Raw genomic sequence first — 230,686 nt, 5'->3', positions numbered from 1 at the left:
TATCTGCTGGTGAGTGGAATAATATGTTTTACAAGCATCTCGACCATCATTTGAATCAGTTTGGAGTTTAGAGCCTAATGAAAAACAGGTAGTCTGCTTTCCCATTCTCCCTTACAGTGTAGGATCCGACTTTCCGCGCAGCAGATTAAAGAGTGATACCAGGTCTGAGGCACCGGCACTACCTGGCTTGTAAATATCTTTATAAGCGGGCTCTTTTGCGATGTCTTCATTAGAAACCAATCTGAAGCTCATAGACCAGCCGGGGAATAATCGATTCTCAGCAGGCCCTTCTTTTAAAGTATACACGTTACGGTGTCGGTTGTCGGCACAGATATCTGCATAAAGGCGCTTTACTTCTTTCTCATCGCCTTCAAGGAGCTGAAGAAATTTTTTGTCGAAATACAGAAGCATACCCGTGATGTCCATTGTCTTATTTCGTTCACGCGACTGTGCCAGAAGAAGCTTTAAAGTTTCTTCTGGCATGGGGTTGACTGCTTCGCTGCGGTAAATCAAAAAATACATAGTCGAAGATAAAAAATTAATTGATTTGCGCGCATATGCTGTTAGACGCCCGACACTTCGTCGTTTTGAACGCCAGATCTGCTTTATTAGAAATTCTCTAAACCCCGAGATGTTTTCAAAGAAAAATTCTCAAAAAATCGTATCATTTTATCCCTTTATTTCGTTTACATTCCCGAGAGTTTTAGAGTGAAGAGAAGTATTAAAGTATTTAGGTTCAAAGTCTTAAATGCATCCTTAGTCGGCAGAAAGCTGCCTGTGTTTTTCATGTTTCTTATCCATGCGTTTTATGCTTCTGCGAGCAGCGGCATTAACGAACGAACCAGGTTTTCTTCCCATCAGGTTTCGGCCGATTCGGTGGTTTTATCCTTTGATAATGATCTTTCCATCCCGGTAACGGTTAACTTATCTTTAGCATTAGATAATCTCGAAGGCGAGTACATGTCTGACTTTACAGTTACCGTTCCTGCTAAAAGGAGGAGATATCCTTTGGCCAGATTTAAAAAACCTGAACCCGCAAAGCCGTACCAATGTTCTTATACATGGAAAATCGTGATGGGGGATGTTTCACAGGTGCCTGATCTCGATTATTTATATCTTTTGCCCTTTCAAAAACGGAGTTCTTACAAGGTATCTCAGGGGCCTGGAGGTGCAATCAGTCACAAGGATATTTTTGCCTACGATTTCGCCATGCCTGTGGGTACTCCTATTATTGCTGCAAGAGATGGGATTATAGCAGCCGTAAAATCTGACTCTTCTATAGGCGGACCGTTTTCTGTTTACGCGAATGATGCGAACTTCATCTCTATCTATCACACCGACGGAACTATTGCCAATTATTTCCATCTAAAAAAGGACGGGGTTGTAGTAAAAGAAGGGCAGGAGGTGAAAAGGGGAGACTTGATAGGATATTCTGGCAGTACAGGTTTTTCAAGCGGTCCGCATTTGCATTTCGAGGTGGTTCGTCCGGGACCGGATTTTGAAAACAACCAATCTATTGTGTTTAATTGGGATACAAGCGGAACAGGATCCAAAAAAACAATCCGGGGTTATCGCTAGTTCAAGCTTTGCCCCGGATCTCATTTACCAAACAACCGTATCTTCTGTGCTTTAATTATATGTAAGTTCTTCCAGCACTATTTCTTCTTCTTTCTGGACGAAGTAGGCATTGCCTATTTTTGTCATATATCCCTCTTTCGCCAATAGCCAGTATGCTCTTTCAACCGTTGTGCGTGAGAGTGAATTATCTATTTCAATTCGCCTCATGGGTGGTATGCGATTATCTGCGTCGAATCTCCCGTTTAGGATTTCCTTCCTGATAAGTCCCTTAACCTGCAAGAACAGAGGAACTGGCGACGCGGGATCTATTGCAAGTTTCACAGTCATGTCATTCTTTTTTTGTTTTCCGATAGATTCGATCCTGGTAGTAGTGAAGCACTGGTGCTCTGCTGTGATATACTTCCCTGACCGCGGTCTGCAACCTAGTTTTGTAAGCTACAAACATACCCGAATATGACTTCCTGAGCTTTTGAAAATTGACAGAATGTTTCTACTTATTGGTGTTTTTGATTGTTAAGGGCGCGAATTTCCCCCAATCCGGATTGAATCTGTTGGTGGGTTGCCTTCGTTTATATGCTGTCGAAATTAATTTGAAAGCGTAACCAATGTTTTCCAAATCAGGCAAGGAATTTGATATAATAATTACTGCCATCAGCGCTTCAGGGCCGGGTCCGCTTAATTGAAAACGGCCGCAGGGGGGCTTTGACATCTGCGATATTTATCGTGGACGCTTTATCGAACCAGATTAACCATTTAAGCCATGAAAACGATCATTTTGTCATCTATACTCGCCTTGTCGGTAACCTGTGCTGCAGGGCAAAATAAAAAAGATACCATCCGGCTCAAAGCCGATATTGAGGCTCTTAGTCAGGGCAGGGATGTGAAAAGCAATAAACGTCAAAGTATTGTGAGAAGCCGGGTGCCAAAGGTCCAGGTAGACACGGTAGCACTAAAAACCGGAAGAAGGTCGCCTACGCCCTCTAATCCGAACAATCCGAACCCCCATGAACCGGTGCCGAGCGTAATGAACGCCGAGCCGCCTGCCCGGGCTGCTTCTCATCCGGCGACACCTGCGGGCACACCTACCGGCGCGGGTGGGCCGCCTAAGAAAAAACAATAATAGTCATAGCCTTGATGTGGAATATAAATCATCATTGGTAATAGACGAAGACTAGATATGCGAAAACTTTCCGCAGCTATAAGTCTCCAAAAGTTCAGAACTTTTGGAAACTTGGCCTTTCGGTGGAATCAATCTACTGATTTTACTTCCGGAGAGGTTTTACCTGTTTCTTCAGCCATTCGATAGATTTCTGATTAGTCTCGCCAAACCTCCAGTGTCCTGAGATTGGAGTAATCTCTATTGTCTTGGGCGCCTTGATGGAGTTTACTACCGCGAATACTGAAGAAGGTGGCGTTACCTGATCGTTATATCCCCATGAGTAAAATCCCGGAACGGAAAGGTTTTTCGCGAAATTAACCACATCGTAATATCCGAGTGTACGGATTTTTTCCGGGGTGTTGTGCTTCAGGGCGTTGTTCGCATTCAGCAAGTGAGGCCATCCGCCTGCCCGGCCTTGCAGGTAGCCAGTAATATCCGAAAGGGCAGGGTAGAAGGCTGATACAGCGGTAACTCGTTTATCCAGGGCGGCAGTAACAATTGCTAACGCTCCTCCCTGGCTGCCCCCGGTTACCAGTACATTTTTGCCATCGAACTCTGGCAAACTGCATAGATAATCAATGGCCCTAAGGCAGCCGAGATAAACCCTCTTGTAATAATAGTTGTCTCTGTCGTCGAGTTTGTAGGCCGTGTAATCGCCAAAGGCGTTCGAGATATTGGTATAGGTTTCTTTATCCAGCAAAGGCGAGAGGCCGTGAATTTCGGAGCTGAATGTAATGAATCCTTGTGAGGCGAGCGAGAAATTGGGAGCAATGGCTTTAATGCCCGCACCCGGCGGTTCGAAGATGACAGGATATTTTCCAGGTGTTTTAGGTTTACACAAATAGCCATATAAACGCTGTCCGGCTTTATAGTTTTGCAGATTTACCAGATAAACATCTACGGTGGAAGTGGACAGGTCGGGCATATAGCTCAGTCGTGTATCCATCGGTATTTTGGACGATTCATCCATTGCCTTGGCCCAGAACTGGGTAAAATCATCAGGCATTGTTATCGCAGGGAGAATCTGTTCAGGCGAAAAAGCTAAAGTAACTTCGCCAGTGTAAGAATGATTGTTTACCAATGCGGTTACCAGCACACGCCTGAAGCCTGGCTGCCGACTGGTACCCGCGTTTATCTTTCCGCGGCCGTTTTCTAATGTTAATTTTTCGCGCTTATCGGTGGGCAACAGCTGAGGGCCGGCCTCCAAGCTTACCTGGGCATTCTGCACGGGGACGCCATACTTTAATACAGTGATCTCGACGGTCGCGTCTTCATTTGTTTTATAGTTCCAGTCGTCGTGGTCCGGTCGCAGGATCACGTCAACCATTTTTATTGGTGCAGGCGATTGTGCATTCGCGGAAATTCCTGATACCTGGAGAAAGAGAAACAGCAGTACAAGTCGACTGAAATATTTTGTAAGCATATTTTTTTGTGATACAGGGCTTTGTGTGCCTGGCTGCTCAATTTAGCACTTTTTCTTCAATTCCCTGTGGCTAACGATTTCTGCTTGTTTTAAAAGGATATCTGACAAGGACAGTTTGCCCCATGGCGCCTTTCTCGTATTTTGCTATGCAGACTTCTTCGTATTGCTTGTCGAAACTGCCGTCCGCGGGTGATAATGACCGGGGAGCGGGCTTTTGATCCAGGAAATAGAATACTTGAGTCTTCCCGTATTTTGTATGCGGCATGTAGTTGCCATAAGTTTCCATTTCGGACCAAACGGTGTCACTAACAGATACTGCATAGATTCTCAACACCGGGCCGGTATTTTGTTCGTTCCGATAAAATGCCAGTTCTTTGAAATTACCATTCAGATCTTCACCTGCTGGTAGCGAAAGCGATTCGTACACCATATACAGTATTATAAGACCGCTAAGAGATAATAGGAGATATTTACGTCTGATGGGCATGATCACGGTTAAGGCCAGCAAAGGTAGGCATAATCACTAAGGCTACCGAAAGGGTTTTGATTCCGAATTATTATATTTATCGCTAAAATTTATATTAATGAAAAGATTTGTTATTCTCCTGTCCTTTATGATTGTGTCTGCCGCTTCGTATGCTCAAAAGAAGTTTAATGGCACATTTTCCAATGGATACAAAGGTGCGAAGATCTCCTTTGAACTGTCGAAAGATGGGAAGACCATAGAAAACCTGACTTTTACAGGTTATTGGAGATGCGGTTCAAGTACAGAACAGATTACCGCCGGGCCCGAAAAAAGTATCCCGGTAAAGGGGGGCAAGGTGCAGGCCATTATTGTTGATCCTGAAAACGGCGGTTCTTCAGCTTTTCGATTTGAAATTGACGGCATCATAAAGGGTAATGCAGCTCAGGGGACGTTCAGGATGAGTATCACGGGTTTGAGTTGCGATACCTACAAACTCAACTGGACCGCAAGTTCTAAATAATATCCGGGAGCTGAAATGGCTAAGCTTGAGTACCAGTAGATTAAATTATAGTTTTTGTAAAATTTAATACTATATATTAAAAAAGTTTCCTCTAACTTTGCCTCACAATGCTCTCAGATATGGAACAAATGCCAAAAGAAATTCAAGAAAAAATTGAATCACTCGAAAACTCTGTAACCCAAAAGCAGCTGGCCTTCCAGGAAATTGATAATAAACTATTTGGTTCGGATAATTCAGACGACCCGTCTTTATTGAAAGATTACGTTAAGGTAAAGAAGGAACTGGATAGTGCTGTAGAGAGCCATATTTTATTTTTTAAGTCTATCACTTCATCGGATCAGAAGAATTAGATCCGGGCCGTCGACGGCCTGCCGAGAAAACCTTAACGCGAACAGTGGTTTAATCTATTAAATGCTGCCAGCCTCTTGCCTTTTGCGCAGAAAGCCTTAGTTCAATTGATCAAATTGTTACATAGCTGCCGTTTAAGCGTTTGGATTATTCGATTACTTTCTGGTACATTAGTGTGGAGCCTGTATCGTGATGGAATGTGGCCCATTATAGCCGATACTTCTATCGTTTACAGACAATAAACCAAACTGCAATGAAAGAGATTAAAAAAGAAGACATCAGACAGGAAGTGTTTGACCTTTATGATGATTATGCCCACAATCGTTTGAACAGGCGCGACTTTGTTCAACAGCTATCTACGTATGCGGTGGGTGGCATCACCGTTGCCTCTCTTATGAGTTTTATAATGCCTGATTATAAAGGCGCACTCCAGATCAAAGCTGATGACCCGCGTTTGAAATCTGAATATATCAATTATCAATCCCCAAAAGGCGGGGGCAACATCAAAGCCTTGCTCTCAATGCCTGCTGATGCTAAGAAGAAGCTCGGAGGAATTATTGTTGTTCACGAAAACCGTGGTTTAAATCCGCATATCGAAGACGTAGCCAGGCGGGCGGCACTTGCAGGCTTTATTTCCATTGCGCCGGATGCGTTGAGTCCCCTGGGCGGCTATCCGGGTAACGATGATGAAGGCAGGACGCTGCAAAGCAAACGTAACCGGGATGAAATGCTGGAAGATTTTATCGCTGCGTATGATTATCTCAGGAACCACAAGAATTGCAACGGGAAAATTGGCGTTGTAGGTTTTTGTTTTGGAGGGGCGATAGCTAACTTAATGGCCGTTCGTATTCCAGACCTTGCAGCCGCTGTTCCTTTTTATGGCGGGCAGGCGCCTGTTGCCGATGTTCCTAAAATCAAGGCGCCGCTTATGTTGCATTATGCTGAGTTGGATACCAGGGTTAATGAGGGTTGGCCGGCTTACGAAGCGGCGCTGAAGGCTAATAACAAAGAATATACGGCCTATATATATCCCAAAACTAACCATGGCTTCCACAACGATACTACTCCTCGATACGACAAGGATGCTGCCGAATTAGCTTGGAAACGCACTATTGATTTTTTCGAAAAGAAGTTAAAGTAATCGGAAATATGAAATCGATCGAAATTATTTCTATCCCCGTAAGCGATCAGGCGAGAGCGAAAGAGTTTTACCTGAAGCTGGGTTTTGAAGTATTGGTAGAAGCGCCTTTTGAAGCTGGTAAAAAATGGATACAAATGGCATTTCCGGGGAGCAGCGTATCTATCACCTTAGTTACCTGGTTTGATAACATGCCCGCCGGATGTATAAACGGCTTTGTGATCAAAACAGAAAACCTTGCGGATGAGATACGGTCGCTTACAGCAAAAGGCGTTCAAGTCGGTGCAATCGATCAAACGCCCTGGGGGCAATTTGCCGCGGTGACTGATCCCGACGGCAACAGACTAAGCTTTCACGAGGGACGATAGGCCGCAATTACTTTTCCCAGGTTTTATCCGCCCAGCCTTTTGGCTTTTCCGGGATTGTGTTCTTGAACTTGATGTCGTCGGATAAAGGGCCTGTAATGGTGGTCACGACTTCCTTGCCAGGTACTTCGAATTTTACATTTTCGAAGGTAACGTTGCGGGCGTCAACCAATTGGATGAGTGAATCCTGACTGCGAATAATAGCATTTTTAATCAGAATGTCTTTAGCATCAATTGCCTTGATCAGGTTTCTGCTGGTTACATCGGCATTTTCTAGGCTAAAGTTGGTTAGTGGCGATTCAGGAATTCCGTCTATACGGATAAAGGTTTTTGATTTTTCGATGATAAAATCCTTCGCAATGATGTTTTTGAAAGCTGGCGTCAATCTGTTAACCGGGAGGGCCGGCAAGCGGGTAGCCAGTTCTCCTACATACATTTTACTGCCAAGCATGTCCCATCTAAATGCATCGTCGCGCAGATTCATTCGGATACGCTCGTAGTATAAATTTTCGCCGCCCCCGCCTCGTGGCCGGCGTGTCTTAAATCTTATCCCTACACCGGTATCATCAAAAACGGAGTCGTGAACGTATAAGTTCCGGATCATTCCGGCGGTTTCGCTGCCTACTGTAATTCCGCCGTGACCTTCTCTGGCCAGACAAAAACGTACCACCACGTTTTCGGTGGGTCTGTTCACACGCATTCCATCTTCTCCGCGGCCCGCTTTCATTGTAAAGCAATCGTCGCCGCAGCTCAGAGTACAATATTCAATTAAAACGTTTCTGCTCGACTCGATGTCGATCCCATCTCCGCGTGGTATGCCCACCGAATTCACCGTTACGCCGCGAATGATCACCCCATCACAATAAACGGGAACGATGTTCCAAAAAGGAGTGTTTTCGAGTGTAATCCCTTCAATCAAAACATTTTTGCAATTGGTTGGAGAGATAAACATGGGTAGAAATATGAATTCGTTATTATAGCCTTCGTACACCCGTTCCCGAACAGGCTTGTCATGAGGTACCACATTTTCAATCACATCCACATTCATCACCCTTTTTCTGACAGGCGAATCCTTGGGAGGTCCAACTAATTTTCCTTTGCCTGTAATGGCGATATTTTCCTGGTTATTGGCGTAGATACAGGCTCCGAGCGACATCACTTCGACTCCTTCATTTCGCGTGAATACTGCGGGCCGGTAGTCTTCAATCTCTCCGCTAAAGTGCAGTTCCGCACCTTCGTGCAAATGCAGGTTCACATTGCTTTTCAAACTAATCCTTCCGGTATTCCATTTTCCCGCGGGTACATTCACTGTTCCGCCGCCGAGGGCATGAAGATCATCAATAGCTGCCTGTATTTGTTTGGTGCTGATCACTCCTTGTTTAGCGCCTTTTTCAAGAATACTCATTTTGCGGTCGGGAAAGCTTGGTCTCTTGAGTTGAGGCATAGGGAAGGGGGCCTTAATTGGTGCAATCTCTGAAGGCAGGTTCAATGCTCCAACCTGCGAGATTGTAGGAATAGTTACTTTTGTAACATACTCCTGTTTTGGCGATAGTACTGAACAACTAAGTAGCGTGCTAAAAAGAACAGAGAACGCACTTAGTATTATTTTGTGGATCGATGTATTCATGATATAAAATAGCCTGCAATCTAGCAAAAACATCGCTTTACACGGGGCATGTAATCCGATTGTTATAGTTAAATCACCTTCTTGTATCCTGAGAAGGGAGACCCCGATCTTTTTATTGAAATTTTATCGCTTCTTTATTTGTTTCACAATCAATCAGTTAATAGCAGAATCTTTTTTAGCTTTACAGAGTAATTAACATGAAGACGTCTCTTAGTTTCTTTATTATAAACGCTTTGTTCTGCAGTGTTTTTAACCACGTGCAGGCACAGAGTTCTGCCGCAGCCGATGTTTCGGCCACCATAAGTACTCCAATTGCTATCGAGAAAATTTCGGGCAACGATTTGAACTTTGGAAATATAGCATCCGGAAAGTCGGCCGGTTTGGTGATTCTGAATACAAACGGTGTTCGTGTGTCAGAAGGAGGAGCCACGCTGCCAGCCAGTACAGGAGCGGTTAGCGTTGCCGAATTTCTGGTAACGGGAGAGCCCCTCTATTCGTTTTCCATCACTTTGCCCTCAAATCCTATCACTATAGTAAACTCCGTTAATCCGGCTGAAACGATGATAGTCGACCGGTTTATTAGCTCGCCCGAAGCTACCGGTACGTTGCCTGGCGGTAAGCAGGTGCTTAAAATCGGAGCACGTTTACAAATTAACCCCGGGCAAGCCCCTGGAGTTTATATATCCGCTTTGCCGTTTAATGTCACGGTTAATTACAACTAAAGAATCTGGGTTTTATCGTCAGAAAGTGCCATTCTGCTGCTTCCTTTTGGATCTTGTGCCTATACTGCCAGAGTGTCCATGGCTATGGCTTATTCCCATCGCTTTACCCGGCCGAGTAATACAAACATTATCAGGAGATGGGCCAGAAAACACATGATATACCAGTCTGAAAATTGGAATAATATAGATGATATGGATATCACAACCACACAATATAAAAGCAAGCCTTTAATCAAAACGTTATCTGTTTTATTATCCTTTTAGGCTGATAGCACTTTTCAGCCTTTATGCCAAATGGAGTGCAAATTCGAAGCCAATGAGTTTTGAGCGCTTCAGGCCGCTTTTTTTATAAATAGCAGAGGAATTTGTTCTACATTAAATCTTGCTGAGGCATCAATGTCAATTAGTATTATACCCCTTCAATCGGAAATGAACAAAATGCAGCGCTTTCTCCGATAAGATTGTAATGGGTTTAGTTTTTGATTTGCTTTCTCTTATTTTAGCCCGCCAAGATCACTCTAATGAAATTTTCCTTCTTTCTGCTTTTGATTATATCCTTTGTCGGATGCTCTGGTCAGGAAAAAACCTCTAATAAGGTTTTTGAGCCCATCACTCTGGTAAATAATATTCAGTTTGAAGAGTCCAAATATGATCAACCTAAATTTAGCTGTGGTTTTTTGTTGAAATATAACGCAGATACTTTCGCTATAACTGCAAAACATTTGTTAAAGGTGATCAAACCGGATAATATGAAGCGCCTTGTGTTAAACGGGAGCGTGAAAAGTTGGTCTTTGTATCCGCTGGACGATGTCGGTCGGAGCGTAAAAACGGGAAAGCTTTTAAACGAGGATCTGACGGAGTCATTGGACGCTAAATCCTCTTACAACGAAGACTGGTTGGTGTTTTCAATTCAATCAAATAACGCTATCGTCAAGCCTCTTGAAATTCGAACTTCTCCGTTAAACAAAGGTGAAAAGCTCTATGTTGTAGGGTGGACACGCAAAATGGAAGGCGGAGCGCAGAGGGTTTATGAATTTGAATATTTCAAAACTATCGGCAACAGAATACTGCTTAAAGATCTAGTCGTTCCCGGCCAGTTTGGGGGCCTAAGCGGCGCACCTGTAATAGACGAGAGAGGTGCAGTAGTTGGACTTGTATCAAACGGCACGGTGGACCCCGAAACAGACAAAAAATATTTTTCGCCATGCTCCATTAGCGGCTTGGCTTCGTTTTTAGATGCATTGATTAAGAAATAGCTAGCAGACGCTGGTCAATCTGGTAGTTTATCCTCTTATTATTCAAAACCCTGCTTGTTTATCAGATTCGGAGTTATGTTAGACTTTTATTGATTTTTCGGGCACTAAAATTTGAGATAATAATAACCTATTTTTCAAATTTACGTACGAGCTAAAAGTGTAAATTAGACGTGGCTTATTACGATTTTCTAGTTTCATGTCAGGGAAGTTTTAAAAATAAAAATTAGTCGTTTTAGAAATGAAATCAGTTCGGAAAGTTGAAAATATTCACATTTTTCTATGGTTGTTAAAGGATAGCTGCTGGGTTATGGATTTTCAAAAACTAGGAGTTTTTATGATCATGCCAACGGTATTGGTTGCTTTTTTTATTACTTACCGGACCAGAAGTATTAAGACCGAGCTGTTTCATAATATAGCCGTTTGCTGTTGGGTACTGGCAAATAGCGTTTGGATGATCGGTGAGTTCTTTTACGACGATACGACCCGTCCGTACGCCACGGCTTTCTTTGTAACGGGCGTACTAGTGATGACTTACTATTACCTGTTTCTGCACTTTAAGCCGGTTGCCGAAACCGCGGACGTTGGCGTCGCTGATGCTAATATGACTAAATCTGCCGCTTTAGAGCCGGTTGAGTAATTCTGAAGGATGCTTCCGTTCTTCAGTTAAAAGCAAGCGTCCCTATCCAGGGGCGTTTCGGGTTGAATTACCAAATCTTATATTTGAGGTTTATACGATCTCATGAAGTGTATTGCCAAACTGGTTGTCTTTCTCCTTTGTTTTTCCGCTTCGTATTATTCTAGTGCGCAGGGCTTTGGTAATCCGGCACAAGCGCCAGTGTCGGTAGAGGTTATGCCTGAATTTCCCGGCGGAATACAGAGATTTTACCAATATATAGGCCAAAGCTATAAATATCCTGCAGCTGCGGTTAAAGCGCGGGTATCCGGCAGAATTCATATACAGTTTGTGATAGAGAAGGACGGCAGCGTTACCGATGTAAAAGTTTTAAAGGATTTGGGTTACGGTACCACCGAAGAAGCAGTCAGGGTGATAAAACGTTCGCCGAGATGGAAACCGGGAATTCAAAAAGGAAAAAAGGTCAGGGTATTATATACCTTGCCTTTAAATTTGCAACTGTCTTAAGGTCACGTTTAGGTCGAATTCAAACACTTTATATCACGGGGGTATCTTGATTTTTTATAGTCTATTTTTTAATAATGTAAACCAGCGAATTCATTTTCTGTTATAACAGCATTCTAAAAAAACGTCTATGAAAAATTTAATTATTGCGTTGATTGCCACAGTGTTATCAGTTAATGCGTATGGGCAAGCCGAAACACAGGATACTCTTCCTGTAGCGATTAGAAGCGACATGACAGCGAAGTTTGCAAATGCCTCTGCCATGGAATGGACTCTTGCCGATAGTATCTACACCGGCACGTTTACCTTAGATGGTCAGCGCCATTTGGTAGAATACACGGCGTCTGGCAAGTTGCGCCTGCATCGGTACGATCTGGCCAAAGCAGATTATCCCGCAACTGTTTTGGCACTGATTAAAAAGGATTATGCCAGCCATAAAATTGATGATATTGAACGGGTTGAACGGGATGGCGTAGTTACATTTGAAGCTGAACTGGATGGCTCGCCGGATTATTTAGTTGTTTTTGATTCTACAGGAAAGGTACTCTCTGTAAAAAAGGACTAAAAGTATTTGGTTGAACGTTAACGAAAGAGGGCGCTTAATCCGGATTTTCCTTTTACCATTAATATTTGGAAGTTAAGGGAGAAAACCAGATTAAGCGTCCTCTTTCTATTATAGTGGATTTGTTTGTTGATTAAATGTCGCGGTTTTGCCATCTAAACCTGACTGCGGGGAAAAGCCCGCGTGGACTGTTTTGTGCGGTTGATGGCGGCTTGTACCAAAAGGCAGGGCTGCAGGTGATTTGGAAACGCAAATAGATTTTCAATAATGCTTCTCTTGCAGTCTTACACCCTTACTTCATGAGATTAGCTTAAATGTTGGACTGCCCTGGTTAAATTTTTATAGTAACATTTATCTTTTAATTAAGTATAAGTGAGCACTATAACTCTAAAGTAAAATGACTTTATATTATTATAGCCGGGTAAGAATTTTATCTTTTACGCTGCCAATTTTTTCGTTACTTATGGGATTTGGGATTTATACCTATGTTCGAAGTAACGATATATGGGGTTTTTCTTTGAGTGCTTTTTTGATTTTTTCGGGACTGATCTTTATTATGTTATACCGCCGGATTATAGTGGCGGTTCTTAAGCGGAAACCGGCATTAAAAATTACGCCCTCAAAAATTGAATACCTTGGCACCCGACAATTTACCTGGGATGATATAGAATATTACCGGCTGATTAGAGGCGTGGTTAAGTCGTCCATCGAGATAAAACTTTATGATAATAAGGAAGATGCCATTAACTCCAATCGTACATTGAGAAGTTATTTCGATAAGTTTCCCCTGTTGTCTTTTAATAAAAGTATTCTGATTGTAGACTTAACCTTTATTATTGGAGCCAATGAATATATTGTGCAAACTTTTGAAAAGTACGATTTGATTGGCCAGGAAACCGAAAGAATTGCCAGCTAAAATATTAGCGTGGTTTTTTATGCACTATTTTTTTGATTGCAAGACCATCTTTACCCGCTCTGGTTCCACAGCCGATTGTGCCGGTATAAATTGATTTACTTCGGTTACCGGCTCTTAATTTTCTGATAACTTTCATCTCTTCCCATCTTCTGTTGTTTAGCCAATAGCTATGTTCATTGATAGCCGGTAAACCGAGCCAGGTGAGAATCTATGCGTGTGCCAAGGATATAAACAGAGTGCGGGGAAGCGGGCCATATTAATGGCTTGATGGGCTTTACAAATCGGTGATAGTTTTAGATTTCCATCCCGGTAATAAGTCGCTTTGCTTTACTCTGTTTATTCAGTTAATGCCTTTGTGATAAATGGAAAAGGGTTTTAATACTCAAACCTTACCACTTTTTTTTTCAAAAAAAACCCTCAAGCAAGGCTTGAGGGTTTTACTATGTAAAGCAAAAATTAGTTTGCCTCGGCAAGCGCCGGTTTTACTTCTTCTGTACCATTACCTATCGAGGTGTGGTAAACTTTCAGTTCTTTTTTAAACCTTGCACGATATTCGTTTTTAACCTGTTCGCTAATCGCGTCGGCAAGATCACTCTTGATCAGATTGATGGTACATCCGCCAAATCCGGCGCCCATCATTCTTGATCCCAGCACGCCGACGATTTGTTGGGTAGTTTCGACCAGAAAATCGCACTCATCGCAACTTACTTCATACAAATCTTTTAGTCCGTAATGCGTGTCAAACATATGCTTTCCAACTGCTTCAAAATCATCGGTTTCAAGTGCTTTACAAACTTCTTCGAGCCGCTCAATCTCCTGGATAACATACAGGCAACGTTTAAAAACCACATCGCTAACAGGTTTGACATACTTGTTAAGCATATCTTCTGTAATATCGGGTAATCCATTAACCTGCGGTTCATGTTTTTTTACAAGCGCAACACCGTTCTGGCATTGTTCGCGCCGTTCGTTATAGGCTGAGGTCACCAAATGATGCTTTATTCCGGTATCAAAAAGAACAATTTTAATGTCTTTAGCGGTAAAAGGGATGTAGTAATGTTCTTCGGTGCTGCAGTTGAGCTTAATCAGGTGTCCTTCTTTTCCAAACAAACTTGCAAACTGGTCCATCAATCCACAATGTACGCCCACATAATTATGCTCGGCAGCTTGAGCAATCTTTGCTATTTCTAGCTTTGAGAAACCGAAGTCGAATAATTGATTTAACGCAAAGGCGGTAGCGCAGGTAATTGATGCAGATGATGATAAGCCTGCAGCGAGTGGAATATCACCTCCAAATACGATGTTTATCCCGGTCATGCTTTTCCCTGCCTTTTGAAATTCGTTAATTACGCCAAGTAAGTAGTTTGGCCACAATTTCCAGGCCGGTTCTAGTTTAATTAGCGAAGCAGAAAATTGATCGCTGTAATCTGCTGCATAGATATTTATTTCGCTGTCGCTTCTTGTGCCTACGGCCAGGTACATGTACTTGTTAATCGCAGCAGGAAGAACAGGGCCTAAATTGTAATCAGTATGTTCGCCGATAATGTTCACCCGTCCCGGAGAACGAACCATTAAAGGTTCTGACTTATGCATTTGCTGATAGAGTTCGGCGATTTTTTCTGGTTTTCCCATGTTTATTGTGATTTTAACGATTTGGTTTATATGCAACGTGGTCGCAGGCTTTTTTTACTGAATTTTGGAGGTAAATGTTACAGCGAATAGAAGGAACAACATGATTGTCGATTTTGGAAGGATGTTAAGCGATTTGTAAGTGGTTGATTCTGATGGGATTATTTTTCAAACCCGGAACGTTTCTTCGGAGCCCTATTTATTTGCTGATTAAATTAATACGGAAGCCCTAGTTCTGCTGCCAAACTCTGATATTTGCGCAAAAAAAGCCGCCAGGCGCAAAGTAAATAATGGACTTTTTACACACGATACTTGGAAATGATATTGAAGCGGGCTTGCTAATCATTTTAAATCTTATTGTCATCGAAAGTTTGCTTTCTGTAGACAACGCTGCAGTTTTAGCCACTATGGTTCTTGATTTGCCGAAGGAACAGCGGCAACGCGCATTGAAATACGGAATCATCGGCGCATATGTATTCAGAGGTATTTGTCTGGTGATAGCCAGCTGGCTGGTTACTGTTTGGTTTTTGAAACCTTTGGGTGGATTGTATTTGTTATGGCTTGCATTTGATTATTTTAAAGGCAAGAATAGTGTGCCAAAAGAAGAAGAAGTGATAAACAAGGAAAGAAGCTGGATCTATCGCTCTACTGTTGGCCTTATGGGACCTTTCTGGTCGACCGTTGCCCTGGTTGAAATAATGGATCTGGCGTTTTCTATCGATAATGTTTTCGCCGCGGTGGCATTTACAGACCATATGCCTCTGATCTATATCGGAGTTTTTATCGGAATATTGGCTATGCGTTTTGTTGCACAGGGCTTTGTTAAACTGATGGAGAGGTTCCCCTTTCTCGAAACCATTGCTTTTATAGTGATCGGAGTGCTCGGCTTAAAACTACTGTCATCGCTTTTTACCCATTACGCCGGTGGAACTGCGCTGGCGGAATTTCTTGAAAGTGAGAAATTAGACTTGCTTGTTTCTATTTTCACTGTTTCGATATTTGTATTGCCGGTTCTGACTTCGCATCTTTTTAATTTTCCAAGGAAAACTATCGGCGATGCTGAACTTTCTCACTCGGCCGAATCGGTTCTTGAGAACCAGGATGAAATTATGATGCAATCCGACGACGATAAAACTCCTTGACCCGAATAAGCTCTCTGGAATCAAACAAAAAGTAATTTTTCTTCTTTTGTGATAGCAATGTTTTCTGCTATTTTGTAGACGCTCAAAACTAAATTTATGTTGAAACGGACTTCGTACCTTCTACTTCTTATTGTTTTTTTTATTACAAGCGCTTGTCAGCAAAGCGATTCTAAATCTTCTTCTGGGGATAGTTCGGGTTTAGATAGTGCAGCCGCAATACCGGCGGGCAATGAGGAGGCGAGTTCTCGTGCAGCTTCGAAAGATCGTAAGCCCGCAGATGCCGCGACAATACTTGCCAGGAAAGAGGTTCCAATACTTTGCTATCACCAAATAAGGGATTGGAAAAGCTCTGATTCGCAAACCGCCAGAGATTACATAACTCCGGTTAATACCTTTAAAGCTCACATGAAAATGCTTGCCGACAGCGGCTATCATTCGGTTTTACCCGATCAGGTTTATAATTATCTGGTTTACGGCGATCCGCTTCCTCCAAAACCGGTGATGCTCACTTTCGACGATACCGATTTAGATCAGTTTACGGTTGCCGCACCTGAGATGAAAAAATATGGCTTTAAAGCGGTTTATTTTATCATGACGGTATCTATTGGCCGGAGAGGGAAGGTGAAATACATGAACAGCGATGAAATCAAGCAGTTGTCTGATGCCGGCAATGTGATCGGAAGCCATACTTACGATCATAAAAACGTGAAGAAATACCAGGCCGAAGACTGGCCCATTCAGATAGATAAGCCTACCAAGCGCTTGAAAGAAATTACGGGTAAAGAGATAGAATATTTTGCTTATCCTTTCGGCCTTTGGAATAAAGAAGCTATACCCGAGTTAAAAAAGCGAGGCTTTAAGGCTGCCTTTATTTTATCCACAAAGCGCGATGAAAACGATCCACTGTTTACTATCAGAAGAATTATTGCAAGTGGCTTTTGGTCGGCGAAGTCGCTGCACAATAGCATGATCAACAGTTTTTAAGAATCGGGAACCAGCCCGGTTTTACTGGATTGTCACCGATTCGGCTTCACGAGAAGGGGAGTTACGCTGATTTTTTTGCTTATGAATGCTTAGTAGCCGGTAAACTGCCTTCAGCCAGACGAGCACTAACGGCGATTGAGCACAGGGCAGTACTTCGTTCTTCTGCCGCCATTATCTCTTCAAACCACTTCTCAGGTATAATGTTATACCAAAACATACTAAAGTTAAAAGGTGAATTCTATATTTATCTTTATTAACCCTAAGTGCTATGCGCCGTTTAAATCTGCTGGAAGAAACCCGTTTTGAGAAACTTCCTGTGACCGTTTTCCCTAATCAAAAAGTGGCTGCGAAAGAAGTGGCCGGCCGGATCGCCAATTTAATAAGAAAAAAGCAGGCTACAGGTGAAAATGCCGTTTTAGGGCTTGCTACCGGAGTTACTCCTATCGATGTTTATCAGGAGCTGATTCGCCTGCATCGTGAAGATGGGTTAAGCTTTAAAAATGTAGTTACCTTCAATCTCGACGAGTATTACCCCATGAAACCCTTCGCAGAGCAAAGCTATGTTCGTTTCATGAATGAAAACTTGTTCGATTATATAGATATCGATAAAGCTAATGTGCACGTACCTGATGGAACTTTGCCTCTGGAACAGATACAGCAATATTGTCTGGAATATGAACGTAAAATAAGCGAGCAGGGAGGTTTAGATTTACAGATCCTGGGAATTGGCCGTACCGGACACATCGGATTTAATGAGCCCGGTTCGGCACCGAACTCCGGTACCCGGCTGGTTACTTTGGATGATCTGACAAGAAGCGATGCCGCCCGTGATTTTGGCGGTAAAGAAAATGTTCCGACAAAGGCCATCACCATGGGGATCGGTACTATCTTTAAAGCAAGAGAAATTATCCTGATGGCCTGGAACACCAAAAAAGCGCCTATTATAAAAAAGGCGGTAGAGGGTGAAATTTCTTCCGAGGTGCCTGCAACCTATCTTCAACAATCGGATAAAGTTGAATTTATCCTGGATCAGGACGCGGCTTCAGAGCTTACCCGGTTTAATACGCCCTGGTTGGTGAGAGATTGTGTGTGGGACGAGGCTCTGATAAAAAAAGCGGTAATCTGGCTGTCTGATACGGTGAAGAGGCCCATTTTAAAGTTAGTAGAAGAAGACTATAATAACAACGGGATGGCGCAGCTTGCCACCGAAAGAGGTCCGGTTTACGATATAAACATCCGAATTTTTAATCTTATTCAACACACCATATCCGGATGGCCCGGTGGAAAACCAGATGCGGACGATAGCCAGCGACCCGAGCGGGCGACTCCTTCTTCCAAGCGATGCCTTCTTTTCTCCCCGCATCCGGATGACGATGTGATTTCGATGGGCGGGACGTTTATGCGACTTGTGGATCAGGGGCATGAAGTACATGTGGCTTATCAGACCTCGGGCAATACAGCTGTTTGGGACGACGATGCCTTGAGGTATGTTGAGTTTGTAAGAGATTTTACCAAATCCATTAGCTGTGACTCTACCGGCTTAGAATCGATCTATACAGCAATGCGCCAGTTCATCGAATCGAAGCAGCCCAATCAGCCAGATATCCCTGAATTGCAGACAGTGAAGGGTTTGATTAGAAAGGGGGAAGCTATTGCCGGAGCAAGGTTCGCCGGAGTTCTTGACGAGAATATGCATTTTATGGCATTGCCCTTCTACGAGCGTGCTAAGGTAGAAAAGCCTAGAAATTACGAAGATGATATTAATCTTACGATAGACTTGCTTCAAAAAATTAAACCCCATCAGATTTATGCCGCCGGCGACTTCGCAGATCCGCACGGAACGCACAAGGTCTGTTTTGATATAATTCTTGAGGCTCTTAAGCGGCTAAAAACCACTGAAAAATGGGTTGAAGATTGCTGGCTATGGTTGTACCGTGGGGCCTGGCAGGAATTTGACATCCACGAGATAGAGATGGCTGTTCCGCTATCGCCGAAGCAGGTGCTGAAAAAAAGGTATGCAATATTCAAACACCAGTCGCAAAAAGACCGCCCCGTTTTTCCAGGAGAAGACAAACGGGAATTTTGGGTTAGGGCCGAGGAGCGCACCCGCGAAACCGCTCGGGCTTATGATCGGCTGGGAATGGCCGAATACGAAGCTATCGAAGCGTTTGTAAGGTGGCGCTTTTAGTTCCAATCATCGCCCGACAGATACATTTTGTCGACCGGTTCGGAATATTTTTTCTCAATGATTTTGCGTTTCGCCTTCATCGAGGGCGTTAATTCACCGTCTTCAATACTAAATGGCTTGCGCTTAATGATAAAGTTTTTAATCCGTTCAAACTTTGCAAGTTCATTAGATAGCCTCTGAATGTCTGCAGTAAGCCATTCGCGAATCTCCCGATCATCAATAAATATTTCTGGCCTTGCAAAGAATTCTTCCCGAAGTCCGAAAACTTCCTGAAGAGTTTCTTTAGGAGGCACTATGATGGCGGTAATGAATTCTCTTTTATCACCAATCAGGAAGATTTGCTCAATTTTCGGACTTTTCAGATAAGTATTTTCAACCGGAGTAGGGTAGATGTTTTTGCCATAGGCGTTCACCAGCATATTTTTTATCCGGTCGGTTATCTTTAGGTTTCCTCTGTAGAATCTACCTATATCGCCGGTATGAAACCATCCGTCCTGATCGATCACTTGTTCCGTCTCTTCGGGTTTGTTCCAATAGCCTTTCATTACACAATGCCCTCTTACCAATATCTCGCCCTCTTCGCATTCGAATTTTTCATTAAAGGAATTGTGAGTTTGAACAGTGAGTAGTTCTTTAGACTCGACATCTTGAATGGCTATCTCGATACGAGGGATAACCCGGCCAACAGTGCCGAAAATTTGCCGGTGATGCTCGGTAATGGCTACTATCGGAGATGTTTCTGTCAGGCCATATCCTTCAAGTACCTTGATGCCGAGGTTGCCGAAAAATTCGCCCACATTTTTAGGTAAGGCAGCGCCTCCAGAGTCAAAAAACTTAAGCCTGCCCCCGGTTTTTGCTTTTATCTTGTTAAAGACTAATTTATCTGCCAGGGTTTTCTGAGCCGAAAGTAGAAGCCCCGGTTTTTGTCCTGATTCAGCAACCTCCCGGTATTTTTTTCCCACGTCCAGAGCCCATAGAAATATTTTTGCTTTTGCTCCACCATCCTGCGTCCCGGTTTTTATAGCCTTGTCATGGATCCGTTCAAGTAAGCGTGGCACGCAGTTCATAATAGTCGGCCTCACTTCTGCCATGTTTTTTGCCAGGAGGTCAAGGCTTTGAGCAAAGGCTATTTTGCATCCGCCCCACAGGCAAACGTGATAGGTTGCAGTGCGTTCAAATACATGCGACAGGGGTAGAAAAGACAGGAATATGTCGCGTTTGTCAACTACAGGAATCTGCTCCAGAGAGGCTCTTACGTTCTCGATAAAATTTTGATGGGTAAGCATCACGCCCTTGGGAATTCCGGTGGTTCCAGAGGTATAGATCAATGATGACAGGTCTGTTGGCAAAATACTTTCCCTTGCGCTTTCTATAGCCTTCCTGTGTTCCGGCAGGCATCGTTCTCCTTCACTGATAACCGAGGCCAAGGAAATTGTCCCCGCATTGACATAACTGCTTTGAATGTGTTTCTGGTAGTCTTCAAAGATGGGGATAATCCGGATCAGTTCAGGGCAGTTATTGGCAATCTTCAGAATCTTCTTTAATAAGAAAGGGTTGCCCACAAGCAAAGTCCTTACCTGAGCGTCATTAAGAATGTATTCAATCTCATTTTCTGTAAGTGTGGGATATATGGATACATTCACTCCGCCTATCTGCTGCAGAGCCTGGTCGTAGAATATATATTCAGGGGAGTTTTCAAGTATGAACCCAATTCTGTCGCCTTTTTTTATCCCGATGTCAAGCAAGTAAGATGAAATGGCATCGGCGGTATCAATAGTTTCTCCATAAGTAATGTCTACCCATTGCTCGTCTTTTTTGTGCATTAAAAATGGAGCATCCAATGGGTGCATAGTCGAAACAATATGCCGCAATAATTTCGGGACAGTATCAGGCCTTGAATTCATTTCTTTGGTTAGTGATAACAAGTATACAGATTTATACCTAAACAGAAAAAGGGGCATAAGCCCCTTTTTGTTGTAAGTTTTTATAAATTATACCGAGAAGCTTTCCCCGCATCCGCAAGTACGACTTGCGTTTGGATTATGGAAGTTAAAACCTTTACCGTTCAATCCGTCAGAGAAGTCTAATTCTGTGCCCGCCAGGTATAGAAATGATTTCATGTCTAAAGCCATTCTAACACCTTTATCTTCGAAGAACTGGTCGCCTGGTTTTTCTTCATTATCAAAATCAAGTTTGTAAGATAAACCTGAACAGCCACCCCCTTGCACAGATACTCTCAAAAAATATGAAGTATCCAGATCTGAGCCTTGCATCAGTTCGGTAACTTTTTCTTTTGCTTTATCTGTTACTGTAACCATTTTTTATTAAGATTTAAGATGTAAGAGTCAAGATACAAGACTTACGATTCATCTTGCTTCTCAAATCTTGCTTCTTGATTTACCTTTAGTGGTGTGATTTCTCAGCCACTAACGCTTCTAAGCCATTTTTAACGCGGTAATCGTTAATTGCAGCTTTGATAGCATCTTCTGCTAAAACCGAGCAATGTATTTTAACCGGTGGCAGGGCTAGTTCTTCAACAATGTCCATATTGTCGATTGCCATTGCGTCGTCAATGCTTTTTCCTTTTAGCCACTCTGTAGCTAAAGATGAAGAAGCGATTGCAGAACCACAACCAAAAGTTTTAAATTTTGCATCAGTAATTACGTTGTTTGCATCAACCTCGATTTGCAGACGCATTACGTCTCCGCACTCGGGTGCGCCAACCAGACCAGTACCCACGTTTGTTTTGCTTTTATCAAGCGTTCCTACGTTTCTTGGGTTGGTATAATGATCGATAACTTTATCTGAGTAAGCCATGGCTTTAAATTTTAATTATAAATTTTGTTATAACTCCTGATTCCATTTGCATATCTGCACATCAAACCATTTGCGTATTTTCTTTAGTGTTCAACCCACTCTACTTTATCCAGATCAATACCTTCTTTAAACATTTCCCACAAAGGAGAAAGGTCGCGAAGGTGATTTACTGCTTTCTTTGTTTGTTCAATAGCAAAATCCACTTCCTCTTCGGTAGTGAATCTTCCTAGACCAAAACGTATCGAAGAGTGTGCCAAGTCGTCTGATAAACCCAAACTTTTTAATACATAAGATGGCTCTAAAGACGCTGATGTACAGGCAGAACCTGATGAAACGGCCATGTCTTTCATTGCCATCATCAAACCCTCTCCCTCAACATATTTGAAAGAGATATTTGCCACATGTGGAAGTCTGTACTCGCGATTCCCGTTTACATAGCTTTCTTCAAGTGTTGTTAGAGAACTCTCAAGTTTATCGCGCAAAGCGGATAAACGTTTTGATTCCTCTGCCATTTCTAATTGGCAAAGTTCACATGCTTTCCCAAATCCCACGATACCAGGTACGTTCAATGTTCCCGAACGCATTCCACGCTCGTGGCCACCTCCGTCCATTTGTGCTGTAACTTTAACCCTTGGGTTTTTTCTGCGTACATATAATGCACCAACCCCTTTCGGGCCGTACATTTTATGTGCCGAGAAAGACATTAAGTCAATTCCGTCTGCATTTACATCAACCGGAATTTTACCAACTGCCTGAGTTGCGTCAGTGAAAAATAATGCGCCGCGTTTATGTGCTATTGCTGATATTTCCTTGATAGGCTGGATAACCCCAATCTCGTTGTTGCCATACATAATTGCAACAAGGATAGTTTTGTCGGTGATCGCATTCTCTAATTCCTGAAGATCAATCAGACCATCTGATTTTACCTGAAGATAGGTTACCTCGGCCCCAAGTTTCTCAATGTGTTTACATGCATCAAGCACTGCTTTGTGCTCTGTAGTACAAGTAATGATGTGATTGCCTTTATCTTTGTACATCTCGAAAACGCCCTTTAAAGCAAGGTTATTCGCTTCTGTGGCGCCTGACGTAAAGATTATTTCCTTTTCATTTGCACCAATGAGTTTCGCAACTTGTTCACGTGCATAGTCAACTCCTTCTTCAGCCGCCCAGCCAAATGGGTGATTCCTGCTGGCAGCGTTACCGAATTTTTGCGTAAAATAAGGTATCATTGCCTCCAGTACCCTTGGGTCCATCGGTGTAGTGGCATTGTTGTCTAAATATATCGGGAGATTCATATCTAAAAACTATATTTAATATCTACAAAGATAAGCAAAAACTTTTAGCCCAGGTATCAATAATATCTATGCTAATATAGACAGAAAGTCATTTTTTAGTAGTTACGACATGTTAAAAATAGAACATATTGGCATCGCAGTTAAGAGTATCTCGTATTCTTCAGTACTTTACGAAAAAATTTTGGGTGTGCCGAGTTATAAACAGGAAGAGGTAAGCGCAGAGGGGGTGATAACAGAATTTTTCAAAGCAGGCGAGGACAAAATCGAGTTACTGGAGGCCACTGCGGCGGATAGTCCGATAGCCAGGTTTATTGAGAAAAAAGGTGAAGGCATACATCATATTGCCTTTGCTGTCGATAACATTTATGACGAAATGAAACGGTTAAAAAATGAGGGTTTTACACTGCTGTCTGATGTGCCCAGAAGAGGCGCTGACAATAAATTAATCTGCTTCGTTCATCCTAAAGATGCATCGGGAGTGCTTATTGAGCTCTGTCAGGAAATTATTTGAATTCTATTTTGATTACTAAGCTATTTGTACTTATATTTGCACCTCTTAAAAAGGAATGAACCATGAAGGCTGATTTGCATCCAAAAAATTATAGATTGGTAGTTTTTAAAGATATGTCTAACGACTATTCTTTCCTAACCAAATCTTGCATAGAATCAAAAGAAACTATCAAATACGAAGATGGTAATGAATATCCTCTAATCAAATTAGAGATTTCTCACACATCTCATCCGTTCTATACCGGTAAAATGAAGCTGGTAGATACAGCCGGACGTATCGATAAGTTCCGTTCTCGCTACAACAAAAAATAAATTTAATCCAAAATAAATCCAAAGTCCCGGTATACGCCGGGACTTTTTTTATTTTTGCCCGCATGAGTATCATTCTTTTCGATGATTCTGCCCGGGAATCATTATTCCCTCTTACCTTTACGCGACCAGTAGCTGATCTAAGGATTGGTATTCTTACTATAGCCGAAAAATGGGCAAAGCATTTCAAAACGGCCACATCATTTCTTACTACAGATTATTTACAGGAAAAATTTCCAGGCGCTGCATTTGCAAGCGGGCTCGTGATAAATGGTTCTGTATGCCCTAATCCGGCTTTGCTTGACGCAGTCAATAAGCTGGAAGAAGGGGATGTTTTAATTAATGGTAATGTCGTTATTGCTCTAAAAGGAAACGGCGATGCTAAGGCGCTTCTTTCCGATATTTCCGCTTATCGAAAAGTCGAATTTCAATATGAATTTAACAGGATAGTATACCCGGAAGATATCTTCAGGCTAAATGATGCAGAGCTCAAAAGCGATTTCACATTACTTACCACCGGTCGCACTTCCTCACCGTTAGGCAGCAGCAACATAATATTAGGCGATGATATTTTCGCAGAGGATGGTGCATCTGCAGAATGCTCAACCTTCAATACTAAAGCCGGCCCGATTTACCTAGGCGCTAATTCTGAAGTGTGGGAAGGTACGCATATACGTGGCTCCTTTGCCCTCTGCAATAATTCTCAGGTAAAAATGGGAGCAAAGATTTATGGTATGACCACCATTGGTCCCTATTGCCGGGTCGGAGGGGAGATAAATAATTCAGTGATTCATAGTTACTCATCAAAAGGCCACGAAGGGTTTTTAGGGCACGCTGTATTAGGCGAGTGGTGTAACATCGGCGCCGACAGCAACAATTCGAATTTAAAGAATAACTACGCCGAAGTAAAGCTCTGGGACTATAACAAAAAGAATTTCCGTAAAACCGGGATGCAGTTTTGCGGACTTGTTATGGCTGATCACGCGAAATGTGGAATCAATACCATGTTCAATACCGGTACGGTAGTGGGTGTAAGTGCCAACGTTTTTGGCTCAGGATACCCACGAAATTTTATCCCCGATTTTGCCTGGGGCGGGGCACAGGGCTTCGAGCTGTACGCCCTCAATAAAGTATTTGAAACTGCCGAAAAGGTCTACGAACGTCGTGAAAGGGTGTTTGACGACATGGAACGAAGTTTACTAAGTCATGTTTTTGAATTAACAAAATCATATAGAAATTTTTAAAACGATATAATGAGAAAAAAAATAGTTGCCGGTAACTGGAAAATGAATATGGATTACACTTCGGGATTAACCTTGTTTTCTGAAGTTTTAAACATGGTAGCCGACGAAGCAAAAGGAGATCAGGAAGTAATTGTTTGCCCTCCGTATGTTTATATACACAGTCTGGCGCAACTTGCAAAAAATAGCTCGCGTGTAAGCATTGGGGCGCAAAACTGTCACCAGGCCGAGTCTGGCGCTTTTACCGGAGAGATATCCGCAAATATGCTTGGTTCTGTTGGCGCAGCTTATGTGATCCTGGGTCATTCAGAACGACGTCAGTACTTCGGAGAAACAAATCAAACACTGGCCGCAAAGGTTGATGCTGCTCTTAAAGCGGGTTTGAAGCCTGTTTTTTGCATCGGTGAAACTTTAGAAGAGCGCAACCAAAATATCCATTTTGATCTGATCAAAAATCAGTTATCAGAAGGTGTGTTCCATTTGTCAGCAGAAGAATTTGCCAAAATTGTCATCGCATACGAGCCGGTTTGGGCGATAGGAACCGGTGTTACTGCCACATCAGATCAGGCACAGGAGATCCACGCCTTTATCCGTAAGGAGATTGCTGTCAGATACGGTGTGCAGACAGCTGACAATACTACTATCTTATACGGCGGAAGCTGTAATCCTAAAAACGCGGCCGAACTGTTTGCTCAGCCGGACATTGATGGCGGCTTAATAGGGGGTGCTTCATTAAAGTCAAGAGATTTCACTGACATTGTTAAAGCTTTTAATTCCTAGTACTTGAACTATTTCGAAGTTGCTTTTACAATAAACTCAGAAGAAGAGTATCAGAGAGACCTGCTTATTAACGCTTTGGGCGAGGCAGGTTTCGATACCTTTGAGGAAACGTCTGCAGGGTTTAACGCTTACATCCCTGCAGATTCATTTGATGAAAATGTTTTTCTTCACGCTCTTAACACCTACCAGGACGTTTTTTCCTTTACCTGGGAAAAAACTGAAGTGCCACAAAAAAACTGGAACGAGGTATGGGAAAGTAACTTCGAACCCCTTATAATAAAGGATAAATGTTACGTTCGCGCTACCTTTCATGAGCCAAAGGTTCAATATCCTCTTGAAATTGTAGTTGATCCCAAAATGGCGTTTGGAACAGGACATCATCAAACTACCACCATGATGATGGAATTTATCCTTGAGGAAGATTTTGCCGCTAAGCGAATTCTGGATATGGGAGCAGGCACAGGTATTCTGGCAATACTGGCAGCTAAGCGTGGGGCAAAAAATATCACAGCCATCGATTACGATCCTGTTTGTTACGACAGTATTCTTGAAAACTCTCGTTTAAACAACACTCCATTCGACGAGGTTTTGTGTGGTTCTAAAGAAATCATACCGGATAAGCAGTATGATATCATCCTTGCCAATATCAACCGAAACATTCTTCTTGATCAAATGGGGAAATATGCAGAGGTTTTAGTCCCTGGAGGTCAAATTTATTTAAGCGGTTTTTACGAAGCCGATTTGGAAATTTTATCACCCGAAATGAACAAGTTGAAAATGTTATATGTTAAGCATAAAACATTAGATGATTGGTGTGCGGTAAAATTTTTAAAACAAACGTAAAAGAAATTCCTTTTTTCTGTATCTTATTAACTTTGATAAGATTTATTACTAGTTAAACTTAATGCGTTTACATTTAATTGCTATTGGCGGCAGTGCGATGCATAATATGGCCATTGCACTATCACTGAAAGGACATATAGTAACTGGTTCGGATGACGCTATTTATGAGCCCTCCAGAACCCGCCTGGCCCGGCATAAAATTCTGCCTGAACAGATGGGCTGGTTTCCAGAGAATATCACTGCGGATATTGACGCGGTTATTTTAGGGATGCATGCCCGTGCGGATAATCCTGAGCTGGTAAAAGCGCAGGAACTGGGCTTGAAAGTGTATTCTTATCCTGAGTATATCTATGAGCAGTCGAAGGAGAAAATCAGGGTAGTTATTGGAGGTAGTCACGGTAAAACCACCATTACCTCTATGATTTTGCATGTATTAAATGCCTGCAATACAGAATTTGACTATTTGGTAGGTGCTCAACTGGAAGGATTCGACACTATGGTGAAGATTTCGGATGCTCCCGTAATGGTGATAGAAGGTGATGAATATCTGGCTTCGCCAATTGATCGCCGACCTAAATTTCATTTATATCGTGCTAATATCGGGGTTATAAGTGGGATTGCCTGGGATCATATTAATGTGTTTCCAACATTTGAATCATATATAGAGCAGTTTAAAATTTTTCTTAAGACGATTGAAACTGGCGGAACTATTATTTACAACACCGAGGATTCCGTGGTCAGGGATCTTGTTGAATCTTCGACTGAATCTATCATTAAAACTCCTTATCAGACCAGTCCTAATTTTACTAAAGATGGTATAACTTATCTGGAGGTCGGAGGTCAATCGATTCCGCTAATGGTGTTCGGAGATCACAATCTGCAGAATCTAGAGGCTGCAAGGGGCGTATGTAATGCTTTGGGTATTAGTGATGTATCTTTTAACGGCGCTATTCGAACCTTTAAAGGTGCAGCAAAACGATTGGAACTATTAGGTAAAAATGACTATACCGCCGTTTACAAAGATTTTGCACATTCTCCTTCTAAATTGCGGGCTACCCTAAATGCTGTTAAACAGCAATATCCGGATCGGGAGCTTGTCGCCGTCATGGAGTTGCATACATTTAGCAGTTTAAACAAGGAATTTCTGAGCGAATATAAAGGTTGCATGGATAATGCGGATACAGCCGTTGTATTCATAAACAGACGCACATTTGAACAGAAAAATATGGTGCCTTACGACGAAAACCAAGTTATAGAGGCCTTTGATAACGATAAGTTAATTTTTTTCAACAATTCAGAAATATTGGTCGAATTTTTGAGTTATATTAATTATAAGAGTAAAAACTTGCTTCTTATGAGTTCGGGTGATTTCGGAGGTGTAGATCTAAACATGCTCGCGAATAAAGCTTTAACAACATAGGAACTTAAACTTTAAGGGTAAATGAAAACATTAGGTAAAAAGATTAGACTTCTAAGGCATCAAAAAGGATGGAGCCAGGAGGATGTGGCGAAAAGGTTAGATATATCGATTCCTGCTTTCTCTAAAATTGAAACAGGAATTACGGATATTAATCTATCAAGATTGGAACAGATATCAAAGTTATTTGATATGACAGTGGTACAATTACTTACATACAACGATACCGAGCAGCAGGAAAAATATATTTCTGAATTGGAAACTATGACTAAAAAGCTGCAGGAACGTGAAACAGAAGTGATTGATTTGCAAAAAAAAATTATCAATCTTTTCGAAGAATTAAGACGTTCCAAAGTAATGGCATAAAAATGAGCTGTCTCCCCGCAGAGACAGCCTCATTTTAATTGAACATCTTCCTCATAGTTACATGCTTTTTCGCAAAAGCAGCTCCGGTAGCTTCGTGAATTGCAAGCATCTTATCGTTAAAATCTCCTACCCAGGATAATTCGCACTCTTCGTATCGATTTAACGGAAGCACATACTCCTTAAGTTTAATGAACAGGGCTGATTCGAGTCCATGTTTCTGATATGCTTTTTTCGTGCCCATTACTACTGCACGTATTCTTGTAACTCCTTTCCATCGATAATAAAGAAATTTTAGCTTCTCAGTCAGGCCGAGTTTTCCTTTTAATGGTTTGATGATTTGATTTGCATCCGGAAGCATAACAATAAAAGCCGCAGGTTCGTCCTCTACATAGGCAAACCAGATAAGTTTCTCATCCATAATGGCCTTCATTTTTTTGAAGCTCTCGAAAACAGTTGCTTTATCCATCGGCACAAAGTTTGGAAAGTCGCTCCAAGCATCATTATAAACTTCGAGAAGATCAGAAGCAAATTGATGTATTTTTTTGCTCTCGAAATGCTTAAATGTATATCCTGGTTTTTTAGAAACCCATTCTGCAATTTTTGTGAATCGCTCGGGGAAGGGCTTGTTCACCTGTAGATGATTTGTTATTTGTTCGTATTGGGGCATAAATCCATAGGACTCAAAGAGCGCCTTGTAATATGGGGGATTATAATTCATCCCGTAAGAGGGGTGAGTAAACCCTTCTATCAGCAATCCCCAGAAGGTGTCATTTTCGCCGAAATTTATGGGCCCATCCATTGCCTCCATTCCGCGTGCTTTCAACCAGTTTTGAGCTGTGTCGAAAAGTGTAAAAGCAACAGATTGGTCGTCAATGCATTCGAAAAAGCCAACCCCGCCAGTAGGCTGCGGAAAGGTGTGTGCTTTTTTATCATTCACAAAGGCTGCTATCCGACCGATTGTTTTTCCTTCATCGTCTTTCGCAATCCAGCGGGTAATGCTGCCATGTTGATGAAAATTATTCTGGCGGGGATCGAATACCTTTTCAATGTCTTTATCTAAGGGGCATACCCAAACAGGGTCGTTCTTATAGATTTCTCTGGCCAGGTCTAAAAATTCTTTAACGTCTTTCTTGTCTTTTACTTCAGTAACTCCCATTTGCAATTGGCTTGATATAAAAAAAGCATTCAGTAGGCTGAATGCTTCCACTTAAAGTTAATTAATGTTAATAATCATCGTCGTCGTCATCTAAGGAATCCAGGTCCTCAAAGCCAGATAAATCATCTAAGGATGTGTCAAAATCATCATCTTCATCAGCCAGCGGACGCTTGTCCGCAATTGGGTCGTTAGAGTGTTTAGCGCTATCGGTATCGAACTTTTTCTTTGGCGTTTTCATCGTTTGTTGATTATTGCGTACTATAAAAATAATAAGATTTTCAAAAGTATTGTAATATTTCCTTTCAATTAAAATTAATCTTGCTTTTCCCCTATTTCGTTTGTATTGGCTTGAAAATCATTTATTTGCGGTAGTTCGGTGCTGTTTTTTATTCCAAAATAATCCATAAACAAGGAGCTTGTACTGTACAGGAGCGGTTTTCCGACGGATTCGGCTTTTCCCGAAATCACGATAAGTTCTTTGTCGAGAAGTTTCTGGATGGTATAATCGCAATTCACTCCGCGTATCTGCTCTATTTCAAGTTTGGTAATGGGTTGTCTGTAGGCTATTATCGCCAAAGTTTCTATGGCCGCCTGACTCAGCTTTTTCTTGGAGCGTTGAATCTGTAACTGATTGATAACGGGATAATATGCCTTTTTGGTCAGGAATTGATATCCCTCATTCAGTTCGGTAAGTTCAATGGCAAACTCTGGATTGCTATATTTCTCTTTTATTTGCTCGATATGTCTGAGTATCAGTTCTTCGGAGCCAGGCTGTTCATTAGCCGCATTCAATACCAGCTGTATTTCTGATACAGATATACTTTGCGAAGATGCAAAGATTAGCGCTTCTATGTATAATTCCAGATTTTCCAAGAAGCGCAAATTTAATAAAAACGAAGTTTAGAGAAGGGTATAAAACAAAAAAGCGGTGAAACTTTTGGGAAGTTCCAGCCGCTAAACACACACTTAGATAATAATATTTTTAAAAAGTTTACCTTAAAATAGATTCGCAATGATATCTAATACAATAATAGATATAGTTTGGGTTCTGTTAAAAAGTATTGAGTTATCGGTAGGCCTTATTGAGTTAACGGTTAAATTGCTATCAAAATAGTAACTCTGGTGCCTGATTTTTCTACTTGCTGGACATCCAGCTGAATAGGAGCATCGAACTTGTTCAATAAATTAATGCGCTCCTGCGTGAGCTCCATTCCGCGGCTGATATGGTCGTTTGTTTTCAACTTATATGAATTATCTATCCCTATTCCGTCATCCTCGATGCAGATATGCAGCAGATTAGGCTCGGGCTGTTTTATCACAATCCATATATTACCCTCGGTTTCTTTCGGCATTATGCCGTGCCAAATGGCATTTTCGACGAATGGCTGAAGTAACATAGAAGGAATAAACGTTTCCTCTCTATCTATTTCTGGGTCGGTGTCGATCACATACTTCAACTTGTTACCAAACCGTAGCTTCTCGAGCGCAAGATAAAGGCTTAGATAGGATAGTTCTTCTTCAAGTGATATATAGCTTTTATTGCAAATCTCGAGGTTTTTACGAATCAGTCTTGCAAAGCCGGTAAGTAACTGATTCGCCATTACGGTATCTTTAGTATTGATGAAATGTTGAATCGAATTCATTACATTAAAAATGAAATGTGGATTCATCATGGCCTGAAGAGCTTGTTGTTCCAAAGCGATGATTTTGGTCTTGGCAAGTAATCTCTCCCGCTCTTTAATTCGCTTCCGCTTGTAGAAAGTATTGATCAAAAAAAACAGTGCGGGGCCGAGAATGATAATTGCCAGAAAAATAAACCAGGGGGTCTTCCAGATAGGAGGTTTAATTACAAAATCGAACAAAATGGGCTTGCTCCAGCCACTATTTATTCCTTTTGCCCTTATTTGCAAATGATATTCGCCTGATTCAAGCGAGCCAAACTCAATGGTGTTATTAGTTGTGAGGGTCCATGGCAGGTCATCCTTCAATCTGTATTCATAAATAATTTGGTCGGGGTTGTTAAAATCTATACCTATAAAATTGACGGTTAGATTGTTCGACCTGTAGTTGAGTTCTGTTTTTTCCGCAAGATCAATTATTTCATTATTGATAAGGATGTAGTTTAAATTCAGGGGAATTGCTTTCTTTTTTCGCGCTTTCATATGCACCCCGAAAATTGACAGTCCGCCGTTAGAAGCTACGTATATTGATCCTTTATCTGTAAGTGCATCATTAATCTCGTTTGATAGAAGCCCATTCTCTTTATGATAATTGTCTATTGCCTTTAAATCTTTTGAGACCTTGCTTATTCCCTTTCCGGTGATAACCCACAAGTAACCGTCGGCATAAAAAACCTTTTTACAAATATTACTGCCCAGCCCGTCTTTTGTGGTAACCGTTCTCACCAATTTTGAGTCTTTCAAAATGAAAACCCCGAACCCATAACTGGCACACGCTATGGTCTTATCCGGGAGCTCGGTGATGTCTGTTATTCTTTGTTTGAGTTGATTATCGTTTTGATATAGCTTTGTAAGCTTGTTTCTATACTGGTACTGCAGGCCATTAATGTTAGAAAACCATAATCTCTCGGCCGAATCGTAAAAAACTGTGTAGGCTCTCGAAGGAAAATGTAAAGATGGATTGCTAAGATTGGGGCTTTCGAAAATAAGCTCAGCATTTTTGTTCTCCAGAATATCCACCCCGGCGGCAAGTGCAATGGCAAGTTTTCCGCTTTTGCTTATACTGAATGACTTGAGAGCATACATCAAATTGTCCCTTTCCCTTAGGTATCTGATGGTTTTGTTGTCTGATTTGATTTCTCCTAATGTGTTGTTTGACGCAAACCATATCGATTGGTTTTGCTGATCATAGAACAGTTTTTTTATTGGATTATAAGAGGATTCGGCGTTTTTTAGAGGTTTTAAAAGTATCTCGTTTCCCTTAATGATATTTAGGTTGCCATTCTTTAAACCGAGAACCAGTCTTTCGTCCGGGGTCTTTACCAGGCTATAGATAGAGTTGTCGCTCAGTCCGTTGCTTACCGTGTAATGCTGCATTTTTCTCGCCAGCTCGGGCAGCATATAAACACCATTTCCGATGGTAGAAATCCAAATGTTTCCATCGATGTCTAAAAGGCCATGGGTAATATATTTTCCAGGCAAAAGGTGCTGCGAAGCTGTGTTGGACGAATCGCTTACAATGTAAACACCGTTTCCGACGGTGTTAATCCAGGTATTTTTATCGTTATCGAAAAAGAAATTACTAATTCCATTTCTCATTATTTCTTCCGGAACCTTCCGTTTAAGAACCCAGTTTTCTCCGTTGTTTTCTACAAACCCAGCTTTCGATATAAACGATAAGGTTTTAGTTTTTGGGTCGTAAAAACAGGCTTTTGCCGAAAGAGGATAATGTTCTGAATGTAACCGGGTGAAATTTTGATTGTTATATTTATAGATATTGCTACGGTTCAGAATTAGTATTTCAGACCGCTTGTTCTCGGCGATAAAGGATGTGGTGAGGTATTGCCTGTCGGAAGAGAAAATTTCCACGTCCTCGCCGTCAATCATAACCACTTCCCGTTGGTTTGTGGAGAACCAAAGCCGGTGTTTTGAATCTTCGAAGAAGGAAACAAAACTCGCTTTGCAAAACGCTTTTTGTAATACAGCTGTATTTTCGGTATTGTGAAACTTATTGTTAAGATAATAGCTCAGCTTTCCGTTTAACGTTAAGAACCAGATCCTTCCCTTAGAATCTTCCCTGATTTGAAGTACCTCATTGTCTGATAGCCCATCATCCATGGTGAACGTCTGGAAGTTTTGTCCATCATATCTGTTTACGCCGGTTTCTGTTGCAAACCAAATGAAGCCTTTCGAGTCCTGATGAATATAATAAACGGTGGAGTTAGCCAATCCGTTATTAACAGTATAATTCCTGAAGTTTAACGTTTGCGCAGCGAGGCTGCCAGGGCTACCGAGGCAGCTTATGAAGAATATGAAGATGTAAAGGCTCTTTTTCAATTCTTACTTGTTTTTTTCTGCAAATACTCGCGTACCCTTTCCTGGAATTCGGCAGAACGTCGTCTGGATACGGGTAGCGTAATATTGTTTTCGAGAATCACTTCGAGGCCATGTTTGTTTGAATAACTAACAACATAATTAAGGTTAATGATAGCCGACTTGTGAATACGGGCAAAATCGGCAGTATCCAATATATCTTCAAACTCTTTCAACGGCTTGGAAATTACCAGCTTGCCTCCGTCACGTAAATGAAACACCGAATAATTGCTGTCGGCTTCTATATAGAAAATATTACTTGTGTCGATAATATGAAACCCGTGTGTATGAGGTAGTGTGATTTTATCAATTTTATTCCGGTTGTTAAGGTTTTCGCTAAGGGTGTTTAAGGATGGATTTATTAGCTCGTCAGAAGATTTCATCGCTTCTTTACGGGCGATCGATTTCTGCACGGCCACTTTAAGCTCAACGATGTCAATGGGTTTTAATAAGTAGTCTACTGCGCTGGCTTTAAGTGCTTTAAGCGCGTACTGATCAAATGCAGTAATAAAGACTACGAGTATGTTGTGCTTTTCAATTACCGGAAGCAATTCAAAACCATTCTCCTTGGGCATGGCGATATCAAGAAAAACCAGATCAAATGAATTTTCTTCAATGATTTTCCGGGCTTCAGCTACCGATCCGGCAATGCCTCCAATGGTTATCTCAGGACAGTTCTCCTGTAATAAAAAGTAAAGCGATTTCCTGCTGTATTCTTCATCGTCTACGATAAGTGCATGTAATGGCATAGGTAATTCTAAGGAATTTTACCTAAAACTCATAATCTAAAATGATTAATAATTGATCGTTTGCTGCACCAGTTGCGAAGGCATTTCTCTGAATTCGTATTTCTGTGTTCTTAATTGAGGCTCAAACCCGGCTTCACGGATAGACTGCTGAATGCCGTCAGATGTAAATCGGTGAGGCGCACCGGCAGCGCTTACCACATTTTCTTCGAGCATGATCGATCCAAAGTCGTTTGCGCCGGCATGCAGGCAGATCTGAGCCACCTGTTTCCCTACTGTTAACCACGATGCCTGGATATTCTTTATGTTTGGAAGCATGATCCTGCTAAGGGCTATCATCCGGATATATTCATCCGCTGTAACCTCGTTGGTAATTCCTCTGACACGTTTCAGAAGCGTACCATCGTCCTGAAAAGGCCAGGGAATGAATGCGATAAATCCATAAGCTCCCTCAGGCTTTTCAGATTGAACCTGGCGAATCCAAACAAGATGCTCAAAACGCTCTTCAATTGTTTCCACATGCCCAAACATCATCGTAGCGGAGGTGGGGATGTTCAACTGATGGCAGGCCCGCATCACATCCAGCCATTCTTGACCACCGCATTTGCCTTTGGAGATCAGCCTTCGAACCCTGTCGTTAAGAATTTCTGCTCCGGCTCCGGGTAAAGAATCGAGGCCGGCAGCTACTAGTGATTTTAATACTTCCGTATGACTTAGTCCTTCAAGTTTTGCTATGTGAGCAATTTCGGGAGGACCTAAAGAATGGAGTTTTAAAGTTGGATATAGTTCTTTAAGTTGCTTAAATAGGTCGACGTAAAATTTGAGGCCCAGATCCGGATGATGTCCGCCCTGAAGCAACAATTGATCGCCGCCAAACTTAAACGTTTCTTCAATTTTTTGCTTGTAAGTTTCTATATCCGTAATGTAGCTGTCTTCATGTCCGGGCCGGCGAAAGAAGTTGCAAAACTTGCAGTTAGCAATGCAAACATTGGTAGTGTTTACATTCCGGTCTATTTGCCAGGTAACCTTTCCGTGGGGGACTTGCTGTTTGCGAAGTTCGTTAGCGGCGTACATGAGGTCGGCAGTAGCTGCATTATGGAATAAAAACACACCTTCGTCAATGGATAGGAATTCGTAAGCCAGCGCTCGCTGTAGAAGATTCTGGACGTTCATCAATACAAAGATAAATAGTGTTTACTTGCTTTGTGTATCAATATTGTCTTCTTTTTTGGGAAGGAAGTCGGGGAGGGGCTTGCAGAAGAGAGAATAAAAACGGAACATTGTTTGAATATTTGTCAAATAATGTTCCGTTTTGTGTTTCTAAACGCTGGCGGCGGCTTTAGCGTGGTCTGCTAAAAATTGAGCCAGACCGCTGTCTGTTAAAGGATGCTTTAACAAAGCGGCAATAGCGGATAGGGGAGCGGTAACTACGTCGGCTCCAATTTTTGCACAGTTGATGATATGCATTGGGTGACGGGCGGAAGCCGCGAGTATTTGGGTGGTATAACCGTAATTGTCAAAAATTAAGCGGATATCTTCAATTAACGTCAGTCCGTCTGTAGATACATCGTCTAAACGGCCGATAAACGGAGAAACATAAGTTGCTCCCGCTTTTGCCGCTAATAAGGCTTGTCCGGCAGAAAAAACCAGGGTGCAATTTGTTTTAATGCCCTTCGACGTGAAATATTTTATCGCTTTTACGCCGTCTTTAATCATCGGCACCTTTACTACAATTTGCGGATGTAATTTGGCAAGAGCTTCGCCTTCGGCAATCATCTCATCAACTGTAGTTGAAATAACCTCTGCGCTTACATCGCCATCTGTAATCTCACAAATTGCCTTATAGTGTTTAATTACATTGTCGTGGCCAGTAATTCCTTCTTTAGCCATCAGGCTGGGATTAGTCGTTACACCATCCAAAACACCCATATCATGGGCCTCTTTAATTTGAGCAAGGTTTGCTGTATCAATAAAAAACTTCATCGTATTAGGTTGTTATAAATTGTCGGTTTGACACTTAATGTTAATTCTGCTAAGCTAAGAAAAATTTTAGATCAAATTATGAAAAATAGACAGAAGAGAAAAAAAGTGGGCTAGCACCTTCTATCGCACCGCTACAACTCTCTACCCTTGCTGCGTTCCCACCCTGGGGGAGTTCAAGAGGAGCTGATCGTAGAAGACTAACCCGGCGCAAAAGTAGCATTTTTTGCCAATAAAAAAATCCCTTTGTTTAATTAAAAAAAATAATCTGAAATAGTAGTTCCAAAAGAAATTCTGATCGCGGAATAAGATTTGACGCAAAAGTAAGTTTAAGATAATGTTAAATTAAAAAAGATAAAATTACGAGATTGCTAATTTTGGAGACTGAAATCCTTTTGTTTTTGAAAAATATTCAAAAATTATTATTCAGTCCGCAATTTTAGCCCAAAATCCGTACTTTCGTACATTCCCATTATTATAATAATGAAGCAAACCGAAATTGACCAGCAGGGATTATATCGCCCTGAATTTGAACACGACTCTTGTGGAGTAGGTTTTATTACACACATTAATGGCCAGCGATCGCACCAAAATGTTTCCGATGCTTTAACTATTCTTGAGAATATGGAGCACCGCGGAGCATGTGGATGTGACCCGGAAAGTGGTGATGGCGCAGGGATTTTATTGCAAATTCCGCATGAGTTTCTCATGGAGGAGTGTATAGCTCTGGATATTCATCTTACAGAGCCAGGCAACTATGGCGTCGGAATGATCTTCTTTCCTAAGAATGTCGCCACAAAGGAAACTTGCCGATCTATCATCGTTAGCTCCGCTGAAAAGCTGGGGTTGCCGTTTTTAGGCTTCCGTAAACTTCCGGTTAATCCATCGGTTGTAGGCCCGACTTCTCTGTCGGTTGAACCCGATGTTGAGCAGGTGTTTGTCGGGCGTCCGGATGGACTGGCAACTAGTGATGATTTCGAACGAAAGCTGTTTGTTTTCAGACGGTTGATCACCAAAACTATAAATGAAACGGTTAAGAATGGTAGCGACTTTTACATCGCATCGTTATCAAGCCGCATTCTAGTATATAAAGGTCAGTTAACCACTTATCAGTTACGTACTTATTATACAGACCTGCAGGACACCAGGCTAACTTCAGCATTTGGTTTAGTTCACAGCCGGTTTTCGACCAATACTTTCCCGTCATGGAAACTCGCGCAACCATTCCGCTTTATGGCGCATAATGGTGAGATTAACACCCTTACGGGGAACCTTAACTGGTTCTATTCAGGATTAAAGTCATACGCATCATCATACTTTACCAGCGAAGAAATGGATATCGTTCTTCCTGTTATCGATAGCAATCAGTCTGATTCTGCATGTCTGGACAACGTGGTTGAAGTATTGGTGCATACCGGTCGAAGCCTTCCTCATGTAATGATGATGCTCGTGCCCGAGGCCTGGGACGGAAATGAACAAATGGAGCCGTTAAAGAAGGCGTTCTATGAGTTTCATGCTACATTAATGGAGCCGTGGGATGGACCTGCAGCGCTAACATTTACTGACGGATCTCAAATTGGCGCCTTATTAGACAGAAATGGTCTGCGTCCTTTACGTTATGCCGTAACTAACGACAGTCGTGTAGTTGTTGCTTCAGAAGCTGGTGCATTGCCGATAGACGAAGCCATTATTATTAAAAAGGGTCGTTTACAGCCTGGTAAAATGTTCCTGGTTGATCTGGTAGAAGGTAAGATCATTACCGATGAGGAAATCAAAACAAAAATTGCATCCAGTCAGCCTTACGGCGAGTGGCTTGAAAATTATAAAATCAGAATCGAAGAGCTACCTGAACCAAGGGTAGCATTTACTAATTTATCGAAAGATGCGGTTTTGAAATATCAGCAGGTATTTGGTTACACCCGTGAGGATATTGAAACTATCATCAAGCCAATGGCTGTTGATGGGAAGGAGCCAATTGGTTCGATGGGTACAGATGTGCCTTTGGCGGTTTTGTCAGACCGTCCTCAGCATTTGTCGAGCTATTTTAAGCAATTCTTCGCCCAGGTAACTAATCCGCCAATCGATCCGATTCGTGAGCGCATGGTAATGAGCCTTTCTACCTTTATCGGTAGCAACGGTAACCTGTTCGACGAAGATAAAATGCATTGTCATTGCGTAGCATTGCAGCAGCCAATTCTAACGAATCTCGAGCTTGAAAAGCTTAGAAGTATTGATACCGGCATGTTCAATGCAAAAACCCTTCAAACATATTTTAAAGCAGATGGTCAGAAAGGTTCGTTGCAAAATGGATTGGAAAGACTTTGTCGTTATGCAGAAGATGCAGTAAACGACGGATTTGAAGTTCTTATCCTTTCAGACAGAGCAGTTGATTCTCAGCATGCGCCGATCCCTTCTTTGCTTGCTGTTTCTGCGGTTCATCATCACTTAATTAAGAAAGGCTACCGCGGTCAGGTTGGTTTAGTTGTAGAAGCCGGAGATGTGTGGGAAGTTCACCATTTCGCTTGTCTTCTTGGCTTTGGAGCCACGGCGATCAACCCATATCTGGCACTTGAAACCATTCATGCATTAAAAGAAGAAGGTAAAATTGAAACATCGCTAGAGTTCAAATATCTTTCTAAAAACTATATTAAATCTGTTTGCGACGGATTATTGAAGATTTTCTCTAAAATGGGAATTTCAACTCTTCAGTCATATCACGGAGCGCAGATCTTTGAAATCCTTGGTATCAATAGGTCGGTAGTAGACAAATATTTCTGCGGTTCTGTAACCCGTATCGGTGGTTTAGGATTGGATGAAATTGCGAAGGAGACCATATTTAAACATAACCATGGCTTCATTTATGCCAAACCTGAGGAGCAGTTGTTGCCCGAAGGTGGTATTTATCAGTGGAAGCGTCGTGGGGAGGCACATTTGTTTAATCCTCAAACTGTACACTTATTGCAACAGTCAACACGTATGGGTGATTATTCCATCTATAAAAACTATGCAAAAGCTGTAAACGATCAGTCGGAGAAGATGTATACTTTGCGTGGCTTATTGGATTTCGCACATCACCGCGAGCCGATTCCATTGTCGGAGGTTGAGCCAGCAGAATCAATATTAAAACGTTTTGCTACTGGTGCAATGTCTTTCGGTTCTATCTCTCACGAAGCGCATAGCACTTTAGCTATCGCGATGAACAGAGTAGGCGGAAAGAGTAATACAGGCGAAGGCGGTGAGGACGAAATGCGTTATGAGAAATTGCCAAATGGCGATTCTATGCGTTCTGCTATCAAGCAGGTTGCCTCAGGTCGTTTCGGAGTAACCTCATATTATCTTACTAACGCTGATGAGCTTCAGATTAAAATGGCTCAGGGTGCTAAGCCGGGAGAGGGCGGGCAGTTACCGGGACATAAAGTTGACGAGTGGATCGCTAAAGTGCGCCACTCAACGCCTGGAGTTGGTTTGATTTCTCCTCCTCCTCACCACGATATCTACTCGATTGAGGATTTAGCGCAGCTTATCTTCGACTTGAAGAATGCAAACCGTGATGCAAGAATCAACGTGAAATTGGTTTCTAAAGCAGGTGTAGGTACGATTGCGGCTGGGGTAGCGAAAGCTCATGCCGATGTGATTCTGATTGCAGGTTATGATGGCGGTACCGGAGCATCTCCAATCAGTTCTATTAAGCATGCAGGTTTACCATTCGAACTCGGATTAGCGGAAGCTCATCAAACGCTGGTTAGAAATCAGTTAAGAAGCCGCGTGGTTCTTCAGGCAGACGGACAGTTGAAAACCGGTCGTGATATTGCTATCGCTACATTACTTGGAGCAGAGGAATGGGGAGTAGCTACGGCTGCACTGGTTGCTGGCGGCTGTATCATGATGCGTAAGTGTCATTTAAACACATGCCCAGTTGGTGTTGCTACACAAGATCCTGAACTGCGTAAATTGTTTAGCGGAAAACCTGAGCATATAGTGAATCTCTTCCATTTTATGGTAGAGGAGTTACGCGAGATCATGGCTGACCTTGGCTTCAGAACGATCAACGATATGGTGGGTCGTGCCCAGTTCCTGAAAGCACGCGAGGGAAGTAAACACTGGAAAGCTAAAACTGTAGATTTATCAGCAATTCTTTATCCAGTTACCAATCCTTCTAAGCAAACGCTTTACAACAGCGAAGCTCAGGATCATGGAATGGCTGCAATCCTGGATTGGAAGCTTTTAGAGCATGCAAAACAGGCTTTAGAGAATAAAACCCCGGTATTTGCTAGTTTCGAATTGAAAAATACCGACCGTACCCTTGGAACACTTCTTTCAAATGAAGTTTCAAAAGTATACCAGGCTGCTGGTTTACCTGATAACACCATTAACTTTAAGTTCAGTGGGTCAGCCGGACAGAGTTTCGGAGCATTTTGTGCCAAAGGCATAAGCTTTGAACTTGAAGGTGAAGCAAACGACTATGTTGGTAAAGGTTTGTCAGGCGCCAGATTAGCAATTTACCCATCTTCGGTAAGCTCTTTGGTTCCTGAAGACAATATTATAATCGGAAACGTGGCTTTGTATGGCGCGACCTCTGGTGAGTTATTTGTTCGCGGTCAGGCTGGTGAACGTTTTGCAGTACGTAACTCTGGCGCAACTGCGGTAGTTGAAGGGGTAGGCGATCACGGATGTGAATACATGACAGGCGGACGTGCTTTGATCCTTGGCAAAACTGGAAGGAATTTCGCTGCAGGTATGAGTGGTGGTATTGCATGGATCTATGATATTGATGGCGACTTTGCCGACAATTGCAATCCTGAAATGGTGGACCTGGATCCGCTTACAGCGACAGATGAAGAGCAAATTACAGCTCTGCTTCGTACACATTCACAGTTAACTCAAAGTCAGTTGGCTCAGCGTATTCTGAACAACTGGGACGATGAAAAAAGTAAATTTATTAAGGTGTTCCCTAAAGAGTATAAAAAAGTATTGCAACACGCACAATTTCAGTCAGTTAATTAATTATGGGAAAAATTACAGGATTTAAGGAATACGCAAGAGAACTTCCCCAAAAAAGATCTCCTGAAGAGCGCGTTAATGATTACAAAGAATTTGTTGGCACTTATTCGGAAGAGAAGCTGAACGAACAGTCTGCACGTTGTATGAACTGTGGTATCCCGTTTTGTCATAACGGCTGCCCGCTCGGAAATATCATCCCCGAGTTTAATGATGCAGTATATAAAGAAAACTGGGAAGAAGCTTACCGTATACTCTCGTCAACTAATAATTTCCCTGAATTTACAGGCCGAATTTGTCCTGCGCCTTGCGAATCCGCTTGTGTGCTTGGTATAAATAAGCCAGCTGTTGCTATCGAGGAAATAGAAAAACATATTATAGAAATAGCCTTCGCTAAAGGCCTGGTAACCTCCAAAGCTCCTTTCATCCGTTCCGGAAAGACGGTGGCAGTAATTGGTTCTGGACCCGCTGGTTTGGCGGCAGCAGCACAGTTAAACAAAGCTGGGCACACGGTTACTGTTTTTGAGCGCGATGCACAAGCAGGCGGGCTACTGCGTTACGGTATCCCGGATTTTAAACTCGAAAAATGGGTTGTTGAGCGCCGTGTTAAATTAATGGAAGAAGATGGAATCATCTTTAAATATAACACGGAAGTTGGGAAAGATATCAGCGGAGATGAGATTATGCGGACTTTTGATGCTGTGGTTCTTTCCGGTGGTTCTACTATTCCACGTGATCTTCCCGTGCCCGGACGCGATTTAAAGGGAGTTTATTTTGCGATGGAATTCCTGAAGCAGAGCAATCAGCGTGTAAGTAACGAACTTTATTCAACAGAGGAGATATTCGTTGAAGGAAAAGATGTGATTGTGATTGGTGGTGGTGATACCGGTTCCGACTGTGTGGGGACTTCGAATCGCCAGAGAGCGAAATCAATTACTCAATTTGAGTTAATGCCAAACCCACCGGCGCAGCGCACAGACGCAATGCCATGGCCAACCTATCCAATGCTTTTAAAAACCACCAGTTCTCACGAAGAAGGATGTGAGCGGTTCTGGGGCATTAGCACCAAAGAATTTATTGGCGACGGAAAAGGTAACCTCAAAGCCGTTAAAGTTATCGACGTAGAATGGGAGACAGATTTCTTAGGACGTCCTCTTAAATTCTCTGAAGTTGCTGGTAGCGAGCGCGAGCTCCCTGCTCAGTATGCATTCCTCGCAATGGGATTCCTTCACCCTCAAAAAACTGGTTTACTAGAGCAGTTGGGGGTTGATCTGGATGAACGTGGCAATGTAAAAGCGAAAGAGGGATCTTATCAAACCAACATCAATAAGGTTTTTGCGGCGGGTGATATGAGAAGAGGTCAGTCATTGGTTGTTTGGGCTATTTCTGAAGGACGTGAAGCTGCAAGAAGAGTAGATCAATTCTTAAGCGGAAGTACCGCATTAGAAAGTAAAGATGCTGAGAGCATGTATGCTTTCTAGGATATATGACTAGTTAAACAAAATCCCGGCCCTAAAAGCCGGGATTTTTTTGTTAAAAGATTAATATTTCAATTTGAGTTTGGCGAATAAGTCCCAAAGAACAATACCTGCCGATACAACGATATTGAAAGAGTGTTTTGTTCCAAATTGAGGGATTTCGATGCAGTCATCTACAGTAGACATTACCTCGTCGGATACGCCGTTAACCTCGTTCCCAAATATCAGTGCATATTTCTTAGCGGACAAAGCGCGAAAGTCATTAAGTTGAATACTGTTTTTAGCCTGTTCTACAGCTGTAATGTGATATCCTCTTGTACGTAGATCTTCAATGGCAAGTAAGGTGCTCTCGAAATAGCGCCAATCTATAGAATGGGTAGCCCCCAAAGCAGTTTTTTCTATTTCACGGTGGGGTGGCAGACCAGTTATCCCGCATAAAATGACTTCTTCTACAGCAAAACCATCGCAGGTACGAAAGATCGAACCCACGTTATGCAGGCTTCTTACATTATCGAGAACGACTACAACAGGAAGTTTTTGTTGCCGTTTAAATTCTTCAACGCTGGCGCGATTCAGCTCATCGAGTTTTAACTTCATTTGTAATTTAGGTTAACACCTGAGAAAAATCTAAGCTGTTTTCGTGTTCGAATTAAATTTCGCGGACACCGGCGCCTATCTCTGAGCTATATACGGAAGGAGCATAGCCTATTTTTTCTGTATAATACCCGGTTATTTTATTGCTGAAATCTTCAAAATAATCCTTTTTTACGAGTGCGATAGCACAACCGCCAAAGCCCGCCCCTGTCATACGAGCGCCTGAAACTTCCGGATAATGCAGGCAAAACTCAACGATGGTGTCTAATTCCTTGCCAGAAACTTCGTAAAGATTCTTTAATGAATCGTGAGACGAATACATCAGGTTTCCGAAATCTGTCAGGCGGTTCTCTGCAAGCGCTACCGCCGCCAGTTCCACCCTGTCGTTTTCTTCAACAACGTGTTTTGCGCGATTTACCACGGTAGCGTCGGGTATCAGGTGTTTATGTTTTTCAAAAGTTTCAGAATCAATATCGCAAAGATTAGTGATGCTTAGTTCCTTTTGAAGTGCTTTTAATGCCGTTTGACATTCCCCCACACGCTCATTATACTTCGATTCCGCTAGTTTTCGCGGCTTATTAGTATTAATGATAGCCAGCAGATGATCGCCAAGATTGCAATCTACGGCCTGGTAATCGAGGGTCTCACAATTTAACTTCAGTGTTTTTTCTTTTTCTCCAAAAGTAACGGCAAACTGGTCCATGATTCCGGAGTTAACACCGATGAACTCATTTTCAACAATTTTGCTTAGTACAACCAGGTCAAGCTTGGAAAGTCCGCCTTTAAACAGACTGTTAATTGCAAAGGCAGTCACAATTTCGATAGAAGCAGAGGATGAAAGTCCGGCTCCGATTGGAAGGTTACCAAAGAAGAGCATATCCAGGCCTTCAACCTCCTTCTCGTCTTTCAAAAAATTATGAATTACTCCTAAAGGATAATTATACCAGGCGCTGCCCGTTTTTTGATACGATTCATTTACTTCGATATCAAGAGTTTCGTCGAAGTTTGTGCTTCTAAATCTAAAAATGCCCTCTTTGTTAGGCGCTGTTAAAAGGGTGGTTCCATAGGTAATTGCACAAGGCATTACTAAACCTCCGTTATAATCTATATGCTCGCCAATTAAGTTAACTCTACCTGGAGCAAAAAATGCGTTTTTATTCTCCTGACCAAAAGACTCTTTGAACTGTTCTTTTAACTGCTCTAACATGTTAATTTTTAATGAAGCGGCTAAATTATAATAATTTTTTTGCTGTAATATAGATTTTGAATTTTTAAGCTGCTGATTTTGAAATTTATGGAGATTGATGCGCTTATTATATAGCAGTTGGAATGGTGTGTGGACAAGCAAAAAAAAATCGCCAGGCTAACTGGCGATTTGTTCAATAAGAGTTTTGAAGTTTTTTAGTTGCTTGCTGTGGTCTCGATGGTAAGGGTTTTATGGAGAGCCACGCTCAATGAAGGAGAAACGCTTACGTAAAGTTGTTTAACATCGTTAATCAAATCTACCCAATATGTACCCACATCGTTGAAGCTTTCATTGCCTTCCGGTCTGCTTACGATCTTAAGAGCAGAAGAGAAAGAAAAGTCTTTAAATCTTTTTTGTATTTCAGTTCTAGCCTTTAAAGGTATTTGTTCGTAAGTTAAATACTCAACGGCACCAAGGTACGTTCCCTGTAAATCGTATAAAGCCGCCATCTTCTTTCCTTCAGAAGTAAAGCTTGCCTTGATATATTGATCATTTACTTTCCAGGATACATCCTTCGCGGTTTTAAAATCTGCTTCAAAATTTTGTACGGCGTTATATGCTATTTTTTTAACATCATCTTTCCGTTCTGCTTTTGTGGTGGCAAATGTTGCGGTAGTTAATAAGAAAAACGCGATAACAATTGATAATTTTTTCATAGTCTTTAAATTAAATCCATAACAAAGGTAATTCGTTTTTGATAATTTTTCATATAAAGTTTAATTTTTATGAAAAATTAATAATGAATTAACCTATTATCTGGATTTCTCAAAAACGATGCGCTTTTGAGCCGGTTTTTTGAGAATTCGTTAAAACTCGTTAAAGGAAAAAATCTTTCCCCTGAAAAGAATTTGCAGGTAGAATCATAATCGGGAGAGGAGTGGTAGAATGTTGATAAGCAATTTTTGAATATTCATCTTATAGCGCCAACTTAGCGACGTAGAACAGATGGAAAGTAAGATCACACACTTTAAGCAAATTGCAAAGGAGTTAGGCATTGCCGAGAAGCAGGTTACTGCTACCGTAGGGTTGTTGGACGAGGGAGCGACAGTTCCGTTTATATCGAGATACCGTAAAGAGTTAACAGGGAGTTTAGATGAAGTCCAGATTGCGGCTGTACGCGATAGGATTGATCAGTTAAAGGATTTGGATAAACGACGGGATGCCATTTTGAAGTCCTTGTCCGAATTGGGTAAACTAACTCCTCAATTGGAACAGCAAATAGAGAGAGCTGAGGCAATGAGCGTGCTGGAGGATATTTACTTGCCCTACCGGCCCAAAAAGAAAACAAGGGCGAGTATAGCAAGGGAAAAGGGCTTGCAACCCTTTGCCGATCTGATCCTTGACCAGAATAAAACAGATCTTGAAGTCGAAGCTTCCAAATTTATCGATCCTGAAAAGGGAGTTTCATCGGAAGCCGAAGCGCTGGCTGGTGCAAGAGACATTATTGCTGAGCTGGTGAGTGAGAATCCAGAAGCGCGAGCAGTTTGCAGACAGCTTTTTCTGGAAAAAGGTGTGCTTGAGTCTAAAGTGCTATCCGGTAAAGAAGAGGAGGGGGCAAAATACCGTGATTATTTCGACTGGACTGAGCCTGTGAAGACAGCGCCCTCGCATAGGGTTCTTGCTATACGTCGCGGAGAAAAAGAGCTGATACTTTCTATGAACATCTATCCGCCAGCGGATGAAGCTCTGGCTAATCTGGAAAAGATTTTCATAAAAGGCCATAACAGTTCTTCTGAGCAGATGAGGTTGGCGGTTGCCGACTCGTATAAGAGATTATTAAAACCCTCGCTGGAAACCGAAATAAGGCTGGTGACCAAGAAAAAAGCCGACGAGGAAGCAATTCGTGTTTTTGCCGAGAATGCCCGGCAGTTATTATTAGCAGCGCCGCTTGGTCAAAAACGTGTAATGGCAATAGATCCCGGGTTTCGAACCGGCTGTAAAGTGGTGTGTCTGGATGCACAGGGACAACTAGTAGAAAATACAAATATTTATCCGCATAGCGGAGCCGGTGGCTTAGCCGAGGCTGAAAAGACTATACCCTTTCTTGTATCCAAATACCAGATTGAAGCTATAGCTATAGGTAATGGCACTGCTGGCAGGGAGACTGAAGCATTTGTTCGAAAATTGAATTTACCAGATGTCCTTATCGTGATGGTGAACGAGAGCGGCGCCTCTATTTATTCTGCCTCCGAAGCCGCCCGCGAAGAGTTCCCCGATAAGGATGTTACTGTCAGAGGTGCTGTCTCTATTGGGAGGAGATTAACAGATCCTTTAGCCGAGCTGGTGAAAATTGACCCTAAATCGATAGGTGTAGGCCAATATCAGCATGATGTGGATCAAAATAAACTTCAAACTTCTTTAGATGATACCGTTATAAGTTGCGTGAATGCTGTAGGAGTAGAATTAAATACCGCCTCTAAGCAAGTACTTTCTTATATCTCGGGCCTGGGGCCGCAAATAGCTCGAAATATTGTGGAGTATCGCAATAAAAACGGAGCATTTACCAGGCGTGAACAATTAAAAAAGGTTCCGCGGCTGGGCGATAAGGCCTTTGAACAGGCTGCCGGCTTTTTGCGAATCCGAAATGCTGAACATCCGCTTGATGCCAGTGCAGTGCATCCCGAAAGGTATGCTCTGGTTGAGCAAATGGCTAGGGACTTAAATTGCACTGTTAAAGATTTGATGAAGGATGAAAGTCTTCGGAAAAAGATTCCGGTTCAAAAGTATGTTGGCGAAAATGTTGGCTTGCCTACCTTAAATGATATTATAAAAGAGCTTGCCAAGCCAGGCCGCGATCCGCGCGAGCAGTTCGAAGCTTTTAGTTTTACCGAAGGAATCAATAGCGTATCCGACTTGAAAGTTGGAATGACCCTCCCTGGAATTGTTACGAATATCACCAACTTTGGCGCTTTTGTGGATATCGGCGTGCATCAGGATGGTTTGGTGCATTTAAGTCAGCTTTCCAATCGGTTTGTAAAAGACCCTAATGAAGTAGTGAAGGTTCATCAGCAAGTGGAGGTTACCGTTACAGAAGTTGATGCCGGGCGGAAAAGGATTTCCTTATCGATGAAAAAGGATGAAGTAAAGCCTCAAAGAGAGCAGCGCAGCCTGCAGGAAACTCCAAAAAAGAAAAAGGAAGAGAATGGAGATATCAAAGATAAGCTGGCGGCATTAAGGGCGAAATTCTCTTAGCTGATTTGTAAAAGGATATAATGATTAGGCCTTGGGTTGCAAAACCTAAGGCCTTTACTGTTGGAAGCCCTTTCTCTAGGTAATGTTTGTAAGATCCACATACTAATCTTTATCCTAGTTCAAAAGAACGGCGCAGTATCATCGAGTTGCAAAGCCATTGGAGAGCTTTAAGGGATCTTAACCATTCAATCCCCCACATTCTACCTGATTCGGGTCAGATTCGACATGGTTCCCAAAAATTGCCGGGCCAGCGGTTTAGACCTACAACTATTATGGAACTTAACCCCAACTAAACCCGAATGATCTCAGAAGAAAGCCCGGCGCTAACCCGAACCAGTGTCTCTATAAGGTCCCTGTAAGGTCTCTATAATTAGCTTTGAAATATTGTTGAAAATTTTTAATGGGCAGGAGTTTATAAATATAATCACAACATCTGCTTTGGTCAAATCGAATTCCATTTTAGGTTTGCAGGGTACCGTGGGTGGCATGACCCATGTAGACGGAAAACGATATGACCCGCACGTCCGCAAGGCGCGGAGTTCTGGAGGAGTGAACGAAGTTCTTCAGGAGAATAATCGTCTAGTCCTAGCAGGGTCTCTCGAAGAGGACCCTGCGATTCTAATTGGCACTTTATCCCTTAGGAACAAACTTCGTTACCTGATTCTTTATCGGTTTTACCGATCTTAGATAAGTGTAAATTGCCTCCAGATCTTGTGTTTTCATGCCTCCATACATCGTCCAGGGCATAACGGTTTGAAATTCTGAGCCATTTACAGTTTTCGGCGAATGCCCTGAGTCAGCATAGGACTTAAAGCGTTCAACGAATTGTTGTTTGGTCCAGTGGCCAATGCCTGTTTCTTTATCGGGAGTAATATTTGCTGTGAAAACAGAGCCGCCGGGCAGCTTGAATTCTCTGCCTCCGGCAAAGTCCATTCCTTCAATGGGGGTGCCATCGACCACGTTTGTATGGCAATCAAAACATGCCGATGCATTAACCATGTAAGCACCAAATTCCAACGGTTTTGAAACCGGAGGTATAGGCTGAGGCGTCGCTTTGGCGGGAATGGTATTCACAATAAAATTTAATGGAAAATCAAGTTCCCGTTCGGGGGATGACGTTTGCTGCTCGGGTAGAGTTCTGATAAAAGCGATAATGGAATATATATCCTCTTTATCCATTTTACCATAGGACGCATAGGGCATAATAGGGAAAATTGCTGAACCGTCCTTCTTTACTCCGGTAGTAATGGCTCTGAAGAGCTCGCCATCAGTCCAGTTTTTCAAATTATGCGGAGTAATGTTTGCACTGTAGATCGTTCCAGGAAGTCCGGCCGCCTGATCGAACTTTTCTCCTCCGGATCCTACGCTTTTTGGGTCAATTGGACCGGAAAACTTAGACCAGTCGCGACTTGAGTGGCAATCAACACAAACCGTAACATGGGTGGCCAGATATTTACCCCTTTCTATGCGTTCAGGGGTAAGCTCTACCTTCAGTCCTGGTGCTTCGCCAACATTTGGCAAGGCGAATTTAACATAGCTTAATAACATCCCGATAGTAACTATTAGTACCAAAGCGATGTAGATGATAATTTTACCTGCTTTTTTCATGTAATAATTTTGCTAAGGTTTTGATTAGATGCATCTTAACCAACAAATGCTACATGAAGATAAAAATATTTTTTTTAAGTTAAAATACTCGCGAGAGTACTAGCTCTATCGTCTGATTTATAGTTTTTTGTGGTTGTTTGCTGAATTCATAAGAAATGCGGTTGGCTAAAATGGCGTTGACAGAAATTGCTTTATGCCCCAATACATTTGCCAGTGCGTAAATGCCAGCGGTTTCCATTTCCAGGTTGCTCATTCGCTGATAATTGTAGTGAAAATTCTGGAAACTTTTGATGAGGTTATCGTTCGCGCTGCGTGCTCTTAACATTCTTGCTTGTGGAGCATAAAAACCCGGACAGGTAACGGTAATTCCATGTTTAAGATTCTTGCCGATTTTGTCAAGCAGCCCCCTGTCCGCAGCAGCTACATACGGGGAGATGTTTGACAGTCCTTCAAAATGGCTTTCGATAGCACGTTTAAAATGTTCTTCTTCAAGACTCAGTGCCTGGGTATAGTAGTGCATCAAGCTATCAAGACCGATGGCATGCTCAGAAATCAAAACACTGTCAACAGCGATTTCTTCCTGCAGTGCACCGGAAGTTCCTATGCGGATGATGTTTAACGATCTAAGTTCTTCACGCACTGTTCGTGTGCTGAAGTCGATATTTGCAAGTGAATCCAGTTCATTTAAAACGATGTCGACGTTGTCTGTTCCGATACCTGTAGAAATGACTGTGATACGGTTGGGCCCGATAAATCCGGTATGGGTAACAAATTCTCTTTTTCCTTTCTTCAACTCAATGCTGTCGAAATGAACTGATACTTCAGCAACCCGGTCGGGATCGCCTACGGTGATAATGGTATCTGCTATATCGTCGGGCAGCAAGTTTAAATGGTATATACTGCCATCGGCGTTAAGTATAAGATCGGTTTCGGGAATGGTGTTCATATTGTGTGAAGGTATTTTATGGTAATGCCATGAGTGCTTTCAAGTTTCGTAAGAACAATATTTAGTTGGCTTTTCGGTATCTCAAGTTCGATCTTACAACTGTTCTGAAGGTCCTGGCTGATTGTTTTCAGGCCAAAATCTTTGATTACTTTCATTACGGCGTTCATTGTAATATAGTCAAATGAAAGTGAATACACATCATTTACAGTTAATTCGATAATCTCACAGTTCGAAATTGCGTTCACTGTTGCGGTTTTATAGGCGTTTATCAATCCGGGTACACCCAGCAATGTGCCGCCAAAATATCGTATCACTACAACCAGGATGTTAGTCAGATCGTTTGAGAGAAGGGTGTTTAATATGGGCCGGCCGGCTGTGCCGGAAGGTTCGCCATCATCATTAATCCGGAAGACAGATTTGTCGGGACTGAGTCGAAGCGCCCAGCAATGATGTCTTGCTTTCGGATGTTCAGACCTACGGGCCGATAGCAGTTTTTTTGCCTGTTCTTCCGAGCGGACAGGATAGGCAAAAGCGATAAATTTGCTGCCTTTATCACTGAAAATGCCTTCTCCGGGCCCGGCAATTGTTTTGTAATGATCATCAAATAGCATCAGGACAAGTATAGCGAAAAGGTGTTCGAAATTAGTGTTACGCGCCTGAAAATCTTCTTTTGATATTTCTAAAACCTGCACCAGGTGCCCGTGTTATCAGGAATACATCTACTAAATTTGAAAAACATGCAGGAGTCTAATGATAAAAAGAATATACAGCCGCCTCAGCACCAGGATAAACAACCCGGAATAGAATCTAAGATGAGGCCAAGACCCGAATATGAGGGCGAAGATGTGTTTTCGAAACTTGCAGGGAAAGTTGCCCTGATCACTGGCGGAGACAGCGGAATTGGCAGAGCCACCGCAGTGCTTTTTGCACGTGAAGGTGCAAATGTGGTGATCTCTTACCTCGACGAGCACAAAGACGCAGAAGAAACAAAAGCTAAAGTAGAAGAGGAGGGGCAGGAGTGCCTGCTAATTGCCGGCGATGTAGGGAGCGAAAAACATTGTATAAAAATCGTTGAAGACACCATAGCGCGGTTCGGTCGTTTAGATATTTTGGTAAATAACGCCGCAGTACAATATCCCCAGGAAAATCTTGAGGATATTACCGAGGAGCAGCTGGACAAAACCTTTCGGACGAATATTTATGCTTACTTTTTCATGGCCAAAGCTGCTTTAAAACATTTGAAGAAAGGCAGCTCCATCATCAACACCACATCAGTAACAGCATATCGCGGAAGCAGTCATTTGTTAGATTATGCTTCTACCAAAGGTGCAATCGTCGCCTTTACACGCTCATTATCGCAAAATCTGGCTGACAAAGGAATCCGTGTAAACGGTGTAGCGCCTGGGCCTATCTGGACACCTTTAATTCCATCTACTTTTCCGAAAGAGGAGGTGGCTCAATTTGGCAGCGATGTGCCTTTAGGCCGGCCGGGACAACCCGAAGAAGTTGCTCCTTCGTATCTTTTTTTGGCCTCAGACGATTCTACTTATATCACCGGACAAGTGCTTCATCCTAACGGAGGAGAGATTATAAATGGATAAATTCGCTGAACCAAGCCCGTTTTGAGTTTAAAAAATAAAATCAGAGCGATAAAATGGTAAATATATCGTCTTTTTATCGCCCTAAATTTTACTTACGGTTTAATCCTGCTATTTTTGCCCACCGAATGCCGTAAGCAACAACATGAAACTAAGTCAGAAAGAAGCTCTATTCGCGAGCGAGGTGGTAACAAGATTCGAACTTTATAACAGTTTGTTTTTAACGCTTCCCTTTTATCGCATAAAACATACCGGAACTTTATTGCCATTTTTTACTTCGCATTGCGAAGGGGGGGTGAAGAACCGTCTTGCACCGGAAGATATTATCGAAAGTTTTTTCGGACAATATGAGCAATATGTTCAGGCCGAGGACCGCTTCGATCTGCTTTTCAGGTTTATCCAATACATTGAAAGACAGGTGGTTCTTTTCGACGCTATTGAAGATTCGGCGTTCAATAAAACCAGTAAAAATGAGGACGCCGGAAGTTTGCCGGTGTTATTGCAACAAGCAGGCTCAATCCCTTCGATGAAGGCTCAAATCCAGAAAAAACTGGAAGAGTTTTCGTTAAGGCTTGTGTTAACAGCTCATCCAACCCAGTTTTATCCCGGGAGTGTTCTGGCAATCATCACGGATTTAACGGAAGCGCTGAAAGATAACAATGTAAGCTCTATTCACGAGCTTTTGCAGCAATTAGGAAAAACGCCTTTCTTTAATAAAAATAAACCTACGCCCGTTGACGAGGCAGTGAGCTTAGCATGGTTTTTAGAAAATGTGTTCTATCATGTAGTGTCGAACCTGCAAAAACAGATAGAAAATGAATTTGAAGGGCCTGTATCCATAAATCCGCAGCTGATAGAACTTGGCTTTTGGCCTGGTGGCGACAGGGACGGAAATCCAAATGTAACATCGCAAAGCACTAAAGATGTATCTGAAATTTTAAGAGAGATCTTATTTCGTTGTTATTACAGGGATTTTAAAACTCTTAAACGCCGTATTACCTTCCGGGGAATCGAGGAATATATGAATCGCTTGCAGGATCTGTTTTACACCAACAGCTTTATGCGGGTGGAAGAACCGAAAGACCTGCAGTCGGAAATTCTCGAGAACTTGGAAGCTATTAAGACGGTATTAATTACCAGTCACGATAGTCTTTTCCTTAATACCGTTGACGACTTAATCAGAAAAGTTCGTCTATTCGGCTGTTATTTCGCCTCTCTGGATATCCGTCAGGATAGCCGGGTCCTGAGAAAAACTCACCAGGCATGCCGTAAATATCTGAGTACACCGTTCCCGGAAGGGTATGATGAATTGCCGGAAGCTGAGAAAGTTAAGCAATTGCCATTTGAGGAAGCGGATTGTCCTTGCGATACCCTTGATGATTTGAGCAATGATACGCTTCAAACTATCCGGCTGATGAAAAATATGCAGTATGCCGGAGGTGAAAAGGCCTCTCACCGTTTCATTATCAGTAACTGTCAACAAGCGTCTGATATACTTCAGCTGATGAATCTCTTTATGTGGAGCGGCTGGAAGAAGGAGGATATCCATGTAGATTTTGTGCCTTTATTCGAAACGGTGCAGGATTTGTCTGCCGCAGCAGCAGTGATGGAGAGTCTTTATACTCACCCTTTTTACAAGGCACATCTGGAGCGCAGGGGAAACAAACAGGTAATTATGCTTGGTTTCTCAGACAGTACTAAAGACGGAGGCTACCTAATGGCCAACTGGTCTATTTACAAGGCCAAGATTGAGCTTACTACCATCGCGAGAAAAAGCGGAATTCAATTAGCGTTCTTTGATGGTCGTGGAGGCCCACCGGCCCGCGGCGGTGGTAAAACGCACAAGTTTTACGCTACTATGGGTCAGGAAATCGCTAACGATCATATCCAGCTTACAATACAGGGCCAGACTATCAGCAGCCAATACGGTTCATTTGATACAGCTCATTATAATATTGAACAGCTGATAAACGCCGGTGTGGTATCGTCTCTTGATACTCATAACGATAAAGATACACTTACATCTTCCGAGAAGGCGCTTATCGACCTGATGGCCAATGAGAGTCATCATGCATTTGTATCGCTAAGGGAAGATCCATTGTTTTTAAAATATCTGGAGCGTTTCAGCCCACTGAAGCTCTTGTCTCAGATTAATATCAGTAGCCGCCCTGTAAAGCGTAATTCTGGTGCAGAGCTTAAACTGGAGGATCTGCGTGCCATTAGTTTTGTAACTTCATGGAGTCAGCTTAAGCAAAACATTCCAGGTTTTTACGGGGTGGGTTCTGCTCTGAAAAAAGTAAAGGAAAAAGGCGATTGGGAAGAAGTAAAACGGCTTTATATCTCGTCGGGGCAATTCAAAACAATGATTGACAACTGTATGATGTCAATGTCGAAATCTGATTTCAGAATTACAGCCTATCTTGAAAAAGATCGTGAATTTGGTACGTTTCTTAAGCAGTTGAAGGATGAGTATGAGCTTACCCGCGATTTGATCCTGGAACTGACAGGCACTACTGTTATTATGGAACAGTATCCTGTAGAGCGCCGTTCGATAGCTTTGCGCGAAAAAATCATACTTCCACTGGTAACTATCCAACATTATGCTTTGCAAAAGCTGCAAAGTGAGGATTTAGACGAAGCACATATCAAGATATATAACAAGCTGGTTATTCGTACCGTGTACGGGATTGTAAACGCCGGCCGGAATCTAGCGTAGTTTTCGAAACGCTGACCGCACGTTGTAATGCAGCATGCGGTCAGCGCTTTTTTATTTCCGGTAAACTTGTCAATCCGGTAATATTTCTATCCTGATATCTATTACCATTTATCTCTTGCCACTACTCCATGGCCGTAGGTCCATATTGAAATTGAAAAGCGAAGTTCATCTTTCAATTTTCAGGTCTAAGTTCTAACTTAGAACTTTCCGCTAACGTACAATTATGAAAAAGTTTTTATTACTTCTCCTTCCAGCATTATTTTGTTTGTCATTACGACCGACGGAAACACCAAAAGAGCCTTTGAAAGTTTTGATTTTCTCAAAAACCATGGGCTTCCGGCATAAAAGTATTGATGATGGTATTCGTGCGATAAAAAAGCTGGGTGCTGAAAATGGTTTTATTGCTGATACAACCGAGAATTCGGATCGCATAAATAAAGAAAATCTGAAAAATTATAAAGCGATCATTTTTTTAAGCCCTACCGGTGAGTTTTTTAATGATGAGCAGAGATCCGCCTTTCAAAGCTACATACGGCGGGGAGGGGGCTTTGTGGGAATTCATGCTGCAACGGATTGCTTATTTAAATGGGAATGGTATGGTAAGATGATAGGCGCTTACTTTACCGATCATCCGGCAACTCAGGATGCAATAATTAATGTCGTTAACACAAAGCATCTGGCTACAAAAGATCTTTCTTCGCCATGGAAACGAAAAGACGAATGGTACAATTTAAGATACACTAATCCTGATGTAAAGGTACTTTTAAAAATAGACGAAACATCTTACAAAGGCGGTAAAAATGGTGACAATCACGCTATCTCCTGGTATCACAAATTTGAGGGCGGCAGAGTTTTTTATACGGGACTCGGACATACCTCAGAATCTTTTAACTCTGATAAGGACTTTTTAAACCATTTGCTTGGCGGCATAAAATATGCTTTAGATATAAAATAGTCTGTTAAACCAATAATCCAAAAAAGCTTATAAAGGAACGATGAAAGAACAAATAATTACGGGAATTTTGTCATATGGAATGTCGGGAAGATTATTTCACGCTCCTTTTGTTGAGACACACAAAGGTTTTAATTTTTACGCTGTAACCGAGCGGACTGAAAAACGTGCAAGCGGCAGGTACCCCCATGTGATAAGTTATAATTCGGTTGATGAACTCTTAGCCGACCCTAAAGTGGAGTTGGTAATTGTTAATACACCTAACAACACCCACTTCGAGTTTTCCAGAAAAGCGCTTGAGGCCGGAAAACACGTTTTGGTAGAGAAGCCCTTCACTTCTACCGTCGCGGAAGCTAAAGAATTGTTTGCGTTGGCTAAAAGAGTGGGACGGCACATTATGGTTTATCATAACCGGCGTTGGGATACAGACTTCCAGTCGGTAAAAACGGTGATTAACGGCGGCAAACTAGGTAAGCTTATCGAGGTTCATTTTCGGTTTGACAGGTATAGGAAGGAGATCAGCAAAAAAGCGTTTAAAGAGAACCCGCTTCCGGCGAGCGGCTTGAGTTATGACCTCGGGCCTCATTTGCTGGATCAGATCATCAGCCTTTTTGGAAAGCCTCTGAAGTGGCATAAGATCCTCGGCGTCTTTCGCCCCGAATCGCTGGTCGACGATTATATGCACATTCATCTTTTCTACCCGCGAGGATTGAATGTTTTTGTAACAGCTAATCTGTTAACTGCTCATCCTCTGCCGGCCTTCGTACTTCACGGAACCCAGGGAAGTTTCATTAAAGAAAGAACCGACATTCAGGAGGAACAACTGGACAAGGAGATCTCGCCACTGGATCCGTCATACGGTGTGGAGCGCGATGGCTCGGAAGGAATTTTTACTACGATTGATGCTAAAGGCAATAAGTCTACCCGGTATAATACCGCGCTGAAGGGCAACTACAGCCGGTTGTTTGACGCCGTGTATAACCAGATTCGCAAAAACGAACCATATCCTGTAAAGGAAGACGAAATACTATGGCAGATCGAAATTCTTGAAGGACGAAGTGTTAAGGTTTAATTGATTTATAGTATTTTAGGCGAAATACTTCGCCCATGAATAAAATCAGATTTTTCCAGGTAGATGCCTTTGCCGATACTCAATTTAAGGGTAATCCGGCAGCAGTGTGCTTGCTATACGATGAGCTTCCCGATGAAACGATGCTTGCTATAGCAGCAGAAAACAACCTCTCGGAGACGGCTTTCATAGTTAAAAGGACAGACGGATTTGGGTTACGGTGGTTTACACCGACAGTCGAGGTTGATCTTTGCGGTCATGCTACTCTGGCTTCTGCTCATATCTTATGGCAGGAGGGATTGTTAACGCCAGGAGAAGCGGCCTCTTTTTACACTAAGAGCGGTTTACTCACTGCCGTCCAGTCGGACGATTGGATTGAACTTGATTTTCCTGCTTCATTTGAATCCGGGAAAGTGATGCCGGAAAAAGCCTTAGCTGCCCTGGATGTGCAGGCCGTTAATGTTGCTTTTTCTGAGACCAGATTTATCGTTGAGCTCGCTTCTGTTAATGATGTGTATCAATGTAATCCCGATTTCAAAGTATTGAAAGATTATGAGGGAGTGGTGATTACTTCGCGGGGAGATTCTGCATCTGATTACGACTTTATCTCAAGAACATTTGCGCCTGCTCATGGTGTCGACGAAGATCCCGTTACCGGATCTTCGCACTGTTGCCTGGCCACATATTGGTCTAAGCGGTTAAACAAAACGGAAATGTTTGCTTACCAGGCTTCGGTTAGGGGAGGAGAAGTTCGTGTAAAACATAAAGGAGACAGAGTGTTATTTGCCGGAAAAGCTGTTACCGTTATCCAGGGGTTTTTTCATCTGGCTTAAATTGTTTGAGAGCCAAATTCCTGACTCTCAAATAATTTCCACCCAAACTATTTTAAACCTTGTGCCCGGGCTTGTTGTTCTATAGGCAGTTATAACTAACAACTCAACCTATGGAAATTCTTAAAAACGCTGAATATACTCCAATTAAAAGCTCTGGACTGGAATACTACAAAGTCTCGTCTGGCGTATGGGGGATGAAAATAGTATTTGTAAATGTTTATATTATTGCCGCCGGGGAAAACGCAGGAAATAACTGGGTTTTGGTGGATGCGGGCCTTAAGGGTTCTGGAGAAAAAATCGTCCGGATGGCCGAAGATATATTCGGGGAAGGTACAAAGCCCTCAGCCATTATCCTTACTCATGGCCATTTCGACCATGTGGGCGCTCTGGAAGAACTGCTTGAAACCTGGAGCACGCCGGTTTATGCACACTACCTGGAACTTCCATATCTAAAAGGGATCTCATCTTATCCACCTCCCGATCCGATGGTGGGCGGAGGTTTGATGAGCCTAATGTCATGGACCTTTCCTAAAAAGCCCAAAGATCTTGGAAATAAAGTTCGCAGATTTGCGGCACACACTACGGCAGTTCCCGAACTTCCCGATTGGCAATTTATCCATGTACCGGGCCACTCGCCGGGCCAGATAGCTCTTTTTCGCGAGCTCGATCGTACACTTATATCTGCAGATGCTTTTGTTACCACTAAACAGGAATCGGCATTTTCTGTGATGACACAAAAGCATATTCTCTCCGGTCCGCCTAAATACTTTACAGTTGATTGGATTGCTGCACGCGAGTCGGTAGAAAAATTGCGGGATTTAAGGCCCCATGCCGCTGCTACCGGCCATGGTTACCCGATGTACGGAGAAGAGTTGACAACCTCGCTTAATAATTTGGCAGACAATTTTGAAGAAGAAGCCGTTCCAAAGTATGGCAGGTACGTTAAAGAGCCGGCCAGGGCCAATAAAAATGGCGTTCAGTACATCCCAAAGCGGGTGAACAATCCAGAGCTTATAGCAGCTGTAGCTTTGATAGGAGCCGTTGCTGCTTTTGCGATTGTTTGGAAGCTTACCAGAAAAAAAGTGCAAAAGGATGACTCTTCAATTTCTGATTTTTTTGCAAAAGGCTTTAGCTATTAGAAAACCTATTTAAAAAGATTCACTATGAAAAAGATGTTTTTCTTGCCAATCGCGGCTCTTATTTTAGGGTGCAATAATTCAGGCACTCAGAATAACGATGCAGGCGCCGACAGTGTTATGAACGACACTATTGCCACCACTCAGGTTGATGAGGATGCGAAACGGTTTATTGACGAAGCTTTAAACAGTGGTGCCATGGAAGTAGAACTTGGAAAGCTGGCTCAGGCGCAGGCCTCAAACTCAAGGGTTAAAGCTTTCGGCGCGATGATGGTCAAGGATCATACGGCTGCCGGCGATGAGCTGAAGGCTCTTGCTGCCGCTAAAAATATGATGTCCATACAAGTTATGGAGAGCGGGCACATAGATGAAATTGCCGATTTAAAAAAGGAGAATGGTGTCGGCTTCGATAAAAAATATATCAAAATGATGCTTTCGATGCATCGTAAAGACATCGATAAATTCGAAGATATGGCAAAAGAGGATGACCAACCCGATTTGAGGGCATTTGCCGCAAAACATTTACCTAAGTTGAAAATGCATCTGGATTCGGCGAAGGCTATTAACAAAGAAGTTAAGGGTAGCTCTGATCCAACAGATAATTGAGGTTTTGCTGATAGGGAATAGTCAAACGAATTAGTGCTGTAAAAGAGTAAGCAAAAGAGGGCGTCCCAGAAGACGCCCTCTTTTTGTTTGATGATTCGGCTTACAACGAATAGCGCATAAATGCAGCAATTGGTGTATCGGCTGGCATTTTCTCTTTTTCGAGCATATGCACTTCGCCTCCATTCATCAAAGTTTTAATAATTGCCTTATTAATAAGGCACTCATCGTCCTCCTGTTTTTGTTCGTTGATAGTGATAGAATTATTGTTTTCGTCAAACTTTCCCCATATACGCTGGTCTTTCTGAACAAAAAGATCAGAAACCTGCGAGAAATATGCTGCCGGAATAACCTCTTCCGGAATGGAAGTAGTTAGTTCTTTTGCAGAGTTGTTATAGTAATTTTTCAGGGCATCGTTACTGTACTCCCTGAAATATGGCGCAAGTTTATCTTTTACTTTAAGATATAAACTTTGCCTGTCTTCATGTTCATAGTTTCCAGTCAGGCTCACTTCCGAAATATGCTTGTAGTTTGAAATTTGCTTATAATAAGCTATTTCATAATCTACCGATGCGAGTACAAGAGGTACATGCTGGTTATGCAATACTTCTGTCCAGAGGGTTTGATCAACTTCCTTTAAATATTGAAGCAAATATTCATCCTCATCAGATAAACCCGAGCCATGTCCATGAAAGCTTGCACCGACAGAAGCCGCGGACCCGGCTGCTGCGCCCGCCCGACGGTGGATCTGTCTGGCTTCTTTGAGCTCAAAGGGAACAACATCGTCCATCCCGGTAGGAAGTTCAGCTATTTCGAGCTTTTTCATTTCGAACTGATCGCCTTCATAGAATTTGCAGGCATGCTTGCTTAATACCAGCAGATAAAAGCGGTGTCTTCTTTCCATCACGGGAAGAAGAGGGGTCAGTAGAAAAGAGCTGTTTACTAAAACCTCTTCTTTAACAGATAAGGGTAACTGGTACATTTTAAAAAACTTCTCCGACATGAACACTGCAAGCCCCTTCGACTGGTTGTTCCAGAATTCTTCGTCTCTGATGAGTTCTACTGCAGGCGCAAGAATGGCATCAACCTTCCTTACATCATACCCTTTACCTGTTAGCTGAACCCTCGCTTTCTGAACATTATTTTTAAATACGAGCGTGTCATACTTTTCGTTTACCTCTACACCCGAAGAATGGGTTGGTATGTATATACTCACGCAACCATCAGCCTGATGGTTAGCGAGTTCTTTGAATTCATCTTTTGAAATTACATCCATAATTTAAGCTTTAAGGCTATTGTCATTATTCTCCTCACCTTTGTTAAGATTCCTGTTTTTATGTCTTAAATTCACATTTGCCGAAGGTTCATCCTCGCCATCGGTGTACTTTTCTGCTAATTCATTGTCTGTTTCTAAATCATTCACTGCGAATGCATCTTTTAATCCGTGTGTCTCACGTCCGCTGCCCGAAGGTTTACCCTTTGGAGGAACGTATCCTGTTTTTGTTTTGGCCATATTAATAGATATTAAGGTTATTTAGATTTGTCTTCTTCCATGTATTTGCGTGCCATTTTCGAAACAAGTTCATTCGGCATTACCGTACTAATGGCTGCTTGTGCGCCTACTTTTGCAGTTGCTACTACGTGATGTTCGCCTTTCATCAGCGCTTCATAACCTTCCTTAGCTACTTTCTCTGCATCGTCGGCCATTGAAGCGGCTACTGTGTGCTCCATATCTGCTTTGTTAAAGAAATCTGTGTCCGTAGGGCCTGGGATTAGAGATGTTACGGTGATATTGGTGTCTTTTAACTCGTTTATCAATGCGTCGCTAAGCGAAAGTATAAAGGCCTTGCTTGCCGCGTAAACCGCCAGCATTGGTGTTGGCTGATAAGCAGCTATAGAGGCAAGGTTCAGGATTCTTCCCTCATTTCGTTCGCGCATATCATTTAAATAAAGTTGCGTTAACTGAACCACAGCTAAAATATTAAGATTGATGATCTCTTGATATTTGCTGAAATCTATATCCCAAAAAAAACCTCTCTGGCCTATACCTGCATCGTTAACCAGGATATTCACGTCAATGCCCTGCTTTTTTGTCTCCTGATAAACCTCGGCCGCTGCATTTGGAATAGAAAGATCTTTGGGGACGACAGTTATACGTCGAGTACTAAACTCCGAGGCGAGCTCCTCAGACAATCGGCTTAAATTTTCTGCCGTTCTAGCCACAAGCACCAGGTCATACCCGTCTTTGGCAAACAATCTGGTAAGATGATAGCCAATACCACTACTGGCACCCGTTATAAGTGCAGTTCCTTTGTTTACCGATTCCATACATACTTAATTTAGAAGGTAGAATTCTATCTCATATGGTGAAATTAGAATGAAGCAAATGTTAATTATTTAACCTCTCAGAACTGAAACAGTTTTCTAAAATTGATAATATCAGGTACTTAAGTCTAAACGGGAATTTTTAAATTAAAGCGAAACTAATACTGCTGATTGACGCATAAGTTTCATTAAAAAAAGAAAAAATAATTCCCCTGATTAGTACTCTGAAGGTACAATAATGGTAAGGGCAGATGGCAGAACTTCGACGTTAATTTCTTTAGTTTTTCCAATTATCTCGCCGTCAATCTGTAATGTGGTTTTTTTGGAAGTTTGAATAACCGCTTTTTCGCAGCTTAACACCTCTACAAACTCTGAGGTTTGTAACCGGCCAACAAACATTTTCCAGGTAATAGACAAAAGGTGTATTTTGGGAAATGGTTTGATAATCACCAGCTCAAATTTGCCATCATCAAGCTTTCCTAAGGGATTAATTACTGCACCAGTACCATATTTTGACGCGTTTGCGAAGGTTACTGATACCGCTCTCCTTTTTATTTGCTGATTGTCGACGTTGATATTGAATTTGTAGTCGTCAATTAAGAAAAGTTCTTTAAAAAGATGCCTGGCATAGGTCCATAAACCCCGTTTAGGGTCTTTTTCAAATCGTTTTACAATGCTGGCGTTTAGTCCTACGTCGCCCAGGTGAATACAAATATTTCCATTTATGCTCAGCAGGTCTATTTTCTTTTGAATACCGCTGGTTATAAGGGCCAGCGAGCTTTCGGGGCGATTGCTAATTTTTAATTCTCTCGCCATTCCGTTTGCCGAGCCAAGCGGAACTATTAAAAGTGGCATCTCCTCGCTATTTAAAATCTTTGCCAGCAGATTTACGGTGCCATCTCCACCCGCTACAGCGACGATATCGGGTGAATAGGCTGCGATCTCTTTTTTTATGTTTTTTTCTTCATTACTGCTCTGAAGCCGGTAGATTAAATATTCAAAGCCCTGGGTTCTTGACTCTTCAGAAATAGAGAGTTCCAGACTTCCCCCTTCACGATTTCCGGCACGGGGATTAATAACAAACAGAACTTTGAGCATAGTTTTATAAAGGAAAAAAACCTAAAGTTGTTCTTTGACCTCTAAAAGAAATTGTTTCAGACGTTCAAGGGAATCAATTACCTTCTGGTTTTCCTTCACCTCCGATTTATTGTTTTTCAGGTATTCCCGGGCTCCCTGCAAAGTAAAACCTTTGTCTTTTACGAGATGAAAAATGATCTTTAGATTCTCGACATCTTCGGGTGTGAAAAGCCGGTTGCCTTTTTTATTTTTTTTAGGCTGCAAAATATCGAACTCTTTCTCATAAAAACGTATCTGAGAAGCATTAACATTAAACATTTCCGTTACCTCGCCCATGGTGTGGTAACGTTTGGTTATGTCGCGTTCTTTGTAAGGCATGAACAAAGATAAGAGGATTTAGGATTTTGAAATATAAATCTGACTTTTATAAGGAATGGATTGTTGATAGTTCTCGATCAGAATTGCCTGTTAAAACAAAGGGGTGCGACAGATTCGAACAAGCTTATCTATCGCACCATTTTAGGCTGCATCTTTATGATTATTTTGCAGGAAGGTTAAAAAGTCAAAATACTCGCTGTCGATTTCTTTCCAAAGGCTTTCTGCTTCAGCTAGTAACTCGTCTTTGGTAAAATCGTCGCCCTGTAAAGCTTTTTCTATTTTTAAATTGAGATAGATTGTTTCCAGATATAAAGTCTCTTCGCCTAACTTTTGAAGATGTTCAGTCGTTTCCATAGTGTTATTTGTTGATAACAAGGGTTTTGCAATTTCTGTGCCATCGCTTGCTATAGCGATAGGGCTTTTTGAAAAAGATTAGGTCAAACAAACTTTTTTTGATAGCATTGCATTTATTTTGTAATTGCCAAAGAGATCATGAAATTAGTTAAGAAAGTTGTTGTACTTACTCCGGTATTAACCTTGATGTTTGCCTTGTTTGCTGTTAACGTTTTCGCAGTTGGAAATCCGGTGGATAGCGATCTAAGCAATACAGCTGGTACCAATTCTGGAAAAAGTCACCTTGATATCTACATCTTTATCGTTGCCTTATTAGTGCTTTGTATCATTGTTCCTTTTTACGAAGACCGGAACAAAAAGGCGCGTAAGACCTCTTAAAGGTAATTCAGGTTACTTCCAGAGAAAGCAGCACCGAACAGAACGTGTTATAAATGCTTCTTAGCTGTGCTGTGTCAGTAATAGCTTTTTCTATTTTCAGCTCCAGAAAAGGTGCTTTTCCATCTGCATCATCCATGGTATATTCAACAATACCGAATGAGAGGTCGGGCAGAAAGGTTAAAAGATCCCGGGTTTTTATATCGGAAAATAATTCAAAAAGCTTTTGCTGATTATTGGTCTTAACTACAAATCGCTCATCAAATTGCCGGTAACCCAGAACAACATCCTGCATGCCGAAAAACTTCCCTATTTCATCGGTAAAACCCTGGTTGTAGATCGAAAAACGGAATTCGCTTCTCCCGAACAGATAGGACGAAAAAACGGTATAAGCCACAGCTTCAAACCCGAGTGCATGATTGTTGAAAATCTCGAGAATAACCCTTCTTTCCCGTAGTTCTAATACAGCATGATATTCGAGCGGGTCGGGGTCAGTTCTGAAATCAGCGGTAACCTCATCCCACAGTTCTTTTTCTCCAGGTGCAGAGATTATTTTTTCTTCGTCTTCCATGTAACGTGTTTAATGTAGAACTGACAGGCGCAGACATAGTTTTAATGAACCTTTACATTTTTAAATACGCATGTGGTCGGGCAGCCAGGTTTGTATTTGATTTTTTATCTCGCGCGGAGAAAGATTTTTCGTTACTGTACGCTCTATAAGTGCAGGAAGCTCCTCGTCGGAAGCGAAACGTAATGCTGCCAATTGACCGAAATTTAGTTTTTGTTCAATCGGCTCGAAACGCTCGTGGGTAATCTGATAATATCTTAAACGCATTTCTAAACGGATGGTCCGGTTCTGAGACATCATGGCGTAGTGTTGGCGCGTCATAAAAGACAACCAGGCAATTAAGATAAAAGTGGCTGTAAATAGTGCGTATACAAATTTCAGTTCGGAATTGTCGGCGAACTTGTCGATGCTTAGTGCAATTAAAGTTAAACACACCGGGTAAAAAACGAAATGATGGGGATAGTAATACCGTTTGTGGTTGTTAGCGTTCTGGGTTTCCATGGCGCTAAGTTAGTCTCATAACAGTGTCACACAATTTAATAAAGTAAAATATATGCCTGTTTCTATTTTTTTAAGCGTACCTTTATATCTATACATAAATAATTAAGTAATGCAACAAGGAACAGTAAAATTTTTTAATGAAACTAAAGGTTTCGGATTCATCACACCAAGTAATGGTGGTAGCGAAATCTTCGTTCATTCTTCAGGCCTAATTGACAACATTCGCGAGAATGACACCGTGAGCTACGATGTAGAGCAAGGTAGAAAAGGCCTAAACGCGGTAAATGTGAAAGTTAGCTAAACAGCACTGATATATATCGTAAAGCATCCCTTTCAGGGATGCTTTTTTTTTGCTTCTTTTTTCCCTAAACAAAACCATGAATCGTTGTATTTACTGTAAATGGAACGAAATAAGATCATTATTCGGGGGATTGAGTATTTGCTGGAGCCTGGTTTGCATCCGGGATATTATTCTGTCACTTCCAGAGGCAAATCTGCAATGCTGGGTAAAACCCCAGACGGCCTTTGGGAGTTTTCGCTTCAATCTTCAGACCCTTTGAATATCTCTGCCGACGAATTGGGAAGGGAAATAGAAAAACGCAGTTAAAGCTAAACGAGTGATTCTTTTACAGAATCACTAAATACAAGCTCAACCGGGTCGCCAAAACCCAGTCTTGCCCTAAATCTGTCGAACCAGGTTTTTGACTCAATAATTTGTAACCGATATAACTCCTGACCGGAGATTTCTGCCGGCCAGACCACATTACTTTTAAAGTTTGTAGCCGAACCAAGCTTTGGTTTAATTTCTGCTTTAAGTAATTGTGATAGTTGCTGCAATACCTCCTGCATTCCGTTTGCATATGCCGAAATTTGAAACGTTTCTTCGGCATTTAAAACAAACACTATAAACCAATCGTTCCGGAAAACTGCGTGCATAGTGGTGTATTCTCCAATTATGCAGATGGCCGGGATGTTGATTTCAAGCATGCTTTTAGAATCCACCTCCCAAACCATTGTATTGTTTTGTATGTAAACCTTGCCGGAGTCATCCCTTGGAATAATAGTTTGTTCGTCCATATTGACTTTGAAATTACTGGTATTGTTCAAGATGGAGTTTTAATTCATTGCCAGCCTTAAGCCATTCTTCTTTGGCGACTAGGTATTCCGGAGAATCTGTAGTTTCACTCCCTGAAATGCCCAGTTCTTCCTGAAGTTTTAATACGACGGCAAATTTTTCCTGGTAATTGCTCTGAAGTGTTTTAAGCTTGATCAAATCCTGCATAGGTGTCTAAGATAGTATTTGTAGGAAACAAAAGTCGAAAACTTTCGTAGGAATATCCATCGATTTATGAAATATGATGTTTTTCTATAAAAAAATCCCTAAAGCTCTTGTCTATCTAAGAGGCTTTACAATCGCTTTAATCGTTATTGCTCTTGTGGGCTGGGTGATAGGCTGGCTCCGTAGTTTATAAGCGGGGTTAATACAGTTGTTCTATGTCCATTTTTTCGAGATAGGGTTCCAGGATGCGGACTGTCTTAAATGGTTTTACCCGGGTAATTTTATTCTTTATTTCATCGTAGAATATTTCCGCATAAAAGTTGCCGATATTGAACAGGAATATCAGGTATGGCTTTGCTTCCCTTTCGCCTAAAAATTCTCCTTTTGAGGCAGTTTCAACCTGCTCATCAACAGAGAGTTTGAAGAAATCGTTAAGCTTCATTGGTACATGTTTTTTAATATATAGATAACTTTAAATTCGTCAAAAAGTTCTAAAATATGTGTAAACCTTTTTTGCCTTAAGCAGTATAACAGGGCATGAACCACGGGCTGATAGCAGTTATTGACAACGACGACCTTGACAGATATATTTATAAAAAAATCATTCTTTTAACCTGCCCTTCTTATCGGTTTATCGATTTCTCAAACGGCTTTGATGCGTTAAAGTACATGAGAAAAAACTATAATAACGCTGCTGCATTGCCGGATATTCTTTTGCTGGACCTCCGTATGCCGGGGTTAAGCGGATGGCAATATCTGGAACAATATGATATCCTGAAAAAAAGTCTGCACAAGACCACGCGCCATTATCTCTGTTCTTCGTCTATCGAACGTGTTGACCGGCGAATTAACAATGGTAGTCTCAACGGTTATTATATCAAACCTTTATCTCCACAAAACCTGAGGGAAATAATTTACGACGCAGAATACAACAAAGCCAGCTGAGCATTGCTTAGAGCGAAGTGCTAGTGTTGATATTTGTTTGTTTAAAATTTATCAAGCTAGGCTTTGTTTTGTTGGGAAATTGATAACGGAAGGAGTAACATCTTGATTACTTTGCAAGTAGTTTGAAACAGATGCCCTAATTTTGCGGTACACACTAGGTCCAATGAAAAAGTTCTGTTTCCTCCTGTTTATAATCTTTCAAATAAGTCTGGCAAATGCTCAGTATCTTGTGAAAGGAGTAGTACAGGACTCCAGCGGCCTCCCGCTAACCGGAGCCATCGTCAGATTGAAATTTCAAGCAGACAGTATCGCAGCTATCGCTGATACAGATGGAAGTTATGTTTTTAGAAATGTTAAATCCAACCAATTTACTCTCAGCGCTTCTTTTATAAGTTTTCAGAGCTTTATAAAGACCTATAACTTCTCTCCCGATGTGAAGGAAATAATTATTCCGGCAATTAAGTTAGGCGAGGCCAGTAACAATTTAAATGCGGTGGTTATCACAGCAGTTACACCAGTAAAGATTAAAGAAGATACCCTGGAGTTCAATGCAAAATCATTTGCGGTACGTGAAGGCTCGTCGGTAGATGCGGTCTTGAAGAAGCTTCCCGGCGTTGCTGTTGATAAAGACGGTAATGTTACAACGCAAGGCAAGCCGATCACGAAGGTACGGGTTAACGGGAAGGATTTTTTCGGCGCTGATGTAGCTACGGCGATTCAGAATCTTCCGGCCGACATTGTAAAAAACCTGCAGGTTATTGACGACTATGGAGATCAGGCTAAATTAACCGGAATAAAAACCGGTGAGTCCGAGAAGATACTTAACATCAATATCGACGAGGATAAAAAGAGGGGATATTTTGCCCGCGGTACGGGTGGAATGGGTAATCAAGAGAGATACCTTGCCAGCATGCGTGCAAATTTCTTTAGAGGCGAGCAGCAGATTTCGGTTAACGGTACCATGAATAACACCAATTTACGCGGCGGTGGAGGAGATGGTACTACCGATTCAAAACACATCGGCGTAAATTACAGGAACAAATTCAATGAAAAAGTTTCGGTAGATGGCGGGTACTCGTTTAGAAACCGGGATAATAACACTTTCGGATCTGAGTATACACAGAATTTTGGCTTCGGTCGCTTTGAAGATCGGCTAAGTGATAATTCAAACAGGAGTAACGGACATAATTTCTGGGGAAATTTTGAATATACACTTGATACCTTAAACTATATTAAGATATCGCCCTATGGATCTTTTGATAATTCAGCTAATACCAGTTTAGGTACGTCCTTTATCAATCAAACAAATATAAAAGAGATCACAGAGCGATCAAGCCGCTCATTTGGCAACTCCTTATCCGGAAACATAGGGACAAATATTTTTCTGAATCATAAATTTTTAAAGAAGGGCCGGAATATAAGTTTATTTGCTGCAGTGAACTATAATGCGGGAGAGGGGTCAAGGGATGTTCAAAACGATTATATAATTACCGATAGTATTGGGCGCGACTCGACCAGGAACCAATATCAGTTGATCGATAATTCGAACGAAAATATAAGAACCAGTTCTAATTTGTCGTATATGGAACCAATCGGTAAACAGTCTTTTGTTGAACTTAGTTATAATTGGAGCAGATCGAATACAAAAACAAACCGTTATACCGAAGATGTGGAGAATGATCTGGCAATACCAAATCCAAACTTAAGTAACGATTTTGAATATCAGTTTACAACTAACAGGCTGAGTTTAAATTACAGGTATCTTCATCAAAAGTATAACTATACACTGGGTTTTGGGGCTCAACAGGCACAGTTGGAAGGTCAGAATATTAATAAAGGATTACGTACTGATAACAAAACCATTAATCTTGTTCCTACTGCGCGCTTCGTGTACCGCTTCAATAAGCAAAAATCTCTTTCTGTAAATTATAATGGCCGTAATAATCAGCCAGGGTTTAACCAGTTGCAACCGCTTACAGACAACTCTAACTTGCAGAATACGGTTACTGGTAACCCTAACTTAAAGCCGGAGTTCGTGCATGGCCTAAATATGGAGTATAACCAGTCTGATTGGAAATCGGGGCACACCCTGTACACAAATCTTGAGTTTAGTCGGACGCAAAATAAAATCGTGACTACCAAGGTTCAGGTAGATAATACCTCTAATCAGCTCACCAGTTATACTAACACGGATGGTTTTTACAGTTTGAGAGGTAATTATGCTTATTCGAAGCCATTTTCTGAAAGAAAGTACACTATTACCTGGGATGGCGGAGCGTCTTTTAATAATAACATTGCTTTTATTGGCAGAGACGGGGTAATATCAAGAAACATCGCTCAAAACCTGGTGATTAATCAGGGGCTTGAATTCGGGATAGATCTGAAGGATATAGTTGATCTGGAATTCAGAACTTCATATTCTGTAAACAGTACCCGGTTTTCACAGGAAAGCTCTACCGATAGAAAGACCAATACCGTAGAATTTCAGTTAGAGGGAGAAAATTACTTCTTTAAAGACTTAACGCTGGGATATGAAGTTTCGAAGCGTATTAATAGTGGGTTTAGCAATTCAGCAATAAAGAACCCAACGATTGCAAACGTATTTATAGAATACCGCTTTCTAAAAGGAAATGCAGGAACTTTTAGAATTCAGGGTTTCGATTTGCTTAATCAAAATACCGGTTTTGTGAGAGATGTCTACGATAATATTATCGTAGACAGGCAGACTAACCGTTTGGGGCGTTATTTTTTAATGTCATTTGGCCTAAGACTACGGAAATTCGGTGTGTAGAGGTAATTTGTTTAAGATTCAACCCTTGTCCAGGTTTCTGTTTTTCCTAAGAGGCTTATTCCAAAATAGGCCCTGATATTCAGCTTATTCTTTTCCTGCAACGTCATCTGACAATTATAAGTGTTTCCACTTTTAGGGTCGTAAATCTTGCCATCAGACCAGATTCCCTTGTTTTTGTAACTGAAACCGTGTAACACGTCGAGGCCAACTATTGGCCGTGATCGCAAATTTTGAGATGGATTTTTGATATCCCGTTTGGGTTTTCCCGTATCATCGTTTGGTTCACGTAACCATACAATCTTCCCATAATATAAATTTCCTTTTTTATAAATCTGGATCTGTCCGCTACCATGAGCGCTTTGCCATTTTCCCAAAATGTCATCAGCATTTTGAGCGAAAGCGAGTTGAGCAAAAATGATGAGAGTAAATATTATAAAAGCCTGTTTTTTCATAGATGTTGTTTTAATATAAACGCTTATGGTGGCGCTTATTGCCTAATCAATGGTGTCGCGGTCGATTTTGTTTGGGAAAATCGGTCTTTATAACTGCCAGCCAACCGGGTATCCACTAACTTTCGAAACAATTTTGCTGGCCGAAAAAGATGAATTGCGAGACCCTAACCAACCGGTGGTTGTAGAATAACCTGTTTTTTGTTGGTTTTTCTCAGAATTTCCCCTCCCTGATTTTGAGAGCAATACAAACTATAAGTTGAGTAGCTCCATAAAACAATATGAGAATTGATAAGCTGTTTGTATATTGCTTTGAATTGCATTTTATGCATATAAATGGAAGTTAATTTAAATAAGGAAAAACCTGTAGTCAGACTTCGGGCATTCAGGGCGATCGACGACCCGGAAGCCTGCCGGTTGTTTGTCGAAGGACATGCACACGTTTTAACTAGTATTGGGATTACAAAAATTACCTCTGCCAAAAATGAGTGGGTGAAAAATCCTGCCGCATTTGTATTAATTGTAGAGTCTTTAGACAGAAAAAAGGTTTATGGGGGAGCGCGGGTGCACGTTGCAGGAGGGAGTGCGCCCCTTCCTATTGAAGAAGCTACCGGGGCGATAGACCCTTCTATTTATGATATAATAGGAGAATATGCAGAAAGCGGTACCGGTGAACTCTGCGGTCTCTGGAATTCAAGAGAAATTGCTGGTTACGGAATTGGAAGTATTTTCCTTATTCGTGCGGCAGTTGCTATTTCATACCAGATTGGACTGCAGTCTTTGTTTGCCCTTTGTGCTCCTTATACTATTAAGCCAGGCGAATGTGTAGGTATGGAACTTGAAGGGAGGGTTGGGAACCAAGGAACATTTTATTATCCAAAACTTGATCTCTTAGCTACTACCATGGTGGTAAAGGATGTTCCGGTATTAAGCAAAGCACACGAGGAGGATAAGGCGGCAATATTTAAAATACGAGAAAACCTAAATATTATTCGTGTAGAAGAACTGCGAAGAAAGGAGATAACTATTCACTATGAAACAAAGATAGAAAACCTTGAAAACTGGAGCTTAGAGGAGGTAATTATTAATGCCAGGAATAATGTTCGTAAGTTTAAGGGTGTAGTTGATGAAAATGACATTAATTTCCTATAGAATACAAAAAGCATGTCTGATAAACATTACGATAGTTCATATTTAGAGAGTACAGGTCAAATATTAAAAGGTATTAAAGAATCTTCTTACTCGTTATTTAAAACGTCGCCTGCTGGGTTAATACTAGATCTCGGTTGCGGCACTGGCTCTGACGTAGCCCGGCTGGCCGAATTGAGGCCAGATGCCAAAATTGTAGGCATCGATCACGATCCTAGTATGTTGAAAAGAGCGCGCCAGTCAGCTGCTGGCAAAGAGAATGTTGACTTTGTTCTTTCCGAAGCTTATCCACTTGCATTTGAGACTGAGTCAGTGACCGGTGTGAGAACCGAACGAATGATACAACATCTTGACGAACCTGAAAAGGTTTTAGGAGAGATTCATAGAGTACTTGGCAGAGATTGCCCTTTGGTTGTTGTTGAAACAGATTGGCGAAGTTTGTCGTTTTATATTGGTCACACTCTAATTGAAAAGAAGGTCAGTGATTATCTGACTGAAGTTAAAGTAAAAAATGGAGTCTCTGCTCGTAACCTTACGACCTATCTGTCGGAGTTGCAATACAAGGATATTAAGATAGAGTTATTTCCCGTGATTTTGAGATCATTGAGCGAGGCAAACGAATACCTATGGTTTGAGGTAATTCTGAACGAAGCTGCAGAGAAAGGTTATATTACGCATACGGACTGTGATATTTTTAGAGAAAGTCTTAAGAAGGCAGATCACAACGCCTGTTTTCTTTGCTCAATCAATTTGGTAATCGTGTCGGCGTACAAATAGTATGAAAAAGTATTCTGGTTTTGTAATTGTTCTTTTGTTATGGTTTGCTAACGTCAAAGGCACTACAATACTTTCTGACGCAACAGGAATAAAGTTGCTTGGAAAGGATCTTTGGGTGCTTAAATCTTCGAAGGAGATGACATTTGAGGAGGTTAAAGCCTCAAACGATTTCCAAAAAAACATGCAGGATGTACCTAATCTAGGGATATCTTCAACAAGTGTTTGGCTGCGGTTTACTCTTGCAAACGAAAGCAACATTCAGAATGCACTCTTACATATCGCATATCCTATACTAGATGAAGTAGAACTTTATTTGCCAGAGCCAGACGGATCGTACAATAAGGTTTTAATGGGAGAGATACTTGAGTTTAAAAAACGGAGGTATCAACATCCCGATTATATATTCAATCTGGATTTGCCGAAAAATGAAAGCCGGACGTATTATTTGCGGATTAAGAGTGCAGAGCATCTTATTCTACCTATTTCTGTAAGCTCCGCCACTATGCTTTGGGAGGGACTTAGTAAGGAGAACTCCATTTCAGGAATATTTCTGGGGGCGGTAGTGATAATGTTTTTATATAATCTTTTCATTTTCTTTTCCGTTCAGGATAGGAGTTATATTTACTATGTAATCTATGTTGCTTCCGTAGGACTAACCCAACTCGGAATAAAAGGGTTTACATTTCAATACTTATGGCCAAATAATCCGGCGTTTGAAGTCAAGAGTGTTATTCTTTTTGGTTGTATCAGCGGCATTGCTGCGCTATTATTTACCCAGAAGTTCCTTCATACGAAGCAGAATGCCAGGCGATCGCATATTGTTCTGTATGTAATTATGTTTCTTCTTAGTATAGCCTTTGTAGTTACCTGCTTCGGCCTGGAGCAATTTGGCTTTCAGTTGATGCAGATTACTACTAGTATTTTTGCGATCAGTATTCTAGTCGTATCGTATATTGTAATGAAGAATGGGTACAGGCCCGGTCGATTTGTGTTTTCTTCCTGGTCGATTCTTTTAGCAGGAGCCATAATCTTTGCTTTGAAAGATTATGGGGTTCTTCCTTACAACACCTTCACTAGCTATTCCATGCAGGCTGCGTCTATAATCGAAATGGCCTTACTTTCCTTCGGTCTTGCAGACAGAATCAATATTCTCAAAAAAGAAAAAGAAGCATCACAAGCTGAGGCTCTGGCTATCGCCAAAGAAAACGAGCGGATTATCCGCGAACAAAATGTAGTTCTCGAAGAAAAAGTAAAAGAGCGCACTGTGGAGTTAGAGGCATCCAATGAGGAATTGAATACTACGTTAGACGATTTGAAGCAGGCGCAGATACAATTGGTTGAATCTGAAAAAATGGCTTCGCTTGGTCAGCTTACGGCTGGTATTGCCCATGAGATAAATAACCCGATTAACTTCGTCACATCGAATGTTGCCCCGCTCCAGCGCGATGTAAATATTCTGATCGATGCTATTTCTACTATGGAGAATCTGAGTATGTCGGGTATTACGGTAGAGGAAAAACAGAAGCAGATTGAAGATTATAAAGAAGAAATTGATTACGATTATCTTAAGATCGAAATTTCACATCTGTTAAAAGGAATCAATGAAGGCGCTTCAAGAACAGCGGAGATTGTGAAGGGGCTTAGAGTTTTTTCGAGATTAGATGAAGACGATTTAAAGATTGCAGATATTCACGAGGGTATTGAATCAACACTCGTTATTGCGAATAATCTTTTGAACGGGATAAAGGTTACCAAAGCCTATGCAGAGCTTCCCAAGATCGAGTGTTATCCGGGAAAATTAAATCAGGTATTTTTAAATATCATTTCCAATGCTACTCACGCCATAATTGCAAGGCTTGGCGAAGGAGCCGGAGAGGGTGAATTAAAAATTACCACCAGATCTGATTCAGAAAGTATCTATATTCATATTTCTGATAACGGTACCGGAATGGATGAAAATACCAGTAGAAAGATATTTGAACCTTTCTTCACGACGAAAAATGTTGGTGAAGGGACGGGTTTGGGAATGTCCATCGCTTATAATACTATCAAAAAACATAACGGACATATCCGGGTAGATTCACTTTTAGGCCAGGGGACGGAATTTATAATAGATTTGCCCATAATGAATAAAATATCTGAAACTTAAGTATTTTCGTTCCGGTATAACAAAAGACATCTTCTATTTATAAGCATATGACACCTTTTCTACAAGCGAAAGAATTGATAGTGGATTCGAAGTTTAGCAACATAGTCTTAAAGCCATTGTAAATTCAGCTTAAAATGCCCGAAAAAATTAAAATTCTGTATGTTGATGATGAGCTTAACAACCTTGTAGGCTTTAAGGCATCGTTTAGGATGGATTATAACATCCTGGTTGCCGAAAATACGTCTCAGGCAGTTGAAATTCTGACTAAACATCCGGATATACGCATCATATTCTGCGATCAGCGGATGCCAGATAAGACCGGTGTGGAGTTTTTTGAAGAGATCAGGAGTTGGTTTCCTCATCCCATCCGGATCCTTATTACCGGGTATTCTGATATCGAAGCAGTAATCAACGCGATAAACAGAGGGCATATTTTCCGGTATGTTAAAAAGCCCTGGACGGATGCTGACATCATTTCTGCTATTGAAGAATCTCATAAATTTTTTACCGCCAACAGCTTGCTGGCAATTAAAAATGAAGAGCTTCAAAAGGCATACAATGAGCTGGATAAATTCGCCTACAGCGTAAGTCATGACATACGGGGACCCCTATCGGGAGTAATGGGAGCCATAAAAGTGGTACGGCATTTAGATAACCTAACCGAAATCAAAGAGATGCTTGCTCTGATGGAAAACTCGGTGAAGAAGCTTGATACCTTTATCCTAAGTATGCACGACTATTATACGCTGCAAAGAGGAGAGCTCCGGATAAAAGAAATCGATCTTGAGCAGATTGTAACAGATTTAAGAGACATCCACCAGGGTAATATTTCAGCAAATAAGGTTGATTTCAATGTTAATATAAATCAGCAAGAACCCTTTTGGTGTGACGATATTACTTTAAGGCTCATCCTTAACAACTTGTTATCAAACGCTATAAAGTATCAAAAACAGGAAAACGAAAATAAATGGATTGAGTTAAATATCGAAGTGGCTAAAGGGCAGGCTACCATTTACGTTAAGGATAATGGTATCGGTATCCCTGAAAACTACCTGAATGAGATATTTAATTTGTTTTTTAGGGCAAGTACTCAGGATGCAGGATCAGGTTTTGGCTTATACAATGTAAAAGATGCCTTATTAAAGTTAAATGGTGGTATCAAAGTAAGTTCAGTGCTGGGCGATGGAGCCGTGTTTAAAGTTACAATACCTAATAAATAAATGGAAAACAAGAAAGTAAATTTTATAATTGTTGACGATAGCGAGTTAGATTGTTTCATAGCGGAAAAGTTGGTGCGGCATGCAGGGGTTGGCAATAAAATAAAAAGCTTTTTAAGGGCTTCTGACGCTCTGGATTATATTAAGAAAACGAATTCTATTGAAGGAGAAACACCCACCGTTGTTTTAGTGGATATCCTGATGCCGATAATGAGCGGTGTCGAATTTGTCGAAGAGTTCGAAAAACTGCCTTTCGAAGTGAGGGAAAAATACTACATCGTGGCGTTTACATCTTCTATGAACAAAAAAGATATGGGGGCAATGAAAAGCTATGATTCAGTCAAGTTTTTATTCGACAAGCCCTTAAGTCCGGAGGTATTATCGTCGCTGCAAGAAAACTGTAGATTTTTTTCCTGATGATTATGAAAGAAGCTTCTGTCTCAAAAGAAATTCAAACTGATCGTTCGATACAACAAGTTTCTCATTCATTTCTTTGATCTTAATCCTTTCCTGGTAAACGTCGTAAGCACGTTTTATTGTCATGTCCAACTCTTCTTCGTTCCAGGGTTTGGATAAATAATGAAAAATTTTGCCTTTGTTTACCGCATCAACCACAGCGCTCATGTCTGCATACCCGGTTAAAAGAATGCGCATAGGGTCGGGATTCACCTCAAGTACTTTCTCCAAAAATTCAACGCCGGTCATGTTGGGCATTCTTTGGTCTGTGATGATGATGTCTACATGCTTAGACTGCATAATCCTGATCGCCTCGTCGCCGCTTAAGGCTATGAGTACATTGTATTTAATGCGGAAATTAGCTTTGAATGAAACAAGATTATTCTCCTCATCATCCACGTAAAGTATCGTTATCTTATTTTCTGGCATGTTTTATTGCTAAATTACTATGATTTTGTACGTTAAAGTATACAATATGGTTCGGAAATCCTAGGATTTTTTTAATTATAACACAGAGCAGACATTGACCGGACATGGGAAAGCGAACCGGCGTCCGAAACCTTTGTTTTTCAGGGTCTTCTTCCGAAACAATTTCGGCATACGTACGCTTTCTATTAATTCATACGTTATGGTTAAAACACACACACGATGAAGAAAATAGCATTCCTGGCTTTAGCAATTCTTCCTTTTTTCGGGTGCACCGGACTAAACAAGCAGGTCAGTCAGATCAAAGCTCTGGAGGATTGTAAGTACGAAATCAGCTCTGTTGATAGTATAACAGTAGCTAACGTAAATGTAAAAGAGTTTTTGGGTAAGGATAAGGTTGATCTTATAAAAATGCCCCGTATTGCCCTGGCTTTGCTAAGAAAGAACGTTCCCTTGCGTGGGCGTGTCAACCTGGTAATAAATAATCCAAGCGACCGGTTGGCGGCGATAAACCAGTTTGAGTATAAGGTTCTCGTTAAAAACCGGGAAATAGCCGGCGGCTTCGTTAATCAAAAGATCGCTGTTAGTCCGCACGGAGGGACCTTCACCGTGCCGGTGCATATTAACTCGAATGTGTATGAAGTTCTATCTGATGATAAGGCTATGGATGCGGTGTACGATTTCATTATTGGTTCGGGCGACGAAACAAAGGAGAGAAAGGGAAACGTTACCATTAAGATTAAACCGACTTTGGATTTCGGAAATAAGAAAATCGAATATCCAGGATTTATCACTATAGACAAGGAAATCAGCAGCAAAAACTTGTTTTAAGCAGAAATTGCTTAGATAAAAGGCAAACCGTTAAAAGCTAACAGTTTGCCTTTTTTTTGTGGTTTTTTTTCTGGGGGTTCTTTTTTCTCGTTATCCCGACCAATGGTAAGAAGTTTATAAATGGTTTTTTTGAGCCTTGGAAAAATACATTCTATGCATTAATTGGGATATTTTAAAAAATTATCAAGTTTTTTTAAAAAAAATCAAACATTATTATAATTTCGTGCCATTAATCATTGAATATTTAATTTTTTAATGCAAATTTGCAACCTGATTATCCCAAACACTAAAAAATGGCAGCAAAACTAGAGTACATTTGGCTTGATGGTTATAAACCAACGCAAAGCCTGCGTAGCAAAACAAAAATCGAGAAAGATTTCAGCGGTAAGTTAGAAGATTGTCCGATGTGGAGCTTTGATGGTTCTTCAACCGAGCAAGCACTTGGCGGTTCTTCTGATTGTCTTTTGAAGCCTGTTTATATCTGTGCAGACCCTCAACGTAAAGAAGGTTATTTGGTAATGTGCGAAGTATTGAATGCAGATGGTTCTCCACATGAAAGTAATGGCCGTGCGTTAATTGAAGATGATGATAATGATTTTTGGTTCGGTTTTGAGCAAGAATATTTCCTATGGGACATTGAAACGAACAAGCCTCTTGGTTTTCCGACAAATGGATATCCAGCACCTCAAGGGCCGTATTATTGCTCTGTAGGGGCGCAAAATGCGTATGGAAGAGATATTATTGAAGAGCATTTAGATGTGTGCCTTGAAGCAGGTTTAAATGTGGAAGGTATCAATGCTGAAGTTGCTGCCGGTCAGTGGGAATTCCAAATTTTTGCTAAAGGTGCAAAAGAAGCAGGCGATCAGATCTGGATTGGCCGTTATTTGCTGGAAAGAATTGGTGAGAAATACGGAGTATCAATTAACTGGCATTGTAAACCATTAGGTACGTTAGATTGGAATGGTTCTGGTATGCATGCTAACTTCTCTAATACTCTTTTAAGAACAGCGGGAAGTGAGGAAGTCTTCAAAAAAGTTTGCGAAGCGTTCCGTCCGGTTGTTAAAGAACATATTGATGTTTATGGTGCCGACAATCACTTGCGTTTAACGGGTAAGCACGAAACTGCATCTATTCACGATTTCTCTTACGGAGTATCTGATAGAGGTGCCTCTATTCGTATCCCTGTCCAGGTACCTAAATGGGGATGGAAAGGCTATCTGGAAGATCGTCGTCCAAACTCAGCTGCAGATCCTTACAAAGTTGCAGCACGTATTATAAAAACAGTAAAGTCTGTAAAAGCCTAGTTTGTACAGAACAATATATTTAAATCCTCTGGCGTTTGTCAGGGGATTTTTTATGTGTTTTCAAAACGAAATTTAAGATAATCGCCGCTGTTGATTCGTGACAGACCCTGCGTAGACCAATTGTACAAGTAAACCCAGCAAGTAAGTGGCCCGATATCGCTTTTTACTGCTAATTTTCTACGTATAAACTCGTTTGGCTGCGATTCTTCAGAACCGAATCCTTCATATTGATCCATAATTCTCAGCGCTTCATCCGGGTTCTGTAAGGTCATTACCGAGCCGTATATATATGAGTCGGATTCCGGCACATAAATAGCCCCGGGGTATTCTCCTGCATCGTACAAAAAACCGCTTAATTTTGCCTGGCATACCATCTCGCTTTGTTGAGACAAATACATCCCCCAGGGATTTTCCTGCATTAGTAAAGTTCCGTAGATAAATAAATAGTCCATTGATTACCAGCCAGATTTTGCAAATATTGTAAAATCTCTGCTTACATCTAAACCAATTGTACGCAGAACGTTTTTTATAGACGAAGTTTACGTTATATTTAACACGCCAGCATTCATTGGCAGCTATATGGATAAAGTTCAGATTATTAAATATTTGGATGATAACAAAATCGAGAGAATAAAATTTGCTTTCGCTGATATAGATGGGGTTCTGCGCGGAAAAGTAATACACCGAAAGAAATTTCTGGAGGGCCTGGAAAGCGGATATGGATTTTGTGACGTGGTTTTTGGATGGGATAGTGCGGATGTTCTTTATGACAATTCTAAAATAACAGGCTGGCATAGCGGCTACCCGGATCAATTATGTTCAATAGATCTTTCTACTTTTCGAACCATTCCCTGGCAAGATGGTCTTCCATTCTTTCTTGCCGACTTTAGTAACTCGGTGTCCGCTCATGCGGCTTGCCCGCGGACGCTTTTAAAAAGGATGGCCGCAGATTGTAATGCACTAGGTTTTCATCCGGAGTTTGCCCAGGAATTTGAGTGGTTCAACTTTAAGGAAACCCCCCAGTCATTAGAAGAGAAAGAATATGTCCGAATCCAGCCCATTAGCCCCGGAATGCATGGCTATTCGATAATCCGGCCCTCGCTTTACAATGATTACAATGATGATCTGTTTACGCTTTTGCGAAAATTCGATGTACCAATTGAAGCCCTGCATACCGAAACGGGTCCGGGTGTATACGAGGCTGCCATACAACACGATGATGTGTTACAATCTGCCGACCAGGCGGTGTTGTTAAAAACGTCCGTGAAAGAAATTTCATATAAGCATGGAATGATGGCCTCATTTATGGCTAAGTGGAACGGTAGTTTGCCGGGGTGCAGCGGCCACATTCACCAAAGCCTGTGGGATAAAAAAGAAGGAAAGAACCAGTTCTTTAATCCTGCCGACCCCGACAAAATGAGCGATATTATGAAACAGTACCTTGCTGGACAGCTTCATTGTTTGCCACATATTTTACCAATGTACGCGCCAACGGTTAACAGCTATAAGCGTTTGGTGGAAGGTGCCTGGGCGCCAACAACTGTTACCTGGGGGATAGAGAACCGAACGACAGCCATTAGAGTGATTAATACAAGCGATAAATATACTAGAATTGAGACCAGGGTGCCCGGTTCGGACACCAACCCTTACCTGGCTATGGCCGCAGCGCTCGCTTCGGGCCTTTACGGAATTAAAAACAAGCTTTCGTTAGATAGTCCGGGAACGGTTGGAAATGCGTACGCCAATAAGGAGCATAAAAATTTACCTTCCAATTTGTTCGAAGCCACAACCGCCATGAAAGATTCGGATATCGCCACCAACCTGTTCGGCGACGATTTTGTTCAGCACTTTTGCAATACCCGGTTGTGGGAGTGGCGGCAATTCTCAAAGCATGTCAGCGATTGGGAATTGAAGCGGTATTTCGAAATTATCTAAATCAATTTTTCAAGAAAACTATTTAATAGTTGAGTCACACCTTTAAGAATAATTTGCACTAAATGGATTTTTCCGCGATAATCAAAAAGGCCTGGGAAGGCTATGATGTATCAAAAGTTATCAGTAAAATAGAAGACATCAGCGCTCAAGTATCAACCAATCATGTTTACCGGATTACATTTGAAGATGAGGATATCATCATCGCTAAGCTGTCTAACTTCGGTAAGTTTGAACATTTCAGGGAAGATCACCGAATTATACAGACCTTATCAAATAACCTGCTTTACCCTTTTGAGAATTTACTGGCAAAATCGCTGCTCAAGAATAACCGGGTGTACACTTATCGTTACCGGCAAGGTAAAACCGATGCATGGGTAGTGTTTTACAATCCGTCGCGGGTGATGGAGCGTTTTCCGCGACGTCTGGAAGAACATCACATACGAAAATTCGGACAGCAGATTGGCCGTTTTCATAAGGCCTGTTCGCGGTTGAAGAACGTTATTCCAAAATCGTCAAAAACTTTGCGCACAGATATCCAAACGCTAATGACTCAGATTAGCCGCAATGAAAAGCAGTTTGGGAGCCGGCTTCAGGCCGATTATCTGAAATATCACTGCGAATTGTTCCTGAAAAACCGGTTAAAGCTTAATGCAGGTTCTTTTGAAAGTATTCCGGTATTCATCGACTGGAACATCGGGAACTTCTCTATTACTAAAGATTACGAACTGTATTCACGGTGGGATTATGATTGGTTCAGAATTAGTTCCAGGATGATGGATTTCTATTTCTTCAGTAGAGTGGTATCTGATGTGGGCGACAGAACGGTTTTCAGCTATGTGATAGATACTCTGAATGAAGACAGGTTTATCATATTTTTACAGGAATATCACCAGGTGAATCCCTTAAGTGCTAACGAAGTGAGGTTTTTAAAAGAGGCGTACCGATTTTTTATCCTTAACTATGTAATGAAAGATGGGAACTATTTTTTCAGTGAGCAGTATGCAAAAAAATTACAGTCAGAAGCTTTTGATATTTATTTACCTTCGGTCGACAGAGATTTTGATGCTGATAAGCTGATCGATTCTCTTAAAATTTCGAAATAATAAACCAAAACTGCGGATTTTAATCAAAAACCAAAGACTTCCCGCTATTCTATCTTTTTTAGAGATGTTTAGGGTTGAAAAACCTTAACTTAGGATGTTAAATTATAAATGCTTAAGATCGACAATTTCAAATCTATAATTGACAAGTACGAAGTGGTGTTTTTCGACGCCTTTGGTGTTTTAAAAAACTATAAAGGGCTCCTGCCGGGGATAGAAAACACTTTTTCATATATCGAATCTCAGAAAAAGGAATATTATATTGTTACAAACGATGCGTCACGCAGTCCGGCTCAACTGGCCGACTCTTACCACAGATTGGGGTTAAAGGCTGTGTCGTCCGAAAGAATTGTTTCTTCCGGCATGTTGGCGAAAGAGTACCTCGACTTAAAAGTTCACGACGGTATAGTGGCATACTTAGGTACCGAAAATTCTGCGCATTATATTGATAGCTCTGGGCTGCATACCCTGCCTGTAAGCGCGATCAACGAAAGTAATATCGAAAAGGTGAACGCCCTGGTGTTTTTGGACGACGAAGGTTTTGACTGGTTCAGAGATCTTAATCTGGTGGTTAATCTGCTTAGGAGAAGGCCCATCCCTGCTATTGTAGCAAATACTGATTATGCTTACCCGGTGAATAAAAACGATGTTTCGATAGCCATTGGAGGGGTTGCACGGATGATTGAGAATATTGTGGGCCGGGAATTCATCAGGTTTGGTAAGCCCGATTCTCAGATGTTCATGTTCGCCTACGATCTGATCCGTGAATACCGGCCAATTTCGAAAAAGGAAATAGTAATGGTGGGCGATACTCTTTACACCGATATTCTCGGCGGGAATAAATTCGGCCTGGATACCGTGCTGGTATTTTCGGGAAATACCCTCCAAAAAGACGCTGAAACGAGTATGACGACTACAGGAATAGTGCCCACTTATATTTGCGAGTCGGCAGTGGTGGATAGTGGCATGATATTTTAAAAGTCCTCTTTCTGTTCCTCGATATTTTCGGATTGCGCGGGTGCCAGATTCCGCATAGTAATCTGGTAAATAATGTCTTCTATAACACGTTCCAGTTTTTCTTTAGCAGATGTGAAATATTCTGAGCGATAATCGTCGGTAACTTCCGACTCGTCGTAGCTTTCGGCTATTTGATTGATTTCCGAAGCAATCTCCATACGCGTATCCACTTTGTAATCGATGTCTTCCCTTTTTCTGCTGTGGTGGTAAACAGTAAGAAACAATTCAAACTTCTGATAAACCAGCCGCAGATCGTTTGCATTATCATTACTGAAAAGCGCCAGGGCTTTTAATTCATTTTCCAGTTGCTTGCATAAGCTTATAAATGTTTTATCGTCGAAATAAAACATTTCAAATTCTTTTGTTACCATAATATAAATACAATCGAGAACAGAACAGGTTTTATGTGCCCTCAAGATACTTGAGATGGATGCATTCTTAAGGTTTGTTTTGATTCCCCCAGGCCGTCAATGCCAAGCTCTACTGCATCGCCATCTTTCAAATAAAATGGCGGTGTCTGTCCCTTACCTACACCCGATGGTGAGCCGGTAGAAATTATATCTCCGGGCAACAATGTCATAAACTGGCTTATGTAAGCCACAATAAAGGGGATTTTAAAGATCATCGAAGACGTATTTGAATCCTGCATGATCTTTCCGTTTACTTTGAGCCAAAGCCGGAGGTTATTGATATTGATGATTTCGTCAGGAGTTACCAGGTAAGGCCCAAGAGGTGCAAAGGTGTCGCAACCCTTACCTTTAACCCAGGTTCCGTTTCGCTCTAACTGGAACTCCCGTTCAGAGACATCGTTATGGAGCATGAACCCGGCCACATATTCCATCGCTCTGCTTTCTTCAACATATGAGCACTTCCGGGCAATTACAATAGCCAGCTCCACCTCCCAGTCGGTTTTTACAGAATTTTTCGGAATTATGATGTCATCATACGGGCCGGTGATGGCGGTGGTGGCTTTCAAAAAAAGAACAGGCTCGGTAGGAAGGGGCTGTGTCATTTCCAGCGCATGGTCGCGGTAATTTAAGCCTGTGCAAACTATCTTGGACGGACGGGCCACTGGGCAGCCCAGGCGCAGATCGTCTGATATTTCCGGAAGTTGAGTGCTGGTGTGCAAATAACGTTTTAGTCGATTTAGTCCGTCAGACTCAAAGAATGCCTCATCATAATCTTTAGTCAGTGCCGAGGTGTCGTAACGTTTATTGTCGATTAAAATTCCCGGCTTTTCTTTTCCAGCGGGTCCGTAACGTATTAACTTCATAATTATCAGTCAGGCTTATGGCTATCTATCAGTTTCCCGATTATTTGGGCATCCTGTTCATTGTAACTGCCTGTTGTAAAAGTCCAGCGACCGTTTTTTTGTTTGATAACTGCTGCAATGCTTCCCGACTCAATCAGAGAGTAACCTCCATTTTCTGGCTTTACGTCGAAGGTTTTCTTCCCAGAGGATATTTCGGCGTTTATTTCAAAAGATTCATTCATGATTTTCATCAATGTTTTTTGGGGCAAAATTGTTTGCTGCGATACTAATTGAGATCACAAAAAACTTATACAACCCGAAGGTGTTATACAATAACCTATTTAAAACTTATTGTTATGGCAGAACTGCATGTACAGCGCAAAAGGAGAAGTCCCTGGTTGCTTTGGCTCATCATCATTTTAATTATCGCGGCCGTCTTGTATTATTTATATGTAAATTATTATCAGGATGAGACTCTTGCGAGTTTTCACGATGTCGCTCCGCTATTTTATAAAAGTTTAATCACATCTATCACCTAAAGAAAACTTTATGTCGAACCACTCTAACTCCGAGCATATAAGATTAAAAGAACTGGGCAACAGTAAGTTCGAGGTCGCAAAAAATGAATATGATATCAGAGGCTGGACAGTAAAAAACGGGCAGGGCCGGATTCTTGGAAAAGTAAACGACCTGCTTTTTGATAAAGAGTCAGAAAAAGTGCTTTACATGGTTTTAGATCTTGAGGGAAATGAAATGCACCTTAAAGAAAGGAAGGTACTAGCACCGTTGAGTGTTGCTGAGATACAGGAAGCGTATCATAATGTTACATTTCCAGGTGTAATGGCTAACGAGCTGACAGAGCTTCCTACCTACGAAAAGGGCAGGACAAGTACCCGCGTTGAGGATATCGTGCAACATGCTTTTGCGGGCCTTACAGGAGGTTTCGTACAACAGCAAAGAAGCCAATATCACGAGAACGTTTCATCCGACTCTCGTTATAGAGATAATTCCTCTCAACGGCAGGTATCCGACAGGGGACGACCGCAAACGGTGGTTGGAGTTTTTGAGCACTCAAACCAGGGACAGGCTGCTGTAGAATATCTTTTGGATAACCAGTTTAAGAGAAACCAGATTGAGATTTCGAGTCGCGCAACAGAATACCGTGAAGGTGAGATGAATGACGAAGATCACAGCGTAACCAATTGGTTTAAATCGGTTTTTGGGAATGATGATGATGCCAGGGCATATTCTGAGGCGGCCAAAACCGGCTGTGTAGTTACAGTACATACTTCTTCTATGGATGAGGCGGAAAGCGCTGCAAGCATTATGGATAAACATGGTGCAATCAATATCGATGAAAGTACTGACTCGAAAAGATCGTTTAAAAGCAGGATACTCGACAGGAGGGATGCGAATTCGAGGTGGGAACGGTAGCTGTTTATCAATAAGCTAACATTCGCATTACATTTTCCAGAGGTCCAAATCGTACCTTTGTAGAAATTTTAAAGCATTAATGAAGATATTTATAAAAGGACTCCCCACAAAAGTGGAAGAGTCGGAATTAAAAGAGGTTTTTGGCGATTTTGGTTATGTGAAATCTATAAGAATTATTAAGGACCGCGAAACTGGCGAGAGCCGCGGTTTTGGTTTTGTTGAAATGCCGAATGACGCTGAAGCGAAGGAAGCCATAGCAAATATGAATGGCGGAGATTATTATGGCCAGAGAATATTAGTTTCCGAAGCAAAGGAAGATCCTGGATTTGGAAATAATCGCGGAACAGGCGGTGGCGGCGCTAATCGAAATAATAGAGCAACAGGAAGTTATAACCGTTAAGAAATAAAAAAACCGGCACCGCCGGTTTTTTTATTTCTATTATTAAATTTCTTATCAATATGCACCACCAGGAGGAGAGGTGCTGTAGATCATCGCTTCGCGGGTATAATAATTTACACCTATCCCTTTCTTCGCGAGGGACTGCAAAATTTTCACAAAATAAGACAAGTCTCTGCTGGGCATTCTACCTGTGAGATAAATAGAGCGCCATAATTCAAGCTGCCTTTCAACTGTTTCTATTTGAGATCCCGTTTTTCTGATCTCTTTATCAGGGCTGGCAGCTAATTTTTCTAAGGTTTCCTGGGGGGTACGTAGAACCAGATGGGTGCTATCGCCCTGTCGAAGAGGTTCCAATCGTCCGTATTGGGCAAAGCTTGTAATCGAAAGGCCGGATAAAAGCAGCAAAAAAAATATTTTTTTCATCTCAGATTGCTTATCAAAAGTATAAATTGCTCATTAGATTCTAACAGAAATAAACATATTAGGTAACATTTTAGTATATCTAAGTTCTAACGAATATTAGCACCCTATGGATATTTACGAGAAACAAGTACGCTTTGAACTTGAAATCTGGCAGAAGGCTATGATTAAAGATCCCTCTTTTGCCGATATCCTTTCAAAGAAAATTCAGACCAGGATTAACAATGTTATTCCTGACAAAGTGCATCATGCAATTACGGTGACCATCCAAAAAATGGTACAGGTGGTGCTTTTCGGATCGACTTACACCAGTTCGAAACCCTTGGAAAGCGCCTCTTTACAATATCGTGAAGCTTTCGTGAAAAGGCAAATAGAAATTTATAAAAAAACCGCTTCTGCTGAAGGGGCAGTAACCGGAGCTGGCGGAATATTATTGGGGCTGGCTGATTTTCCTTTATTATTGGGTATAAAAATAAAACTTCTTTTCGAGATAGCGGCCTTGTATGGTTATAATGCAGCCGACTATCGCGAGCGATTGTATTTACTTTACGTCTTCCAGCTGGCTTTTTCCAGTCGAAAACGTCAGAAGGAGGTATTTTCTTATGTATCTGAATGGGACGCTTATCTGGAAAAGCTTCCTGCCAATGTGCAGGATTTCGACTGGCGCACTTTTCAGCAAGAGTACCGCGACTATATCGATCTGGCCAAAATGGCGCAATTAATTCCGGTAATCGGCGCTGCTGTTGGGGCTATAGCAAATTACCGCCTTATAGACAAGCTTGGAATTACGGCAATGAATTGTTACAGGATCCGTGAATTCTCAAAGGACGATCCAAGGAAGCTGGCTTAACTTCCATAGAAAACAAGTCCGGTTTTAGCTTTTTGTTCTAAATTGACATCCGCTTGTTAATCGGCCACACCTCATGGCTTATTTTTGCGGTCATTAAAAAATATGATTCAAGATTCATCGGTAAATCAAAAATCTGTATCAACCATTAATGTCGTGTTGGCGTTTGCCATTGTTTACATTGTGTGGGGCTCTACTTATTTTTTTATCCAAAAAGCGATTCATGATTTTCCGCCGTTCATTCTTGGCGGTTTACGTTTCTTTCTGGCTGCGTTGATTATGCTGATCTGGTGCGTATATAAAAAAGAGAAATTGTTCACCGGTAGCCAGATCAAGCATGCTGCGATTGGCGGGCTATTGCTATTATTTATCGGCAATGGTGCTGTGATATGGGTTGAGCAATATATGCCGAGTGCGGTAGTAGCTATTATGGTGTCGTCGTCACCCCTGTGGTTTGTGTTGCTCGACAAGCCGAAATGGTCAGAGAATTTAAACAGCAAAGCTACTATTACCGGGCTTCTTATTGGATTTCTTGGTATCGCCCTGCTGTTTTACAAAAGCATTGGGTCCTTGTTTTCAGGCGAGACCAGCGTTGAAGCTGGCGGTTTGCTTTTAGTTACACTCGCCGCGGCATCATGGGCCGGCGGCTCGTTGTATTCCAAATATTATAATTCGGAAAGTTCGGCCATAGTAAATACCACCTGGCAGATGTTTTCGGCCGGTGCGGCATTCAGTATAGGAAGCTTGATTATGGGTGAACCCGCTCAGTTTTCACCCGCTTCTGTAAGTAGTGAGGCATGGTGGGCCTTAGCTTATTTAGTGATAATGGGTTCGATTGCCGGATTTAGCGCATATGTTTGGCTTTTAAAGGTGAGACCAGCTACACAGGTGAGCACCTATGCCTATGTAAATCCGGTTGTTGCGGTACTGCTAGGAGTTTTATTTGCCGGAGAGGAAATATCCTGGCTCCAGATAGCAGGCCTTGCGGTGATTCTGATAAGTGTAATGCTGATTAATTTCGCCAAATACCGGAAAAGAAAAGCAGAGACTTCTGCGGGCAATATCTAGGGTTGTTCTTCCGGAAAAACTTCCTGAACCTGGTATCTAAACGCTTCCTTAACTGGCCTGATCGGAAGTTTAAGATCATCGCTCATTGCTTTTATAAAACATCCGCCATAATAAAAGATCAGCGACGAGTAAAACACAAATAACAGAATAAGCACCATTGAGCCAGAAGCGCCGTAGATGTTGCTGATATTGCTTAAGGATAAAAGCGATTTTAAAATTACTTTTCCAAACGAGAATAAAACTGCGGTAAAAAAGCCTCCGGCCAGCGCCGCTTCCCATTTCGGGCGCCCGTCAGTCAGAAATCGGAATATTACCGAGAACCAAACGGTTACTACGGCAATAAATATCAATTCGCTTACTGCGCCATTTAGGAAATTGCCCGCCCTTGGCCCCAGGTAAGTTATATATTCGCCGAGGATAGCCTGCATACTTTCTATGAAAATCAAAATGATGAAAAGTAATCCCGCCAGTAAGATAACCATTAATGAGCGCCCGCGTAGCTTAAGATAGAACCATAATCCCGGATGAGCCTTTACCCGGATCTTCCAGATCTGATCTAAAGAATTTTTGATCACCGAAAATAGGGTAGTGGCAACGAATATGAGAAACAAGAATCCACCTGAAAGTGCGAACAGGTTTTGCGACAGAGAATCGAAATGCGTTAAAACCTGTTGCACCTGATCTGCACTTGTTTTGCCCAGCAGGTTGGCAAGACGGCCGATAAGCTGCGTGTTAAGCTCGTTTCTGTTTAAAAATAACCCAAACAGATGAGTGAGAATGATGAGTATTGGAGGTAAAGCAAAGGTAGAGAAAAATGCAGTTGCGCCAGCCAAACGCAGTGGGTCGTTTCTTTTTAGCTCACTAAACGAAAACCTCATCCATTTCAAAATACGTTTAGGGTTTAATTTATAGGGCGAATTCGGTGTGGATAAGCTTGGCACGCAGGTAACTGTTGAATTTACTTTTAAAATACGGATAAAGATAAAAACTCCTGTGAATCATTCTCTTATCCCATCAGTCCAAAGAGAGTCAGGCTGAAAATTATTCTTCGCCAAATCTATAAAAAGCTATGTTGTATTGGTGCAAAATTGTATTTTTACTTTACGATTGTAAGTTCCGGTTAAAAACTACTGAAACCAAAGGGTTGGGTACGGTTTAATAGAGATTGTTTAATATATGAGATGTTACATTCTTGACGATTTCACGAGTATCAAAATTATATCAAAATATATCTCCAGTTATAAAGAGCTTAAAATTGTAGGTAGTTCCAGTGATACCCTCACTGCTTACAGCGACATCATGAATTTGATGCCTGACATTGTTTTCATCAGCAGCTCGCTACCAAAACTAAACCTTGCAAACCTGGATTTCGTTACCTCATTTGTATATACCGCGGATGCTCCTCATTTTGCAGCCCAGGCGTTTGAAAATAATGCTGTTGATTATCTGATGAAGCCCTTTACACTGGAACGCTTTGCCAGATGCATAGATAAGGCCCGGCAAAAACAACAGGAAGCGAACAGCAAACTCCTGGACAGAGACCGGCTTAACGATTATTTCTTCGTTAAAAATGAAGCCCGTGGAAATAAAGTTACCCGAATCAGATACGATGACATCATCTATATCGAGGCATCTCAAAATTATGTGACCATTCACGTGGCTGGCAATAAAAGCCACCTGGTTTATCTTACCTTAAAAGAAGTCGAAGATTTTCTTCCCTCAGATAAATTTATCCGGGTTCATAAATCTTACCTGATAAACGAGCAGAAAATTACATGTATCGATGGCAATCAGATTATATTAGACGATATTCATACCATTATATACGGCATCTCATATAAAAAGGACTTGTTTAACAAGGTGCATCCAAAACTCGTTACTTCCAAACGTCGGCCCGACAAACCTGTCAACGATATTTTTGAAGATTACCGATCTCAATTTTAGAAAGTCTTCGACACGGGATCTGTAATTGTTATGACTTCACTTTAAAAATGGAGTCTATCGTTGGTCTTAAATTTAAAATCTCCTCTAAATTTTGGTGAAAAGTGTAAATTTTTGGATGTCGAAAATCTCATTTCATCACGGCAACTGACCATTTCATCACGGCAACTGACCACTTCGTGTAATAATCAAAAAAGTTATTTATTTTTTTTGGACCTTGCATACATGGAAAGGATAGAAACGCTATCCTGATTTTTTGAAAGGCCCTACATCTACCGCATACTTAAGCCTGTAAAAAATACTACCATAAAAACATCAAATACGAAAGAGGAGGGGGAACTTTCCTCTTTTGTGGTTTTTATGGCTTTTAATTCACAAAAGCCGATTTTTCCACAATCCTGTATTATACCTCTCAATAGCATAATTTAGCTGGTTGTAAAGTAACATACAATTGGCTAAGAACGATCTTAAAGAAACTCCCTTAATGCAGCAGTATAACAGCATTAAGACCAAATATCCAGGCGCTTTATTGCTGTTCAGAGTGGGAGATTTTTATGAGACCTTCGGTGAAGATGCCGTAAAAGCCTCAGGTATTCTTGGAATCGTTCTTACTAAGCGCGCCAACGGCTCGGCATCACATATTGAGCTGGCTGGATTTCCTCATCACTCGCTCGAAACATATTTGCCTAAATTGGTGAGGGCCGGCCAGCGGGTAGCTATTTGCGACCAGCTCGAAGATCCAAAAACCACGAAAACCATTGTAAAGCGCGGGGTTACCGAACTGGTAACACCAGGTATTTCTTACAGTGATAATATACTTCAGCAAAAATCGAATAATTACCTCGCGTCTTTATTCTTTGAAAAGAACACCGTCGGAATTGCATTTCTCGATATTTCTACGGGAGAATTTTTAGTAGCGCAGGGAAACAACGACTATATCGACAAGCTACTGCAAAGCTTCAAGCCAAGCGAAGTCATCTTCCCGAAAAACAGAAAGCGGGACTTTGTAGAAACCTTTGGCGATCGCTTTTATACCTACACGCTGGATGAATGGCCTTATACCGGCGATTACGCAACCGAATCGCTTTTAAAGCATTTTGATGTTAAATCCTTAAAAGGTTTTGGGATTGACCGTTTGCCGGTTGCGATTATCGCTGCCGGGGTGGCGCTTCATTACCTGAATGAAACCGAGCACCGTAATTTGCAGCACATATCCGCAATTTCCAGGATCGAAGAAGAGCGATACATGTGGCTTGACCGGTTTACAATCCGGAATCTTGAGCTTGTTGGTTCGGCCAACGAAAATGCTGTAAGCCTGGTGGATGTCTTAGATCAAACATGCTCGCCCATGGGGGCAAGGATGTTGAGACGCTGGATCATAATGCCCCTGAAGGAAAAAAAGCCAATTGAGGACAGGCTGAATGTAGTGGATTATCTGATTAAAGAAGAGGAAGTTCGTGAGGCTTTATTACATGAAATTAAGCAGATCGGCGACCTTGAACGGATGATATCCAAAATTGGATTACTTAAAGCGAATCCGCGGGAGGTATGTCAGTTGAAGCGGGCGCTAAGTGCTATAGAATCGATAAAAAAATTATGCAGCGCAGCGAGTAGCCCTTCGTTAAAAACAATTGGTGAGCAATTAAATCCCTGCATTTTAATCAGGGAAAAGATTGAACAGGAGTTAAGCCCGGAGCCTCCGGTTTTGGTGATTAAAGGAGGGGTTATTGCCGATGGTGTGGATAGTGAGCTTGACCGGCTGCGCAAAATCGCATTTGGCGGCAAAGGCTATCTGGTAGAAATACAAAAACGCGAAGCGGAAGCAACCGGAATCCCCTCGTTAAAGGTGGCTTTCAATAATGTCTTCGGATACTATCTCGAAGTAACTAATTCACATAAAGATAAAGTTCCCCCAGAGTGGATCCGTAAGCAAACCCTGGTAAATGCCGAACGATACATCACACCCGAACTGAAGGAATACGAGGAGCAGATATTAGGTGCAGAAGAGAAAATTCACGTAATAGAAACGCGACTATATAATGAGCTGGTTCTGGCCTTGTCGGAATACATAAAGCCTATACAGCTTAACGCGCAGTTGGTAGCTCAGTTAGACGTGCTGTTATGCTTTGCGACCCTGGCAATGAAAAATTATTACGTAAAGCCCGAGATAGACAACAGCAATGTATTGGATATTAAAGGCGGACGTCATCCGGTTATCGAAAAGAAACTTCCGGTGGGCGAGTCGTACATCACCAACGATGTTTTTCTGGATAATGAAAATCAGCAGATCATTATCATAACCGGCCCGAATATGGCGGGTAAATCAGCTTTGTTGCGGCAAACCGGACTAATTGTACTGATGGCTCAGATGGGATGTTTTGTGCCCGCAAAGGAAGCAAAGATTGGTTTAGTGGACAAGATTTTTACCCGGGTGGGTGCCTCGGATAATTTATCGTCGGGCGAGTCGACTTTTATGGTAGAAATGAACGAGACTGCCAGTATTTTGAATAACCTGTCTGACAAGAGTTTGATTTTGCTGGACGAGATAGGGCGGGGTACCTCTACCTACGACGGGATTTCGATCGCTTGGGCAATTGCAGAGTTTTTGCATACCAATCCGGCTGCTAAGGCGAAAACTTTATTCGCAACCCATTATCACGAATTGAACGAGTTGAGTAATTCGTTTAACCGGATCAAAAATTTTAATATATCTGTTAAGGAGGTTGGCAACAAGGTTATATTTCTTCGAAAGCTTGTTCCCGGAGGCAGCGAGCATAGTTTTGGGATTCATGTTGCGAAAATGGCGGGTATGCCACCCCGACTCATTAATCGCGCAAACGAAATTTTGAAACGCCTGGAGCAGGAACGTACAGGCGGCGAACATATCAAAGACAGTATAAAAAAGGTACAGCAGCAGGCTTACCAGCTTCAAATGTTTTCAATTGACGATCCTATTCTGGTTAAGATCCGTGATTTGCTCAATAACCTCGATGTGAATACACTCACACCGGTTGAAGCCCTGATGAAGCTCGACGAAATACAGCGTGTACTCAAAGCCTGATCGCCGACGTAATTCAACACTTATTAACTTCTGTTAAAAACTTCGGGGTTCCGGTCCTCCGGGATTTCGGGATATTGCAGCATGGCGGTTTTGAATATAAATAAAGCAACTTTTATTTTTCTGATGATTATATTCTGCCTGGGTACATCCTGCAAAAGCAGAAAGATGCTTACCGATGTCTCTTCAGCGCGCAATAAAGAATTTAAGGGAAATGTGAAGGAACGATATGCTGCATTGTTAAGTGTGCCAGAGAGAGAAATCAGAAACGAGAAGCTTTACCGCTTTATCGACGATTGGATGGGCGTTCCCAATGTATCAGGAAGGATGGATAAAAAGGGAATTGATTGTTCGGGATTTACATTATTGCTTCAAAAGGAGATTTATGATCGCCAGCTTCCGCGCAGCTCCAGGGAAATGGCGGAAAGTGTTAAACGAAAGTTTGAAGAAGAGCTAAGGGAAGGTGACCTGGTTTTCTTCGACTTTCAGGGCCGAAAATTCAGCCACGTGGGCGTCTATCTTCAGAATAACAGATTTGTTCACGTATCTACCAGCAAAGGGGTTGTAGTGAGCAATCTCAAAGATCCCTGGTATTATAAATATTTTTCAAGAGCCGGTAGTGTGAAAAGTATTTTTGCATCTGCTGAATGACTCAAATCCCCTTAATTGCTTTATAATAAGAAATTTACAATTCGAGATGCATTTGCGTTGTTAAATGCTTTAGATTTGAATTATGAGAAGCGCCCGGATTACCAAGGCTTTAGGTTTAATTGTGCTGGTGTTTTTTGTGCTTTTTACAGGAAATGTAAAAGCGCAGACTGTAAAGTTGTTGAGCATTAGTCAGTTGGAAGACAGGATAAATAACGGTGGCGATACCGTATATGTGGTAAACTTTTGGGCTACCTGGTGTGCTCCATGTATTGCCGAACTGCCTTATTTCGAAAAGCTCCAGTCGGTTTACAAGGCCCAGCCATTAAAAGTGCTGCTGGTTAGTCTTGATTTTAAGTCGAAGCTTAGTAAGGTAGTAATTCCATTTGTGAGAAATAAAAAGCTTAACAACGAAGTTTATTTGCTGAATGAGCCCAATGCCCAGGAATATATCGACAGGGTGAGTAAAGATTGGTCAGGAGCCATACCGGCAACTTTAGTTTATAATAAGAAGAAGAACGTTCGTAAATTCTATGAAAAAGAATTTACTTATGCCGAATTGGAAACAACTTATCAATCATCAAAATAAAGACAATGAAAACACTGCTTACTGTATGCTTATTAAGCTTAGGATTGCTTTCTAAAGCTCAAACAGCCGGTTACCAGATTGGGGACGTGGCTGCAGATTTTAGTCTGAAAAATATTAACGGGAAGACGGTCTCCTTAGCCGATATGAAGGCAGCGAAGGGTTATATCGTTATTTTTACCTGCAATACGTGTCCCTATGCAATGGCTTATGAAGACCGGATAATTGCTTTAAATAAAAAATATTCGGCTTTGGGGTATCCGGTGGTTGCAATAAACCCCAACGACCCTATAGCCCAGCCAGCAGATACTTATGAAAAGATGCAGGAAAAAGCTAAGAGCAAGGGTTTTAACTTTCCATATTTAATGGATCCCGATCATGTGATCACTAAGAGATTTGGCGCAAGCCGGACGCCTCATGTTTTTGTGCTTCAAAAAACAGATAAAGGTAACGTTGTTCAATATATTGGGGCGATCGACAGCGATACCGAAGGGACGAGCGCTAATAAAGTTAATTATGTGGAAAGTGCCATCGATGCTATCGCTGCGGGCCGTAAGCCTGCCGTAACAACCACCAAGGCTATTGGCTGCACCATCAAATGGAAAAAACAAGGGGTCTGATTGCGACTCTTATTTTATAAATTTGTGGCCGGATCATTCCGGCCTTTTTTATGTCAAAATCTGATTACTCTTTTTGGACGAAATATAAACGGTTTGCAACAACCGAAATTTTGCTTTACCTGATTATGATCGTGGGGATTTTGCTGGGAATTCTGATATTTTCTTAGTTATATTTTGTTCAGGATTGCGATCAGGTTGTCTGCATCTGATATCTCCTGAAAAAAGGTTACCAGGCTGTCGTATTGTTCGGCGGTGTAATAGCCCTCATTGAGCAACATTGTCCGCTTATAGGTGATGGTCTTGCCGTTGATAGTTACGTTTGCCGAATATTTTCCAAAGGCATTTTCGATGATAGTCGATTTTGGAGGAAGGCCAATTTTATAGCCCTCCGGCAAAAGGTATGTTATAGTGTCTTCATCGTAAAATCCTCTCGGGACTTTTACCGGATTAACCCTGTTCCTGATCTCCTTCAGCGGGCGCATCTGATTAAGGCCGTTCATTTTAATCGAGAGCCTGCCCTCATTAATGTTGCAGTAATTTGAAGAGTTCAAGGTGATGATTTCCCTCGTTTCTGGTGACGCATCTTTATGTTGTGTAAATTCCAGAAATTCTATTTCCAGATTCGGGAGTGTGTACAATTTGGGGAGCTTCTTTTTCTGTTCGGTATATGCTTCATTTAATAAAGTATGATGATTGTCGTATTGAGCGCCTGAAAACAAGGTGGTCATTTTACCTGAAAGAGAGCCGTTATCCGCGATTTTGAAATTTGCAGTTCTGATCTGTTTGTTGTCTGTTGCCGAGAGCCTTGGGGTTCGCATTACCTTGCCACCCTGAGGGGTGCAGGCAATAACATAGCGGTCGTCTGTAAAATCACCTAGAAAACCAAAAGGCGCGTCTTTACTGGTGCATTCCAGCCATGTGGTGTCGTTTTTAAACGGAAGGCACAAAATGATGTGATCTCCCTGAAGGCTCGTAAAATCAGGCATAATATCCTTTTTAAAAGATCCCGACTGAACGATCGTATAGTACGATTCAATTCCCGCAACCTTTAATAAGGCCTGCATGTAATTAACCAAACCCTTACAATCGCCATATCCAAGCCGGTCAACATCTAAAGCAGGATAAGGCTGATATCCGCCGATACCAATCTGCACGCTGATATAGCGTGTCTTACTTTGCATATAGGAGTAGATCTTTTTGGCTTTCTCTTTCGGATCTGATATGTTTTTGACAAGCCCTAAGATATGGGCCTTAGTTGGTTCAGATAACTCATCGCGTCCTTTCAATAAGTTGTCACTCATCCATCGCCCAAACTCCTCCCAGTTTGAAAACGAGCCCTTCAGATTTTTATAAGCGAATTTCTCGGGCGCCAATTTTACCGTGGGCAGGTAATCTTCGTAATGCGGGCTGAATGGTTCATCGCGGATAGCATTGACGTTATTGAGCTGCCACCTGTAGGTCTTAATGCCCTCAGAAAGTGATTCATCTGCCTTACCTTTGAAATTCAATTCTTTAAACCGAAGAATGAAAGACTCCGGGCAGACAAAGTTCAGCACGCTCGATTCAACAGCAACTCCCGTTGTTCTCATCGGAATCCAGGAGGGAAAAAAGAGACTCTGCCTGGTTCGGATTTCATATTCATATTCAATGGTAAAAGGGTAGCTGAGTTTTGCGGGACTAAAGAACTTAACGCGATCATCATCAAATAAAGAAACGTCAGACACAGCACTTCTGTCCTGCATGTTTTTTTCGGAAATTTTAAAGATCGGGTTGCCGGATTCATCAAAGATCCGCCCCGATACCGATCTTATTGAGGTGGTTTTATCATAGCCGATAACTAATGAAGCCTCATCCAGAGCAGATTCATTTAGAATAGTGATTGCGTGTTTTTTTCTGTAGTAAACTTCATCGAGACCTTTTACTTCGATTGTGGTTTCGTCGTTTCTGATAACAGCTCCAGCCCGTGCCAAGAGCGTTTTTGGAATGAGAGAAACGTCATAATTCTTCTGAGCCAGCGCAGGTAATCCAAGTGAAGCAAGTACGCTTATCAACAGCCAAATTTTCATATTTTCTTTTTGAAGGTGATGTTAGTGTTTTTAACCTGCGAAACCTGAGTAAATAAAGCTTTGAGGTAATGGTATTCTTCGGATGTATAAATAGGCCTGCTTAATTGTACTATTGAGTTTAACATAAGTGTATTGCCCTCAATCTTGGTGTCGGAAATAAACTTTCCGCCATTGTTGGGTAATGCCAGAGCTGCTGATTTTGGTTTATTGGTGACATCAAAGTTATCCGGAAAGGTCATTTGCACAACCATTCTGCTTTCGGAAGGGGAACCCAGATCAACAGGGTAAGTTCTTTCGGCTAACTTAAAAGGGTTTGACGAATTTCGGTCCATGAAAAAAGGATTAAGATAGAACTGATCTTTTTCTGTGTTTGTTATTTCGATTTCGAAAGATTCCCGCAACCCGCTTTCAAGAGTATCGAGGTTAAAGATCTGCGATTTAATAAATTTAACTTTTGGGAGGCGCTCGTCCAGATCCTCCACATATTCGTCAACAGAATTAAACTTTTTAATTGCCACACGCTTATTGTAGGCCTCGTATCCCGAGGATAAAATATCCATGGTTCCCTTTATTTTACCTGCATTATCCATGCTGAGTTTCATGGTTACGGTTTGATGTTCTTTTTGGGAGGCGCTGAGATCTATCCACGACGAAGGTTTGTCCAAACTTACCAGCCTTCCCTTATCGTTCATGCATCGTATAGGCAGCAAACCAAACGGCAGCAGAGGATCTGTGGCATCAAGCATGTAAGATGTTTCATCAATCGTTACCCTGCATATCACGTAATTAAAGTCGCTAAGCACCGGAAAGAGGGTGTTTACAGTGCCATTTGACCGGGTTGAAAGAATAATTGGTTCTGCTTTGATCTCGGCTGAGTTCATCGCAGCTACCAGTGCAAGATTAATGTCACCGACATTGCCTGACCTTTTTTCGAAGGACTTTTTAATGCCCTCCTCTGCATAGCATCCATAAACATGGTTCCATTTATACTGCGATTTAATGAAAGTATAAATAGCCTTTGCCTTGTCGATATCAGATGTTTTTCCTGCCACTACGGGCTCAAGCCTGTCTTTAAAGAAATCTTTTCTTTTTAACTGTAATCCAAAACTCTCGTCTGTTTTAAGTTCACGGTCCACATCCTTCCACTCTTTGGTTACTTTATGTTTAGCTCCCCGGTAATCCGAGTAGTCGGAAAGTTCAAAGTACATGGCAGATTTAAAATTGCTTGCTGCGGTCATGTAATCCTCTTCAACAAAGGCCGGAACATTTTCCATGATGTATGTGAGCTTTGAGCAGTCGGCTTTCCATCCCCCACCTGGTGAAAAGCATTCTTTTTCGAGAACGGCTTCGTCTCGTGTTAGGCGGAGAGGTCCTCTGATTGACACGTTATAGTTATATACACCGGGTATCACTGCACAAAATTCGCTGTAGGCTTTTGGTATATCTGATTGAAATTCCCAGGTTCTGAAATTAAACCGGTATGGCGATTCAATCACGTAAGAGTATTCGATGATCGAACCATCTTTTACGTTGGGCATGGCGAATTTTACCAAATCGTGGTATTTGCCCGCTTTACTCTCTTTAAATATCTGCTTAGCTTCGAGCTCTGTATTGCGGATAAGGTTATTTTCATCGACAAAAAAGGTGATTCCTTTTATGTCGCGTACCTTTTCAAAGGTATTTGCATCAGATTTTCTTAAAGGGATTTCGACGTTGCCGCTATTATACCCCTTACTGTTAAAAATTTTTATTCGTACATGATATTCAAAAACAACAGCAAGGTCGTTATTGCTGATGTAAGCTTTTCCGTATTCTTTTAACACTACTGCCGCGGCGCTGGTGTCTTTATCATATCTTTTTAATTCGAATTGCTGCGCAGTGGGTTTTCCAAAAGTGAAATCCTGGGCGTCAGACAGCATAGAGAGGATCATAAATCCTGCTGTAAATAAGATTTTTTTCATTGTGATGGGTTAGTTCAGGAAAGATAAAAAGAACTTTAAACACTTGCTAAGATTTAACTAATTTCCGAAAGCTTTTTCTCACCTTTGTTCGGTATTATGAAACTTAATCTTACTCGTCCGCTCGCATTTTTTGATCTAGAAGCCACCGGATTAAATCTGGGGAGCGACCGGATAGTTGAAATCGCTATTTTGAAAGTCTTTCCCGATGGTTCTCAGGAAATTAAATGCCTGCGGATCAATCCGGAAATGCCCATTCCGTATGAGTCGTCTATGATTCACAATATTTTTGATAAGGACGTACAAGACGCTCCCAAATTCAAGGATGTAGCGCAGGAGTTAGCCGATTTCCTGGGTGATGCCGATTTGGCGGGATACAATTCTAATAAGTTTGATATCCCGATGCTGATGGAAGAGTTTCTGAGGGCGAGAGTAGATTTTGATATCGAAAACCGTCGCTTTGTGGATGTTCAGAATATCTTCCATCAAATGGAGCAGCGAACACTTAAGGCTGCTTACAAATTTTATTGCGGAAAAGACATCGAAAACGCTCACTCCGCAGAAGCGGATATTCGGGCAACCTACGAGGTTCTTCTCGCTCAGCTTGAGAAATATAAGGATGAAGAATGGGAGGACAGGAAGGGGAATAAATCTAAACCTGTACAAAATGATGTAGATGCCCTGCACAAATTTACCAACCTGAGCAGGCCGGTTGATTTTGCCGGACGCCTGGTTTTCAATGAAGATGGTATCGAAGTGTTTAACTTTGGTAAACACAAAGGAAAATGCGTAGAAGAGGTATTTACCGCAGAACCCAGTTATTACTCGTGGATGCAACAGGGAGATTTTCCATTGTACACTAAACGCTGTCTTGAAAAGATTTGGGTGCGCTGGAATAACAATAAGAAAGTAGTTATTAAACAGCATACCGAGAAAACAATCACCGTTGAAGTGCAGGACAGAAAATCCGGCCCACCGATACCTAAGCCTGACTTCCAAAAGAGGGAGAACCAATCGCGGCCCGTTAAAGAAGAAAAGTCTCAGCCTCTTACTACCGACATGCTCGAACAGCTCAAGCTCAAATTCGGGAAGTAGTAGTTATAAAGTTTAGAAGCACCTCCAACAGGTGCTTTTTTACTTTAATAGATTGCCCAGAAAAATGAAATCGCTAAAAAGCGGGGTTTCGTATCATTTCTCCCTTAAGAGGTATCATTTATCTTTTGGAGGTTTAAACTATACTTATAATTGTCTATCGAATAAATAAAACAACAATGACCACTACACTCTCACTCCGGATTTTGACCTGTAGTTTGATGCTTATAGGTACAAGCTTGTTGGCCAGTGCCCAAAAAGCAAGCAATGTGCAGGAAGACCCCGTATGGGCTTATTCGCCTTTAAAGGTTGATGGGAAAACTACGGACGAATCCTTTAAAGCTTCGAATAAGAGCACTCTGCTGTCTTATACCATGTCTAACGATGATAAAAATTTGTATCTGGTGATTAAATCTACAGATAATACAAACAATAATAAGATAATGATGGGCGGTATTACTTTAACAATTAATACCGATGGGAAGAAGAAGGAGAAAGACGGTTATGCCATTACCTATCCGGTAGTTGCCAGGCCACAACGGGGACAGGGCAGAGGACAAGGTGGCGGCCAGGGAGGCGGGTTCGGTCAGCGGGGCGCAGGTGGAGCGGTGAATACCGACTCTATAATGGCCGTAAGACGGAAGCAACAACTTGCGGGGGCCAAAGAAATTGCGGTAACAGGTTTTAAAGACATTACAGACAGTTTAATTTCTATTTACAACGAGTACGGTATCAACGTGGGGGCAAGTATAGACGACAACGGAGCTTTCGTTTACGAACTGGCCATCCCATTGAAAGTATTGGGATTGAGCCTTACGAGTAAAGATATGGCCTATAATATAAAAATTAACGGACGTCAGTTTGGTGGTGGCGGTGGCTTCGGCGGTGGTGGTTTCGGCGGTGGTGGTTTCGGCGGTGGCGGCTTCGGCGGCGGCGGCGGTGGATTTGAAGGTCGCCAGGGTGGCGGCGGAGGAAGAGGTGGTTTTGACCCTTCAGCTTTTCTTCCTACAGACTTTTGGGGCAAATACTCTTTAGCAAAAAAATAGATTAGCAATGAAAAATCTACTCGCCCTTCTCGCACTTATGTTGCTCAGAGGGACCATTTATGCCCAGACCCCCGCATCAGTACCTGCTGGCAGAGAAATCAGCGGAATTGTAAAAGACTCTACCGATAATGCCGTAATTGGAGCCGTAGTTGTACTAAAATACGCTGCAGATTCGGCCAAGCTTGTCACCAATAATAGCGGCGTTTTTGTGTTCAAAAATGTGAAAGCGGGAGAATTTATTATCTCAGTACGAAGTATAGGTTTTGCTAATTTTAATAAGCGTTTTCTTTTTAATGAGGGGAGTAACCGGCTTATATTAGATCCTATTATTTTAAAAGAATCCGAAAATATGCTCAATGCGGTTACGATAAATGGTACGCCGGCAATTACTTATAAGGAGGATACTGTTGAATATCGAGCAAGCGATTATGTCGTAAAGCCTAATGCAACTGTAGATGAGTTGTTGAAAAAAATGGAGGGCGTTGAAATAGGTGCAGATGGTACAGTAACACATCAAGGTGTGCAGGTCCAGCGTTTTCGATTAAACGGTAGGGATTACGCTGGCGGTGATGTAGCTTCCGCGATTCAGAACCTTCCAGCTGAAATCGTTGAAAAGGCCCAATTTGTAGATGATTTTGGTAATCAGGCCACCAGAACCGGGATCAAAGATGGTGAACCAACTAAGGTATTGAACGTTACTACCCGGAGAGATAGGTCTGTAGGTAATAATGGTAGATTACTAGCAAGTGCGGGAAATAATGAACGGTATGGTACCACAATATCGGGTAACCGTCTTAATGGGAATCAGCAGATCAATATGAGCTTGAATTTCAATAATACTGTTACTGGAGTTGCTGGCGGAGGTGGAGGAAGCTTTGGTGGTGGCGGTAACTTCGGTGGTGGTGGACGTGGTAACATTGGCGGCGGCGGCAACAACTTCGGTGGTGGTGCCGGCGGCGGTGGCGGTGGAAGCGGCGGGATTAGCCAGGTAGGAGGCGGTCAAATCGGGTTTCGCGATCAGTTTGGCCCGAAGCTTAAAATGAACACCAGCTACTCTTTCAGACTCAACGATAATACTTCTACCAACCTAAGTAATTCTACGGAATTTACTGTAGTAACTGATAGGTTCGGCAAGCCTGTAATGGATCCTGTAATGAATACACCTCAGGATACAGTAGTTTATACAAACACTAATAACGATCAAAGTCAGAATTCGAGAAATCATAATTTCGATTTCGATTTGGAGTATGATATAGATAGTGCCAATTTTTTGAGATTTACGCCGAGTATCAGCTTTACAACATCTTCTAATATACGAAATGACGACAGAGTCAGAACCGGTTACGTTCATCGTTCAGATATTGGTAAAAATGTAACCGAAAATAAAACTCCAAATCTGGGCGGAGCTCTGGAATATTCACATATTTTCAAAAAGCCTGGCAGAAATTTCAACGTCAACGTAAATGCTAGATCTAATAATAGGGAGCAAGACACTGATGTAGATGCAATCGTTAGACTGTTCGAGAACAACGGAGAACCGCTTCCAGACTCTTTGGTGCGAAGATTGATGTTGTCTAAGAATCTTAGTAATACCTACTCAGCAAGCTTTACATATTCTGAGCCTCTAGGCTCTGTACAAAGCAGGACACAAAGCTCAACGCTTAGATTCAATATTAGCACCAACACGAATCTGTATGATAATACCAGGTTTACAGATAACGTTGTAAACGGAAACGTGGTCCGCATCGATTCATTAAGTAACATCTTTAATTATAGATTTACCACTACAAGGATTGGCGTAGTACACAGTTTACGAAGGGCAAAGTTTAACACATCGTTAGGACTTACGCTGGTGCCTACTGTTCTTGAAGGGGCAAAAGAACATATAAATTCGTCTGTGAGCAGGAAAAATTTGACACTAATCCCCATCGCTAATTTTCAGTATCAATTTTCAAGAACTCACAACATTAACTTACGTTACAATGGGGCTCCTCAAGAGCCAACTTTCGATCAAATTCAGCCGGTTCGAGACGAGTCGAACCCGAATAATATCTTAGTTGGTAATCCCGATTTACAAGTAGCCTTCAGACATAACCTTACCGCTGGGTATAACAATTTCATCGCTAACAGAAATTTGAATTTCTTTGCTAACATTACCGGAACACTTAATAACAATCAGGTCACTACAAACAGTGTAATTGTGACCGATCCTGCTCAACCTAGAAACAGAATCACTGAAACACGGTATTTAAATTTAAACGGAGCACATGGATTTAGTGGAAATTATGGAATTCAAAAAACTCTGGCTCAAAGAAAATACCGTTTTGATTTATCTGGTTCTATAAGATATAATAAAAGTGTTTCTATGACTAATAACACTATAAATAATGGAACATCCTGGACCTTTATTGAACGTTTAGGTTTGCAAATCAATCCAAATCAATGGTTGGAACTTAACCCGAATGTGAATTATAGTAGCACCAAAGCAAATTATAGTATCTCAACTAACAGAAACAATCATACCCGTACATTTGCTATAAGCGGTGATGGTAGAATCTATCTGATGAAGAGAAATGTAGTGAATTTCAGCGCAAGGAAGAACTTTGTCTCAGGAATTAATGCCAATGTTACCAATAATCCTTTCGTGATTAATGCCTCAATCGAGAGACAATTCTTCAAACGTAACAATGGCGCACTCGGTATTCAGGCATTTGATGTGCTAAATCAAAATAATTTTGTTAATCGAAACCTTAGTGAGAACGGTTTCACTGACGTTCGCTCAAACGCTTTAAGCCGGTATTTTATGGTGAGCTTCAGGTGGACGCCTCAGAAATGGACAGGTACACCAATGAGAGGGGGACGACAAATCCAACGCCGCGGCGACGGAAGTTTTATCGAATAATAGTTATCAAACGGTTCTTCGGAGCCGTTTTTTATTTAAGAAGTAAAAAATCAATATTCCTTTTTAATCCAGAATACTTCGTTCTTTTAACAGGTGATTTCTGAAAAACTTTTTGGAATACTTCCTCAGTAATATCCTCCCAGTCTTTTTTAGACATATCTAAAAGCCCGGGATTAGGCTGAAAGGCAGCCTCGTTATGTATGGTGGAAAAGCGGTTCCAGGGGCAAACATCCTGGCACACGTCGCAGCCGAACATCCAATTGTCCATTTTGCCTTTAAATTCGGAGGGAATCTCGTTTTTAAGTTCTATTGTGAGGTATGAAATACAGCGACTTCCGTCTACAATATATGGTCCAACAATCGCATCGGTAGGGCAGGCGTCGATGCAACGGGTGCAGGTTCCACAATGATCTTTAGTGGCTGGGATGTCGTATTCAAGGTCAAGATCAACGATCAGTTCAGCAAGAAAGAAAAATGAGCCCGCTTTTTGGTTTATCAGATTCGTGTTTTTTCCCACCCAGCCAAGGCCCGCTTTTTGAGCCCAGGCTTTGTCCAGCACCGGAGCCGAATCAACAAAGGCGCGGCCAGAAACTTCTCCAATTCGCTCATTAATTACCGATAGCAACTCTTTAAGCTTTTTCTTTATCACGGTGTGATAATCTCTGCCATAAGCGTACTTCGAAATTTTAGGAGCGTCCTGATCGGTTTGCGAAGCCTTGGAATAGTAGTTCAGGCCAAGCGAAATCACCGACCTGGCTCCATCCACGAGTTTCCGCGGATCCAGCCGTTTATCGAAATGGTTTTCCATATAGCCCATTTCTCCGTGAGAGCCTCCTTTTAGCCAGGCTTCCAGCCTCGGAGCTTCCTGCTCCAGGAAATCAGCTTTCGAAATACCGCAAAATAGAAAGCCCAGGCGCCTGGCCTCTTCTTTGATTACCTGGCTATATTTCTGCTGATTTGACAACATGTTGCAAAGATAAGGATTGTTTAAAGACCTGTAGGGATTGGAAACAATTCATCTTCTTGCACTGAACTTACCGTACTAAGTAAACGCACTAATTCCGGTAATATCCTGGCCGGTGATTAATAAATGGATATCATGTGTTCCTTCGTAAGTAACTACGGATTCGAGGTTCATCATGTGCCGCATAACCGAATATTCGCCTGTTATTCCCATTGCGCCAAGGATTTGTCTTGCGTCTCGTGCTACGTTCAGAGCTGTTTCCACGCTATTCCGCTTTGCCATCGAAATTTGAGATGGCGTTGCCCGGTTCTCATTTTTTAAAACGCCCAGGCGCCACACCATTAATTGGGCTTTGGTAATTTCGGTGATCATCTCGGCCAGTTTTTTTTGCTGTAACTGGAAGCCTGCGATCGGTCTGTCAAACTGCTTTCTTTCCAAAGCATATCTGAGAGCTGTATCGTAGCAGTCCATTGCTGCTCCCAAAGCACCCCAGGCGATACCATATCTGGCCTGATTCAGGCAACTTAAAGGGCCTTTCATCCCGCTGACGCCGGGCAAGATATTTCCTTTAGGCACCCTGACTTGCGTAAATACCAGCTCGCCGGTTGCCGAGGCGCGAAGGCTCCATTTATTGTGCGTTTCGGGAGTGCTAAAGCCCTCCATGCCACGCTCTACAATCAGGCCTTTTACTTCTTGTTGCTCATCTTTGGCCCATACAATGGCAATATCGGCGAATGGCGCATTCGAGATCCACATTTTTGAGCCGTTTAGCACTACAAAGTCGCCCTCATCTTTGATGGTGGTTTGCATGCCGGCCGGGTTCGATCCAAAGTCGGGTTCGGTTAAGCCAAAAGCCCCCATTAGCTGCCCCGCTGCAAGTTGAGGCAGATACTTCTTTTTTTGTTCGTCCGACCCGAAAGCGAATATTGGATACATCACCAGGGAGCCCTGCACCGAAGCTGTAGAGCGGATTCCAGAATCGCCGCGTTCTATTTCCTGCATCATAATCCCATAGGAAATGTAATCAAAACCCGCGCCGCCAAACTCCTGAGGTATAGTAGGGCCAAAAGCCCCCAGCTCTGCAAGACCTTTTAATACTTGCGTCGGAAATTCAGCTTTTTGTGCATAATCGTCAATTATCGGGCTTAACTCTTTCTTTATCCAGGTTCTTACCGTTTGCCGGATTAACTTGTGTTCATCGCTTAATAATTCGTCTAGTAAATAATAATCTGGTGAGGTATAGAGGTCTGTCTTCATCAGGGAAAATTGGTGCTGAATAAAGATAGAAAATTGCTTGGATTTCTATGGGTATGCTAAAAGCCTGGTAAACTTATGAGGTTTCAAAAACCTCATAGGTTTGTTTGACCTGTAAAGAATACGATATCAATTGTTAAAGTTATTTGCCTGGGTCAATATTAGAAAAATTGTTTTTTTTAATAATTATCAACGTCAGACAGCGTTCGAAACGGCTGTCCGCGTTTAGCGACTCGGAGAGACCGGCTATATTAGTTATACGACTTGCTTTACGATAGGAATCGGTTAAATATCCCAGATTTTGCAGCGGAATAGCCTGAGCCTATTGGGATAATTTTTCGGGTTTGGGGGACTCTGTGGGCTTTGCATACTTTCTAAACCAACTATTTATAGTCAGCTGAATAACCCCTAAAAAAGCTTCTCTGAAGATCTTGGTACTCATTTTAGAAGTGCCTTCCGTTCTATCGGTAAAAATAATGGGAACTTCAACTACCCGAAATCCATGTTTTAAAGCAGTAAATTTCATCTCGATCTGAAAGGCGTATCCCACAAACTTTATCTTATTTAGTTCGATGGTTTCTAATACGATCCGTCGGTAGCATTTAAATCCCGCCGTAGCATCCTGAATAGGAATGCCGGTTATAAACCGTACATATACCGAGGCGAAGTACGACATTAATACCCTGCTCATGGGCCAGTTAACAACATTTACCCCTTTGATATAACGCGATCCAATGGCAACATCTGCGTCCTCAAGACAGGCTTCTCTTAATCGGATCAGGTCTTCAGGATTATGTGAAAAATCTGCGTCCATCTCAAAGATAAAGTCGTATTCGTGCTGAAGCCCCCATTTAAAACCATAAATGTATGCAGTTCCTAAACCCTGTTTTCCGGCACGTTCTTCGAGATAGAGTTTACCCGCGAATTCTCCTTGCAGATGACGTACGATATCTCCGGTTCCGTCCGGGGATCCATCGTCGATTATGAGGATATGGAAAACATGGGCTAAGGAAAATACCTTTCGGATAATTTTTTCAATATTTTCCTTTTCGTTATAAGTGGGGATCAGGACGAGGCTATCAGCTAACACTAAAGATCTAATTAAAGGTGCAAGATAGTAAACACTTCTTGCACCTAATCAAGCTTTATTCTATGCCGTGCATTTTTTTGCGGAGCGTTCTGTTCAGAAGGAGCAGTAAAAGTCCGGCAACCCCTGTGGCGATAACAAAAATCATAAAAAAGCTGGACAGTGATGATTGTTCGGAAATTCTATCCATAAAACTAGCCATAAAGCCGCCTAAATAATTGGCTAAAGCGGAAGCACCGAACCATATACCAAACATCATTCCGACGAATTTTTTTGGAGATAGCTTACTGATATAAGATAAGCCTACAGGCGAGACACAAAGTTCGCCCATGGTATGAAAAAGATAGGCGAAGCATAACCAGACTATGCTAACCCGTGCTGTAAGAGCACCGGCGGGAATACTCATTGATCCGATCACCAGGGCACCGAAGCCGACAGCTACCAAAATTAAACCCCAGGAAAATTTTACAGGTCCGCTAGGACTAAGTTTAGTGCCGGACAGTTTAACCCACAATGCCGAGAAAAGTGGTGCAAGTAAAACTATAAATAAAGAGTTGAGGGTTTGGAACCACGATGCCGGAATTTCGAGTGCATCAGCAGAATATTGTCTGCTCAACATCCAGATGGCGAGTCCCCAAATAGCAACCACACTCACGCCCATTGAGGCCACCGTTAACGCATATTCATTCCTGATCTTTCTAAACATATTTATCCATAACCAGGTTAAAACGGCCAGCGGGATAAGAGTGATAATAGTGTTTATGATTTTGAAGGTATCGGCTGCAAGTCCGGGTTCCAAGGTGCGGTCGGTATAATCTCGCGCATATAAATTCATTGACGAGCCAGCCTGTTCAAAAGCCAGCCAAAAGAAAATGGTGAAAAACGAGAATACCGCTATTACTATCAGGCGATCTCTGTCTACCTTGGTTAATGGTTCGTTTTTGACTTCAGCTTGCTGATCTGCAGTAAGTTGAGTTGGCTTTTCGCCGATTACACCAAAGAATTTCTTGGCGAACCAAAACTGTAAAAGACCAAAAAACATAAATACTCCTGCAAGACCAAATCCATAATGCCATCCTACAGTTTCGCCAATGTATCCGCAAAGTAAAATACCCAAAAAAGCCCCTACATTAATTCCCATATAAAAAATGGTATAGGCAGAATCTTTTAAAGGACTTCCTTCGGGATATAATTGTCCTACCATCGATGAGATATTGGGTTTAAAAAAACCGTTTCCCAGGATCAGTAGCACGCATCCGGCATAAAATGCGGGGACTGCATCAACTGCCAGGACAATGTGCCCGAGGGTCATGAGGCCGGCGCCAATAATGATGGCTTTCTTATATCCCAAATACCGGTCGGCAATTAATCCCCCTAAAATGGGGGTAATATATACTAAACCTGTGTACCAGCCGTAAAGCATGGTTGCGCTTTCGCGCGACCAACCCAGTCCGCCTTGAACCAATTCCGCTGTTAGATACAGTACGAAAAGCACCCTCATGCCGTAATAACTAAACCTTTCCCACATTTCTGTGAAGAACAGAATAAACAATCCCAGTGGGTGGCCTATCATTTCATGCTTTTTATCCATCTTTTTTTTCTAAAAGGTATAAAATATATCAGAGTTAGTAAAACGCGAGTATAGAAAATCTATAAATTTTCTTCTATGAATCTGGTCATTTTGCCATATAAGTGTATACTGGCATTTCCTCCTGTGATTCCATGTGCTTTATTCGGGTAATACGCCTGTTCAAATGGTTTGTTTGCCTGGATAAGCGCTTCTGAAAACATCACACTGTTTTGAAAATGTACATTGTCGTCTCCGGTGCCGTGAACCAATAAAAATTTTCCTTTCAGCAGATCCGCAAAATTAATGGGGGAGTTCTGATCGTAACCCTCCGGGTTTTCTTGCGGAGTGCGTAAATAACGCTCGGTATATATGGTGTCGTAGAAACGCCAGGTGGTTACCGGAGCCACGGCAATTGCCATTTTAAAAATGTCAGCACCTTTCGTGATGCAGAGCGATGATAAATATCCTCCATAGCTCCAACCCCAGATCCCAATGCGCGAAGGGTCTACGTAGCTTTGTTGGGACAACCATTCAGCGGCTTCTGTTTGGTCTGTAGTTTCGTGTTTTCCAAGTTGTAGATAAGTGACCTGTCTGAAAGCTGCGCCTCTGTAACCTGTTCCCCGATTATCTACACAGGCGATGATATAACCTCTTTGGGCCAGCATCTGAAACCACAGCGGTCTTGCCGAACTGCTCCAGCTATCCGAAACCTCCTGATGGCCCGGTCCTCCATAAACATACATCAGCACCGGATACTTCTTCCGCGGATCAAAGTTCGCGGGTTTTATCATGTAGCCATTTAAATTAAGTTTTCCGGAGGTTTTAAAGCTGAAAAACTCTGCGTTCTGATAACCGAATTCGCGGATCGTCTTTTTGAGAGAATTGTTGTCTTCAAGCACCTTAATCAGCTTTCCGCCTTTTTCATTCAGGGTAAGGTACGGTGGAGTGTTCTTTGCCGAATGACTTAAAATATAAAATTGAAAGTTATCACTGAATCGGGCATCGTTTGTCCCTTCACGCTGGCTTAGGCGAGTTTTTTTTGTGCCATTCAGTTTTATAGAATAGACATCACGCCTAAGCGGAGAAACCTCGGCAGACTGGTAATAGATAATGCCATTTTTCTCATCTACGCCGTAAACTTCGGTAACTTCCCAATCTCCTTTAGTAAGCTGCTTTATAATTTTTCCGTTCAAATCATACAAATAAAGGTGATTAAAACCGTCGCGTTCGCTGACATTTATAAACTGCCTGCCATTGTCCAGAAAAGTAAGCCGTTCTTTTTCAATGTCGATATATTGCTCGTCTTCTTCTGTAAGGATGACTTTGGAGCGACCTGTAGAGGCATCACTAAGTAAATACTCGAGTTTGTTCTGGTGGCGGTTCATTCTCAAAATACAAAGGGTATTTGAAGAGGCTGTCCATTTAATCCTCGGAATATACTGGTCTGGATTTTTACCTATATCGGCTGTAGTTGTGCTGTTATCTGTAAGATTGTAAAAATGAACACTTACAACAGAGTTTTTTTCACCCGCCTTCGGATATTTATAAACGTATTGAGTGGGGTAGAGCTTATCAAAAACCGTCATTGAATATTGCGGAACCTCAGTCTCGTTGAGCTTATAATAGGCGATTTTTTTGCTGTCGGGACTCCAGAAGAAAGCTCTCTCAAACGCGAATTCTTCTTCATATACCCAATCTAACCGTCCGTTAATGATATGGTTGATCTTTCCGTCGCTGGTTATCTGCTTTTCGTCACCTGATACCAGATCTTTTATAAAAATGTTATTTTCTCTCACAAAAGCTATTTTGCTGGCATCAGGAGAGAATGTAGCATATAGTTGTTTTCCTGTTGTAGAAACCGGCGTTATTTTTTTCGAAGCAATATCAAAAACGTAATAGTTGGCCTTTACCGAATACCGGTAAAGAGGTTCTTCATCGGCTGAAAGCAACACCTTTCTTTCATCTTCGCTAAATTCAGCACTCAGTTCCAGCGTGTCGCCATTGTAAATCAGGTCAGTTTCTTTATACAGCATGCCGATTTCTTCGCCTGTACTGTAGCTGTTCTTGGCTAAGTATTTTTCGCCATCTCTATTGTATCTGGTTGAAACATAGCTCTTCCCGTCTTTCATTGATGGCAGCGACTGAATAGTTCGCGCTGTGAACGTTTTCTTTTGAAAAATATCCTCGAGGGTAATTTGCTTCGTGGTTTGAGAAAAAGCGGTTTGAAAAAATAGCTGGAAAAGTACAAAGTAACAGGCGCTGAAGGAAAGATGCTTCATAGGCACGTTTATATTGGCTTAGAATACTTAACAGAAACTATCTGACTTTGTTTACCACGCCTTTTGTCGGCTTTTTGGGATCGTTAAATTCTTCATCGAGTTCTGAAGGAGAATTTTTCAACTGAAGATCGGGCACGAACTTCCATCTTCCGTTTACCAGTTTGTATCCATCATACGACAGGTCAGGTCCGTAGAGGTCGGTCATGGCCTTCATCTTAGGATCAGGTGGAGCAAGGTGATCAAAAACAATAGTCCCCTCCCTGGGAAGATAATTCAGCAGTAAAGAAACTTGTCTGTTGTATTCAAAAACGATTCTCTTTTTACCGACGTTTTCTTTATCTCCGTCAAAAACAGGCATTCCAAAAACAGCCTTATTGTCTTTAAAAGACAATACTTCAATCACTTTTTTAGTCGATTTTACTGTGTTTCCTTTCCATCCAAGCAGAATATAATACGGCGTGCGCACGTTATAAAGCACTGGTATTATTTTGTAATACTGCGAGCCATACCAATTTGAATTGGTGGTTACACTGTCTTGCGGACTTTTTTGTTCGTGAGAATGGTCTACCAGTGGAAACATTTGTAGTTTACCGTTTGGACTGTTCATCTGCACGGTTCCGTAATACCGATAGCTTCCATCCTGATTCATTACATGCCAGGTGAAAATTCTGAAACGGCGGTCGGGAGAGGTGAGTACCGAGATGGTTTTTAAAGAGTCGAAACTCAGATTGAACGAGTTAGGAAGTTGCAGTGTGCTGATCAGCGTCTTAACCATCTTATAATTTGCATTATAGCGTTCCGGTTCAGCGGGATTATTAATGACCTGAAAGCTTAGTTTTTTCAGACTGTCCAGGTACACATCAAACTGCTGTTTAGTTTTAGTTTGGGCAGAATGTTGCGCGTTTACAGTGAGACTGACTAAAATAAGTACTACCGAAAAAAAAAACTTCATTATATTGTATTTTCAATTACTATAGAACTGGCGCCGCCGCCGCCGTTGCAAATTCCGGCCACGCCAATTTTTGCCTTATTCTGTTTTAAAATATGTATTAGCGTAACCATTATTCTTGCGCCTGAGGCGCCAAGGGGATGGCCCAGCGATACAGCTCCACCCTTAACGTTTACTTTTGACGAATCAATATTCAACAGTTTATTATTTGCCAGCGACACTACCGCAAACGCTTCGTTGATTTCGAAATAATCTACCTTCTCAATATTTACTCCGGCTTTTTTCAACGCCAGCGGTATAGCTTTAGAAGGGGCGGTGGTAAAGTGTTCGGGAAGCTGCTGTGCGTCTGCATAGCCTGTGATTTTTGCCAGAGGTATCAGCCCCAGTTCACGCATCTTCTCTCCACTAATCATTACCAGCGCAGCGGCCCCATCGTTTAACGTAGAAGCATTAGCAGCGGTTACAGTTCCTGGCGTTTTAAATACGGGTTTCAGTCCGGCTATTTTATCGTAGTTAACAGTCGCGGGCTCTTCATCTATAGCTATTAAGGTCTTTTCGCCTTTTTTACCGGTTATCTCTACCGGAATTATTTCATCTTCAAACGTTCCTTCAGCTTGCGCTTTTTGTGAGCGTTTGTAAGATTCAATGGCATAATTATCCTGGTCTTCGCGACTTATACCGTAGTCGCAAGCACACTTCTCGGCCGCAGATCCCATATGGTAATCGTTATAAACATCCCATAGCCCATCTTTTACAAGTCCGTCAATTACCTGCCCATGTCCCAGTTTATATCCCTGCCGGGCTTTATCCAGGTAAAAGGGTACATTGCTCATGCTTTCCATGCCGCCTGCCACAGCTATGTCGATATCGCCTAAGGCAATTCCCTGGGCTGCAAGCATTATCGCTTTCATTCCTGAGGCGCAAACTTTATTTACGGTTGTTGCAGGTATATCGGGCAAACCAGCGAATTTTGCAGCCTGAGTGGCCGGAGCTTGTCCAAGGTTCGCCTGAAATACGTTGCCCATAAACACTTCTTCGATGGCGGAACTTTCGAGGCCCGCCTGCTCCACGGCTCCTTTTATGGCAACAGCGGCTAATGTTGTGGCCGGTACAGTCGATAAATTGCCTCCAAAACTGCCGATAGGCGTACGTACGGCTGATAAGATATAAACGTCTCTCATAGATGCACTTCTCAAACTCATTTATAAACGTTGATAATTGTAGATGAGTATAAACTACTTTTGTACTAAGTTAGCGAATTATGAAAACTTATCTATTTTTGATTGAATCAGGATTAAGAAGTGGCAAAATTTAGAAAGAACTCTCATCTTATTTTATACCGGAAATATTCATCTGCTTCGAAGTATGTGATGATGATAGTTTGTGTGTTGGTTATTACTGCAATTTTACCTAAACACGCCCGCTTCAGATTTGAATACGAGAAGGGAAAGATCTGGCAGCATAAAGATCTGATCTCGCCTTACAGCTTCGCGATAGAAAAAACTCAGGAAGAGATTAATACCGATAGAGCGGAGGTGTTGAAAGCTGTTTTACCGGTTTATCAAAATAATCAGCAGTTTGCTCAAAAGAGCCTGGAAGGCTTCGCTACCGACCTTGAACTAAAGTGGAATATGTCTGGGCAAAATCTCAGATTGAAAAACTTATATAAGGATGTGGGGACGGCTATTTTAACCGATATCTATAGCCAGGGCGTGATGAGTTTGAGTAAGAAATTTCAGCGACATGGCACACATTACAATTTTAATCTTCTAACAGATAATGTATCACGGCAGCTTAGTTCTGTTGAGGTATTAAGTCCCGAGAAAGCGTTGCAATATGCCGCGGAGCAATTAAAGATTCATAGTGATATTAAGAATCAAGCATGGCTTTTGGGCTTAATTAGTGATCATATTCAACAGAACTATATTTATGATGAGCAACTAAGCGACAAGGTAGAAAGCGAAGCTTTAAATAATATTTCTCTTACCCGCGGAATGGTGCAAAAGGGAGAATCCATTGTGTCCAGCGGTTCGGTTATAACTCCCGAAATTTATCAAAAGCTAGAATCGCTAAAAGAGACTTACGAGCAGGATGCGAAAATTAATGGCAATAAAACGCTGATTTTCTTCGGGCAGTTTCTCTTAGTGGGCTTAGTTGTAATGCTGCTTATTGTGTTCTTATACCTTTTCAGAAAAGACATTTACAGCGATAATCGTCAGCTTTCTTTAATTCTGCTTGTTATTACAAGTATGCTGATCTTTTTGACATGGGCTATAAAGCTTAAAATACCCAGTGTCTACTATATCCCCTATTGTATTGTTCCAATCATTATCAGAATTTTATTCGATACCCGTCTGGCGCTAAACATTCACCTGCTGGTGGTTCTGATAGCAGGTTTTGTGGTGTCGAACAGTTTTGAATTTACGTTTTTACAAACCATTGCGGGCATTACCGCTATTTATAGTATCAAGAATCTGGTAAAGCGGGAACAGTTCTTAACTTCAGCATTGCTTATTTTAGGAAGCTATTTCGTAGCCTTTTTAGGGATTTCATTGTTGAGAAATGGCTCGCTGATTAACATGGATTGGTACAGTTTTGTGCCGTTTATACCTAGCGTGGTTTTATCCCTTCTGGCTTATCCTTTGATTTATGCTTTTGAGCGTGTTTTTGGCATTACTTCAGACGTGAGTCTGATGGAAATTACCAATACTAACTCAAAACTATTGAGAGAACTTTCCTACAAGGCCCCAGGAACGTTCCAGCATTCTCTGCAGGTAGCAAATCTTGCTGAAGCGGCGATTTTCAATATTGGAGGTAATGCCTTGCTGGTAAGGGCGGGGGCTCTTTATCACGACATCGGGAAGATGGAGAATCCACAATATTTCATAGAAAACCAAAATAAAGGGGGCAATCCGCACGATAATTTATCATACGAAGAAAGCGCGCAGATCATCATTCGCCATGTAAACAAGGGGGTAGAGATAGCCCGTAGAAACAACTTGCCCGAATTAATCATCGACTTCATAAAAACGCATCACGGAAATACCCGGATGGATTATTTCTATCAGTCGTTTTTAAAGAATTTTCCGGAAAAGTTTATCGATGAAAATATTTTCCGGTATCCGGGGCCTATTCCGTTTTCGAAAGAAACCGGTGTTTTGATGCTGGCCGACTCTGTAGAAGCTGCTTCGAGGAGTTTAAAAGAACCCGATGCAGAAAGTATCAGTTCGCTGGTTGACCGCATCATTGATTATAAACTGGAGCAGGGTCAGCTGAATAATAGTAATATCACTTTAAAAGACTTAAACATCATCAAGTCGATATTTAAGAACATGTTAATGAGCATTTACCATATCAGAATTGACTACGATATTTAGTTAAGAGAGATTTGGGTTAGTCCGGTTAGGCAAACAATCACTGTCAATCTCTTTTATAGCAAGTGTTATGGTCTCCCGATCAATACTGTCAATGTCCGGAGAATCAATAAACCAGTCGAAACCATCATTCCAAATGGTAAAACGGGGTAATGGATCAATCACATTCTCGTAAGATGGGGAGTAACTAAATTTTATTCCCTCCCGGATTAAGTCGTAATACGCCGGAATTCCATCGACAAAAAGTGTAGTTTCACACAATACCCTTTTTGGTACTGATCGAGTAGTTCTGAATTTCAAATACATACCCTCTTTGTTATTGCTTATTCTTATGTTGCTCCCGGAAGAGGTCATCTCATCCCCGACGGAACTATTGGGCTGACTTTCCAGGTAAGTCCTGATTGTCCTTTAATCTTTTGTGCCATCAACTTTAGCGGTTCACCTTCAACGCTAACGTCGGCAAATATGGCTGGTGACGAGCTTAGCAGGGGGTCTGGCAGATGATTAAAAAAGTCGGTCATTACGTTGGCGATGTTCTGTTGAGGTTTCATATGGATAAAAAAATTAAATTCAGCTTAGTGATGGTTTGCGGCAGAAGCTCCGGGGAGATGGTTTTTACCTGGCAGGCTGTTGACGAGCTTTAAAAAGTAGTTAATGTCAAAGGGTTTTACAAGGTAGCGGTCTGCATGGCAGGATATGGCCGCACTTTCCAGCTCTGTTCCGGCAGAGCTAAGAACTACTGGAATATTACAGGTTTCTTCATCTTCCTTTAGTTGTTTGCAAATTTGAAGTCCGGTTTTTCCCACAGCATATTCATCTATAATAGCCAGATCATAATCTGGGTTTGCCTTGAATAATTCCTGCTTACAAGGGGGCGATAAGACTTCAAATCCATCATTTTCTAAAATAATGCGCATAATTTCCTGGCAGTCCATGTCGTCCTGAATCAATACAATTTTCCTCCCCATATTAGTGATCGGCATTTAGTAGTAACATCCTTGGCTCACCCCTCCATTTCTTATACCAGGATATTGCCCTTAATATGTCATTCTTCGAAACTAAAGAGTGACTAACGTCCTCAAAAACCAATACGCATGTGTCTACGATTGCGCAAAGCGATTTTCTCGACAATTCAAAAAATCGACGCTTATTTACTTTCGTGATTTTGAGCCTGATTCCGCCATTACATTCACATAAAAAGTCGGTATCGGGTAGGTCTTTATAAATTAGAACAAGGTACTTGGTACGATGGTGCATGTTTTCATGTTTTGCAGATAAATGGAACGACAGAAAATGCTGGCTGTCTGGTCAATACAAATTGGAGGAACGGCCAGCTTCGATCTTTTTCATAGTATTACAAAGGTATCGCGAATCTTTTGGAAGAAAAAGGTGGGAAGTACTGCAAGTTCTTAGATAATTACCTGTTTTTATTCCCGTAAATTACTCAGCGTCAGTAGATGTGCGGTAAGTTTTAAAAGGCGGGGGTTTCAACAGTCGTAATAATCCGACAGCTGGTATCGGTTGAGCATTTGGGCTCGGTACTTCGTTGCGACAACATTAGATAAGCACTATTGACGGAACGGCTTTTGAAACATCCTCCTCTGTACGCTGAAGCTTCATTTAATAAGCCCGGTTGTGCACGCTTCTGGCGTGGTTGAAATGAGATTTAGCAGGCAGTGTTTTCAACGCATATGCCCTTACTTCCGGATCTGTTGATTGAGATGCGGCAGTTAATAATTCAATTGCCTGCTGATGGTCCTGAAGCATCATCCTCATGTACTGGAGGTCAAACGCCGGCACCTGTTCCCGTTCGTGTTGATGAGCAAGCTGCAATAAGCCCTGCCAGCAGCAGTGTAATTGATGCATTCTTTAAATTTTTCATAGCTTTGCAAAAAATTAGATGTAAATGTTTCATTATGTAATCAAAGCACCGGGCAGCACCTTGATTACCCGAATAATACCCATTCATCTTTAATACAGTTTTTAAAAATTAAAAAAAATCCGGACGGGTGGGTGGCCTTAAAATGTAATGTATTCCCGGTTTTTCCGTTGGAACATTTAGACTTTTGGTTGGTTAACCTTCATTGCAATCATCATCCGTCAGGTTGTGCTATAACGCAAGTATATTAATGAAAAAAAGAGGCAGCAATCCGGCGAAGACCGCAAAACGTCCGGGTAAAATAACCAGAATGTTTCTAACTCTTTTTGATGTAGGACAGTTTATTGTTCGCTTCTTTAAGGAAGGGTTTTTACCTCCTTACGAAGGTCGCGAGCTGATAAATCAGTGTTATAATATTGGATACAGGTCGTTGCTGTTAATTTCAACTACCGGATTTATAACCGGGATGGTTTTTACAAAGCAGAGCAGGCCGTCGCTATCCGAGTTTGGGGCCACTTCCTGGCTGCCTTCGCTGGTGGCTATAGCTTTGCTCAGAACGTTGGCACCGCTGTTAACCGGGCTAATTGCTGCCGGAAAAGTTGGATCCAGCATCGGCGCCGAGTTAGGCTCTATGCGGGTAACTGAGCAAATTGATGCTATGGAAGTATCGGCAACTAACCCCTTTAAATTTTTGGTTTCTACCCGTGTATTGGCTGCTACCATAACTATTCCTATCCTCACGTTCTATACCGCTATGGTTGGCATGCTTGGAGCGCTGTTAAACGTAACGGTTAACGAGGGTACCAGCGCGGCTGCTTTTTTTCAATCTTCGCTTGAGTCGATCACCTTTCTTGATATCATAGCCTCAACCTTCAAAGCCATTATATTCGGTTTTACCATCGGGGTGGTAGGCTGTTACCAGGGATACAATTCGTCTAAAGGAACCGAAGGAGTAGGAAAGGCAGCTAACTCTTCAGTCGTTATTGCGATGTTTCTGATCTTCCTCGAGGAAGTAATTTCTGTACAGTTTTTCTCGTTATTCAGATCCGTTTAATATGCAGCAAAAGGCAGTAACAGATTTTAGTAAAGAACGGGTAATTGAGATTAAGCATCTGAACAAATCATTCGGGCCTCTCGACGTGCTAAAGCAGGTTGACCTCGAATTGTATAAAGGCGAAAACCTGGTAGTATTGGGTAAATCGGGTACCGGAAAATCGGTTTTGATCAAAATACTTGTAGGACTGTTAAAGCCTGATAGCGGTAGTGTTGTGGTGCTTGGAAAAAAAGTTGACCAGATCAGCTACAAAGAATTGCTTGCTCTGCGGCTTAAAGTGGGTTTTTCCTTTCAGAACAGTGCTTTGTATGATAGTATGACTGTTCGGGAGAATCTTGAATTTCCGCTTGTTCGTAACCAGCGCAGTATCAGTAAAGCAGAAAAAAATAAGGCAGTTGAGGAAATTCTCGAAGCGGTAGGCTTAAGTCAGGCTATCAACCAGATGCCTTCTGAGCTTTCGGGTGGCCAGAGAAAACGGATCGGAATTGCCCGTACCCTTATTTTACAGCCTGAAATTATGCTTTATGACGAACCAACAGCAGGTCTCGACCCGATCACCTGTCTGGATATTAACAGTCTGATAAACGAAGTTCAGGAACGGTTTCATACCAGTTCCATTGTAATTACACACGATTTGACCTGCGCCAAGGCTGTAGGCAACCGGATAGCTATGTTACTTGATGGAAAATTTGCCTGTCAGGGTACTTTCGACGAGGTGTTTGGGCATAAGGACGAACGGGTGAAGGCTTTTTATGATTATAATTTTATTGAGTAAAATATGCAGGTAACTGATGATCGCCGTAAAGTAACGGTGGGTTTGTTTATTTTTATTGGGCTATTGATTTTTGTGTTTGGGATTTTCACATTAGGGAGCCAGAAGAAAACGTTCGTACAAAGCATTGAGCTTAATGTGGTATTTGATGACATTCAGGGACTTAAAACCGGCGGGAACGTATGGTTTTCTGGGGTGAAGGTGGGAACCATCAAAAAAATACAGTTTTATGGTACAGCGCAGGTGCAGGTGATCATGAATATCGAAAAAGGCGCGCAGCAATATATTCATAAAGATGCGATGGCAAGTATCGGCTCGGAAGGTTTTATTGGAAATAAACTGGTAGTGATCGACGGTGGAACACCTAGATTTCCGGTGGTTGAGGATGGCGACCAGCTTAAGGTAAACACATCATTGTCTACCGATCAGATCATGAGAACCTTCCAGGAAAACAATAAAAATCTGCTTGAAATAACCGGCGACTTTAAAAAGATCTCAAGTAATCTGGTGCAGGGCAAGGGCGCTGCGGGCGCATTGCTTTCTGATGAAAAGATGTCGGAGGATCTGAAAGCTGCAGTTTTTAACCTAAAAACAACCACCGAGTCGGCTAACAGAATGGTTGGCGAACTTAACAGGTTTACTAATACTTTAAATACAAAGGGTGGGCTGGCAAATAAAATGCTGACAGATACTGTTGTGTTTGCGCGGTTACAGGCTTCTGTGAACGAACTCCAGAAAGCATCAAGATCTGCTTCAACACTGGCACAGAACTTAAATAATGCATCCGCTCAGTTGAACGAGAAGGATAACCCGGTAGGGATGCTGTTGAACGACCAGCAATCGACAGAACAGATTAAAAGAATTCTGCTTAACCTTGAAAATAGTACTTATAATCTGAATGAAGATTTAAAGGCTTTGCAGGGCAATATTCTGTTCAGAGGATACTTTAAGAAAAAGAGAGAAGCCGCCGCCGAAAATAAATAAACGGGTGTTGATCGTGGTCCAATAGCAGACGTTTGTCAGTTAGGTGTTCGGTAAAGCGCCTTTTGTAGCCTGTGTATAATTTAACGAGCCTTTCGGATTAAACTTTGTTCCCCCAGCTTTTCAAGGAGAGATTAAGAGGCGTGCCCTTTTCGTAGTATTGTACAGGCGCCGCCCCTCGATCTCATCATCTACTATTGTAACAACCCATCATCTTTCCATTTCTGAATCAGGTTTATGGTAGCTTGTGGTAATCGTGTTCCTCCATTCGGCATCATGCCCGGTGCTCCCTGAGCCAACTTGATGCGGGTTAAGATATTATCAATATTGTTTTTTGCAGCTGTGTACGAACTGAAACTTATCCCCCCTGTACCTCCACTAAAATGGCAGGACGCGCAATTGTTGGCAATGATGGCCTGTATGTCGTTTGTATAAGTTACGGAAGTGGTGCCGGGGGCATTTACCTGAATAGTATAAATGTTTGGGAAGGAATTGCTGCCGTTTGCATTTGCAGCCGTAACAGAGATAAGGTAAGTCCCCGCTGTTAAGGCGTTGGTTGCCGAGATTATGCCCTGAGCATTAATCGTTATGGCGGTGCTTGCGGGTGCCGAACTGAGGGTATAAGTTACAGCGCCAGAACTCGTAATAGTAGGGGTAGCAGATGTTGCCGCCGTGCCTTGCGTTACCGTAACCGAGTTAGGATTGTAGGCTAAATTTTGAGGCTTCTGAGACGTTTGAGATGCAGTTACAGTTACAGTAAAGACATTGCTGAAACTGGCTGCGCCTGCAGAATTGCTGGCGGTTACAGAAACATTATAAGTGCCGGCAGCAAGCGTTGCTGCGGCATGGATTTTACCCTCGCTGTCGATGGTAATTGCTCCGTTGCTGTTGGGTGAAGTGCTTGCCGTGAATGTAATAGGCAAAGTGCCCGCGACTGTTGGCTTGTTCGATGTTCCTGCTGTGCCGGCAGTCAAAGTAAGCGATGTGGGCGAGTATGCCAGGTTACTCGCTTTAGTACTTACAGGCTCTGGCTCTGGAGGATCTCCATCGCTCTTACTGCAAGAAATAGAAATGAAAACATAGACCGCCATTAAATACACCAGGTATTTGGCTGAGTGCCGGTTAGGTAAAGGGTTGAGGTTCATAATTATGAGATTGGTTGTTTTATAAGAGGTACGCGGCATCGCCTCTTACGGTTGCCCGGTGCGCAAACTTGGTCTGATGTTCTGCTCGGAGGATATCTCCATCTCGATTTCTTGAGGTATTGTGATTGTTGGGAATTTATTCTACATATTTCTACATTTTGTGAAACATTTGCCCGTTCCTGGCGTAAAGGGGGGAAATTAAAAAACAACATGAAAAATTTTACAAAATTATTTGCCCTTGCAATTGTGATGATCGGGCTTTCATCTACAACATCATTTGCACAAGACGATGCGACCGCAAACGCTTCTGCCACTATTATCACTCCAATTACTATCACGAAAAACGTTGATATGAATTTTGGAAACGTAGCAGTACAGGCTTCAACTGGCGGTACAGCAGTATTGGCAACCGATAATAGCCGTGCGAGAACTTCTGGAGTAACTTTGCCAGCATTTTCAACCGGTTCTCCTACAGCAGCGTCTTTTACTGTAGAAGGAGAAGAAGATTATACTTACGCTATTACTCTTCCAACTACGGTAACCATTGTAAATGGTCTTAACGAGATGGATGTTGATACTTTTACAAGCGATCCAGATGCAACCGGAGTTTTAACCCTGGGTACACAAACCTTGAAGGTTGGCGCTACTCTTCATGTTGCTGCCGGACAAGCTCCTGGAACTTATACCAACACTACAGATTTGACTGTAACTGTTAACTATAACTAAGAAATCTAAAACAATGAAAAGCGCTGCTAATGGTGGCGCTTTTTTTATATTCAAATACCATGTTAAACGCTCTCTCTTTAACCTCTACCCTTTACCGCAGGCTCTCTGCAGTATTGTTTATCATGGGCCTTTCTTCGGTCCTGATGGCTCAAGGCAACCTGCTTATTACACCTAAGCGTGTTGTGTTTGATAACTCCAAACGCTCGCAGGTGATCAATCTTGCAAATATCGGGAAAGACACCGCACGGTATGCCATATCCTTTATTCAAATAAGGATGAAAGATGACGGTACTTTTGAGGAGATAAAGGAACCGGACGCCGGACAAAACTTCTCGGATAAACATCTGCGTATATTTCCAAGGACCGTTACTCTGGCACCAAACGAGGCGCAAGTTGTCAAGGTTCAGGTATCGCAGTACGATAAGTTGACGTCCGGGGAATACAGATCACACCTTTACTTCAGAGCCATTTCAAATGAAGCGCCGCTTGGGGAAAAATCTGCACAAACAGACAGTTCGAAACTTTCTGTAAAGTTAACACCCGTATTCGGCATAAGCATCCCAATGATCATTCGTTCCGGGCCTTCTAACGCGAAAGTGAATATTTCACACATCAAACTGGAAAGTACTCCCGAGTCGTTGAAAATTCTTACCGCCAGATTTAACAGAAGTGGTAATATGTCAGTTTACGGAGACTTTAGTGTACAACACATCTCAAACACTGGAAAAATTACACCGGTTGGGATGGTAAGGGGATTATCGGTCTATACACCAAACCAAGCCCGTGAAGTAAAAATCAAGCTCGACAATAAAGCGGGGATAGATTATACATCCGGAAAACTACTTTTATCCTATACAAATTCAGTCGACGGAAAGTCTGAAAAACTGGCCAGTTCAGAATTGGTTCTGAATTAATTATTCCCCAAGGTAATACGATATTGTCGGAAGATAAGTGCGTTATGATGTATTTACAACAAAAATACGATTGTGATTTTTGGGTTAAGGTGATTTTAAGTACGTTTCTACTGGCGTTTTTAAGCTTTCCTGCAAAGTCGCAAATGACCGTCTATCCGGTCCAGGATTTTAATTTCGGGACCTTTTACCAGGGAAGTTCGGGCGGATCGGTTGAAATAACTCCTTCAGGTTCACGATCAGCCTCGGGCGATATTGTTCTCATGAATATGGGCGTTTCCTATTCGCAGGCGATTTTTGAAATAGAGGCTCCAAGCGGAACTCTGGTCTCGGTTTCAATGAGCCCTGATGTGACTTTGTCTGGAAGCAATGGCGGCTCAATTACCCTTAAATTAGGAAGTCTCGAGCCTGAGTTTCCCTTGATTACGGCAGTTTCGCCTCCCGGTCGTACTCAGGTAAAAATAGGAGGTGCTCTCATTGTCGGAAATCGCAACGACAGTCCCGCTGGAAATTATACAGGTTCGTTTTCTATTACTTTTCATCAGGAATAGCCGGGGGAGCCCGCATTACTTATGCCTCGTTTAAGCCAATACTTTCATTTTTGCGAATCACGCGTGGTGTGCGTATTGTTCTTTGTTCTGTTTTCATTTATTAGCAGAGCGCAGCAGGAGCCCAGATATGAAGAGACGTCGATCCACCTCAACGTTGCAGGTTTGGGTGGCAGGGAAGTGGAAGCTTTGATACAGGATGAACAGGCTTTTCTGGCAGTAAGTGATGTTTTTGATTACCTGCGGATAAAAAATACCGCCTCGTCTGAGCTGGATTCTGTATCCGGTTTTTTTATTGAACAGAATATGCCGTATCTGATCGACAGGTTGCGTGGACGGATTGTTTTAAAAGATAAGATCTACCCATTAGAAACCGACGAGTTGATTCAAACGTCTATGGGTCTGTATCTTAAATCGACCGTTTTTGGCAAAGTCTTCGACCTTCATTGCAGTTTTGATTTTCGCGGCCTTTCGATGGCCATGAGTACTAAGCTCGACCTTCCCGTGATACGCGAGCGGCGTCAGGAATTAATGCGAAGCAATCTGAAGAAGTTTAAGAGCGAGGTGGTAGCAGATACAATCGTAAAGAGGGCGTTCTCACTCTTTAACTTCGGTGCGTTGGATTGGTCGGTGGCATCGCGGCAGCAAATAGCCGGCTTAAGCAATACTCAGGTAAACCTTCGTTTCGGGACAGTATTAGCCGGAGGTGAAACCAATTTCATGTTGGACTATAATTCCTCCCAGGATTTCAATATGCGTCAACAATCGTATTTATGGCGCCACGTTAACAACGAAAAAAAATATTTGAGGCAGGTACTGGCCGGGAAAATCCCTGCTCATTCTACCGCCTCTCTAATGGCTCCGGTGGTTGGCTTACAGTTTTCTAATTCGCCTACAACGTATCGCCGGTCCTTTGGTACGTATACCATCAGCGACTCTACCGAACCCGATTGGATTGTTGAGCTTTATGTAAACAATGTTTTACTTGATTATGTAAAGGCTGATGCTTCGGGTTTCTTCAGCTTTCAGGTACCCTTGGTCTATGGAAACTCGGTTGTCAAGCTCAGGTTTTTTGGTCCATGGGGCGAAGAGCGCAGCCGTGAGCAGACTATTAATGTGCCTTACAATTTTCTTCCGAAGAACGAATTTGAATACCGTGTAAGCGCAGGCTTGGTAGAAGACAATCGGCACAGCAGGTTTTCGCGAGCCGATGTAAAATTTGGCGTTACCCAGGGGCTCACGATGGGAGCAGGCCTTGAATATTTATCTTCGGTAAATAATGGTAACATTATGCCTTTTTTGAACGCATCTTTTAAAGTCATGCCGAATATCCTGCTTTCGAGCGACTATACTCATGGAGTAAGGTTGCGAAATGTATTAACTTATCGCTTACCCTCCAATCTGCTGGTTGAATTAAATTACGCCCGCTATCAAAAGGGGCAAACGGTAATTAATCAGAATTTTAACGAAGAGCGTAAAATCATGATAGCGAAGCCTTTCAGGGCTAAAGGCTTTTCCGGCTTTTCAAGGCTTACTTTTAACCAGATTGTTTATCCAACTACGCAACACACGTTAACCGACCTGTTACTGTCGGCGATGGTTAAAAATGTAAGTCTGAACCTGACCACCTATGCTTTGGCAAGCGATGCGGATTTTGTAAATATGTATAGCACAATGGTGGTTGCGTTACGCCTTCCTTCGCGACTTACGTTACGGCCACAATTGCAATACGGATATACGCGGAGCAAGATAAATGAGCTGAAGTTAGAGGTCGAGAAGCAAGTTTTTGGACGCGGGTTCCTGAATCTAACTTACGATAGAAACTTTAATTACAATACTCAGGGTTTTGGATTAGGATTGCGTTTGGATCTTTCGTTTGCCCGTACTTCATTTTTTGCCAGGCAGGTAAATAACAGGGCGACTTTCACACAGTCGGTAAGGGGAGGTGCATTTTACGACGGAAAGACGAACTACTGGAGTGCAAACAACCGGGTTAATAACGGCAGAGCAGGGATTGTGGTATATCCCTATCTTGATATTAACGGAAACAATAAGAGGGACAAAAATGAGCCCAAAATGAACGGTCTGAAATTAAAGGTTAATGGAGGCCGTATACAAACCGACCTTCGCGACACTACTATCAGAATAGTTGACCTGGAAGCATACAGGAATTATCTCATTGAATTGAATCCAAACAGCTTCGATAATATAGCCTGGCAATTAAAAGACACAACCTACAGTGTGGTTACCGAAGCAAATAAAATGAAACTTATAGAAATTCCGGTAAAAGTTTTGGGGGAAGTTTCCGGAATGGTATACTTAAACGATGCCGGGTTAACCGGGCAGGGACGTGTAATTATTAATATCTATCGGGATGGTACTACTCTTGCCGGCCGCACATTAAGCGAGAGCGACGGATATTTCAGCTTCCTTGGACTGCCGCCCGGCAAGTATACTGCTTCGGTGGACAAAGCGCAGATGGACAGGCTAAAAATGACTGCCCTGCCTGCCAGTGTCTCCTTTAGTATCAAAAGCATGTCCGAAGGCGATGTGGCCGATAATCTGGAGTTCAGGCTGCAGAGCGATAAGGGAAATTGATTCAATTTCCGGCATTATCCGACTTGTTTTTCGGATCAATCAGAATTTGAGGGAGTAAATTACGCAGCTCTTTTATCTCAGATTTAATTTCTTCGAGGTCTTTGGATGAGACTCGGGCAATATCATTTTCCATCGCGTCTTTACCTACAAAGAACGAAGCCAGCGTGGCCGTAATATAACCGAATACGGCAAAACCATACAAAGAAAGTAAGGTGCAGAGAATCCGCCCTTCGGCAGTCTGCGGCCAGAAATCTGTTCCCACTGTCATGATGAGCATGGTGGTCCACCAAAGCGAGACTGCATATGAACTTAGGCCGCCGTTATCTTTTTCAAACGCATACATTCCGGCGGCACCGGCAAATATCACGGCTAATGTAAGAGCCATTACATAAGCGAATCCTCTGCGTTGCATGGTTGCGTTCAGACTCTTCATGCTTCGGTTCAAACTGGCAATGACCTTTATAAGCCGCGTTCCCCTGAATATCCGGAGTAAGCGAATAAAACGAAATATCCGGAACAGTCGCAGGGCAGGTATTACCAGTGATATGGCTGTGAGGACGTTCTTTTTAATGAAAAGAAGCTTGCGGGGCGCTAGAATTAGTTTGAGGGCAAAATCCAGGATGAAAACTATCCATATTGCCGTGCTGATCAATTCGGGGACAGGGTGTACACCATATATCAATTCTATGATCAGTAAAACCAGCCAAACGAATCCGAGAAAAATCATTGGTCCTTCCAGTACCTTCTCTAACCAGATTAGTTGCCTGTTGCGTTTCAATGCTGGGTTGCCTGTTTGTTTCATTTTTTAATATCTGATATAACCGTTTTGACCCTTAACGGTTCAAGTCTTCCACGGGGTAGTAATTGTTATTTATTAAAACAATACATCTTCTGCTCTCTTGTTTTAACATAAACTGATAGTTATGGAAAACCAAAGTAACCAGCAGCTCATCCAAAAATTATTAAACTGCGCCCTGACATGCGAACGTTGTGCCGCTTCATGCTTACAAGAGGAAGATGTGGCCATGATGGCAAAATGCATAAGTCTGGATCGGGATTGTTCTGATATCTGTTTCCAGGCAGCCCGGCTTTTACAAAGGGATTCGGTAATTGCAAGGCAATACCTGTTGTTGTGCGAAGAGATTTGCCGTCTGTGCGCCGAAGAGTGCAGCAAACACCACGAAGAGCATTGCATTCAATGTGCCCAGGCATGCAGAGAGTGCGCAGATGCCTGCCATGCCAATCATCAACCCATTGATCAGGATTGAGACTACGTAACATCCGGGTTAAAAGTATCGGAAACGTTTTCGGATACTTTTAACCATTTTCCAGAAATCCTGGGTATAGTGTCATACCGCCATCCACATAAATAGTGGTGCCGGTGATATAATCGCTTTCCGCGGATGCCAGCCAAATGGCTACTTTACCAATGTCATCCGGCTGACCTATACGCCTGTACGGAATCAATTTTAGTAGCTCTTTTTTCTTTTCTTCGTCTTTCCAAACCTCATCATTTATATCTGTTGCAATTGCCCCGGGCGAAATACTGTTCACCCTGATTTTCTTTGGCGCAACTTCCAGTGCAAGCGATTTCATCAGCATCAGTATTCCGCCTTTTGATGATGCATAGTTGGCATGCCCAGCCCAGGGAATAATGTCGTGTACTGAGCTGATAAAAATGATATTTCCGGCGGCGTTGCCCTCGCGTTTGCTTCGCTGAGTTGCTTCAAAGTGTTTAATGGCTTCTCTTGCACATAGAAAGTGACCCGTTAAGTTGGTACTGATCACTTTGTTCCATTGCTCAATGGTCATGCTCGAAAACGAACTGTCTTTTTGTATGCCTGCATTGTTTATCAAGACATCGAGGCTCCCAAATTCGTTTATGGTTTGTGCAAACATGGAGATAACATCGTCTTCTTTACTCACATCTGCTTTGCAGACAAACCCATGCCCGCCAGCTTCCCTTATCATGTCGAGGGTGTGATTAGCCCCTTCTTCATCGCTGTAATAGTTTACCACTACATTCGCTTTTTTTCGGCCAAAGGCCGTTGCTATTCCCTGCCCGATGCCCGAGCTGGCGCCCGTTACCAGAACTGTTTGGGTGATTTCTTGTGCTGTCATAATAGTTTTTACATAACCATAGGGGCTTAATTTTTGTTCTTTTATTATCGTCGTTTCTTGGGATTACCCATTTTTTTAAACAAATTAGCAGGGCAGGTGTTTAACTAATAGTTACAAATTGATCCGGTTTGAGTGCCGGACATATTCAACTCCCATATAAAGCATGAGATTTTTCCCCTTTAAATTTTTAGTTATAATAACGGTATTAATTGCTTGCCATGCATGCAGACCCGACGATAAGGAACTTAAATCGCGAGAAAAGATGGTTGAGCAGAAAGAACAAGAGTTGAGCGAACGTGAAAGTCAGCTTAAGCTAAGGGAGCAGGAACTGCTGATAAGGGAAGGGGTGATTGATAGTTTAAACGGCCAGTCGGATACCACCGGCACCTATGAGCCGTTGCTGGCCGGTAACTGGACGGTAACTATGGAATGTATCGAAACAAGTTGCGAAGGCTCAGCCATAGGCGATAAAAAAACCGAGCACTGGCGAATTTCGTATCGAAACAAAAGAGTTATCGCGCAGGCGTTCGATAACAACAAAATTATAAGAACCTATAGCGGATTATTTAAGGACAACACATTGAGCCTCATCGCCCTGAAAACTCCTGATCCGGAAACGCATATAAATGTGGTGCTCATTCCTCATCCCGACAAAGCCAATTTAATGGAAGGTCAACGGGTAATTAATCAGGGTGGGAAGTGCAGAATTGTGTACCAGCTTAAAGCAGAAAAAATATAATCTCCGGAATATGCTCATACTCTCTGCTTTAGATTTTTCTTTACCCTTAAAGAACCCTGTGATCATATTTTCGCTGGTTCTTTTTATTATTCTGTTCGCTCCGATTATTTTCAACCGGATCAAGATTCCGCATATCATTGGCCTTATTATTTCAGGAATTGTGATCGGGCCGTATGGGTTTAATCTTCTGCTCAGAGACAGTAGCATTGTATTGTTTGGTACGGTTGGTCTTCTGTATATCATGTTCACCGCGGGCCTTGAAATCGACATCGAAGAATTTAAAAAAACGCGGTTGAAAAGCTTTGTGTTCGGGTTATATACCTTCATTTTTCCGATGTTATTGGGAACGGGAGCGGCTTTCTATATCCTCAATTTCGATCTTTTTCCTTCCATTTTGCTGGGCAGTATGCTGTCTACTCATACTTTACTGGCCTATCCGATAGTAAGTAAATATGGTATTGCCCGGACCAGAGCGGTAACTCTGACGATAGGGGGAACCATCGTGACAGATATCTTGTCTCTTTTGGTGCTGGCTACCATAACCGGCCTTACCCGGGGAGATATCGGCCCTTCATTTTGGATCAGGTTGTTTATCGGCTGTCTTATCTTCGGTAGTATTATATTTCTGTTGTTTCCTGTTATTGCCAGGTGGTTTTTTAAACGGTTCGATGATAATATTTCCCAGTACATTTTTGTGCTGGCAATGGTATTTCTTGGGTCCTTTTTAGCTGAAGTGGCTGGTTTAGAGGCGATCATCGGGGCTTTTCTGTCCGGCCTTGCTCTAAATAGGTTTATTCCGCATCTTTCGCCTTTAATGAATCGTATCGATTTTGTAGGCAATGCTTTTTTTATCCCATTTTTCCTGATAAGTGTAGGAATGCTGGTCGATGTAAGTGTTCTGTTTCAGGGGATGGGTGCCATCAGTGTTGCAGCTGTGATGATTGTGGTAGCTGTTTTGTCAAAGTATCTGGCCGCTGTGTTTACTCAGAAAACCTTTAAATTATCCGCCGACGAACGCAAACTGATTTTTGGTTTAAGTGCCTCGAGGGTGGGAGCTACGCTGGCAATTGTATTAGTGGGATATAATATTATCATTGCCGAAAGTGCTTCAGGCGAACCCATCAGACTGTTTAATGAGGATGTTCTGAACGGCGCCATTCTAATGATTTTAGTTACCTGCACTTTGAGCTCGTTTGCTGTTGAAAGAGCTTCGCAGGTTCTGGCTTTAAAAGAAGATCAGCAAAAAACCGCCGGCAGCGACTCTGACGAGAAGATTCTCATTTCTCTAGCCTATCCTGAAACGGTGTCTGAGCTGGTCGACTTAGGTTTAATGCTCAAGCCGCGGCATAGTGAGATTCCTGTTTACGCCTTGCATGTAACCGATGATGATAAATCGAACGGAGAATCGCCCGCCACAGGAAGAAAGATAATGGAACAGGCTGTAAAGCACGCAGCAGCCACAGAAAGCGTTCTTTTTCCCATCAGCAGATTTGATGTAAATATCAGTAATGGGATAATCTATACTATCAAAGAGCATAATATTACTGATATACTTATCGGCTTGCATCAGAATTCCCGGCAACAGGATTTTTTTGGTGTTACTGCAGAAACCATCCTGAAAAGAATACCCGATACTATTTATATATACAAGCCCGTCCAGCCTTTCAATACGCTGAAACGGTTGGTTGTTGCGGTACCGCCAAACGCGGAATTAGAGCCGGGATTTTTGCACTGGTTCGATAAGTTAATGACTGTAGCGAAGGAGGCGGGGATGCCCTTGGTGTTTTACGCTAATGATAAGACCTCGAAACAACTTGGTAACGCTACTCAGAATCTTACTAACCCCGCGAAAATAGAACTGAAAGAATTTAGTAACTGGGATGACTTTTTAATTTTCACGAGCATACTCAAAAAGAATGATTTGCTGGTCATTGTTACTTCGCGTAAAGGCCATATCTCATTTGGTTCTCAGCTTGAGAAATTGCCATATTATTTAAGCAATTATTTTAAAGATAACAGCTTTATTATTCTGTATCCAAAGCAACTGGAACAAGGCGTGAATATGGATGACATTCAACAATCTGAACAGTCACTGTTAGATACAATATCCCCAACCGAGACTCTTGGGAAGGTAGGAGATTCAATAAAGAGGATTTTTAAAAGGACTTAAAGCAATCCCCGCTGCCATAAAGCAGCGGGAAAAGAAAGGCTAAAACACTGGTTAAATGTAAGGAGATAAGATTTAGCTGATGTTAGCTCAAGATTAAATTATTGCTCAACAAATGTTCAGGGGTAAATGTCACTACATGAGCGCCTTAACATCCCGCGAAAATTTGGCTTCTACTGGTCTTCTCGGGTAACAGTGCCTTTTTTAATTTCTGCGACGCTTGCTTGGTTCCTCAGGAAGGGTTGAACATATTGAAGGTTTGGTTGTTAAGGTAATAAACCCGAACTGGATCTTACCTAAAAACTGTTTTACATATGGAAGACGCAATGACTACTGTCAGCGAAGTGCTAAATAAGCTGAAGGAAGAAGGTTACACTGTCGACTTTAATCTAAACGAGAATTGCCTGGTTTCGACCGAGAACTCGCTGCAAATTCATCCCGAAGAGTTTGTGGTGGATAAGCATTACCGTTTTGAAGGGCAAACCGATCCGGGTGACGAAGCGATCGTTTATGCAATTTCCTCCACAAAACACAACGTTAAAGGGACTTTGGTAAACGGGTACGGAGTTTCCAGTGATGCAATGACTCATGAAATGGTTAATGCATTAACAGATAAAGAATCAGGGCAGGCTGAAAGCCTGTAACAAATGCAGGAAATCCTGGCTTAGATTGCATCTGGGCTGACAAAGGCTCGAATGCATTCAAAGCCTGCAAAACCATCTTTACTCAGAACCTGTCATTCTAAATCTAATACCTTTTTAATGTGAAAACGTTTGGTGGATCGCGGCTTACTTGTGCTGGCGACGAAAGATGCATTTGGACTATCGGACATTCTACCCGTAGCCAGGAAGAATTTGTGAACTCACTCAGGTCATTCGGTATACAGGCACTTGTAGATGTACGAAGGTTTCCGGGTTCGAGGAAATACCCGCAATTTAATGTTTCCGAACTCGGAAAATATCTGCCTGCGGCAGGCATCAACTACATAGTTAACACTGAACTGGGTGGCAGGAGAGAGCCTAAGCCTGATTCGAAAAATACGGTTTGGCGGCATAAAGCATTTAGGGGTTATGCCGATTACACAGAAAGCAGCGAGTTTGACGCGGCAGTAAAAGAATTAATCGATACAGCCCTGTTGCAATCAACTGCCTATATGTGTTCGGAAGCGGTGTGGTGGCGTTGTCATCGTGCCATAATATCCGACTATCTGAAGGAACGCGGGTGGAATGTAAAGCACATTATGAAGGAGGATGTTGCTGTAGATCATCCTTTTACTTCCGCATTTCTTGAGATGCATCCCGAATATCGGTAATATGTAACATTCGTAAAATAATTTGCTTATGAACTTTAAAAGTGGAGATTTGTAACAATGGGCGCACTCAACCATATACATCGACTTGCGGAAACCGGCTTTGCATCAAAAATGCATACTAAAGCTGGTTTGTATTGTGCCTCAAAATCTTTTTATTATTCTTTAGGGTATTCTTTTCTTAAAAGCAGCAAAGACTTTATTAATTAAGCCCCGGCCATACATGGCGAAGGGGCCAGTAATCAAACATTTTGTTTTATCACTGTCTTGATTTTTAAAGAAATGAACGCTATTAAAACTATTAAACATCCGTACCTTAAATACATTGAATGCTTTTTCAATAAGTTGAAAACCTCTTTCAAGGTTTATGAACAATTCGTAGCCTGCCATTCGAGGTTTGGCTTTTATCATCAAATAAGCAGCAAAGACTTTATTAATTAAGCCCCAGCCAGTTTTGGTTTTGGGGCCAGTTATCAAACATTAAGTTTTGTCACTGTCTTTAATTAATAAATGAAATGCATAATATCTTAAACACTAAATCAACTATCCTAACTGTCTGCCAATGCTTTTTCAAACAGTTACAGGTTTCTTTCAATAATTACTCCGCAGGTATAGCCTTACACCATCATTTTGGCTATTGTTTCCAAACAAGCAGTAAGGACTTCATCAAGTAAGCCCCAGCCATTTTTTTGGTTTGGGGCCAGTCAGGAAACTACCCGGTTTTTTACTGTCTTAATGCGTTTTGTTATGAAAAAAATTCGATTCCGGTCTCTGGTTGAGTCAGGCTTTATAGTTCTTTTTAGTGTAAATATTGGAGTTGTCCTTGCAGGGCTGATCAGCAATGTTCTGTGGTTTACATTAATTGCTTTGATGTTGTCCGTCATGCAGCTTGTGTTGCATGATCTGTTCAACAGGAAGAATTCCATATTGAGGTATTACCCCTTTGCTGCTAAGTTGAAACATGTTTTTGGGAAGATAACGCCAAAAAGCCTGTTTGCCGACCACTTGCCGGAACACTTGGTAGACGCCCGGCAACACCAGCTTATCATGAACCGTGCTAAGAATATCCCGACAGAACTTGTGCGGAATACCTTATCACATTCTTCGGGTCCTGATTTTGAATGTTTACGACACCTCTATAACACGCAGCCAATTGAGCATAAAGTTACCGATCTGAGAACCGTAATCGGCACTGCGCAGTGTAGTCAGCCTTACAATCTTAGCATTCTGAACGTGGGCGCACTAAATCAAAGCGTATTGAAGAACAGCTCAATCCTCGCTTTATCAGAAGGAGCTAATATTCGGGGATGTGCTGTAAATACCGGAAGGGCAGGCATAAGTACCTACCTGATTAGAGGCGGTGGTGATTTGATATGGCAGATCGCTCACGAAGATTACGCTTTTCGGAACAGTGATGGTTCGTTTAACGAAAAACTTTATCAGGTTACCGCCAGCCGCCCATATATAAAGATGGTTGAGGTGATACTCCCGCGGCATGAAGTGTCGATTATGAAACGGCTGGTTGGCGACAGGATGATCCACTTTTTGGATCGGCTTAGAACTCTGTCAAATGGGAAACCCATCGGGATAAGGGTGTTTAGTCCGAGTAAAGAAGTGGTAATCAGCCTTTGCAAGTCGATGTTTTCTGCGAAAATTCATCTTGATTTCATCACGGTCGACAGCACGGTATCCGTCAGCGGTTTTGATTCTGCCAGTGTGAGTAACGCCACCACATCGGCTTACCTGGAATCCTTATCGTTTTTGCGGAAAACCCTCGATAATTACGGTTTACCCACAAAAATCATCGCTTCAGGAAATATTATATCGGAGTATGATATTTTAAGATCGGTTGCACTTGGTGCAAATGCCTGTTATTGTACCACTCCGATGGTTTTGGCGCTCGACTCAAATTCGAAGTTCAGGTTTAAAGATCCGGCGGCGCAGCGGGTTCGCGTTGCAAACTTTCATCGAAACACTTTAGAAGCTACTATTAAGCTTATGGAACTGTGCGCATACCAAAGCCTTGACGAAGTGAAGGCCAGCGACTTTTATCGGAAGATCAATGTCTTCGAAATTAAGAGTTTAAAGGAAATCTATTTTGACGAACAGCCGATTAAAGGGCCGCAATTATTTTCTGGACTGAGCTAGCAGGCCGACCGTTGGGCTAGGAATAAATAACAAAAGCTTTAAATAAAATATAACACTTAAAATCTAATAAAATGAAAATAGAAAAATTAATGTTGATACAAAGGGAGCTAGATTTCTTAACGAAACATCTAAAGGCGTCGAACCTGTCTGACTACAATAAACAAAGATTATTGCTCGAGCTGGAAACCGCAACGGTAGTGAAGGAGGATGAATTGCCGGCCGATGCCGTGAGTATTGACTCGGAAGTGGAGATTCGCGAGGTTGAGGGAGGGCAAAAATACACCTTTCAGATTGTAGTGCCTTCAGAAGCCAATTCACAACAAAAGAAGATCTCGGTATTTGCTCCCATAGCCATTGCAATTCTGGGTTACCGCGTAGGCTCAAAGGTACAGTGGGAAATGCCCAACGGGATGAAAACTTTTGAGATTCTGAAGGTAAGGCAAAATCTGAAAAGTATGATCTAAACCGGCAATTATGGATTGGAAACAGGCAGAAGAAATGCTGGTCGAAATGTCTCTGACTTTCAACCGTGATAATATCCGGAAAATCACCTATAACACAGAGATTTTCCCGCTCTCTTTTAGATTTTATACAGGTGAGCGAACGGATGAGTTATACGACAGTATACAAAGTGTTTATAATCAATTGATTTTTAAAATGTCCTGAGGCTGACAACAATAGCCGGAATATGAGGGAGGGTTTATGGATACCATAATATTAGTAGTAATAAGCGTTTCGGGAACCTTGGTGCTGGGTGTGTTTTTGAAAAATCTGGTTGCTAAGATTAACCGGAGGCGGAAGTTAGAAATGAGGCTTCGCGAGCTTACACGTCTGATTAATTTGCAGCCCTTTAGAAAAGATTTTTTCTCTGACAAACTGCTCGTTTTAGACAAGGTTAACAGAAAGCTGATATACCTGGACTATTTTAATTCGAAATACAACGACATGATAGATCTGTCAGACTTAAAAGAGTGCAGACTGTTAATCCGTGGTATGGCTGTGCGTTTGGAACTCAGATTTAATAATCCATACCGGGATGCTGTTTATCTCAACTTCTATCAAAAGTTTGTTAATGCGGAGTATTTGCGAAGCCAACTAAGCGCTAAAGCAAGGTTATGGAACGAGGTGCTCAGCTCAGCCATTATTGAGAGCAGAGAATTTGAATATGGAATCACCGGTTAATTATTTTGAACATGCCCGGGCTCTGCCCGAAGGTTTAAAAAATATAACCCTTAATATTTAATAGGAAATATGAAAAGGCAACAATTAATCCTGACGAAAGAAGATTTCGCATTTTTGATGGAATGCTATTTTTCCCGGCATCTCTCGGAGTTCAATAAAGCCAAATTGTCTCAGGAGTTACGGAAAGCAAAGATTGTAAAAAAGGAGTTCTTACCAACAAATGTGATCTGTACAAACTCTAAGGTTCTTGTTTCCAATATCGACAAGGGACAAACTTTTAATGTGCATATTATCGGTTCAGAAGCGAAAGGACGGAACAATAACGATATTCCGATCACCGATCCGCTTGCAATAGCCCTGCTTGGTTATGCCAGCGGGGTAGTGGTAGAGTGGGAGATGGGCGACGGCGTAAACCGTTTTGAGGTGATTTCTGTATATCAGGAAGATAACGATGCGTTTCCGACACTTTCCATTGCTTAGTTACAAGACCTTCAAATTGTACGTGTCCCGATTAGATTTGGGCTGTTGCTTTTGAAGGTCTTTTTTATAACTCGTCTTTTTCATACCCGCCCATACATTCCATACAAGCATTAGCATACGAGTCGTACTCTTCATAAGAAGCTCCCGGTTTTCCGTATAACGTGATGATTCGGTCTATTCTAATTCTTTCTCCCTTGTCGAGATATACAAACACGCCCTCATTTGGCAGCTCTTTCATCTCCCGGATTTTTCCTTCTTTAGAACATACGCCTTCTTCGTCGCAGAAGTAAAAAATCTTACCCTGGGTGCCTTTTTTCATTTCCTCTTCAATAACTTCGCGGCAATCCCATGGAACTGCTAAGTAGGATGCAGAGATTGATTTTTTCTTGATATTCATGATCCTGGTGTTTTGAACTGAAGCTTTACCTCCTGTTATTTCCTCCAAAAGCCAGGCCAGGTTTTGCAGCCAGACGACCTAAGTTAAAGTTTTTAGCAAACAATCTGCATGCAGTATCGGCGTTAGTTTGAAAAGGGATAGATTTATAATAATGCAAACTCTGGTAGAAAGAATTTTAAGATGTGATTCATGTAAAGGGTTTTTACCGGACGTGCCCAGGCCAGTTGTTCAATTAAGCGCTGCTTCTAAAGTACTTATCATTGGGCAGGCGCCTGGCCGGAGGGTGCACGAATCAGGTATTCCATGGAATGATGCAAGCGGCAAAACCTTGCGGAAATGGCTCGGCGTTGATGAAGATACATTTTATAATCCTCAACTTTTCTCAATCATGCCCATGGGTTTTTGCTATCCCGGAAAAGGCCCCTCAGGCGATTTGCCCCCACGGGCAGAATGTGCGCCGCTTTGGCATTCGGAGGTTTTTTCTCATTTCGGGCAAGAGCCGCTGATTTTACTTATCGGACAATACGCCCAGCGATATTATCTGAAGAAAGAGTTTAAGGGAAACATCACTGATACTATTAAGAGTTATCAGGAATATCTCCCTAGTTTTTTCCCTTTGCCGCATCCATCGCCCAGAAACCAAAATTGGGTTAAGATTAATCCTTGGTTTTTAGAAGAAGTAGTTCCGGTACTAAGGGAGAAAATACAAATGTTTTCCTAAGCGAATCAGTTCTTTATTCTTTTATTTCAGCTTTGGAAAGATCACTGCTGGCAGGACCGTTGATCACTTCTCCCTTACAGGTGAACCGTGAGCCATGGCACGGGCAGTCGAACGATTTTTCCTCCGCATTCCATTGTACCACACAGCCCAGGTGCGGACAAATGGCCGAATAGGAGTGAAGCGTGCCCTCATCGTCCCGGTAAACAGCAATTTTTTTAAGATTTTTGGTCAGGATAGCGCCCTGACCGCGCCCAATTTCAGCTGCAGAATCAACATCACCTCCAGACACAAGGTCGGCATATTGAGCGGTCATGTTTCCGGCTTCTTTCAAATAATCACCGGTTACCTTTAGGCTTATCCGTGAAGGGTCGTACAGTTTGGCCCAGGCATTTTCCTTTCCGGTAATGAGGTCTTTCAATAACATCCCGGCTATGGTTCCGTGGGTCATTCCGTTTCCGGAGTCGCCTGTTACGATATAGACGTTTTTATCACCGGGATTTTTACCAATGTAGGCCATCGAGTCAAGAGGCTCCATCACTTGCCCCGACCATTTATAAACAAGCTCGGTTGCCGCCGGAAAGTTTTGCTTAACCCATTCTATCAGAACCGTATACCGGTCTTCTTCAGAAATTCCTTCGTCATCCGCCTGGCCGGTTTTATGGTCCTCGCCTCCGCAAATAAGCAGATCATTTTGTTCATCCATCTCTTGTAAACGGATGTATTTATAAGGCTTAGATACCCACTTCGAGTCCTGGTCACCGGTGTCCCACCATAGTCGGTGTTCGACGCTGTTTTTTGGAACTTTAACGCCAATAACATAGGTGCGGTAAGGCCATTGTTTGGTATGCATCGTCACCAGATCATTAATTGGGGTGTTTGTCGCCACCACGATTGTATCGGCCTTAACGGTAAATCCATTCGCTTTAAGCTCTCCTTCTTTAATGTTTGTGACGTGGGTTTCGGTGTATATTTCGCCGCCCATTTTAACAATAGCATCGGTCAGGCCTTTGATATATTTTAAGATATGGAACTGTGCCTGGTTAGGGTAATGCAGGCAGGGAACATCATCCGCGGCCAGGCCGGGAGTTTGATCGAGCAAAATAGTTTTTACGCCGGCTTTATTGGTGGCTTCATGTTCTTTTTGTAAGGTTTCATGTTTGTCTGAGGGGTGAAGAAAGAGATAGCCGTCAAGGCGTTTAAAATCGCATTCAATACCCTCTTCCCGTGTTACACGCTCTATGAAGTTAATCGCCTCGGTATGACTTTCGGCAGCTAACCGGGCGCCTTCCTCGCCGTGATATTTTTCAATGTCGGTATAAAAGTCGTCGAGGGCGTTCACCAGGTGTGCCGTGGTCCGGCCGGTTTCGCCGCTTGCAATATAACCATCCTCAATCACTATCACCTTTTTGCCCGCTTTTAACAGGTTGTAGGCTACGGATAAACCTGAAATTCCTGCGCCCACCACAACCACTTCTTGTTCATAATCGTGATTAAGGGGGCTGAATTTGATCGGCTCAACAGAATTTAGCCAGAAGCTTAAGTTTTTTCCGGAAGTTATGGATGGATTTGCCTGGTTATTATCAGCGGTTTTCATAGGTGAATTGGTTTTTAAAGTGTTTGTCTCGGAATTCGTTCATCACGAATACATATTTGATAGTAATGATATAACTGTTTAAAAACTTTTTTGTTGGACTTGCTGAATCGTCATACGGGCGCCTTCCCCGGGATGCTATTCCCCGGGGGAAGAAAGATAGAGTCTATATGCCTGACGATTAAAATCAGGCGCATTTGTGTCTTTTCAGGCGATATGTCACAACGAACAGAAGTTCTGGTGATCCTGTTAGTGAGGAAGTTTTTTCTGGAATAAACCGTAAAGATAGGTTCCCAGTAAGGCACCAAGAATAACCACAAGCATGGCCAGATAACCATACCCAACATTAACAAACATCGGTCCCGGGCAAGCTCCCGTAAGCGCCCAGCCAAGGCCAAAGATCGAACCCCCAAACAGATATTTCTTCCAGCTCTTGTCTTTATCCCGGAAAACTATCGGGTTGCCCTCCGTGTCTCTGATGCCGAATTTCTTGATCAGATACACAGCAATAAGTCCAAGTCCTACCGCTGTTCCGATTATACCATACATGTGGAATGACTGGAAACGGAACATTTCCTGGATGCGATACCAGGAAATAGCTTCAGATTTCGCCATCACAATGCCGAAAAAAATACCCGCCAGTATAAATTTTAGTCCTTTCATAAATTAAAATATCAGGGGGAACAGAAAGTGTGTCATCAATAATCCCCCGGCGAAAAAGCCGATAACCGCTATTAGCGACGGGATTTGCAGATTGGATAAACCGCTGATGGCATGGCCCGAGGTGCAGCCGCCTGCGTAGCGGGTGCCAAAACCTATCAAAATTCCGCCAATCACCAGAAGCAGTATGCCCTTTAACGAGCCCAGTGCCTCTATGCCGAACAGCTGGGCGGGGTTTAATCCGCCGTCGAAGGAAACACCCAGACTTTGGATGTCGCGGATTGTCGCTGCCGAAAGCTGCAGGGGCTCATTGTTCTGAAGCCATGTTGACGCTATAAATCCTCCGATTACCGAGCCCAATAGAAAATACAAGTTCCACTTTTGGGTTCGCCAGTCGAAATTGAAGAATTCCACGTTCTTACCGGCTCCTAAAATGGTACAGACGGTCTTTAAATTTGAAGACAGGCCGAATGTCTTTCCGTATAGCAAGAGCAAGATCATTATGAAAGCTATAGCGATGCCCGAAATATACCACGGCCATGGCTGACTAATAAATTCAAGCATATTGTTTGTTTTTGTCAAGATATGAAAAAGCAGTTTCTTCAACTCTATTTTCTTGAAAATTCAGAATACTACCACCAAACATCCGGAACTACCAAGGCCTTCTGCCGAATTTAAGGAAATTTTAATCTGGCTTTTTAATATTGCGGATTAGTTAAGCATGCTGGTTTCTGTGATTAGTATGCTCTCGCAATAATGGATTTGTTCCATTTTATCAATTATTTAACAAGCGACTGGGATTTAAACGAATATGAATATAAATCAAACATTACTGGAAGGCACCAGACTGCGATATACGGGAAGCGCAATTGAGGATTTTGACCAGAACAACCCTTTTGTTGTTTTTCTTGGATATGACAGCGGCTCTTTCTGTGATTTATGGGTAAGCTATCAAAATAAAATAATGTGCGTTTGTGTTGCCGACGTGGAAAAGATAGAAGAAATAGAATTAACCAAATGAGCTTTCCGAGAGTCAGTTTTATCGATTTTATAAAGCCCTTAGATGAAGAAGAATAGTGTTTTACTTATAGAAGACGATGAACTGGATGTGATAAGTGTTCAGCGGTCGTTGAGTAAATTGGAATTTGAATGCGAGCTTTATACCGCCTTTAACGGTTTGGAGGGACTAAATATATTAAATGAAAAGCTGGCATCAAACGATCCCTTACCGGGGGTGATTATCCTGGATTTAAATTTGCCCAGGATGAATGGGATGGAGTTTTTGAGAGAGTTGCGGGCTGATAAAAGATTAAAAGATATCAAAGTGTTCATGATGACAACCTCCGGAGACGAGACCGACAGGAAGACTGCTGAAGGTTTGGGCGTTTCTGGCTACCTGATCAAGCCTCTTAACTTCAACAATAACGGTAAACGTAAAGATTCAATGGAAGGCTTTTTTCAATTCCATTTGAGAAAGATATTTATCTGATTTGAAACTTCGCGAAATTTAAATTAAGCTTGTCAGGACCAGGGATATTAAATATCCTGCCCGATTAGTTTCTCGTCGATGACCTCGCCCAAACCAATTATCTCTTCCGCAGTTAACAGCGACTCGGGCGTAGAACTGTATTCACCCGTTGCGTTGTTTTTATACAAGTACTCAAAATGACTTCCATTTAAATGAACTTCGAAAACTGAATACAGCTCGTCCTTTCCTTTTATATCCCGGCATACTTCAAACAACCTGGTGTCGTTTATGAATTGATGTTTGAACGGCTTCATAATGATTAATTTAATCGCTCGTTTTTAAGCTTTGTTCAAAGCCACGAACGGTAAGTTGCGTGTAGTCGTATTCCTTCGAGTGTCGTAACGACTCCAGCTTTTCATTAATAAATACTGATGAATCTTTCCATTCAATCTTCTCTATATTTTTCGTGCTTGTCAGGATTCGCTTACCTGGATGCCATTTACCTGTTTCAATAGCCATATAAGGAATGTTCCAGTTTTTATCAACTAAAAAGTCGTCCACCCGGCCAACTTTATCCTCAAAGCTAAAAATCTTGTAGCCAACTACTTCCTTAAAGCTTCGCAGGTGCGGGTCGCCGTTAGTAATAGTGCCGGGGCTCCCCCCATCCATTTTTTCTTCCGAAGGTATTGTTACAGAGGGTACTCCTCCAATCACTCCTATCGTAGTATAAGCTATACTGGGTTTGTCGTTATACGGCCAGGAGTAATGGCTATGCAGATCGTGTTCTTGCTGGCGCGATACCGGTTTGTCGGTGTCTACATCGGGGCTGTTCTTAACCTGCTCTTTACTAAGGTTAACAGGAAAGCTTTCCGCATCCCAGAAAGGTGTTTTCAGGGCCACCGGAGAGATAAGTACTTTCCGGCCAGATAACCAGCCCCCCGTTTCTACTATCAGGTAGCGTATTTCCCAGGTTTCGTCGTCAAAATAAAAGTTCTTTACCTTGCCCATTTCACCGTCGGTTGCTCCTATGGTGAACCCGATTAAGCTATAAATACTCCTCAACATAAAGCTATGGCCAGAATGTAATCTCTCTATAAAAGAATATCTTAAGTGAATTGTTTAGAAAATCAGACTTCCTTTAATGTATGATGTTAGCTAGGAGGACTTAACACTCAAAACAGGTATAGGTGAATTATTTATCACTCTTTCGGTGTAGTTATGAGTAAAAAGCGACTTGAAGCCGCTTTTTATAGTTGCGGATATAATAATGAGGTCAGAGTTTTTTTCCACAGCCCGTTTAACTACTTGTTTTGCTGCGTCATTGCTGCTATTAATTTCCGTTTCAATCTTGATTTTATCTTTCGAAAGCAAATGATCAACCCGCTTAATAAATTTTTCAGCAATGCTCATCTCCGAAAGGCTTTTCAATGCAGCAAATAGCGACACTTTTGCCTCGTTTCTTCTGATAATTGGTAAGGCCACCTCAAATTTTTGCATGGCTGTTTGAATTGGCCGTACGGGGTAGAAAATATTCTTAAAATACAGTGCCCATTTACCCGAGGGAATAGTCAACACAGGACATGAAACATGCTTCAATATTTTGTAGACGCTGTGTTCACTCAAGGCTAAACGGTGCGGATGTGAATTTTTTTGAAGTATGATCAGATCGCAATAAAAGTCTTTCGCCTTTGCTGCTAAGACCTCATGATAGATGCCCGTACCTGTGTGGAAAAAGCAGTTTATATGGTTTGTCTCCCGAATTTCCTGCGCCCGCTTTTCCAGCCTGATTGCCTCTTCAACCTCGGGTTTCAGCATATTTAATGATATGTAAAGTCCCCTGCGCGGATAATAGTTAAATATGCTCTCGGGCTCAATATGTACCAGATGTAAATGAGCACCATGCCTTCTACACATGGCGACAGCGGTATAAATAGCGCTGTCTGATGATTCAGAAAAATTAACTGGAACGAAGATGTTTTTTAACTGCCCTGTCATAGCTCTCCTTTATTGAAGCCTGCAGCTTCGGTTAATGGCCCGGAAAAAATGACCCAACATCCGGTGCTAAATAATAACCCCCGCGTTGACGTTTGCAGATGAGTACCTGAATGGCGAGACAAACGAGTATTTCGGGTTTACCTTGAACAAGACAAAGTATAAAATATTGTTTGGATAAACGACCTAAAGATGTAACATTTGGGTGAAGGAATGACTTGATACTGTAATTAGCGAGGCGGTCGTTCGGATTTATTTGGTCCGGGAATAGCCGGTATCCTTTATGCCTTTTTATGCCACTATTAGCTGAGAAGCCACTTAAAGCTGCTTTTTAATCTCATGAAATATTTCCATCTGATCAACAGAGTCTTCCTCCAGGCGCTTCTAAAAAATCCCTGCTGATATGTAATATTTCGAATGCTTTTTGCATCTTAGTGCTTATTACTAAAAAATCATGGACAACTACAACAAATTGAAAAGTCTCCTAACTTCTATTGAAGATGATGCTGACAAATTTTACAACAAAGGAGTAAACGCTGCCGGAACCCGCGTGCGTAAAGGATTACAAGACATTAAAACGCTCGCTTCCGACATGAGGAAGGAAGTGACCGAAATCAAAAACAAGGCAAAATAAATTGCTAAAAAGAGCCCGAAGCGGGCTCTTTTTGAAATGGATATGAGTTCACGAAGGCGGCAACTCTGTCTGATTCTACCTGCTGTTATTGTGTTGGGCTAAAACCTAAGCGTTTTATTCTCTCCCTCCATATACGGATTTCCGCCCATCGTATTTTTAACAAGGTTTATCACTTGCGTAATCAGCAGGTCTGGGGTATCCCAATATTCTGCTTCTTGCGGAATGATTTTCAAGAGGCATAGGTTGGGGTCTTCCTTCCCGTAAGGAAACCACATTTTAAACCGGTCGCTCCAAAGCTCTTCAATTTTAGAGGTATCGTTGCTTATTTCTGCTTTTCCATTTACGGCAATATATAAATCGTGCTGTGGATTGCTGTAGTTTAAAAGCACGTCGGGATTGGCCTGGATTTCTTTTAATTTTCTCGACTCTTTAGAGATGAACATCCAGATAATGCCATCATCTTTAAGTTCGAAAGTATACATGGGCCTGCTGTGCGATTTTCCTTGTTCGGTAATGGTGGTAAGCATGGCGATTTTAATGTTGGCTAATTTTGAGGCTAGTTCTCTCGCCTTTTTTATATGTTCAATTTCTTGCAATTGTTCTTGTACAGTAGCGCCGTGTAGTGTTTCCATGTTTAATAGATTAGATATACTTAAAAACTTTGAAGCCGCTTTTTGTTTAAGAAAAGTGGAATAAAGGCTTCAAATGTGTTCTCAATTTAAAATATCAGGAGGCGCTTACCGTTTTACTACGATATTATTACTTTCGTAATTATGCGTTATCTATTTTGATGTCCGGTCCAAACTTTTCAAAACGTCCGCTTTTATCAACGAATTTTCTGATTCTGTTATGCCTTCTTCTTTCACTTAGCACTGCAGCTCAAACAAGATTTTCTATAAACGGTACCATTAAAGATACATTAAGCGGAGAAACGCTTATTGGAGCCAGTATCAAGCTTCGCGAGATACCCGCCAGCGGAACCACAAGTAATACCTACGGGTTTTATTCTATCAGTGCTGCTCCCGGCGAGTACACGCTGGTTGTGAGTTATACCGGTTATCAAACGATAAATACTCCCATAACGTTGACCAATAACGTGACGCTCGATATAAACCTCAATCCTAACGCTTTGTTAAAGGAAGTCATCGTCAGCAGCCGTCCCGTTAAGGAGCAGATCAGAGACCCTCAGATGGGTATCGAGAAGCTGAACATGGAAAGTATAAAAAACGTTCCGGTATTATTTGGCGAGAAAGATATTCTAAAGACGATTCAGTTACTGCCGGGAATAAAATCAGCTGGCGAAGGCAACAGCGGGTTTTATGTACGGGGCGGATCTGCCGACCAGAATTTGATTTTGCTGGATGAAGCTAATGTATATAATGCTTCTCACTTACTTGGCTTTTTCTCTACATTTAATTCGGATGCGATAAAAGACGTATCGGTTTACAAGGGCGGAATGCCAGCCCAGTACGGTGGCAGACTGGCCTCGGTGGTTGATATACGAATGAATGAGGGCAACCGGAACCGTTACACCGCCGAAGGAGGTATCGGCCTGATTGCATCGCGGCTAAAGCTTGAAGGACCAGTCAAAAAAGGAAGAGGCTCTTTTATGCTGAGCGGACGACGCACTTACGCCGACTTGTTCCTAAAACTTTCCTCAGACACGGTTTTGAAAACTACCCAGTTGTATTTCTACGATCTTAATGCAAAAGCGAATTACCGGATCAACGATAAAAACGTTATTTACTTATCAGGATATTTTGGAAACGATGCTCTCGGTTTAAGGGAAACCTTTAGCTTAAACTGGGGAAACACTACCGCTACCATGCGCTGGAACCATCTTTTTAGCGAGCGAATGTTCTCAAATACCACGCTTATCTACAGCGATTATAACTACGCTATCGAGAACTTCGATAACCAGAGCGACTTTAAAGTAACCTCCCGAATCAGAGACTGGAACCTGAAGCAAGACTACCAATATTTCGGCAGCGATCAGCATACCCTGAAGTTTGGGTTGAACGTCAATCACCATCAAATAAAGCCAGGAAGCATCTCGTCGTCCTCTACATCCAGTGTAAACGATAAAGAAATCACAAGGCGCCGCGGGCTCGAGCTTGCTGCTTATATTTCTGACGAGTGGAAATTGGAAAGATTTGGCCTGGTTTATGGCCTGAGACTAAGCTCATTTTCGCTGCTCGGACCGGGAACGTTTGCCAGTTACGATCAAAACGGAAATATTATCCGGAGCCAAAGCGTTGGTTCTGGAAAAGCAGTGAAAAGCTATCTTCTTCCGGAACCTCGAATCTCTGCGAGCTACCAGCTTAATCCGAACATCTCTCTTAAAACATCCTATACGCGTAATACCCAAAGTCTGCACCTTTTATCAAATTCAACATCGTCCTTGCCTACAGATTTATGGGTAATGAGCAGCAACAATATCCGCCCGCAGGTTGCCGACCAATTAGCTCTGGGTTATTATCAGAATTTCAAGGATGATCAATATGAGTTTTCTTCCGAGGTGTACTTCAAAAGCATGAAAAATCAGATTGATTATAAGAATGCGGCCAATTTGAGGGGGAACGAAAATGTGGAATCGGAGTTGCTGTTTGGATATGGTCGTGCCTACGGAATAGAGTTTTTTCTGAAAAAGAGAACCGGGAAATTTAATGGATGGCTGGGTTATACGCTCTCCAGAACGGAACGGAAGTTCGATGAAATATCTAACGGAGATTATTTTCCTGCCAAGCAAGACAGAACGCACGACCTTTCTCTGGTCGGGATTTATAACATCTCCAAACGCTGGACCTTTTCAGGCACATTTATTTATAATACCGGTAACGCCATTACTTTCCCAAGCGGAAAATATACGCTTGACGGAAGAACCATGTTTTACTATACCGAGCGAAACGGATACCGGATGCCCGACTATCATCGTTTAGATATTAATGCAACATTAGATGGCAAGCCTGGAAAGAAATATCAGTCGAGCTGGACATTTGGTGTATACAATGCTTACAACCGTCAAAATGCTTATATTATTGATTTTAGGGATAATCCCGATGATCCAAGCCGGACACAGGCTGTACAAACATCTTTGTTTGGAATTATTCCATCGGTAACCTGGAACTTTAAATTTTGAGATGAATCACGTAGTTAAAATATTTTTTCTTGGCCTTGCGGGATTTTTATTTGCCTCGTGTGAGAAGGTTTTGGATGTTGAGTTAAAAGATGCGGCGCCCATTATTGTGATAGAAGGCGTGGTCACCAATCGTGCCGATTCGCAGATTGTTAAAATTAACCGCTCGGTTCCCTTTGGCGAGCCGAATGTATTCCCTGATGTTACGGGGGCATTAGTTACTATTAAGGAAAATCCTTCGGGAAGGGTAGTAACTATACGCGAGAGGAGGCCTGGTTATTATATGGCCAGGAATTTTACCGGGCGTTCGGGGTCAACCTATGAGTTAACCGTGGATGTGGACGGAAAAATCTATACAGCGAGTTCGCGGATGCCTAACCAGGTGAGTATCGATTCGCTGGGTGTTTCGGTGAGTACCATCTTCGGCGAGCAGAAGAAAACCGTTCAATTAATGTATAAAGATCCTGGGTCTGAAAAGAACTATTATCGGTTTGTGTTGAGAGTGAATGAAATTCCGTCTAAGAATATTTTCACATACGATGACAGCTTTACCAATGGCAGATCGGTTAATCGTGAGCTCTTTGATTTCGATTTGGATGCGGAAACAGGCGACAAAGCAGAGATTGAAATGCAATGTATTGATGCTGCAGTGTACCGGTATTGGCAGGGGCTAGACCAGAACCAAAGCAGGGGAGGTGCATCTACCACTCCGGCAAATCCGGCGAGTAATATAAGAGGAGGAGCACTGGGGTATTTTAGCGCGCATACCCGGCAAAATGAAGCTCTGGTTATTCCCTAACTATTATAATTTTTAAAGCTTTTGGCGTCTTCAACAGGAAGGTACATGGTGTGCCCAGATTCAAACCGGTCGTGCAGGCTGTATTTTTTTAATTCGTTTTCTTCAAATGTTTTGTAAACCTTGTTTAGGGCATTGCCTGTGTAAATAGCACAAAAGGGTTGGGTGAAACCTTCTTCCTGATATACATAATATTCGAACGAAGGGTTTTCCCGGTACGATGAAATTAGCGTTTTGATGGTATCAGAGCTCATGTCGATTAAATCGCAGGCCATAAGTAATATATCCTTTTCAGGGAAGTTCCGGTGAATGCTTAAAAGGCCGTCTAAGGGGCCATCTATGGGCAGGTGATCGACAATTAAAGGTGTGTTCGGAAATATCTTTTGATAAGCTTCCTGTTGTGTTTCATTGATAGAAACGACCACCTGCAGAGCCAGATCTTTCAGCTTATCGGCTGTGTGTACCGCCCATGGTTTAGCATCTTTAATCAGCAGGCCTTTATCACTTCCCATCCGCCTGCTTTGACCTCCGCATAAAACAACTCCGAGCAGTTTTTCCATAGTTTAAAAGTATGAGTATAGGCAGTAAAAATAAAACAATTTGTAAGTGAATCAAAAGACGATGTAATTGGACGAAAAGGCTATGTAATTCAACAGAAAGGCAATGTAATTGAGCGGAAAGGCTATGTAATTCAACAGAAAGGCAATGTAATTGAACGAAAAGGCGATGTAATTGAGCAGAAAGGCAATGTAATTGAACAGAAAGGCGATGTAATTGACCAGAATGATAATATAAACGGGCATTACGGCTTTGTAATCGGGTATTACAGGCTATTTTCTGTCCGAATGCCCGAGGCTCTTTTCAGGGTTTACGATATCCCGAACCCGCTGTTTTAATTCTTTAATTTCCGGGAAGCCACCGGCAATAACCCTGTCGAAGATAAGTTTATCATCGATTTTGATCTGGAATGTTCCGCTTTGTTCACTGGGCTGCAGCAGTACACCTTTCAGGTCGTCAGAGAAAGTGCTGAGCAATTCTTGTGCAAAGTACGCCGAGCGGAGCATCCATCCGCACTTTGGGCAATATTCGATCGTGATTACAGGCTTCATAAATTTTGCTTTTCTGATTCGTAAATATGCTTATTAGCGCTGCCTGTAATCTCATGGCAATTGCAGTTTCCGCCCCATTTTTTTGATCCGTCATTGAAATACTCACACTTCCAGATGGGAACTTCGTGTTTTATACGGTCAATGATATGCCGGTTCGCTTCGTAGGCCTCCCTGCGATGTGGTGTGGCGGTAATTACTACCACAGCTGCTTCCGAAACACTAACCTTACCGATACGATGCTGTGCAACAGCAACGCTCAGGCTCCATTTAATGCGTGCTTCTTCCAGTATCTCGGCTATTAATTTCGAAGCCATCACTTCCTGGGCCTCGTATTCCAGATAGGCTACATTTTTGCCAAGGTTGTTATCCCGAACATCACCGCTGAACAAAACCACTGCACCAGCCTCAGGATGATGTGAAGCGCTAAGTAAACCTGGCAGATCAATCGGTTCTGACGTGATGTGTTTAACCTCCACTGCTTGGGGGCATAATGCTGATGTGGTCATTCTCCTTCAGGCTGTAATTATTATCAACAAACTCATTGTCCACCGCAAAGCGGCTAATATTTAATAGCTTTTCTGCTTGGGGATTTTCGCTAATTAAAAAACTCCTTAAGCTATGTATGTCGTCGAAAGACCGCTGAAGCGTGAACTCTTTCTCAAAATACTCTTTCAACACCGCGTATACTTCTACCTTCATTAAATTAAAAATTAAAAAGTCAAAATTAAAAAAGATACGCCGGGCTATCCGCCTTGATCTTTCATTAAATTAAAAATTAAAAAGTCAAAATTAAAAAGATGCAACGGGCTGTCCGCCTTGACCTTTCATTAAATTAAAAATTAAAAGTCAAAATTAAAAAAAGATGCAACGGGCTATCCGGCTTGACCGTTCATTAAATTAAAAATTAAAAAGTCAAAATTAAAAAAGATACGCCGGGCTATCCGCCTTGACCTTTCTGCTTTCACCTTTTACCTTTCACCTCTCGCCTCTTACCTTTCTGCTTTCACCTTTCACCTTCCCTCACCCCCCAATATGCATCATACTCAGCTCGCTGCCCGCAAACCTTAACGCTTGCTTTTGTTTAAGTGCTTCACTAAGGCGTGATATCAACTCATCGCCGCTCGTCTCTTTTATTGAGATGGGATGATTGCTACTCAGGCAACCGTAGATGTTTCCATAAGAATCGAGTCTCAGGCGGTTACAATCGCTGCAGAAAGGCTCGCTTTCGTTAGCTACCACTCCAAACTTGTTCCCTTCGGAAGTCATCCAATAGTTAGCTGTCGATGAGCTTTTTCTAGGCAGGCGTTCGAACTCATACTGCTTTGCAATGGCCGAAAGGATTTCTTCCTGCGAAAGAAAGCGACTGTCGGCATTGCCATAAAGGTGGCCCATTGCCATAATTTCAAGAAAACGGATCGTTAGCCCCTTACTAAACGCGTAATTAACTAAGGGGAGGATTTGCGAATCGTTCAGTCCTTTCATCATTACACTATTGATTTTTACGTCAATGCCTGCTTTTTGAGCCGCGTCTATACCCGCAAATATCCGGTTGATCCCGCTCCGGCGACTCATCCTAAAGAACACATCTTCATCAATAGCATCCAAAGAAACGTTTATTGAATTGATTCCGGCGTCTTTCAGCCTCGGGGCAAGGCCTTCAAGCAGCAGCCCGTTTGTGGTAAGTTTTAAGTTCTGAACACCAAACGAGCTGACCAGCCGTACCAGTTCAGGAAGTTCTTTATATAACAGGGGTTCACCTCCGGTGAAACGAATGGTGTCTAAATTAAGAGTATGGTGAAGCTGAGATATTAATTGAGACAAAGCCGCCGCAGAAAGCGAATTTTCTTTAGCGGATCTATAATTCTCTTTAAGCTCCTCATTGCCGTAGGTACAATAGACACAACCCAGGTTACAGGTGTTAATAAGACTAACCCTGAGAGTTTTAAATGTCCGTCCGAATGAATCTCTTACCTCAACCATCACATAAAAAATATTAGCTTACAAGAAGCGAGCGCTAAAACAGCGCTTAACAGATACTTAACCGTCAGCACTCCAAAGTGCCTGCTTCCGAAATAGGAGCCCATAATTCCTCCCGCCAGAGCAGAAGTAAACCACATGAAAGAATCCTGGCCGAAATGAATATCACCACGATGACCCATTAAACCTGCTATAGAGTTAAGTACAATAAAGAGCGCCGAGGCAGCAGCAGCCTCTTTTGCGTTTGCCCAGGCAAGAATGATGAGTAAAGGGCTGAGGAAGATCCCTCCGCCAATACTTAACATTCCCGAAAGGAATCCAATTACAAGACCGAATATCAATGCTAATGGTAAAGAAAGTTCAACCTTCTTACCTTTCTCACCCGGAATTAATCCGAGCAGGCGCACTACCGGAATAATCAACGCCAGTCCTAAAATTAAATTATAAATATCGCCTTTTACTGACATCATAGAACCCAAGTAGGCCATCGGCAGAGAGCTGAGTAAAAATGGCCAGCAGAGTTTCCACTTAAAGTAACCTGCCCGGGAAAACTGGATAAAGCCAATGCCGGCTACCATAATATTCAGGATAAGAATGATTGGCTTGTAACTAAGCACAGGAACCGCAAAAATGGACAGGACTGCCAGGTAACCACTAGCTCCGCCATGCCCCACAGAGGCATATAAAAATCCGACTATAAAGAGGGATAATAGCAGAAGTAATGTGATATCCATTATACAAACTTAGATAAAATCTTTCGATGCCTTTACGAGGAATGTCTTTATATTAAAATCGTTGCGATGCTTTACAAATTCGGCCCGCTTAACGATGTTTCCTTCTAATCGATTTTAGGATAAAGAGAACAAAACGTTTTTGTCTACTTCTATAAAATCAGTTTTTGGCGCTTCGCACATTTGACAACAATATGTTTCGGGCAACCTGGCAAACGACGTTCTGGCTGGGATGTCATTTACGGGATCGCCAAATGCTTCGTCGTAAACGGTTTGGCAATGCTTGCACTGATAAACCAATACGGGTGTTTCTTTTGCTTTGGTGTCTAGCTCGAAATCGGGTTCTGCCGGCGAGAAAGTGTCGCCATTGGTTTGAATCTCATAGAAATAGTCGCACAAGGTGATGAGTGAAGACGGCAAATTTTCAAGAGTTACGTTATCCCGGTAGGTAATAAAATCTTTTGAGTTGGGATTGAAATCTCTGGTGTGAAGTATTTCGAACCGTTCGTGTTGTTCTTCTCCGGTATTCTGACTGCCCCCTTTTTTACGAATAATTACCGATCCAAATAGTCCGGTTTTAGGGTTGATTTTTATCGCGAAGCATAGCTTAAAGGTTCTAATATCGTCTTTATCGAACTGACGTACCAGATGGTTCTTCAGGTTTAAGGCATATTCGCATTGATCTTCAATTTGCCAGTTAAGCTCATTTGATGCATGTCGCACGTTGATCCGGTGCTTTGCTAAAATCCAGTTCCATTGCTTTCTGCCCTCGGCGCTTATACCCTTTATAATTAAAGATTTCCAGGGAGTGGTGTTTAGCTGCCCGATTCTGGATTGCAGGCAAACCGCACAAACGTCTATCAGAAAAGCGACTGAGTATTGTTCGTTTCGCTTGAAAATTCCGAGCCAGTATTTATCGCCGTAACGGTTAAATCCTTCGTAATAGGGCAAATGGAAATCGGGCAGTATGAGATTTTCTTCCGGATTCCGGCTTATTTTTTTATCTGAGGCAACTTCCAGAAAAAGGAGGTTGCCGTCTATTTTTGGCTGGTCGTAAAACTGGGCCTTATTGGCCAGAATTACCTTCTCAATGTTCAGACTTAGTGATGGAATGTCTTCGGTATAGATCAGCTTAGGCCAGGTGTAAAAAACATTTGTTTTAGGGAACCGGATATGCAAATGCCAGTAATTGTTCTTGTCGGATGCGATGAAGTTAAGGTTTCCGGTGAAGAATGGAATAAATGTCTGGTTGTTATCGGCCAGATTTATTTTCAGCTTTGGCTTTTCGTCAAACAGGTCGAGTATGTCTTTATAAACGCCCTCGCGAAGCCAGTTGGAAGTGCTGAATATGTCTTCTGAAACGTATGAACTAACAATATTTGGATACATATCGGTGCCAATTTCATAGTCGATATCGGCAATGGAAAATTCATGCTCAAGATCTTCGAGCTGTTCGGGCGCGGCCGAGAGGAAAAGTTGCTGACGGTTGCCCAGGCTAACATGTTCAATTCCAGCTTTTTCGGCAGCTTTTAATATGTCAAGTAAATCTCCCGCTGCTACAATACCGCCCGGGAGGTTCACCTTTATGATGTGCTCGTTCTCTGTTAGTTCGCTCATGTCAATACGTTTTCAACAGTTTGTTCATTGAGTGCTTCTTCTAAAATCCGTTTCACTTCGGGCTTGCACGATCCGCAACCGGTTCCTGCCCCGGTAGAATTACAGATATCTTTCATTGTTGTGCATCCTTCTTTTATTTTTCCTCTGATATTATCAGCACCCACGTTATTGCAACTGCAAACCAGTTTGCCCAACACCGGTTCTGCTTTTTTGCCGCTGCGTAATAGGTGGAGGCGCTTTTCGCTGAGTTCGATCTTGCCTTCAATCAGTTCCCGGAATTCCTGGAATTCTGATTTATCTCCAATCAGAATTGCACCGACCAGGCGATCTTCGCGTACGATACACTTTTTATAATATCGCTTAGCTTTATCAATAAAGACGATTTCTTCATAGCTCCGGTCTTCCTCGGGATATTCGGCTTCGCCAATACTGCAGAGGTCGAAGCCGTGAATTTTAATGATATTCATGAAGACACTTCCTTTGTAATAACTGGCGATATCACCGTTCAAATATTGAGCAACGATCTCCGCCTGTTGTTCTGCGGCCGCGGTAATACCGTAAAGAACTCCCTCAAACTCGGCGATTTCACCGATTGCAAAAATGGACGGATCGCTCGTTAAGAGCCGTTTGTCTACTACTACTCCACGTTTGCATTCAAGGCCGATCTCTTTTGCCAGTTCTATATTTGGCGTGGTTCCGATGGCGATGATCATGGCGTCGCAATCAATTTTTCGTCCACTTGCCAATCCTACACCAGTAAGCTTGGACCGCCCGTAGAACAGCTGAACTTCATCATTGTAATAAATGTCACAACCCTGATCTACCATCTCCTCGTGCAGCAACTGACTGCCCAGGGGATCTAACTGCCGGTTGAGAAAACGGGAAATCCGTTGTACGATGGTGATTTTAACACCAATTTCGCGTAAGGACGCCGCCATTTCAAGTCCCAGTAAGCCGCCACCCACAATTAGTACATGACCATTTTTGGGTACGTGTCTTTTGAAATTATCGGCATCCAAACGACTTCTCATTGTGAAAATTCCCGGTAGGGAAGGGACATTTTTTGGAATCGCCGCACGGCTGCCTGTTGCCATAATCAAAACATCGTACTGCGTTTTAATTCCGCGTGAGTCGGTTACAAACTTCTCTTCGCGGTTGATTTTTATCACGCTTACGCCTCTTAACAAGCGAATGTTATATTCAGGCTCTTCAGCATCTTTCATTTTTACCAATTGTTCCCAGCGTTGTTCGCCACTGATGTAATCGGGAAGCATTACCCGGTTGTAAAATGGAAAATCTTCTTTGCTGAAGATGGTGATCTCATCGTCTTTGTTTATCTCGCGGTACGATTTCACAAATCCGTACGATCCTGCGCCGGCGCCGATGACTACAATGCGTTGTGCTGGTTTTTTATATTTTTCAATGCTTACCGCGCAGAATTTGAAATCCGGTTCTTTTGATATGGGGTCTAAAATCGGGCTTGTTACGTTGTTGGCCCGGTTTAGGTCACTCCCAAGTATTTTGCCCCAATGCATGGGAAGGAAAACAACTCCTTTTTTAATAGCAAACGTAAGTTTAGCTTTTAAGCGAACTTCACCTCTGCGGGATTTGACCACCACAATGGTATCTTCCCTGATTTCACGGCTGGCTGCATCTTCGGGATGAATCTCCAGAAAAGCGTTAGAAATGTGATTATTTAACTTATTTACCTTTCCGGTTTTACTCATAGTATGCCACTGATCTCTGATGCGACCTGTGGTTAGAATAAATGGGAATTCGTCATTAGGCATCTCACTCAACAGCGTATCTGGAGGTGAATGCAGAATGGCCCGCGTGCTGGCTGTATAAAATTTATGATTTGTGAACAGTCTTTGTGTTCCGGCACCGGTTCTTTTATCAATTGGCCATTGGATGGTTTTATTACGCCTAATTGTATCGTAGTCCAAGCCGGCGATGTTTAAATTGGTTTTGCTGGTTAATCTGGTATGTTCCAGATAAATCTCTTCCGGAGATGAATAATCGAATCCCTTAAAACCCATCTTTTTCGCAAAGCGGCAAATGATTTCCGAATCGGGCAAAGCTTCGCCCGGCGCAGGGACTATTTTACTTAAATGACTTATTCTTCTTTCGGAATTCGTCATGGTGCCTTCCTTCTCTGTCCAGGTGGCGGCAGGAAGAATTACATCAGCATATTTTAATGTTTCTGCTTTGTTTGAGATGTCCTGAATAACAACGAATTTGGCTTTTTTCAATCCTTCTTCGGCCCAGCGTGCGTTAGGTAAGCTGGTCAGCGGGTTGGTGCATATTATCCAGATAGCCTTTAATGTCCCTTCATTCAGAGCGTCGAACATTTGCGTGGCAGTTAATCCCGGAGTAGGGGATATGGTAGTGCCTTTCCAGAATTTCTGCACTTCTTCCCGATGCAGAGGGTTGTTCAAATCGCGGTGAGCGGGCAGCAAGTTTGAGAGCCCGCCGACTTCGCGGCCACCCATTGCATTAGGTTGGCCGGTTAAGGAGAATGGGCCGGATCCGGGTTTTCCAATATGGCCCGTGATGAGGTTTAGATTAATGAGGCTGAGGTTTTTGTTTACACCGATAGAGCTTTGATTCAATCCCATGGTCCACATGGTAAGGAAACCTTTCGCCTCGCCAATGTATCGCGCTGCCAGGCGGATGTCGTCTTCGGATACGCCGCAAATAACAGATGCTTCGGTGATGCTTCGTTCAAATACCATTTCGCGGTAACGCTCAAAACCTTCGGTATGATTTTTTACGAATTCAAGGTCTATATCGCCGTTTTCTATCAGGGCTCTGCCTATGGCATAGTTTAATGTAATATCGGTACCAGGATTTAACTGGAGGTGTAAATCAGCAATCGAGCAGGTGTCGGTAACACGCGGGTCAACTACGATGATTCTTACGTTTGGATTCTCAGCTTTATGTGCCTCAACTCTCCTCCAGATAATGGGATGACACCAGGCAGGGTTCGCCCCGGTTACATAAAAGCAGTCGGCCATTTCAATATCGTCATAACAAACGGGCACGCTGTCTTCGCCGAGCGACATTTTATAGCCAACCACAGCGCTGCTCATGCATAAACGAGAGTTGGTGTCGATGTTATTGCTGCCAATGAAGCCTTTTATGAGTTTGTTGATGACATAATACTCTTCGGTGAGGCATTGGCCGGAGGCATAGAACGCTACAGAATCGGGGCCGTACTTATCGATAAAGGTTTTGAAGGCTGCAGCAGCCTTATCCAGGGCGTTGTCCCAGCTAACGCGTTGCAGCGGCATGCTTTTGTTAAGGCGCATTTGAGGATAGAGCAGGCGGTCTGTTTTGTCATTCACGGTGTAATGCAAATTCATTCCCTTGCTGCATAGCATACCCTTATTTACGGGATGATCCATGTCGCCTGTTACGGTAACGATATCGTTCTTGTCTTTATTTACTACAATGCCGCAGCCTACGCCGCAGTAGCAGCATGTAGTGTTAAAAGCTTCGCTGTGTGCCTTATTGCTCAAAATTCCTCCTTATGCTGTTAAACAGTTTGTAATTTTACCTCTTGCTCGTTTAGCTCGGTTTCGGTCTGGGCTCTTTCAAACGGAACAATAACCACAATCAACCCAATGATTCCAACGGCCAGGCCGATATAAAAAAACGCGTCGGCATAAGTAAGAGAAGCCGACTTAAAAAGAAATCCGAACAACACAGCTCCGAGATTACCTCCGGCGCCCACGATTCCGCTTACGGAGCCTATAGCCTTTTTATTAATGAAAGGCACAATAGAGTATGTGGTTCCATTGGCCATTTTCAGAAACAATGCAAATACCAGCATCGCGAATATTGCCATTTGCAGCGTCGCTGAGTTTGCAAAGAAAGCTAATCCAATACCTTCCAGAATCAGGAACGTTCCTAATAAGTAGCCTTTACCTTTCAAACCATAAGTTTTTCCAACCCGGTCGCTTACTATTCCGCCTAATGCGCGTGCAAATAAGTTCATTAATCCAAAAATTGCGGCTAGGGCGCCCGCCATAATTAATGAGGCGTTGAAGTTATCAACGAAAAATACAGCAGCCACGTTGTCGATGGTAATTTCTACTCCGAAACAAGCTCCATAGGCCAGTGCCAATAACCAGGTACGTGGATCTTTAGCCGCTGCTGTGAAAGATCCCTTGGTTTTTACTTTTGCCTGCCGGGTAAACTCACTGTAATTTCCTTTCGGTGTGTCTTTAGTGTATTTAAAATATATCACAGCCATGATCAGTAAGATCACTCCGGGAATAATCATCGCATATCTCCAGGAATCCTGTTGACTGGCATAACCTAGAGCCACAAATGCTGACGCAATAAGAGGCATCACCAGATTGGTGACCCCGCCGCCAAGATTTCCCCAGCCTCCGGCCACCGCATTCGCTGTCCCTACTATATTAGGAGCGAACATCATGGATGTATGGAATTGAGTGATCACAAACGAAGCGCCGATAACTCCGATTACAAAGCGGAAGATAAGGAAGCTTTCATAGCTGTTGCTCAAGCCGATTCCAATAACAGGAATTGCCCCCAGAGCTAATAATATGGTATAAGAAAGGCGCGGACCTAAACTGTCGCAAAGTTTTCCGATAATAAGACGGGCCAATATGGTTGCAGAAACAGAGGCGATCAGAATATTGCCTATTTGTTCCTTATCCAGATGCAATTGCTCTCTTACCAGCGGCATCAAAGGCGCGATTCCAAACCAGCCAAAGAAACAGAAAAAGAAGGTTACCCAGGTGATGTGAAATGTTCTCATCTGGATTCCTTTGGCGCTGAAGATGTTTAATTTAGTTAGTGGCTTGTTCATGATGTTCGATTTGTTTGAATTTTTGCCTTTGATGGATTAGTCTATATCGTTGATGTCAAATTTGTCTGTCAGTAATCCAAGTAACCTGTCATGCGTATCCATATATCCGGCCTCGTGTACGATGGATTTCTTGTTTCTTGGCCGGACTAATGGCACATCTACAATTTCCTTAATGGTAGCAGCTGGGCCGTTATTCATCACTACCACCCGGTCTGACAGGAAAATCGCTTCTTCAATATCATGGGTAACCATAACGATGGTTTTATTGCGGTTGTCGAGGTTCCATAGTTTTAATAACTCGATATGCATAGAACCTTTGGTCAATGCGTCTAACGCTCCGAAAGGCTCGTCAAGGAGAAGGATGCTCGGGTTAATAGCAAAAGCTCTGGCTATCGCAACGCGTTGTTTCATTCCGCCCGAAAGATGGCCGGGCAGTTTATGTCTGTGTTCCCACAAATGAACCATTTGCAGGTTTTTTTCAACAAGCTCTCTTTTTTCAGTGGCGGAAAGGTCTTTGAGGGCAGAGTCTACCGCCACGTAGATATTTTGAAATACAGACAGCCAGGGCAGGAGAGAGTAATTCTGAAATACAATCCCCCGGTCCGGTCCGGGCCCTTTTACTAAGTTTCCATTAGCGTAAACTTCCCCTGAGGTGGGAGCAACCATGCCGGAAATGGTATTCATAAGGGTTGATTTACCACATCCTGAATGTCCGATAAGGGTTACTATTTCACCTTTTTTTACATCTAGATTTATATTGTGGAGGGCGGTATATAATCCGTTGCTTTTTGATTTAAATGATACAGTTACGTTTTTAATTTTAATCGCATCTGGTTTTGAAACTCCTGTTTGCGTTTCTTTAACAACTGTCTCTTCTGTCTCTGTTAGTATCATAACAATTTGCTTTAAATGAATTATAGATAGATTATTTATTCTCCCATGCAAAAGCGTGCTGAACGGCACTAAAAGCTTTATCAAGTATCAGACCCACAGTTCCGATTATAAGGATCGCTATCAGAATTTTTTCCAATGATAGTCCGTTCCAGCTATCCCATACAAAGAATCCAATACCCACACCGCCAGAAAGCATTTCACCTGCCACTATAACCAGCCAGGCCACGCCAATTGATAATCTTAATCCGGTGATCATGTGCGGCAATGCGAAGGGAAGCATAATCTTGGTAATGTATTTCCAGGTCGAAAAACCGAATGCTTTTCCGACGTTTTTATGATCTTCAGGAATACTGGATACTCCGAAAGATGTATTAATAAGCGTTGGCCATAACGAAGTGATGGCAATAATAAATACAGTTGCACCTTCTGCTGCCTGAAAGGCAAGTAATCCCAAGGGAAACCATGCAAGAGGTGATACCGGACGGAGGATTTGCACGATAGGGTTAAACAGGCGCATCATGAATTTAGAAGACCCCATTGCCAATCCCATCGGGATGGCAATTAAGCTACCAATTCCAAATCCCAAAAATACCCGGTAAACAGAGCTGAACAGCTGATTGCCAATCCCCTTGTCGTTTGGTCCCCGATCATAAAAGGGTTCTGCAATAAGCTCTTTAAATACTACCCATGTTGAGGCCGGGCCCGGGATTTCATGTTCGGTAACTATTGCTACCAATTCCCAAATGATACCTAAAATTACCAGACTTCCAAAAAAGGAGAGGATGGTGTAAAGTGTGTCGAGGGTCAAAATCTTCTTCATCTTATCCGTTTTTAAATCCCGGCTTAGAGCCGGGATAGTTTCTAATTATCTTTTTGTTGTTTTTAAGTAGGTGTCTATGTCTTTGGGATTGAATATGACGTCGTAATTAGTTTTGATCGGTTGCATGTCGGCCTGAGCTGGTACGCCCATTTCCTTCGCAACTTCGGTGTACAGGTCGTCGAGGGTAAGCTTCTCGGCAATGGCTGCGTAGTTGGGCTCAGCTTTCAGATATCCGAATCGTACAAATTGAGCAAGAAACCAGTAGGTGTAAACTTTTTTCGGCATCGGCACAATCCCCCCCTTGTAAAAGGTCATGTAATTGCCCTTGTATTTCTGAACCCCTAGTTCGCAGCCTAAATCGCTGCTTCCTGCTAAACGGGCTTCGATAACAGCCAGCGGCGCATTTACATAATATGGCTTGGTTAACCAGGAAGCGGCTTTTTTACGGTTTCCTAAATTGTCGAGCCATTTTTGTGCTTCAATAATGGCTTTCATTACTTTCTTCAGATCATCTCTTTGTGAAGCAGCAAACTTTGAGTTCACGACCAGCGCTTTTTCAGGATGATCGCTCCACAAATCCTGGGAAGCGATATGGGTAAATCCAACGTTTTGGGCCGCAGCTACACCACCCCAGGGCTCGCCGACACAAAATCCTTCCATGTTGTCTACCCGCATGTTTGCAACCATTTGCGGCGGTGGAATAGTGATAATTCCCACTGATTTCGCCCCAATACCTGCTGCCGCCAACCAATAGCGTAGCCAGATGTCGTGAGTGCCACCAGGGAAAGTCATTGCGAAGGTTACCTCTTTGCGGTTCTGTACTTTTTTAGTCGCCGCGGCGGCTTTATTTACTCCCTTGTATCCAACTAATCCGCAAAATTCCTTTGAAAGTGTAATCGCCTGGCCGTTGTTGTTTAACATCATGGCAATTTTCATTTCAGAGCCAGCCTTTCCGCCAATTCCGGTGTATACCGATAAAGGCATCGAATACAAACAGTGCGCTCCGTCAAGTTCCCCTAAAAGAATTTTATCACGAACGTTCGCCCATGATGCTTCTTTTGATAATTCTACCTCTACGCCATACTTTTTAAACAGGCCTAATTCTTTAGCTGCAACTAATGGTGCGCAATCAGTTAAGGGAATAAATCCCAGTTTGATCGGTTTTGCTTCTGTGTTGAAGCTTAAGGTGCTTATGATGATGACAGTTAATGTAACCAGCTTAGCCACAATCTTTGTCGTTGTATCGAATATTTTCATCTCGTTATATGTTGAGTTTGTCTTTTTAATTATTTATTGTTTGATCGCCACTGGTTTCGTATACAGGAAATCAGGTCTAATATTAATCATGAGATATGCGAAGTCCGGCGATTTGTCTGCATTTGCGACCGCGAGTCCTTTTGCAGTTGCGAGGTTCTGAGTGGCCCATGCGTGCGAGTAGCCTAAATCAATGGAGGTGAATTTGTTAAGGGTGTAGCTGGTCACGACGTCGAGTTCGTGAGCGTAATGTTTGCCTCCGGTAGCAGGAGTTTGGTCGGCATCAAACCGGTGAAAATCGGCAGTAATGGAATAGGTGTTGGCCGTAAATTTTGATTTGAAATAATAGTCCTTCAAACCTGCAGCAGGAGATCCGGTTGGGGCGTAAAAAAAGTCCATAAAGCCCCAGAACTTGTGAGGTGTTCCATATAGAGGGTCAAATCTTTTACTTTTTCCCGCAGGAGTAGACGTTTTATTTCCGGACAGAAGGTCGAATCCTGGTCCAAAGGAAAACTTGCCTTTGGCGTAGGTGGCAGCGGCCGTAATATGTTTGGCATTCAGATCGTTTCCATCTCTGTCTTTGCCTAACTGATGATAGTAAGCGCCTTGAAATGAGATTTTTCCAAACCCGGATGCATTTCCGAATACAGGATTAATCATGCCACCGAGAGTATATCGGTCGTTAGTTGCCCGTTGATCAAAAAAACGCCCCCATACTAACCCGGTACCGGTGGTTGCTACAGATCTTTTGGTATACCGACCAAAGTCATCTTTAAAAAAGAGGAAGGAAACTTTGGTTTGGTTTATTTTCTTAGCGATGTATAAGCTTAAAAAATTCTTGTAGTTCTGATTTCCTGCATTTGAGTTTGCTGGACTGCTAAAAGCAGGTGAGCCGGTTTCCGAGCTATTATTATTGGCGTTTCCGCCCACGGTTAAAGGAATCATGCCCGTTGGAGTTGGAACAAGTTGCCCGTTCGTATCTTTAATATATAGTGGGATATTTCCCGGTGTATATTGTATTTCTGAAAATGACTCAGCGTTTTGATTGAAGGCATACCCCAGGTCGACCTGCCACCCTTGATGAACCACTTTTAGCAAGGCCATATCAAAGCGCCTGCCTTGTTGTAGCCAATCAAGGTTTCCAATCAGTCTGGCGTCGTCGAAAATCAGTTCCTGGCGACCAATTTTAAATGATAAGTTATCTAGTAATTTAAACTTTATAGTGGTATCTGCTTTATTTGCTAGTACAAGTTCTGCCCAGCCTTCATGTAACATTAATCTGTTTCCATCAGCAGGTGTAATGGTAGAAGCGTCTTGTCCCCACACCCTGACGTCCTGAACCGTTGCTCCAAAACTCACGCGGTCCCATTTGTATCCAAAAAGTACGCGGGTTCTTTGAGATACAAAGCCGGCTGGCTTTGATGTTGCTGGCGTAAGGTTTGCAAAACCGTCGCGAAATTCGCCGCGCGGGCGCACCTGTCCGGATAAGCTCATTTGTGCTTGCGAATTGAAATAGCTGCAACACATCGTCATGAGCGCCATAATCCATCTCCTGTTTGGTTTTTTTGTGATAAGTTTTCTGTACATTTGTTAAGTTTTAGTTTGTGAAAAGCAATTGAAACTATATCCCCGCTGGAGCTTCGACCTCCCCAGTGGGGTTTTTATTTGGGTGTTAATTCTCAGTTAATAGCAATAGGTCTTTTCGAAGCAGAGCCGTTGTCGTGCTGTAAAGGGAAACCATGAATGGTGTCAAATATGTTATACTCATTTTCGTTATCGACACCTCAGCGATCTGATTTGTAAATATTAAGTTTCCCTGATTTATTAGATTAAGGATTGTGCCGACAATGATGCTTGTAAGGATAGCTTTTCTAATGATTGAATAATTGGAAGCTATTTTTATGATTTTTCTTACTTTTTTCATTATTGTTTCATTTTTCTTTCATTTGACAGTATAAATTTATCTCATTTAAGGTAAAAGTAGAAGAAAAATCGATAGTTGGCGATATTTATATGATATGTATAATATAAATACGTGATTTTTTTGAAATTATTAATTTCAATAGTTGTGAAACTTTGATATTTGAGCATTTTGTAATCATAGTTAGCCCATATTTATAAAGAATATATGTAAATTGTTATTTATTTGTGTGAAATTGTTCTTAAAATCGTCTGTTTTTTCTGATTTCATCAAAATTTATTATAAATTTCTAAAATTTCAGCATCGGTTGGCAGGTGGCATCGTTCCGTTACAGTCCTTGTTGCTTATGGTTTAAGTTCTATAGAATTATTAATATGAAAAAAAGTAAAATCCCTTGTGATCTGAATACCTGTTTTATGTGCAAAACCTGCCTGAAGGAGTGGTTGCCCGCGCTTTCTGAACACAGGACGAATTATCACGTAAAAAAGGGGGAGGTGATTTTTAGAGAAGGAGACCCGGTGAAGGGTGTATATTTTGTATATGAAGGAAACGTGAAGGTTCATAAGAAATGGGGAAACGAAAAGGAGCTCATTATTCGCTTTGCGAAAAAAGGAGCAATTTTTGGACATCGGGGTTTAGGAAATAATTTGCATTATCCCATATCTGCCACAGCCCTCGAGCCTTGTATCGTATGTTTTATAGATATGGATTTATTTAACGCTACCTTAAAGGTTAATAGTGATTTTGCTTATACATTAATGATGTTCTTTGCGGATGAACTTCAGGAAGCTGAGCGGAAAATGAGAAATTTGGCACATATGCCGGTGAAGGGGCGGGTCGCACAAGCTTTGATCTCTTTGAGAGAAAAATTTGGACTAACCGAAAATGGCTTTATTGATATTGAGCTTACCCGACAGGATCTGGCGTCGTACACCGGGGCCACTTATGAAACCGTATTTCGGATTATTACCGACCTGGTTCAGGATAGCATGATAAAGCTCTCGGGAAAAAGCATAAAAATTGTTGATGGAATACGCCTGGAAAGCCTCACTCACCAAATAATTACCCCGGTTGAAAATACTGAAGGCTGAAATAACTACTATAAAATATAATAAGGTATTATTTGCCCCTCTCTCAGAGTGTCTGTTGCGGCAGGGTGAACTGCTAATGCGTTGGCGTTAATTCCGAGTCTTATATCTCCGGAGCCATTCAGGCTGGTTGTTTCAAGTTCTTTTCCAGATTCGCTGAATTTTACTGGAAAAAATTCATCGAAATTGGTTTTTTTTCTTTTTTCTCCTCTGAAAACACCTTCCAATTGTCTCGGTGGGTTTAGTCCCATGGATTTAGATAAAAAGGATTCCACGAAAATTTTGAAAGTGACGAAAGAAGAAAATGGATTGCCAGGCAGTGCAAAGACTATTGGCCCGCCTCGTGCTTTTCCGCACCAGATCGGTTTTCCGGGTTTAATCGATACTTTATGAAATAATTTCTCTACTCCAAGGTTTTCCAGGACCTCTGGCACATAGTCGGCATCGCCCGCAGATACGCCGCCACTCATAATTATGATGTCAGTATCTAGCGCGTTTTCGATATGGTTTTTCAGTTCAGTAACGTTATCGGGTAGGTGGCGGTACACTGCTGGCGTAATATTCCATTTTTTTAATAAAGATCGAAGTAAATAGTAATTGCTGTTTCTGATTTCTGTATCCGATACCTTCGCACCAAGAGGCTTTATTTCATTTCCGGTTGTGAAAAGTGCCACCTTCGGTAATGCCGCCACCTGTATCTCTGATTTTCCAAGTGTAGCCAGTGTGCTGATAGCTGCTGGGGTACATGGTGTTTGAGCCGAGAGAGCAATGTCTCCTTCTAGCAGGTCTTCTCCCTTTCTGGCGACGTTTTGAAATTCTTTCAGGTTTTCGATTATTAATGAAACCTGGTTTCCTGTCTGCACACAGTCTTCCTTGCGAATTACTGCGTTGGCCGGGAATGGTACTGCGGCGCCCGTCATTATTTTGAAGGCAGCGCCCGGTTTCAGTTCCTGACTTGGAGAGGCGCCAGCGTAGATGATTTCCTGGATTCCAAATTCTCTGATGCCTTGCTGCCAATCTTGGATCATAATAGCATAGCCGTCCATCGCCGAACGGTTGAAGGGGGGGTAATCCCGGTCGGCTGCTATGTCTTCAGATAAAACCCTTCCGTCGGCATCATCCAAATGTATCATCTCGGTTCCAAAAGATTGAGCCTGTGATAATATGATATTTAAGGCCTCCAGGTAAGTTTTCATGTTCGTTACATTTGTTTTTCTTTGCACCCGCGTTAGTGTCCGCCGCCTTTCATCATTTTCCGGGCGTGAAAAACGGCCGGCAAGATCGCTTCCATAGATTCCCTCGCGCCATCACTGCTCCCCGGAAGGGTAACTACCAGCGTATGTTTTATAGATCCGGCAACGCCGCGGCTCATCATAGCGAGTGGTGTTCTCATTTGTCCGAACGAGCGGATGGTTTCCATTATTCCTTCAGCATCGCGCTCCAAAATTTCTTTTATTGCGGATACTGTATTGTCGCGTGGGCCCAGCCCTGTGCCGCCTGTGGTAAACACAAAATGCACGTCTTCGGCCACCCACTTGAGAATTTGTTCCTGTATTTGATTCTTCTCATCAGGAAGTATCTGGTAGTCCACCACCTTGGCGTTTACATTTTCAAGCATTTTACAGATCAGCTTTCCACTGTTGTCTTCCCGCTTTCCTTCGGCTGTCGAATCTGAGCATACCAAAACCGCGCAGGTAGGAGAGGTGGAAAAGAATTTTTTCCGGTCGCTTTTTCCGCCGCGTTTTTCCAGTAGTTTGATATTGCCTATTTCAAGTGTACTATCAACCGGTTTAAGCATGTCGTAGATTTCCAGCGCAGCAATCGAAACTGCGGTAAGTATCTCCATCTCGATGCCTGTACGGCCTATCGACTTGGCGTTTCCGGTTATCACAATTCCGGGGCGTGATAATATGTCTTCAGTCAAATGCTCTCCATGTTTCTCTGAATCGATATAGTCAAAGGATATATCCATGCCATCGATGGTGACCGGATGGCAATGTGGAAGAAGTTGTGGAGTGAGCTTAGCGCCGATAAAACCGGCAGCCCGGGCAACGTCGAATAAATTCCCTTTCGGAAGCTGCCCGTTCTTTATTAATTCAATAGTCTCTTTTGAGCAAAAAAGTATAGCGATGGCTTGGGCCGTGCGAAGTGTTATTTGTTTGCTGGTGATGTCGCGCATGTTTGTTTTATTTGCTATGAAGACACAAGGCTGAAGGTTAATTAAGATTTCAGTGTCTTAGCCGCCTTAACCAAGTCTTCGTGGCCTAATTCTTTATCGCAAAGATAGAAACGCTTTATGTCTTCTCGCTCTTATAGCTCAATTTGCAAATAAAAAACCCGGTATTTCTACCGGGACCCTTTTATTTAACAATAACAGCTTATTACTAAGCCGTTTCCTTTATCCCGATATAGACCTTATCGTCGATAATTCGCACGGGATATGTTTTTATTTCATATTCTTCTCCACTAAGGCATTCGCCGGAGATTAATGAAAATGTTTTTTTATGGAATGGACAAGCCACTTTTGGTTCGCACTCTTCGCCAGTGCTGCCAATCATGCCCCGCGAAAGCGCCATTTGTTGTTTGTGCGGGCACAGATTTTGGGTGGCATACCACTCGTTTCGGCGGGTAAAATTGAAAAGTGCAATTTGTTCGTCGCCGTGTTTAACGCAGGCGCCGCCATTTTCTGGTACGTCGGCTGTTGTACAGGCCAAAATCCATTTTAAAGTTTCTACTGCTATTTCCATGTTGCTTTTGCTTTAAATCTGTTATGTTTTTCTACCACTCTTTTGCTTTCACTTGGTCGCGCATTGGGTCAAAATCTACTGATGGATCTTTCTCTTCCGGCGCATTCACGAAGTGAACAAAGCGTTTGCGCAGTTCTTCGTTTTGCACTACTTCCTTCCATTCGCAGTGGAAGCTGTCTACCAATCCCTGCATTTCTTCCTCAAGTTGTTCGCATATGCCAAGACTGTCGTTAATGATCACATTCTTCAAATAACTTAAACCTCCTTCCATCTTATTTAGCCAGGTCGCGGTTCTTGCAAGTGGATCTGCTGTTTTGATGTAAAACATCAGGAAGCGATCAAGGTATTTAACCAGTGTTTCTTTATCGATATCGCTGGCAAGTAATAAGGCGTGTTGCGGTTTTGATCCCCCGTTTCCGCATACGTAAAGGTTCCAGCCTTTGTCTGTTGCGATAATTCCGAAGTCTTTTGCCTGGGCCTCGGCACATTCCCGAATACATCCGCTAACGCCACCTTTTAATTTATGCGGAGAGCGGATTCCTTTGTAGCGCTCTTCTATCTCTATAGCGAAGCTTACGCTGTCATGTAATCCGAATCTGCACCAGGTACTTCCTACGCAACTTTTTACTGTTCTGAGCGATTTGCCATAGGCATGTCCGCTTTCGAATCCTGCTTCTATCAGCTCTTCCCAGATTGCGGGCAGGTCATTTACATGGGCCCCAAATAAATCAATTCGCTGCCCTCCGGTAATCTTGGTGTATAAGTTGTATTTCTTGGCTACCTGTCCGATAGCGATCAGTTTATCCGGAGTTATCTCGCCGCCCGGAATTCTCGGTACAACCGAGTAAGTTCCTCCCTTTTGGATGTTTGCCAGATAGCGGTCGTTACTGTCCTGTATGGGAGCTTGCTTGACTATCAGGTCGTTCCAGAGCGAGGAAAGAATACTGGCAACGGCGGGTTTGCAGGTTTCGCAGCCGTCGCCTTTTCCATAGTGGTCTAAAGCTTCGTCATACGAACGCACATTGTTCATCCGGATAAGGTCCATGAGCTCCTGGCGTGAGTAGTCGAAATGTTCGCAGAGTACATTCTTTACGTACAATCCGCTTTCCTTCATGGTGCCGTTAATGAGGTCTTTTACCAGCGGTACACATCCGCCGCAGCAGGTTCCTGCTTTGGTGCATTTCTTTATTCCGTCCAGTGATGTGATGTTGTCTAACTTGACTGCATCGCAAATAGCTCCTTTGCTTACCGATTCGCATGAGCAGATCATGGCATCATCGGGCAGGCTCATTACGCCCGAGCCTTCAGTTGCAGCTCCGCCTCTGGCTCCCAAAATAAGATCTTCCGGATTCTCAGGTAGTGTTATCCTATTCTTTACATTCTGAAGCAGGATGTTGTAGTCATCGGCGTCGCCAATTAAAATGCCCCCTAATAAGTTTTTTCCATCATTGCTGATGTTGATGCGTTTGTAGATGCCTTTGTTCGTGTCTTCAAAGGCAATGATTTTGCAATCGGGGTTGTTTATAAACGGGTCGCCGAAGCTTGCCACGTCAATGCCGATAAGTTTAAGCTTGGTGCTCATGTCGAAGCCTGTAAAGCTTTTGTCTGAGTCAAGAATCTTCGCAACTACTACATCGGCCATTTCATAACCTGGGGCTACGAGTCCGTATATCATACCGCTGTGTAATGCGCACTCGCCTATAGCAAAAATATCATCATCGCTCGTCTGCATATAGTCGTTTACCACGATACCGCCTCTGGTTCCTACCTCAAGTCCTGACAGTTTCGCAAGTTCATCTCTGGGGCGTATCCCTGCTGATATAACCAGCATGTCGACCGCGAGCGAAGTTTCATCGGTAAATTCCAGTGCTTCAATCTTTCCGTCGCCGGCAATTTTTGCTGTGCTTTTATTTAAATGAATATGTAAGCCAAGTTCTTTCAATTTCATTTGGAGCATGGCGCTTCCTGGCTGATCGATTTGCCTTGGCATTAAGCGCGGCGCAAATTCAATCACGTGGGTTTCTTTTATACCTAAATCGAGCAGGGCTTTTGCTGCCTCCAATCCGAGCAATCCACCGCCCATTACTGCTCCATTCCTGGATTTTGCAGCGTAGTTGCTGATTAATTCAAGATCTTCAATAGTGCGATAAACAAACACCCCGTCTTTTTCTATTCCCGGGATGTCTGGTACGAAGGCTGATGAGCCCGTTGCAAGAACCAGGTAATCATATTTCTGAACTGTTCCTTTTAAGGAGTGTACGGTTTTTTCGGTTCGGTTAATCTCCTGAACTACATCGTTAAGGTGTAATTGAATGTTATTTGCTTCATACCATCCGGATGGAGACATTGACAGATCTTCTGCAGTCTTTCCGTTGAAGTACTCGCTCAAATGAACGCGATCGTACGCGGGCCTGGGTTCTTCTCCGAATACCACTACCTGATAATCCGTTGTTTTTGAAATTAGCTTTTCACAAAACTTGTAGCCAACCATACCATTGCCAGCTACTACAATTATCGGTTTTTTGTTCATGTTGTATAAATTTGATAGTACATTCTCTTAAATTGACTTTTTTCTGGGCTTTGTTTTAGAAATAATCAATTATTATAAAGCAAATTTAAATAAAAGCATTAAAAAGTATGATATAAATCATATAAATCCTCAATTTTTATAAAAATGTCAAGACATGACTCTTGTTTGTTGTTGAAAATTCTGTTTTTATTAAAAAATATGGCAGTTATGTGTAATATTTCTAAATATTTTATGCGTTACAGATGGATTTTTGTGTTTTAATTCTATATTTTTTTAATTTTCAGCATATATCTTGATTTTTATTTGAAAATTAATCTCAGATTGGGTGCCATTGTTGGTTAACAAGTATTCAACACATGCATAGATTCAGGTTTCCAATACTTCGCGGAAATCTTTTTTATTAGTTCGCAAGGGATTGGACAGATCCACAGACTGCCAATGATATGTTTTATAGCGGTTTAAGTGTTGGTTGGTAGAAAAAATCTTGTCAGGCTTAAAAAAATATTTTTTTTATTTTTTTTAACTAAAATAATTTTACCTTAGCTCTCAATCTATCTGGAAATCTATCTATTAACTAAAAAAATCTTTTACAGGTTCTGCCTTAATACTGTGAAGAGATGTCTGTGTAAAACGGGAAATTATTAAGTACGTTCCGTAAGTTTTTTTGCTAGAAGTTCATTAGCATGATAAACGAAACGTTAAAGTTCATATCCGATGAGGTAAATAATTACCTGTCGCTAAAGTTGGGACTGAATACCGATCCCAGGCTGGTACTTGGAAATATCTCAAGAGCGCTTGATAACGACACCACGGGTACAAACTCTTTGTCAAATAAGGCTATATTATCATTAGTGAATGTTGAGGAAGATCGTCTGGCAAAGCAGCCGGAAAACTTTGTCAAAACTGAAACCGGGATAACCTATAAAAATCCACCCACCTGCCTCAATTTATACATATTGTTTGCGGTGAACCGTACAGAATATAGCGACAGCCTGAAGTGGCTGGCTTTCATCATTCAGTTTTTTCAATATCAAAACGTATTTACACGCATAAGCCATCCCGCTCTCGACGCAGGCATTGAAAAACTTATAGTGGATCTGTATACACTAAATTTCGAACAAATAAACCACTTGTGGAGCACGATGGGGGGCAAATATATTCCATCGGTGCTCTATAAGGTAAGGCAGATAAGCATCGACGAGAATGCCACGATAGCTGGAGGCGGCTTTATAACGGAAATCGGTACGAACACAAAATCCAAGCTTGTTGTATCATGAACCTGAGGTATAAAATACTCTTCAATGTTGAGCTGCGGCACGATTACTACAGCGATATGCGGTGTGAAGACTTTGAAATAGTACCATCAATGGTGACAAAGTCGGCGCTGAAGGGGCTGGGAATGCTATTTAAAGTAATCGCTAACAGGCTTATTGTATTGATAAAGGTCGGTGATTCAGATAACCCGGTAGTTACACCAGGTTCTTCGCAGAAATTTACCTTTTTTATGCGGCTCAAAAATCGCCGTTTCATCAACTTTACCAATATTGGCTATCATCCTTCGGAAGGTAAGCGCTATTACTTCAGCAATATAAACCAAACTAAAGTAGTTACCGCGCTTTATCTCAATTCAAAAGTTCCGGTATACAATAGCTCCGCCGAATACCCTATTGGTATGTTGGCGGCGAATGGGTCGGATACTGTTTTTGAAGCGATAAAACCAAGTAACAGTGCGGCTACGCATGCTCTTACGGAGCAGGATTATTGGCTGAACAGAGGGAAGATACAATATGTCAATTCAAACGACATGGTTGAGGTATCGTCTTATTTATATCTGTTTAACGCCATTGCAAACACCAATTTTACTATCAATGTGTTCGGACTAAGTATTACCAGCGGCAGTTATGATCTGGCCGTGATGGATACTGTTAATCTCAGTTATACCGACCCTCAAACCTCCGTGCCTGTCCGACTGGAGAATCTACCAAAGGGAAAATATAAGATTGACGTGAATGGTGAAGTGAAATACATCTATCTGGATAGCGATGCGGTTTATGACAACATATTCGGAATTATAGAGGTTTTTAATCACTTGCCTCCCGGCAATGCCTTTGCCTTGTTCAGCGCTTCGGGAAAAAGCAAGGAGCCCCTGTTCCTGATCAATTTTGCCAACCGTGCTCTGATATGGAAATATGTAGCAAAGAGCAGTGATGTTACGGCTGTGAACGATAGCCGGCCCTTACCGGATAAAGTAGTCTTCACATCAGCCGGAGCTAACCAGTTCGTCTCTGCAAAACCTGTTCTTGTCAGCGAAAGCACCATCAATACTTTATCGATAGAATCGACAGCTCTGGGGACTGTGTCGCCGATAGGCAATCCGTCTCCTGATAGGCTGGCATTAATTGAAATGAACGGGAACAGTTATTACAGCGCGGAATTACATCTGAATTATTAAAACATAAACAGTAATTAATATGGCAACATCTTACAAAACCCCTGGTGTTTATATTGAGGAAATACCAAAGCTTCCACCATCTGTTGCACAGGTAGAAACGGCGATTCCCGTTTTTATCGGCTACACAGAAAAGAGCGGCATCGAAGGCTCGCCGCTGCCAACGGCCCTTATCGATTCTATCACGGTAACGGAAGCCAAGCGGATTACATCTCTGCTGGAGTATGAAACTTACTTTGGAAAGGGAGTTAACGAAACGCTAACTGTAAGTATAGACGAGACCTATACTGCAACTACGCCCTCGGTTTTGAAGAGCCGTGTTATAAGTGCATCGGTGGCAACCCCCTCGGTACATACCATGTATTATCACATGCAAATGTACTTTGCAAATGGAGGGGGCCCATGCTACATTGTTAGCGTAGGCAATACTTCGGGCTCTACCATTTCGCACACCAACCTGATTGCCGGACTTAAAATGTCGAGCCGGTATGATGAACCTACTTTACTGGTATTTCCACAGGCAGCCAAAATCTCTGCAGCCAGCGATGCATATGATGTTTACGACACTGCGCTTTTGGAAGCCGGTAAACTGCAGGACAGGTTTGTGGTGATGGACTGCCATGGTGACGATACGGAAACGTTGCGAGCGGTTTCGGGCATTGGAACTACCAACCTAAAGTATGGTGCTGCCTACCATCCTTTTTTACGCACGTCTTTAAATTACCAGTATACCCTGGATACACTTACTGTTGCCTGGAAAAGCGATAGAAATGATGATGGCGACTATACCGACACGGATGAAAAAGATGAAACAGCTGCCGCCTACAGTTCGCTAACTACTGAGCTGCAGTCCCTTGTAAAACTGGAAATAGATAAGTTACGGGTGGTTTTGCCGCCAAGCAGCAGCGTGGTGGGTGTATACGCACTGGTAGATAGCACGCGAGGGGTTTGGAAGGCGCCCGCAAACGTGAGTTTAAACCTGGTTTCGGGTCTTACTAAACAAGTAACGGCAGAAGACCAGGCGAATCTGAATGTGGATACCACCGCCGGAAAATCAATTAATGTAATCAGGGCTTTTACGGGAAAAGGAATTTTGATATGGGGTGCGCGTACACTTGCCGGGAATGATAATGAATGGCGGTACATTTCGGTAAGACGTTTCTTTAATATGGTTGAAGAAAGCAGTAAAAAAGCGACAGAAGGTTTTGTATTTGAAGCCAACGATTCTACTACCTGGATAAAAGTTCAGGGTATGCTCGAAAATTTCCTGGTCACCTTATGGAGGCAGGGGGCTTTACAGGGCGCAAAACCCGAACATGCCTTTTATGTTGCGGTCGGTCTTAATAAGACGATGACAGCCTTAGATATACTGGAGGGACGAATGATTGTCGAAATTGGAATGGCCGTAGTGAGACCAGCAGAATTTATCATTCTTCGCTTTAGCCATAAGCTGGCCGAAAGTTGATTTAACCAATACCTTAATCTATTTAAAAACATTAAAATATGGCAACATATCCTCTTCCAAAGTTTCACTTCCTGGTTCAGTGGGGTGGTACCCGTATCGGTTTCTCTGAAGTAACCGGCTTAGATATTCAATTAGAACCGATCGAATATCGTGAAGGCTCGAGTCCGCAATTCTCAAAAATAAAAATGCCCGGACTACAAAAATTCAGCAATATTACGCTTAAGCGCGGAACCATAAGCGATGATAAAGAATTTTATACCTGGATGAAGACGGTGAAAATGAATACCATCGAACGCCGCGATTTGACGATTTCTTTATTGAACGAAAATCATGAGCCGGTGATAAGCTGGAAGGTTATGAACGCTTTCCCGATTAAAGTTCAAGCCAGTGATTTAAAGGCTGATGGAAATGAGGTGGCTATTGAAACCATTGAGTTGGCTCACGAAGGCCTCGATATAATGAATTAGTGCGCAGGCAGGAACCTCTGATTTATTCTTATTAATCTTTCGTTTTATGGCTAAAGCACCGGTAGCCGGTGGGTATTATCCGCCAGTAGGCTTTCATTTCAAGGTAGAATTTGTGGGCATCGGCAACGACAACGACATTCGTTTTCAGTCTGTTGCCGGCCTCACGGTCGAATATGACACCGAATCTTTCAAAGAAGGAGGGGAGAACAGGTTTGAGCACAAATTACCGCTGCGAACTAAGTATCCCGACCTATCTCTGAAACGCGGCATGCTGACCGATTCGAAAGTGATTAAGTGGTGTCTCGATGCTTTACAGAACAGGGAATTTAAACCGGCACAGATCAATGTGATTCTGCTGAACGAAGAGCATCAGCCATTAAAAACCTGGAATGTTTATAATGCCTGGCCGAAGAAATGGTCGGTGTCTGACCTTAATGCCCAGGATAATTCCATTGTCATCGAAACGCTAGAATTAAGCTATAACTATTTTACTGTTAACTAATGCCGCTTGAAATAAAAGAACTGCATATACGGGTTACCGTTAACCAGCCACAACCCGAAACAGATTCGTCGCCTGCCGCGCAAAAATCTGAGGGGAAGCCGGATGACCAGGCTTTAATTCAGCAATGTGTAGAACAGGTACTCGAGATATTCAACAATAAAACTGAACGATAATGGCACAAGGTAAGCTCGAAAAAATAAAGATACTGGCTTATAACAACCCGGATTTTGCGGATAATCATAAAGTAGGCAACACGTTTACTGCCATGATTAATCCGGAAAGCTATGTGTTGGATTACAAGGTCGAGTTTACCGAAGGGCAGGGTGCGGGCACAAGTGCGGCAACGCAGCGATTCAATGTGAAAAAGCCCGAGGAAATGGCTTTTGAGTTTTTGTTCGATTGTACCGGAATTACAAATGGCGAAAAAAGGGATAGTATTCATGATGAGGTGGAGAGTTTTAAGCTTATGCTGCTTGAATACGACAGCGCATCGCACGAACCGAAACATTTCAAGTTGGTTTGGGGCAATTTCATATTTAAGGGCAGGTGCAACTCGCTGAGCATTACTTATAAGTTATTCAATCCCGACGGCAGCCCGATAAGAGCTATATGCAAAGCCGGTTTTAAAGGAAGCATCGAGGAGACTTTGCGTGTTGCCACAGAAAATCCGCAATCGCCAGATCTGACACATTATCGCACAGTGAAGATGGGAGATACCTTGCCTCTGATGTGTTACAATATTTATGGCGATTCAAAATATTATCTGCAGGTGGCCAAAGTGAATAAGCTTTACAATTTCAGGGAGCTGGCACAAGGAACCGAATTGTTTTTTCCGCCACTGGTAAAAGCCACAAGTTAATATGCCGAATGAAAGAACAATAGCTTCTGATGCGCCTAAAAGTGTTTGTACGTTCACTATCCTTTCGGAGGGGAACGAGGTTTCAAAAACCTATCATGTGTTAAGTATTATAGTGAATAAAGAGATTAACCGGATTCCTTCAGCAATTATCATCATGATGGACGGTGAGCCCGCGAAGGAGTCGTTTGACATCAGTAACAAAACAGATTTTGAACCCGGAAAGAAACTGGAAATCAAAGCCGGATATCGCACAGAAGAAGAAACGATCTTTAAAGGCCTGGTGATAAAACATGGTATCAAGGTGAGGAAGAACAGTTCAGTTTTGATGATCGAATGCAGGGATGAAGCGGTGAAAATGACCGTATCATGCAAAAGCAAATATTTTAAAGATGTGAAAGACAGCGATGTGATTGAAGAACTGATAGACGCTCATGGCATCGAAAAAGACGTAGAAACTACCCAAATATCACATAAGGAACTGGTGCAGTACAATACAACGGACTGGGATATGATGTTATGCAGAGTTGATGCAAACGGCTTATTGTGTATTGCCAACGATGGAAAACTGGAAATTGCCAGGCCGGATTTTGCATCGGCCCCTGTCCTTACGGTACAATACGGAGCAACTGTACACGATCTGGATGCGGAGATTGATGCCCGTCTGCAGTTTAAGGCAGTAAAAGCTGCCGCATGGAATTCGACTGATCAAGAGATGATCAGTAATGTGGAAGCAGAGGATCCCGGTGTGCCGGATACGGGAAATATTACTACCGATACCTTGGCAGATGTTGCGGGTGAGGAAAGTTTTATGTTACAGCATAGCGGAAAGTTAAGCGAGCAGGAATTACAGCAGTGGGCCAATGCAAAAATGCTTAAGCATAAGCTGGCCAAGATTAGAGGGCGGGTTACCACCGACGGAACGGCCGCTGTAAAACCGGGCACCATGTTCCAGCTAAATGGAGTAGGCGAGCGATTTGAAGGAAAACTATTTGTAACCGGCGTACGGCATCAGATAGACAAAGGGAACTGGCAAACCACCCTGCAGTTCGGCGTCAATCCCGAGTGGTTTGTTCAAACCTATCCGGTACAGCAACCGCTGGCCGGCGCATTATTGCCGGCTATACAGGGATTGCAGATCGGAGTAGTTACTAAGTTGGAAGGCGATCCAGACGGCGAAGACCGGATTATGGTTCGTCTGCCGCATATCAATACCGAGGATGAAGGGATCTGGAGCAGAATAAGTACGCTTGATGCGGGCAGCGAAAGAGGCACTTTTTTCAGGCCAGAAATCGGAGATGAAGTGATTGTGGGATTTATTAATAATGATCCCCGCTTCGCGGTGATTCTGGGAATGTGTAACAGTAGTGCCAAGGCTGCGCCGATAGTGGCCAGCGACGACAACCATGAAAAGGGATATGTTTCCAGAAGTGGCATGAAGGTGATTTTCAACGACGACAAAAAGACGATCAACATAGAAACTCCGGCAGGAAACAAAGTTTTGCTTTCTGAGGAAGATAAAGCCATTAAGATGGAGGATCAGCACGGTAATAAGCTGAGTATGGATCAGGACGGTGTTAAAATTGAAAGCATAAAAGATATCGTATTGAAAGCCGCGACAGATATTAAAGCCGAAGGGGTAAATATTAATGTGAAAGGCAGCGGAGGGGCCAAAATTGAGGGAAGCAGCACTGCTGAAATATCATCTGGCGGAAGCACTACCGTGAAAGGATCTATGGTACAAATAAATTAATGATATGCCACTTGCAGCACGAGTAGGAGATATGCACACGTGTCCGATGGTAAACGGAACTGTGCCTCATGTAGGCGGTCCGGTATTACCTGCCGGAGCACCGACAGTTTTAATCGGCGGAATGCCAGCCGCACGGGTTGGCGATATGGCGACTTGTACGGGGCCGCCTGACAGCATCGTAGCCGGCTCATCCTCAGTGATGATCGGCGGAATGCCAGCGGCGCGCGTAGGCGACTCGACCGCACACGGAGGTTCTATAGTAGTAGGGTGCCCTACGGTAATGATTGGTGGTTAAATAATTGAATGATGGCAGAAATAACAAACGATTTTTTAGGCCGCGGATGGAGTTTTCCTCCCACTTTTAATATCACTTCGCAGTCGGTAGAAATGACTGAAAAAGTTGATGATATCTATAAAAGCCTTGAAATATTATTGTCGACGGGAGTAGGCGAAAGGCTAATGCAGCCAAAATATGGCTGCAATATGGACGAGCTGATTTTCGAGGCGCTGGATACTACCACTAAAACGCTCATCATCGACAAAATAAAAACTGCCATTCTATACTTCGAACCTAGAATTGATGCAAAAAAGATCGAGCTAAATACAGATAATGAACTGGAAGGGATTATTGTACTCGAAATTGAATATGTGGTTCGGGCGACCAACTCAAGATTCAATTTTGTATACCCTTATTACCGGAACGAGGGAACCGAACTGCAATTTATCACCACTAATAACCCTGTAGCTTTCTAACCAATGGCTTGCGGTAACAATAAAAATCCATTAAAGAGAGGCGGTACAAGTCAGGAACAGCGCATGCTCAAAGGTATGACGGCGGGTTACGTCAGCGTAGATGAACGCGATTATGCCGATTGGATGGTGTTTGCCAGCGAATTTTCTACCTATTTGAACTATTACGACGCCACCAACAAGGCAGTCGGAAACTGGAAGCCATTTTTTGAAAGCGATGTCTCGGCGGTTCTGGGCTCTATCGCAATACAGGACGTTGATACGTATAAGTTGGAGATAAAATCAAAATTCGATGTTTTAAAAAGCGATGAGGGGCAGCTCAGCGAAAAAAAAGAAAATTTAGGCGCTTTATTTAGCGGTATCCTTACGTTATGCAAGGCTCTCGACGATTTTCTGTTGAAACTTGCCGACGACAATCAGTTTAAATTCACCATTTTAAATCTGATTCGGCTGAAGTTGCAACCGGCTTTGAAAAGGCTTCTAGCCTATTATAAGGGAGGGAGAAAGCTTGGTTTGACTAAGGAACTTGACCATGCGGACTGGAGAATTCTGAGATTGTCGGTTGTGAAAGCTCAAACAAGGATAGCAGAGGGCCTGTCTTCTGTTTGGTTTAAAGATTCAACAACCTGGGCCGACTTTTACTCTGGCATCACGGGTGATAAGAGCATCTACGGAGATCCGGCTTCCGAAGCCATTCGCAAAATAAACCATGCAGCCAACCATAACCTATTTAAAGGGCTGTTCGACCAGTTTTTAATGGCCTATGCGAAGATCATTAAGGGCGCAGAAGCCTCGCTCGTGCAAACATTATCCTTAAATACGCATACGCCTCACTATGCTTTGTTTCTTGCGTTTCTACAGCTTTTCCGTTTCTCGAAAGAACATATTAACACCCTAACCCAATCGCATTTAGATTTTTATTATAAGGAGGTTTTGCGCCTTAGCCCTCGGGGATCTACGCCCAATAAGGCTCATATTCTGGTAGAACTGGCTAAACAGGCGGATACTTACCTGCTCAAACAAGGCTCTTTACTAAAAGCTGGTAAAGACAGCCTGGGCAAGGAGGTGTCGTACGCGATGGATAAGGATGTAGTATTTAATAAAGCGAAGGTTGCGAAGCTGATGTCGGTTTATAAAGGCTCGAGTTCCGACAATCATGGATCAGTTATCAACGAGCGGCGGCTGTTTGCTTCGCCCGTAAGTAACTCGGCGGACGGTTTAGGCGCCGAAATTGAGACAGAATATAAGGAATGGCATCCTTACATCAATAAGACAGTAGTGGATGGTACTCTCACCAGTATCAATATGCCCCTGGCGCAAATAGGTTTTGCCATCGCATCCTCTAATTTGTCTTTAGCTGAAGGCGAACGTCTGGTGAGGGTTAAATTTTCTCCGGCATTTACCGCGCAGCAATTAGTCGCTTTGAATTCTGTCGAGTGTTACTTAACTACAGAAGACGGTTGGTATAAAACGGCTGCTCCCACATGGACAACAAGCAGTGATGGCACGAGCAGTGTGTTGTCATTCACTATTCGCGGAGATGTTCCGGCGATAATCAACTATGATGATGCCATACATGGCGGCTTATTCAATTCTAATGTTCCGTTGCTTAAAGTTTATTTGACCAATAGTAATACGGCAGCTTATCAATATGAGCAATTAAAAGACATTATTATTAACAATGTTGAGCTTGAGGTAAAAGTTGGGCTTGATGCGGATGATAATATAATAACCGGCGGCCTGAAAAATCTCTTTCTGTCCAACGATTTTGGAGTGCTCGACCCCGCCAAACCATTTCTTCCTTTCGGGCCCGCGCCAAAAAAGGGGGCGTCGCTGGTTGTGGGAAGTCGGGAATTGTTTACAAAGAAAAATGCAAGCCTGTATTTTAATGTGAATTGGAAAGATTTACCTGCGAGCAGCAGAGATATTGATTACGAGGCGACTGATACCGACCCGGATGCAAATCCCCAGGTTAAAGTCCTTTTTCTTGAAAAAGGTACCTGGACTGATTTAGACGCGAGCGTCAGCATCCTTAGTGATTATAGTTCTACCAACTCATCGCCAAACGCGAACGTCAGTTTTCCTTCAACCCTGCTGGCTTTATCAGAGGATGTCACCGCAGAATACGGCGAGAGTTATAACGCTTACGCCATAACATCAGTAAATGGCTTTATCAAACTGTCTTTAAACGAGGGGTTTGGCCACGATGAATATCAAAAACAGCTAACTAAATATCTTATCGACCTGGCTAAGACTGATACGGGAGGCACTCCCACAGTAACGGAGCCCGATGAGCCTTATACTCCCACTATTGACAAAATATCCCTGCATTACAAAGCTTCGGTTTCTGTGGATGTAATGGATGCTGTTGGCTTTGAAAGCCGTGATATACAGTTCTTTCATCTATACCCCTTCGGCGAGGCGGAGCAACATACTGGCCTGAATGGAGCGGCCGATATCTCATTGTTACCTCAATTTGAAGATTCAGTGAGCAGTGTCGGCAACACCGGCGAACTTTACATTGGACTGGAAAACCTGCAAGCGGGCCAGAGTGTGTCTGTGTTGTTTCAACTGCTGGAGGGAACGAGCAATCCCTTGCAGGATAAGCCGGATGAGCATCTGAGCTGGAGCTATTTAAGCGATAATGAATGGAAAGCATTTGACGGACAGTCGGTAAGCGACGCCACAGGTCAGCTGGTACAGTCGGGAATAGTCTACTTTGTAATTCCGGGCGATGCGAGCATAGATAATACGCTTTTGCCTCCCGGGTATATATGGCTGAGGGCATCGGTAACAGAAAATGCTGAAGCGGTATGCAAAGCGCTTTCGGTTGATGCTCAAGCGGCTCTCGTAACTTTTCAGCCCAATAACAACGCTCCTGATTTTCAGGACTCTGCTTTACCTGCCGGAAGTATCGCTAAATTGAAAGAACCTTCATCCTCTATTAAAAAAATCACACAGCCGTATCCATCGTTTGGCGGCCGTTCGGTTGAAAGTACAGCGAAATATTATCCAAGGGTAAGCGAGCGCCTACGCCATAAATCGCGGGCTATTACCATCTGGGATTATGAACACCTAATTCTTGAGGCTTTTCCTGCCATCCATAAGGTGAAGTGCCTTAATCATACCAGGTTCTCGGGTACAGAGTACAACGAAATTTCTCCCGGACACGTAACTATCATCACCATTCCCGATTTGCTGAACCGGAATGATGCCAACCCGCTTCGCCCGTATACCAACCAAAATGTACTTGAAGAAATTGAGGCCTTTCTCAAAAAGAAGATATCCTGTCATGTACAACTCAATGTAAGGCATCCGCAATTTGAAGAAGTAAGGCTGGAGTTTAAGCTAAAGCTGCTCAGCGGACTTGAGTTTAATTATTATCGCGAGCTGCTGCAGCAGGAAATAACCGAGTTTCTTACTCCATGGGCATACGGAAATGCAAGCGATATCGACTTTGGAGGTAAAATTCATAAATCAACGCTAATCAATTTTATCGAAGAGCGCAGCTATGTGGATTTCATTACCGATGTAAAAATGTATCACCGTACCGATGAAACTTCGGCAACGGAAAGTCCGGATACCGATACCATTGAAGCGTCTACCACTAAATCAATTCTTGTGTCGGCGCCTGCGTCAAAACATACCATCCACCAACTGGCAGAAGCCGCAGCGAGCGCGGACGAAGAAGACTGCGTGGACGAATACAATGAAATACAAGAATGATAAGCTAAGAAAGACATTAGCATGGCCGAAAACCTTACCATATTAAAGCACCCCGTTCTAAGAAACAGCGAAGACTACAACTTCCTGCGCGAAAAGGGAATGGAGTATATCGAAGCTTTAGGCAGCAGCTTATGGACGGACTATAATATTCACGATCCAGGTATTACCCTGCTGGAGCTGCTTTGCTACTCAATTACAGACTTGGGATATCGTACTTCTTTTGATATCAAGGATATATTGGCCGAACCACCAGGAATAAAAGCAGATTTCGACAAGCAGGCATTTTTTACCGCCAGGGAAATACTCACTGTTAATCCCTGGACGAGCCAGGATTACCGTAAGCTACTGATTGATATAGACGGAATTAAAAATGCCTGGCTCTTCTGCAAAGAATGCCCCTGCGATGGACTCTTTTTATACGCTAACTGCGCTAAAAGTGTATTACAATATTCTCCGGCTACCGAGCATAAAATAATTGTTAAAGGCTTTTATGACGTACTGATTGAATTCGAAGAAGAGGAGGGTGTGGGCGATTTAAACAGCGGTAAGATTAAATACAATTTTAGTTTTATCTCTGATACTGTAAGCCTGGAGTATGCCACCGCCGCCATTGAAATACGGCTGCCTTCCTGGAACGAAGTAGAAGCAGATAAGACTAAATTCGCTTCGTTTAGAGAATCGACTACCGCGATTACTCAGGTCAGCGTGCAATTTATTTCAGGAAACAAAGGCGATAATGTCGACATCCCGCAAACTGAGTTGGGCCGTGCTCTGAGAAAGCCGCTTTATGTAACATTGGATGTGGTTTTTGCCCTGGATAAAACCGATCTGACGGTAACCGATACACTTACGTTGACCGATGTTCCTTTTTCTGTTTGGTTCAACAGCGATGCAGAAAGAAAAGCCGTTCAGCTTGCCGACCTGTCGACGGCTATCGAAGACGCCTCTGCATCGGGTATCATGGCAAAGTACCTCGAAAAGATTAAGAAGGCCGATGCGGTAATTGCTGAAACACGATCGGTATTGCATGAACATCGCAATCTTTGCGAAGATTACTGTTCAATTAAAGGGGTGGAAGTGGAGGATATGGCCATATGCGCAGATATGGATCTTACACCCGACGCTGATATTGAGCAGGTAATGGCCGAGGCGTACTATCTGATTAGCCAATATTTCAGTCCCGATATACGGTTCTATTCATTAAAAGAATTACTTGATGCCGGCACGCCCGTTGATGAAATTTTCGAAGGCCCCCAGCTAACAAACGGATTTATCGACAATGAGCAACTTGACGAGACTCAACTCAAGACAGAATTACGCTCGTCAGATATTATAAACCTGCTTGCGGATATTCCTGGAGTTATTGCCATACGCAATTTGGTTATTGTAAGGTATGATAAAGAGGGTAACCGGGTTCAGAGTGAGTCATGGACGATGCCGGTGTCATACAATCATCAGCCTCGTTTATATATAGAAGGCTCCAAATTTTTGCTGTTTAAGAACGGGCTACCCTTTCTGCCCGATAAGCTTGAACTAGCCGATACCTTACAAGTCATCCTCGGAACGAACTCTCAATCGCAGTTTTCGGTAACAGATAACGACTTGCTCGTCCCGGAAGGAACGTACTATTCGCTGAATCAATATTCGCCGGTTCAAAACGGCTTGCCTTTAACTTACGGAGTGGGTTACGAAGGTTTACCATCACAAGCATCGGAAGAACGCAGGGCGCAGGCAAAACAGCTAAAAGCGTATTTGTTGGTATTCGAACAAATTCTGGTAAACTACCTCGAACAGTTGAGTCATGTAAAAGACTTGTTTTCTCTCGACACAGGTGTCACAAAAACGTATTATGCAAAGCTTTTCAGCGATAGCGACTTGCCCGGTATTTCTGATTTATATGCGGAGGTAAATGGTGCAGTATTGAATCAGGCAAGTCTTGATAGCCTTATCGAAAATCAAACAACCTTTCTCGACCGGCGAAACCGTTTCCTCGACAGCTTAATGTCGCGTTTCGCCGAGCAGTTCACTGATTATGCCCTGATGCTGTATTCGTATGAAGGAAATAAGAAGTTAGCTGATGAGATACTGATCAAGAACAAAATCAGCTTTTTAAAAGATTTACCATTTATGAGCCGAAACCGCGCCAGAGCATTTAATTACAAAGACACGGTTCATGTATGCAGCAATGAGAATATAGCCGGCTTGAAGACCCGGATCGAGCGATTACTTGGGTTAAAAAAGGCATACGAGCATTTTGAATTGTACGAAGAGACCGACGTGGATGGTGTGTCCTTTGAACGAAGGTGGCGATTGATCGACGAAAATGGGAAAATCTATATCAGCGGAAGCACCAGATATAAAGATCCGGATGTTTCATTAGCCGAAGCGAAGGCTCAGAAGGAAATCACCGAAGTGCTGAAGTATATTACCTCGGAGAGCAACTACGAAATTAAAAAAGAGAAGAAGTGGTGTGTTAATTTGACCGATAGTACCGGTGAGGTGATCGCCTCGCGGAAGCAGAGTTTTGTCACAGAAGCTGCCGCGACAGCCGCTCGCGATGAAATTATAACTTTTGGTAAACAGATACTGTTGGCCGATAAGGTGTTAATCATAGAGCATCTTTTACTGCGGCCCAGAAATCGGCCCGACGCCACCTTTGCCGAAGGCGATCCCCTTCTTTCAATCTGCATTCCTCCCAATTGTGAAGTATGCGGGGAAGAAGATCCCTATTCATTTCGTATGACCATTGTGATGAATGGTGAAGCTGGTCTGGCAAATTCGGGCATTGCTTTTCGCCGTTTTGCGGAGGATACCATTCGCATGGAAATACCTGCTCATTTGGGATTAAAAATTTGCTGGGTAAGTAATGAGCAATTAGAAAAATTCGAGCCCCTGTATTGCGCATGGTTGGCCGAATTGGCGAAAGACAAGGTCGATAAACTGGCCTTGCATCAGGCGCTTACTGCCCTTTTGGATGAATTTGTAAAGTTGAAATCGGTGTATCCGAAGGCTTCATTACACGATTGCGCAGACGGCAACGACGAGAACCGGGTTTACCTGAATCAAACAATAATATGAACCGGCCACAGGTGTCAATAAGGCTTGCTTCTGTGGTTTCTAACCTAAAATATTTACTGGTGAAATTTTAAAAACAGTGTTATGTTACCTTCAAAACTAAATTACCCCGAATTCGTACCTGACCAGCTGCTGACTTCAGAGCATTTAAACCAGCTGTTCGAATACCTTGAAGAGCAGGGCAGGCTTAGCAGAACCAACCTGATCGGGATTGGTATTGTGTGCGGTTTAGAGGTGAAAACTGCTGCCGATGGTACGTCCATCGTGATTACCCAAGGTTGCGGAGTAACGTCTGAAGGTTATCTGATTGCAGTGCCTGAAACTACTTATACCTCCTATAAGGCATTTGATGCGGTTCAGGACAGGCTTTACGACAAGTTTGTTGATAGCACCAGGACACAACGGTTTACCATTAATGAGTTGAAGCAGACAGCGGTTGAAGAAGGTACAACCGCGCTTGGCAGTACATTTTTGCAAAATAAGGTAGTTCTCTTGTTTGTGGAAATACTGGAAGAAAACTCAAAAAATTGTAACCCTAATTCATGCGACGATAAAGGTGTTAATGTAACGGTGAGTTTCAAGCCCCTATTAATAGATAAGGCGAATGTTACGTCCTTGCTAGACGGGACTTCGGTAGTTACCGATACTTACCAGCAGTTGGATGAGTTAAAAATGCGGAGGTTTGATGTAACAGCAAGCTCGCTCGCTGATACGGCCGCAATATTTGAAGCCTATCAAAGCGTGTTAAACAGCAGCTTTTTAACGCAAGCCGAAACCTTGTTAGCAAGCGTATATACCACGCTTTCACCGCTTGTTATAGATATTTATCCCACAAATCCGTTTACCGGCTTAGCAAATAACTTCAAGTTTCTGCACGACGGAAATATCAGCGATGAGCAGTTGCTTAACCTGCAATATTACTATGATTTATTTTCGGACATTTTACTGGCTTATGAAGAACTGCGGAAGGTAGGAACCCGGGCCATAAGTTTATGCTGCCCGGATAGTAATTTGTTTCCAAGGCATTTGTTGCTCGATTTGGCTATTCAGGATACCTCAAAGTCAAAAAGCGCCTACCGGCATTATTTTATTCCCTCGCCCATATTAAACGCCAATCATGCCATCACCGCCGAACTTCGATTTCTATTCAGACGGATTGCGCTGCTTGTCGAAAAGTTCTTTGTTCCGCCGGTAGTACTCAAGTCTAAAAACTCCCAAAAGGCCGACACCAGCATCCGGATAACGCCAAGTAAATATGGCGACATCTTATTATCCGAAAAATCGATTCCCTATTACTATAAAGTGGCCGATGGCTCATATAAATTACACCGCTACTGGAATTATGAAAAGACCCGTATAGAAAAAAATAAGAAGATATTGTCCTATCATGCTGATGACTATAATTCTACAGATGAGGATATTATCAAGCCGCTTTTGTACGATTTGGAACCCCATAACTTTTTGAGGATCGAGGGGCATATTGGTAAGCCGTATCAACAGGCAATGAAAAGCATTATTTCAAGCCGGAATAAGTACCGGTTGCCCTTTGATGTAATTGCCCTTAGCGGCGATATCAGATCCTTACGTACGCAAATCCGGAGCTTAGCAGGTGGTTCGTTAAGCAGCCAGGACGATATCCGATCGAAGTGCCATTTCCAGGACCTGGAATCTCTCTATGATACGCTTGCAGCAGAGCTTACCTGCATGCTTTGCAAGGAAATGAAATATTTTTATAACCTGCCCGGCGGTAGCACAACACTGCCAGCGCCCAGTTCTACCATACCGCAGGTTACTTTACTGAAAAAATGCGATCCTGCTTTCAGGTTTACCGCAAACACCCTCGGGCATCAGTTTGAATTGTTCTATGCCAGCATAAAAAATCAGACTTATATCAGCGCCGACGTGTTCCTGGGTAATAAGTTGAACGTCGCGTCGAATGCAGATAACATCGGGCTTGCACTTCTGTACTATATGGAGAAGCTTTCCGAAACCATTGTCTCCGACTTGAATACCTTTGATCTCACAGCTTTTAATACGCGGCATCGCGACCTCGTCCGCGTGGCCGAATATATAAAAAGCATATTCGGTGCGGTCCGTACAGATAATACAACCTTCTCTGAGGATGTACTCGATCATTTAGACGCCTTGATCTACGCCTGCAAACAGGCACAATTCACTACCATGTATCGCGATTACTTATCGCGGATGCTGTATGTGCTGATGCTTCAAAAGTTTGCCTTTTTTATCAAAAAGCATCCGGGAATTCAGCATAAGGCTGGCGTTACTCTTGGAGGGACTTTTATACTGGTGTATCATGAAGATGCAACACCTGTTGATGAAGAAGAAGACGGGGAAAGGGATGAAATTGTGGAAAGGGAAGCCAGATTGGCTACTGAAAAATCCGCTGATAGGCGCGAAAAGGGTGATTTCTCGTCAGATCGCAGCAAAGAGGCCGAGCGTTCAACGATAGGCAACTACACACAAACCAGCGGCAGTTTACAAAGCGCAGGTATCACCGCTTCCTTTTCCGAAAGTGAAAAGAAAATAATTCAGGAACTGCTTAAAGAACGGAAGATCGACCCCGCACTCGGAGAATTAATTGATGAAATTGAAGACGGAACGGTTATCGCCGATTTCTTCCTTCCATATTTGTGTTGTTCTGATTGTCCGTCTATTAATTTTACTATCACAGAAACAGAACAGCCGGCAGAGCCTGTCACTATCGATATCAAGGACAAGGAATATTGTTCGGATAGCAAAGCCGTGGACGTGCTCGTATCTCCTGAGGGAGGTACCCTTAGCGGGGAAGGCATTGCAGACGGAACTCTGAGTTTCAATCCCGGTCTGGTTGATCTTCAATCGGCCGATCAAAAAACGGTAACGCTTACCTACACTAAAGATGGTCAGACAGCAACACTAACTGTGGTTGTTTACCAGAAACCAACATCCGCTTTCGAATTTAAAACTGAAGCTGCTGCGACAGAAATTATCTTCACCAGTCTTTCAAAATTCGGGAAGAAATTTGAATGGAATTTTGGGGATGGCGGAACCTCGGAAGCAGAAAATCCGAAATACAGCTACACCGCAGAAGGTTCATATAAGGTGGTGTTGAAAGTAAGCAATGGAGTATGCTCGCATAGTAGCACCAAAACCGTCGATATTAAGAAACCTGCGACCAAAACTTGTTTCCCTGTAATGGATATTATTATCGCTTTTAGAGAATTGGGAAAATCTAATCCGGATCTCTTTAAAGTCTTTACCGAAATTTATAAGCCTTATCCGGAAGTAGAAGCATTTTTTAAAGAATTTGAAACCCTGGCTGCAGGAGATGTAGAGAAACAAATTGACTTTCTGAATGCAAATGAAATTAGCGAAAAGTTGGAGCAATGGCTCAACGAATTGCTTGAATTCGTCTTGAATAGTGATTTGCAAGAACAGGCAACAGGTCTTTATAAGGTATTGGTCGACCTGGCGATGTATATTTCATGTATCATCCCCGAAGATCTTGGCAGCGCCAGGATCACGATGGAAAATGTTTACAACTTGATTTTAAAACACCTTCAGGCTATCAAGTCATCAGTTCCGAATTTTTCTGATGCCGTAAAAGAGCTTTTGAAGCAACTACTGGAAGATCTGGTTGCCGAGGAACAGCGTATTAATAGCAATAATGAAGCTGATATAAAGCCAGCCTATTTAAAAGTAATACAACAGCTTATTGAACTCATGAAATCATTCAGCTTTTAGGTGTGAACTTCAGGAAAGAAAATACCATTCAGAAACAGGTTGTTGATTTTAAGATCAATGCAGCAGTCGATGGGTTTAGATTTCAAAGCGAATTAGAAGTTCTGTGTCGTGACGATTTAAAGCGCGCTCTGGAAAGTTTGTTTGAGAAATACGCATTTACCGACGAGGTGATATGCCTGGATGCTGTGTTTGCCGAGGTTGAATTTATCTCGATCGAGGAGCTAAAAAGTTCCTTTTCTGAAAAAATAGTCAGGGAATTAGAGAAAGCTCTCGTCCTTAAAGTATCCGATGCTGCAAAAGTTTCGGAGATCACACATACTTCTCTTGCCCATAGTTTGGTTAAAATGTTGGTATTTTATCTTAGGGAAGGGTTTTTTCCCTGGTGGAGCTCTGTCAAAACCTTGCAGGACTGGCAGGAATTCGTAAATGTTTTATGTTCGGGAGAAGTGAAGCCGGCCGATTGGTCTCCCATTTTTCTGACCTTGAGAGAAAAACGAGCACGTAAACGACTGCGCGAGGTGTTTACACAACAGCAAATCTGGAAGCTTATTCCTCGAATCACCACTACCTCTGCAGAAAGCTTTGAGCGTGATCTGGATACTTTCCTGGCAGCTATCCAAATACAGGATAAGCGGCAAACGTTTAACGACCAATACCATGACACCTTATGGTTTGCTATCGCAGAGGTAAATGGCCTCCCTTCGTTTAGGAAGCGATTTGCTGACTTGTTGCTCAAGGAAATCAAACAGACACACATCAACTTATTACAAACTATAGCTCCTAACAGAATCGAAACGGCCGAGTTGAAAGAACGATTTATCCGGGAACGGGAAAAAAATATATCTCCGGATAAACCCAGAATGCCTGAAGTTTATTTTGAGAGCCAAAAGCAGGATGAAAATGAGCTTTTTGACGAGGAATCGGAAATGACAGCTATTGAGAGGTCGGGGGAAGCGATTTATATCGCCAATTCGGGGCTCGTTTTGGTTGCCGCATTTCTGCCGATGTTTTTTAAAGACCTTGCTCTTTTAAAAGATGATGTTCTGGATTCGGATAAAGCCATTGCCGTACTTCAGTATATTGTGAAAGGCCTGGATGCGTATGAGGAATTTGAAACCGTATTGCCTAAAATTTTATGCGGATTGGAACTCAGCCAACCCATCATAAAAACAAAAATCAGCAAAATGGAAAAGGCGAAAGCGAACGATCTGCTCGAATCGGTGATAGAGCATTGGACCGTGCTAAAAAACACTTCCGTTGAAGGCTTACGAATGTCTTTTTTACAGCGCGAAGGCCGGCTTTCTTTTCAAAATAATGAATGGAAGTTAAAAGTAAAACAGGAAGCATATGATATGTTGTTATCACATTTACCCTGGAACATCAGCATGATTAAGCTTCCCTGGATGAAATGCCTGTTAAATGTTGAATGGGCATAATTGAATGACTAACTAATAAAAATAGATGTTTTCATCTGCAGAAAAAACGACCAAGAGTTCGGCTATTGCGCGCAAGCAATCGGGCCAGGACGTGTCTTTTTTCAGAAAGGCGGATGAGCAAAGTTTTTTCGGTGCTCAAAAAACTGATTCATTTTTCGGTTCGCCGGTTCAGCCCAAACTATCGGTAAGCCAGCCCGACGACCCTTATGAAAAGGAAGCGGATCAGGTAGCTGAGACCGTTATGCGCATGCCAGAACCAGCAAGCGAGACTGTAAATGCGACCAGCGAAGAAAAGCTGCAATTAAAAGAAGAGGAGGAGGAACAAGAGGACATACAACCTAAACTTCAGGCCCCGTCCATAAGCACCGTTCAATGCAAGGAGGATGAGGAAAACCTGCAGGCCAAACTTTTCGACTCTATCCACAGAAAAAGCAGCAATAGCAATTACACGTCGGCAACTGTCGTTGCAGAAAATACTGCCGGTAATGATACAATTAGCCGGAAATCTGATTCTTTCTATCACTCGAATGTGATACAACGCAGTGGAAGAGGTCCCCCTCAACCATCCGCAACATTCGAAGAAACATTAAGTAACTCCAACGGAGCTGGCAGCGCTTTGCCTCAGGAAACCAGAGGTTTCATGGGAAGCCGCTTTAACGCCAACTTCGACAATGTGCGTATCCATACCGGCAGCACCGCCGAAAAGCTGAGCAGTAGTATTAATGCCCAGGCCTTTACGCACGGAAACAATATTTATTTCAACAGCGGTAAATACTCTCCAAATACCGCCAGCGGCGGCTTATTGCTTGCCCACGAGCTTACCCATACCATCCAGCAGGGTGCTGCAAAAGCAAATCAAACCAGTCAGGTAGCCAGAAAGCCGCTCATTCAGCGTAGTGCCGGAGCATCCGTTCCGCAACTCGATAACGCCGTGGCCAAAGCAAAGGGCGAAGAAGGAAAAGTTAATGCTAATAAAGAAGGCCCCGACGGGTACCGGGAAGGCTGGCCACGGTTGCTGGAATATTTCAAAACAACTTTCGGCGAAGACATGATCATTAGCGGTGGCGGAGGAACCACGGTGACTGGCGCTGTCAGTGAAATGGACATCAAGAAGAAACGGGAAGCGTCGGGTATGCGTCCTAACCAGGGAACACCAAGTACAAACGATAGAGTAATGAGGGATGCGATGCCAAGCTGGTGTGGCATATTTGTGTTCTGGGCATTAAATAAAGGCGGTGTGCCAATGAAGAAATGGGAATTAGGTGGACGAATGGTAACACCCGAGTCCGCACGAATTCCCGGCGAGACTCCGCAGGTCGGCGATATTGCTTACCGGAATGAATTTTCCCATTTTGCAATAGTTGAAAAAGTAAGCGGAAGTACGGTTACAACGGTTAACGGCAATACTTCAGGCGAGGATAATCTGGGCGCCCAGGTACAAAGCAGGGATCATCCGCTATCGAACTGGACCGCATTCTTCGATCCGATAAAACTAAAAACTGGCGCGCTTCAAAATGGCGAAGCGCAGGCAGTAGAAGAAAAACCTAAAACGCTGAGAGAACTGAGGAAGGAGTTGTTTAATGTGAGCCGGAAAGAAGAAACTGGTGGCACGAATGAAGAAGAGGTGCAGACAAACGGGGAGCAATCCACCGTCCAAACTAAACCCGAATTAAGCAACTGGGTAGTTAATGCCAAAGGCGACCTAAATTCTACGCAAAATAAGGCAAATGAAGAGCAGGTCCAGTTAAAAGAAGAAGAGAACCAGGAGTTGGAGTCGGCAGGCGGCTTGACCGAGCATAGCCTTCAACGCAAAACTTCGTCGCTTCACGACCGGCCATTACAGCGGGCAGATAACGGTATCGGAGCGCTCAGTAATGGAGAATCATCCGCTTCGCCGATGTCGGCAAACTCACTTGTTCACCGGTCGGTCGCAGAGAGTGAGGAAGAGGTATCAGAAAGCAATCGCGGACCGCCGGTTGTACAAAGAACTACTAGTGAATCTGTTCAGCCATCCTGGTTCGACGATGCTTTTGAGGCTGTTGGTTCATTCGTTGCCGATACGCTCGAAGCAGGTAAACGACTGTTTCTGAACGAGGCGCGTGATTTTGTAATGGCGATACCTGGCTATCGCGCATTGCGGGTAGTGCTTGGCGAGGATCCGATAACCGGCGAAGAAGTTGAACCGAACGGTCACAACTTCATAGAGGCAGCATTTGATATTATGCCTGGCGGCAGATTATTGCATCAGAAGTTGAACGAGCTCGGTGCACTAAATGATGCCGCTCTTTGGGTAGATCGACAAATTGCGACCGTAGCCGGACTTGTTCATGGTGTGATCAGCAGGGTTAGTCAATTTATCGAAAGCCTGAACATGGAGCGGCTAGCTTCTCCCCGGGCCCTTTTTGAAGAAGCCGGCAACATCATACACTCCACCATACAGCGTATTGTTGATTTTGCCATCACCGCAGCCACCGAGCTGCTTGAAACCGTTAAGCGATTCCTGCTTACTCAAATTGTCGATTTTGTAAAAAATCACACTACTGCATATCCGCTCTTAACGGTTATTCTGGGACAGGATCCAATAACCGATGAATCAGTAGACCGGAATGGTGCTAATATTCTCAATGCGTTGCTCGAGCTGGGTGGCGAAGAGGGCATAGCCCAACGCACCCAAATGCAGGAAACCGGAACTTTCCAAAAGGTGGCCGACTGGATAGATCGTGGAATCGGCGTGTTCAGCGATGCCTACGATCAAATAAAGGCAGCTTTTAATGTTATTTGGGGTCGTGTATCGATAGAAAGCCTGATGCATCCAATCGATACCTTCAATTTGATCTATGAGCAGTTTGCCGCACCGGTTCAAAGGGTATGGAATTTTGTAGAGGAAACTGCGATTATTATCCTGCGCTTTATTAAAGAGGTATTAATGCTGCGCTTATCGGCTTGGGCAAGAACGGTTAGAGGGTATGCGCTGGTGACCGTAATTATCGAAAAAGATCCGTTTACCGAGGAAGTGGTGCCCCGCACTATGGAGAACCTCATCAAAGGATTTATGAGCTTGATGGAAGGAGGGGAGGAACAATTTAATCAGCTTAAAGAATCGGGTGCAATTGAGCGGACTACGGCCCGCATCGAAGCCGCTGTGGCAAGGCTGAATATGACACCCGCTTACATCGTTCAACTGTTTACCGACCTTTGGAATTCTTTTAGCCTGAGCGACCTGGCACAGCCGATACAAGCCTTCGAACGTATTCTCGCTCAGTTCGGTGAACCAATTGGCCGTTTGATCGCATTTGTTGTAGAAATTATCCGGATTGTCATCGAGGTGATTCTTCAGGTGATGAATTTTCCCACTGCTCTTATCGGAAATATCATTACCAAAGCGATGCTTGCTTTTGAGCTAATCAAAGCAGATCCTGTTGGCTTCCTTAAAAATCTTCTTCGCGCTATAAAACAGGGTTTCATCCAGTTCTTCGATAATATCTTACAGCATTTAATGACGGGTATTACCGGGTGGCTATTAAGCGAACTCCGGGATGCAGGTGTTACGGCGCCGACCGATTTTTCTTTGAGAGGAATTATCGGATGGGTACTGGAAGTACTCGGTATTAGCATGGAAAGAATTTGGGAAAAACTTGCAGCGCACCCACGTATTGGTCCGGCGCGTGTTGCCCGAATACGCAGTATGATTAGTACACTTGAAGGCATCTGGACCTTTATAAAAGATGTTCAGGAGCGTGGCATTGCGGCCATCTGGGATAAGATACAGGAACAACTCACTAATTTATGGGATACTGTACTGGATGCCATCAAGAACTGGATTATGGAACAGATAGTAAACAGAATGGTTACCAGGCTGTTGTCTATGTTAGACCCAACCGGAATAATGGCCGTAGTGAACAGTGCGATAGCTTTATACAGTGCGATACAATCTTTTATCAGGTATCTGCGCGAAATGCTCGAAATTGTGAATTCTTTTGTAGAAGGGGTGGTTGAGATAGCGAGCGGTAATGTCACCAGGGCGGCAAACTTTTTAGAGGGAGCGCTGGCCAGAAGTATGCCGGTGATTATTGGGTTTTTGGCTAATCAGGTTGGTTTGAGCGGTATAGGGCGCAGAATCGGAGAGATGATAGAAACTGCCAGAGAACTAGTAGATGAGGCCTTGACATGGCTGGTGAATAGGGCAGTGGATACGGGTTTTGCAATTTTTGATAGGCTTATGTCTATGGGAAGAGCTGCCGTGGGGACCGTTTTGGGGTGGCTTGGAATAAGGAAAGAATTTACTGCGACGAACGGCGAATCGCATGAATTGTATTTTGAGGGTAACGATGAAGCTACCGCCGAAATGTGGGTGGCAAGCCGAAATCCTATGCGTTACAGCGAGTTTTTAAGCAATGTTCAGACCGCAAACAATCCGGCTAAAGCTGCCAAAAAGCAGGAGGCTCTTACTAAGCTGCAAGAAGTTCAACAGGCAAAGCGTCAGCCTTTGCAACCTGGTGTTCCAGAGGAGCAAGCGAGGTCTACAAAGTCTGATGCCGTAAATGGCAAGGTAATTGAACTCAGCGTGCCGACTGCACATTTGTTCGGCGGTCCGATACGTCCACTTGAAATCAACTTCGGCGGAGCGGATAGCGCTGGTTTCGCAACTAGTATGAGCATAAAGAATCTCAATAAAAATAATCGCCCACCTACGGGGGGACCTCCCAGAGTGACGAATGCTTTCTACCGCAAACTCGATCAGAGAAGAAACGGAGCGACCACATATTATATCAAGGGACATTTACTGAATGGTTATTTGGGTGGAAGCGGATCAGACTTCCGAAACCTAACCCCCCTTTCGAGGGAGGGTAACGGATATCACGAACGACAGGTGGAGGCCCTGGTAATTGCTCAGGTAGATGCGGGCAAAACCGTCGAATACTTTGTTACACCAACTCCTGGCGCGCCTCGTACCATTAGCGATGCTCAGTTGCAAAGTTCAAATGTTCCGCAGACCCGATGGGCTGCTGTCAGGGATATTATTTCCGCGGAAGCCTTCGTTCCATCCGGCTTAACCTGCGTGGCAAATGTATTAAATGATGCTACCGGTTTGGCCGACCAGTCCATTGTAAACACAACCGTACCTAATCCGATCGATCTTAATTTGTCTAACTATGAAACATAACCAATATGGATAAATTCAAAGATAAACTGTCATCCTTGGAGAATTTTCTCTCTATAAATCAAAATGTGGTATCTCAGACGAATGATTTTTCGGAAGCCGCTACTGCCGAGGAACAACCTTCCTTTCTTAAAAGTGACCTGGCGCATAACTTTTACAAAAGCTATAAATACGGGAAACTGAAATGGAAGTTAAAAGAAAGCGATGAGTTCGATCTGAGATTGACAGGTAGCATCAATATGCTTCCAGCCACCGAAATTAGTAAAGATTGGAAAGATATTGTCTATTTTGATTCTACTCCGGCCGAGTCGATCTTACGGGGATTTAAACCGGTAGATTTGTTTTCCGACGATGCCTGTGCCGGAGTTTTTGAAGCCGATGCTGACAATGCTATGCATCTGTATTTGTACGAAGGGGAACCCACTAATCTCAAGCTTTCTATTGATAATTATTTGCTGATGGCTCTTAGTGTTAAGGGATTCTACTTTTGGCAATACCTTGTTCAGTACTTTATCGATGGCCGCCCCAATGAGGTGATAGGAGATTATAAAAGCCTTGCAGGTTCAGTGAACGGATTACCACCTATTGATGAACTAAAACTTCAATACGACCAATTAAAGCAATCATGAAAATATCTCCCCGCTACATCCGTCGCCGCTCCAAGAGCACCTCCCGCGAGAGCAATTTCTTCCAAAAAGATAACACCAGCGAACAGAGTTTCTTTGGAGAATCTGCACCCGAATCGTTTTTTCAGCAGAGTCCTGCCGCTCTTCAGCGAAAGTGTGCAGACTGTGAAGAAGAAGACAAAAGCGTGAAACGCAAATCTCAGGCTAAAGAGGAAGAAGAAAAGAAACTTCAGCGGAAAGGAGAGGAAAAAAAAGAAGACGAGGAAAAGTTGCAGCGGATGCCTGAAAAGAAGGAGGAAGAAGAAAAGCTTCAAAAAAAATCTGAGCCGAAAAAAGAAGAAGAGAACGAGAAGATTCAGAAGAAGCAAGCCGGAGCACAGACTTCTACCGCTGCAAAAACATCATCCTATCTAAATACATTAAGCAGTAAGGGAAGCGTTTTACCCAACAGCGCCCTTCAGTTTTTTGGCCAGAAAATGGGCCGCGATTTTTCCCAGGTAAGGATCCATACTGGCGCAGATGCCGAAACTTCTACCAAAGAGGTAAATGCAAAGGCTTACGCGTATCAAAACCATATCGTTTTTAACCAGGGGGAATATAGTCCCTCTACACGGGAGGGGAAAAAGCTGCTAGCCCACGAATTGGTTCATACCGTGCAGCAGAAGGGCGCAGCACATAAGAAAAAGGAAAAAAATGTTGTCCGAAAACCTTAGTACCTGTCGGAAAAAGGTATTCAGTTTTTTACTTTTTACTTTTTAATTTTAACTTGTAAATCAACTTTCAGAAAAACCATCAACCCGTGCTCTACCCCGTTCATAAAAAAGAAGGCACCTTTACAGCCATTGAAACTGCCTTAAACGATATCAGGTCTGTTATTATATGGCGTATCGAGTCGCACTTTAATCAGGGTAGCGGCTTGCTCGATAAGTGGCTTGCAGAAAATTATAATGGAGACCTTATACCTCCCGACCTTGCAAAAAACTTACCTCCGCTCAGCGACGAAGAATGGATTGTTGTGATGCTGGCCATTGTGCCGCACATTCAAACTAATTTTTTCGAGTCGATTATCCTCGAGCATTTGCCCAATGGTGGCGATTTTCCGGAATTCGGAGGAGTGAAAGCGAGCAATCATCGTGGAATGCTGCCCACCGGTGAAACTGTACAGTTCATCCTTGCGGGAAATGATATTGAAAAGCGCCTGCAGGTGCAGCAGCTTTTTGGCGAAGAACACTTGTTCTTCAAATACGGAATTCTATGGCTGGAACCAGTGAAAGAAGGCGAACCTGCAATGAGTGGCCGTATCGTTTTTGCCCAGGAATGGATCGAAAAAATGATTTTCGGGAAAGAAAATCCTCCGCGCTTCGGACTGGACTTTCCTGCGAAGCACATCAGTACAACCATGCTTTGGGACGATGTGGTTCTCCATCCCCGAACGGCGCAACAGGTTAACGACATCAGTAATTGGCTGGAGCATCACCATAAGTTAGATGAGGATAAGAACCTAAGTCGTAAAATCAAGCCTGGCTACCGGGTTCTATTCTACGGACCCTCGGGTACGGGCAAAACGCTAACCGCAGCCCTGCTTGGTAAACAGTTCAAAAAAGACGTTTACCGGATAGATCTTTCACAGATTGTAAGCAAATTTATTGGCGAAACCGAGAAAAATCTCGAATCGGTCTTCAAAAAAGCCGAAACGAAAAATTGGATTTTATTTTTCGATGAAGCCGATGCACTTTTCGGCAAGCGTACGAACGTGCAAAGTGCACACGACAAATATGCCAATCAAGAAGTAAGTTATTTGCTGCAGCGGGTTGAAGACTATACAGGCTTGCTTATACTGGCCTCCAATTTTAAAAACAATCTCGACGATGCTTTCATCCGGCGTTTTCACTCTGTGGTCCATTTTCCGATGCCAAACAGCTCCGAGCGTTACATTCTTTGGCAGAAATCAATGCCGTCTAATTTAAAAGTCGACGTTTCTGTAGATTTGCAGGATCTCGCTTCCAAATACGAGCTGAGCGGCGCTTCGATATTGAACGCTGTCCATTTCGCCGTGCTGCAATGCTATTCCAGAAAAGATAAGGTTCTTTTTCATAAAGATTTGATCGAAGGTGTGCGGAAGGAGTTTTTAAAAGAGGAAAAATCGATCTAGCCCGGTGACTCAAGCTGTGTTGTTTAAAATACTCGTTGATCCAATTGTCTGGCTCATCATTTCTGGGATGTTTTTTAGTGTTCTCACGAAAAAGCTAACCGTATATGCTTCTCTTACAGGGGGCGTGCTGGCTTTTCTCATCTACGCCGGCTTAGGACCTACCGGGATGCTGCTTCTCGCCACGTTTTTTATTCTTGGTACCGCTGTCACTTCCTGGCGATACGGGGAGAAAAAACAAATGCATGTAGCGGAAAATGCGACAGGAAGAACCTCCGGACAAGTGCTCGCCAACGCGGGTTTTCCCTCGCTCATTGCCTTGTTGTCAATCTTGCTTCCGGAGCACCAGCAGCTTTTCCTGCTTATGGCGGCCGCCGGCTTTTCTGCTGCTGCGGCGGATACCGTATCCTCCGAGTTGGGTACCCTGTATGGAAAACGATTCTATAATATTCTCAGTTTAAAGCCCGACAAGCGCGGGCTTGATGGAGTAGTAAGTATCGAAGGAACGCTCTTTGGAATTGTTGGTTCTGTTCTGATTGCGTCTGTCTTCGCCGTGATGCAAGGTTTGAACACTAATTTTTTCTGGATCGTTTTTGCTGGTACCGTCGGAAATATGTCGGATTCGGTGTTAGGCGCCAGTCTCGAGAGGTCGAACGCGCTGAATAACAATCAGGTAAATTTTCTGAATACGTTGGTTGCCGGATTTAGTGTGCTTTTAAGCTTAATAGGGGCATAAAAAAGGGTCAAGCGTTAGCTTGACCCTACATCTACCTATGAAAACGTTGTCGTGGAGACAACGGAACAAATGTTGTAAAAAAATCCGGAATTCCGACGATATTTTATTTTAAAACTTTCCGTAAGGAATATGTTACAAAGCGAAGCTTTAAAAACAGATGCTTAACTACCGGAAAAATAACGTACTTTTGCGTAATATTTCTCTTTTAGTTGAAAAACCTCTTCTATTATAAGCTCATCTAAAAAGATGAGGAGATATACAAATTAACTCCCCCTTGTATATTTATATCATTCGGTAGTTAAGCACATAACTTAAAAAATATTAATTTGACATTTGAAAATTTAAATCTTATTGAGCCTCTTTTGAGAGCCCTTAAGAACGAAGGATATACACATCCTACCCCTATTCAGGAGCAATCGATTCCTGTTTTACTAAACAAAAAAGATCTTTTAGGCTGCGCACAAACCGGAACAGGAAAAACCGCTGCTTTTGCTTTGCCGATTTTGCAAATATTGTCTGAAAAATCGGGCCGTGAAGCAGCTGGATTGAAAGCCTTGATCTTAAGTCCTACCCGCGAGCTTGCCATACAGATTGGTGAAAGTTTTACCGCTTATGGAAAACATACCCGTCTTAAACATGCTGTAATTTTTGGAGGCGTTTCTGCCCATCATCAAATTAACCAGTTGCGAAACGGAGTCGACATTCTGGTCGCAACTCCGGGACGACTGCTTGATCTGATGACTCAAAAGGTGGTTAGCTTACAAAATATTCAGATGTTTGTATTGGACGAAGCAGACCGTATGCTGGATATGGGTTTTATTAATGATGTGAAAAAAATCATTGCTAAACTTCCTTATAAGAGACAGACCTTGTTTTTCTCGGCAACTATGCCGCCAGACATTGCAAAGCTTGCCGATAGTATTTTAAATAACCCTGTAAGAGTGGAGGTTACGCCTGTATCCTCTACGGTCGAAAAAATTTCGCAGGGAATTTTTACTGTAGATAAAAAGGATAAATCAGCATTACTGATCCACTTGTTAAAAGACAGCGGGATTAGCAATGTGTTGGTGTTTACACGCACTAAACATGGTGCAGACAAATTGGTTAAGTCGCTCAACAGAGCCAGTATTTCCGCCGAAGCGATCCATGGAAATAAATCTCAAAATGCCAGGCAAAAAGCTTTAACAAGTTTTAAAGCCGGAACATTAAAAGTGCTTGTGGCAACTGATATAGCTGCACGCGGTATTGATGTAGATGAGTTGAAGCACGTAATCAACTATGAATTACCGAACCAGCCGGAGACATATGTTCACCGAATTGGTCGGACTGGCCGTGCAGGATCAAGCGGTACTGCCTGGTCTTTTTGTGAAATTGAAGAACAGCCTTTTCTTAAAGATATCGAGAAACTAACGGCTCAGGCTATTCCTCGTATTGAAGATCACCCTTACCATTTAGCTTTAAGAAGCTTTTCGGGTCCGGCAGCTGGTCAGGGGAATAAAAATTCCGGAAAGCCAGCACATTCAAAACCTTCTTCGAAGCACCGGAGAAGAGTTAAATCATACTAGCTAAGTTTAAGCTGCCTTGCTTTCCAGAAGTTTAAATTGAACTTTAGCTCAGCATGCTTTTAACTAACCTGGTCTTAAAATAAAAAAGGCTGAATCTAACTTGTTAAAGCATAGATTCAGCCTTTTTCTTTTACAGTTTAAAATTATTTCGCTTGTGCGAACTGTAGTTTTAGATCAATTTCTACTTCTTTTCCAAGGGTTGCTCCACCTGCTTCGGTAAGCGAATTGTATTGCAAGCCATAGTCAAATCGGTTAATAATACCTTTGGCTTTAAAACCAGCTTTTACATTTCCATAACCGTCTTTCGCTGTCCCTCCATAAGTGACATCGAATTTCGCTGGTTTGGTTATTCCATGAATGGTAAGGTTTCCGGTCAGGATATACTTATTGCCAGATACTTTCTTAAAGGAAGTGCTTTTGAAGGTCATCTTTGGGTACTTAGCAGCATCGAAAAAATCGGGAGCTACCAGATGTTTATCCCTCATTTCATTGTCGGTGTCAATGCTGTTCACATCAATCGCAAAATCGATCACAGCGTCGGTTAAATCCGGTTTAGCAGTACTTATCGTGCCATTGTATTTATTGAATTTCCCTTCTACCTCAGAAATAACCAGGTGTTCAATGTTGAAATTTACCGACGAATGCACAGGGTCGATAATCCACTTCGTTTGAGCGCTTAAGCTTAAAGATGAAGCTAAAATGGATAGCGCAATTAATGTTGATTTCATTTTGTTGTTTTTAGTTTTGATTTAATTAAGTGATAGTGTGGTGTTATAGCGACAAGAAAAATTTTGATTTTGGAGTCCTTACCTTTGGTTGGCCAACCAGCCAATCCTGATTAACATCCCGGTACCCCAAAGCCATTATGCTTACACTTTGCAATCCTTTCTCAGGAAGATTTAGTATTTGGTCTAACGCTGCGGAGTCAAAGCCTTCCATTGGCGTGGCGTCAACTTCTTGTGAAGCAGCAGCAATCAGTCCGGTGCCCAGAGCGATATATGCCTGGCGGGCTGCCCAATTGAAATTTTGTTCAGGAGTATTGTTTTTAAGGCCCTGGAAATAGGCTCTCATTGGTGCCAGCGATTCTATACTTACGTTCCGTTCTTGAGCTATGAGGTTAAGATACTCTTCAATTGAAGTTTCGGTAATATCGGTCCATGCTGCAAATACCAGCAGGTGTGAAGCTTCCGTAATTTGAGCTTGATTATTTGCAACCGGTTTTATTTGCGCCAAAAGGGAAGGGTCTTCGATAACGATAACTCTATAAGGTTGTAATCCTATAGAAGATGCAGAGAGTCTGATACTTTCGAGAATTACTTCTACTTTTTCTTGTGGGATTTTTTGACCGGTCATCCGTTTGGCGGCATATCTCCAGTTCAATAATGATAGTATGTCCATAATTTTACAATAGTTACTTTTAATAACTCAAAATTATTAAGTAACTTAGTACCGAACAATACGGCACAAATTCAATACTCAGTTATATGAAAGTAACCATTGGGAATAAAGAGCTTGAAGGCACACAGGAGAATGCAATGGATCATTTTTCTGACAATCACTCGACAAATCACTACTGCCCCGTAACCGATGTAATCGACCGGATAAGTGATAAGTGGTCTGTTCACGCAATTATTTTATTAGGGAAAAACGAGAAACTGCGTTTTGGCGAGCTCAAAAAAGGTATTCATGGAATTTCTCAACGGATGCTCACTGTTACTTTAAAGCATTTGGAACAAGATGGATTATTAACTCGTACAGTTTTTCCGCAAATCCCGCCTAAGGTAGAGTACCAGCTCACCGAACTGGGAAGAAGCTTACTGGGGCAACTTATTAAACTGTCAGAATGGGCTTCCGAAAATATGGTTCATATTCTGCGTGCCCGTGAAGAGCATATCTTGAAAAACGACTGAGAGGCAAATAAAAAATCCCGCAGTGTTTCGACTCTGCGGGATTTGAAATCGTTTAATCTTAACTAAGTCTTAGTTTGTTTGCATTAATCAGGTAGGTATAGACTTTGGATACCGAATTGCAGCCTGATGCTTTTACAGCACTTTTAATTGTTTCTTTCGAAACTCCCCACTTTAGCGCCCAGTAATTTAATTCATCGTCTGCAAAAACACTGATTAGATCTTTGTCTGTTTTTTCAAAAAATTTAGACCTGTTCATAAGAATTGGCTTTTATAAATTACAAATCAATTTGCATTTGGTTTTCGCCCGGGTCAACTTTTATGAAAAATAAAGAAAGTTTTTTCCGAAGCTTATAATATCAGGCATTTAACTAATTTTGCGCCTCAATAAACAGGTGATTCCTGTAATGAGAGTTTTATCATTAATTGAAGATCTTTTGTAGATTAAAACAGGCCGGCTTCGTGGTCATTAAATAAATTATATACTAATGAAAATATTAAAGTTTGGAGGTACATCAGTAGGAAGTCCGGAAAGGATGAAAAGTTTGTTAAACATCATCAATCCGAAAGAGAAACAAATCGTTGTTTTATCTGCTGTATCCGGAACTACCAATAGTCTTGTAGAAATATCTCAGGCTTTTCTGGATGGGAATAAGCGCACTGCAAAAGATCTTACCGATGCTTTGTATGAGAAGTATAAAGTCTTTGTGAAGGAATTATTTACAACGGAAGAAGGCTTGAAAAATGGTCGTGACCTTATCGACTATCATTTCACCCTTATTGGTTCTTATGCCTCCGAGCTGTTTACACCTGTAGAAGAAAAGATAATTCTTGCACAGGGTGAATTACTATCAACTGCCTTGTATCATTTTTATCTTGCAGAAATCGGCGTGAAATCTGTGCTGTTGCCCGCCCTTGACTTTATGAAAATTGACGAGGACAATGAACCACTGGTTGAATACATTGGCTCGCACCTTCAGCATTTATTAAATGCACATCCAGACAAGACATTGTTTATCACGCAAGGATACATATGCAGAAACGCGTTCGGCGAGATAGATAATCTTCGCAGAGGCGGAAGTGACTATACAGCATCGTTAATTGGCGCCGCCATCCGTGCAGACGAAGTTCAGATCTGGACTGATATTGACGGAATGCATAATAACGATCCCCGTATTGTAAAGGGTACTAAACCAATTGCTCAGTTATCTTTTGAAGAGGCGGCCGAGCTGGCTTATTTTGGTGCGAAGATATTACATCCTCAAAGTGTATTTCCGGCGCAGAAATATAAAATCCCGGTTCGATTATTAAATACTATGGAGCCTTCAGCTGCTGGGACTCTAATTACCCATGAGAGTGAAAAAAATCAGATCAAATCGATTGCCGCTAAAGATGGGATTACGTCTATCCGCATTCAGTCGAGCCGTATGTTACTAGCCTACGGTTTTCTGAGGAAGGTGTTCGAGATTTTTGAGCGCTATAAAACGCCGATAGATATGATTACCACATCTGAGGTTGCCGTTTCTGTAACAATTGACGATACGCGGTACCTCGCTGATATTGTAAAAGCGTTGGAAGATTTTGGCAGTGTTGATGTGGGTACAGATCAAAGTATAATTTGTGTGGTGGGAGATTTTTCATACGAATCGCATGGATACGCTGCACGGGTTTTCGAAGCTATAAAGCATATCTCCATCCGTATGATTTCTTATGGTGCAAGCCATTACAATATATCGGTATTGGTAGATACTTCGGATAAAACAGAGGCGCTGAGAAGCTTGCACAACAGACTGTTCTAACTCGTTTTAACACATTCATCTTAAGAATATAAATTTTAATGTTCAGCTCCAACACTTTAAGCCGTTTCCAGTCTGTGGAAACACCTTTTTATTATTATGATCTACAGTTGCTTCAGCAGACGTTAACCGCCTGCAAAGCAGCGGCGGATAAGTATGATTTCCATGTGCATTATGCCATGAAAGCGAATTTTAACGAAAAGGTGATTCAGAAAGTACAGCAGACCGGTTTTGGAGCAGATTGTGTCAGCGGGAACGAGGTGAAGAAAGCTATAGAAATAGGTTTCTCTCCCGATAAAGTGGTTTTTGCGGGTGTGGGAAAATCAGACAGGGAAATTGTTGAAGCGTTGGAACAAAATATCTTTTGTTTTAATGTTGAATCCATCCAGGAGCTGGAAGTGATCAATGACCTGGCGGCGAAATGCGGTAAAAAGGCCCGGGTAGCAATACGCATTAATCCAAATGTAGATGCCTATACCCACGCCAATATTACGACTGGTCTTGAAGAGAATAAATTTGGTGTAAACCAGTGGGATTTGCCGGCTTGTGCTGAGGTTCTTAAAAAATCAGCAAACCTGGACCTTACTGGAATCCACTTTCACATCGGTTCTCAGATAACAAATCTGAACGCCTTCAAAAGCCTTTGTGTTAAAGTGAATGAAATTAAAGCATGGTTTGAAGAGCGGGGCTTTGTGTTGCATGTATTGAACGTAGGAGGGGGCTTGGGCGTAGATTATCACACTACAGAGGAAACCCCAATAGCTGATTTTGAGGCTTATTTTCAGATTTTTGATGAGTTTTTGGAACGTAAAAGTGGCCAGGAGATTCATTTTGAATTAGGACGAGCTTTGGTTGCCCATTCAGGAAGCTTGATCAGCAGAGTGTTATATGTTAAAAACGGTATTAAAAAGCATTTTTTGGTACTTGATGCTGGTATGACGGAATTAATGCGCCCGGCGTTATATCAGGCATATCACAAGATCGAAAACATTTCAAGGCCTGGAGCCCAAACATCCGAAGATCTTAAATATGATATTGTAGGCCCCATATGCGAGTCTACCGACTGCTTTGGTAAGGAAGTGGAAATGCCGGAGTCTTTTCGTGGCGATTTAATAGCGATTAGAACTGCAGGGGCTTATGGCGAGGTCATGGCCTCTAAATATAATTTACGCGAACAAATAGTGAGTGTTTATTCCGGAAGCTGAGCGGCAGAAAGGTCATTTACGAATTTTGGCAGATAGTCGGCCTCCACTATATAATCTACAACCGTTTTTAAAATAGCAGCCTTAGGCATAAAGTCTACTTCGGCAGTTTCGGGACTTTGCACAATAGTTAATCCACCGGTATTAGCGATAGTTAAAAGCCCGAAAGCCCCATCAGAATTAGCACCTGACAGCAACAGTGCCGCCAGAGATTGCTCATAAATCTCTGCTGCCGATTCAAAAGTTACGTCAATACTGGGTCGTGAGTACTGGACTTTCTCCGAATAGTCGAGCGAAAACGTGCCATCTTGTTCGATAAGAAGGTGGTAATTAGCAGGTGCGAGATAAATTCTGCCGGGCAAAATTTCTTCCTTTTCGTTTGCTTCTGTTACCTCAATAGCCGACCGTCTGTTGAACAGTTTGGTAAGACTCGAATCTGAAGTGCTTTTCCTATGGACGATGATGACAATGGCGATGGCAAGGTCTTTTTTAAGATCCTGCAAAATTCGCAAAATTACTTCGATACTACCTGCCGAGCCACCAATAACGAGAACTTTTATTCCTTTGAAATCTCCGGACTGTCGTATATATCTCATTCCCCTTAACCAGTTTAAACTGCCTTATACGTATCGATAGGTCATTTTCGTTTCGCTTTTTCCCAGGACGAACTTTGTCTTTTCCTGAAGTATCGAATCAGCCCTGCAAATACTGCATAATTCATTACGCAAAAATAATAGGGAATAAACAAAATCTTGACCCGCAGGTGCCTTTTTTCTAAAATTAAACCAATCCAGGCAAGAACATAAAATAACACCTGTGCAAGCAAAATTCCAAGGTAAAGCAAGCTACTTGTTTTAATTGCGAGAATCAGGTTTAACAAAAGAACAAGGATCAGGAGGAACGGGGTGATGGTCCATCGCAGAACCCGGTGACTGATGTATTGAAAACTTAAAATTCCGTATTTGAAGATATTGAGGAGATCTTTTAGCCAAATAACAGATTGAATACCCCCGGCCGCAATTCGTATCTTCCGCTTCAGTTCTTCTGATACATTGGCAGAGGCTGTTTCAGTGGCGTAAGCATCAGGTTCATAAATTATTCGGTAACCCTTTCGGGCGATAAGCATCGAAATCATAAAATCATCTAAAATACTATCCGGGCTCACCGGTTGATATAATTTGTTGCGTACGCTGAATAACTCGCCAGCTGCGCCAACTACAGAGTAGAGCTCAGAATCCCATTTTTTCAAAGTTGATTCGTAGCGCCAGTAAAACCCTTCTCCCGCCGCACTTGCGTCTGCCTGTTTGTCCACCTGAACTCTCTTTTCGCCCGCAACAGCGCCCACTTCCCGATCGGAATAGTGCCTGCAGATATTTTTAAGAGCCTCAGGATTTAGAAACGTGTTAGCATCTGTGAAGACAATTACCTCACTATCTACCTGGTTTACCGCACGGTGAACTGCCGCTATCTTTCCATTCCTCGCGGCCTGGTGCAATAAGGTAATCTCAGGATAAGTTTGAATTATTTCCGGTGTTTTATCATCACATCCATCGGTTACGAAGAGAAATTTGAGCTTATCCTTAGGATAATCTAGCTCAAGGGTGTTCGCAATTTTTTCGCGGATGAAGCTTTCCTCGTTATATGCAGCAACAATAAGTGTGCAGCCAGGTAAATCCCGGTCGTCAACCACAGGTAGCGGCCTTTTGCCTTTAATCAGCCATCTTATCTTCACAAGGATCCAGAGTACTAGTCCGTATCCTAAATAGGTATAGACGATAAGGAATGTGGATAGCCAGAATATGATTTTCATGAAATTTTATGGATCGGATATCCCAGGTCTGTACTGGATGCTTTATGAGTTATGTTCCACCAAATAGCTCTGAATAATTGTTTTAAGAGGTCTGTTTGTCCGTCTTTTAAATACATAAGCACATTGCGAGGGGTTACCAGCCAGGCAAAATGGCAATAAAACACAATTCTTGCAAAAGTGGATGCATTGCGCCGAATAAACAGGATTCGGTTACGGTTCATGAAAAATTCTTTGAGCGGGCTTCGCTTTCCAACCGACATAGATTCTTTGTGGTAAATTACTGCCTTAGGTTCTACCCAAATCTCATACCCTGCCTTCTTAATTTGCTCGCACCAGTCCATTTCTTCGTAATACAAAAAAAAGTTTTCAGGCATTAATCCGGCTTTACCAATAGCTTCTTTTCTGATCATCATGGCCGCACCATGCAAAAACCCTGTCTTTCCGGTAGAATTATCGTATTGTCCCGTATCTTTTTCAAGGTGGCCAATACAGGTATTTCGTGCGGTGAAGTAGTTCATTTCTGTAAAGCCGGCATATTGCAGGGTTTGGGGCATCTGATGAAATCTGATTTTGGGCGAAACCGCTCCAACCTCAGGTTGGGCGTCTAGAACACTTACTAACCTGTGAATCAAATCGCTGGTAACTTCTGTGTCGTTGTTGATAAGAAACAGGTAATCTCCGCTTGATTCTTTTATTCCAAGATTGTTGCCCCCCGCAAAACCTAAATTGATTTCAGACCGTATAAAGCAAATGTGTGGAAATGTTTTTTTCCACCCGGGAACAGGATTCGGAGTGCTGCCATTATCCACCACGATGATTTCTGTTTCAGGATAACGATTATTTAAGGAGAGCGATTTAAGTAAATCTTCAGTTATACGTGCCTGATTGAAGTTTACAGTAACGACAGAAACTTTCCTCATTTGATTTTATCGCGGTTTTAATGGGGAAATATACAATAAAAAAATAGCTAGCTTGGAAAAAAGAAAGTCGTTAGACGAGGAAATTAAAGATTTCCAAATGCTGGATAAAGCAAAGATTTCTGTCGATGAGAAACTCGATGAATTGCTTGATTTGCTCGAAACCAGTAATCTGGATAGTGAAGCTGTAAATAAAATAAAAGTAAAATTTAACCTGGCAGTAAACAGGGTAGAATTTTCCTCCGAAAGTCTTAATGATTTTCAACAGCTCGACAATTTAAAAGCCAGCCGTTTTGAGATGGCCGAAAACCTGGAAGTTCTTTTGTCGCAGTACCAGCTTGACAGCAAGGTTTCCAAGAAAATTCTGTTTATGGACCGCCTGGTGAAGGGATCGTTATTGATCATAGCCCTGATATTAATAACCCTGGGTTTTGGGATGATCATTATGCCGGCCCCCCCATATTTTGAAATGTTCACCATATTTTGGTTCACCATCGACGATGGCGTTACCCTTATGGATTTAATTGCCCTATTAATTGTTTTTAGCGGAGTATATTTGTTCATTACTTCATTAATTAAAATTAACAAGTTAGAGCATGTCGGATAAATTCAAGAAGATCTTACTTCTGGATGATGAAGGGTTTATTCTTCAAATGATTTCCAAAGCATTATCGAAAGAGGGTTTTGAATGCATGATGGCAAAATCAGTGGTTCAGGCGATAGATATTTTGCAAACTGAAACTCCTGATATTATTCTTTCCGACTACCAGATGCCACTTATAAATGGCTTCGAATTCAGGGAAATAATACTGCGTGATAAACGCTGGAAAACAATACCTTTTGTCTTTTTTACGTCTGTGACAGATCATGAGCACATGCAGAAAGGGCTCGATATGGAGGTGGTAGATTATATCAACAAAGACACCCCGATGCCTATGGTGGTATCGAAAATTAATAACATCATTCATACGATAAGACGGCAGCATGAAAAGTCTATACAGGAAATCAGAATTGCTGCAGAAGCACTAAATCTCCGTTCTGTTCCGGCCCAAACTCCCGAAATTACCGGATATCAGCTCAAATTTCTATATCAGTCGTTCGAGAACTACCCCGGGGGTGATTTTATTGATTTTATACAGATTGATGATAAGTACACTTTCGTGATTTTGGGTGATGTTATGGGTAAGAAATGGGGTGCCTGGTTCTTCTCGTTCAACTTCCTCAGCTACATCCGTTCGGCCATTCGCTTATGCGTGTTCGACGGTAATCTGTCTACAGCCAGCATTATAGAGAAAATAAACAAGGTGATTGTGCTCGACTCTGTTCTGGGCGACGTTTTATCGACACTTTCACTGCTCATGATAGAGCATGATACAGGGAAGGTGCATTATTCAGGCGCAGGCGATTTACCTGTCATCTGGTACCAGGCATCTGAAAGAAAATGCATGGCTGTTGAGTCGTCCGGTTTGTTGCTCGGGGTGATGCAAAATGGCCAGTATAACGAGAAGATTATCCAGTTAGAATCGGGCGATCAACTAATCGTTATTTCTGACGGAATGATCGATTTTGAAACCGAGGATGGTAAAAAAAGTGATTACGATTTGTTCCTGAAAAAGATGAAAATAGTAGTAGGACAGGTGGATAGTTTTGATTTGATAAAAAATGTAACCTTTTCCTCCGAATACAGTAAAGGGTTTGTAGACGATTGCAGCTTAATTTTTATAGAAAAAGATTGATACCACACACCATGATTGAAACACATCCAAAAGCCGGATATCTTTTAGTTAAGATTAAAGTTAAAGAAGCCAACCTCGATGTAGCCGATCAGTTTAAAACTGAGATGTTTGAATTAATAGATCAGGGTAATACAACATTGATGGTAAGTTTTAGTGATGTGGCATACGTGGACAGTTCCTTCCTTGGAGCGCTTGTTTCGATATTAAAGTATGCAATGTCTAAAGAGGGCGATGTGTCTGTGGTAGACTTGAACAAGGATATAAACAATCTTTTCAGCCTTATCCGGATGAATAAAGTGTTTAAAGTTTATAATACAGAGCCAGATGTTTTTGCATAAAGATACCCTCGCTTCCATGACTGAAATCAAAAGAGAGTTTATATTCAGCAACGATTCGTTAGCAATGTATCCATTGTTAAATGAAATCATCTCGTTCTTGAAAATTCATCTCCCTTCAGAGCAGTACGCCTTTAAGATCAGTAATTGTAAACAAATTCTGATCGAACTGTTAACGAACGCCGTTAAGCACTCACACGCAGATACAACGGTCTTGTCAGTGTGTATCAACGGTCGCGCTATCGAGATCACAAAAAGCGACAAAGGGCGTAAATTTTATCTCAACAATTACACCAGTTGGCCACCACTCAGCTGGCCTTTGGAAAAGAAATATATCGGCGAAAAAATTAAGATCTATGAAGACGATATTTCAAATCTTTATGCCGTTATAAAAAGCGAAAACCGAATCGTGTTTGATATTGAAGAATATCCGATAACCAAAGTGACCAGCAACTCAAACCTTCTTGAGCATTATGGTTTACTGATCATGGCAAAGTTCTCGAATGAGTTCTTTTACTTGTACAATCCTGCGACGAACTTAAATCAGTTTACAACGATAATACACGTTTAAGGCCACCTGTAGTCGGGACATAGGGCGTACAAGAGGCGCCGGGCTTTCCTTCTGTGCCTCCAAACGTCTTATCTGTTTTCTCACCATTTATTGGGTATCATAGCTTTTGATCGTTTAGGATACTATATCGTCGTCGATCGTTTGTAATCCACACCAGAAACTCCAAGTTCTGACAAAAAGAATATAATGTAACAAGAATAAATCGCTATATTAGTGTAGACACTTAAGGGGATTTTTAGCGGCTGTTCTGACCGGCTAAAGATTGGTGTGAAAATTTTGATGGGTTAAAAATTACAAAAATGCATTTCGGAAAAATTGTAAAAGGGGTGGCGTATGCCCAGGATTTATCGGCAAATGATTTTGCCATATTGGTTGGACGCAGCGAAAGGGAAATATTAGAACTTTATGAAGAGGAAGAGTGGACTTCTGGTAATATCAAGGCAGCATCAATTGCTTTAGAGCATAATTTTGGCAAATATCTGGATAATACACTTCCGTTTGATTTTTTGAATACCTCTTCAACTACTGATAAAAGCGAGTATCTCATTACCGTAAAATATCCGAAAGGGAAAGAACAATTGCTGAAGACATGGCTCAGTAAAATGGCAATGATCGCGAAAGCGATAGGCTTAGAAATAGGCCGTTAAGCTCGCCTTCAGGAAATACCTATAAGGTTTCTGAAAACCTTATAGGTATAATACATTCCGCTCCCCGCAAAGCGGAATTTTTCTTTTATCTTCAATTTTCAATTCAATACTATGTCTACAGAAATAAAGTGTCCCGGATGCGGCCATAGCTTTCCTATGGAAGAAGCTATGACTGAAGAATATAAGAAAGAGTTACGGGAACAGATGGTCTCTTTCACCAAGAAAAAAGAAGAGGAATATCAAAGAAAACTAGACGAATTCAATAACCGCGAGCAACTGCAGAAACAGGAGTTTGAGAAAAAACTGCAGCACGAAAAGCTGGCTTTGCAGCAATCGCTGGAAGAGAATTTGCGTAAGACTATCGCTGAAGACTTCCAGAATAAGGTTCAACTGCTTGAGGCCGCTAATAAAGATAGTGAGGAAAAGTTAAAACTTGCCCGCCAGCAGGAACTGGAATTTCTGAAACGCGAACAGCTTTTGAAAACGAAGGAGGAAGAATTGGAAATTCAGCTTCAGCGAAAGCTGCAAGAACAACGCAATGAACTTGTAGAGCAGATCAGAAAGCAGGAACAGGAAAAAAATACGATTAAGGAAACCGACTTTCAGCTTAAAGTTCGTGAACTCGAGAAGCAGTTGGAGGATCAGAAAAAACTGGCTGAAGAGATGAAACGCAAAGCCGAACAGGGATCTATGCAATTACAGGGCGAAGTTCAGGAATTGATTCTCGAAGAATTGTTGCGCAGTAATTTTCCGTTTGATGTGATTTCAGAAGTAGGCAAAGGCGTACGTGGTGCGGATTGTATTCAAACGGTGCGCAATCAATACGGTCAGGAATGTGGAAGGATAATTTTTGAAAGCAAACGCACAAAAGATTTTTCGAACGACTGGATTGAGAAACTAAAGAAGGACATGCGCGGAGTAGGCGTTGATGTTGCTGTTATCGTTACCCAGTGCTATCCAAAGGGGATGGATTGCTTCGGCGAAAAAGATGGGGTATGGATTTGCTCGTTTGATGAAGTTAAGGCAGTAGCTTTTGTTCTTAGAGATAGTATCATCAAACTGTACAACGCTTCCAAATCGCAGGAAAACAAAGGTGATAAGATGAGCATGATGTACGATTACCTAACCAGTTCGGAGTTTAACGAGCAATGGAAGGCTATCCGGGAAGGATTTATGAGCATGCGCCTCTCCATTCAAAAAGAGCGGGAAGCGATGGAGCGGTTATGGAAATCAAGGGAAAAACAACTGGATAAAGTTCTGTTGAATGCAGCTCATATTCGTGGTTCTGTGGAGGGCATTGCCGGGAATGATACCATTCAGATGAACTTGTTGGACGAGACGGACTTGTTGTTAGAATAGACATAAAAACGAGATCGATTGCTATGCGTTATTCTGGCGATCAATAGTTTATATGCGCATATCTGTTCCATCCGAAATAAAAAATAATGAAAAACCGCGTAGCAATAACTCCTGCTGGTGTTGTTCATTTAGTCCGTTTAGGGCATGAAGTTGTGGTGCAGAGAGGTCCAGGTTTGGGTTCCGGATTACCAATGAGGCCTATCAACAGGCCGGAGCCAGGCTGGTAGACACCGCGGCTGAGGCCTGGAGTACGGAGATGGTCATGAAATGACACTTCAGGCATCCACACCTCCCGGATTATGTCACAAATGTAATTTTAAAGCTTTAATGGCGTCATTTAAGTCCTTTGGCCAATATTCCTTTCGCCTTTCGTCTTATCTTCTTAATTTCACGCTTTCGTTATGGCTTTATCATACAAACGTATCATTATAAAAATTGGCTCTAATGTGCTCACTAAAGAAAATGGCCTGCCCGACTTTGAGCGGATGGGGCATTTGGTGGAACAAATTTCGGCAATAAAAAAGCAGGGAAAGGAAGTTATCCTCGTTTCTTCAGGGGCTGTCGCATCCGGAAAAAGCCTTCTATCGGTTTCAGATAAATTTGACGCCGTAGCTACGCGTCAGCTTTTTGCATCCATCGGGCAGGTAAAACTCATTAATAAATATTCGGAGCTTTTTGAAAAACGCGATTTAGTTTGTGCCCAGGTTTTGGTTACAAAAGAAGATTTTCGCGACCGGTTGCATTATCTCAATATGAAGAACTGTTTTAGTATTCTTCTTCAGCACAACGTTATTCCCATTGTGAATGAGAACGATGTAATCTCAGTAACCGAATTGATGTTTACCGATAACGATGAGCTCGCTGGCTTGATTGCCTCTATGCTTAATGCAGACGCATTAATTATTCTGAGTAATGTTGATGGAATTTATAATGGTGATCCTAAAGACACAAAATCTGAAGTTATTCGCGAAATCAGTGCATCAACAACGGGCTTTTCATCATTTATCTCCACTCAAAAATCGCAGTTTGGCAGGGGAGGGATGGTTACCAAATCAAATATGGCTCATAAGGTGGCTCAGTTGGGAATAGCGGTGCACATAGCAAATGGGAAGAAGACAAACATTTTGATTGATGTATTAAACGAAAAAGCAATAAATACCCGTTTCATTCCGCAAAAAAATGCTTCGGGAAAAAAGAAATGGCTAGCTCATTCTGAGAACTATGCTAAAGGGATTGTCCGGATAAATGAAGGCGCCAAACTTGCTTTAACATCTTCAAAAGCTAGCAGCCTGCTACCCGTAGGGGTAATTAAGATTGATGAAGACTTCCAAAAAGGCGATATAATAAAACTTGTTGATGAAAAGGGCAAACAGGTTGGCCTTGGGATAGCGGAATACAGTTCGGATAAAGCGTCCGAACGTATCGGACAGAAGAAGCAAAAGCCTTTAGTTCATTACGATTACTTATTTTTAAACTCCGAAATTGCATAACATGGAGATCCGCGATACATTTTTAAACGTTCAAAAGGCCAGCCGTTCATTAGGCTTACTGGCTGCAGAAAAAGTTAATGCTGTACTTATAGATTTAGCTGAAGAAGCGGTGAACCAAATTCCCGTTCTTCTCACCGAAAATCAAAAAGATTTAGACAGAATGAGTCCGGATGATCCCAAGTTTGACCGGCTCAAACTTACCGATAAACGTATCCGCGATATTGCTGCCGATATCAAAAGTGTGGCCGCCCTTCCGTCTCCATTAGGGAAAGTCCTTTTGGAAAAGCAGCTTGATAATGGCCTCGAGCTTAAAAAATTGAGCGTTCCGATGGGAGTGATCGGCGTAATTTACGAGGCCCGTCCAAACGTAAGTTTCGATGTTTTTTCGCTTTGCTTTAAAACCGGAAATGCCTGTGTGCTGAAGGGCGGGAGCGATGCTTCGTTCTCTAACGAAGCCATTATTTCCGTAATACACAGTGTGCTTAGAAAGCATAACATAGACACCGGCGTGGCTGCCTTATTACCTCCCGATCGCTCGGCGACAGAAGCACTTTTAAATGCTGTTGGCTATGTTGACGTGATTATTCCGCGAGGAAGTCAGGGCTTGATTGATTTTGTAAGGCAAAATGCTAAGGTTCCTGTGATTGAAACAGGTGCGGGAATTGTACATACTTATTTTGACGAAACCGGCAATCTGGAAAAAGGGAAAGCGATTGTAAATAACAGTAAAACGCGGAGGGTAAGTGTTTGTAATGCTTTAGACTGTCTGATAATCCACCAAAGCCGTTTGAATGATTTACCCGAAATTGCTAAGCCTCTTGTCGATTCGAATGTCGAACTTTTTGCTGATGAGCAGGCATATGAGTCGTTGAAAGACCTATACCCGGCTAACTTATTAAAGAAAGCTGCTCAGGAGCATTTTGGTATCGAGTTTCTTGATTACAAAATGTCGATAAAGACCGTAAATAATCTGGAAGAGGCCTTAGAGCATATCGCTAATTACAGTTCGAAGCATAGCGAGGCGATTGTTTCTGAAGATGCAGGATCAATTGAGATCTTTCTAAACTCTGTTGACGCAGCAGCTGTATACGCAAACGCCTCCACGGCCTTTACGGATGGCGCTCAGTTCGGACTTGGAGCGGAAATCGGGATAAGTACACAAAAATTGCATGCTCGCGGCCCTATGGCTCTTGAAGAGCTCACCAGTTATAAGTGGGTTGTTAAGGGTAATGGACAAATAAGAGCATAATTACTTTTGGGAAGCCTGTTCTTCCCAAAAGTTTACAAAGTTTTGTCTGATCTCCCGGAGTGTGCTCTTTCTCCGGTGTGTTCTAAGTCGTCTGTAGAAAATTAACCCATAAAAAAACTTTTTTACCTCCTTGGGTTTATCATCAATACAAATAAAACTTATAAATTGAGTTTTACTTAAAGTAAACAATGAGAGAGATGCCCCTAACCGTTCGCCGGTCGATAGAATTACTAGGATTAATACTTCTTGGATATATACTTGTTCTTGGCAAAGACCTGATCATGCCGGTCTTAATGGCATTTTTTATAAGCATTATGTTGCTTCCGGTGCATAATTTCTTCCGAAGGAAAAAGCTTCCCGAAGCACTGGCGATCATCTTTTCAATTTTGTTGCTGGTCATAGCCGTAGGTTTGATAGTGTGGTTTTTTTCATCTCAGGTTTCTTCGCTTATCGCTGATTTTCCGTTGATACGCAAAAACGTTACGGCACACTTAAACTCATTAAGCAACTGGATTAGCGAAATAAGTAATTTCTCTACCCAGCAGCAGGCAAAATTGCTGGATCAGCAGGCGAATAAGCTACTGAACCTTGGAGGGAACCTTTTGAGCGGGGCGGCCGGTTCGGTATCCTCCACCCTTATTTTCATCGGTTTGATGCCGATTTACATTTATCTGATTCTGTTCTACAAAAATCTTCTGCTTCGTTTTGTGTTTCTGTGGTTTCCTGAAGAGAATCATCAAAAAGTTCGCGAAGCGATGCTCGAAACCAAGGTGATCATTAAAAGCTATCTTCTTGGGTTATTAATTCAGATTACTTATGTTACTATTTTATTGGGCGGAATCCTTTTAATCATCGGGATAAAACATGCCCTGCTAATAGCTGTGATATTTGCTTTTCTTAACCTGATCCCCTATGTTGGGGCACTTATCGGGAACCTTATAGGAGTACTGCTTACTTTAAGTTCGTCGTCAGAGGTCTGGCCCATTTTCGCGGTGTTAGGTACTATCGCCTTTGTTCAGTTCCTCGATAACAATATTTTAATGCCGCGAATAGTCGGCTCTAAAGTAAAGATCAATGCGCTGGCGGCTATCCTGGGAGTATTTTTGGCGGGTACTCTGGCCGGAATTTCCGGAATGTTCTTATCTCTGCCTATAATTGCCATTTTAAAGGTAACGTTCGACCGTTCGGCCATTTTTAAACACTGGGGGGTACTTCTGGGCGATGAACTTCCACCCGAAAGTCCGATGGACTCACCCGAGCTCCGTCTGCAAACAGAAGAAATAAAAGAAGAGCTGGAAGTTAAGAACGATATAAAGCCAACCAAAAGATAGCGGCCCATAGTGCCCACTTATCTCTACAAAGTGTCTGTTTTTAAAATGCCGGAAAAAGGCTTCGTTTAGTTTTAAGACAAATTTTGTTCTCCCGGCTTCGCTCAACACCCTTGTTGTTAAGAAAATATGCCTGTCGGGTAATTATATTTATTTTCATTTTCCAGGTACTTTTTGGCTCTGTATTGGGAGAACTACGTGAACTCAGAATTTATAAGAGGAATGTATAGTACTAACGATATGAATAGAGGCAAACGGGTTTCGGGCAATACCAATGACCATATAGTTGTTCCGGTAATTGAAGAACGTCTTACGGTCGCGAAAAAAGAGATAGAAACAGGAAAGGTGGCCATCACGAAAAAGGTGCACAGCGAACAGCAGGTTATCGATATTCCTGTAGTGGACGAGGAAGTTGATGTGCAAAGAATCCAGTTTAACCAATACATAGAGAACACCCCTCCGGCTGTAAGGTACGAGGGAGAAAAGACTATCATCCCAATCCTGAAGGAGGTGTTGGTTGTTGAAAAAAAGCTGGTTCTTGTTGAAGAGGTGCATATTACCCGGAAACAGAAACACAGTAAAATTTCCCAACAAGAAACCCTCAGAAAGGAAGAGGTGATTGTAAACCGGGTTGATACCAACCCAACTATCTAATAATAAACATCTATCAAAATCAAGGAGAAACATTATGTCACAAACAGTAATTGGAATTTTCGACAACGAAAACGAAGCACAACAAGCGGTGCAAAACCTGGTGAACCAAGGCTTTAACCGGGAGGATGTAGATATTGCGAGCCGCGGTTCTTCTCAAACGGAAACCCGGTCGGATCATGAGGACGACAGCTTCGGAAGCAGTATCAGTAATTTCTTCAGTTCCTTATTCGGAAGTGATGACGACAGGACAAGCCGCTACTCGGAAGTTGCCAAACGCGGCTCTACTATAACGGTACACGCTCGTTCTGAAGCGGAGGCAGAGCGTGCCGCCGATATTTTAGATCAATATGGCGCTGTTGATATAGACGAAAGAGCAAATCAATACGGAACTGATCATCAGAATAAATCCACTGAATACGATCGCGATAACATTGGCGATTATAACAGGAGTAACGACTCTGATCGTTCTATCCCGATTATTGAAGAAAACCTGGAGATAGGGAAACGTGAAGTCGAGAGCGGTGGCGCCCGCTTACGCAGCAGGATTGTTGAAAAGCCCGTCGAGGAAAGTGTACGCCTGCGGAACGAGCATGTGAACGTGGAGCGCACGCCGGTCAATCGTCAGGCTAATGAGTCAGATTTTGAGTCTTTTGAAGAAGGTACCATCGAAATGCGCGAACATAAAGAAATCCCTGTGGTAAGTAAAGACGCTTGGGTAAAAGAGGAAGTTTCGTTAAATAAGGATGTGGAAGAAACGGAAGAGACTATCAGAGACAGCGTTCGTCGCACTGAGGTTGATATCGAAAACCTAAATAAAGACGAAAAGAACAGTGATACCTGGTCCGATCTGGATGATGACTCGTCCGTTAATCGCGATAGAGACCGCTTATAGAATAATGCTATGAAGCGGCAGCCAAACTGCCGCTTCATACTTAAAAACTTTGCTGGACTTCAGATTCCTGATATTGTAGTGCATCTAATAATGCCTGACACGCGATATAGTCTTCTTTGGCCTCGAGAGATTTTAAAGCCTTCTCGACCATTTTTATGCGTCCGTTCTTTATATCTGTATCTGCCCCAATTCTAAACACAATGTAATGGTTTGTAGCTCTTATATCGTTTATGTTCATCATACCCTCCGTTGCAATCCTTTACGGTTTTTTGCAGAGAATGTTGCTAAAAAAAATATTTTTTTTCTGTCGAAAATTGTAGCCATGGGGCGGAGCGTACGGAATTTGCTTTGTTTTAAAAAAAGCAAAAACAATCAACCGAATTATTTGTAATTAATGCTAATACTTTTAAGACCTGATGAAGCGAATTCTAGTGTGTGATGATGATCTGGATATACTGGATATTCTTGACTATGCGCTTACCGACTCTGGATGGGAAGTCGTTACAAGCTTTACTGTCGACGATATCATCGACAAAGTAGAAAGTGCGCGACCATCTGTTATTATAATGGATAACTGGATTCCTGGTGTGGGTGGTATTGAAGCTACTCAGACAATAAAAAGACACCCAGTCTTTAATAAGATTCCGGTTATATATTTGACCGCTAATAATGATATTGAAACGCTTGCTGCCAGGGCGGGCGCAGATCTTTCTCTCCCAAAACCTTTTGATCTTGATAACTTAACGAGGTTAGTGGAAAAGGCCTATAAGTTGAAAACTGCCTGAAAGTATGTTGTCGATTTAATTAACCCTTGCGGTTAGTTGGGGTGAAACCATTTGTTGTAAGATGGTCCAATATTGATTTACTACAATTAGCCGTATCCTGTTCTGCTTCAGTGGCTTTCGTTTACTGGCGGATTCTCCGCTCGCTTTATTCAAAAAATTTACATGTTAAGCCGGAAACTGTTTTACGATTTTTCGTTAAATTTATTTAACTTTTAGCTTCTTTAGCTGATTTAATAACCGATATTGTATTATAAACCCCAAAAATAAATCGTTGTTCATGGACAAACACGTGTTCGGAGTGGGAATCAATATTCCCGGAATAGAGGTTGCAATTGTTGATATTGAAGAAAAATCAATTGTATCTGGCTTCGTGTCAGAAAACGTTAATTGCAATGAAAGCCTTGAAACCCTTATTGATAGTTGGGCCTCCGCTATTGAAAAATGCTCCGAGCTTAACTCGTTAGAAATCAGCAAAATAGGCATTGGTATTCCTGGTCCGTTTGACTATGAGAAGGGTATCTCTCTAATGAAAGGTCAGGGGAAATTTGATGCGCTTTACCAGGTTAACGTTAAAGAAAAACTTGCCGAGCGATTAAATATAGCGCCTGCAAACATTACAATGGAAAATATTGCTCCGTGTTTTTTACATGGAGAGGTATTGGTTGGGGCGGCAAAGGGATATAAAAATGTATTGGGATTTACCTTGAATTACGGTTTAGGTTCGGGGAGGCACCACGATGGGCTAACAGAAGACGGTTTATTATGGAATAAGTCGTACAAGGATGGTATTGCTGAAGACTATCTCGGTATCCAGTGGATTTCAAAGCGTTATGAAGAGTTTACAGGAGTAAGCATAGTGGATATGAAAGACATTGCCGGCAGGGCTAAAGCGGACGATGGTATTGGACAACTGGTTTTTAATGAATATGGCGAGAATTTTGTGAAGTTTCTGATGCAATATGTTCCATCATATAATCCGGACCTGATCCTTATTGGCGGTCATAATAACGCCTGGGATTTATTTGTGCCCCATGTGAAAGACAGGCTCCAGGAAAAACATATAAAGATTCCGATTAAACCAGCTGTGCTTGGGGATGCAGCTCACCTGATTGGAGCAGCGGATCTATGTATTGACGGGAAACTGAAGCTTTATAGCTAAGAATGCCTGGGTTGGCGAACGTGGGGATCTTCTACTAAAAAAGGCTGAATCATCGATCCAGCCTTTTGTTAATTAAGATTTCTCAGGCGGCGTTGAGCTGATTTCACCAAACTCGTTCACGTACGCCATCATATTTTCAAGGTCACCACCAGTTGAATTTTGCTTCCGCTCAAGCTTGCGTTGCTCTTTATCCTCTTTTTTCTTCTGCCTGTTTTTCTCGAGTTGTTTCTTCATGAAAGTAGCTTGCGACTTAGCCATAGTAATGCATTTGATATTCTTTTAGACTTGATTCCTGATAAATGTGTATTCCCGGTTAAAGAAAAACTGATTTGGAATAATCTCCGGCGACAACGGCTTAGACGCGGGATGGATTTTAGTCATTGGCTGACTAACAGGCGTGAAAGAATAGTGTTCAATTATCCGTTATTGCAAAGGTAAGAATTAAAAACAAGAGCAGCTAATTTCTATGCCCGGCTGACGTATATTTGATGGATATGGTAACCAATTTAAGATGATTTTTCTTGAAAGCATACTTTATTAGTGGCTTAGCGGCAGATGGCAGTGTTTTTTCCAAATTAAAATTGCCTCATCATATCGAGGTAATATATTTGGATTGGTTGCCTGTACAGCCCTGCGAATCTTTACAGCAATATTCTTTAAGGTTAGCCCAGCCAATTAAAAAGGATGAGCCTTTTGTTCTTATCGGGCTCTCTTTCGGCGGAATTGTTGCAATAGAGATAAGCAAAGTTTTTAGTCCTTTTAAACTCATATTAATCTCTAGTGCGGCCAGAGTAGATCAAATTCCGGTTGTCTATCGGTTAATGGGGAAATTGAAGATGGAATTGATGTTGCCCCCGGGGATGTTAATTGTGTTAAAGCCATTTCTATATTGGTTTTTCGGACCGTTAAGCAAAGACTCGACAAAGTTAATAGGCGATTATATTAGCAAGGCAGATCATCGCTTATTGATCTGGTCGCTCGGAAAAATTAGTCGCTGGAGGAATAATGAACAATTGCCTGGACTTGTACAGATCCATGGCTCTTCTGATCGGGTTTTTCCGATTTCAATTTCAAAGGCCGATCATATTGTTGCAGGTGGACATTTGTGCGTTTACGATAATAGCCCGGCCGTAAGCGCAGTTTTAACCAAGCTTTTATCCTAATCGCCCTTCAGCAATTGCGTTTTGGCCAACTCAAGGGCTTCAGTGTCGTCTTTCGTTAACGCCGGATATTGCGGGGCCATTGATTGTAAAGTGTCTACAATAACTTTGCAAATCGCAATCCGGGCAAACCATTTCTTATCGCCTGGAATAACATACCAGGGACATCTCTCTGTGCTTGTTTCGTTCATCGCATCTTTATAAGCCTGCATATAGTTGTCCCATAATTCCCTTTCAGCCAGATCTCCGGCAGCAAACTTCCAGTTCTTTGCGGGGTCTTCGATTCGCTTAAGAAAGCGATCTTTCTGTTCTTGTTTTGAGATATGGAGAAAGAATTTTATTACCGTAGTGCCATTGTCGGTTAAATGCTCTTCAAAGTTTCTGATGGATTTATACCTAGCAGTCCAAAAAGTGTCGTCAATCTCGGATAAAGGCCTTTGGCTTTCATTTGCAGCAAATTGGGGATGAACTTTACAGATCAGTACATTCTCATAATGCGAGCGGTTATGGATCCCGATGCGGCCTCGCTCTGGCAGAGCTTTGTAATGACGCCACAAAAAATCATGATCCAGTTCCTCGCTGGTGGGTTGCTTAAAACTGTATACCTGGCAACCCTGAGGATTCAATCCGCCCATTACATGTTTTATCGCACTGTCTTTACCGGCGGCATCCATCGCCTGAAAAATAATCAAGAGCGATCTTTTGTTTTCGGCGTATAACCGTTCCTGGAGTTGAAACATTTTCTCTTTAAGTTGCTGTAAAAGAGTAACTGATTCTTCCTTCTCCAAGCCTTCGTGCGCTGCCGACGCTGTCTCGCTAAGATCAATACCCGACCGTTCTAAAATCTTGAAAGTTGTTGTACTAAAGTCCATACTAAAACATAACAGCCCAAGCTGGTTTTGTTTTTTTTTGTGCTTCATTTTCAAGAAGATGAACCGTTTTTGCCCGTTTTGGACCGGTTTTTGAAAGTTCTTTGCTAACGGGCTGCTAATAAAAATATTATTACCAGTAATAAGGCTTAAGCAGAGCCGTTAAAATTAACACACACACACACAATAAATAATAATACTATGAGAAGAATGGTAGTAGTTCTTGCAGTTGCAGCTACATTCGCTGCATGCAACAACAGCTCGGAACAAACGAGTTCGCAATTAAAAGCAGAGGCTTACAAACAGATCAGAGACAGTTTAAAACTTGATAGTTTTCAACGTGCAGAGGCTAAAGAGCTGGAGATAGCAGAAGAAAAAGAGAGAATTCTTGCTTTGCAACGTTCCCAGCCGGTGAGAGAGAGAGTTGTATATGCTTCCAACTCGGCTCCAAGGAGAAGAACCTACGTGCAAGGAGTATCAGAAACTTATACATATTCTCAACCTCGTAAAAAAGGTTGGAGCCATGCCGCTAAAGGAGCAGCCATTGGTGCGGGTGCAGGTGCAATTACCGGGGTTTTGGTAGATAAAAAAGACGCCAGAGGTGCTATCATTGGTGGAGTCATTGGTGCAGGTACCGGTTATGTAATTGGAAGAGCCAAAGACCGTAGAACAGGAAGAATCCAATAATCGGCCAACTCTATTGAAAAAGCCTCTCGTTTTACGGGAGGCTTTTTTTGTGATTACTATTTTGATAATAGTTTGGTTTTTTTCGGATTGTTTTTTGATGAATTGATAAAAAACCTTACCTTTAAGAACCAAACTATCCAAATATGACCTAGGCCTCTACTGAAAAGTAGAGGCTTTTTTGCTTTAGGTAATAATCTCTTTACATAGTTATAAATTTGATAGACATTGTAATTATTTTTTGAAATAATAACAATGTTCGTATCTTTGTGGCAGGTTTATAATTGGTTAGTTAAAAGGTCTTCATTCTCCCCGTTTGAAGACCTTTTTTTTGTCAAATCTGGGCAAAAAAAAAGTACAGCCTGGGGCTATACTTTTTCTGTCTGGATTTGATAAATTACTTTTGAAAATCGCGAAGTAATTTAATTCTGTCGTGAGAAGCTCTTAAATTTTGTTTTTGTTGAGACAAGAGGGCTCGCACATCAGAAGGAAGGTTTTCTGCCGCCAATGCAGTATCGTATGCTTTTTGCGCCGCATCCTCACCAAATTCGCAGTTTTCGAGCACAGCTTTTCGGTCATGTCCGGTGAAAACCGCTTTGACATCCATCCACACCCTGTAGATCTTTCCACTGTTGGTAGTGTCGTTTTCCGGGCTGGCACCTGCTGACACCAGTTGGGATTTATATTCGATGCTTTCGTTTATCATGCCAGAGAAAAGCTCTTTCAAATCAGCATCGCCGTCTTTCAACTCTTTCATGGCCCGCTCGTAGCCCACTATTCGATCGTTATTTATCTGAACCAGGTCGTTCAGAATTTCTGTTGTCATTTCGGTAGTTTCCATAATTAATAGATGGTTTATTTAATTACCGAACAGAACAATTACTGTTCCAAAAGCCTGTAATCTTGAGCGGTTCAAATTAGCGGACTTCCAAATATCCCAAATCCGGTTTGTTTCCTTTATAAGTAAATCCGATATCGAGGCCTGCATTAACTAAGTCGCTTCCTCTCACCAGTCGCATAAACTGTACATCCGGGAGGCTTCCATCCGCTTTGCGGGGTTTAATTAGTTCGGATTCGTCCAAACCAGCGAAGTCTTTTGCATCCACTTTTACAGGAAGATTAAAATAATTATTCCGAACGTCGGATTGTTTAACATCCAGCTTATCAACCTCTGTTAGCCGCGCCTTATATCCAAGGTTATTACGCATTAGATGGCCATAGCCCGGCACATCCGTTTTGTTGTCGGCTAAACGGTTTAACATGTTGTAATTTACCGAATTGTTGTAAGCCGAATTATTGAACCAATCGCTTCCGGCAGTATGATGATTAGAATAGAAACCATTGGCTTTGTTGCGTACGGCCAGGGAAAAACGGATAATATTCCGCGGAATGGGGACGGGTAATGTACTGGCGGCCCTTGATCCGTAACCGCCCGCTTTAAAGCCATTTCCGTCTGCACGACTTTTAAAGTCGGGGGTATAGCCATTATACATCGCCCAGCAGTTTTCAAAAATCACCGGCTCGAAAGAGTTAATGCAATCGTAGCCGTCGTCACTATTGAACCATGCCCGGCATCCTCTGAATATATTATTTACATCGCCTTTTTTTCCATGACTGCCAAAGCCATCGGTGTTTCCACCTCTGCCGCCTTCGGAAATATAATCGTAATTATTGTAGGCGTCGCAGTTTAAGATAAGGTTGTTAGATCCGGCCAGCAGGTAAAAGCCAATAGCCTGACCATCGTGCATGCTTAGCTGTTCGTAAATATTATTGCTGCCATGGTTCTGGAAACATTCTGATTGGGTATGGTTTAATAACGTAACCTGTACGCCAACCACTTCAAACCCCTTAAAATGGATAAACGAACCCGAGACGTAAAATGCAATTACACGGGTTGCAGGCTTTACATTTGTGTAGTTGAAAACAGGTCTTTCTCCCGGATAGGCCCAATATTTTATAGTAGCACCTTCTTTTCCGCTCTTGTTTAAGTAAGTGACGTAGGAATAAATCCCCTGTTTTCGGGTTATTTGCGATTCGCTCATGAAGTAAGTCCCGCCGCGTAAATAGACAGTGTCTCCCGGACTAACGGCTTCCTGAGCTTTTTGTATGCTCGAAAATGGTTTATTAATACTGCCCGGATTAAGATCGGAACCATTAATAGCCACATAAAAGGTGGCCGACTTTACCAGAGTGCTGCTAACTAGCAGCATCAGGAGCAAGAAAAGATTTTTTGTCATTAATTGGTTATTGAGCTACAAATATCTGATAAGCTATCCACAGCTTTTGTAAAATTGTGTTGACCGGGTTTATACCCTAACCCGAAGGCGGCAAGCTTTTAAGATATAAATCTTCTACTTTTTTTCTGGCCCATGGAGTTTTTCGAAGAAAGGTTAAACTCGATTTAATATTAGGATTATTGACAAAACAGTTAATCCGGACTTGCCTGGCCAGTTCGTTCCATCCATAACGTTCTACAAGATAGTTTAAAATTGCTTCAAGCGTTTTGCCATGCAAAGGATTATTTTTTTGATCCATACCAACGAAGTAAAGAAAAATAAAAATAATAAGATATGTTCAGGATTAGTTCGTCATTTGATTTAAGAGTTAATAATCAATCTTACACCACGTTACTTTATGCGTAAATTAAGTGTGCCCGTTTTTATCATTGTTTTAATATCTCTGCTTCTGGATTTTTACGTATTCCAGGGGCTGAAAGCGCTTTGTCATCCCTATAGCGGGGAGTTCCGTCTGGTAATATTCTACCTGTTCTGGTTTGGTTCGTTGGCCGTGTTAGCAGCTTTCGTTACTAATTTTTACAGAGCGATTCCCACAGGCAAGTTTACTCTGTTGTTTAACGCAGTGTTTAACGTGTTTTCGGCGCTATTTGTGTCGAAGCTGGCTTTCGCTCTCGTTTTACTCGGCGAGGATGTTTACAGGGTTTTTGCCGGGCTTATAGGCGAATATCCCTTGCGTTCAGATAGTTTTGGTCGTGCAGGACTATTGTTCGCCAGTATTCCCTTTCTTTCATTTATTTTTGGTGTAACGCGGGGCAAATACCATTACAAAGTACGGAAGGCGAGAATTTATTTGGAAGATCTGCCAAAAAGCTTTGATGGATTCACCATTACCCAAATCTCGGATATTCATGCCGGAAGTCTTGATAGCATAAAAGGAGTACAGCGCGGAATAGCCTTAATTAACGCTCAGCGTTCGGACCTGTTTGTGTTTACAGGAGATTTGGTGAACAATCAAGCTTCTGAAATAGAACCATGGATTGATGTTTTTGCGAAGATCGAAGCTACGCATGGCAAGTTCTCGGTATTAGGGAATCATGATTATGGAGATTATATACGTTGGGACAGCGCCGAAGAGAAAAGAAGAAATCTGGAGCAATTAAAGGCTAACCACGAAAAATTAGGTTTTCGTTTGTTGCTCGACCAACACGTTAAGATTGAGAAAGGAGGGGAGAGCATTGCATTACTCGGAGTAGAGAACTGGGGTCTGGGTTTTGGCCAGCGTGGTGACCTGGAGAAAGCATTGAATGGTTTGGACGATAAAACTGTAAAGGTTCTTCTTTCTCATGATCCGTCGCACTGGGATGCAATGGTAAAAAATCATTCAGGAAATATTCACGTCACGCTCTCGGGACATACTCATGGGATGCAGTTTGGAATAGAAATGTTTGGGTTTAAATGGAGTCCTGTAAAGTATCGGTATCCCAATTGGGCGGGTCTTGCTAGGGCCCACGGCCGGTATTTATACGTAAATCGGGGTTTTGGTTTTTTGGGGTTTTCCGGAAGAGTTGGCATATGGCCGGAAGTTACTGTCATCGAACTACATACATTGGCTCAATACTGAATAATATCAAAGCGGAAGGTTGACGGCATACTTGCTAAAACTTACCTTTATCATATGAAACACATTTCAATCTTAGTTCCACAGGGTGCTATCTTAGGTAGTCTTGAAGGTTCGCGCCAGTTGTTTACGCAGGTAAATGAGTTTTTTAAGGCCAAGGGCGCGCCTGCCTTGTTTGATGTAAACCTGGTCGGAATCAGTAAAGAAACACCTCTAAGCGGCGGTTCTTTTACAGCCAATACCAGTTTGTTGATTAAGGATGTTAAAAAAACCGATCTGATAATAATTCCCGCCATAGACGGCGACCTCACAGAAGGAATAGAAAAGAACCGGGCGTTTATTCCCTGGATTAAAAAGCAGTACGAAGGTGGGGCAGAGGTCGCAAGCCTTTGCCTTGGCGCATTTTTGCTTGCGTCAACGGGGTTGATAAACGGACGGAAATGTGCTACTCACTGGATGGCGGAAAGTGCTTTCAGGTCGATGTTTCCAGAGGTGACATTGGTTACCGAAAAAGTTATCACCGATGAGAAGGGAATATATTCGAGCGGAGGTGCTTTCTCTTATCTCAATCTCATTTTGCATCTTATTGAAAAATATGCTGGTCGGGATATTGCTATTCTTGCAGCGAAAGTATTTGCAATTGAAATTGAGCGTGATAACCAATTATCGTTTACAATATTTCAGGGACAAAAAGGACATGAAGATGAGCAAATAAGAAAGGCTCAGGATTTTATAGAAAAGAATTTTCAGGAAAAGATAACGGTAGATCAGCTCGCTTCTATGTTTGCACTTGGCCGAAGAAATCTCGAACGAAGATTTAAAAAGGCAACTTCCAATACAGTGGTAGAATATATTCAAAGAGTAAAGATCGAGGCAGCAAAAATCAGCCTCGAATCTTCACGCGAGAATATTAATGAAGTAATGTACAAAGTGGGATATACTGATACCAAAGCTTTTCGAAGCACATTTAAGAAGTTTACCGGGCTTTCTCCCATTCAATATAAGGGCAAATACAACCGGATGATGAATTGACGGTACCCCAAGCTCTGAATGTTCTTTTCCAAGACACCATAGTTTAACAGCTTTTTGTCAGCTTTTAGCTCTTTTATCTCCTTTTAGCCGGTATTTAATTACTATTGTCTGGCACACACACACAAAATGAACACAAAGGAGAAGATTATATTGTTGTTGCTTGCGGCGCTCAACTTCACTCATATACTTGATTTTATGATCATGATGCCATTAGGTAATTACCTGATGCCATATTTTGATATCTCGTCACAGCAGTTTTCTATGCTGGTAGCGGCGTATACTTTCAGCGCCGCGATCTCTGGTTTTTTGGCAGCTTTTTTTGTCGATAATTTCGATCGAAAGCAAGTTTTACTCTTTGGATATTGCGGTTTTCTTGTCGGTACCTTATGCTGTGCGGTGTCGCCTTCTTATATCGTTTTACTAATCTCGAGAGTTGTTGCTGGTATTTTCGGTGGTTTAATAGGAGCCCAGGTGTTGTCTATTGTGGCCGATTTGATCCCCTATCAGCGCCGCGGAACCGCCATGGGATTTATAATGGCAGCATTTTCTGTCGCCTCTGTATTCGGTGTTCCTTTTTCGCTATATCTTTCTAATATTTTTAATTGGCATGGGCCATTCTTTTTTGTGGCCGGAATTGGTTTAATTCTTCTTCCATTTCTGATAAAATATTTGCCTAAAATGGACGCTCATACTAAGGAAAAGAAAAAGCAGATAGCCCCCTTAGTACTACTGAAAGATATCGTTGCAGATAAAGATCAATTACTCGCATTATGTCTTTCAGCATCTATCATGCTCGGTCATTTTTTGATTATCCCTTTTCTTAATCCTTTTATGGAATTTAATATGGGGTTCAGTAAATCACAAACTCCAATGATTTATATGATAGGAGGGGCTTTAACACTGGTCTCATCGCCGGTTTTGGGCCGTGTGGCAGATAAAATAGGTAAGCATCGTTTGTTTGTGACAATGGCCCTGCTTGCGATATTTCCGATCGCGATCATTACTAATCTTCCTGCTATGCCATTTTTTCTTGTGTTGTGCGTAACCGGTTTCTGGTTTGTAGTATCCTCCGGACGCATGATTCCTGCGCAGGCAATGGTGAGTAATGTAGTAGAGCCGGGGCGGCGGGGTAGCTTTATGAGTATCAACTCGTCTGTTCAACAAATCTTCGTAGGGCTGGCATCCGTACTCGCAGGAATGATTGTGGTGAAATCTCCTTCAAATGCTATACTGAATTATGAGGTAACAGGATATATCAGTATTGCCATAACGCTGCTCAGCATTTTGTTCGTTGCAAAATTGAACACCCGGCTACAGCGTAAAGAGCCTAAGTCAAATTAGGACAAATGGCGAGGTGGCTCCCCGAGAGAAAAAGGAAAAGCCGCCTATTTTGTTAGGCAGCTCTGTAAAAATTATAGGAATATAAATTGGGTCTAATATTATCTCTGTATATATCGTCTGTTGCGACCAATTAATTTAGAGAAATGTTCCAATAAAATCCCTGCGCACCTTTGCTCTTTTGCGCCAGATAAATAACTTTTTTGTCGTTTACAAGCAGTTCGTCTTTAATCGTTGACACGCTGTTGTCTTTTGGATCTGGAAGGTTTTGTAAAATAAAGTTAATTGTTTCTGCCAATTCAACTTTCGGGTTTGTAGAACTTTTCCTCATGGGTAATAAATTTAAATGATTCTCTCGTGTTATATAATTCTTATTCTTCTCAGATTATTCCCTTTTCTAAACAGCAGAACATTATATGACAATTCGGTAGATGTCTAAATGAGTTGTTCTCAAGGATTTAGAAAATAGAACGTCCATTAAATAAGTATATTTTGCTTGACTAAAAAAAATTAAATGCGAGAGCCTTTTCAGAAATCGTGTTTCCTTCAGGACTTGAACCCATGAATCCGTACCGAATATCCCTATCGTATGAGTAATTATAAAACAGCAAGCCGGCTACAAATGTTTTTCAAAAACAAAATTTTTCATAATAAGTATTTGGACCCTCTGGGGAGTCAATACAATTATGAGTTTTTTAACACAAGGGATAATGAATGTCCATCGAGCAATAATAAATTTCTCAGGCCGTAACCTGCTGAAATGCATCAAACTATCCCGGATGGCTAACGCTGATAACAATGGAGAAGTTCTGTATTGGGACACTAATTATCAATAGGATTAATTTCCGGCAGAATGATCTAATTTCTGAAGCTAAAGGGATAGCCCCTGTATCGAGCCGTAAAGTAATACCCCATAAGCAATGGAGTTGGTAGTGGTAATTCGGGAAGCGGGGAGCAGGGTTTCTGGTTAACTTTTATCGAGCGTCCCCATTGGATATCCTACAACTGCATCCAGGTAACTGCTCGATACTATTTTCCACTTTGTGCGCTCGTCAATAAATTGCGGGATCGCCAGTCCGCTTTTTGCGGCTGCTTTCGTATAGAAATCCATCTTAGCAGGATGATCAGTGCAGCAGGCATTAAATGTGTAGCCAAAAGTATTTTTCCGTACAATTTCCAGCGTCAGTCCTATACAATCTTCCAGGTGAATCAAGTTCACCGGAGCTTTTCCATTAGGGATGTCCTTTTTTCCTGCAAAGAACCTGGCCGGATCGCGGGCGGGGCCGATAAGGCCTCCAAAACGGACGATTGTTGTCAGAAATGTGCTCTTCTGGCGAACAATACTTTCAGCAGCTAACATTGCCTCGCCCGATTCTGTATCCGGGTTTGGAGTATTATCTTCTGTTACCTCCATATTACAGTCGCCATATACCGCGGTCGAGCTAATAAAAATCAACCGTTTTACCTGATGCCTACAGGCGGCCTCTGTTATTTTTCGGATTTTTTCGGGATATAATGCTGCCTCGCCAGAGCTTCTTTTGGGAGGAATGCTGATAATCAGTACATCGCAATCGAAAAATTGGAGGTCATACGCTTCTTTCTCTGGTTCGAAAATCACCTTATATGGCTCTATTCCATGCTCATAAAGTGTGCTAAGCTTTTCGTCAGAAGTCGATGAACCTTTCACCTTAAATCCTTCGTCCAGCAGTTGTTTTGCCAGCGCAAATCCATACCAGCCACAGCCTAAAATGCTTATTGTTTCAATCTCTGTCGGGGCGCTCATCGTACGCCGCTAAATTACAATATTAATTTTAAGAGGCATTTTCCTGTCCTGCAAATAATTGATTAACGAATTCGTTACGTTAAATAAAAAGGACAAGATTTCTTTAATTTAGCTTACCACTAAAT

The 230,686-nt window shown here is 42.3% G+C and carries 228 protein-coding genes and 1 other RNA gene (1 of these 229 cut by a window edge); 128 read left to right on the top strand and 101 right to left on the bottom strand.

Features of this window, described 5'->3' with window-relative positions:
- On the top strand, window positions 1–71 hold the end of the coding sequence (locus tag J3P43_RS08930; RefSeq protein WP_255901310.1) for a DUF1569 domain-containing protein. The gene continues 382 nt to the left of window position 1, outside the view; only the last 71 of its 453 coding nucleotides appear in the window; its start codon lies beyond the left edge, outside the window; it ends in the stop codon at window positions 69–71.
- Between the two features lie 40 nt (window positions 72–111).
- Here J3P43_RS08930 and J3P43_RS08925 read toward each other — a convergent pair whose 3' ends face one another.
- Window positions 112–522: a BLUF domain-containing protein gene (locus tag J3P43_RS08925; protein ID WP_255901309.1), complete on the bottom strand. Its 411-nt coding sequence runs from the start codon at window positions 520–522 to the stop codon at window positions 112–114.
- 186 nt (window positions 523–708) lie between these two features.
- On the opposite strand from J3P43_RS08925, the gene J3P43_RS19690 reads away from it, so the two are divergent.
- The gene (locus J3P43_RS19690; protein ID WP_369414784.1) at window positions 709–1,578 is read left to right on the top strand and encodes a M23 family metallopeptidase; all 870 of its coding nucleotides are present in this window, start codon (window positions 709–711) and stop codon (window positions 1,576–1,578) included.
- Between the two features lie 51 nt (window positions 1,579–1,629).
- Here J3P43_RS19690 and J3P43_RS08915 read toward each other — a convergent pair whose 3' ends face one another.
- Window positions 1,630–1,905, bottom strand: coding sequence for a GntR family transcriptional regulator (locus J3P43_RS08915; protein ID WP_255901308.1), 276 nt, complete (start codon window positions 1,903–1,905; stop codon window positions 1,630–1,632).
- A 433-nt stretch (window positions 1,906–2,338) separates the two neighbouring features.
- Here J3P43_RS08915 and J3P43_RS08910 point away from each other — a divergent pair, with 433 nt between their 5' ends.
- Window positions 2,339–2,698, top strand: coding sequence for a hypothetical protein (locus J3P43_RS08910; protein WP_255901306.1), 360 nt, complete (start codon window positions 2,339–2,341; stop codon window positions 2,696–2,698).
- Between the two features lie 142 nt (window positions 2,699–2,840).
- On the opposite strand, the gene J3P43_RS08905 is transcribed toward J3P43_RS08910, so the two are convergent.
- Entirely contained in the window at window positions 2,841–4,160 is a 1,320-nt protein-coding gene (locus J3P43_RS08905) for an acetylxylan esterase (RefSeq protein ID WP_255901305.1), read from the bottom strand.
- 70 nt (window positions 4,161–4,230) lie between these two features.
- Entirely contained in the window at window positions 4,231–4,647 is a 417-nt protein-coding gene (locus tag J3P43_RS08900) for a hypothetical protein (protein WP_255901304.1), read from the bottom strand.
- Window positions 4,648–4,744: 97 nt separating this feature from the next.
- Between J3P43_RS08900 and J3P43_RS08895 the strand changes: the two genes are divergently transcribed.
- The 4 genes from J3P43_RS08895 (at window position 4,745) to J3P43_RS08880 (ending at window position 7,000) form a co-directional block, all read left to right on the top strand.
- Window positions 4,745–5,146 (top strand): hypothetical protein, encoded by a 402-nt coding sequence (locus tag J3P43_RS08895; protein WP_255901303.1) that lies wholly within the window; start codon window positions 4,745–4,747, stop codon window positions 5,144–5,146.
- 128 nt (window positions 5,147–5,274) lie between these two features.
- A complete protein-coding gene (locus J3P43_RS08890) occupies window positions 5,275–5,496 on the top strand; it encodes a hypothetical protein (RefSeq protein WP_255901301.1) in 222 nt (73 codons plus the stop codon).
- Window positions 5,497–5,747: 251 nt separating this feature from the next.
- The gene (locus J3P43_RS08885; protein ID WP_255901300.1) at window positions 5,748–6,635 is read left to right on the top strand and encodes a dienelactone hydrolase family protein; all 888 of its coding nucleotides are present in this window, start codon (window positions 5,748–5,750) and stop codon (window positions 6,633–6,635) included.
- Window positions 6,636–6,643: 8 nt separating this feature from the next.
- On the top strand, window positions 6,644–7,000 hold the full coding sequence (locus tag J3P43_RS08880; protein ID WP_255901298.1) for a glyoxalase superfamily protein: 357 nt from the start codon (window positions 6,644–6,646) through the stop codon (window positions 6,998–7,000).
- Between the two features lie 7 nt (window positions 7,001–7,007).
- Here J3P43_RS08880 and J3P43_RS08875 read toward each other — a convergent pair whose 3' ends face one another.
- Window positions 7,008–8,624 (bottom strand): glycoside hydrolase family 28 protein, encoded by a 1,617-nt coding sequence (locus J3P43_RS08875; RefSeq protein WP_255901295.1) that lies wholly within the window; start codon window positions 8,622–8,624, stop codon window positions 7,008–7,010.
- Between the two features lie 197 nt (window positions 8,625–8,821).
- Between J3P43_RS08875 and J3P43_RS08870 the strand changes: the two genes are divergently transcribed.
- From J3P43_RS08870 to J3P43_RS08845, 6 genes are all read left to right on the top strand, one after another.
- Window positions 8,822–9,346 carry a DUF4402 domain-containing protein gene (locus tag J3P43_RS08870; protein WP_255901293.1) on the top strand — a complete coding sequence of 175 codons (525 nt, stop codon included), beginning with the start codon at window positions 8,822–8,824 and terminating at the stop codon, window positions 9,344–9,346.
- A gap of 521 nt (window positions 9,347–9,867) precedes the next feature.
- Complete coding sequence (locus J3P43_RS08865; RefSeq protein WP_255901291.1) at window positions 9,868–10,602, top strand: S1 family serine peptidase; 735 nt, start codon at window positions 9,868–9,870, stop codon at window positions 10,600–10,602.
- 238 nt (window positions 10,603–10,840) lie between these two features.
- On the top strand, window positions 10,841–11,239 hold the full coding sequence (locus J3P43_RS08860; RefSeq protein WP_255901289.1) for a hypothetical protein: 399 nt from the start codon (window positions 10,841–10,843) through the stop codon (window positions 11,237–11,239).
- Window positions 11,240–11,341: 102 nt separating this feature from the next.
- The gene (locus J3P43_RS08855) at window positions 11,342–11,743 is read left to right on the top strand and encodes an energy transducer TonB (protein WP_255901287.1); all 402 of its coding nucleotides are present in this window, start codon (window positions 11,342–11,344) and stop codon (window positions 11,741–11,743) included.
- Between the two features lie 127 nt (window positions 11,744–11,870).
- Window positions 11,871–12,305, top strand: coding sequence for a hypothetical protein (locus J3P43_RS08850; RefSeq protein ID WP_255901286.1), 435 nt, complete (start codon window positions 11,871–11,873; stop codon window positions 12,303–12,305).
- Between the two features lie 394 nt (window positions 12,306–12,699).
- Window positions 12,700–13,218: a hypothetical protein gene (locus tag J3P43_RS08845; RefSeq protein ID WP_255901284.1), complete on the top strand. Its 519-nt coding sequence runs from the start codon at window positions 12,700–12,702 to the stop codon at window positions 13,216–13,218.
- Window positions 13,219–13,674: 456 nt separating this feature from the next.
- Here J3P43_RS08845 and galK read toward each other — a convergent pair whose 3' ends face one another.
- Complete coding sequence (gene galK / locus J3P43_RS08840) at window positions 13,675–14,850, bottom strand: galactokinase (protein WP_255901283.1); 1,176 nt, start codon at window positions 14,848–14,850, stop codon at window positions 13,675–13,677.
- A 287-nt stretch (window positions 14,851–15,137) separates the two neighbouring features.
- Here galK and J3P43_RS08835 point away from each other — a divergent pair, with 287 nt between their 5' ends.
- Window positions 15,138–15,989: a TerC family protein gene (locus tag J3P43_RS08835; RefSeq protein WP_255901282.1), complete on the top strand. Its 852-nt coding sequence runs from the start codon at window positions 15,138–15,140 to the stop codon at window positions 15,987–15,989.
- A 96-nt stretch (window positions 15,990–16,085) separates the two neighbouring features.
- On the top strand, window positions 16,086–16,973 hold the full coding sequence (locus tag J3P43_RS08830) for a polysaccharide deacetylase family protein (RefSeq protein ID WP_255901281.1): 888 nt from the start codon (window positions 16,086–16,088) through the stop codon (window positions 16,971–16,973).
- Window positions 16,974–17,052: 79 nt separating this feature from the next.
- Here J3P43_RS08830 and J3P43_RS08825 read toward each other — a convergent pair whose 3' ends face one another.
- Window positions 17,053–17,190, bottom strand: a complete 138-nt coding sequence (locus tag J3P43_RS08825) for a hypothetical protein (protein ID WP_255901279.1) — start codon at window positions 17,188–17,190, stop codon at window positions 17,053–17,055.
- Window positions 17,191–17,241: 51 nt separating this feature from the next.
- On the opposite strand from J3P43_RS08825, the gene J3P43_RS08820 reads away from it, so the two are divergent.
- On the top strand, window positions 17,242–19,161 hold the full coding sequence (locus tag J3P43_RS08820; RefSeq protein ID WP_255901278.1) for a glucosamine-6-phosphate deaminase: 1,920 nt from the start codon (window positions 17,242–17,244) through the stop codon (window positions 19,159–19,161).
- Here the strand turns inward: J3P43_RS08820 and J3P43_RS08815 are convergent.
- The 4 genes from J3P43_RS08815 to J3P43_RS08800 form a co-directional block, all read right to left on the bottom strand.
- Window positions 19,158–21,065 (bottom strand): AMP-dependent synthetase/ligase, encoded by a 1,908-nt coding sequence (locus J3P43_RS08815; protein WP_255901276.1) that lies wholly within the window; start codon window positions 21,063–21,065, stop codon window positions 19,158–19,160. The two genes, J3P43_RS08820 and J3P43_RS08815, sit on opposite strands and share 4 nt — an antisense overlap.
- Window positions 21,066–21,152: 87 nt before the next feature.
- On the bottom strand, window positions 21,153–21,479 hold the full coding sequence (locus J3P43_RS08810; protein ID WP_255901274.1) for a HesB/IscA family protein: 327 nt from the start codon (window positions 21,477–21,479) through the stop codon (window positions 21,153–21,155).
- Window positions 21,480–21,564: 85 nt separating this feature from the next.
- Window positions 21,565–21,978: a Fe-S cluster assembly scaffold IscU gene (gene iscU / locus J3P43_RS08805; protein ID WP_255901273.1), complete on the bottom strand. Its 414-nt coding sequence runs from the start codon at window positions 21,976–21,978 to the stop codon at window positions 21,565–21,567.
- An 83-nt stretch (window positions 21,979–22,061) separates the two neighbouring features.
- The gene (locus tag J3P43_RS08800) at window positions 22,062–23,273 is read right to left on the bottom strand and encodes an IscS subfamily cysteine desulfurase (protein ID WP_255901271.1); all 1,212 of its coding nucleotides are present in this window, start codon (window positions 23,271–23,273) and stop codon (window positions 22,062–22,064) included.
- Between the two features lie 109 nt (window positions 23,274–23,382).
- Between J3P43_RS08800 and mce the strand changes: the two genes are divergently transcribed.
- The 7 genes from mce to J3P43_RS08765 all read left to right on the top strand — a co-directional run bounded on the left by mce (window position 23,383) and on the right by J3P43_RS08765 (window position 28,739).
- Window positions 23,383–23,784, top strand: coding sequence for a methylmalonyl-CoA epimerase (mce, locus tag J3P43_RS08795; RefSeq protein ID WP_255901269.1), 402 nt, complete (start codon window positions 23,383–23,385; stop codon window positions 23,782–23,784).
- Window positions 23,785–23,846: 62 nt separating this feature from the next.
- Complete coding sequence (locus J3P43_RS08790) at window positions 23,847–24,095, top strand: type B 50S ribosomal protein L31 (protein WP_255901268.1); 249 nt, start codon at window positions 23,847–23,849, stop codon at window positions 24,093–24,095.
- Window positions 24,096–24,157: 62 nt separating this feature from the next.
- Window positions 24,158–25,336, top strand: coding sequence for a GlmU family protein (locus tag J3P43_RS08785; RefSeq protein WP_255901267.1), 1,179 nt, complete (start codon window positions 24,158–24,160; stop codon window positions 25,334–25,336).
- A 9-nt stretch (window positions 25,337–25,345) separates the two neighbouring features.
- Window positions 25,346–26,113, top strand: a complete 768-nt coding sequence (gene tpiA, locus J3P43_RS08780; RefSeq protein WP_255901264.1) for a triose-phosphate isomerase — start codon at window positions 25,346–25,348, stop codon at window positions 26,111–26,113.
- 3 nt (window positions 26,114–26,116) lie between these two features.
- On the top strand, window positions 26,117–26,956 hold the full coding sequence (gene prmA / locus J3P43_RS08775) for a 50S ribosomal protein L11 methyltransferase (protein ID WP_255901263.1): 840 nt from the start codon (window positions 26,117–26,119) through the stop codon (window positions 26,954–26,956).
- A gap of 61 nt (window positions 26,957–27,017) precedes the next feature.
- Window positions 27,018–28,376: a UDP-N-acetylmuramate--L-alanine ligase gene (locus J3P43_RS08770; RefSeq protein WP_255901262.1), complete on the top strand. Its 1,359-nt coding sequence runs from the start codon at window positions 27,018–27,020 to the stop codon at window positions 28,374–28,376.
- Window positions 28,377–28,397: 21 nt separating this feature from the next.
- The gene (locus J3P43_RS08765; protein WP_255901261.1) at window positions 28,398–28,739 is read left to right on the top strand and encodes a helix-turn-helix domain-containing protein; all 342 of its coding nucleotides are present in this window, start codon (window positions 28,398–28,400) and stop codon (window positions 28,737–28,739) included.
- A gap of 34 nt (window positions 28,740–28,773) precedes the next feature.
- Here the strand turns inward: J3P43_RS08765 and J3P43_RS08760 are convergent, their stop codons facing one another.
- The 8 genes from J3P43_RS08760 to ffs form a co-directional block, all read right to left on the bottom strand.
- Window positions 28,774–29,895, bottom strand: coding sequence for a GNAT family N-acetyltransferase (locus J3P43_RS08760; protein ID WP_255902323.1), 1,122 nt, complete (start codon window positions 29,893–29,895; stop codon window positions 28,774–28,776).
- Between the two features lie 67 nt (window positions 29,896–29,962).
- Entirely contained in the window at window positions 29,963–30,133 is a 171-nt protein-coding gene (locus J3P43_RS08755) for a hypothetical protein (protein ID WP_255901259.1), read from the bottom strand.
- Between the two features lie 74 nt (window positions 30,134–30,207).
- A complete protein-coding gene (gene scpB, locus J3P43_RS08750) occupies window positions 30,208–30,768 on the bottom strand; it encodes an SMC-Scp complex subunit ScpB (RefSeq protein ID WP_255901258.1) in 561 nt (186 codons plus the stop codon).
- 221 nt (window positions 30,769–30,989) lie between these two features.
- On the bottom strand, window positions 30,990–33,911 hold the full coding sequence (locus J3P43_RS08745; protein ID WP_255901257.1) for a ligand-binding sensor domain-containing protein: 2,922 nt from the start codon (window positions 33,909–33,911) through the stop codon (window positions 30,990–30,992).
- Window positions 33,908–34,696 (bottom strand): LytR/AlgR family response regulator transcription factor, encoded by a 789-nt coding sequence (locus J3P43_RS08740; RefSeq protein ID WP_255901255.1) that lies wholly within the window; start codon window positions 34,694–34,696, stop codon window positions 33,908–33,910. Before J3P43_RS08740 ends, J3P43_RS08745 begins: the two co-directional genes overlap by 4 nt.
- 45 nt (window positions 34,697–34,741) lie before the next feature.
- A complete protein-coding gene (gene mqnC / locus J3P43_RS08735) occupies window positions 34,742–35,866 on the bottom strand; it encodes a cyclic dehypoxanthinyl futalosine synthase (protein WP_255901254.1) in 1,125 nt (374 codons plus the stop codon).
- A gap of 147 nt (window positions 35,867–36,013) precedes the next feature.
- Window positions 36,014–36,676 (bottom strand): fructose-6-phosphate aldolase, encoded by a 663-nt coding sequence (gene fsa / locus J3P43_RS08730; protein ID WP_255901253.1) that lies wholly within the window; start codon window positions 36,674–36,676, stop codon window positions 36,014–36,016.
- 105 nt (window positions 36,677–36,781) lie between these two features.
- An RNA gene (ffs, locus tag J3P43_RS08725) (signal recognition particle sRNA small type) lies at window positions 36,782–36,879 on the bottom strand.
- Between the two features lie 277 nt (window positions 36,880–37,156).
- On the opposite strand from ffs, the gene gltB reads away from it, so the two are divergent.
- Window positions 37,157–41,677: a glutamate synthase large subunit gene (gene gltB / locus J3P43_RS08720; protein WP_255901252.1), complete on the top strand. Its 4,521-nt coding sequence runs from the start codon at window positions 37,157–37,159 to the stop codon at window positions 41,675–41,677.
- 2 nt (window positions 41,678–41,679) lie between these two features.
- Window positions 41,680–43,152: a glutamate synthase subunit beta gene (locus J3P43_RS08715; protein WP_255901250.1), complete on the top strand. Its 1,473-nt coding sequence runs from the start codon at window positions 41,680–41,682 to the stop codon at window positions 43,150–43,152.
- A gap of 60 nt (window positions 43,153–43,212) precedes the next feature.
- Here J3P43_RS08715 and J3P43_RS08710 read toward each other — a convergent pair whose 3' ends face one another.
- The 3 genes from J3P43_RS08710 to J3P43_RS08700 all read right to left on the bottom strand — a co-directional run bounded on the left by J3P43_RS08710 (window position 43,213) and on the right by J3P43_RS08700 (window position 45,645).
- The gene (locus tag J3P43_RS08710) at window positions 43,213–43,746 is read right to left on the bottom strand and encodes an RNA methyltransferase (protein WP_255901249.1); all 534 of its coding nucleotides are present in this window, start codon (window positions 43,744–43,746) and stop codon (window positions 43,213–43,215) included.
- Between the two features lie 52 nt (window positions 43,747–43,798).
- Window positions 43,799–44,950, bottom strand: coding sequence for a galactokinase (locus J3P43_RS08705; protein ID WP_255901248.1), 1,152 nt, complete (start codon window positions 44,948–44,950; stop codon window positions 43,799–43,801).
- A gap of 194 nt (window positions 44,951–45,144) precedes the next feature.
- Complete coding sequence (locus tag J3P43_RS08700; RefSeq protein WP_255901246.1) at window positions 45,145–45,645, bottom strand: hypothetical protein; 501 nt, start codon at window positions 45,643–45,645, stop codon at window positions 45,145–45,147.
- A 289-nt stretch (window positions 45,646–45,934) separates the two neighbouring features.
- Between J3P43_RS08700 and J3P43_RS08695 the strand changes: the two genes are divergently transcribed.
- Entirely contained in the window at window positions 45,935–48,181 is a 2,247-nt protein-coding gene (locus J3P43_RS08695; protein WP_255901245.1) for a Tex family protein, read from the top strand.
- A gap of 630 nt (window positions 48,182–48,811) precedes the next feature.
- Here the strand turns inward: J3P43_RS08695 and J3P43_RS08690 are convergent.
- The 3 genes from J3P43_RS08690 to J3P43_RS08680 form a co-directional block, all read right to left on the bottom strand.
- The gene (locus tag J3P43_RS08690; protein WP_255901244.1) at window positions 48,812–49,789 is read right to left on the bottom strand and encodes a c-type cytochrome; all 978 of its coding nucleotides are present in this window, start codon (window positions 49,787–49,789) and stop codon (window positions 48,812–48,814) included.
- Window positions 49,790–49,868: 79 nt separating this feature from the next.
- Entirely contained in the window at window positions 49,869–50,735 is an 867-nt protein-coding gene (locus J3P43_RS08685; RefSeq protein WP_255901242.1) for a nucleoside phosphorylase, read from the bottom strand.
- Entirely contained in the window at window positions 50,732–51,346 is a 615-nt protein-coding gene (locus J3P43_RS08680) for an IMPACT family protein (RefSeq protein WP_255902321.1), read from the bottom strand. The genes J3P43_RS08685 and J3P43_RS08680 overlap by 4 nt, the downstream gene beginning before the upstream one ends.
- Window positions 51,347–51,472: 126 nt before the next feature.
- Between J3P43_RS08680 and J3P43_RS08675 the strand changes: the two genes are divergently transcribed.
- The 7 genes from J3P43_RS08675 to J3P43_RS08645 all read left to right on the top strand — a co-directional run bounded on the left by J3P43_RS08675 (window position 51,473) and on the right by J3P43_RS08645 (window position 59,645).
- Window positions 51,473–52,336: an SDR family oxidoreductase gene (locus J3P43_RS08675; RefSeq protein WP_255901241.1), complete on the top strand. Its 864-nt coding sequence runs from the start codon at window positions 51,473–51,475 to the stop codon at window positions 52,334–52,336.
- A 142-nt stretch (window positions 52,337–52,478) separates the two neighbouring features.
- Entirely contained in the window at window positions 52,479–55,049 is a 2,571-nt protein-coding gene (locus J3P43_RS08670; protein WP_255901240.1) for a phosphoenolpyruvate carboxylase, read from the top strand.
- A 223-nt stretch (window positions 55,050–55,272) separates the two neighbouring features.
- On the top strand, window positions 55,273–56,004 hold the full coding sequence (locus J3P43_RS08665) for a ThuA domain-containing protein (RefSeq protein WP_255901238.1): 732 nt from the start codon (window positions 55,273–55,275) through the stop codon (window positions 56,002–56,004).
- 40 nt (window positions 56,005–56,044) lie between these two features.
- Window positions 56,045–57,073: a Gfo/Idh/MocA family oxidoreductase gene (locus J3P43_RS08660; RefSeq protein ID WP_255901237.1), complete on the top strand. Its 1,029-nt coding sequence runs from the start codon at window positions 56,045–56,047 to the stop codon at window positions 57,071–57,073.
- Window positions 57,074–57,108: 35 nt separating this feature from the next.
- A complete protein-coding gene (locus J3P43_RS08655; protein ID WP_255901236.1) occupies window positions 57,109–57,903 on the top strand; it encodes a PhzF family phenazine biosynthesis protein in 795 nt (264 codons plus the stop codon).
- A 110-nt stretch (window positions 57,904–58,013) separates the two neighbouring features.
- Window positions 58,014–59,042 carry an MBL fold metallo-hydrolase gene (locus J3P43_RS08650; protein WP_255901234.1) on the top strand — a complete coding sequence of 343 codons (1,029 nt, stop codon included), beginning with the start codon at window positions 58,014–58,016 and terminating at the stop codon, window positions 59,040–59,042.
- A gap of 24 nt (window positions 59,043–59,066) precedes the next feature.
- On the top strand, window positions 59,067–59,645 hold the full coding sequence (locus J3P43_RS08645) for a DUF4142 domain-containing protein (RefSeq protein ID WP_255901233.1): 579 nt from the start codon (window positions 59,067–59,069) through the stop codon (window positions 59,643–59,645).
- Window positions 59,646–59,745: 100 nt separating this feature from the next.
- Here the strand turns inward: J3P43_RS08645 and J3P43_RS08640 are convergent, their stop codons facing one another.
- From J3P43_RS08640 to J3P43_RS08615, 6 genes are all read right to left on the bottom strand, one after another.
- The gene (locus tag J3P43_RS08640) at window positions 59,746–60,918 is read right to left on the bottom strand and encodes a baeRF7 domain-containing protein (protein ID WP_255901232.1); all 1,173 of its coding nucleotides are present in this window, start codon (window positions 60,916–60,918) and stop codon (window positions 59,746–59,748) included.
- 3 nt (window positions 60,919–60,921) lie between these two features.
- Window positions 60,922–61,155 (bottom strand): hypothetical protein, encoded by a 234-nt coding sequence (locus J3P43_RS08635; RefSeq protein WP_255901230.1) that lies wholly within the window; start codon window positions 61,153–61,155, stop codon window positions 60,922–60,924.
- 17 nt (window positions 61,156–61,172) lie between these two features.
- Entirely contained in the window at window positions 61,173–61,970 is a 798-nt protein-coding gene (locus J3P43_RS08630) for an SDR family NAD(P)-dependent oxidoreductase (RefSeq protein ID WP_255901228.1), read from the bottom strand.
- A gap of 213 nt (window positions 61,971–62,183) precedes the next feature.
- On the bottom strand, window positions 62,184–63,065 hold the full coding sequence (locus J3P43_RS08625) for a diacylglycerol/lipid kinase family protein (protein WP_255901227.1): 882 nt from the start codon (window positions 63,063–63,065) through the stop codon (window positions 62,184–62,186).
- A gap of 21 nt (window positions 63,066–63,086) precedes the next feature.
- On the bottom strand, window positions 63,087–63,422 hold the full coding sequence (locus J3P43_RS08620) for a MerR family transcriptional regulator (RefSeq protein ID WP_255901225.1): 336 nt from the start codon (window positions 63,420–63,422) through the stop codon (window positions 63,087–63,089).
- Between the two features lie 141 nt (window positions 63,423–63,563).
- A complete protein-coding gene (locus J3P43_RS08615; RefSeq protein ID WP_255901224.1) occupies window positions 63,564–63,776 on the bottom strand; it encodes a hypothetical protein in 213 nt (70 codons plus the stop codon).
- A gap of 138 nt (window positions 63,777–63,914) precedes the next feature.
- On the opposite strand from J3P43_RS08615, the gene J3P43_RS08610 reads away from it, so the two are divergent.
- Window positions 63,915–64,154, top strand: coding sequence for a hypothetical protein (locus tag J3P43_RS08610; protein WP_255901223.1), 240 nt, complete (start codon window positions 63,915–63,917; stop codon window positions 64,152–64,154).
- Window positions 64,155–64,161: 7 nt separating this feature from the next.
- Here J3P43_RS08610 and J3P43_RS08605 read toward each other — a convergent pair whose 3' ends face one another.
- Entirely contained in the window at window positions 64,162–64,722 is a 561-nt protein-coding gene (locus J3P43_RS08605) for a hypothetical protein (RefSeq protein ID WP_255901222.1), read from the bottom strand.
- 60 nt (window positions 64,723–64,782) lie between these two features.
- The gene (locus J3P43_RS08600; RefSeq protein ID WP_255901220.1) at window positions 64,783–65,220 is read right to left on the bottom strand and encodes a DUF6526 family protein; all 438 of its coding nucleotides are present in this window, start codon (window positions 65,218–65,220) and stop codon (window positions 64,783–64,785) included.
- Window positions 65,221–65,329: 109 nt separating this feature from the next.
- Between J3P43_RS08600 and J3P43_RS08595 the strand changes: the two genes are divergently transcribed.
- Together J3P43_RS08595 and J3P43_RS08590 are read left to right on the top strand one after the other, a co-directional pair.
- The gene (locus J3P43_RS08595; RefSeq protein WP_255901219.1) at window positions 65,330–65,521 is read left to right on the top strand and encodes a cold-shock protein; all 192 of its coding nucleotides are present in this window, start codon (window positions 65,330–65,332) and stop codon (window positions 65,519–65,521) included.
- A gap of 99 nt (window positions 65,522–65,620) precedes the next feature.
- Window positions 65,621–65,827: a hypothetical protein gene (locus J3P43_RS08590; RefSeq protein ID WP_255901218.1), complete on the top strand. Its 207-nt coding sequence runs from the start codon at window positions 65,621–65,623 to the stop codon at window positions 65,825–65,827.
- A gap of 2 nt (window positions 65,828–65,829) precedes the next feature.
- Here J3P43_RS08590 and J3P43_RS08585 read toward each other — a convergent pair whose 3' ends face one another.
- The 3 genes from J3P43_RS08585 to J3P43_RS08575 form a co-directional block, all read right to left on the bottom strand.
- Window positions 65,830–66,297, bottom strand: a complete 468-nt coding sequence (locus J3P43_RS08585) for a hypothetical protein (RefSeq protein WP_255901216.1) — start codon at window positions 66,295–66,297, stop codon at window positions 65,830–65,832.
- Between the two features lie 13 nt (window positions 66,298–66,310).
- Entirely contained in the window at window positions 66,311–66,502 is a 192-nt protein-coding gene (locus tag J3P43_RS08580; RefSeq protein ID WP_255901214.1) for a hypothetical protein, read from the bottom strand.
- A 196-nt stretch (window positions 66,503–66,698) separates the two neighbouring features.
- Window positions 66,699–66,941 carry a hypothetical protein gene (locus tag J3P43_RS08575; RefSeq protein ID WP_255901212.1) on the bottom strand — a complete coding sequence of 81 codons (243 nt, stop codon included), beginning with the start codon at window positions 66,939–66,941 and terminating at the stop codon, window positions 66,699–66,701.
- A 95-nt stretch (window positions 66,942–67,036) separates the two neighbouring features.
- Here J3P43_RS08575 and J3P43_RS08570 point away from each other — a divergent pair, with 95 nt between their 5' ends.
- Window positions 67,037–67,444: a response regulator gene (locus J3P43_RS08570; protein WP_255901209.1), complete on the top strand. Its 408-nt coding sequence runs from the start codon at window positions 67,037–67,039 to the stop codon at window positions 67,442–67,444.
- Between the two features lie 163 nt (window positions 67,445–67,607).
- The gene (locus J3P43_RS08565) at window positions 67,608–70,235 is read left to right on the top strand and encodes an outer membrane beta-barrel protein (protein ID WP_255901207.1); all 2,628 of its coding nucleotides are present in this window, start codon (window positions 67,608–67,610) and stop codon (window positions 70,233–70,235) included.
- 11 nt (window positions 70,236–70,246) lie between these two features.
- Here J3P43_RS08565 and J3P43_RS08560 read toward each other — a convergent pair whose 3' ends face one another.
- Entirely contained in the window at window positions 70,247–70,687 is a 441-nt protein-coding gene (locus J3P43_RS08560; protein ID WP_255901206.1) for a DUF2147 domain-containing protein, read from the bottom strand.
- Between the two features lie 333 nt (window positions 70,688–71,020).
- Here J3P43_RS08560 and J3P43_RS08555 point away from each other — a divergent pair, with 333 nt between their 5' ends.
- The 5 genes from J3P43_RS08555 (at window position 71,021) to J3P43_RS08535 (ending at window position 76,393) form a co-directional block, all read left to right on the top strand.
- The gene (locus J3P43_RS08555) at window positions 71,021–71,836 is read left to right on the top strand and encodes a hypothetical protein (RefSeq protein ID WP_255901204.1); all 816 of its coding nucleotides are present in this window, start codon (window positions 71,021–71,023) and stop codon (window positions 71,834–71,836) included.
- Window positions 71,837–71,848: 12 nt separating this feature from the next.
- Window positions 71,849–72,610: a methyltransferase domain-containing protein gene (locus tag J3P43_RS08550; protein WP_255901203.1), complete on the top strand. Its 762-nt coding sequence runs from the start codon at window positions 71,849–71,851 to the stop codon at window positions 72,608–72,610.
- Between the two features lies 1 nt (window position 72,611).
- On the top strand, window positions 72,612–74,759 hold the full coding sequence (locus tag J3P43_RS08545) for a sensor histidine kinase (protein ID WP_255901202.1): 2,148 nt from the start codon (window positions 72,612–72,614) through the stop codon (window positions 74,757–74,759).
- A 134-nt stretch (window positions 74,760–74,893) separates the two neighbouring features.
- Window positions 74,894–75,979 (top strand): sensor histidine kinase, encoded by a 1,086-nt coding sequence (locus J3P43_RS08540; protein WP_255901200.1) that lies wholly within the window; start codon window positions 74,894–74,896, stop codon window positions 75,977–75,979.
- Window positions 75,980–76,393, top strand: coding sequence for a response regulator (locus tag J3P43_RS08535; protein WP_255901199.1), 414 nt, complete (start codon window positions 75,980–75,982; stop codon window positions 76,391–76,393).
- Between the two features lie 3 nt (window positions 76,394–76,396).
- On the opposite strand, the gene J3P43_RS08530 is transcribed toward J3P43_RS08535, so the two are convergent.
- Window positions 76,397–76,861, bottom strand: coding sequence for a response regulator (locus tag J3P43_RS08530; RefSeq protein WP_255901198.1), 465 nt, complete (start codon window positions 76,859–76,861; stop codon window positions 76,397–76,399).
- 219 nt (window positions 76,862–77,080) lie between these two features.
- On the opposite strand from J3P43_RS08530, the gene J3P43_RS08525 reads away from it, so the two are divergent.
- Together J3P43_RS08525 and J3P43_RS08520 are read left to right on the top strand one after the other, a co-directional pair.
- The gene (locus J3P43_RS08525) at window positions 77,081–77,689 is read left to right on the top strand and encodes a hypothetical protein (protein ID WP_255901197.1); all 609 of its coding nucleotides are present in this window, start codon (window positions 77,081–77,083) and stop codon (window positions 77,687–77,689) included.
- Between the two features lie 293 nt (window positions 77,690–77,982).
- Window positions 77,983–78,993 carry a glutamine synthetase beta-grasp domain-containing protein gene (locus J3P43_RS08520; protein WP_255901195.1) on the top strand — a complete coding sequence of 337 codons (1,011 nt, stop codon included), beginning with the start codon at window positions 77,983–77,985 and terminating at the stop codon, window positions 78,991–78,993.
- 50 nt (window positions 78,994–79,043) lie between these two features.
- Here J3P43_RS08520 and J3P43_RS08515 read toward each other — a convergent pair whose 3' ends face one another.
- Complete coding sequence (locus J3P43_RS08515; RefSeq protein ID WP_255901194.1) at window positions 79,044–79,445, bottom strand: gamma-glutamylcyclotransferase family protein; 402 nt, start codon at window positions 79,443–79,445, stop codon at window positions 79,044–79,046.
- Window positions 79,446–79,572: 127 nt separating this feature from the next.
- Here J3P43_RS08515 and J3P43_RS08510 point away from each other — a divergent pair, with 127 nt between their 5' ends.
- The 3 genes from J3P43_RS08510 to J3P43_RS08500 all read left to right on the top strand — a co-directional run bounded on the left by J3P43_RS08510 (window position 79,573) and on the right by J3P43_RS08500 (window position 83,006).
- Entirely contained in the window at window positions 79,573–80,928 is a 1,356-nt protein-coding gene (locus J3P43_RS08510) for a glutamine synthetase family protein (protein ID WP_255901193.1), read from the top strand.
- A gap of 62 nt (window positions 80,929–80,990) precedes the next feature.
- The gene (locus J3P43_RS08505; protein ID WP_255901191.1) at window positions 80,991–82,031 is read left to right on the top strand and encodes a hypothetical protein; all 1,041 of its coding nucleotides are present in this window, start codon (window positions 80,991–80,993) and stop codon (window positions 82,029–82,031) included.
- A gap of 108 nt (window positions 82,032–82,139) precedes the next feature.
- Window positions 82,140–83,006: an HAD-IIA family hydrolase gene (locus J3P43_RS08500; RefSeq protein WP_255901189.1), complete on the top strand. Its 867-nt coding sequence runs from the start codon at window positions 82,140–82,142 to the stop codon at window positions 83,004–83,006.
- On the opposite strand, the gene J3P43_RS08495 is transcribed toward J3P43_RS08500, so the two are convergent.
- The 3 genes from J3P43_RS08495 to J3P43_RS08485 are packed head-to-tail and all read right to left on the bottom strand — an operon-like array spanning window position 83,003 to window position 84,539.
- The gene (locus J3P43_RS08495) at window positions 83,003–83,416 is read right to left on the bottom strand and encodes a hypothetical protein (protein WP_255901188.1); all 414 of its coding nucleotides are present in this window, start codon (window positions 83,414–83,416) and stop codon (window positions 83,003–83,005) included. The genes J3P43_RS08500 and J3P43_RS08495 overlap by 4 nt on opposite strands.
- A 41-nt stretch (window positions 83,417–83,457) precedes the next feature.
- Window positions 83,458–84,318, bottom strand: a complete 861-nt coding sequence (locus tag J3P43_RS08490) for a fumarylacetoacetate hydrolase family protein (RefSeq protein WP_255901186.1) — start codon at window positions 84,316–84,318, stop codon at window positions 83,458–83,460.
- 5 nt (window positions 84,319–84,323) lie between these two features.
- Complete coding sequence (locus tag J3P43_RS08485; protein WP_255901185.1) at window positions 84,324–84,539, bottom strand: hypothetical protein; 216 nt, start codon at window positions 84,537–84,539, stop codon at window positions 84,324–84,326.
- Window positions 84,540–84,653: 114 nt separating this feature from the next.
- Between J3P43_RS08485 and J3P43_RS08480 the strand changes: the two genes are divergently transcribed.
- The 3 genes from J3P43_RS08480 to J3P43_RS08470 all read left to right on the top strand — a co-directional run bounded on the left by J3P43_RS08480 (window position 84,654) and on the right by J3P43_RS08470 (window position 86,131).
- Entirely contained in the window at window positions 84,654–84,836 is a 183-nt protein-coding gene (locus tag J3P43_RS08480) for a hypothetical protein (protein WP_255901182.1), read from the top strand.
- 10 nt (window positions 84,837–84,846) lie between these two features.
- A complete protein-coding gene (locus J3P43_RS08475; protein WP_255901181.1) occupies window positions 84,847–85,731 on the top strand; it encodes a PRC-barrel domain-containing protein in 885 nt (294 codons plus the stop codon).
- Window positions 85,732–85,810: 79 nt separating this feature from the next.
- A complete protein-coding gene (locus J3P43_RS08470; protein ID WP_255901180.1) occupies window positions 85,811–86,131 on the top strand; it encodes an RNA recognition motif domain-containing protein in 321 nt (106 codons plus the stop codon).
- 54 nt (window positions 86,132–86,185) lie between these two features.
- Here the strand turns inward: J3P43_RS08470 and J3P43_RS08465 are convergent, their stop codons facing one another.
- The gene (locus J3P43_RS08465) at window positions 86,186–86,554 is read right to left on the bottom strand and encodes a hypothetical protein (protein ID WP_255901178.1); all 369 of its coding nucleotides are present in this window, start codon (window positions 86,552–86,554) and stop codon (window positions 86,186–86,188) included.
- Between the two features lie 106 nt (window positions 86,555–86,660).
- On the opposite strand from J3P43_RS08465, the gene J3P43_RS08460 reads away from it, so the two are divergent.
- The gene (locus J3P43_RS08460) at window positions 86,661–87,401 is read left to right on the top strand and encodes an EcsC family protein (protein ID WP_255901177.1); all 741 of its coding nucleotides are present in this window, start codon (window positions 86,661–86,663) and stop codon (window positions 87,399–87,401) included.
- A 102-nt stretch (window positions 87,402–87,503) separates the two neighbouring features.
- Window positions 87,504–88,466 (top strand): EamA family transporter, encoded by a 963-nt coding sequence (locus J3P43_RS08455; RefSeq protein ID WP_255901176.1) that lies wholly within the window; start codon window positions 87,504–87,506, stop codon window positions 88,464–88,466.
- Here the strand turns inward: J3P43_RS08455 and J3P43_RS08450 are convergent.
- Window positions 88,463–89,344 carry a YihY/virulence factor BrkB family protein gene (locus tag J3P43_RS08450; protein WP_255901174.1) on the bottom strand — a complete coding sequence of 294 codons (882 nt, stop codon included), beginning with the start codon at window positions 89,342–89,344 and terminating at the stop codon, window positions 88,463–88,465. The genes J3P43_RS08455 and J3P43_RS08450 overlap by 4 nt on opposite strands.
- Before the next feature lie 298 nt (window positions 89,345–89,642).
- Here J3P43_RS08450 and J3P43_RS08445 point away from each other — a divergent pair, with 298 nt between their 5' ends.
- The 5 genes from J3P43_RS08445 (at window position 89,643) to J3P43_RS08425 (ending at window position 95,319) form a co-directional block, all read left to right on the top strand.
- Window positions 89,643–90,410 (top strand): LytR/AlgR family response regulator transcription factor, encoded by a 768-nt coding sequence (locus J3P43_RS08445; RefSeq protein ID WP_255901172.1) that lies wholly within the window; start codon window positions 89,643–89,645, stop codon window positions 90,408–90,410.
- A gap of 448 nt (window positions 90,411–90,858) precedes the next feature.
- Window positions 90,859–93,468: a DNA mismatch repair protein MutS gene (gene mutS, locus J3P43_RS08440; protein ID WP_255901171.1), complete on the top strand. Its 2,610-nt coding sequence runs from the start codon at window positions 90,859–90,861 to the stop codon at window positions 93,466–93,468.
- Between the two features lie 123 nt (window positions 93,469–93,591).
- Window positions 93,592–94,116 carry a C40 family peptidase gene (locus J3P43_RS08435; protein WP_255901169.1) on the top strand — a complete coding sequence of 175 codons (525 nt, stop codon included), beginning with the start codon at window positions 93,592–93,594 and terminating at the stop codon, window positions 94,114–94,116.
- 82 nt (window positions 94,117–94,198) lie between these two features.
- A complete protein-coding gene (locus J3P43_RS08430) occupies window positions 94,199–94,702 on the top strand; it encodes a redoxin domain-containing protein (RefSeq protein WP_255901167.1) in 504 nt (167 codons plus the stop codon).
- A 5-nt stretch (window positions 94,703–94,707) separates the two neighbouring features.
- Window positions 94,708–95,319, top strand: coding sequence for a thioredoxin family protein (locus J3P43_RS08425; RefSeq protein WP_255901164.1), 612 nt, complete (start codon window positions 94,708–94,710; stop codon window positions 95,317–95,319).
- 167 nt (window positions 95,320–95,486) lie between these two features.
- On the opposite strand, the gene J3P43_RS08420 is transcribed toward J3P43_RS08425, so the two are convergent.
- Window positions 95,487–97,385, bottom strand: coding sequence for a transglutaminase family protein (locus J3P43_RS08420; RefSeq protein ID WP_255901163.1), 1,899 nt, complete (start codon window positions 97,383–97,385; stop codon window positions 95,487–95,489).
- Window positions 97,382–99,346 (bottom strand): transglutaminase family protein, encoded by a 1,965-nt coding sequence (locus J3P43_RS08415; protein ID WP_255901160.1) that lies wholly within the window; start codon window positions 99,344–99,346, stop codon window positions 97,382–97,384. Before J3P43_RS08415 ends, J3P43_RS08420 begins: the two co-directional genes overlap by 4 nt.
- Before the next feature lie 96 nt (window positions 99,347–99,442).
- Here J3P43_RS08415 and J3P43_RS08410 point away from each other — a divergent pair, with 96 nt between their 5' ends.
- The 3 genes from J3P43_RS08410 to J3P43_RS08400 all read left to right on the top strand — a co-directional run bounded on the left by J3P43_RS08410 (window position 99,443) and on the right by J3P43_RS08400 (window position 104,383).
- Window positions 99,443–100,438 carry a 3'-5' exonuclease gene (locus tag J3P43_RS08410; RefSeq protein ID WP_255901159.1) on the top strand — a complete coding sequence of 332 codons (996 nt, stop codon included), beginning with the start codon at window positions 99,443–99,445 and terminating at the stop codon, window positions 100,436–100,438.
- Between the two features lie 176 nt (window positions 100,439–100,614).
- Complete coding sequence (locus J3P43_RS08405; RefSeq protein WP_255901158.1) at window positions 100,615–101,481, top strand: hypothetical protein; 867 nt, start codon at window positions 100,615–100,617, stop codon at window positions 101,479–101,481.
- Between the two features lie 7 nt (window positions 101,482–101,488).
- Window positions 101,489–104,383 (top strand): TonB-dependent receptor, encoded by a 2,895-nt coding sequence (locus tag J3P43_RS08400; protein ID WP_255901157.1) that lies wholly within the window; start codon window positions 101,489–101,491, stop codon window positions 104,381–104,383.
- Window positions 104,384–104,414: 31 nt separating this feature from the next.
- Here the strand turns inward: J3P43_RS08400 and queG are convergent, their stop codons facing one another.
- From queG to J3P43_RS08365, 7 genes are all read right to left on the bottom strand, one after another.
- Window positions 104,415–105,350: a tRNA epoxyqueuosine(34) reductase QueG gene (queG, locus tag J3P43_RS08395; protein ID WP_255901154.1), complete on the bottom strand. Its 936-nt coding sequence runs from the start codon at window positions 105,348–105,350 to the stop codon at window positions 104,415–104,417.
- Between the two features lie 75 nt (window positions 105,351–105,425).
- The gene (locus J3P43_RS08390) at window positions 105,426–106,604 is read right to left on the bottom strand and encodes an acyl-CoA dehydrogenase family protein (protein ID WP_255901152.1); all 1,179 of its coding nucleotides are present in this window, start codon (window positions 106,602–106,604) and stop codon (window positions 105,426–105,428) included.
- A 319-nt stretch (window positions 106,605–106,923) separates the two neighbouring features.
- Window positions 106,924–107,691 carry a polyprenol monophosphomannose synthase gene (locus J3P43_RS08385; RefSeq protein ID WP_255901151.1) on the bottom strand — a complete coding sequence of 256 codons (768 nt, stop codon included), beginning with the start codon at window positions 107,689–107,691 and terminating at the stop codon, window positions 106,924–106,926.
- A gap of 55 nt (window positions 107,692–107,746) precedes the next feature.
- On the bottom strand, window positions 107,747–109,279 hold the full coding sequence (locus J3P43_RS08380) for a peptide MFS transporter (RefSeq protein WP_255901149.1): 1,533 nt from the start codon (window positions 109,277–109,279) through the stop codon (window positions 107,747–107,749).
- Window positions 109,280–109,338: 59 nt separating this feature from the next.
- Window positions 109,339–111,537, bottom strand: a complete 2,199-nt coding sequence (locus J3P43_RS08375; RefSeq protein ID WP_255901148.1) for a S9 family peptidase — start codon at window positions 111,535–111,537, stop codon at window positions 109,339–109,341.
- A gap of 37 nt (window positions 111,538–111,574) precedes the next feature.
- Complete coding sequence (locus J3P43_RS08370; RefSeq protein WP_255901147.1) at window positions 111,575–112,489, bottom strand: hypothetical protein; 915 nt, start codon at window positions 112,487–112,489, stop codon at window positions 111,575–111,577.
- A complete protein-coding gene (locus tag J3P43_RS08365; RefSeq protein ID WP_255902318.1) occupies window positions 112,489–113,667 on the bottom strand; it encodes an acetyl-CoA C-acyltransferase in 1,179 nt (392 codons plus the stop codon). The genes J3P43_RS08370 and J3P43_RS08365 overlap by 1 nt, the downstream gene beginning before the upstream one ends.
- 192 nt (window positions 113,668–113,859) lie before the next feature.
- On the opposite strand from J3P43_RS08365, the gene J3P43_RS08360 reads away from it, so the two are divergent.
- Entirely contained in the window at window positions 113,860–115,863 is a 2,004-nt protein-coding gene (locus J3P43_RS08360) for an HD family phosphohydrolase (protein WP_255902316.1), read from the top strand.
- On the opposite strand, the gene J3P43_RS08355 is transcribed toward J3P43_RS08360, so the two are convergent.
- From J3P43_RS08355 to J3P43_RS08340, 4 genes are all read right to left on the bottom strand, one after another.
- Window positions 115,864–116,166 (bottom strand): hypothetical protein, encoded by a 303-nt coding sequence (locus tag J3P43_RS08355; RefSeq protein WP_255901145.1) that lies wholly within the window; start codon window positions 116,164–116,166, stop codon window positions 115,864–115,866. It abuts the gene before it with no gap.
- A gap of 44 nt (window positions 116,167–116,210) precedes the next feature.
- Entirely contained in the window at window positions 116,211–116,411 is a 201-nt protein-coding gene (locus J3P43_RS08350; protein ID WP_255901144.1) for a hypothetical protein, read from the bottom strand.
- 24 nt (window positions 116,412–116,435) lie between these two features.
- Window positions 116,436–116,828 carry a response regulator gene (locus J3P43_RS08345; protein ID WP_255901143.1) on the bottom strand — a complete coding sequence of 131 codons (393 nt, stop codon included), beginning with the start codon at window positions 116,826–116,828 and terminating at the stop codon, window positions 116,436–116,438.
- Between the two features lie 652 nt (window positions 116,829–117,480).
- Window positions 117,481–117,726, bottom strand: coding sequence for a DUF4142 domain-containing protein (locus J3P43_RS08340; protein WP_255901141.1), 246 nt, complete (start codon window positions 117,724–117,726; stop codon window positions 117,481–117,483).
- 263 nt (window positions 117,727–117,989) lie between these two features.
- Here J3P43_RS08340 and J3P43_RS08335 point away from each other — a divergent pair, with 263 nt between their 5' ends.
- From J3P43_RS08335 to J3P43_RS08325, 3 genes are read left to right on the top strand one after another with little or no spacing between them, the layout of a single operon-like run.
- Window positions 117,990–118,793, top strand: coding sequence for an MlaE family ABC transporter permease (locus J3P43_RS08335; RefSeq protein WP_255901140.1), 804 nt, complete (start codon window positions 117,990–117,992; stop codon window positions 118,791–118,793).
- Between the two features lies 1 nt (window position 118,794).
- Window positions 118,795–119,568, top strand: a complete 774-nt coding sequence (locus J3P43_RS08330) for an ABC transporter ATP-binding protein (RefSeq protein WP_255901139.1) — start codon at window positions 118,795–118,797, stop codon at window positions 119,566–119,568.
- Window positions 119,569–119,571: 3 nt separating this feature from the next.
- On the top strand, window positions 119,572–120,549 hold the full coding sequence (locus tag J3P43_RS08325) for an MlaD family protein (protein WP_255901137.1): 978 nt from the start codon (window positions 119,572–119,574) through the stop codon (window positions 120,547–120,549).
- A 191-nt stretch (window positions 120,550–120,740) separates the two neighbouring features.
- Here J3P43_RS08325 and J3P43_RS08320 read toward each other — a convergent pair whose 3' ends face one another.
- Complete coding sequence (locus J3P43_RS08320; RefSeq protein ID WP_255901136.1) at window positions 120,741–121,691, bottom strand: c-type cytochrome; 951 nt, start codon at window positions 121,689–121,691, stop codon at window positions 120,741–120,743.
- A 210-nt stretch (window positions 121,692–121,901) separates the two neighbouring features.
- Between J3P43_RS08320 and J3P43_RS08315 the strand changes: the two genes are divergently transcribed.
- The 4 genes from J3P43_RS08315 to J3P43_RS08300 all read left to right on the top strand — a co-directional run bounded on the left by J3P43_RS08315 (window position 121,902) and on the right by J3P43_RS08300 (window position 126,474).
- Window positions 121,902–122,417: a DUF4402 domain-containing protein gene (locus tag J3P43_RS08315; protein WP_255901134.1), complete on the top strand. Its 516-nt coding sequence runs from the start codon at window positions 121,902–121,904 to the stop codon at window positions 122,415–122,417.
- Between the two features lie 59 nt (window positions 122,418–122,476).
- Window positions 122,477–123,331, top strand: a complete 855-nt coding sequence (locus J3P43_RS08310) for a fimbrial biogenesis chaperone (RefSeq protein WP_255901132.1) — start codon at window positions 122,477–122,479, stop codon at window positions 123,329–123,331.
- A gap of 44 nt (window positions 123,332–123,375) precedes the next feature.
- Window positions 123,376–123,879, top strand: coding sequence for a DUF4402 domain-containing protein (locus J3P43_RS08305; RefSeq protein ID WP_255901130.1), 504 nt, complete (start codon window positions 123,376–123,378; stop codon window positions 123,877–123,879).
- Between the two features lie 66 nt (window positions 123,880–123,945).
- Window positions 123,946–126,474 (top strand): hypothetical protein, encoded by a 2,529-nt coding sequence (locus tag J3P43_RS08300; RefSeq protein ID WP_255901129.1) that lies wholly within the window; start codon window positions 123,946–123,948, stop codon window positions 126,472–126,474.
- 1 nt (window position 126,475) lies between these two features.
- Here J3P43_RS08300 and J3P43_RS08295 read toward each other — a convergent pair whose 3' ends face one another.
- Window positions 126,476–127,276 (bottom strand): potassium channel family protein, encoded by an 801-nt coding sequence (locus J3P43_RS08295; protein WP_255901128.1) that lies wholly within the window; start codon window positions 127,274–127,276, stop codon window positions 126,476–126,478.
- 121 nt (window positions 127,277–127,397) lie between these two features.
- On the opposite strand from J3P43_RS08295, the gene J3P43_RS08290 reads away from it, so the two are divergent.
- On the top strand, window positions 127,398–127,742 hold the full coding sequence (locus J3P43_RS08290; RefSeq protein WP_255901126.1) for a four-helix bundle copper-binding protein: 345 nt from the start codon (window positions 127,398–127,400) through the stop codon (window positions 127,740–127,742).
- Window positions 127,743–127,791: 49 nt separating this feature from the next.
- Here the strand turns inward: J3P43_RS08290 and J3P43_RS08285 are convergent, their stop codons facing one another.
- On the bottom strand, window positions 127,792–128,595 hold the full coding sequence (locus J3P43_RS08285) for a glucose 1-dehydrogenase (protein WP_255901125.1): 804 nt from the start codon (window positions 128,593–128,595) through the stop codon (window positions 127,792–127,794).
- Window positions 128,596–128,758: 163 nt separating this feature from the next.
- Here J3P43_RS08285 and J3P43_RS08280 point away from each other — a divergent pair, with 163 nt between their 5' ends.
- The 4 genes from J3P43_RS08280 to J3P43_RS08265 all read left to right on the top strand — a co-directional run bounded on the left by J3P43_RS08280 (window position 128,759) and on the right by J3P43_RS08265 (window position 132,813).
- Window positions 128,759–129,334, top strand: coding sequence for a hypothetical protein (locus J3P43_RS08280; RefSeq protein WP_255901123.1), 576 nt, complete (start codon window positions 128,759–128,761; stop codon window positions 129,332–129,334).
- A 10-nt stretch (window positions 129,335–129,344) separates the two neighbouring features.
- Complete coding sequence (locus J3P43_RS08275; protein ID WP_255901121.1) at window positions 129,345–131,504, top strand: cation:proton antiporter; 2,160 nt, start codon at window positions 129,345–129,347, stop codon at window positions 131,502–131,504.
- A gap of 311 nt (window positions 131,505–131,815) precedes the next feature.
- Entirely contained in the window at window positions 131,816–132,145 is a 330-nt protein-coding gene (locus tag J3P43_RS08270; protein ID WP_255901120.1) for a phosphoribosylpyrophosphate synthetase, read from the top strand.
- Between the two features lie 119 nt (window positions 132,146–132,264).
- Window positions 132,265–132,813, top strand: a complete 549-nt coding sequence (locus tag J3P43_RS08265) for a DUF488 domain-containing protein (protein ID WP_255901119.1) — start codon at window positions 132,265–132,267, stop codon at window positions 132,811–132,813.
- 162 nt (window positions 132,814–132,975) lie between these two features.
- Here J3P43_RS08265 and J3P43_RS08260 read toward each other — a convergent pair whose 3' ends face one another.
- Window positions 132,976–133,221, bottom strand: a complete 246-nt coding sequence (locus tag J3P43_RS08260; RefSeq protein ID WP_255901118.1) for a hypothetical protein — start codon at window positions 133,219–133,221, stop codon at window positions 132,976–132,978.
- Window positions 133,222–133,557: 336 nt separating this feature from the next.
- Between J3P43_RS08260 and J3P43_RS08255 the strand changes: the two genes are divergently transcribed.
- From J3P43_RS08255 to J3P43_RS08235, 5 genes are all read left to right on the top strand, one after another.
- Complete coding sequence (locus J3P43_RS08255; protein WP_255901117.1) at window positions 133,558–134,958, top strand: glutamate synthase-related protein; 1,401 nt, start codon at window positions 133,558–133,560, stop codon at window positions 134,956–134,958.
- A 71-nt stretch (window positions 134,959–135,029) separates the two neighbouring features.
- Complete coding sequence (locus J3P43_RS08250) at window positions 135,030–135,422, top strand: GreA/GreB family elongation factor (RefSeq protein ID WP_255901115.1); 393 nt, start codon at window positions 135,030–135,032, stop codon at window positions 135,420–135,422.
- 10 nt (window positions 135,423–135,432) lie between these two features.
- On the top strand, window positions 135,433–135,624 hold the full coding sequence (locus J3P43_RS08245; protein WP_255901114.1) for a hypothetical protein: 192 nt from the start codon (window positions 135,433–135,435) through the stop codon (window positions 135,622–135,624).
- A 36-nt stretch (window positions 135,625–135,660) separates the two neighbouring features.
- Window positions 135,661–136,140, top strand: a complete 480-nt coding sequence (locus J3P43_RS08240) for a hypothetical protein (protein ID WP_255901113.1) — start codon at window positions 135,661–135,663, stop codon at window positions 136,138–136,140.
- Window positions 136,141–136,209: 69 nt separating this feature from the next.
- Window positions 136,210–136,620 (top strand): GreA/GreB family elongation factor, encoded by a 411-nt coding sequence (locus tag J3P43_RS08235; protein ID WP_255901110.1) that lies wholly within the window; start codon window positions 136,210–136,212, stop codon window positions 136,618–136,620.
- 64 nt (window positions 136,621–136,684) lie between these two features.
- Here J3P43_RS08235 and J3P43_RS08230 read toward each other — a convergent pair whose 3' ends face one another.
- Entirely contained in the window at window positions 136,685–137,017 is a 333-nt protein-coding gene (locus J3P43_RS08230; protein ID WP_255901108.1) for a hypothetical protein, read from the bottom strand.
- Window positions 137,018–137,168: 151 nt separating this feature from the next.
- Between J3P43_RS08230 and J3P43_RS08225 the strand changes: the two genes are divergently transcribed.
- Window positions 137,169–137,738, top strand: a complete 570-nt coding sequence (locus J3P43_RS08225) for a uracil-DNA glycosylase family protein (RefSeq protein WP_255901107.1) — start codon at window positions 137,169–137,171, stop codon at window positions 137,736–137,738.
- Between the two features lie 13 nt (window positions 137,739–137,751).
- Here the strand turns inward: J3P43_RS08225 and J3P43_RS08220 are convergent, their stop codons facing one another.
- From J3P43_RS08220 to J3P43_RS08210, 3 genes are all read right to left on the bottom strand, one after another.
- Entirely contained in the window at window positions 137,752–139,332 is a 1,581-nt protein-coding gene (locus J3P43_RS08220) for an FAD-dependent oxidoreductase (RefSeq protein WP_255901105.1), read from the bottom strand.
- Between the two features lie 246 nt (window positions 139,333–139,578).
- Window positions 139,579–139,992, bottom strand: a complete 414-nt coding sequence (locus J3P43_RS08215) for a DUF6691 family protein (protein ID WP_255901103.1) — start codon at window positions 139,990–139,992, stop codon at window positions 139,579–139,581.
- A 3-nt stretch (window positions 139,993–139,995) separates the two neighbouring features.
- Window positions 139,996–140,553: a YeeE/YedE family protein gene (locus J3P43_RS08210; protein ID WP_255901102.1), complete on the bottom strand. Its 558-nt coding sequence runs from the start codon at window positions 140,551–140,553 to the stop codon at window positions 139,996–139,998.
- Window positions 140,554–140,800: 247 nt separating this feature from the next.
- Between J3P43_RS08210 and J3P43_RS08205 the strand changes: the two genes are divergently transcribed.
- Both J3P43_RS08205 and J3P43_RS08200 read left to right on the top strand, forming a co-directional pair.
- Window positions 140,801–141,010 carry a hypothetical protein gene (locus tag J3P43_RS08205; protein ID WP_255901100.1) on the top strand — a complete coding sequence of 70 codons (210 nt, stop codon included), beginning with the start codon at window positions 140,801–140,803 and terminating at the stop codon, window positions 141,008–141,010.
- Between the two features lie 42 nt (window positions 141,011–141,052).
- Window positions 141,053–141,478, top strand: coding sequence for a response regulator (locus J3P43_RS08200; protein WP_255901097.1), 426 nt, complete (start codon window positions 141,053–141,055; stop codon window positions 141,476–141,478).
- A 47-nt stretch (window positions 141,479–141,525) separates the two neighbouring features.
- Here the strand turns inward: J3P43_RS08200 and J3P43_RS08195 are convergent, their stop codons facing one another.
- From J3P43_RS08195 to J3P43_RS08185, 3 genes are all read right to left on the bottom strand, one after another.
- Entirely contained in the window at window positions 141,526–141,771 is a 246-nt protein-coding gene (locus J3P43_RS08195; RefSeq protein WP_255901096.1) for a hypothetical protein, read from the bottom strand.
- 10 nt (window positions 141,772–141,781) lie between these two features.
- Window positions 141,782–142,522: a PRC-barrel domain-containing protein gene (locus tag J3P43_RS08190; RefSeq protein ID WP_255901094.1), complete on the bottom strand. Its 741-nt coding sequence runs from the start codon at window positions 142,520–142,522 to the stop codon at window positions 141,782–141,784.
- Between the two features lie 90 nt (window positions 142,523–142,612).
- Window positions 142,613–143,452 (bottom strand): universal stress protein, encoded by an 840-nt coding sequence (locus tag J3P43_RS08185; protein ID WP_255901092.1) that lies wholly within the window; start codon window positions 143,450–143,452, stop codon window positions 142,613–142,615.
- A 451-nt stretch (window positions 143,453–143,903) separates the two neighbouring features.
- Between J3P43_RS08185 and J3P43_RS08180 the strand changes: the two genes are divergently transcribed.
- Complete coding sequence (locus J3P43_RS08180) at window positions 143,904–144,083, top strand: BF3379 family histone-like protein (protein ID WP_255901090.1); 180 nt, start codon at window positions 143,904–143,906, stop codon at window positions 144,081–144,083.
- Between the two features lie 98 nt (window positions 144,084–144,181).
- On the opposite strand, the gene J3P43_RS08175 is transcribed toward J3P43_RS08180, so the two are convergent.
- Window positions 144,182–144,715, bottom strand: coding sequence for a pyridoxamine 5'-phosphate oxidase family protein (locus J3P43_RS08175; protein WP_255901088.1), 534 nt, complete (start codon window positions 144,713–144,715; stop codon window positions 144,182–144,184).
- Between the two features lie 158 nt (window positions 144,716–144,873).
- Between J3P43_RS08175 and J3P43_RS08170 the strand changes: the two genes are divergently transcribed.
- Window positions 144,874–147,222 carry a TonB-dependent receptor gene (locus tag J3P43_RS08170; RefSeq protein WP_255901087.1) on the top strand — a complete coding sequence of 783 codons (2,349 nt, stop codon included), beginning with the start codon at window positions 144,874–144,876 and terminating at the stop codon, window positions 147,220–147,222.
- A gap of 1 nt (window position 147,223) precedes the next feature.
- Window positions 147,224–148,018, top strand: coding sequence for a DUF4249 domain-containing protein (locus J3P43_RS08165; RefSeq protein WP_255901085.1), 795 nt, complete (start codon window positions 147,224–147,226; stop codon window positions 148,016–148,018).
- On the opposite strand, the gene J3P43_RS08160 is transcribed toward J3P43_RS08165, so the two are convergent.
- From J3P43_RS08160 to nrtS, 14 genes are all read right to left on the bottom strand, one after another.
- Window positions 148,015–148,575 carry a molybdenum cofactor guanylyltransferase gene (locus J3P43_RS08160; RefSeq protein ID WP_255901084.1) on the bottom strand — a complete coding sequence of 187 codons (561 nt, stop codon included), beginning with the start codon at window positions 148,573–148,575 and terminating at the stop codon, window positions 148,015–148,017. The two genes, J3P43_RS08165 and J3P43_RS08160, sit on opposite strands and share 4 nt — an antisense overlap.
- A gap of 270 nt (window positions 148,576–148,845) precedes the next feature.
- A complete protein-coding gene (locus tag J3P43_RS08155; protein WP_255901083.1) occupies window positions 148,846–149,124 on the bottom strand; it encodes an Rdx family protein in 279 nt (92 codons plus the stop codon).
- Window positions 149,121–149,630 carry a molybdenum cofactor biosynthesis protein MoaE gene (locus tag J3P43_RS08150; protein WP_255901081.1) on the bottom strand — a complete coding sequence of 170 codons (510 nt, stop codon included), beginning with the start codon at window positions 149,628–149,630 and terminating at the stop codon, window positions 149,121–149,123. Before J3P43_RS08150 ends, J3P43_RS08155 begins: the two co-directional genes overlap by 4 nt.
- Window positions 149,590–149,823: a MoaD/ThiS family protein gene (locus J3P43_RS08145; protein ID WP_255901078.1), complete on the bottom strand. Its 234-nt coding sequence runs from the start codon at window positions 149,821–149,823 to the stop codon at window positions 149,590–149,592. Before J3P43_RS08145 ends, J3P43_RS08150 begins: the two co-directional genes overlap by 41 nt.
- A gap of 321 nt (window positions 149,824–150,144) precedes the next feature.
- Window positions 150,145–151,104 carry a GTP 3',8-cyclase MoaA gene (locus tag J3P43_RS08140; protein WP_255901077.1) on the bottom strand — a complete coding sequence of 320 codons (960 nt, stop codon included), beginning with the start codon at window positions 151,102–151,104 and terminating at the stop codon, window positions 150,145–150,147.
- Window positions 151,104–151,835, bottom strand: a complete 732-nt coding sequence (locus J3P43_RS08135) for a sulfite exporter TauE/SafE family protein (RefSeq protein ID WP_255901076.1) — start codon at window positions 151,833–151,835, stop codon at window positions 151,104–151,106. Before J3P43_RS08135 ends, J3P43_RS08140 begins: the two co-directional genes overlap by 1 nt.
- Window positions 151,836–151,949: 114 nt before the next feature.
- Window positions 151,950–153,449: a rubredoxin gene (locus tag J3P43_RS08130; protein ID WP_255901074.1), complete on the bottom strand. Its 1,500-nt coding sequence runs from the start codon at window positions 153,447–153,449 to the stop codon at window positions 151,950–151,952.
- Window positions 153,446–156,970 (bottom strand): nitrate reductase, encoded by a 3,525-nt coding sequence (locus J3P43_RS08125; RefSeq protein WP_255901073.1) that lies wholly within the window; start codon window positions 156,968–156,970, stop codon window positions 153,446–153,448. Before J3P43_RS08125 ends, J3P43_RS08130 begins: the two co-directional genes overlap by 4 nt.
- Before the next feature lie 17 nt (window positions 156,971–156,987).
- Window positions 156,988–158,289: a NarK family nitrate/nitrite MFS transporter gene (locus J3P43_RS08120; protein ID WP_255901072.1), complete on the bottom strand. Its 1,302-nt coding sequence runs from the start codon at window positions 158,287–158,289 to the stop codon at window positions 156,988–156,990.
- A 36-nt stretch (window positions 158,290–158,325) separates the two neighbouring features.
- On the bottom strand, window positions 158,326–159,183 hold the full coding sequence (locus J3P43_RS08115; protein WP_255901070.1) for an ABC transporter ATP-binding protein: 858 nt from the start codon (window positions 159,181–159,183) through the stop codon (window positions 158,326–158,328).
- Window positions 159,184–159,214: 31 nt separating this feature from the next.
- Complete coding sequence (gene ntrB / locus J3P43_RS08110; protein ID WP_255901068.1) at window positions 159,215–160,003, bottom strand: nitrate ABC transporter permease; 789 nt, start codon at window positions 160,001–160,003, stop codon at window positions 159,215–159,217.
- Window positions 160,004–160,048: 45 nt separating this feature from the next.
- A complete protein-coding gene (locus J3P43_RS08105; protein WP_255901066.1) occupies window positions 160,049–161,260 on the bottom strand; it encodes a CmpA/NrtA family ABC transporter substrate-binding protein in 1,212 nt (403 codons plus the stop codon).
- A 33-nt stretch (window positions 161,261–161,293) separates the two neighbouring features.
- Window positions 161,294–162,844, bottom strand: coding sequence for an alginate export family protein (locus J3P43_RS08100; RefSeq protein ID WP_255901065.1), 1,551 nt, complete (start codon window positions 162,842–162,844; stop codon window positions 161,294–161,296).
- An 85-nt stretch (window positions 162,845–162,929) separates the two neighbouring features.
- On the bottom strand, window positions 162,930–163,181 hold the full coding sequence (nrtS, locus tag J3P43_RS19685; protein WP_369414783.1) for a nitrate/nitrite transporter NrtS: 252 nt from the start codon (window positions 163,179–163,181) through the stop codon (window positions 162,930–162,932).
- A 371-nt stretch (window positions 163,182–163,552) separates the two neighbouring features.
- On the opposite strand from nrtS, the gene J3P43_RS08095 reads away from it, so the two are divergent.
- Entirely contained in the window at window positions 163,553–164,269 is a 717-nt protein-coding gene (locus tag J3P43_RS08095; protein ID WP_255901064.1) for a Crp/Fnr family transcriptional regulator, read from the top strand.
- A gap of 8 nt (window positions 164,270–164,277) precedes the next feature.
- On the opposite strand, the gene J3P43_RS08090 is transcribed toward J3P43_RS08095, so the two are convergent.
- The 4 genes from J3P43_RS08090 to nirB form a co-directional block, all read right to left on the bottom strand.
- On the bottom strand, window positions 164,278–165,462 hold the full coding sequence (locus tag J3P43_RS08090) for a molybdopterin molybdotransferase MoeA (RefSeq protein WP_255901063.1): 1,185 nt from the start codon (window positions 165,460–165,462) through the stop codon (window positions 164,278–164,280).
- 32 nt (window positions 165,463–165,494) lie between these two features.
- Entirely contained in the window at window positions 165,495–166,445 is a 951-nt protein-coding gene (moaCB, locus tag J3P43_RS08085; RefSeq protein ID WP_255901061.1) for a bifunctional molybdenum cofactor biosynthesis protein MoaC/MoaB, read from the bottom strand.
- A 205-nt stretch (window positions 166,446–166,650) separates the two neighbouring features.
- A complete protein-coding gene (nirD, locus tag J3P43_RS08080) occupies window positions 166,651–167,013 on the bottom strand; it encodes a nitrite reductase small subunit NirD (RefSeq protein ID WP_255901060.1) in 363 nt (120 codons plus the stop codon).
- A 31-nt stretch (window positions 167,014–167,044) separates the two neighbouring features.
- Complete coding sequence (gene nirB, locus J3P43_RS08075) at window positions 167,045–169,543, bottom strand: nitrite reductase large subunit NirB (RefSeq protein WP_255901059.1); 2,499 nt, start codon at window positions 169,541–169,543, stop codon at window positions 167,045–167,047.
- A gap of 683 nt (window positions 169,544–170,226) precedes the next feature.
- On the opposite strand from nirB, the gene J3P43_RS08070 reads away from it, so the two are divergent.
- The 20 genes from J3P43_RS08070 to J3P43_RS07975 all read left to right on the top strand — a co-directional run bounded on the left by J3P43_RS08070 (window position 170,227) and on the right by J3P43_RS07975 (window position 200,003).
- Window positions 170,227–170,820, top strand: coding sequence for a Pvc16 family protein (locus J3P43_RS08070; RefSeq protein WP_255901057.1), 594 nt, complete (start codon window positions 170,227–170,229; stop codon window positions 170,818–170,820).
- The gene (locus tag J3P43_RS08065) at window positions 170,817–171,995 is read left to right on the top strand and encodes a hypothetical protein (RefSeq protein WP_255901056.1); all 1,179 of its coding nucleotides are present in this window, start codon (window positions 170,817–170,819) and stop codon (window positions 171,993–171,995) included. The genes J3P43_RS08070 and J3P43_RS08065 overlap by 4 nt, the downstream gene beginning before the upstream one ends.
- A gap of 19 nt (window positions 171,996–172,014) precedes the next feature.
- Window positions 172,015–173,457, top strand: a complete 1,443-nt coding sequence (locus J3P43_RS08060; protein WP_255901054.1) for a phage tail sheath family protein — start codon at window positions 172,015–172,017, stop codon at window positions 173,455–173,457.
- A gap of 38 nt (window positions 173,458–173,495) precedes the next feature.
- On the top strand, window positions 173,496–173,924 hold the full coding sequence (locus tag J3P43_RS08055; RefSeq protein WP_255901052.1) for a phage tail protein: 429 nt from the start codon (window positions 173,496–173,498) through the stop codon (window positions 173,922–173,924).
- 46 nt (window positions 173,925–173,970) lie between these two features.
- A complete protein-coding gene (locus J3P43_RS08050; protein WP_255901050.1) occupies window positions 173,971–174,426 on the top strand; it encodes a phage tail protein in 456 nt (151 codons plus the stop codon).
- Window positions 174,426–174,599, top strand: a complete 174-nt coding sequence (locus tag J3P43_RS08045; RefSeq protein ID WP_255901049.1) for a DUF5908 family protein — start codon at window positions 174,426–174,428, stop codon at window positions 174,597–174,599. The genes J3P43_RS08050 and J3P43_RS08045 overlap by 1 nt, the downstream gene beginning before the upstream one ends.
- A complete protein-coding gene (locus J3P43_RS08040; protein WP_255901047.1) occupies window positions 174,599–175,285 on the top strand; it encodes a CIS tube protein in 687 nt (228 codons plus the stop codon). Before J3P43_RS08045 ends, J3P43_RS08040 begins: the two co-directional genes overlap by 1 nt.
- A gap of 1 nt (window position 175,286) precedes the next feature.
- Entirely contained in the window at window positions 175,287–177,035 is a 1,749-nt protein-coding gene (gene vgrG / locus J3P43_RS08035; protein WP_255901046.1) for a type VI secretion system tip protein VgrG, read from the top strand.
- A 4-nt stretch (window positions 177,036–177,039) separates the two neighbouring features.
- A complete protein-coding gene (locus J3P43_RS08030) occupies window positions 177,040–177,330 on the top strand; it encodes a PAAR domain-containing protein (protein WP_255901045.1) in 291 nt (96 codons plus the stop codon).
- An 11-nt stretch (window positions 177,331–177,341) separates the two neighbouring features.
- Complete coding sequence (locus tag J3P43_RS08025) at window positions 177,342–177,788, top strand: GPW/gp25 family protein (RefSeq protein WP_255901042.1); 447 nt, start codon at window positions 177,342–177,344, stop codon at window positions 177,786–177,788.
- 3 nt (window positions 177,789–177,791) lie between these two features.
- Window positions 177,792–181,511: a baseplate J/gp47 family protein gene (locus J3P43_RS08020; RefSeq protein WP_255901040.1), complete on the top strand. Its 3,720-nt coding sequence runs from the start codon at window positions 177,792–177,794 to the stop codon at window positions 181,509–181,511.
- 21 nt (window positions 181,512–181,532) lie between these two features.
- Window positions 181,533–184,589, top strand: coding sequence for a baseplate wedge protein (locus J3P43_RS08015; RefSeq protein ID WP_255901038.1), 3,057 nt, complete (start codon window positions 181,533–181,535; stop codon window positions 184,587–184,589).
- A gap of 81 nt (window positions 184,590–184,670) precedes the next feature.
- On the top strand, window positions 184,671–188,330 hold the full coding sequence (locus J3P43_RS08010) for a PKD domain-containing protein (RefSeq protein ID WP_255901037.1): 3,660 nt from the start codon (window positions 184,671–184,673) through the stop codon (window positions 188,328–188,330).
- A gap of 2 nt (window positions 188,331–188,332) precedes the next feature.
- A complete protein-coding gene (locus J3P43_RS08005; RefSeq protein ID WP_255901034.1) occupies window positions 188,333–189,766 on the top strand; it encodes a contractile injection system tape measure protein in 1,434 nt (477 codons plus the stop codon).
- Between the two features lie 25 nt (window positions 189,767–189,791).
- Window positions 189,792–194,930 carry an eCIS core domain-containing protein gene (locus J3P43_RS08000; protein ID WP_255901032.1) on the top strand — a complete coding sequence of 1,713 codons (5,139 nt, stop codon included), beginning with the start codon at window positions 189,792–189,794 and terminating at the stop codon, window positions 194,928–194,930.
- 5 nt (window positions 194,931–194,935) lie between these two features.
- A complete protein-coding gene (locus tag J3P43_RS07995; RefSeq protein WP_255901030.1) occupies window positions 194,936–195,556 on the top strand; it encodes a hypothetical protein in 621 nt (206 codons plus the stop codon).
- Window positions 195,553–196,266, top strand: a complete 714-nt coding sequence (locus J3P43_RS07990) for an eCIS core domain-containing protein (protein ID WP_255901027.1) — start codon at window positions 195,553–195,555, stop codon at window positions 196,264–196,266. Before J3P43_RS07995 ends, J3P43_RS07990 begins: the two co-directional genes overlap by 4 nt.
- Window positions 196,267–196,352: 86 nt before the next feature.
- Window positions 196,353–197,705, top strand: a complete 1,353-nt coding sequence (locus tag J3P43_RS19680; RefSeq protein WP_255901026.1) for an ATP-binding protein — start codon at window positions 196,353–196,355, stop codon at window positions 197,703–197,705.
- Between the two features lie 67 nt (window positions 197,706–197,772).
- Window positions 197,773–198,438, top strand: a complete 666-nt coding sequence (locus J3P43_RS07980) for a DUF92 domain-containing protein (RefSeq protein ID WP_255901024.1) — start codon at window positions 197,773–197,775, stop codon at window positions 198,436–198,438.
- Between the two features lie 326 nt (window positions 198,439–198,764).
- Window positions 198,765–200,003 carry a DEAD/DEAH box helicase gene (locus tag J3P43_RS07975; protein WP_255901022.1) on the top strand — a complete coding sequence of 413 codons (1,239 nt, stop codon included), beginning with the start codon at window positions 198,765–198,767 and terminating at the stop codon, window positions 200,001–200,003.
- Between the two features lie 143 nt (window positions 200,004–200,146).
- On the opposite strand, the gene J3P43_RS07970 is transcribed toward J3P43_RS07975, so the two are convergent.
- Window positions 200,147–200,731, bottom strand: a complete 585-nt coding sequence (locus J3P43_RS07970; protein WP_255901021.1) for a YceI family protein — start codon at window positions 200,729–200,731, stop codon at window positions 200,147–200,149.
- Between the two features lie 43 nt (window positions 200,732–200,774).
- Window positions 200,775–201,401 carry an NAD(P)H-dependent oxidoreductase gene (locus tag J3P43_RS07965; RefSeq protein ID WP_255901019.1) on the bottom strand — a complete coding sequence of 209 codons (627 nt, stop codon included), beginning with the start codon at window positions 201,399–201,401 and terminating at the stop codon, window positions 200,775–200,777.
- Window positions 201,402–201,487: 86 nt separating this feature from the next.
- Between J3P43_RS07965 and J3P43_RS07960 the strand changes: the two genes are divergently transcribed.
- Window positions 201,488–201,913 (top strand): winged helix-turn-helix transcriptional regulator, encoded by a 426-nt coding sequence (locus J3P43_RS07960; protein WP_255901018.1) that lies wholly within the window; start codon window positions 201,488–201,490, stop codon window positions 201,911–201,913.
- A gap of 58 nt (window positions 201,914–201,971) precedes the next feature.
- On the opposite strand, the gene J3P43_RS07955 is transcribed toward J3P43_RS07960, so the two are convergent.
- Window positions 201,972–202,169: a DUF3606 domain-containing protein gene (locus J3P43_RS07955; RefSeq protein ID WP_255901016.1), complete on the bottom strand. Its 198-nt coding sequence runs from the start codon at window positions 202,167–202,169 to the stop codon at window positions 201,972–201,974.
- Between the two features lie 229 nt (window positions 202,170–202,398).
- Here J3P43_RS07955 and J3P43_RS07950 point away from each other — a divergent pair, with 229 nt between their 5' ends.
- Entirely contained in the window at window positions 202,399–203,709 is a 1,311-nt protein-coding gene (locus J3P43_RS07950) for an aspartate kinase (protein ID WP_255901014.1), read from the top strand.
- A 38-nt stretch (window positions 203,710–203,747) separates the two neighbouring features.
- A complete protein-coding gene (gene lysA / locus J3P43_RS07945) occupies window positions 203,748–204,911 on the top strand; it encodes a diaminopimelate decarboxylase (protein ID WP_255901012.1) in 1,164 nt (387 codons plus the stop codon).
- On the opposite strand, the gene J3P43_RS07940 is transcribed toward lysA, so the two are convergent.
- Genes J3P43_RS07940 through J3P43_RS07930 form a run of 3 tightly spaced genes read right to left on the bottom strand, consistent with a single transcriptional unit; the run spans window position 204,896 to window position 207,638 of the window.
- Window positions 204,896–205,504, bottom strand: a complete 609-nt coding sequence (locus tag J3P43_RS07940) for a chemotaxis protein CheB (RefSeq protein ID WP_255901009.1) — start codon at window positions 205,502–205,504, stop codon at window positions 204,896–204,898. The genes lysA and J3P43_RS07940 overlap by 16 nt on opposite strands.
- A 41-nt stretch (window positions 205,505–205,545) precedes the next feature.
- Entirely contained in the window at window positions 205,546–206,718 is a 1,173-nt protein-coding gene (locus tag J3P43_RS07935) for a glycosyltransferase family 2 protein (protein ID WP_255901007.1), read from the bottom strand.
- Window positions 206,715–207,638, bottom strand: a complete 924-nt coding sequence (locus J3P43_RS07930) for a glycosyltransferase family 2 protein (protein WP_255901005.1) — start codon at window positions 207,636–207,638, stop codon at window positions 206,715–206,717. The genes J3P43_RS07935 and J3P43_RS07930 overlap by 4 nt, the downstream gene beginning before the upstream one ends.
- Before the next feature lie 52 nt (window positions 207,639–207,690).
- On the opposite strand from J3P43_RS07930, the gene J3P43_RS07925 reads away from it, so the two are divergent.
- The 12 genes from J3P43_RS07925 to J3P43_RS07870 all read left to right on the top strand — a co-directional run bounded on the left by J3P43_RS07925 (window position 207,691) and on the right by J3P43_RS07870 (window position 217,896).
- Window positions 207,691–208,242 carry a hypothetical protein gene (locus J3P43_RS07925; protein ID WP_255901002.1) on the top strand — a complete coding sequence of 184 codons (552 nt, stop codon included), beginning with the start codon at window positions 207,691–207,693 and terminating at the stop codon, window positions 208,240–208,242.
- The gene (locus J3P43_RS07920) at window positions 208,232–209,371 is read left to right on the top strand and encodes a PP2C family protein-serine/threonine phosphatase (RefSeq protein WP_255901000.1); all 1,140 of its coding nucleotides are present in this window, start codon (window positions 208,232–208,234) and stop codon (window positions 209,369–209,371) included. The genes J3P43_RS07925 and J3P43_RS07920 overlap by 11 nt, the downstream gene beginning before the upstream one ends.
- 11 nt (window positions 209,372–209,382) lie before the next feature.
- Window positions 209,383–209,709, top strand: a complete 327-nt coding sequence (locus tag J3P43_RS07915; protein WP_255900998.1) for an STAS domain-containing protein — start codon at window positions 209,383–209,385, stop codon at window positions 209,707–209,709.
- Window positions 209,710–209,725: 16 nt separating this feature from the next.
- Complete coding sequence (locus tag J3P43_RS07910) at window positions 209,726–210,277, top strand: histidine kinase (RefSeq protein WP_255900995.1); 552 nt, start codon at window positions 209,726–209,728, stop codon at window positions 210,275–210,277.
- 299 nt (window positions 210,278–210,576) lie between these two features.
- Window positions 210,577–210,924 (top strand): hypothetical protein, encoded by a 348-nt coding sequence (locus J3P43_RS07905; RefSeq protein ID WP_255900994.1) that lies wholly within the window; start codon window positions 210,577–210,579, stop codon window positions 210,922–210,924.
- A 111-nt stretch (window positions 210,925–211,035) separates the two neighbouring features.
- Complete coding sequence (locus J3P43_RS07900) at window positions 211,036–212,283, top strand: DUF2130 domain-containing protein (RefSeq protein ID WP_255900993.1); 1,248 nt, start codon at window positions 211,036–211,038, stop codon at window positions 212,281–212,283.
- A gap of 86 nt (window positions 212,284–212,369) precedes the next feature.
- Window positions 212,370–212,510, top strand: coding sequence for a hypothetical protein (locus J3P43_RS07895; protein ID WP_255900991.1), 141 nt, complete (start codon window positions 212,370–212,372; stop codon window positions 212,508–212,510).
- Between the two features lie 174 nt (window positions 212,511–212,684).
- Window positions 212,685–213,773, top strand: a complete 1,089-nt coding sequence (gene proB, locus J3P43_RS07890; protein WP_255900988.1) for a glutamate 5-kinase — start codon at window positions 212,685–212,687, stop codon at window positions 213,771–213,773.
- Between the two features lies 1 nt (window position 213,774).
- Window positions 213,775–215,022 carry a glutamate-5-semialdehyde dehydrogenase gene (locus J3P43_RS07885; protein WP_255900986.1) on the top strand — a complete coding sequence of 416 codons (1,248 nt, stop codon included), beginning with the start codon at window positions 213,775–213,777 and terminating at the stop codon, window positions 215,020–215,022.
- Between the two features lie 188 nt (window positions 215,023–215,210).
- On the top strand, window positions 215,211–216,353 hold the full coding sequence (locus J3P43_RS07880; RefSeq protein WP_255900985.1) for an AI-2E family transporter: 1,143 nt from the start codon (window positions 215,211–215,213) through the stop codon (window positions 216,351–216,353).
- Between the two features lie 237 nt (window positions 216,354–216,590).
- Entirely contained in the window at window positions 216,591–217,004 is a 414-nt protein-coding gene (locus tag J3P43_RS07875; protein ID WP_255900982.1) for a YsnF/AvaK domain-containing protein, read from the top strand.
- A gap of 34 nt (window positions 217,005–217,038) precedes the next feature.
- Complete coding sequence (locus J3P43_RS07870; RefSeq protein WP_255900981.1) at window positions 217,039–217,896, top strand: DUF2382 domain-containing protein; 858 nt, start codon at window positions 217,039–217,041, stop codon at window positions 217,894–217,896.
- A gap of 40 nt (window positions 217,897–217,936) precedes the next feature.
- Here the strand turns inward: J3P43_RS07870 and J3P43_RS07865 are convergent, their stop codons facing one another.
- Window positions 217,937–218,137: a hypothetical protein gene (locus J3P43_RS07865; RefSeq protein WP_255900980.1), complete on the bottom strand. Its 201-nt coding sequence runs from the start codon at window positions 218,135–218,137 to the stop codon at window positions 217,937–217,939.
- Between the two features lie 175 nt (window positions 218,138–218,312).
- Between J3P43_RS07865 and J3P43_RS07860 the strand changes: the two genes are divergently transcribed.
- Complete coding sequence (locus J3P43_RS07860; RefSeq protein ID WP_255900979.1) at window positions 218,313–218,681, top strand: response regulator; 369 nt, start codon at window positions 218,313–218,315, stop codon at window positions 218,679–218,681.
- Between the two features lie 277 nt (window positions 218,682–218,958).
- On the top strand, window positions 218,959–219,840 hold the full coding sequence (locus tag J3P43_RS07855) for an ROK family protein (protein WP_255900976.1): 882 nt from the start codon (window positions 218,959–218,961) through the stop codon (window positions 219,838–219,840).
- A gap of 72 nt (window positions 219,841–219,912) precedes the next feature.
- On the opposite strand, the gene J3P43_RS07850 is transcribed toward J3P43_RS07855, so the two are convergent.
- A complete protein-coding gene (locus J3P43_RS07850; RefSeq protein WP_255900974.1) occupies window positions 219,913–220,098 on the bottom strand; it encodes a hypothetical protein in 186 nt (61 codons plus the stop codon).
- Between the two features lie 263 nt (window positions 220,099–220,361).
- Between J3P43_RS07850 and J3P43_RS07845 the strand changes: the two genes are divergently transcribed.
- On the top strand, window positions 220,362–221,003 hold the full coding sequence (locus J3P43_RS07845) for an alpha/beta hydrolase (protein ID WP_255900972.1): 642 nt from the start codon (window positions 220,362–220,364) through the stop codon (window positions 221,001–221,003).
- Here J3P43_RS07845 and J3P43_RS07840 read toward each other — a convergent pair.
- The gene (locus J3P43_RS07840) at window positions 221,000–221,920 is read right to left on the bottom strand and encodes a polyphosphate kinase 2 family protein (RefSeq protein ID WP_255900969.1); all 921 of its coding nucleotides are present in this window, start codon (window positions 221,918–221,920) and stop codon (window positions 221,000–221,002) included. The genes J3P43_RS07845 and J3P43_RS07840 overlap by 4 nt on opposite strands.
- A 150-nt stretch (window positions 221,921–222,070) precedes the next feature.
- On the opposite strand from J3P43_RS07840, the gene J3P43_RS07835 reads away from it, so the two are divergent.
- Window positions 222,071–222,556: a YMGG-like glycine zipper-containing protein gene (locus J3P43_RS07835; protein ID WP_255900967.1), complete on the top strand. Its 486-nt coding sequence runs from the start codon at window positions 222,071–222,073 to the stop codon at window positions 222,554–222,556.
- 394 nt (window positions 222,557–222,950) lie between these two features.
- On the opposite strand, the gene J3P43_RS07830 is transcribed toward J3P43_RS07835, so the two are convergent.
- The 3 genes from J3P43_RS07830 to J3P43_RS07820 all read right to left on the bottom strand — a co-directional run bounded on the left by J3P43_RS07830 (window position 222,951) and on the right by J3P43_RS07820 (window position 225,088).
- Complete coding sequence (locus J3P43_RS07830) at window positions 222,951–223,394, bottom strand: PA2169 family four-helix-bundle protein (protein ID WP_255900966.1); 444 nt, start codon at window positions 223,392–223,394, stop codon at window positions 222,951–222,953.
- Window positions 223,395–223,470: 76 nt separating this feature from the next.
- Window positions 223,471–224,790 (bottom strand): right-handed parallel beta-helix repeat-containing protein, encoded by a 1,320-nt coding sequence (locus J3P43_RS07825; RefSeq protein WP_255900963.1) that lies wholly within the window; start codon window positions 224,788–224,790, stop codon window positions 223,471–223,473.
- Window positions 224,791–224,866: 76 nt separating this feature from the next.
- Window positions 224,867–225,088, bottom strand: coding sequence for a VF530 family protein (locus J3P43_RS07820; RefSeq protein WP_255900961.1), 222 nt, complete (start codon window positions 225,086–225,088; stop codon window positions 224,867–224,869).
- 99 nt (window positions 225,089–225,187) lie between these two features.
- Here J3P43_RS07820 and J3P43_RS07815 point away from each other — a divergent pair, with 99 nt between their 5' ends.
- The 3 genes from J3P43_RS07815 (at window position 225,188) to J3P43_RS07805 (ending at window position 228,781) form a co-directional block, all read left to right on the top strand.
- Window positions 225,188–226,411, top strand: coding sequence for a metallophosphoesterase (locus tag J3P43_RS07815; protein ID WP_255900959.1), 1,224 nt, complete (start codon window positions 225,188–225,190; stop codon window positions 226,409–226,411).
- Window positions 226,412–226,465: 54 nt separating this feature from the next.
- Window positions 226,466–227,440 (top strand): GlxA family transcriptional regulator, encoded by a 975-nt coding sequence (locus J3P43_RS07810; RefSeq protein ID WP_255900957.1) that lies wholly within the window; start codon window positions 226,466–226,468, stop codon window positions 227,438–227,440.
- A 126-nt stretch (window positions 227,441–227,566) separates the two neighbouring features.
- Window positions 227,567–228,781 (top strand): MFS transporter, encoded by a 1,215-nt coding sequence (locus tag J3P43_RS07805; protein ID WP_255900956.1) that lies wholly within the window; start codon window positions 227,567–227,569, stop codon window positions 228,779–228,781.
- Between the two features lie 130 nt (window positions 228,782–228,911).
- Here the strand turns inward: J3P43_RS07805 and J3P43_RS07800 are convergent, their stop codons facing one another.
- Together J3P43_RS07800 and J3P43_RS07795 are read right to left on the bottom strand one after the other, a co-directional pair.
- A complete protein-coding gene (locus J3P43_RS07800) occupies window positions 228,912–229,109 on the bottom strand; it encodes a hypothetical protein (protein WP_255900955.1) in 198 nt (65 codons plus the stop codon).
- 636 nt (window positions 229,110–229,745) lie between these two features.
- Window positions 229,746–230,561 (bottom strand): SDR family oxidoreductase, encoded by an 816-nt coding sequence (locus tag J3P43_RS07795; RefSeq protein ID WP_255900953.1) that lies wholly within the window; start codon window positions 230,559–230,561, stop codon window positions 229,746–229,748.
- Window positions 230,562–230,686 lie beyond the last annotated feature (125 nt).

Origin of the sequence: Paradesertivirga mongoliensis (assembly GCF_024436395.1) — a bacterium.
Classification (GTDB): Bacteria; Bacteroidota; Bacteroidia; order Sphingobacteriales; family Sphingobacteriaceae; genus Paradesertivirga; species Paradesertivirga mongoliensis.
The sequence above is the reverse complement of the archived record's forward strand: the minus strand, read 5'-3'. Positions and strand labels throughout refer to the sequence as shown.

Bases quoted from the DNA above. Each gene is read 5' to 3' on its own strand.
- J3P43_RS07825 (WP_255900963.1), bottom strand. From the start codon at position 224,790: ATGACAAAAAATCTTTTCTTGCTCCTGATGCTGCTAGTTAGCAGCACT.
- mce (WP_255901269.1), top strand. From the start codon at position 23,383: ATGTTAAAAATAGAACATATTGGCATCGCAGTTAAGAGTATCTCGTAT.
- J3P43_RS07820 (WP_255900961.1), bottom strand. From the start codon at position 225,088: ATGGATCAAAAAAATAATCCTTTGCATGGCAAAACGCTTGAAGCAATT.
- J3P43_RS07960 (WP_255901018.1), top strand. From the start codon at position 201,488: ATGAAAGTAACCATTGGGAATAAAGAGCTTGAAGGCACACAGGAGAAT.
- J3P43_RS08815 (WP_255901276.1), bottom strand. From the start codon at position 21,065: ATGAATTCAAGGCCTGATACTGTCCCGAAATTATTGCGGCATATTGTT.
- J3P43_RS08465 (WP_255901178.1), bottom strand. From the start codon at position 86,554: ATGAAAAAAATATTTTTTTTGCTGCTTTTATCCGGCCTTTCGATTACA.
- J3P43_RS08820 (WP_255901278.1), top strand. From the start codon at position 17,242: ATGCGCCGTTTAAATCTGCTGGAAGAAACCCGTTTTGAGAAACTTCCT.
- J3P43_RS08305 (WP_255901130.1), top strand. From the start codon at position 123,376: ATGATGTATTTACAACAAAAATACGATTGTGATTTTTGGGTTAAGGTG.
- J3P43_RS08630 (WP_255901228.1), bottom strand. From the start codon at position 61,970: ATGGAATCGGTAAACAAAGGAACTGCACTTATAACGGGTGCCAGTAGT.
- J3P43_RS08700 (WP_255901246.1), bottom strand. From the start codon at position 45,645: ATGAAAAAATTATCAATTGTTATCGCGTTTTTCTTATTAACTACCGCA.
- J3P43_RS08670 (WP_255901240.1), top strand. From the start codon at position 52,479: ATGAAACTAAGTCAGAAAGAAGCTCTATTCGCGAGCGAGGTGGTAACA.
- J3P43_RS08045 (WP_255901049.1), top strand. From the start codon at position 174,426: ATGCCGCTTGAAATAAAAGAACTGCATATACGGGTTACCGTTAACCAG.
- J3P43_RS08550 (WP_255901203.1), top strand. From the start codon at position 71,849: ATGTCTGATAAACATTACGATAGTTCATATTTAGAGAGTACAGGTCAA.
- J3P43_RS08295 (WP_255901128.1), bottom strand. From the start codon at position 127,276: ATGAAACAAACAGGCAACCCAGCATTGAAACGCAACAGGCAACTAATC.
- J3P43_RS08835 (WP_255901282.1), top strand. From the start codon at position 15,138: ATGGACTTTTTACACACGATACTTGGAAATGATATTGAAGCGGGCTTG.
- J3P43_RS07880 (WP_255900985.1), top strand. From the start codon at position 215,211: ATGAGAGAGATGCCCCTAACCGTTCGCCGGTCGATAGAATTACTAGGA.
- J3P43_RS08030 (WP_255901045.1), top strand. From the start codon at position 177,040: ATGCCACTTGCAGCACGAGTAGGAGATATGCACACGTGTCCGATGGTA.
- J3P43_RS08810 (WP_255901274.1), bottom strand. From the start codon at position 21,479: ATGGTTACAGTAACAGATAAAGCAAAAGAAAAAGTTACCGAACTGATG.
- J3P43_RS08790 (WP_255901268.1), top strand. From the start codon at position 23,847: ATGAAGGCTGATTTGCATCCAAAAAATTATAGATTGGTAGTTTTTAAA.
- fsa (WP_255901253.1), bottom strand. From the start codon at position 36,676: ATGAAGTTTTTTATTGATACAGCAAACCTTGCTCAAATTAAAGAGGCC.
- J3P43_RS08520 (WP_255901195.1), top strand. From the start codon at position 77,983: ATGGCAGCAAAACTAGAGTACATTTGGCTTGATGGTTATAAACCAACG.
- J3P43_RS08235 (WP_255901110.1), top strand. From the start codon at position 136,210: ATGAAAAGGCAACAATTAATCCTGACGAAAGAAGATTTCGCATTTTTG.
- J3P43_RS08535 (WP_255901199.1), top strand. From the start codon at position 75,980: ATGGAAAACAAGAAAGTAAATTTTATAATTGTTGACGATAGCGAGTTA.
- J3P43_RS08770 (WP_255901262.1), top strand. From the start codon at position 27,018: ATGCGTTTACATTTAATTGCTATTGGCGGCAGTGCGATGCATAATATG.
- J3P43_RS08530 (WP_255901198.1), bottom strand. From the start codon at position 76,861: ATGCCAGAAAATAAGATAACGATACTTTACGTGGATGATGAGGAGAAT.
- J3P43_RS08115 (WP_255901070.1), bottom strand. From the start codon at position 159,183: ATGATACTAACAGAGACAGAAGAGACAGTTGTTAAAGAAACGCAAACA.
- J3P43_RS07805 (WP_255900956.1), top strand. From the start codon at position 227,567: ATGAACACAAAGGAGAAGATTATATTGTTGTTGCTTGCGGCGCTCAAC.
- J3P43_RS07815 (WP_255900959.1), top strand. From the start codon at position 225,188: ATGCGTAAATTAAGTGTGCCCGTTTTTATCATTGTTTTAATATCTCTG.
- J3P43_RS07955 (WP_255901016.1), bottom strand. From the start codon at position 202,169: ATGAACAGGTCTAAATTTTTTGAAAAAACAGACAAAGATCTAATCAGT.
- J3P43_RS08325 (WP_255901137.1), top strand. From the start codon at position 119,572: ATGCAGGTAACTGATGATCGCCGTAAAGTAACGGTGGGTTTGTTTATT.
- J3P43_RS08390 (WP_255901152.1), bottom strand. From the start codon at position 106,604: ATGAAGACAGACCTCTATACCTCACCAGATTATTATTTACTAGACGAA.
- J3P43_RS07875 (WP_255900982.1), top strand. From the start codon at position 216,591: ATGAATAGAGGCAAACGGGTTTCGGGCAATACCAATGACCATATAGTT.
- J3P43_RS08180 (WP_255901090.1), top strand. From the start codon at position 143,904: ATGGACAACTACAACAAATTGAAAAGTCTCCTAACTTCTATTGAAGAT.
- J3P43_RS08320 (WP_255901136.1), bottom strand. From the start codon at position 121,691: ATGAACCTCAACCCTTTACCTAACCGGCACTCAGCCAAATACCTGGTG.
- J3P43_RS07870 (WP_255900981.1), top strand. From the start codon at position 217,039: ATGTCACAAACAGTAATTGGAATTTTCGACAACGAAAACGAAGCACAA.
- J3P43_RS08415 (WP_255901160.1), bottom strand. From the start codon at position 99,346: ATGAAAAAAATCTTATTTACAGCAGGATTTATGATCCTCTCTATGCTG.
- J3P43_RS08825 (WP_255901279.1), bottom strand. From the start codon at position 17,190: ATGTTTTGGTATAACATTATACCTGAGAAGTGGTTTGAAGAGATAATG.
- J3P43_RS08015 (WP_255901038.1), top strand. From the start codon at position 181,533: ATGGCCGAAAACCTTACCATATTAAAGCACCCCGTTCTAAGAAACAGC.
- J3P43_RS08070 (WP_255901057.1), top strand. From the start codon at position 170,227: ATGATAAACGAAACGTTAAAGTTCATATCCGATGAGGTAAATAATTAC.
- J3P43_RS08495 (WP_255901188.1), bottom strand. From the start codon at position 83,416: ATGGTAACAAAAGAATTTGAAATGTTTTATTTCGACGATAAAACATTT.
- J3P43_RS08175 (WP_255901088.1), bottom strand. From the start codon at position 144,715: ATGGAAACACTACACGGCGCTACTGTACAAGAACAATTGCAAGAAATT.
- J3P43_RS08170 (WP_255901087.1), top strand. From the start codon at position 144,874: ATGTCCGGTCCAAACTTTTCAAAACGTCCGCTTTTATCAACGAATTTT.
- J3P43_RS08685 (WP_255901242.1), bottom strand. From the start codon at position 50,735: ATGAACACCATTCCCGAAACCGATCTTATACTTAACGCCGATGGCAGT.
- J3P43_RS08860 (WP_255901289.1), top strand. From the start codon at position 10,841: ATGAAATCAGTTCGGAAAGTTGAAAATATTCACATTTTTCTATGGTTG.
- J3P43_RS08575 (WP_255901212.1), bottom strand. From the start codon at position 66,941: ATGAAGCTTAACGATTTCTTCAAACTCTCTGTTGATGAGCAGGTTGAA.
- J3P43_RS08915 (WP_255901308.1), bottom strand. From the start codon at position 1,905: ATGACTGTGAAACTTGCAATAGATCCCGCGTCGCCAGTTCCTCTGTTC.
- J3P43_RS07835 (WP_255900967.1), top strand. From the start codon at position 222,071: ATGAGAAGAATGGTAGTAGTTCTTGCAGTTGCAGCTACATTCGCTGCA.
- J3P43_RS08850 (WP_255901286.1), top strand. From the start codon at position 11,871: ATGAAAAATTTAATTATTGCGTTGATTGCCACAGTGTTATCAGTTAAT.
- J3P43_RS08055 (WP_255901052.1), top strand. From the start codon at position 173,496: ATGGCAACATATCCTCTTCCAAAGTTTCACTTCCTGGTTCAGTGGGGT.
- J3P43_RS08375 (WP_255901148.1), bottom strand. From the start codon at position 111,537: ATGAAGCATCTTTCCTTCAGCGCCTGTTACTTTGTACTTTTCCAGCTA.
- J3P43_RS08485 (WP_255901185.1), bottom strand. From the start codon at position 84,539: ATGAATGAATCTTTTGAAATAAACGCCGAAATATCCTCTGGGAAGAAA.
- mqnC (WP_255901254.1), bottom strand. From the start codon at position 35,866: ATGAACGTCCAGAATCTTCTACAGCGAGCGCTGGCTTACGAATTCCTA.
- J3P43_RS08330 (WP_255901139.1), top strand. From the start codon at position 118,795: ATGCAGCAAAAGGCAGTAACAGATTTTAGTAAAGAACGGGTAATTGAG.
- J3P43_RS08315 (WP_255901134.1), top strand. From the start codon at position 121,902: ATGAAAAATTTTACAAAATTATTTGCCCTTGCAATTGTGATGATCGGG.
- J3P43_RS08245 (WP_255901114.1), top strand. From the start codon at position 135,433: ATGGATTGGAAACAGGCAGAAGAAATGCTGGTCGAAATGTCTCTGACT.
- J3P43_RS08285 (WP_255901125.1), bottom strand. From the start codon at position 128,595: ATGACAGCACAAGAAATCACCCAAACAGTTCTGGTAACGGGCGCCAGC.
- J3P43_RS08620 (WP_255901225.1), bottom strand. From the start codon at position 63,422: ATGCCTTACAAAGAACGCGACATAACCAAACGTTACCACACCATGGGC.
- J3P43_RS08435 (WP_255901169.1), top strand. From the start codon at position 93,592: ATGATTATATTCTGCCTGGGTACATCCTGCAAAAGCAGAAAGATGCTT.
- J3P43_RS08760 (WP_255902323.1), bottom strand. From the start codon at position 29,895: ATGGGAGTTACTGAAGTAAAAGACAAGAAAGACGTTAAAGAATTTTTA.
- J3P43_RS08655 (WP_255901236.1), top strand. From the start codon at position 57,109: ATGAATAAAATCAGATTTTTCCAGGTAGATGCCTTTGCCGATACTCAA.
- J3P43_RS08595 (WP_255901219.1), top strand. From the start codon at position 65,330: ATGCAACAAGGAACAGTAAAATTTTTTAATGAAACTAAAGGTTTCGGA.
- J3P43_RS07995 (WP_255901030.1), top strand. From the start codon at position 194,936: ATGGATAAATTCAAAGATAAACTGTCATCCTTGGAGAATTTTCTCTCT.
- J3P43_RS08765 (WP_255901261.1), top strand. From the start codon at position 28,398: ATGAAAACATTAGGTAAAAAGATTAGACTTCTAAGGCATCAAAAAGGA.
- J3P43_RS08445 (WP_255901172.1), top strand. From the start codon at position 89,643: ATGAGATGTTACATTCTTGACGATTTCACGAGTATCAAAATTATATCA.
- J3P43_RS08405 (WP_255901158.1), top strand. From the start codon at position 100,615: ATGACCACTACACTCTCACTCCGGATTTTGACCTGTAGTTTGATGCTT.
- J3P43_RS08605 (WP_255901222.1), bottom strand. From the start codon at position 64,722: ATGGAAGACGAAGAAAAAATAATCTCTGCACCTGGAGAAAAAGAACTG.
- J3P43_RS08545 (WP_255901202.1), top strand. From the start codon at position 72,612: ATGAAAAAGTATTCTGGTTTTGTAATTGTTCTTTTGTTATGGTTTGCT.
- tpiA (WP_255901264.1), top strand. From the start codon at position 25,346: ATGAGAAAAAAAATAGTTGCCGGTAACTGGAAAATGAATATGGATTAC.
- J3P43_RS08870 (WP_255901293.1), top strand. From the start codon at position 8,822: ATGAAGACGTCTCTTAGTTTCTTTATTATAAACGCTTTGTTCTGCAGT.
- J3P43_RS08845 (WP_255901284.1), top strand. From the start codon at position 12,700: ATGACTTTATATTATTATAGCCGGGTAAGAATTTTATCTTTTACGCTG.
- J3P43_RS08025 (WP_255901042.1), top strand. From the start codon at position 177,342: ATGGCAGAAATAACAAACGATTTTTTAGGCCGCGGATGGAGTTTTCCT.
- J3P43_RS08475 (WP_255901181.1), top strand. From the start codon at position 84,847: ATGTCGAACCACTCTAACTCCGAGCATATAAGATTAAAAGAACTGGGC.
- J3P43_RS08050 (WP_255901050.1), top strand. From the start codon at position 173,971: ATGGCTAAAGCACCGGTAGCCGGTGGGTATTATCCGCCAGTAGGCTTT.
- J3P43_RS08515 (WP_255901194.1), bottom strand. From the start codon at position 79,445: ATGGACTATTTATTTATCTACGGAACTTTACTAATGCAGGAAAATCCC.
- ntrB (WP_255901068.1), bottom strand. From the start codon at position 160,003: ATGAAGAAGATTTTGACCCTCGACACACTTTACACCATCCTCTCCTTT.
- J3P43_RS08250 (WP_255901115.1), top strand. From the start codon at position 135,030: ATGAAAATAGAAAAATTAATGTTGATACAAAGGGAGCTAGATTTCTTA.
- J3P43_RS08090 (WP_255901063.1), bottom strand. From the start codon at position 165,462: ATGAAAACTTACCTGGAGGCCTTAAATATCATATTATCACAGGCTCAA.
- J3P43_RS08665 (WP_255901238.1), top strand. From the start codon at position 55,273: ATGAAAAAGTTTTTATTACTTCTCCTTCCAGCATTATTTTGTTTGTCA.
- J3P43_RS08645 (WP_255901233.1), top strand. From the start codon at position 59,067: ATGAAAAAGATGTTTTTCTTGCCAATCGCGGCTCTTATTTTAGGGTGC.
- J3P43_RS08565 (WP_255901207.1), top strand. From the start codon at position 67,608: ATGAAAAAGTTCTGTTTCCTCCTGTTTATAATCTTTCAAATAAGTCTG.
- J3P43_RS08600 (WP_255901220.1), bottom strand. From the start codon at position 65,220: ATGGAAACCCAGAACGCTAACAACCACAAACGGTATTACTATCCCCAT.
- J3P43_RS08420 (WP_255901163.1), bottom strand. From the start codon at position 97,385: ATGAAAATTTGGCTGTTGATAAGCGTACTTGCTTCACTTGGATTACCT.
- J3P43_RS07810 (WP_255900957.1), top strand. From the start codon at position 226,466: ATGAAACACATTTCAATCTTAGTTCCACAGGGTGCTATCTTAGGTAGT.
- J3P43_RS08480 (WP_255901182.1), top strand. From the start codon at position 84,654: ATGGCAGAACTGCATGTACAGCGCAAAAGGAGAAGTCCCTGGTTGCTT.
- J3P43_RS08230 (WP_255901108.1), bottom strand. From the start codon at position 137,017: ATGAATATCAAGAAAAAATCAATCTCTGCATCCTACTTAGCAGTTCCA.
- J3P43_RS08270 (WP_255901120.1), top strand. From the start codon at position 131,816: ATGGAAGACGCAATGACTACTGTCAGCGAAGTGCTAAATAAGCTGAAG.
- J3P43_RS08675 (WP_255901241.1), top strand. From the start codon at position 51,473: ATGCAGGAGTCTAATGATAAAAAGAATATACAGCCGCCTCAGCACCAG.
- J3P43_RS08010 (WP_255901037.1), top strand. From the start codon at position 184,671: ATGTTACCTTCAAAACTAAATTACCCCGAATTCGTACCTGACCAGCTG.
- J3P43_RS08800 (WP_255901271.1), bottom strand. From the start codon at position 23,273: ATGAATCTCCCGATATATTTAGACAACAATGCCACTACACCGATGGAC.
- J3P43_RS08490 (WP_255901186.1), bottom strand. From the start codon at position 84,318: ATGAAGTTAATACGTTACGGACCCGCTGGAAAAGAAAAGCCGGGAATT.
- J3P43_RS08560 (WP_255901206.1), bottom strand. From the start codon at position 70,687: ATGAAAAAACAGGCTTTTATAATATTTACTCTCATCATTTTTGCTCAA.
- J3P43_RS08580 (WP_255901214.1), bottom strand. From the start codon at position 66,502: ATGCAGGATTTGATCAAGCTTAAAACACTTCAGAGCAATTACCAGGAA.
- J3P43_RS08380 (WP_255901149.1), bottom strand. From the start codon at position 109,279: ATGGATAAAAAGCATGAAATGATAGGCCACCCACTGGGATTGTTTATT.
- J3P43_RS08275 (WP_255901121.1), top strand. From the start codon at position 129,345: ATGCTCATACTCTCTGCTTTAGATTTTTCTTTACCCTTAAAGAACCCT.
- J3P43_RS08885 (WP_255901300.1), top strand. From the start codon at position 5,748: ATGAAAGAGATTAAAAAAGAAGACATCAGACAGGAAGTGTTTGACCTT.
- J3P43_RS07860 (WP_255900979.1), top strand. From the start codon at position 218,313: ATGAAGCGAATTCTAGTGTGTGATGATGATCTGGATATACTGGATATT.
- J3P43_RS08500 (WP_255901189.1), top strand. From the start codon at position 82,140: ATGCTTAAGATCGACAATTTCAAATCTATAATTGACAAGTACGAAGTG.
- J3P43_RS08855 (WP_255901287.1), top strand. From the start codon at position 11,342: ATGAAGTGTATTGCCAAACTGGTTGTCTTTCTCCTTTGTTTTTCCGCT.
- J3P43_RS07865 (WP_255900980.1), bottom strand. From the start codon at position 218,137: ATGATGAACATAAACGATATAAGAGCTACAAACCATTACATTGTGTTT.
- J3P43_RS07795 (WP_255900953.1), bottom strand. From the start codon at position 230,561: ATGAGCGCCCCGACAGAGATTGAAACAATAAGCATTTTAGGCTGTGGC.
- J3P43_RS08200 (WP_255901097.1), top strand. From the start codon at position 141,053: ATGAAGAAGAATAGTGTTTTACTTATAGAAGACGATGAACTGGATGTG.
- J3P43_RS08660 (WP_255901237.1), top strand. From the start codon at position 56,045: ATGAAAGAACAAATAATTACGGGAATTTTGTCATATGGAATGTCGGGA.
- J3P43_RS08065 (WP_255901056.1), top strand. From the start codon at position 170,817: ATGAACCTGAGGTATAAAATACTCTTCAATGTTGAGCTGCGGCACGAT.
- nirB (WP_255901059.1), bottom strand. From the start codon at position 169,543: ATGAACAAAAAACCGATAATTGTAGTAGCTGGCAATGGTATGGTTGGC.
- J3P43_RS07840 (WP_255900969.1), bottom strand. From the start codon at position 221,920: ATGAAGCACAAAAAAAAACAAAACCAGCTTGGGCTGTTATGTTTTAGT.
- J3P43_RS08590 (WP_255901218.1), top strand. From the start codon at position 65,621: ATGGAACGAAATAAGATCATTATTCGGGGGATTGAGTATTTGCTGGAG.
- J3P43_RS08890 (WP_255901301.1), top strand. From the start codon at position 5,275: ATGCCAAAAGAAATTCAAGAAAAAATTGAATCACTCGAAAACTCTGTA.
- J3P43_RS07895 (WP_255900991.1), top strand. From the start codon at position 212,370: ATGAAAAACCGCGTAGCAATAACTCCTGCTGGTGTTGTTCATTTAGTC.
- J3P43_RS08680 (WP_255902321.1), bottom strand. From the start codon at position 51,346: ATGCTATTTGATGATCATTACAAAACAATTGCCGGGCCCGGAGAAGGC.
- J3P43_RS08865 (WP_255901291.1), top strand. From the start codon at position 9,868: ATGAAATTTTCCTTCTTTCTGCTTTTGATTATATCCTTTGTCGGATGC.
- J3P43_RS08020 (WP_255901040.1), top strand. From the start codon at position 177,792: ATGGCTTGCGGTAACAATAAAAATCCATTAAAGAGAGGCGGTACAAGT.
- J3P43_RS08145 (WP_255901078.1), bottom strand. From the start codon at position 149,823: ATGAAGGTAGAAGTATACGCGGTGTTGAAAGAGTATTTTGAGAAAGAG.
- J3P43_RS08425 (WP_255901164.1), top strand. From the start codon at position 94,708: ATGAAAACACTGCTTACTGTATGCTTATTAAGCTTAGGATTGCTTTCT.
- gltB (WP_255901252.1), top strand. From the start codon at position 37,157: ATGAAGCAAACCGAAATTGACCAGCAGGGATTATATCGCCCTGAATTT.
- J3P43_RS08365 (WP_255902318.1), bottom strand. From the start codon at position 113,667: ATGAGAGACGTTTATATCTTATCAGCCGTACGTACGCCTATCGGCAGT.
- J3P43_RS07930 (WP_255901005.1), bottom strand. From the start codon at position 207,638: ATGAGGAAAGTTTCTGTCGTTACTGTAAACTTCAATCAGGCACGTATA.
- J3P43_RS08190 (WP_255901094.1), bottom strand. From the start codon at position 142,522: ATGTTGAGGAGTATTTATAGCTTAATCGGGTTCACCATAGGAGCAACC.
- J3P43_RS08705 (WP_255901248.1), bottom strand. From the start codon at position 44,950: ATGTTAGAGCAGTTAAAAGAACAGTTCAAAGAGTCTTTTGGTCAGGAG.
- J3P43_RS08455 (WP_255901176.1), top strand. From the start codon at position 87,504: ATGATTCAAGATTCATCGGTAAATCAAAAATCTGTATCAACCATTAAT.
- J3P43_RS07850 (WP_255900974.1), bottom strand. From the start codon at position 220,098: ATGGCTAAGTCGCAAGCTACTTTCATGAAGAAACAACTCGAGAAAAAC.
- J3P43_RS08340 (WP_255901141.1), bottom strand. From the start codon at position 117,726: ATGCATCAATTACACTGCTGCTGGCAGGGCTTATTGCAGCTTGCTCAT.
- J3P43_RS08470 (WP_255901180.1), top strand. From the start codon at position 85,811: ATGAAGATATTTATAAAAGGACTCCCCACAAAAGTGGAAGAGTCGGAA.
- J3P43_RS08215 (WP_255901103.1), bottom strand. From the start codon at position 139,992: ATGAAAGGACTAAAATTTATACTGGCGGGTATTTTTTTCGGCATTGTG.
- J3P43_RS07970 (WP_255901021.1), bottom strand. From the start codon at position 200,731: ATGAAATCAACATTAATTGCGCTATCCATTTTAGCTTCATCTTTAAGC.
- J3P43_RS08260 (WP_255901118.1), bottom strand. From the start codon at position 133,221: ATGATAAAAGCCAAACCTCGAATGGCAGGCTACGAATTGTTCATAAAC.
- J3P43_RS07830 (WP_255900966.1), bottom strand. From the start codon at position 223,394: ATGGAAACTACCGAAATGACAACAGAAATTCTGAACGACCTGGTTCAG.
- J3P43_RS07940 (WP_255901009.1), bottom strand. From the start codon at position 205,504: ATGAGATATATACGACAGTCCGGAGATTTCAAAGGAATAAAAGTTCTC.
- J3P43_RS08290 (WP_255901126.1), top strand. From the start codon at position 127,398: ATGGAAAACCAAAGTAACCAGCAGCTCATCCAAAAATTATTAAACTGC.
- J3P43_RS08220 (WP_255901105.1), bottom strand. From the start codon at position 139,332: ATGAAAACCGCTGATAATAACCAGGCAAATCCATCCATAACTTCCGGA.
- J3P43_RS08925 (WP_255901309.1), bottom strand. From the start codon at position 522: ATGTATTTTTTGATTTACCGCAGCGAAGCAGTCAACCCCATGCCAGAA.
- J3P43_RS08785 (WP_255901267.1), top strand. From the start codon at position 24,158: ATGAGTATCATTCTTTTCGATGATTCTGCCCGGGAATCATTATTCCCT.
- J3P43_RS07885 (WP_255900986.1), top strand. From the start codon at position 213,775: ATGGAGATCCGCGATACATTTTTAAACGTTCAAAAGGCCAGCCGTTCA.
- queG (WP_255901154.1), bottom strand. From the start codon at position 105,350: ATGTTGTCAAATCAGCAGAAATATAGCCAGGTAATCAAAGAAGAGGCC.
- J3P43_RS08905 (WP_255901305.1), bottom strand. From the start codon at position 4,160: ATGCTTACAAAATATTTCAGTCGACTTGTACTGCTGTTTCTCTTTCTC.
- J3P43_RS08540 (WP_255901200.1), top strand. From the start codon at position 74,894: ATGCCCGAAAAAATTAAAATTCTGTATGTTGATGATGAGCTTAACAAC.
- J3P43_RS08240 (WP_255901113.1), top strand. From the start codon at position 135,661: ATGGATACCATAATATTAGTAGTAATAAGCGTTTCGGGAACCTTGGTG.
- J3P43_RS08615 (WP_255901224.1), bottom strand. From the start codon at position 63,776: ATGGAAACGACTGAACATCTTCAAAAGTTAGGCGAAGAGACTTTATAT.
- vgrG (WP_255901046.1), top strand. From the start codon at position 175,287: ATGCCGAATGAAAGAACAATAGCTTCTGATGCGCCTAAAAGTGTTTGT.
- J3P43_RS08610 (WP_255901223.1), top strand. From the start codon at position 63,915: ATGAAATTAGTTAAGAAAGTTGTTGTACTTACTCCGGTATTAACCTTG.
- J3P43_RS07800 (WP_255900955.1), bottom strand. From the start codon at position 229,109: ATGAGGAAAAGTTCTACAAACCCGAAAGTTGAATTGGCAGAAACAATT.
- J3P43_RS07905 (WP_255900994.1), top strand. From the start codon at position 210,577: ATGCATTTCGGAAAAATTGTAAAAGGGGTGGCGTATGCCCAGGATTTA.
- J3P43_RS07950 (WP_255901014.1), top strand. From the start codon at position 202,399: ATGAAAATATTAAAGTTTGGAGGTACATCAGTAGGAAGTCCGGAAAGG.
- J3P43_RS08710 (WP_255901249.1), bottom strand. From the start codon at position 43,746: ATGAAGTTAAAACTCGATGAGCTGAATCGCGCCAGCGTTGAAGAATTT.
- J3P43_RS08165 (WP_255901085.1), top strand. From the start codon at position 147,224: ATGAATCACGTAGTTAAAATATTTTTTCTTGGCCTTGCGGGATTTTTA.
- J3P43_RS08625 (WP_255901227.1), bottom strand. From the start codon at position 63,065: ATGCTCAAAGTTCTGTTTGTTATTAATCCCCGTGCCGGAAATCGTGAA.
- J3P43_RS08755 (WP_255901259.1), bottom strand. From the start codon at position 30,133: ATGAAAACGCCAAAGAAAAAGTTCGATACCGATAGCGCTAAACACTCT.
- J3P43_RS08355 (WP_255901145.1), bottom strand. From the start codon at position 116,166: ATGTATTTGAAATTCAGAACTACTCGATCAGTACCAAAAAGGGTATTG.
- J3P43_RS08160 (WP_255901084.1), bottom strand. From the start codon at position 148,575: ATGGAAAAACTGCTCGGAGTTGTTTTATGCGGAGGTCAAAGCAGGCGG.
- J3P43_RS08370 (WP_255901147.1), bottom strand. From the start codon at position 112,489: ATGAAGTTTTTTTTTTCGGTAGTACTTATTTTAGTCAGTCTCACTGTA.
- J3P43_RS08430 (WP_255901167.1), top strand. From the start codon at position 94,199: ATGAGAAGCGCCCGGATTACCAAGGCTTTAGGTTTAATTGTGCTGGTG.
- moaCB (WP_255901061.1), bottom strand. From the start codon at position 166,445: ATGCGCGACATCACCAGCAAACAAATAACACTTCGCACGGCCCAAGCC.
- J3P43_RS08740 (WP_255901255.1), bottom strand. From the start codon at position 34,696: ATGCCATTACATGCACTTATCGTAGACGATGAAGAATACAGCAGGAAA.
- J3P43_RS08100 (WP_255901065.1), bottom strand. From the start codon at position 162,844: ATGTACAGAAAACTTATCACAAAAAAACCAAACAGGAGATGGATTATG.
- J3P43_RS08040 (WP_255901047.1), top strand. From the start codon at position 174,599: ATGGCACAAGGTAAGCTCGAAAAAATAAAGATACTGGCTTATAACAAC.
- J3P43_RS07935 (WP_255901007.1), bottom strand. From the start codon at position 206,718: ATGAAAATCATATTCTGGCTATCCACATTCCTTATCGTCTATACCTAT.
- J3P43_RS07980 (WP_255901024.1), top strand. From the start codon at position 197,773: ATGTTTTTTAGTGTTCTCACGAAAAAGCTAACCGTATATGCTTCTCTT.
- J3P43_RS08185 (WP_255901092.1), bottom strand. From the start codon at position 143,452: ATGACAGGGCAGTTAAAAAACATCTTCGTTCCAGTTAATTTTTCTGAA.
- iscU (WP_255901273.1), bottom strand. From the start codon at position 21,978: ATGGCTTACTCAGATAAAGTTATCGATCATTATACCAACCCAAGAAAC.
- J3P43_RS08280 (WP_255901123.1), top strand. From the start codon at position 128,759: ATGAGATTTTTCCCCTTTAAATTTTTAGTTATAATAACGGTATTAATT.
- J3P43_RS08155 (WP_255901083.1), bottom strand. From the start codon at position 149,124: ATGAAGCCTGTAATCACGATCGAATATTGCCCAAAGTGCGGATGGATG.
- J3P43_RS08505 (WP_255901191.1), top strand. From the start codon at position 80,991: ATGGATTTTTCCGCGATAATCAAAAAGGCCTGGGAAGGCTATGATGTA.
- J3P43_RS07915 (WP_255900998.1), top strand. From the start codon at position 209,383: ATGATTGAAACACATCCAAAAGCCGGATATCTTTTAGTTAAGATTAAA.
- J3P43_RS08695 (WP_255901245.1), top strand. From the start codon at position 45,935: ATGGAAAGTAAGATCACACACTTTAAGCAAATTGCAAAGGAGTTAGGC.
- J3P43_RS08345 (WP_255901143.1), bottom strand. From the start codon at position 116,828: ATGGGGAGGAAAATTGTATTGATTCAGGACGACATGGACTGCCAGGAA.
- J3P43_RS08060 (WP_255901054.1), top strand. From the start codon at position 172,015: ATGGCAACATCTTACAAAACCCCTGGTGTTTATATTGAGGAAATACCA.
- J3P43_RS07965 (WP_255901019.1), bottom strand. From the start codon at position 201,401: ATGGACATACTATCATTATTGAACTGGAGATATGCCGCCAAACGGATG.
- J3P43_RS08000 (WP_255901032.1), top strand. From the start codon at position 189,792: ATGTTTTCATCTGCAGAAAAAACGACCAAGAGTTCGGCTATTGCGCGC.
- nirD (WP_255901060.1), bottom strand. From the start codon at position 167,013: ATGGAAATAGCAGTAGAAACTTTAAAATGGATTTTGGCCTGTACAACA.
- nrtS (WP_369414783.1), bottom strand. From the start codon at position 163,181: ATGAAAAAAGTAAGAAAAATCATAAAAATAGCTTCCAATTATTCAATC.
- J3P43_RS08120 (WP_255901072.1), bottom strand. From the start codon at position 158,289: ATGAACAAGCCACTAACTAAATTAAACATCTTCAGCGCCAAAGGAATC.
- J3P43_RS08205 (WP_255901100.1), top strand. From the start codon at position 140,801: ATGAATATAAATCAAACATTACTGGAAGGCACCAGACTGCGATATACG.
- J3P43_RS08210 (WP_255901102.1), bottom strand. From the start codon at position 140,553: ATGCTTGAATTTATTAGTCAGCCATGGCCGTGGTATATTTCGGGCATC.
- J3P43_RS08105 (WP_255901066.1), bottom strand. From the start codon at position 161,260: ATGAAAATATTCGATACAACGACAAAGATTGTGGCTAAGCTGGTTACA.
- J3P43_RS08910 (WP_255901306.1), top strand. From the start codon at position 2,339: ATGAAAACGATCATTTTGTCATCTATACTCGCCTTGTCGGTAACCTGT.
- J3P43_RS07855 (WP_255900976.1), top strand. From the start codon at position 218,959: ATGGACAAACACGTGTTCGGAGTGGGAATCAATATTCCCGGAATAGAG.
- J3P43_RS08715 (WP_255901250.1), top strand. From the start codon at position 41,680: ATGGGAAAAATTACAGGATTTAAGGAATACGCAAGAGAACTTCCCCAA.
- J3P43_RS07990 (WP_255901027.1), top strand. From the start codon at position 195,553: ATGAAAATATCTCCCCGCTACATCCGTCGCCGCTCCAAGAGCACCTCC.
- J3P43_RS08585 (WP_255901216.1), bottom strand. From the start codon at position 66,297: ATGGACGAACAAACTATTATTCCAAGGGATGACTCCGGCAAGGTTTAC.
- J3P43_RS08450 (WP_255901174.1), bottom strand. From the start codon at position 89,344: ATGAGGTTTTCGTTTAGTGAGCTAAAAAGAAACGACCCACTGCGTTTG.
- J3P43_RS08570 (WP_255901209.1), top strand. From the start codon at position 67,037: ATGAACCACGGGCTGATAGCAGTTATTGACAACGACGACCTTGACAGA.
- J3P43_RS07900 (WP_255900993.1), top strand. From the start codon at position 211,036: ATGTCTACAGAAATAAAGTGTCCCGGATGCGGCCATAGCTTTCCTATG.
- J3P43_RS08150 (WP_255901081.1), bottom strand. From the start codon at position 149,630: ATGACCACATCAGCATTATGCCCCCAAGCAGTGGAGGTTAAACACATC.
- J3P43_RS08310 (WP_255901132.1), top strand. From the start codon at position 122,477: ATGTTAAACGCTCTCTCTTTAACCTCTACCCTTTACCGCAGGCTCTCT.
- J3P43_RS08640 (WP_255901232.1), bottom strand. From the start codon at position 60,918: ATGGATGTAATTTCAAAAGATGAATTCAAAGAACTCGCTAACCATCAG.
- J3P43_RS08880 (WP_255901298.1), top strand. From the start codon at position 6,644: ATGAAATCGATCGAAATTATTTCTATCCCCGTAAGCGATCAGGCGAGA.
- J3P43_RS08900 (WP_255901304.1), bottom strand. From the start codon at position 4,647: ATGCCCATCAGACGTAAATATCTCCTATTATCTCTTAGCGGTCTTATA.
- J3P43_RS08650 (WP_255901234.1), top strand. From the start codon at position 58,014: ATGGAAATTCTTAAAAACGCTGAATATACTCCAATTAAAAGCTCTGGA.
- galK (WP_255901283.1), bottom strand. From the start codon at position 14,850: ATGGGAAAACCAGAAAAAATCGCCGAACTCTATCAGCAAATGCATAAG.
- J3P43_RS07910 (WP_255900995.1), top strand. From the start codon at position 209,726: ATGACTGAAATCAAAAGAGAGTTTATATTCAGCAACGATTCGTTAGCA.
- J3P43_RS08410 (WP_255901159.1), top strand. From the start codon at position 99,443: ATGAAACTTAATCTTACTCGTCCGCTCGCATTTTTTGATCTAGAAGCC.
- J3P43_RS07920 (WP_255901000.1), top strand. From the start codon at position 208,232: ATGTCGGATAAATTCAAGAAGATCTTACTTCTGGATGATGAAGGGTTT.
- J3P43_RS08135 (WP_255901076.1), bottom strand. From the start codon at position 151,835: ATGGATATCACATTACTTCTGCTATTATCCCTCTTTATAGTCGGATTT.
- J3P43_RS08875 (WP_255901295.1), bottom strand. From the start codon at position 8,624: ATGAATACATCGATCCACAAAATAATACTAAGTGCGTTCTCTGTTCTT.
- J3P43_RS08400 (WP_255901157.1), top strand. From the start codon at position 101,489: ATGAAAAATCTACTCGCCCTTCTCGCACTTATGTTGCTCAGAGGGACC.
- J3P43_RS08690 (WP_255901244.1), bottom strand. From the start codon at position 49,789: ATGAAAAAAGCAGGTAAAATTATCATCTACATCGCTTTGGTACTAATA.
- J3P43_RS08140 (WP_255901077.1), bottom strand. From the start codon at position 151,104: ATGGTTGAGGTAAGAGATTCATTCGGACGGACATTTAAAACTCTCAGG.
- J3P43_RS08830 (WP_255901281.1), top strand. From the start codon at position 16,086: ATGTTGAAACGGACTTCGTACCTTCTACTTCTTATTGTTTTTTTTATT.
- J3P43_RS08130 (WP_255901074.1), bottom strand. From the start codon at position 153,449: ATGAGCGAACTAACAGAGAACGAGCACATCATAAAGGTGAACCTCCCG.
- J3P43_RS08635 (WP_255901230.1), bottom strand. From the start codon at position 61,155: ATGGCCAAAACAAAAACAGGATACGTTCCTCCAAAGGGTAAACCTTCG.
- J3P43_RS08335 (WP_255901140.1), top strand. From the start codon at position 117,990: ATGAAAAAAAGAGGCAGCAATCCGGCGAAGACCGCAAAACGTCCGGGT.
- J3P43_RS08195 (WP_255901096.1), bottom strand. From the start codon at position 141,771: ATGAAGCCGTTCAAACATCAATTCATAAACGACACCAGGTTGTTTGAA.
- J3P43_RS08510 (WP_255901193.1), top strand. From the start codon at position 79,573: ATGGATAAAGTTCAGATTATTAAATATTTGGATGATAACAAAATCGAG.
- J3P43_RS08225 (WP_255901107.1), top strand. From the start codon at position 137,169: ATGCAAACTCTGGTAGAAAGAATTTTAAGATGTGATTCATGTAAAGGG.
- proB (WP_255900988.1), top strand. From the start codon at position 212,685: ATGGCTTTATCATACAAACGTATCATTATAAAAATTGGCTCTAATGTG.
- lysA (WP_255901012.1), top strand. From the start codon at position 203,748: ATGTTCAGCTCCAACACTTTAAGCCGTTTCCAGTCTGTGGAAACACCT.
- J3P43_RS08555 (WP_255901204.1), top strand. From the start codon at position 71,021: ATGGAAGTTAATTTAAATAAGGAAAAACCTGTAGTCAGACTTCGGGCA.
- J3P43_RS08095 (WP_255901064.1), top strand. From the start codon at position 163,553: ATGAAAAAAAGTAAAATCCCTTGTGATCTGAATACCTGTTTTATGTGC.
- J3P43_RS08360 (WP_255902316.1), top strand. From the start codon at position 113,860: ATGATAGTTTGTGTGTTGGTTATTACTGCAATTTTACCTAAACACGCC.
- J3P43_RS08460 (WP_255901177.1), top strand. From the start codon at position 86,661: ATGGATATTTACGAGAAACAAGTACGCTTTGAACTTGAAATCTGGCAG.
- J3P43_RS08350 (WP_255901144.1), bottom strand. From the start codon at position 116,411: ATGAAACCTCAACAGAACATCGCCAACGTAATGACCGACTTTTTTAAT.
- J3P43_RS08895 (WP_255901303.1), top strand. From the start codon at position 4,745: ATGAAAAGATTTGTTATTCTCCTGTCCTTTATGATTGTGTCTGCCGCT.
- J3P43_RS08255 (WP_255901117.1), top strand. From the start codon at position 133,558: ATGAAAAAAATTCGATTCCGGTCTCTGGTTGAGTCAGGCTTTATAGTT.
- J3P43_RS08525 (WP_255901197.1), top strand. From the start codon at position 77,081: ATGAAGAAAATAGCATTCCTGGCTTTAGCAATTCTTCCTTTTTTCGGG.